Below are 230,686 nucleotides of genomic sequence, written 5' to 3'. Positions count from 1 at the left end.
TTAGCATTTGGATTGTATTTACTTTCCCACCATTTAGAAAACAATGGAGCTAGAGTTATAATATATAAAGAATTTAATATTGAAAACCATGAAGCAGGAACTTCTGTAGTATCTTTTAAGAATTCTGTATAAAGCATCCATATCGCAATACCCCATACAATTATAAAACTTATAGCTAAAAATATATTTGATAAAGCATATTTAGCAAAAGTCTTCTTGAATAATAAATATAACACCCAAGTAATAATACCAAGTGGTATTATTGTCATTAATGAATTAACAATTTTAAAAGTCATTCCTGCACTACCTTCTAAAGTCCTTTGCGTATAATCTTTAGCAAAGACTGTAAGTGAACTTGGTGATTGTTCAAAAATCGCCCAAAAGAAAATAGTAACAAAAGCAAAAAACACAACAGCTATCATTCGATCTCTTAATACAGGCGTATATTTAGGAATACGCATAAATAGTAATGCAACAAAAATACCAAGCGCAACTAAAATAACAATTGTAGATCCTGATAGACCAGCAAATTCAAAAGGAAACAAGTTGTATTTTCCTTCGGATATTTTTGAGACTGGATCATTAAAAATCCAAGCTAAACCTAATATTGACGATATTCCGATTAAAGCTTTTTGTAGTCCAGTAAATGGATTACGTCCTTCCTCATCTTTCACTTCAGGTGCAGTAATATCATCTATTAAATCTACATTTTTATTTTTTGGTCCATCTCCAATCTTACCAAAAATACCTTGGGCAAACCAAAATTGTAACAATCCAAATAACATAAAAATACCTGCAACTCCAAATCCCCATGACCATCCTATTTTTTCTCCAAGGTAACCACAAAGTAAAATTCCTAAAAATGCCCCTGCATTCACTCCCATGTAAAAAATAGTATAAGCACCATCTTTCTTTTCTTCTTTTCCTTCATACATTTCTGAGATAATAGAAGTCATATTAGGTTTAAAAAAGCCACTCCCTATTACTAGTAAACCAAGGCCTAAGTATATAAAAAAAGAGGTTTCAACAGCCATACATGCATGACCTAAGGTCATCAACAATGCGCCAATAACTACTGCTTTTCTAATGCCAATAACATTATCTGCAAAATAGCCACCAACCATTGTAGACAGGTATACTAAAGAAGTATAAGTTCCAAAAATAGCAAATGCCCATTCTCGAGGCCAACCCCATCCTTCATCTAACAATGAAGCTGTAAAAAACAACACTAATAGAGCACGCATTCCGTAATAAGAAAAACGCTCCCACATTTCTGTAAAAAACAGGACAAATAATCCTGCAGGATGACCTAAGACTTTGTCTTTAAATAGATTTTCGATATCTGTATTCATATAATTAAGTTTAGTTAGTATTAAAAATATACTATATGTTCTTTATATACATAAAACTAAAATGTCGCTTTGTAGTTTTAGTTTATAGAATGTTATTTTATACCGTGCATCATTTTTAATAACTTACGATTAAGAATTAACATAATCAATCCAGCAACTATAGGTATTATAGTAAATATTAAAAAGAATGTAGATAATCCATGTTCTTCTGATATTGGATCAATAAAACTTCCTGTTAAACCTCCTAAAAGATTAGCAAAGAAATTAGCTGTAAACCAAATTCCGAACATCAAACTTACAAATTTTACAGGTGCCAGTTTACTTACATAAGATAAACCTACAGGAGACACACATAGTTCTCCCATAGTATGCAAGAAATAAGCAATAACCAAAAATATTAAACTAACAGATGCTGTTTTAGCACCATCGGGTATACCAGCAGCTCCATAAGATAAAGCTGCAAACCCTAAGCCTACTAAAAATAATCCAATTGCAAATTTAACTGGTCCTGAAGGATTGTATTTACTTTCCCAAATTTTAGAAAACAATGGTGCAAATAAAATAATAAATAAAGAATTAAGTACTGAAAACCAAGAGGCTGGCACCTCAGTTGTATCCGATTGAAACTCTCTATTTAACATCCAAATTACAATACCCCAAATAATAACAAAACTTAATCCTAAGATGATATTAGCAAAAGAGTACTTACTAAAGGTTTGCCTAAATAACATAGCTAAAACCCATGTAATAACTAGCATTGGAACAATTGTTATTATAGTGTTTATTATTTTGAATGTTGTTGCTGCTACACCTTCTAAAGATCTATCCGTATAATCTTCAGCAAAAATAGTCATCGAGCCACCAGCTTGCTCAAATGCCCACCAAAAGAACACTACAAATAATGAAAGAATTCCGATAACAATCATTCTATCTCTAACTACCTTAGAGCTTTCTGCTTCTTCAACAGCATCTTCAATATCTTCACCTAGTTGTTCTATACTATCTTCAATTACATCATCAACATCTCCTGTTTTTATAGGTGTTAAACCAATTTTACCAAATATTTTTTGCGAAAAATAAAATTGTACCATACCAAAAAACATAAAAATACCAGCAAGCCCAAAACCATAATGCCAGCTAACATTTTCTCCAATATACCCACATAAAAGAATCCCTAAAAAAGCACCTGCATTAATTCCCATGTAAAAGATGGTATATCCAGCATCTTTCTCCTTTCCTTGCGTTTTATATAATTGTCCAACCATTGAAGAAATATTTGGCTTAAACAATCCATTACCAATAATTAAAAATGTTAAACCTGCATAAAAGAACATAGAAGTCATGCCTTCTAAAGCCATAGAGGCGTGTCCAAGAGTCATTATTAATGCTCCCAAAATAATTGCCTTTCTATAGCCCATAAATTTATCAGCAATAAAACCGCCTATAATTGGAGTTAAATAGACCAATCCAGTATACCATCCATACAACACTAAAGCATCAGCTCTATCCCATTCCCAACCACCATCTAATAAAGTGGAAACTAAAAACAGTACTAATAATGCACGCATTCCATAGTATGAAAAGCGTTCCCACATTTCTGTAAAAAACAAAACAAACAATCCTGACGGATGTCCTAATACGGTTCTTTGATTAGTTTCTGAACCTCCAAATTTAAATTCCATATTTAATATATTAATTAGTTAGCTTACCCTTTAATTTTTGATTTTTCCATTTTAGACGCTTTTGGTGATTCTATTTTATCACCTAAAGTACGATCTACAAAATTGGTCATTTTTTTATACAAATGTGCTCGTCTATTTGTACCTCTTATACCGTGTGCATCATCTGGATAAATCATCCATTCAAATTGCTTATCTGCTTTAATTAAAGCATCTATCATACGCATTGTATTTTGTACATGCACATTATCATCACCTGTTCCATGAATTAATAAAAAATCTCCTTTTAATTTATCTACATGATTAATTGGTGAGTTATCATCATATCCACTAGCATTTTCCTGCGGTGTTGTCATGTAACGTTCTGTATAAATAGAATCGTAAAACCTCCAACTTGTTACAGGAGCTACTGCAATTGCCATTTTAAACACATCGTTTCCTTTAAATAACGCATTACTAGACATAAATCCGCCATAACTCCATCCCCAAATACCAATACGCGTTTGGTCTATATACGCTCTTTGTCCTAATAATTTTGCTGCTGCAATTTGATCTTCAACTTCAAATTTCCCTAACTCTTTTTGTGTTATCTTTTTAAAATCGGCTCCCTTTAAACCCGTACCACGTCCATCTACACAAACTACTATATATCCTTTTTGAGCTAACATTTGGTACCAATAATCGTTTGCTCCATTCCAACGGTTTGCTACAGATTGAGAACCTGGACCAGAATATTGATACATGAATAAAGGATATTGCTTTGTAGCATCAAAATTAGCAGGTTTAATCATCCACATATTTAAATCGTTACCATTTACTTTAATAGTACTAAATTCTTTCTGAGAGGTTTTAAATTCTGAAACTGTTTTTGCTAGAATATCATTATCCTTAATACTCTTAACTAAATTACCAGATACTGCATCATTTAAAGTATATTCTGGTGGCGTAGTTGCATTAGAAAAAGTGTTTATAAAATAGGTGAAATCTGCACTAAAATCGGCTCTATTAGTTCCTGTTGATTTTGTTAATCGTTTTTTATTTGTTCCATTTAGTTTTATAGAATACACATCTCTATTAATAGAACCATTTTCTACAGATTGATAATAAATTCTATCGTTTTTCTCATCGTATCCATAATAATTTGTCACTTCCCAATTTCCTTTAGTAACTTGATTTAGTAGTTTCCCTTTCTTACTATAATGGTATATATGATTGTAACCATCTTTCTCACTAGTCCATATAAAACTCTTATCTTTTAAAAAGGTTAGATTATCTGTTACATCAATATAAGCCTTATCTTTTTCTTCAATAACCAGATAGGCATTATTCTCTTCTGTGTCTATAATCCAAAGGTCTAATTCATTTTGATGGCGATTCATATAATGCGCACTTAACATATTTGGAGCATTAGACCATTTAATTCTTGGGATATAAAAATCTTTATATGTTTTATTAACTTTAACGTCTTTAGTTTTATTTTTCTTCAAATCGTACACATGTAAAGATACATTTGCATTAGTCTCACCTGCTTTTGGATATTTAAAAACAGTTTGTGTTTGATATAAGTTTTGACCATAAACATCCATTGAAAACTCTGGCACATTAGTTTCATCAAAACGGATAAATGCAATTTTATCACTATTAGCATTCCATTCGAAAGCACGAACAAAACCAAATTCTTCTTCATAAACCCAATCCGTAATGCCGTTTATTATTTTATTTTTCTCACCATCGAAAGTGATTTGTGATGTTTCTCCAGACTCTAAGTTTTTAACATAAAGATTGTTGTTTAGGCCGTAAGCAATCATTTTCCCATTAGGAGAAAACGTTGGCTCCTGTATTTTTTCTTTAGCTACAGAAATTACTTGTCCTGTTTTAGTATTAAAAACAAAATAATTCCCTAATGTTGAACGACGAAAAATAGACTCTTCATTAGTTGCTAATAACACTTGACTCTCATCTTCACTAAATGTATAATCTGAAAACATTGGAATAGCGTCAATCTCCAAAGAATTAACCAAAGTCTTCACTTTTTTTAGTGTTTTATAATCGTAAATATCAATTGTTGTATTTTTTGCCTCTCTATTAAGATTCAATACAGAATATTGCTTACCATTATTCATGGAGTGTAAAGCATCTAATCGCTCTGTTCTAAAAGTACCTTTAGTCCATATATCTTCTAATGTTATATTTTTATTTTGAGCTGAGAGTAAGGGAATTGAAACTAGAAAGAAGAAAAGTGCTAAAAGTTTATTAAATGCCATTAAGATTAAAATTTTAATAAAATAATGCCAAGTTTACTAAAAAATAAGCAAAAAACCCTATTTATTAACACTTAAATATGCAATAAAACTGTCCATTGCTATATATGATATTGATAATAGTATCTTTGTAGAATTAATATACTTTGAATGAACGCATCAATTTCTGGTTTTTCTAAATTGACCAAATCTGAAAAAATAGATTGGATTGTTACCAATTATCTATCAAATTCTGAAACTGCAAAACAGACCATTTTGCAATATGCTAATGATGATGATAAACTTCAACAATTACACGATGAATTTATAGAAAACACTATTTCTAATTATTACTTACCTCTTGGTGTTGCCCCAAATTTTCTAATTAATAATAGATTATATGCTATTCCAATGGCTATTGAAGAAAGTTCTGTAGTCGCTGCTGCTAGTAAAGCTGCAAAATTTTGGCTGGACCGCGGTGGATTTAAAACAACAGTTATTTCTACTACTAAAATTGGACAAGTTCATTTTACATTTTCTGGTGATTTTAACATTCTTAAAAAATATTTCAATACGGTTAAACCCAAATTAATTGAAGACACTAAAGCCATTACATGTAATATGGAAAAACGTGGTGGCGGCATTCTAGATATTGAATTACGAGATAAAACTAAAGCTATAAATGGCTATTACCAACTGCATGCTACATTTGAAACATTAGATGCTATGGGCGCAAATTTTATAAACTCTTGTTTAGAACAGTTTGCAAAAACTTTTAAAACTGAAGCCGAAACAATTTTAGAGGCACCAATAAACATCGTTATGAGTATTCTCTCTAATTATGTACCAAATTGTTTAGTTCGTGCTGAAGTATCATGTAAAGTTGAAGATTTAGCAGAAAAAAATATAGACCCAAGTACTTTTGCAGAGAAATTTGTACAAGCTGTTAATATTGCTGAAGTTGAACCTTATAGAGCTGTAACTCATAATAAAGGCATTATGAACGGTATAGATGCTGTTGTTTTAGCAACAGGAAATGATTTTAGGGCAGTTGAAGCTGGCGTACATGCATATGCTGCTAAAGACGGAAAATATACGAGTCTAACTCATGCTAAAATTGAAGATGGTATTTTCTCGTTTTGGATAGAAATACCTTTAGCTCTTGGTACCGTTGGAGGCTTAACAAGTTTACACCCTTTAGTTAAAATTGCTTTAGAAATTTTAGGCAAACCAAATGCTAAAGCATTGATGCAAATTGTTGCTGTAGCTGGCTTAGCTCAAAATTTTGCTGCATTACGTTCATTAACAACCACTGGTATTCAAGAAGGCCATATGAAAATGCATTTAATGAATATCTTAAATCAATTTAATGCTACAAATAAAGAAAAAGATGTTATTGTCAACCATTTTAAAAATAATACAGTAACACATAGTGCTGTAGTATCTGAAATTGAAAAACTAAGACGATAATGCAAACGTTTTATAGCCATGGAAAACTTCTACTTACAGCTGAATATGTTGTTCTTGACGGCGCTAAAGCTTTTGCCTTACCAACCAAATTTGGACAAATATTAACTGTAGAATTTATTAACGAGCCTAAAATTAGTTGGAAAAGCATTGATAATAAAGGCAATATTTGGTTTTCAGATGAATTTACTCTTTCAAATAAAGAGATTACATCATCGCAAATAGCTAATAATATTTCAAAAAGATTAATTGAAATATTACTAACAGCAAAAGCACTTAATCCAGAGTTTTTAACTAAAGAAAAAGGCTATAAAGTAACTTCTACTTTGGAGTTTCCAAATAATTGGGGATTAGGTTCTTCTTCTACATTACTAAACAATATTGCACAATGGGCAAATATTAACGTTTTTGAGTTATCAAATAAAACATTTGGAGGTAGTGGATATGATGTTGCTTGTGCACAAAACAATTCTCCAATATTATATTCTTTAGATAAAGGGAAACCTATTATAAAAGCTCTTAGTTTCAATAAAATATTTGTAGATAAATTATTTTTTGTTCATTTAAATAGGAAGCAAGATAGTCGAGAAGCGATAAAAACTTATCAAAGTAATAAACATAATATTGAAACAATTATCACTAAAGTAAATACAATCACTAATAAAATAATTAAAGCGAATACTATTGATGATTTTGAAATACTGATTGCCAATCATGAAACATTAATTGGAACAATCACAAAACAAATTCCAATTAAACAACGTCTATTTAGTGATTATAAAAACCAAATAAAAAGCCTTGGTGGCTGGAATGGTGATTTTGTATTAGTCACTGGGACAAAAGAATATGTAACTCATTATTTTAAACAAAAGGGTTACAATACTATTCTCTCTTTTAAAGATATGATTTTATAAAATATATCTTTAAAAAAGAAAAGCGAGCCGAAGCTCGCTTTTAATTATTGTTGACCTGAACAAGGCATACATGAAAAATTCATTGCAGTAAGACATTCTAGGGAGTCAAATGTACATCCTGCCATTCCTGTACATGTTTGATTAACAGATTTACCTGTCCCTCCACTTATTTCTTCACTTTTAAAATTAGAAATAGATTTTTTGTTAAGCTTTAAGCTTTTAAGATTCTTTTTTTTCATCATGTAAATTTTAAAAATTAATAGTATTTAAAATTAGTCATAATAAAAAGCACACGAGTAGTGAAAAAGCATACTTAAAGTAAGGTTTTTATTGAATTTTAAAAATTAGAATTAATTAAAAAAGACTAAATACAAATGGTAAACACCATAAATCATCTAATATAAGGCGCTAAACAAAACTAAAAATGAATAAGTTAGTTCTAGAGTTTTATATTAGTATTCCTATTCTAAACTTATTAAAACAAATGATTCATTCAATAGATTTATAAATTTGGGTTAAGAATAACATATTTATACCGTTAAGTTTTTAAATAAATTTAACTTTACAACAGTTCCTATTTAAACATTAATAAAAAGCATGCAAAAAGACATTTTAGAAAAAAAACTAATTCAAATACATCGCATTATAGAATCGAAGTACCAACAAGAAAAGCATTTAGGTGTTTTAGCTGGGTTATCTGGTATTTCTTTATTTCAATTTTATTACTCAAAATACTTAGATATTGAAACTAATGCAGATATAGGAGTTGATATAATTTCTAATTGCATAGAAAAAATTAACGATGGTTACAATTATCCTACTTTTTGCACAGGAATTGCAGGCTTAGGCTGGGTTTGTGATCATTTAGAGCAAGAAAAATTTATTGAAATTGATGCTGATGAACTACTCCCTGAAGTAGATGATTACCTATATCAATCTATGATAAACGACTTTAAAAAAGGTAATTACGATTTTTTACATGGAGCTATAGGCTATGCTTTTTATTTTTTACAGCGTTATAAAAACACCAATTCTAAAGAATTAAAGGAAAAATACCAAGTTATTTTATTTGAGGTTATAGACCAACTTAAAAACTTATCTACAAATGAAGACGAAAATAAAACTAAATGGATCTCAACTATAAGTAGTGAAACCGAAGAAAAAGTGTATAATTTAAGTTTATCGCATGGTATGTCTAGTATCATTGGAATACTAACTAAACTCTACGAACACGAACCATTTAAAGACAAAACAGAGCATCTCCTTAAAAGTGCTATACATTACATTTTAAGTTTTAGAAGCTCTAATAAGAATGATTTATCTGTTTTTCCTAGTACAATACCAACTACAAATAACGACTTAAGCTATAATAGCCGAGTAGCATGGTGTTATGGTGATTTAGGTGTTGCAATAAGATTATGGTTTGCTGCCAAAGCGTTAAACGATGAAGCATTAAAAACTACTGCTATTTCAATTTTAAAACATACAGCCTTAAGAACTAATGCAGAAGATTCTATGGTTATTGATGCTGCTATTTGTCATGGTTCTTATGGCAATGCACAAATATTTAATAGAATGTATAAAGAAACTGGAGTAAAAGAATTTAAGGATGCTACCGATTTTTGGATTCAAGATGGTCTAGACAAAGCTGTTCATGAAGATGGATATGCTGGCTACAAACAATGTATTGGGAAAGATAGAGAATGGCAAAATGAAACAAATCTTTTAGAAGGTATTACTGGTATTGGATTAGTTATTATTGATCAACTATCAAGTTTTGAAACCAATTGGGACGAATGTTTAATGATAAGTTAATTTTTATATGAGCAAAAATAATCCATACAAAAGCTTTACAAATTACATATTAAGAACACCTCTATTTTCTTTTAGTTCATATAAACTATTAACATCAAACCAAATTATTGGAGATGATGATTTTATTAATTTATTTAACAACCCTGTTATAAATGAAGCGTTATTCCTGGCTTCACCATCATTTTATGAAGAAATAAAGAGATGGCTTAATGGAGAAATAGAAGACAAAAAAAAGGTAGAAAAACTAAAGTTCTCTATCTTAAAATACATCACGAGAATGTCTTCTAGATGCACTCCTTTTGGTCTATTTGCTGGTTGCGCAGTTGGTTCGTTTGGGGAAAACACTAAAATTGAAGTTGATGGTGCCAATAAAAACGAGAGACATACAAGGTTAGATATGAATTATTTAGTTTCATTATCGCAAGATTTAGTAAAAAATGATACTATAAGAGCACAACTTCTTTTCACTCCAAATTCCAGTATATACAATATAGGAAACCAATTACGCTATATAGAATACAAATACTTTAATAGTAAAAGACAACATCAAATTGTTGCAGTAGATGACAGCGAATATCTTAATGCCGTTTTAAAGAAAGCTTCTGAAGGTGCTAAATTGGAAGATTTAGCAAAAATATTAGTAAATGACGACATCTCCATTGAAGAAGCTAAAGAATTTATAGACGAACTTGTCTATAGCCAATTACTAATTAGCGAACTTGAACCAGCTGTTTCAGGACCAGAATTTTTAGATCAAATTTATTCCGTATTAAAAAAGTTAGATAATATAGACGACATTCTAATTACACTACAAAAAGCTGATGAGAAATTAAGCATCATTGATAAAACGATAGGAAACAACCCTAAAGATTATATAAAGTTAAGTGAATTTCTTGAACAATTAAAAACCACATTTGATCTTAAGTTTTTATTCCAATCAGACCTAGTTCTTAATTGTAATGAAAATACTATTAACAAAGAAATCATAGAAGACATAAAGAAAGGGTTAACGCTTTTTAATAAAATTACAATCCCACCTCAAACTACTTTACTAAGTAAATTTAAAGATGCTTTTTATGAACGCTACGAAGAAAGAGAAGTAATGTTATCTAATGCCTTAGATGTTGAAATTGGCATTGGTTATAAGCAAGGTCAAAACTCTGGAGATGTAAACCCTTTGGTTGATGATTTAATAATTCCAGGAAAAACATCTAAACACAATGTTTCAGATATTAAATGGAGTTCAATAAATGCATTATTTCAAAAACTACTAATTAAAGCACTTAAAGAAGATGCCTATACCATTACATTAGACGCAAACGACTTTAAAGATCTAGATGTTAACTGGAATGATCTACCTGATACTTTTTCTAGTATGGTTGAATTAATAATAGAAAACGGAAAAGAGAAAATAAAAATTAGTAGTGCCGGCGGTTCTAGTGCCGCTAATCTTTTAGGTCGTTTTTGCCATGGAGATGAGAAATTACATAATTATACTCAAAAGATTATTGACACAGAAACTAAAATAAATAACAATAAACTTTTAGCAGAAATTGCTCATCTTCCAGAATCTAGAGTTGGCAATATTTTAATGCGTCCAGATTTAAGAGAATACGAAATTCCTTATTTAGCAAAATCTATTAAACCTAAAGCACAACAACTACCTATAGACGATTTAATGCTTTCGGTTAAAAATAATAGAACACTTTATTTAAGATCTAAAAAACATAATAAAGAAGTAAGACCGCATTTAACTAATGCGCATAATTATTCTGGTAACGCATCATTACCTATTTATCATTTTCTTTCAGATTTACAAACCCAAAATATTAGAGGAGGAATAGCATTAAACTTAGGCCCATTTGCAAGTGATTACGAGTTTTTACCCAGAATAGAGTATCTAAATTTAATATTACATGATGCCACATGGAATTTAAAGAAAACGCATATAGAACCTTTACAAAAAACAATTAATAGTGATAAAGATCTCTTATTAGCTATACAAACACTTAGAGATACGTTAAAAATACCTCAATTTGTTATGCTAGCAGATGGAGATAATGAACTTCTTATAAATTTTGATAACATAACATCTGTAAAAATGCTGCTTAATACAGTTAACAAAAGATCGTCGTTTAAACTAACAGAATTTCTTTTTAGTAATGAAGGTATTGTTACTAAAAAAGAAGAATATTATACAAACCAAGTTATTGTGTCTTTCTACAATGCGCAAAAATTAAATAACGCTAAAACAAACTCTAATGCATAATAAGACGCAGAGAAATTTCATCTTAGGAGATAGCTGGTTATACTATAAAATATATACTGGACCTAAAACATCTGATACTATATTAACAGAAATTATTAAACCTATAAGTGAAAAACTTATAGAAGATAACATTATAGACAAATGGTTTTTTATAAGGTACGCCGATCCTAAACATCATATCCGTGTTCGTTTTCATTATAATAACCCAGAACATATAGGCCATATTATTAACAGTCTCTATCCTCATTTTAAAACATTTATAGAGCAAGACCTTATTTGGAAAATACAATTAGAAACATACCAAAGAGAAATAGAACGTTATGGCTCTAATACTATAGATATTGGAGAAACTTTATTTTATCATGATAGTAAAATGATTGTAGACTTCTTAAATTTAATTGAAGGCGATGAAGGTGAAGAATTACGTTGGCTTTTTTCTATAAGAGCAATAGATTCTTTATTAGATAGCTTTAAATATAGTAATGAAGACAAGAAAAACTTATTAGAAAGTTTAAGTATTGGTTTTAGGAGTGAGTTTGATACTACAAAATTTCTAGGAAAACAACTTAACGACAAGTATAGAAATGAACGTAGTAAACTTCAAGAGTTTATGACATTCACTACCGAAAACAACCCAGATTATGCTATTCTTCTAGAGCTTTTAAATGAAAAACAAAATGCCATAAAAGAGATTGTAGACGCTATCTTAGATCACAATAAAAGAGGCGCTTTAGAAATGAATCTCAACAACCTAATGTCTAGCTACATACACATGTTGATGAATCGTTTATTTAAATCTAAAAACAGAATGCATGAAATGGTTTGCTATGATTTTTTATGCCGTTATTATAAATCTATGATTGCTAGGCAGAAGAGTACTGTAAAGTAATATTTACATATAAAGATTCTTCTTTCGGTTTTCGTTTCTTTTATATTCTCAATAAATCAATTATTAAATAGCCTTTAACGAATTTGAAAAAAAGTACAACGTTTATACATTTCCTATTTTAAATATTTAAATAGCTCCTTATTTTCAATGTATTAAGAATTCAATTTTAATAATTATGAAAAAAAAGAAATTAAAACATCTAAAGCTTAACAAAAAAACAATATCTAATATTGGGAAATTAAATGGAGGAAACGCTTTAACAACTAATGAGTTTGCTTGCCACACTACAGAGAATACAGTATTTCAATGCGGTAAACCTACTACACCTGCAAGATCTTGTGACTATAGTCTAGTTTCTATGTGCTGTAATTATTAATTATAAAGCGAGTTTAGGCTCGCTTTTATTATGTTATTTATAATAATCTGTATTATCTTAAGAGAAAAATATATCGAAAAAGAATTAAATAAAAGAAACTTAATTCCTACTAAAAACTTCTCGCAATTGATAAAAAATACGTTGCATTACAGTAAGTTCTTCTACAACAATTTCGGCTGTACCCTGCATTTCTTGTTTAAAGTCTAAAGTTTTATTAAATGAAGTTTCTAGACTAGAAACATCAATAAATATGGTGTAACTAGCTTCACCTTGTCCAACTTGTTTTGGTACGGCAGAAATATTATTTATCGTTCCATTTAAACTACCCCATTCTTGATAAGGGTAATTATTTAATTTTATAATTACATCTTGACCTGGTTTTACTTTTCCAGAATTTTGTACAGGCATAGTTACACGGCCAATGATACCTTCAATATCATCTGGAACTACAGTAAACAGGACATCACCTAAATTTACATTTTGGTATTTATTCCATACATCAAATAATGTTACTTTTCCTTTTATTGGACTTTTAATAAGATATAGTCGTTCCCATTGTAAAATTTCATTTTCTAAATTTTGTTTAGCTTCTTCAAGATTTTGATCTGTTGAAAAAGATGAGCCCTTATCTCCAATTCTAGCCTGCCTTAATTGATTTTTTAGCATTAACAAGCCATTTTCTTCACTACTAATACTAGACTCGAGTGATTCTTTTCTTCTTTTAGCAGAGTATAAAATACTTTGTTGATCTAAATACTCTTTTTCTGAGCGAATCCCTTTTTTATATAATTCTTCTTCTTTTCTAAAAAGATTTTCGGCATTACCCAATTCTATTTTATATTGTTCTAATTGATTTTTACTATTCCTAAGTCCACTTTTTCTGGTATTTATCTGCAATTGTAAATTAACAACATCATTCTTTTCAGGATTAAGTGTATTATATTTTAAATACTCTTGATACTGTAATCTAAAAGCATGATAACTTCTTTGTATAGCACCTAATCTTAGATTTGAAGGAAACTTATTTCGTATAGAATCATAGTCAGAAAGACTTGGTGAAAACTCTAAAATTCTTTGCTTAACAGCTCTTACGTCTTTATAATCTGCCGTACTTTCAATAACCGCTAAAACATCATCTTTTTTAACGCTTTTGTCTGCTTCAACAAAAATAGCTTCTAACTTCCCTGATGCTTTGGCATCTAGATAAGCTGGTGGGTTTTTTGATGTAATAGTAACTCTAGCCTGTATAATATCATTATAACTTATAAGTGCAGAACCTAATATTAAAATTAGTAATATTATAAAGACCAATGAAATACCTCTAGATATTAACCAACCTGGTGGCTGACCAAGAATTTCTTTAACTTGATCTGAGCGCTCATTTAAGTCATCTATTTTTCGTCTTTGTATTTTCTTTTTACTTTCAGACATATTAATTACCTAACTCTAATTGGTTCTTAACTAATGTGTAATAAGATCCTCGTTTTTTTGTTAGCGTTTCATGTGTTCCTTTTTCAATAATTTCACCTCTATCTAAAACAATAATTTGATCTGCATTTTTCACTGTACTTAATCTATGAGCTACAACTACAACTGTTTTTCCTTTGTAAAATTCCTGAAGGTTCTCCATTATCACCTTTTCATTATTAGCATCTAATGCACTTGTAGCTTCATCAAAAAAGATATATTTAGGGTTTTTATATACCGCTCTGGCTATTAAAATACGTTGTTTCTGTCCGCCACTTACATTAACACCACTAGCACCAATTTTTGTATTGTATCCTGAAGGTAAATCTTCTATAAACGACTCAATATTTGCTACCTTAACTGCATGCATTAAACGTTCTTTATCTATAAGACCTTCAGAATCTGACTCGGTTATATTTTTTGCAATAGTATCACTAAATAAAAACCCATCTTGCATAACAGATCCACAACATTTTCTCCAAAATTTAGTACTAATATTCTTTAAATTGGTTTGACCAATAAGCATATCTCCTTCATTAAATTCATAAAACTTAAGCATTAACTTTATTAATGTTGTTTTACCACTACCACTTGCTCCTACTATAGCTGTTACTTTTCCTTCGGGAAATTCAAAATTTAAGTTGTTTAAAATTAGAGGAGCACTCTTACCGCCGTATCTAAAGTTCCCTTTAACTACTTTTATAGTCTTATCGTTTGGTAGCTCTTTTATAGCATCATCAAAACGATCTTCTTCATCTTCTTTATTATGAATTTCTGAAAGTCGCTCTATACTTAATTTAGCATCTTGACCTGTTTGAATAAAAGTAATAAAGTTATTTATTGGCAGATTTAATTGCCCAATTATATATTGAACAGATAACATCATACCTAATGTTAAATTACCATCTATAACCGCTTTAGCTGCAATAAACGTAATTAAAATATTTTTTAATTCATTTAAAAAGCGACCTCCAGTATTTTGAGTTTGCGACAGTGCTAAACCCTTAATAGAAATCTTAAACAGTCGCACTTGTATAGCTTCCCATTCCCAACGTCTCCTACGTTCAGACCCATTTAATTTTATTTCTTGCATTCCAGAAATAAGCTGAAATAAACTACTTTGATTATCTGATGATTGATCAAATCGTTTATAATCTAATTCGGCTCTTTTCTTTAAAAATAATAATGTCCATCCAATGTATAAAAATGATCCTATAAAGAAAATAGTAAAAATGGTTAGATTGTAATAGGCTAATACGACTCCAAAAACAACAAGGTTAAACGCAGAAAAGAGTGTATTTAATGTTGTTGAAGACAAAAAACTTTGTATTCTATTATGATCGTAGATACGTTGCATAATATCTCCTGTATTTTTAGAATCGAAAAACGATATAGGTAATCGCATTAACTTTAGTAAAAAATCGGAAATGAGACTAATATTTATTCTACTAGTCATATGTAATAATATCCATCCTCTAATGAGTTCTACAGAGGTTTGAGATATAAATAAGGTAAGTTGCGCAATAAGTATTAAATACACAAAATTTAGATTTTGATAATTAATACCATAATCTACTACTGCTTGGGTTAAAAACGGAAAAATAAGCTGTAATATACTACCTACTAAAAGCCCAAGTACAAGCTGAATAATATGTTTTTTATAAGGCTTAAAATACCAGAATAAAAACTTGAAACCGTACTCTTTTTTATCACTTGGCTCTGTTTGTTCAAACTCAGGAGTAGGTTCTAGTAGTAATAAAAAACCTTCAGCAGTTTCTGGGTCTGCATTTTTACCTATCCAACCTTTAATAAAATCTTCTTTAGAATACTTTACTAAACCATGTGCTGGATCTGCTACATAAACAGTATTCTTTTTAACTTTATAAACTACAACAAAATGACGTTGCCTCCAGTGCGCAATAAAAGGAAATGGCACTTCTTCTTTTAGAGTTTTAAAATCTATAGCAACCGCTAGAGTATGTAAGCCTATAGCTTCCGCTGCTTCTGCAATACCTTCTAAAGACACTCCTTCTCTGGTAATATTAGCTTTTCGTCTTAAAAAATCTACAGTATAAGATTTCCCATAGTGCTTAGCTATCATTCTTAAGCATGTTGGACCGCAGTCCATTTGATCTAACTGCCTGAAAAAAGGAAATTCTTTTTTTATCATTAATTAAGCTAAGTGTAATTTAAAATATAATAAGCCTACCAAATATAAGAGAATATTTTATGAAAAAATGAATTTTATTAAAACCAATAAAACATAACTTAAAACTGTAGTTAATAAAATGAAAAGTAAAAAAGCGAACCAGAGTTCGCTTTTAAAATAATTATTCTGGCGTCCATGTAAAACTACTCCCATTAGGACCATAGGCAGTATGTGTCCCATCTGAATTACATACCGCATACCAACCTTCTGGAAGCCCTCCTTTAATAACTTTAGAATTTTTGATTTGAAATTTTTTTAATTGCTCTAACATAATAGTAAAGTTTTAAAATTAATAATGATTAAATCTAGAAAACTAAAAACAGGTAAAAAAAAGACAAACACTTAAATCATCTAATTTAAGTTAGCTAATTTGATTTATAGAACGCAAAAGCAATTAAATAAAGGCGAGAATTACCTCGCCTTTAATAACATTTCTAATATAAATTCCCATTTAAAAATCTTTAATTTCACTTTAGCAGTTTTTAAATCAGAATTAATATTAATTATAAACAAGGTACAGAAAAGCACTGCGCTTCACAAAGAAAAATATCATTACTAGATTCTCTAAATTCGCCTCCTTTTATTCTTCTTGTTTCAGTTTCTTTTAAATTTGAAATCACATTTTTATTTAGTGATAATGTTTTAAGGTTCTTGTTTTTCATAATATATAAATTTTAGTAAACCTAAAGTAATAGTATAATAAATGATATAAAACAAAAAGAACCCTATATTATTCAAAATGAGGTAATAAAACAACGCGATACAGACTAATAATAGAGAGCTCAAAAGAACTAAAACACGAATAATTAATAGATTTAATAAAATTCATATTAGATATTCTAACAAGGTGAAATTTTGAAGTACAAACCACTACCATTAATTCTGAAAATGAAGAAGTCTAATAAAATAAAAAAGCCTCGCAATGCGAGGCTTTTTTATTTTATATGTAGTGAAGTCTATTGAACTGTTTTAGCTCTATTATCTTCGATCTCTGCTGATTCTTTTAAAGCATTATATAACCTTGTATTAACAGCATTTAATTTTTCTGTGCTTACTTGGTTAGCAAAAGACTGGTAGTTGTCTAATTCTACTGCAGGTGTCTTTTTAGTTACCTGTACCATAAACACACCTTTATCTCCTGTAATTAATTTAGATGTTGCTCCATCTGCAAGACCAAAAGCATAACCTACAACCATTGGTTCTCTACCTACACCAGAAACTGTTGGATTTTTCATATTAATTGCTAATGCTGTTCTTACTTGTTGTTTCTCAGCCGCTGCAAAATCTTCTAAAGATGAAGCATTTACTCTATCTCTAATTATTTTAGCCTTCTTTTCTTTTCTAATCTCTGGTAATGCAGTTACAGAAGCATCTTCAGCATTCATTAAACCTGCTTCATTTTTACTTGTTAATTGCACTATAATATACCCATCTGTAGTTTCAAAACGTTTAGAGCTACCTACTTTTGTACCTTCTTCGAATGCCCAACGTACAACTGGTCTTTGAGCACCTGCTCCAGGTATGTTTTCATCTAATTCTTTAACAGATGTTACTGGATTAACTTTTAAATTATTGTCTTTAGCAACGTCTAAAAAGCTTTTATTTTCTAGTGCTACTTCGTAATTAGATGCATTTCTAAAAATAGCATCTTCTGTTTCTACTGATGGCTCAATAGTTCTTTCTATAGTTGCTACTTTATATGCTGTATCAACATTTTTCTTATCATCTATTCTAATAATGTGGTAACCAAATTTAGTTAGAACTACATCAATACTTCCTTTATCCTCAAAAAACAAAAAGTTAGCAAAATCTGGATCAAAGGCTGCAGGATTATATGTCGTTAAACGAATCCAACCAATACTTCCATCTTTACCTTTAGAACCATCTGTATTAATTTCATTTGCAATTTCTGCATATTTAGTTTTATTATTTTTTACTAATGCAAAAATACTATCAGCTTTAGCTTTAGCTTGCTCTTTAGTAATAGACGTCTCTGTATTTGCTGCTTGAGAACCAACAAAAGGAATAATAATATGACTTGACTGAATTGAATCTGCCAATTGTCTTTTTTCTAATAATTTAGTAATCTTAAATGTAAGTCCATCTTTATATGGTCCATAAACATTTCCAACATTTAATTTAGAGATACTATCTTGTATATTTTTAGGTAAAGCTGTAGCATATACAAACTTGTCTTGATATTTTATTTCTGCATCAGAATTAGCATTTACATAAGCTTCAGCTTTATCAACACTCATTTCGGCAAAACCAGCTATAGTATCATTTTTACCATTATTATATTCTACTCTGTTTTTAATAAGCTTAATTAAATCATTTTGCAATGCATTTTCATCTTCAAGAGAAGCTACTTCTTCGAACTTAACATATTGCAAATCTCTTGAAGCTTCAACTTCGTATTTTTTCTTATTATTATTAATATACGTCTTAATTTCAGATGGAGAAACCGTTACAGTACTATCTGCTATAGATGTAAATGGTACATAAACATATTTTAAATCTACTTTATCTCCTTCTAATTTATGACTTAAAGCGCCTTCTGCTAACGTTGCAGTAGTTGCCGCTTTAACCATATTAATATAGTTTTGTTGTAAAGCTCCAGAGGCAATACCTTGCTCCTCGCTTACAAACCTACTATACTGTGCTGGAGAATTTTTCTTTAAATCTGCTATAAACTGATTCATTAATGACTCATCGTATACTCCATCTGCATTTAAGAATTGTGGCAATGTAGCGTACCTATCTTTTAATAAATCGCGCATTTGCTCTCTACCAACAGTTAAACCTAACTTATCAAATTGCTCTTGCATTACAGCTTTACGAACCTCAGCTTCATACACTTGATTCATAATTTGTGTTTGCGTAGCATTTGGATTGTTTCTAGCTTCTACTTGAGCCATAAAAGCCTCACGAGAGATATCCTTTCCATTAATAGTTGCTACCACATTAGGTGATTTATTAAATAACGCATCCTTGTTATCAAAAAGACTTGATAATATAAAAGCAAATAATGCTAATGCGATTACTAATATTAGTACAACTGTTTTCTGTCTTATTTTATTTAAAATTGCCATCTGTTGAATTAGATTTTATGTAATATAGTGGGCGAAAATACCATTTTCTGCTTAATTATAAAAGCAGAAATTTGCATTAATTGAAATTAATTAATATTACGTAAGATTTTTAGTAAAAATCCAGACTTAACAGTCTGTTATATAGACTAATCGTCTGCTTTTATTTCAAGTGTTACTAAATCAATTTTAGTATTAGAGACTTCAATAATTTTAAACAAAAATTTATCTGTATCAACAATATCGTTTTGTTGCGGAATTTCTTCTGTATGATCTACTATTAAACCACCTAATGTTTCATAGTTTTCTCCTTCAGGTAAATTTAACTTGTAAGTTTCGTTAATATAGTCAACTTCTAATCTTGCAGAAAACACATAGTTTAAATCGTCTATTTTTTCTTCTTTTAGTAATATAGTATCGTGTTCATCTTGTATTTCGCCAAAGAGTTCTTCTACTATATCTTCTACAGTCATGATACCAGATGTCCCACCATATTCATCTAAAACAACTGCAATACTTTTTCTTTTCTTAGTTAAGACATTTAAAATATCATTTACCAACATAGTTTCTGGCACAAACTCTACAGGTAATTGCATAGATTTAATTGTTTTGGGTTTTTTAAAAAGCTCGAAAGCATGAGCATAACCTACAATATCATCAATTGTTTCTTTGTATATTAATATTTTAGAAAGCCCTGTTTCTGTAAATAAACCGCTCAAATTAGACACAGAATCGTTTATATCTATAGCTACAATCTCTGTACGCGGTATCATAACCTCTCTAGCTTTAACCTCTGCAAACTCTAAGGCATTTTGAAAGATTTGAATTTCCGTGTCAATTTCATCATGAGCTTCAACAGATTCCATTTGCTCACTTATATAGTTACCTAACTCAACTTTAGTAAAAGCTAATTGAACTTGATCTCCTTCTGTTTTAAAGAATTTTTTAAGTATAAAATCTGAAATCCAAAGCACAAAATCTGAAATAAAAGTAAACACGAGGTAAAATAAATAAGCAGGAAAAGCTAATACTTTAATTAAGGTATTACTATAAATTTGAAAAAACACTTTAGGCAAAAACTCTGCAGTAAATAATATTACCAGAGTAGAGATAACCGTTTGAGATAGCAAACTAAAATCGATTAATAAAACATCTAGAAAACCAAAACGCGTTGGAATTAATTTTTGAAACCATTTCATGAGTAAATCACCCATGAAAAAACCATAAATAACTAATGCAATATTGTTACCAATAAGCATAGTGGCAATAAACTTTGATGGTTTAGATGTTAATTTCGAAAGAATTCTCGCTAAAAAGTCATCTTGTTTTTTTTCAATTTCAATATGAATTTTATTGGCAGAAACATAAGCGATCTCCATTCCAGAAAAGAATGCAGATAATAATAATGATACAACAATAATTAAAATAACTGCTGCTGTAGTCATCTATTTAGAATTATTACGCTCATCATATTTTTTATGGAATCGTCTTCTAAAGAAAAACATAAATGTTGCTAATGCAAATAAGAATAAAGACAAGTAAGCGTGATTTCTATCACTGTTCCAGGTCATTATTGCATCGTATAAAAAATAAATACCAGCGATTAAGTATATAAATTGTGAGAATTTTAAATATTTCAATGTAATAAGATTATTAATTTACAATAGTAAAGATATATAAAAAGTTTGAGTGAGAATAGATATTAAGATCTTAGACATTATTCACTAACAGCAAAAGTACCCTTTATTTCTAGAACTTCTGCTTTAGAAAAATCTCGATTAGAATCAAAACCATTACCGTGAGTGATATAATCTTTTGATTTATAGGTTACGGCTGAATTTGTAAACAACCATTCTTTATTTTGATCAAAATATAACTGCTCTGCAAATAATGAGTCTTTTTGAGAAGTAGCTATAATAACATTTCCTTGTAAATCTATAACGTCTGTTTCTGAATATAAAATAGCATAATCTGAAACAATAGTAGTTTTCGTTTTACTATTATTACCATCATAAATATGAAGTATTACACCTTCAGGAAACTCAGAATAAGCAAAGTCTCTATTACCGTAGTCTAACATTTTTTTACTAATTAAATTAGCAACAACACGACCAGAATCTGTTCTTTTAGCATTTATCTTCTCTGCAATCCCTTGAGGTTCGTTAGCAGAAACCCCTATTTTTTGAACCTCTTGAAAGTTATTTTTACAAGAAAAAAATAAAGTCACAGCTAATGCTATGACTCCATTTTTTATAATATGTAAACTTTTATTTTTCATTTATACATTTGGCACTGTAACACTTCTTTGAATCCAGCATCCAACTTTTATGGTTTTTCCACTCATATTCTTATTGAATATTTCAGTTTTTGTAGGTGCTAAACCTCTATAACTTTTAGCAGCTTTAGAGCTTCCTCCTTTTTCTGCCGCTTGTGCTGCTAACCAAAATACTGCACGTTGAGAAAAATTATCTCCTCCACAATTTTTAGCACTTTTACCGTACATATCTGCTATCTGTAAATATGGACTTCTATCTGAAGGATTCATTTCCATAACTTTCATATAGTACTGTCTTGCTTTCCCATATTTTCCTTTAGACTTAAAGCCTCCAGCAATTTTCTTATACAATTTTGCTTTCTTAAAAGGATCTGTTTGTAATGATAATGATTGATCAAAATACTTTTGCTCTCCAGTAATTAAATATAAATAGTATGCTGTATCTGCATCTGGCTCTATTGTATTCTTTTGCTTTACAACTTTTACAAACATTGGATCATCTTTACATCCTTTTGCATGTAATTTGTTCATTGCACGTTGTAACCACTGTGCATTATTTTTATTAGCATCGTAATCTTTTTGATATAGCGGTATTAAAGTTTCACAATTTGCCCTTCCTCCAATTTCACTATCTACACTACCAGAAATCTTATCTAAAGCACTTAATGTTTGTGTATAAAACTTCTTATATCTTTTCTCCTTTTTTGTTAATGTTGCTCCAGAAGCTTCTTTAGCTGTTAATTTATTTAATTCAGCAGAATTCTTTTCAACCTCAGTTTCTAACTTACCTACAACATCATCATACTTATCAAATAACTCTTGCGCCGTTTTTTGCTTAGCATCAAACAACTTAACCATATATTTGAAGTAAACATATAAACCTTTAGGGCTTTTAAAGTTTTTTAAATCTGATTTAAAGATTGCATCAAATTCATTATAAATCATAGTATCATTTAAACCTAATAACTCTCTATTATCATATCTTAACTCTGCTTTTTTAGCATCATATTTACCTTTAGGAGTTTTACTTGCAAAATTTAAAGCTCTTGTATCCCACATAGCTATAAGTTCGTTTATATACCCCACTTTTTTGTCACCAGTAGCATTTTTAATAAAATGCTTAAACATATCTTCTCCATATTTATATAATCCTGAATTATACTTAGGACAAGTCGCTACTAAACTTTTATAAGGAGCATAAGCGGCATCAAAGTTTTTTGCTTTAACATACTCACTCATTATAGATAAGTTTGTTCTACATTCTTCGGTATCTTGTGCAAAGCCTATACTTGTTCCTAAAAACAAAAAAGCTATTAATAATGTAATGTTAGTTTTCATAATATTAAATTTTACTCTGTTAGTCATACTTTCTTTTGTTAAACCATCTGTCGTTTAACGATAAACTTAATTGGAATTTTACAAAGTTCTCTTTTATTAAATTAGCACTTGTTGTACCACGGTTTCCTATTTCGAAACCTAAGTTAGTATTAGAGAATAATCTTCCAACTGGTAATCCTACTCCAAAAGATATGCCAAACTCTTTTATAGACTGATTTTGTATGTTTAGACCAGTGTTTTCAAAACGCATACCTGCTCTATAAACTACTCTTTTATAATAACTTGACAAACTATTATACTTAGGAATATAAAATCCTCCTATAGATAGTCCTGATGCATTTTCAAAATTAGAGACGCCATCATTATACAGTTCATTAAAAAATTTACTAGTGTTTTGAGTAGTATATTCTATACCAGCAAACCATTTGTTAGGCTTTCCTAATCCAGCACCAATAGAAAAACGTGATGGTAATTTTAAATCTGTTTCGTCTAGACCAGAAGACGTTAAATCTCCTTCTATGGTATCAATATCAAATTCTGAACCTGTTAAAGGATCGATTGTAATAGTAGAAAAAGAACGCGTGTTTTTAGATGTTAAACTACTAGATGGAGTATAAGTAAAAGCAGATTGCAATTCTAATTTATCTGTAACCATACCTTTATAATGGAAGCCTAAATTAATATTTATACCACTTAAATCTGAACGATTATTTTCACGAGTTTGAGATTGTAAAGGCTCTCCTTCATTATTATATCTATATTCTATAGTACTATTTTGAATGTTTCCAAAATTATAATTAGCATCAATACCAGCACTAAAGTTTTTTGTAAACTGATAACCTACTGAAAGAAATGCTTTATTCAAACCGCCTTCTCCTCTAAATCTTTCATTTAAATCTCCATCGCTATTTCTATTTTCTAACTTATAACCAACAGCAGTATATGGCAATAAACCAAAACCAAAACCTAATTTACCTATAGGCACAGATAAGGCCAAATAATCGAATGTAGTAGAACTTACTTTAGCCTCTCCAGAATTACTTTCTAAATTAGTAGAAGTTGTACTTGCTCCAACAGCAAATTTCACAGGTCTACTTTCTCCGTTAAATGGAAAGATCGACAAATTATTTTCAGCATAAGTAGCTGGGTTCCTTAAATTCACATGAATACTATCTTTATAGATGCTCAATCCACCCATGCTTCCATTCTCCACTGTCCCTTTAAATTTTAAAGATCCTATTCCATAAAAAGAATAAGGAGATGCTGTCCCTTCTTGGGCGTAACTTTGAATTGCAAATAATGCAATAAAAACTAATACAAGTTTTTTTATCATTAGTGTGTATTATATTGTAAAATAAAATTCAATCCCTCTAAAAGGAAATTCGAGTTCGCAAATATGCTACTTTTTAATTGTTTAGACAACATTTTAGCATCTCCTCCTGTTAAAATAATTGTTAAATCTCCAAATTCTTTAACATACTGTTCAATATTACCATCTATTTCTCTTAAAACTCCGTTAACAACTCCTGAATGCATTGAACTTGCCGTAGAGTTTCCAACAATAGTTTTTGGAACTTCTGTTTTTAATAACGGTAAATTGGCTGTTTGATTATGCATAGCTTTATAACGCATTCTAATTCCTGGTGAAATAGCGCCTCCTAAGTATTCGTTTTTATGATTTATAAAATCGAAAGTAATACATGTACCCGCATCAATAATTAATACATTTTCATTTGGAAATTGTTCTACTGAAGCGCAAACTAAAGCTATTCTATCAATTCCTAATGTTTTTGGAGTACCGTATAAATTAGTAAATGGTATTCTTGTTTTATGACTTAAAATGGTTAATTGTAGGTTTTTTTCTAAAAAATCTAGCGTTTTTTGATCAAGTTTTCCAACAGAAGAAACGATACCAACCTTTAAATCGTCATATTTTTCTTGAAGTTTTTCAATTACTTCAATAATTTTTTTGGTTTTAACTCTTTCTTTGTCTTTTATCTTATCACGCTTAAAAACAGCTAGTTTAGTATACGTATTACCTACATCAATGATTAAATTCATAGTCTAAATTGAAAAAAGCTAATTTACAAAATGAAATTTTACAAATTTTCTTTTGCAAGTATTAAAATTGAAACTATATTTGCACTCGCATTTTTATGCAACTGGTGCCTTAGCTCAGTTGGTAGAGCAAAGGACTGAAAATCCTTGTGTCCCTGGTTCGATTCCTGGAGGCACCACCACTAAAAACCCGATCAAATTGATCGGGTTTTTTGGTTTTCTATAATGATAGTTAGATATAATATAATTATGAACACTTATAAAACTACCAATATCACAGAATTTTATCCTGTTTTGCAAATTCTTTTTTTATGCTACTATAAATATCCTCTAACTTTAAAGCATTACTTTTTTTAGCATATGCTCTTAGAGATGCATAATACATAACATTAATAATTTCTGCTCCTGTCATTTCATATTTTTCTGCAATTGCTTTCCAATCTATTTCTGTTTTTAAAAACATGTCTTGTGGAATACTCTGTGTCCATAATTTATACCTTTCGCTCGCTCCAGGAATAGGGAAGTGAATAATATTATGAAAACGCCTAAGAAAAGCATCATCTATATTATTCTTGAAATTTGAAGCCAAAATAAGCAACCCTTTAAAATCTTCTATTCTTTGTAATAAATACGAAACTTCTTGATTCGCAAATTTATCATTTGAACTTTGGACACTTGTTCGTTTTCCAAAGAGAGCATCTGCTTCATCAAAAAAGAGGATCCAGTTTTTTCGTTCGGCTCTATTAAAAACCATTTCTATATGTTTTTCTGTCTCACCAATATATTTTGAAACCACCAAAGACAAATCAATTCTATAAACAGGAATATCGAATTTTTTACCCAGTAAAGAAGCTGTAAGGGTTTTCCCGGTACCAGCTTGCCCATAAAACAATACGCGATAGCCTGGTTTTATTTTTCTTCCAAAGGAGACATCTTTCAAAACATGTTGATTATACTCCATCCATATTTGAATATCATTAATTTGTTCTAATGTTTGTGGATGTAAAACCAAATCTTCCCATAACATTTCAGTTTGAATTTTTCTAGCTGGAAATTCAACACTATATACTGGAGCAGATTCTTTACCTAGTAATATTTTTTCTAACCAATCTGGATCTGGAATTAATTTTCCACTCATAATTGGTTCTCCTGGTGCCGCACCATGTAATTGAAGTAAACCATGAATTGCAAATAAACAATCACTATTAAATAATTGCTGGTATTTTAATCGCTCCTCAATATTAGTTCCTGCTAAAATATAAAGTGCGGTTTCCCCTGTAGGCATTATACCACGATATTGTTGCCCTTTAACTCCTCCAAATGCAACAAATTCACCTCCATTTGGTAACACTTGACTCATTAATTTTTCTACAAATCCAGGCTGTATATGTGGTAGTACTGCTAAAAGAAGAATTATTTTTTCAGCCAAAGAAAATCCATCTTCAAGTTGTAATAGCGCATTCATCCCAATACTAAATTCTTCATTTATACTAGACTCTAAATCTAAATTTGATGAATTATTTTCAGCAGTAATACGATGAATAATTAATTCGCTCATTCCTTTAATACATGCATCAAATTTATTTCTCGGAATAGTAATAGGTTTTACATTATTTTTGACGGTTTTCATTTTTTTTAATTAAAAAAGTTCGTTAACGAATATTTTACAATCATTCAATTGAAGTTTACAATGTTAAGATACAGTATATTCAACTGTAAACAAACAGATTAACTTTTAATCTACTGGTTCTTCAGGAGGCGCAGCTGATGTTTGGTCTTCACAATCCATATCTACCGAAATATGAAAAGGATCTAACGCATCGCTAGCACTCTGCGCTGAAGATTTACGAGCTACCTCATTAGTTTCATGTAATTGCTGCACAAATTCCTGAATTCCAGCACTACAGCCAGTATAATCTATAGCTAAAGTCACAGTGCCATTATACTGGTTAAAAGCCGTCACATGATCTTGTTCATGTGGTGCCAACACATTATCAATTGCATTTCTAACACGTTCATGTTGACAATCTGTTAATCCTTCCGGTACATCTGGCAATGTAACACTAGTAGCAACATGATAGTCTATTTGTAATTGCCCTGTATAATGATAACAATCATTCTCTGCACATCCAACACAATCTTCACTTGGTGTTCTTGTTAAATTTCGAGTAGATCCAATACCTCCATCAAATGTCGCATCTGTGCTTCCTTCAAATGTGACTGAATTGGCATATACTCTTTTGGTTGTTTGCATACCAAAGGTTTGAAAATCTGGTACAGACTCAGGAGTCATAATACGTTCTTCTTCCTGTTCGGCTTCTTTTTCCATCATCACGTTATCTGCCTCTGAAGCTTCCTGAACATCTTCTTCTTTAGTTTGCTGTTCGTTTTCTTCTTTAGTAGGTTCAGTACTTTCTTCTTCAGGCATCATTTGAATAACATGCCTTCCGTTTTTTTGTTGTTGAACATGTTTTAATTCATGTGCCATTAACTTTTTTTCTTCTATACTTCCCGCTTCAAAATGAGCTTTATTTAGTACTATATGGTTTTTATAAGTGAATGCTTTAGCTCCAATTTCTTTGGCTGCACTAGCGGCTTCTTTATCCTTGTGCAACTTTACATCCCCAAAATTATCTTGCATTTTCCCCTCGAAAAAAGCTCTATTTTGTATAGACATACCATTTCCTTTACTTCCTATGTTATTCATATAATGTCCAAAAAAACTTTTACTAGATCCTTTGGTTTCTCCATTAGATTTTTTTTGAACGCCTTTCTTTTCTTCATCTTCACATTTTTCACATTTGCGCTGTACTTGTGATTCAAAGAAATTATCGTTTTGCACTTGCTTCTGTGCCGGTTTTTGACGCCTTATTCTCCGTCTTTGGTTTGATGATTTATTTTTCATGATATAATTTATTAAATAATACTATATATTAGAATCTGGTCCAATTTCTGCTCTTTTACTACTATCTACAAAATATTCTACTTTTCTAGTTTGCCTTCTAAAACCATCTCCAGTTCCTGAAGTATTTGATTCTTGCATTAATTTTTCAAAAATTTGATTCATCATTTCGGTTTCATTTATTTCACCTTCGATAAATTGATTAGCAATTAGATTATTAAATATTGACCTAGCTAACGATCTTCCTTCATTAAATTCTAAGGTCGCTTTCACCTTCATTGTGAACCTCAAAATACTATTCTCATGTAAAGTACCTCTATCTCTATTTGTTTCAATTCTATCTCCAATCCAATCACTTATCGAATTTTCTACATCAGCCATTGTTCTGGTATTAAAAGTAGGGCTCGTTAAAATAATATTTAACGATTGAGCTTCTCCTGGGCCTTGAAATCTGTTTGCTATTAAATGAGCCCTATGCAATCCTGTGGCTGTAGTTGAATTCATTCTTGATCTTCCAGAAACACCTGTGTCTCTTTGTCTTGCCAAGCCTCTACCAATTATTTCTTGCTCTTCGACATTAGTTTGCGTAGTAGTTTCTAATTCATTCTCCATTAATGAAGCTTCAAAACTATTACCATTTTGAGTTGTTATATTAATTTTAAATGCATCTCTAGTATCTCCTTCAAAATCCATAAAATCTATATTTGATATTTGATACTCTTCGTGATTTCCGCTACTACTACCTATCTGTAATTTCCCATCATTATCAAAATGATAAGCTTGATTAGATGTACCTCCAGTTCTTCTAATATGGCTTCTTCTTTCACTTGTTTTACCTATAACAGCATAACCTTTTCCTCTAAGGTTAGTCTGTAGCTCAATACCTTGTTGATTTAACGCTCCAGAACCATTCAAGAATACAGAACCAACACTACCACTTAAATACAACTCTATATTATCTCCTATAAGTTCTGGCATTAAATTAAATACCACCATAACTTTAGTTTTTAATATGTTCATTTGAGAGTCTAATTCTGTTTGAGCTGTAGTAACCCTTTGTTCATCATTAGCTTGATCAGCAAGAACAAGAGCATTTGCCTTTTGAGTTGCAATACTATGCTCCGTTTCAACTTCATTAATCGCTGCAGTTTTTTGTGAATCTCCATTGGCAGCTTCTCTCCATTCATTAATTTTAGCATCCAAATTCATTGGAGTACTAGCTACTTTAATACGAGTTGAACCAGCACTATTTTCTACCCAAAGACGATGTGACTCTCCTCCTGCGGTGAATCCAAATATAGACCCAAATGCAGCCCTTATTCCCCCTACGACTCTTTCACCAAATTCTATTACTCGAATTACGCCATCTATAATTGGCCTCCCTATTCGTAATGCCTTAGCTACTAACCAATCTATTCCTTCTGTTATTTTTACACGCACACTGGTTATAATTTCGGCTATACGCCTACCAATACCTCCTAAACCAACTTGATTCGCAAGGAAACCAATTAATACTGGAATACCTCTTGCCATAGCACCTTCTAGATAATCGGCAGCGGCTTGTACATTTCCAGCCGCTATCTCTGCAATACCATTTACAAAAGAGTTTAATATTTCAAGCATTGCTCTTAACTGTTCAATAAACGACTGTATAGCTCTATAAATACCAATTACACTATTAATAACTGCCATAATACCTGTAGGATCTAACATACTCAACAGTTTAGTTGTTACGCTTGCGATAATTCGAGTCATAATCCAGTTTCTAGCAGCAGCTAAAACTATATTCCATAATTCACTAAGTTTCTCTTGTACAAATTCCCAAATTGCAATTGGCCCTCTATCCATTACATCTTTAATAAAGGTCCAAATACCCGTTAACTTATCAATAGCTCCTCTAATTTTAGCTACTTTTTCTGCACCAATCTGCTCTGTTAATTTAAGCCAAACACGTTCCATAATATGCTCTATACTGATCCCTAGAATCTGCATAATAAGGTTTAGAATACTCTTAAAACTTAAATCTGGAGGCATTTGGATACCTAATTCTCCTAAAGAACCAAATAACCAATTGGCTAAACCAGACATAAGGTGTTTTAAAATATTATCGAAAAATTGAGTAAATCCTTGTTTAATTCCACGTAAAATATTTTTTAGAAAACCTATAGGATCTCGCTTAATATTTCCAAAGGCTTCTAAAGAACGTTGAATAATATTATTGACCGTTTCGAATGGGAAATTCATTGCGATTAACAACAATTCAACAACAATTTGGACAATAGTAATTACAAAACGAACAAGTCGAATAACCGGATCTCCAAACGTAGCCACAATTCTAGCAAAAACTTCAAAAGGGTTTAAGAAGTCATTCCAATCTAAAGCCTCCCATAAGCTCGTAAACAATCCAACAACATATTCCAAAGTAAAATTAAGGCGCTTAACTGCCTTATCTACCTTTTGCGTCATTTGATCAATTTTTCCACTCTCTTTAAGTTGTTGAAATTGTGCTTCTCCACCTTCCATAAGACTAAAGAACCCATGAATCATATTCTCTGTATTCCTTAATACTCTTTTACCAGAAAATGGATCTCTACCTATAAGAACTGTAATAAGGAAATACCCTCTAGTTTCTTTTGCATAATTACTTAATCGTTCTAATAATGCTTCTCTAAGAATACCTATAAGTATTATCATAGCATCTGTAAAGAAATCTATAATTCTATTTATTGGAGTAAGGAACGCTTGGGCTATTTCTGTAAAAGTTTCGATTGGGCTAAAGAGTGAATCGAAAGTAATTAGTTCCCAAACTGTACTAAATATGTTACCTACATCACTTATAATGTCTTGAACCAATCCAATACTTCTATCTATCCATTCAACACATTTTATAAAAATGCCGTTTTCAAGCATCTGAGATTTAATTTGAGCGCCGCGCTCTCCTAAAACTTTTAATGCTGCATTTAAAATATTAGTCCCATTAAACGCTACTTGCTCTCCTGAAATAGGGTCTTCTCCTAGTAAAAGGACCAATAAATCATAAGCATCTGGAAAGTATTCTTTAACAAAAGTAACTAAGGTTGAAATAGCTATATCTTTCACCATAGTTAAAAAATCTCCTCCTACTTCTGCTACAAAATCAACTATATCTGTGACAATAGATTGGAATAAATTTGCCACATTATTCATCACTTGTTCAGGATTGGCCACATCATCAATACTCAATCTATTCCAGAAATTTTCGAATCTAGATTCTACGCTTGCAATTAAATCTGAAAAACGCTGTACGGATTCGAATAACCAATCAGCTACAGGGTTAATGGCTTCGAAATACTCTAAAACCCATTTCACCATAGCGCCACCAATTGGAATGATATCAAGTACAGCATCCAATAAGGTAATTGGTGTTTTATTTACACCTCGGCCAGTTATAGGATCATATCCTAAAATATAACTCAAGAGTGTGTATCCTGGTATTTCTACAACAAAATCACGTACTTTATCAAGCAGCCAATTTTTGGCAGCATCTAACCCTTCTTCTATTAAGTCGGCAACATCTGAAGCTAAACCTGAAACCGCATCCCATGCATCTCCTAACCAACCTCCTTGAATTAATTTACCTGGAGATTTATTTCTTATTTGCATTGCTGGTGTTGATTCTGCCTTGGTTTGGATAAAACCTGATGAATCATCACTTTCCATTTCTATTCCTTTGGAAGCAAATCCTCCTGCTCCTCCTATTTCTGAACGCTGAATAGCTTCTTCTTCATTATCTTTTTCATTAACTTCTTGTTTTGCTTGAACTACTTCTTCCTCTTCTTTCCCCTTTTGAGGGTTCTCAGACTTTGCTTGAATGTCTTCTTCTTCATTTTCATTCTCAGCTTTTCTACTTACATTATATTTAAGTTTTCTAAGCTCTTTAAAGGTCTTAGGCTCGGTATCTTTATCTCCTTCAGACGGATCTCTGAGGTTCCCCGTTTTTGCAACTAATGGATTAAAGAAAGCATGCCAATTACTTAGATCATGTGTTTGTACCTGTATTTCACCTCCCATATGGTCGTCTCCAGCAGTATTACCATTTACACTTTTAACCCTGTTAGCACCTTCCATACCCACTACTAACCCATAATGAGAACGCTCTTCTTTATAAGCGATGTCTCCAGGTTTAGGAATATGACCTGAAGGATATGCTGCTTCTGGCGGAATAAAAGATTCTCCAAGCTGCCATTTAGGCATAGGTATTCCAGATTTATTTAGAGCCCAGAAAGCAAAAATACCACACCAACTAGGCATAACATCTCTCATACCTTTTCCGTTTTTGTCTGCATCAGCCTCAACAACTGCCCCGTAAAATTCTGATTTCTTTTTTATACTCTGTTTAGGCACTATGTTTTTCTCTCCAGTAGGTTGAGATACAATTTTATCTTTTCCAAAAGTAGTTTCAAAATATTCCATAAGGCGCTCCCAACCGTAACGGTAGCCATCTGCTCCTTCTTTATTCGCTATTACCTTGCCTTGTTCTGCTTCGGCAAGTTCAACAGCTTTTGTGAGTTGTGGTGCACCTTGACGTTGTAAAATAGATTTACGTTGTACAGCAGTAAAATTGTGTTTTCGTTGTACATTAGAGTATACTGGACTAGCTCCTTGTTGAATAGTATGTGTTAACTCATGAGCAAGAAGTGTCTGCCCCGATTTTGAATCGGGGTCGTATTTTCCACTATTGAAGTAGATATGATTTCCATAGGTAAAGGCATGCGCATTCACTTGCTTACTCATTTGTTGAGCGCTCGTATCAGTATGTATCCTTACCGTACTGAAATCTGCCCCAAACCGGGACGACATGAAGTTCCCGACAGGCTTAGCCATTGGCTGCCCGCCAGAGGTAGAATTGTGCAATTGACTTTGAAATTGCCCAGCACCAGCTGGAGGTCCGCGGCCACTACGTTGTATTACATCTGAATGATACATCGTTGGCCGCTCACTAGAATAAGTTTGTACAGTTTCATCTTCCTCATTAGATGAGGGATTTATATCATTAACATCTCTTTGAATAAATGAAATTTGTTTTGCTTGAATAGAGGTATTATCTTCTTGCTCCTCTTCTACCATACGCTGAATAGTCATAGATGACATTTGCAAAGTTTCTTCCTCTTCATCCTTTGTTTCCTCCATACGCTGTACATCAGGAAGTCCTATTGTAATATTTGGTTGCTTTTGAGGTTCTGGCATATTAACAACGCTTTCTGCTACGGCATCAGCTTCTTTTTCATAACTATCATCAGGTTTATTTACTCGTAACTTAGCTTGGACAGCTGGTTTAAAAAAGGTAGATTCAGGCGCAGAAACTCTCTGCTCTTTTTGAGAACCAAAAAAAGACTGCTCTGTTTTGCGTTGTAATTTAACAGAGGGTTTAACTGTTTTGTCTGCCTTTGAAAACAAATTAATTTTTATTCCATTCTACAAATAGGATTTGTTTCATCCAATTTAATCTTATTGTTGTATAATTCCATGTTACATAGTTGAGTAAAATATCTACTGTTTGTCCCTCCACATAGAGATAATAAAATCCATTTTTAAATTTTAACACACCTTCTCTTTTCAAAAATGCCTCTCTAAAACCGTCCGGGCTTGTATTTTTTAAAGTATCCCAGTGATGTATTATTGCTTTAAGGAATTTATCTATTTCAGCATCTATAATTTCAGATGGTTTTATTTGAGTATTACAGTATTCATTAGGCCTTAAACCCGAAAGCACCTTTGCTAAGGTTAGTTTCCATTCTGGCGCCTCTTTTTCTCCAGTAACCAGATAGTGTAATAGTATTGGAATTGCTTTTTGATTTTGAATTTCTCCTTCACTACCTATGTAACCAAGAGTTTTTAGAAATTGAGGTAAAAACGCACATACAATAACAAGGCCTACTAAAGAAACATGTGTGCCATCCTCTATAACTTCTTTTACTAGATTTTTATCATTAAATTTAATTTCTGTTTCTAATGATGATTTCTTTAATATTGTTTCTTTATTAAACAATTCTTTAATCTCTTGCTTGGTTATTTTTGTTGATATAAATTCAACAATATTCACTTCATCTACCTTTAATAATTGACTGCTTATTTTTTGTATTATAGAATCGATTGATTCGTCTGTTAAATATTCTTCTCTATGAGTATGAAAGATTTGTTTGAAGAAGTTATGATAGAAATCTAATTCAGTTATATGAGAAAAATAATTAAGACTACTACAAATTAGTCTATATACGATTTTTAATTTTTTGGAAACATTTTTTATTTCCGTTAAATCATCAATCCATTGTGTTATTATATAATCTTTTTTTAAGTTAAAAAACCGAATAAAAGCATCCTTTTCCTGAATACTAATTAACCATTCTTGTCTTACCGCTTTATTAATTAAAAGTTCACTAAAAAATAATGCTATACTCTGGTCCCATTCATGCATTGACAATTCGATTCTCAATTGCCCAGTATTAATAAACTTAAGCACACGATTAGATTCGTACTGTTGAATTGAAACTGAAACAGTATTACTTGCATCTATTGCTTTTTTTAATTCGTAATAGATTTTATCCCAAATAACAGCTTTCAATCCTTGTTTGTCATTTCCAAAAAAGTTTGCCGAGGTAATATCTATTTCTATTTCTAAATTTTCAATGTCTATAACTGAATTTGGATCTATTAAATTCTCTGCATGATGATCAATAGCTTCCAAAATATTTTTCTTAGCCCAATCAACAAAATAATGTTCATTAACCAAGTCATTTGAAAATTGATCAACAACACCCAAATTGATATTGAATTCTGCTTCAAATATTATAGTATGATTTCTAGCTGCTATCATTTTTTTAATTAAAATATCCTCTAGAAGATGTGTAAACACACACCTTCTATGAGGATTAGACCTCGTAAGGTCCTTATAGGTTCAATTGCTTGCACCTTTCCCAAGAAAAGAAGAACACTTCACATAGAAATGGACTCTTCTTGGGGTTAGGCCTCGAAAGGCCCTAAAAAGAAGCAAAAACGCTTCTTGTACTATATATCTAACTTATATGAAAGCTTAATAAATTACCCTCATTAATAGTTACTTTAAATGTTTTTGAATGTTCTCCAAAAATTAATTCTCCATCTTTTTCAATAGACAACACCAAATAAAAATACATATTATGGTGTATAGAACTTAGTCCCATTGCTTTTATAGTTCTATTTCCTTTTTCTACAGAAAAATACCTGTCTGGCCTTATATCTATAGTCATTTTAGTATCTGTCACATCAAATTCATTTATACGACCAAAGTAATTAAGCGTACTAGAAGCTTCTTTTCTAAATCCAGAACCTGAAGTTGTTGTTTCTCTTTTCTTTGGTTTATATCTTAATAAATGTAATTTAGGGTTGTATTCTAACCACTTTCTATTACTTCCTAGCATATTTACCTCTATTAAATGTACTTCCCCATCAATACTATTTTCTTCAGGAGGATTTCCACCATCCCAATTGTTATCCGCTGGAAAGGCTATTAAAGAATTAAAATCTCTTTTCTCGACTCCCCATCTAAGGTTTATGGTTGGTAAATCACTACTTACAATTTCGGTTGTAGGTGTTTCTGTATCAGGGTTTGGGGTTGGCAATTCAGGCAAATCTTCAGGGTTTACTACCATAAAATTCATAGGAGTGCAAGATGACTTACACATATTTGGCACAAAGAAATCTGCTATGACTGTTCCTTCCTGAAACTGATTAATTAATCCCACCAATTCTTGGTTGGATAAATCGTCTTCTTTAGCTCCATCAATGATCTCAAAAACATCATTTAATCCTGTGGCCCGTACAGATTCATTATTGTTTTTTAAATCCATAAAAGATCTTCTGGTTCTTTTACCGGACCTTGTAGCTCCAAAGACTTGATTTAATGCAGAACTTCCAGGTTGAGCTGCCTCAAATGAGGCTGAACTAGCAAAAGAACCTGTAGCTGAAGTAACTGTTGATTGAGATAAAATAATTACTACAGAATTAGTACCAGTAGTAGAAACTTCTTCTGTTTTATAACCAACAAAAGAGACTACTAAAATGGCATTTGCATTGGTTACAGTAATTATAAAATTCCCATCTACGTCTGTTATAGTTCCATTAGTAGTTCCTTTTTCAATAACACTAACTCCAGGAATAGGCGCTCCTGTTACTGCTCTTACAGAACCAGTTACACGACGTGTTGTATCTCTAATTTCAGGTTTATCATGGTACACTAAAATTAATGTACCTCCAGTAGTAACTCCTGCTTTATGTTGAACACCTGGGTTTTTATAGGCATATAATGCAAATGTTTGATTAGCAATAAATAAAACATAATTAATCAAGAAATTTCGATATAGCACATTAAACACTTCTGCTTTACATATTCTAATGACTGCATCAAGACTTTCTTCCCAAAGTGATGGCAACTCAAAATCTGAATTACCTGTATCTGCATTATCTATTGCTAATAACGTGTAAGCTGCAAATTGAGAAGCGTCTTCCAATCGTTGTGTTATATCTGCTATACGAAGTTCAACTAAACCATCTGGAAGCGCTTCATATATCTTTTCCAAATAATACATTACATATACTGGACTTAATAATTGAATTGGCACTACAGCAGAAGATATAAAAACTTCTGGAACAACATATGGCTGATTTTTAAATGGTGCGTATAATGTGTCAAAGTCGGCTCCATAGGTATTAGCTGGAGTTCTGTAGTTTGGAAATTCTTTCCTAACTAATTCAGACTGAGGCAAATTATTTGTAGGTACTGGCCCTTGATCTGCATTAACTTTTTTCAGGTTATAGAAATATGCCATTACTTTAATTATAGTACAACGTAGTTCAGCTGCGTGAGCATCATATTGTGATTCAATATCTGCAAAATAGCATCGTATTTCTCCTACTATATCTTTGTTTCCAGAAATAATTTCTGCTAAAGGAGCTGCGCTTGTCAATAAACTTTGAATAAGAGCAAAAATATCTCCATTAAGTGCTACTACATCTATTGGTAGTCGTTTTTCTTTTTTAATTTCGTTTACTTGAGATAAGGCAGCTTTCCAATCCATTCCTACATGCCCTTCTACTCTTAAAAAATTATAAGGCTCTAAATCATAACTCAATGGATCATTGAAATATGGATTAGTATTATATAATGCTGTGTCAAACGACAAATTAGTATTCCCTTTTTTAGTTTTAGTTTTTTTAAGATTCCAATTATTATATAACTCATTTGGAGCTCCTACAATATCATAATAGTATGGAATCGCCTTATCAGAAAGAGGAATAGAACCATAATTACTAGGGGTAATTTGAACTCCTCTTCTTTGATTGGTAGCTTGAAAAGTTGTTCTTGGAATAGATACTTTTTGAATAAGTAGTGCTATTTTTTTTAACAGAAACTTAATACGTCCTTCAGAACAATGGCCACATGAAAAGGCAGGAGACGGAATCCAATGATGTCTAAAATTATCCGGAGAAGGCACTACATCTCCTAAAATAAGATGTCTTGGAAACAACGCTTCATTAGGACAACAAAGAGAAAGGCAATCGTTACACATATTACGCATCTCTTCATAAGCCATTATTAAATCTGAGAAAAAATCATAGTAATATTGAATATGTAATAATTGCTGTGCGGTAATAGTTCCATTAAACAAAAAAGCGAAGTTATTTCTAAGCCCTGAAAATGGATTACTAGGAAATTCTTCTTCAATATAATAACCAAAAGAATTATAAGCAGCTCCCAATACATTTTCTATATTAAGTATAAAATCACTAGTCAATACATTTAAAAACCCCTTAAGAATAGCTGGTGAACTTAATAATAATGTGGATGGCACATTATACTTTGGCATTTTTATCTCTGGCCACTCTATGCAAGAAGGTTCATGCAAGAATGGAACATCATCTTCGTTAAAAATGAGCTCATTAATATGATCTTTAGCTATCAATAAAGGCCTATGAGCAACCTCAACAGTACATCCTTTATCGTCACAAGAATCAGGATCACAGTTTTTATTATCTACTTTAAGTAGTTCTACAAAAATAACCACAACCTTATCTTCTAGAAAATCTGCACTTAATGGTATTTGAATTTCGGCAGCACCATCATTATGTAATAAATGCAACGGAAATTTTTGAGTATCATCTGGATTTAAAAACGGCCTGTAAAAAAACTCTTGCTCAGCAGAAAATTTATCATTATAAAAAGTATACGTGGTTTCTGGAAAAGGGACTAAATAGCCTTTTGAAGTGACTCCCACACCTTGAGATATAGTTAAAGCTGTACCTGTATTGTTTACGCTCACATTCATGCCACATAAAATACCTATACCAATCAAGGTACTTCTAGTGAGTCGTTGTTGCTCTTCCAAATAGCCAAACATTTGATTAAGGCTTTTCTCTGTAAGCACTTGATCTGCTACAAATTTTGGATACCGATCATATTGAATAGATTGTGCCATAAGATTTTTATTTTAAATGATAGTACTATTCAGCCTTACCCTATTTTCATCATCTCCATCTTCACAATCATGTAAAGTGGCCTGAGGATAAACGCTTTTTAAATTTTTAAAAGTTTCTATTAATTGAACAAGTTTATTATGTAAATCAAGTGTATCTGGTATTGGTTTTGCCAATTCTGATAGCCAGTCACAATAATCTGTCTCAAATTGTTGTAATTGTTCTTCTGAAACCCAACAAATTTTCACGCCAAGGTGAGCTGGAGTTTCTAAACGGATTGTTTTTTCTGCAAATTTTCTAAAAGCTATACCTCCATTGGCAACACCTTGTTCTCCATTTAAAATTACAGTAATTCGAAACGAATAAGGGTCTTCCTCTCCACATAACTTACAATCCTTATCTATGCAAATAGGAAGAAATGGATCTCCATCTGGCGGAATAGCTAAAGCATTATTTCTAGGTCGCAGTAAGATATGCTCCACTAAATATACTTTCTCCGCTAGTATTATTTTGTCGATAAAAGCTTCAATTTTATCTTTTTGATTATTTGCTGTTACTTCTAAAGCAAAAGTATTAGAGGAACTAGCTATAACCTCACCATCTGCATTTTCTAATTGTATTACAAATGATCCTCCATCTGAAACAACATTAAGATTTGTTTTAAAAGCAAGTAATTCTATAGCAAGTTGCCCTGCGATTTTTAATTGATTTCGTAAATCATATTCTTGATTAACATCTAATAACTCTACTCCACTTAAAAGCTGTTCTCCTAGGTTGTCTTCTAACTTCCAATTTCCATCCCATTTTCCTGTAGTATTTTTATTAACTTCATACTTCATAAAAGAGTTCGCTCCATTCAAGCCGAGTACAACCTTTATTCTTTCACTTAATCCAGATACATTTTCTGAATTACACACCTTAGTTTCGTCTTTATAGTTAAATGCTTTCGCTCGATTAGCTGAAATAACTGGAAGCTTCTCAAGGAAATTAATCTTATCGAATATAAGTTCTTCTTTTGCTTTTTGTTCAGCCCCATAGGCTTGATATAACATAAGTGCATAATCACTAAAAGATTCTGCAAATCGTGCTAAAAGATGATCTAAAAATCCATTTCTACGTTCTAAAAATTGTTCTCTTGCTTCTAAAAGATCATGAAAAGAATTATCATCTACATCTAGATAAAGCTCGGACACACCTTTTAATTCTTCATCTTTAAATAAATCGGCAAAATAAGTTTTGGAAATAGTAGGATTTATAGACAAAATGTCTTTAAAGTTTTCCAATTGTTTTATAAAAATAGAGAGTAAATGTTCAAATAATAATAAATATGCTTTTAACTGCTTTGCTTGTGCTTTACGCTGAAGAGTTGATGGTTCTTTTAATCCATGAGGTCCAACACCATAGGTTTCTGGCAAATGATATTGCATAGGATAATGTCCATCATGGTTAAGATAATCACCCGTTGGAATTCCTAAATCATTATCTGTTTGTTTTACCTTGTTTTGCTGTCTAATTCCTCTCCACATTTGCAAAGTATCATGCAACTCATCTTGATGTGGTATAAAAGGTAATTCATCTTTAAAAACCAGAACTTTTGAAGCATGAATATATAGTCTTGGTTGATGACCTTGCTCAATATGTAACTCCCATGGCTGAGATTCTACTAACTTTCCTGTATTATCATAACGAGTAACAACTATATTCTTAACCGCAACAATACCTTCTACATCCATTAAAATATTTATAATATCTGAAGTATAAATAGTCGTTCTTAAGTTTGAGTTATCTAATTCTTCATCCAAAATAAACCCATGCTCTAATTTGGGTCCTTGAAAAATCTCCTCTGTATATTTTCCGTCTGTAAGTAGTTCACTTAGTGTATAGAATTTCACTACTGGGTTTAGGTATTCTGATATTAAATAATAAGCTTCCCCTAAAACCTCTTCTATATCTGCATCTGGAGTCATTTCAATATCCGCACATACTCCAACATCTACAATTGGCACTGTAGTTATTTTACAATAATCTTCAGCTAAATTTCTATGCTCATGAAGTTTAGACTCTGCTTCTTTTACTGCTTCATTAGCTTTCTGAAGTTGATATAAATACTGACTAAAAGGTCCAGTGAGGGTAATATCTTCAAAAACAACTTGCAAGTCGTTTTTTTGAATAGCATCTCTACCTTTATTGGTTTTAAACCAAACTTTTACAGGTAATTCAACCAAAGTAATAGTTTCTATGCCACTCGGTGTAGTTACTTCATATGTAACATCTATACGTAAAGGGTTTCTAAGTGCTTTATAAAATGCAGCATCAGCCACATCAATATGATAATGTGTTAACTCTAAAGTAAAATCACTAATATCTCCAGCAACTATAACACGCATTAAGGCATCATTTAATTGAGCTTGATGCCATGGACTAAATCTTATTTCAGCCGTTGCTCTATGCATATTTCCAGTAAATGAAAATTGATGAAAAATCTTTCCCCCATTTAAATCACCATATTGAGTATCTACTTTTAGTTCTAATAATGTATCCCAAAAACCTTTAATATGAATAGGATGTTCGGTTTCCTCATATGTTAATTCACTTTCACTACAGTCGCCATAAAAAGAAGGATGACATGGACAAGGTGTACATTGCATCCAAGCATTTGCAATTCCTGGCTGATCTATAAGTACTTTTCGCCAATCATTATCTGTAAAAGGGTTAATAGTTAGAATTTCACGAGCAGTATAAAAGCACTGATCATCCCATTTTAATTCTTGATCTGTCCTATAAGCTAATAAATCTTCTATGGAGAAGCCTAATTTAAAGCCAATCTCAGTTTGCGAATAACACAATAATTCTAATAGAGTAATACCTGGATCATGAATATTATAATCGGTCCAATAGGTACTACCTAATTTTTCAATTAGCTCTATGCCTTTTTTGCGAAGCGTAATATAATCTTCACTTTCCCTAAAATTAGGTTTTTTTAATATGGTTACATGATTATTCATCTACGCAATCTATCTCTAAAACTGTTTCTGGCGCTTTTAACAACACCGTTAAATTATGTTTACTAGCTGGAACCGAAACCAATATTGACCTAGCCGTTGAAGCAACAGCTTCTTCAACTTTTGTAGTATCTCCATTAGATTTTATATGAATTAATTCAAAATCTGTTAAGAAATCTACATATCCCAATTCCTCAATAAAATCGATAAGCACTGATTTGTGAATACGTCCTCCAAAATTAAGATCTGTATCTGATGTGAAAGCCCAAGGACTTAAGTAGTTCATAAGATCATTCTGTATTACGCTTTTATAATAATTAATATCAGAAAATTCTTTTCGTAATGTGATATTACATTTCACTTTTACTTCTTCAAAATCTGGTTGAGAAGTATGTAAGGTTATATGACAAGATGTTCTTTTTCTTAAAAATTCTTTTATAGCTTTAAGAGTACTTTTCTTTGTATATGGTTTTAATGGATCTATATCATTTCTATTCGAAAGATTAGGAATGGTTATTACTGCAATATGACCAGGAGCTACTTCATTATATATTAAATTAGCTTCATTTAAAGAGCCTTCAATTTTTGTATGATTTAGGCATTTTACTTTATAAATTTCAGGAAAGGCCTGTAGTATAAGCTTTTCTATATCCCATATCGTTATTGCTCTATCTTTATGTCTCAAGCGTTCGGAAGCTCTTAAGTAAAATGCTTCATCAGATTCCTCTGAATTCCCTTCAAAACTGGTGAAATTTTGTGTTATTTTTTTCAATTTCGCATCAGGAATCAATAGCTTTTTAATTTCACCAGCTACCGACATCATACTTTTATATTCTGTACCATCTGGTATTACTCTTTCTACAATAATCGAATTTGGATATACCCCAATAATTTTAGCTACAGCATTTGGTGATTTAGTAACTAAACAGCGAATCCATATAAGATTGTTTTCAAAGGCAGTATGCACTAAACTTGCATCTTCTGGGATTATAAAATTAATAAGACCAGATTCTATCAATCCACTAGTATTGTCTCCTACACCATCATCGCTAAAATTCACCCACTTATTGTTAGCTATTAAATATTGCCAAACCAAGTGATTCTCTGGCTTCTCTAATAATGGATCTTCACTACCTTCTTGTATTTGAAATAAAATCGATTGCGTATCACCAGGTTCTATATTCTCAATTCCAATAAAAAAACTTCCCTGAGATTTATACGTTCCATTAGTTTTGCTTATGAACTTGCTAAGTAATTTTGGGTTCTTTTTTTGTAAAACTTTATGTTGTTCACTATCTCCAAATGGCCCAGTATGAAAAAATTCTAATGGCCGTTTCGAAAATACATTTACATTATTAGTAAACATTCTTAAATTACAACTTGCCTCATAGCTTACACTAAAAGACTCTAAAGTAGGCTTATATGGGTAAGCTGGTGCACTAGCTCCTTTTTCGTTCTCTTTAAAAAAACTTTGTAATGCTAAATAATAGTCTCGATGTCCAAAATCATGATTAAGTTTAACTTTGATATAGCCATTAGTTGAATTACTACTATAAGAGTTCCAGGTTTTAGATTTATCAAGAAATATTTCTTTATGCAAATCATTTGTTAAATCTAGTACAAGACCTAATTTATCTACAACCTTATATACAGGAATTGTTCCAATTACTTTATCTACAATATCATTATTCAATACAGCTTCACTTTCTTTTCCTGTAATTGTTTCCCATTTATTCTTACTTAATTTTAATATCTCCACACTTGGTACATATTGGGTTCTATCTGAACTATAAAAGGGAGTATATAGCGAACTCGTAGACGCATCATAGTCTAATGGAATTAAACTCATATCTCCATCATTATTCCTAGGAATATCCTTCCACTTAAAATTTAATTGAACCTTAGCTCCTTGTTTATAAAAAACCTCATCACTTCCAATAATAAAGGAATTACCTACTGTAGGTTCTGCTCCCCATGGATGAAAGGGTTTTGAAGGATTAAGTGGACTCGTATCATTATGCAATTCTAAATTTTTAATTCCTCCTTCATTATATGATCCTGTGGTTTCTCCAACCTTCACTTTTAGTTCAACTCTATATAAAGTTGTACTACTTAACGAATCGTATAAAAACGGTTGGTTATTTTGATGTTTTAATACAATTCTTAAAACAGGTTCGGTAGCTGTTAGTGTTCCTAAATGAACATCTTTATTATAAGCTACTATGGGATCTTTATCGGCCGGAACTGTAAATGTGAATTGCATTTTATTTAATGCGCCATTAGGAGGTATTGTTGCTTGCGTATCTAACTCTAACCATTCCTTTTCAGTAGTTATAAACGCTTGATAATCTGAACTATTTAATGTAAGTGATTTGCTTAATTGTAAGGTTAATTGAATTTCTCTTTCTCCTTCTTTTAATCTTAAATAATGCGATGCAATCGCAAAACCAACCTCTGCTTTTGGCATATTAACAGCACTTAATTCGCCATTTTCGAATGTTTTAATATGAAATGGATGCCAAGCTATTGCATCTTCACTCAATACTTCCCCTAATCCATCTGCACTATTTATTATAGGAGCTGAAAATAAACGTCTATTATTAATAGTTGTACCAATATTATCATCCTCATCTCCAAAATACAAAGAAGAAAGATGTTTAATTTTTGCTTTATTAAGAACAGTCTCTCTTATACTTTTATAAATGATAACCTCTCCATTATCATCTTTTGGCCCCATAAACAAAGTGTTATTTTTTAAAGCATATGAAGAAGTCACTTTATTTAACTCAATAGACAAAAAAGCTTTGTCTGGGTTTTGCTCTAGAGGCCTCAATTTCAACACATCCTTATAATAGAAGTCAAGATGTCTCCCTGTTAATTCATTTAAATGCCACTTGGTATCGTCAAGAATTTGTAACCAAGTTAGGTAAAGCGCATAATTTGGTTTATGGTGAGGCCAATTAGATACATACTTTTCTATATATTTTTGAGAAAGCTTTACAATAAAATTAACTGAAGCACTTATCTCATCAAGAATACTTGTAAAAAAATTATGTTGAGTTACATATTTAATCCTTTTTTTAAAACCAGTAAGCCCTCCAAAAATTGAAGTATCTGAGGCTATAGCTCCGAAATAAGAATCAAAATCAACTCCACTTATATAACGTTGTTCGGAAAGATTAGAAAAACCATTATTGATCACATCTTTGTGACTTAAAATTGATCTACTGAAAATATTTGTATTTATGACTTGACTTTGAACAATTAGTCGTTGAGCTACAGTTCCTTCTAAAGAAGCTTTATAGTATGCAAAAGTTCTAGATTCTAAAGGTAAAAGCTTCGCTTGTATATGATAAAGTAGAATCTTGTTATACTCATCGTCTGCTTTTGTTACTTGGAATAACTGATCTACTATAGCTAAATAAGATAGAATAATGTCAAAAAGTTGGGTATATGCTTTTTTTAATCCATTCTCATTTGTCTCTATATACAATAACACCTCTCTAATATATTTAGATAATGTTTCTGGTGGATAACTCGCCACAAGAGCTAGTTGTGCACTAACATTATTAGTAAAGAAAGGCTCCATACTACCAACCATATCATTATTTATAGAAGTATATCCAATGTGCTTAGAAAACTTGCTCGCCCAAACCATCCAATCTTCAGTAGATTTATCTAAAACCTCAACAGAAGACGGACTTAATTTAGCAAGAACTCTCTGTCCTTGACTGGTGCCATTTCTTTTTAAAGGGTTTCTATTTTCCGAACAGTCACTCATAATTATATAGCTAAAGGGTGGTTGTTGGTTTCATTATTTATTTCTGTTGCTTCCGAGCTGTAAAAAGGAAAAACAAAATTGAATCTACTATTAGTTGCACTCACTATATATTCAATAGAGATGAGCAAGACGCCTTCATTTTGATTAGAATCATCTAACGTTATTTTCTTTGCCTCAATTCGTGGTTCAAAATATAAGATGGAAGTTCTAATGCGTTCCTTAATCATTGTTTTAGTACCTGTATCTAATGATTCAAATAAAAGAGGCTCCATATGGCAGCCATATTTAGGTTGCATGACACGTTCTCCTGGTCTTGTTGTTAAAAGAATCTCTAAACTCTTTTGAATATCATCATACAATTTGGTTGTCTCAACCTCACCGGTTTCACGATTAAATTCGGGAGGAAAACTCCAACCTACTCCAATAAAATCTTGCGCATTATTCATATTGTATATTTTATCCTATTAATACGTTGAGTGCTCCCAAAACAATTGTTCCTCCATGACTTGTTGAGTCTCCTAATCTAGCAGCAGGCATACCTTCAATCATAACAGTTGACGAACCAGCTAATATTGTATCTGGTGGTCCAACACAAGTACACATATCTCCTACCCTAGCAGCTGGAACACCAGCTATAGTTACTGTAGCAGCTCCTAATGAAATAGGTCCACCAACATGCGGAACTATTCCCGTTACCATTGGACATACATGAAGATCTCCTATTCTTGCTCCTGGCGCTCCCATAATTATTAATTTAATTGTACCATACTTCCTTTAACAGCTGTTGATCCTCCAGATGACAATTCGGCTCCAGTGCCTCCTTCAACTTTAGTCATAGTTCCACCCTTAAGTTCTGCATTAGAACCAGATTCCATTTTAAGATCTACCGAGGCTTTTACTTTAAGGTCTTTTATACTTTCAATTTCAATTCCACTATCATTCATAATTATTTTATTGCCATTACTATCTTCTAGGGTAATACTAGTATCATCGTCATTAAACAAAAGTTTATGTCCACCAGGTGTTTCTAATAAGATAGATTTCTTACTATCGTCAAATAATAATTTTAATTTCTCTAGAGATTGATATCCTTTTTCAGGATTATCGTTTGCAGCAGGAAAAGGAGCTGGATTTTTACTACTATGTACTTTACCGAGAATCACACCAAATCGAGGATCAGTATTTAAAAACCCAGTAATTACCTCGTCACCTACTTCTGGTCTAAAGACCCAACCTCTCTCATTTCCAGCATCTAGTGAGCATAGTCGCATCCATGCGCCTTCGTCACTATCATGCACCATTGGAAGTCTTACTTGAATTCTTTCTTCTCCATCTGGGTCTTCCAAACTTGTTACTACTCCAATATGCAATCCTTGTACTGCTGGCAATAAGGCTGCCGCCTTAGGTTGTTCTAATACAAATTTTTCTGCAAAACGCTCCATAGGAAGACCAAACTGAATAAAGGTTTCCCAATTACCTTTTTCTATATGATGTCTTACCCCAGAAACCATTACTTTACCTTCAAACCGTTCACCTACATTTTCCAATGCTATTAATTGCCCCGGCAAAGGGAGCTGAGTACCGTCAATTTTTAGTGTACCTCGTATTTTTGCCAAACGCTGTTTTTTAAATATACTATCTGCCCAAACTTGTAATTCTGCTTCTCCTAAGGCTGTATGGCGTAATTCTAATTGAGAATTACCAGTAGCCTCGGCTAAATTAGATGCTGCTATATTTCCAACAGCTGGAACATTTGGATCCTTAGCTTCAGTAGTTATTGCTTCTTGATCTGCTGGATTCCAGCTAATTGATTTTAAAACTTCATATTGATATCTAGAATCAATTTCTGCATCTAATTCTTTTATCGTAGCTCCATATGCTAATGTAAGAATGGGGTCTTGAGAAAAATCTGGAGATTTAAAGCCTACATTAGTTCCAGCCTCTGTAGTTATCCAAAAACCATTTTCTTCTGCTCTACAAGCCATAAAGTCCCAATCTGTACAATTAAATTGTACGAGTTTCTTGTTTGTTATTTCAGAAGTATCACTATCTAAACTTAAACCGTAATCATTGCATAATTGATCTGCCACCTCATTATCCTTCAAATCATGAAAATAGTTGCTCTTTAATTGAGTTGTCATTTTAATAGCTTCGTGTCGACATTCGATAACTAAAACAGAAACACTTTTCCTTACTTTAATACTATGTTTTATTGTAATACCTTTAAAGATTGTCTCCTCGTCATTTTGATAACCTGCTAGTATTTCTATTGATTTTCCCGGAATGAGCTCTTCACTATTACTAGCTGGAAAGCCTTGCTCTGCAGCAGAACCATCTTGAAATAAAATTGTCGCTTTGGTAATCGTATTAATTTCTTTTTCGACTACAATACTTAATACCTTAAATTGCTCGGACAACTTATTACCATCTAGAAGTATAGTAAAGGTTGAAACCGATTTAGGCTGCGTACTTGGTATTGTGTTTACTTCACTCATGCCACAGGTGTATTTTTTTCGATTGGAGGAAAGAAAATTTGGTCTCCAGGTGACAGCTCTCTAAAACTTGAAAGTTTATTTACTTTTGCAACTTGAAGATAATAACTAGAACTTCCGTAAATTTTAAAACACAACATAGGTAATGTATCTCCCGATTTTATTAAACGATAATGTGTCATATCTGGAGATTCACGACGCTCTTCTGCTGTTCGTAAATTATCTTCTATACTACCTGTAAAAGTAACTTTACAAATAGCTCTAGTTGGTTTTCCATCTGGATTGAATAATTTAAAATTAATGTTTAAACCAGTACATCTTCCTTTAAATAATAAGCTTCCCCATAATACTTGAAAATGTTTAGGTTCATGTATGTCTCCTTCATATTTTAATAAAAGATCTCTTAATTCTGTAATATCATCTTCAATAGATTCTCGTGGATTATCGTCTAGTATTCCATAACTATCAATTAAAAACTCAAAACTCATTTCGTTTGGTTTAGAGACAGTAAAACGCTGTTGAGAACTACTTGTCCCTTGTCCTTGACCATCCTGATATTCAATTTTATAATCCAGATCATACGTTTCTGGATTTAACATAGCGGTAAAGGTTTGTTGCTCAGAAGGTGAATCTGAATAATCGGCATTCTTAAATGCAATAATCTTAAGCTTCTCAATTTTACCTAGAGCCATTATCTTTCAGTTTTACTATTGATAATTTGAATTATCTGTTCAATTACATCTTTTGCAATTTTTTCGGCATCCATTTTCTTTTCTGTGCTCTGTTCAGAAACAGGCGTGCTACTACCTTCTCCACCTTCAGAACGTGCCTGATTTACCGAAACATTTACTTTTAAATTTTTAATACTTAAAGCCATTATCCTTTGTCTACTTTAAAATAATTATATGCTATTTCTAATGTTTCTACCATAATTGAATTGTCGGTAGAGTTAAGATCACTAACACTCCATTTTCTTGGCCATGCTCTAAACACTTTCCATGTTAATAATGGTTTATGTTCATTATTTAGCAAATGAATATTCATAGAAATGGGTTTATACTCTTTATCATATAATGCATCTTTAAACCACTTAATAACTTCAGAATCTAAGAGAAGCCCTCTTTTTAATGTGAGGTCTGAAAACTTACTTCGACCAGGAATTTTATGCTCAAAGAGGTTTTGCCCACCTTCTTTAATACTTTCTACTTCCAACTCCATATTTAGTCCTCCAACACTTTGAAAGCGAACATCATTGTCATTTCCAACATTGATAAACTCTACTTTAAAATGAAACCCTACAGGAGGAAAATATCCTCCAGCAGTATGTAAATCTACTTTAGCCACTCATTTTTATTTAATTGTTATCTACCTGCCAATGTCATTCCTTCATGAGCTATTTCTAAAGTCTCGATAGCAACTTCATTTCCATCTGCCTTCATATCACTAGGTTGCCATTTTATAGGAAATGCGTTTTTAATTTTCCAGGATACAACGGGTTCATGATTTTCATTTAATAGACTAATAGTGAGATCTCTTCGTTCTACAGTAGTCATGTTTATTGAATTAACCCACTCATGAAAATCAAAATCTTCAGTAAACGTCCCTCTTTTTAAAGTGACATTACTATATTTTTGCATACCAGGCATTTTAATCTTGTGAAACTCCGGACTATCACCATGTCTATACTCAATAACATCTGTTTGAAAGTCAAGCCCTGAAACCTCACTAAAGCCAACTTTGTTTCCACCCCATTCTACTTTAAAATGAAACTTTGGTAAAGGATAATTTTCCATAATTATTATTATTTAGTTATAAATTCTCTTTGCGATTTTAAAAAATTAAGATTCTGCCAGTTTATGAGAAAATTGCAGGATAATAAACTCTGCAGGTCTTACTACTGCCATTCCTATTTCAACAATCATCTTTCCTTCTAATATGTCTACAGCAGACATCGTTTTTCCTAAACCAACGGCAACATAAAATGCGTGTTCAGGTTTTGCGCCTTGCAACGCGCCTTGACGCCATAAATTTGTCAAGAAATTTTCAATCATAGTTTGTACTTTAATCCATGTATTAGCATCATTTGGTTCAAAAACAAAAGGTTCTGTAGATTTTTTACAGCTTTCTTCAACCATATTAAAGAAACGCCTTACACTTATATATCTCCATTCATTATCATTTCCTGCCAATGTTCTAGCTCCCCAAACTACAGTCCCTTTTCCTGTAAAACTTCTAATAGCATTAATTGATTTTCCTGCTACTGCATCTACATTAATATTGGCCTGCTCTTCATGGCTTATTTGAACTGATGGCTGACTAACCGAAGACACACTTACATTTGCAGGAGCTTTCCATACACCTCGTGCATTATCAACTTTAGCATATATGCCAGCCATTGGTCCACTAGGAGGCAACGTATTAAGAGTCTTTTCAATATTTTTTACAATATTGCTAATAACTGAATGCTTTTCATACAGAGCATCTTGAGCTGCTTTTGTATAACTATTCGCTGCATTAGTTACTGTATCTGCAAAAGCAATAAGCTTTTCATAGGCTCCTAATACATCATTAGCCATTTGTTTTGCCATAAAAACATGTTCCCCTGTATCCGTATTATCTCCATAATCCTTTATTGAAGCTGTAATAGAAGCTAAAGTAGATCCTACCCATGTTTGACTCGCCGGAATAACATTATCTCCATCTCCATCGACATATTCGGCATAGACATTAGCAATAGGAGATAATGCATTTAATGCCATGACATCTGTATTTTTATCGATTGCTACTAAATCGTTTATAGCGCCTCGCCATAAATTATTTGAAATTGCATAAGAATTAATATCCATAGCTACTGAACTAGAAGCGTCTAATTCTTCATAAATATCTTGAAATACCATTAATGAATTTCTACTAAACGAGAAAAGTGCTTGAATTGCAGGTAATACAGCTACAGAATCGCTAGCACTATCTACAGCTCTTTTATATATTAAAAACTTTTCTTTTAATGTTGTTGCTTCTGTACCAATTGGTAATAATGCACCTGTTGTTTCGTTTGCTGTTTTTAAAGAAGTAATATGGTCTGCTACTAAAGTTGAATTCGCTGCTGCCGCATCATAAGCTTCAATTAAGGATAAGTGTTCTGCATCTGATGACAGATCATTTAATGTTATTGGATTAGTTCCTGTATCTTCGATGTTATCCCTAAAATCACTGATATTAACTTTTCTAGGATAGGTTGATACAATTCTAGGTGTATAAACAGCACCATATTTAAGATCATTTATTCCAATATTATTTCTATAATTAGAAATAGCTTCATCCAAATCTGAGCCTGTAATATTCTCTTTTAAATCGAAAAGTCCCACTCTATCTTGCAACTTTGCACATTGCTGTAAGGCCATTTGTTGTAGACTATAAAAACCTGGATCATCATTTCCATTAACGACAACATTTATTGCGTCTGGAAACAGAATAATAGTTGGTTCGTCATATTTTTCTAGAGCCTTTACTCCACTTCTTAATCCTGGACTTGCACTATCATTTTCATCTCCGTAGACTGGAGCTGTTCCATAAGTTCCTACAGATACTATATAACAATCTCCACCGCCGTTATCAAAAAACAAACGTAAACTATCATACAAGAGATACCTCTCTGTATTAGCAATATCAATACTATCTACTGCAAAATTATTGTTCTCATCTACAACCACATCTATTTCATTTACCGGGTTGTCATTACCATAATAATTTCTATACTCTATAAGAGATGAAATACGAGTAGGTATTAAATGAAGAGATTCTCCTCTTTTTTCTGCTTTTTCCGTATAACCTACAAAGGCTGGAATTGCGGTTTCTACTTGAGCAACCGATGGTGGTAATTTTGGTATTTCCTCAACATATACACCTGGTGTTTTAAAAACTGTGGCCATAATTTATGATTTTAGTTATTCTATAGATTCAAAAATGTTTCACTTACTATATATTTATTTTCATCATCAAGAATTGATAACTCTCGATGTCCTGGTACTTTTGTTTTTTTTAATGCATCTGATCCTGTATAGGTTACAGATATAGTATCTATTGCCTGTTCATTCATTCTTACAGGAAGTCTACTTCGAAAGATGTTTCCTCCTAGATTATCAAATTCAATATTTCCATCGTCATCAACGATATCGGTTACTAAATTTGTTTTACATACATATTTTAGCAAATATTGAGCTGGCGCAAATCTGATTTTATAATTTCGAACTTCTATTTCTGTATTTTCTGGAGCAATGGTGTAGAAGCTTCCATCTTCTTTTAAAATGCGATATTCATCCTCGGTAGCAAGACTATTATTGTGAATATTAATAAGTCCTATATAAGGCTGCCAATCGTTTTCTAACCTGAAATAAAAATATTCTTCTTGAGAATTTATTGTTACTCGGTATATACCTTCCTGAAAAGGTATATTTAACTCATCTAAGAAATTAAGAGACACTTTATTTATTATATCTTCTGTAGGGTTTTCGATAATACCAATAGTTGTTTTTTTCAATTCAATATCAAAGTCATTAGTGATAATATTATACTTATAATAAGTTATCTCAATTGTCGTCGAAGGATTATTTAATGATATTGTTGTGGCTGTTCCAGTAAATCGTATTGCTGTCTCTGAAGTAACATAACTCACTTCTTCTAACTCCCTAAATTGTTCATCATCATTTAGATTACCTGTATTTGCATCTACTTTTTTTAAACACTCATAAGCTACATCAGATCCGTTACGCACTAAATCATTATATGCATATGCCTGAGTTGCATCAAATATTGGGAGTTTTTCATTTAGAAAAAGAATATTATCTATAGATTTATTATTTCCATCAATAATAGAATTTGTATTGCTGAAATATAATTTAACATTATATGGATCTATTGAAGTATAGTTCGTTATACTTGAAAAATTAGAGTCAATAATTTCAATAAAAAATTGAAGTTTAAAATCGTTACTCAATTTTAGAAGTGGTATTGTATCATCTATATGTTTAACTAATACATAAAGTTTATTTTGAAAAAACTTTACAATTAAACCTGCACCAATTAATATCTTTCTCGTCTTTACAGTAGGAACAATTCGTAACAACGAAGGAGTTGTTACCGAATAATAATCGTGTTCAAGTTCTATAGTAAAAATGAGCGAGTATCGCATAATTATTTAATTAAAGTTCTTTTAAATGACATTTTTATTTGTGATTATTTCTTGTATTAATCCAGCTCCCGTTTGATTATCTTGATCTGCAATTACAACCATCCTCATTTTATACAAGACAGAAGGAAGGTATTTACCTCCAAGTGTACTCCATAAATGATTGACTTGTTCGAAATTCATAGTGTACAATTCCATATGCAGTTTTTCGATACCAGAATCAAGAGAAGGAAATGTGTCTCTTGTGAAAAAATTTGTGCTTTGAAAACATTGAATTACATTAGAAATCCTACTTAAAGCTGTTGTATAACTATTCATATTAATAGAGAACAATACATATAAATTAAGTGGAATTCTTGGGTTCGTTTTTATTACACCATCTAATTGACGGTAAACACCATCTGGGCTTTTAGAAATACGATCCTCTTCAATGTTAACTAAAGTAATTACTACTCCTGTAGTATTCTGAGAATTAGTAGTATCGCCATTGTCTAAAATATTTGCAATATTTCCTAAAACGGCATACTTTAATGTTGATGCTCCAAGCAAACCTTGCAAATACAAATTAGTTTGATCTTCTATAAAAGATAAAGCTTTATTTATCATATTCTAAACTAAAAGAGGTTGGTTATTTTACGCTATTTACTTACCCAAACGCGCTGATACTAAGCTCTTAAAAAATAGATTTCAAATCAATCCCTAAAAATGGGGATTTTATTGAGTTTAGTATTAAAAATCTATAACTCCATAATTTTAGAAGCTTCTTTAATAAGCTGAGCCGTATTTTTTACTTTAAATTTTTCAATTAAATGCTTACGGTGAGAAATTGCAGTGTGATTACTTATAAAAAGTTGATGAGCAATTTGTTTTGAAGAAAAACCATCAGCAATTAATCTTAATACTTCTTTCTCTCTAGGCGAAATGAGTGCCTTAGTTTTTTTTATATGATTATAGTTATTAATACTATCACATGGCTTTATACATCTTTCAATTTGTTTTTTATCAGATATATCAAAAAAATAGTTTACTAGTATTCTTTCTTGTTCCATTTTATAAAGTGAAATTTCATGTTTTAAAAACATTTCTTTTCCTTGCTGATTGATTACCGTATATCTAAGTGTAAGTGAGTCTTGATCTGCTTGAGTTTTTAAAAAACTAAAAAGTTTATATTTTATTTCTAATACCTCATCTACCATAATCATAGAAAACCAAAAATTTAAATCTTCATGAAGTAATGCGTTATAATAGTTACCAATATTTTTTTCAAACTTCTTATTATGATATAGAAAGCATTTCTTATCTATATTATAAACACTTATCATTAAATTTTCTGAACACTCGCAAGCATAAATAAGTTTGGAGATTTTTGAAACAAAAGCATCATCGCCAATAGAGAAATATTTTAAAAACGTAGCAGTTTGATCCATATGGACAATTATATAACCTATTGATTTATAGATGTAAAATTGTATATTTTCCACCTAACAAACAAATATCTTAAGAAGGATTTTACCCTTTTCTACAGGGGGAAAAACACCTATTTCTATAAAAATTAGACTCATATAAACATAAATGTATTGTAATAATCTACTAGAAATAACTTCGCAAAAACAATTTTGATAAATCGCTTTTATGCTAACCATTTCTCTCCATTAGCTTTAACAATCGACTTATAAGTTAATTTTATGATTTTATTAGTAATAATGTTAAAATGTTTAATTATTTTTATAAAAAGTTAAACAATTTAATTATATGGATATTTTAATAGAAGCTCTGGAGTTTGAAAAATCTAAGATGAGCCATATGTCAACAAGTGATCGTGTGGTAGCTTCAAGAAAAGCAAAAGCATTAATATTGGGCATTAATGAAATATATAAAAAAAATAAAGATGCAAAACTCATGGACATGATGAAACGCTTAACAGAAAAAAAGCGTAAAATAGAAAAGCGTCTTAAAGGTAGGCCTACAGTATAAACACATCATCAATATAGATATATATTGTGATTAATAGCGGGTAATGGATTTGACTCTAGTTTTTTAGTTAAATCCATTATTTTAATTTTACTTCACTTCTACTTTCTTAACTAACTTTCCAACTGTTAATCCTTGTACTAGGATTGAAAAGACAACAACTATATAGGTAATAACTAAGAATAAATCTCTATTCATTGCATCGGTTAGACCCAATGCTAGAGCAATAGATATTCCTCCTCGTAATCCACCCCAAGTCATTATAAGATTCGTTTTGGGAACAAATTTTAATTTCTTTTTAAATAAGTTTATTGGTAATAATAAAGACAGATAACGACAAGCTAAAACAACAGGAATAGCTATTAAACCAGCTAAAACATACTCCATTTTAAAGGTAAGCACTAACATTTCCATTCCTATTAAAACAAATAAGATGGTATTTAATAATATGTCTATAAGCTCCCAAAATTTATCCACATAACTTTCGGTTATCTCACTCATTGCCGTGCCTCTCACAGTATCATTACCTACAACCAAGCCTGCTGTTACCATTGCTAATGGAGCTGATAAATGAAGTTTATGGGCAATAACTGTCCCACCCATAACAGCAGCTAAAGTAATAATCACTTCAATATCATAATCATCTATAGATTTCATTAGTCTATAAGTTATCCAACCTAGAATGCCTCCTAAGAGAATACCACCAAACACTTCTTGGCCAAACAATTTAAATACATTTAAAGCTTCTATCTCGCCTGTTCCAACTTTTGCAATTTGAAAAATAGTTAAAAATACTACAACGCCAACACCATCATTAAAGAGTGATTCTCCAACAATTTTAGCTTCTAATTTTTTAGGCACTCCTGCTTTTTTTAAGATTCCTAAAACCGCAATAGGATCTGTAGGAGATATTAATGCTCCAAATAATAAACAGTAAATAAAAGCTATATCTAACCCAATTAATTTAAGAAAAAAGAAAACGGCTCCACCTACTAAAAATGTAGATAATAAAACCCCAAAAGTAGAAAAGACTAAAACTGGCCAACGCTGTATTTTTAATTGCTGAAAATTAGTATGCAAAGCACCTGCAAACAATAGAAAACTTAACATTACATCTAATAAGACTGTTTTAAAATCAATTTGATTTATAATACTAAGTTCTGCTTCAAGTAATGTATCGTCAAAATAGCTTAATCCAAAAACTCCTAATGTAAAAAGAATGGTAATCAACATTAGTCCTATTGTATTTGGTAGCTTTAAAAAACGAACATTAATATATCCAAAAGCAGCCGAAAGCACGACTAATATTGTAATAATAGAAAAAGAACTATCCATAATTTTATATTTTTCGGTGCCAAAGTTAAAAATTTAAAACCCTATTTTTAAAGATTCTGTTAAGTATTATTAATCTTTTCGACTAATTCAATTAGATTTATACCTTAGCTGAAAATTTATAATCTTATGTCAAAAACATATTACGATCCGGCGGATTTGAGGAAGTTTGGTAAAATCACGGAGTGGAGCGAGGCTTTAGGAAGTAAGTTTTTTGAATACTATGGCAAAGTATTTGAAGAAGGTGCTTTAACTGCTAGAGAAAAATCATTAATAGCATTAGCTGTAGCGCATACAGAACAGTGTCCGTATTGTATTGATGCTTATACTAAAGATGGGTTACAACGTGGTGTTACTAAAGAAGAAATGATGGAAGCCATACATGTTGGTGCTGCTATTAAAAGTGGAGCAACATTAGTACATGGTGTACAAATGATGAATAAAGTAAATAAATTAGATGGTTAAAACTATCTAATTATAGAATAGTCAAAATAAGAAATGACGAAATTAAAAACCCAATCACTACAGAAACGTGATAGCCATTTAGCAAATAGTAATAAACAATTAGAAATTTTATCTAATGGTATATTTCAAAGTGGAGAACTACCTACATTTAAAAGTCAAATATCTAAAACAGATCAGTTTCCATTAAAAGCAAGAAAACTAGAAATATTACAGATTAATGTAGGCTATATGTGCAATCAAGTATGTGAACATTGTCATGTAGATGCAGGTCCAGATAGAAAAGAAATCATGACACGTGAGACCATGCAACAAATTCTAGATGTTATTAAAACTACTGGAGCGCATACATTAGATTTAACAGGTGGTGCGCCAGAAATGAATCCAAATTTTAGATGGTTTGTTGAAGAAGCTTCTAAAATTGGAATAAAAGATTTTATTGTACGTTCTAATTTAACCATTATTAGAGCTAACAAAAAGTATTATGACTTGCCTGATTTTTTTAAGAAACATAATATACATGTTGTGTCATCTATGCCACATTGGACAAGAGGAAAAACAGACAAGCAAAGAGGTGAAGGCGTTTTTGATATGTCTATAAAAGCTTTACAAGAATTAAATGATCGTGGTTATGGTATGCCAGACAGTAATTTAAAACTTGACTTAGTCTATAATCCAAGTGGTGCTTTTTTACCAGGAGACCAAATGGCTATGGAAAAAGACTTTAAAAAAGCTTTAATAGAAGACTTTGGCATTCAATTTCATAATTTATTTGCAATAACGAACCTACCAATTTCAAGATTTTTAGATTATTTAATTGCATCAGAAAATTATGAAGATTATATGTATGCTTTAGTAGAAGCTTATAATCCTGAAGCAGTTAAAAACGTTATGTGCACTAATACACTTTCTGTTAGTTGGGATGGTTATTTATTTGATTGTGATTTTAATCAAATGTTAGAACTGCCAGTTAATAGTAAAGCAAAACATATTAGCGAATACAAAGAAGAACTATTAGAAGGTAGAAATATCGTTATTTCTCAACATTGTTATGGCTGTACAGCAGGAGCTGGCAGTAGTTGTCAAGGTGTTGTTGCCTAATTAATTTTCAATATTTTTGTTATGAGACGTATTATTTTATACTTATTAGTTTTAATTTCTAGTGTTAGCTATTCTCAAAATACTCTAGAAAAATTATTAAAACAATATAATGATAATGGCGTTCCTTATATTTCGGCCGAAGAGCTAGCAATGCCAAAGACAAAAGATGTTATTCTACTTGATTCTCGTGAACCTAAAGAATTTAATGTTAGCCATTTAAAAGGTGCTATTTGCGTTGGCTATGACAATTTTAACTTAGATTCTGTAACTACCCAACTTCCAAATAAAAATCAAAAAATCGTTGTGTATTGCTCATTAGGTATTAGATCTGAAACTATTGCTGAAAGATTAAAAGCAGTAGGCTATACAAATGTTGAAAACCTTTACGGAGGTATTTTTGAATGGAAAAATAAAAACTTCTCAGTTTATAACACTTCGAATAAAGAAACCGATAGTATACATACTTTCAATAAAGATTGGAGTAAGTGGCTAAAAAAAGGCATTAAAGTCTATGAAAAAGAAGTCGCTGAAAAAAAATAAAGATTGAAAAGCCTAAATTATTTTGAATAACAAAAATCTCATTATAACTTTTACTAGAAATCCTGAACTAGGGAAAGTAAAATCAAGACTAGCTAAAAGTATAGGTGAAGTTTCTGCATTAGAAGTTTATAAAATATTACTTAAACATACAGAAAATGTTTTAAGAAATCTTAATTGTGATAAAGCGGTTTATTATTCTGTAAAAATTAGAGAAAATGACATATGGAACCCTGATATCTATCAAAAGTATCAACAATTTGGAGATGATTTAGGTGAGCGCATGCAAAATGCTTTCATAAATGGTTTTAAAAAAGGCTATGAAAAAATAATAATAGTAGGAAGTGATTTATATGATCTAAATCAAGAAATCATCAATAAAGCCTTTCAAAAATTAGACGATCACGACAACGTTATTGGCCCTGCTGAAGATGGTGGATACTACTTATTAGGTATGAAAACACTACATCCATCTGTTTTTAAAATAGAAAACTGGGGCACAGAAACAGTATACCAACAAACAATTTCAAAATTAATTAATAATAATGTGTATGTTTTAGAAACTCTTAACGACATAGATTATGTCGAAGATTTAAAACCTTACGAGGCCTTTAAATCGTATATAGAGTAATATTCAAAAAATAAACACATTATTATGAAAACAAAACTACTTTTATTTGCAGCATTATTTGCTGTTTCTTTTCAATTTACAAATGCGCAATGTTCAAGATCTGGAACATTTGTTCAAAGTGACCCAGCTTATAGTATTAGTGGAACTGGAAATATTACTTTTACTACAAGTGGGACTAAAGAGGTTATTTTTGAAGCAGATTTTGCTACTGTTCAAGGAGCAGATTTAAGAGTATACCTGTCTAAAACTGATGATATCTTAGCAACAAACTCTGACGCTCTTGAAGTATCGGTTTCTCCACTTGAAAATGATGCTGGTGGATTTGGAGGTCCAGGAGTATCTCCAATTACTGGCATGATGTCTTTTACTATTCCTGCAGCTGCAAATGCAGAACTAGATACTTATAATTATATTGTTATACAATGCATAATAATTAATGAACGATGGGGACATGTAACATTAGGTGCTAACACAGGCCCAGATTGTAACGTATTAAGTGTTGAAGAAAACACATTATTAAATGCAGTAAATTTTCATCCTAACCCTGCAAGTGATGTTATTACAGTTAATAATGACAAGCAATTAGAATTAAGTATTGAAGTTTATAATGTTCTAGGAAAAAAAGTATTACAAACAAAAAATTCTTCATTAAGAAAACAAACAATTAATTTATCATCATTAAAAACTGGCGTATATTTGACACAAATAAAAGCTGGTGGTAATAGCATTACAAAAAAGCTTGTAAAGCAATAGATTAAATGATAAAACAGATTGAAAAAACAGTTGAGTATTTAAAAAGTAAAGGATTTGAAAACCCAGAAATAGGAATTATATTAGGAACAGGTTTAGGCCAACTAACGAATCATATTAATATTATAAAAGAAGTTAGTTATAATCATATTCCACATTTTCCTACAGCAACTGTAGAATTTCATAAAGGCAAACTCATTTTTGGTGAGATCGCAGGTAAAAACGTCGTTGTTATGCAAGGACGTTTTCATTTATATGAAGGTTACTCATTACAAGATGTAACGTATCCTGTTAGAATAATGGAAAAACTAGGCATAAAAACCTTATTAGTTTCTAATGCAGCTGGAGCTGTAAATTTAGACTTCAAAAAAGGCGAATTGATGCTTATAGATGACCATATCAACCTACAAGGAAGTTCTCCTTTAGCATTTAATAATGTTGAAGCTTTTGGAGAACGTTTTACAGATATGAGCGCTCCATATAATAAAGACATTAATACTGCTATTGAAGATATTGCAAAAAACAATAATATTAAATTACATAAAGGTGTTTATGCAAGTGTCGTTGGACCTCAGCTTGAAACAAGAGCAGAATATAGAATGCTAAAAATTATTGGTGCAGATGCTGTAGGCATGAGTACTGTTCCAGAGATTATTGTTGCAAATCATTTAAAATTAAAAGCAGCTGCGGTGTCAGTTTTAACAGATGAATGCGACCCAAGTAATCTAAAACCAGTTAATATAGGTGAAATTATTGCAATGGCTGCTAAAGCAGAACCAGACATGATTACACTTTTTAAAGAATTAATAAAAATATTATAAAATAGGATATGAGCTATTTAAATGCCACAAATGATTTATATAAAGAAGCTGCATTAACACCAGATGTAGGATTATGTTGTACAACTAACCCAATATGGGAATTGCCAGGATTAAAAATCCCTAGAATCATGCAGGAGATGAACTATGGCTGTGGTAGCACTGTTAATGCACGTGATTTAACTAATAATCCCAAAATGCTATATGTTGGCGTTGGCGGCGGAATGGAATTATTACAATTCTCTTATTTTAATAGACAAAAAGGAGGTGTTATTGGTGTTGATGTTGTAGATGAAATGCTTGAAGCCTCTCGTAAAAACTTTATAGAAGCTGAAGCACAAAACGATTGGTTTAAAAGTGATTTTGTAGATCTTAAAAAAGGGGATGCACTAAACTTACCTGTAGAAGACAATTCTATTGATGTTGCTGCTCAAAACTGCTTGTTTAATATCTTTAAAGCTGAAGATTTAAAAAAAGCAATTGATGAAATGTACCGTGTATTAAAACCACATGGAAGATTAGTAATGAGTGATCCTACATGCGAACAACCAATGAATGAGACATTACGCAATGATGATAGACTTCGTGCACTGTGTTTAAGTGGCAGTCTACCTATTGCAGAATATGTTAAAGCTTTAACCGATGCCGGTTTTGGAACTATAGAAATTCGCGCAAGAAAGCCATACCGTATTTTAGATCCCAAAAATTATCCAACAGATGAATTAATCTATATCGAATCTATTGAAGTAGCTGCCATTAAAGACCCTATGCCAGAAGACGGACCATGTATTTTTACTGGTAAAGCTGCCATTTATTATGGAGAAGAAGATTTCTTTGATGATAAAAAAGGACATGTTTTACTTAAAAATCAACCTATAGCCATTTGCGACAAAACTGCAGGCGATATCGCAAATTTAGGAAGAGACGATATTTTTATTAGTGAATCTACTTACCATTATGATGGTGGCGGATGTTGCTAATAAATATTAGAAAATAAAAAAGAGCTTCTTAATTAAGAAGCTCTTTTTTTTAACATTAAATTCAAAAAAGCATAGTAAGTATATAGTAGAGATTACGTCAAAAAAGAGTACTAAATCTCTAATCATATGATTTTAATTCTTCTATTTATTTCTGCTTGTTTTTTAGCTTATAGTAATGGCGCCAATGATAATTTTAAAGGAGTAGCTACTCTTTTTGGAAGCGGTACTACAAATTTCAAAAAAGCAATTAACTGGGCAACTATTACAACTTTTTCAGGATCTATAGCTGCCATTTTTTTAGCAAATGAATTAGTAAAGAATTTTTCTGGAAAGGGATTAGTTCCAAATGAATTAATAACCATGCCCGTTTTTGCTATTTCCATTGCCCTTGGAGCTGCTGTAACAGTATTTATTGCTACAAAAATAGGAATGCCAATTTCTACTACTCATAGTCTTGTTGGGGCTTTATTTGGAGCTGGTGTCATGGCAGTAGGCTCTCAATTTAATTTTGAAAAACTAGGAAACACTTTTTTAATGCCATTAATTGTAAGCCCATTAATGGCAGCAGTAGTAAGCTTTATAGCATATATTATTTTTAGATTTTTTAGAAAACAATTAGGTGTTACTAAAAAAACAAAACTAAGCATTCATGAAAATCAAGTTCCTACTGTTAATGCAATGTCTATGGATTCTGCTTCTCTAAAAACAAAAACAATAATAAGCGCATCTATAAATAATACTATTGAGACATACGAAGGACAAATTTTCGGGCTCAAATCTCAAAAACTATTAGATAGCTTACATTATTTAAGTGCTGGTATTGTAAGTTTTGCTAGAGGCTTAAACGATACGCCTAAAATAGTAGGACTACTTTTAATAATAAACACGATTGATATTAAATGGAGTATGATAATTATAGCTATAATTATGGGAGCTGGAGGTTTAATAAACTCAAAAAAAGTAGGTATAACAATGAGTAAAAAAATCACTCCTATGAACTCTGGCCAAGGATTTACAGCAAATTTAATTACTGGACTACTGGTAACTACTGCAAGTATTCATGGTATGCCTGTATCTACAACTCATGTATCTGTTGGATCGATTTTTGGAATTGGTACTGTAACTAAAAAAGCCGATTACAAAATGATTGGTAAGATATTATTATCATGGTTACTAACCTTACCAATGGCTGCTATTATAAGTGCTTTAATATTTAAAACTCTAGAAACAGTACTTTAAAACTTAATTTTTAGTGCTTCAAACAAATGACTCATAGTCCAAGCTGGACCTATCATTAAAAACTGAACGTCTTTTAAAAACGATGGTTTTTTACCTTCATGGTTATGCCCAATAAATTGAACAATCCATGCTACAATAAATATTGCAATCATAATAACCCATAGTGGAGCAATATCTAATTTACTTATAGAATAAATTCCGAAGAGTACTAATACGGAAAATAAAACCATTCCTATAAAAAGCACTACAGATAAACGTAAATAATATAATAGTCCCAAAATAATTATTACAGTTCCCAAATGCATATGCGGCGCCATCCATGCTGGAACACTATCTTGTAAAAAACCTCCAGTTGGTATACTAGCCAACAAACCTATAAGGCTAAAAAAAATAGCAGGAACACAAAAATAATGTACTATTTTATTAAATTTTGTTTGATGACTTTCTCCATACTCGCTTAATAAACTATCTATTTTACGCATACCACTATCTGTTAAATGAATTATTATATATAAATACTAGCTCTAAAATATGTTATTTTTACAATAAGCATACGACCTAATATTTTATATGGACAAATATATAGATATCATTAAGAATTCTTATTCTGGTTATTGGAATTATCTTAAAAATGAAATTATCGCTATCAATCATTGGGATAACTTTTTTTATGGTTTAATTGTTATTTCATTATTGGTTTGGGTACTAGAAATTGCTTTCCCATGGCGTAAAAACCAATCGATTTTTAGAAAAGACTTTTGGCTAGATACTTTTTATATGTTCTTTAACTTTTTCATTTTAAATCTTATCGTTTTAATTGCATTGACAAATACAACAGCTACTTTTTTTAATGATCTTTTAAGCATAGTAGGCCTATCCATCTCAAGCTTTCAACTTTTTGATGTAGACAATTTACCTTTATGGCTAGGTTTATTTATCTTTTTTATTGTTAGTGATTTCACACAATGGAATACACATCGTTTATTACATCGTATTCCTTTTTTATGGAACTTTCATAAAGTACATCACAGTGTTAAAGAAATGGGTTTTGCTGCTCATTTACGTTACCACTGGATGGAACCAATAGTATATAAATCATTACTTTATATTCCTATTGCCATTATTGGCGGATTCGACGCGCAACATGTTGCTATTGTTCACTTTTTTGCTATTACAGTAGGACATTTAAATCATGCGAATTTAGGTTGGGATTATGGGTTTTTAAAATACATATTTAACAATCCTAAAATGCATATATGGCATCATGCTAAAGATTTACCAGAAAACGAAAGGTTTGGCGTTAATTACGGACTAACACTAAGCATTTGGGACTATCTTTTTAAAACCAATTATATTCCTCGAGATGGAAGAGATATAGAATTAGGCTTTAAAAACGATGAAACATTTCCAAAAGATTTTATTAGTCAAGAATTATATCCTCTAAATAAAAAATGAAATACTTAACACTATTTTTAATAGCTATAATACTGTCTTCTTGTTGTAGTACAAAACGAGTAGTACAAAATACTCCTAAAAAGGAAGTTGCACAAGTTGTAAGCGAAAACACAAAAGCTCCTGAAACAATTGAAACACCAATTCAAGAAACCGAACAAGATGTTGTAGAAGAAGAAATTATAAAAGTAGAGACACCAGCACCTGTTGACGTTATTAAAATTAAAGAGCCTGAGACTATTATTGCTAGTCCAGAAGCATTTAACCATACTTCATGGAATACTTTACTTAACACCTATGTTACTAAAAAAGGAAACGTAAATTATAAAGGTTTTAAAAGCAATAGAAAATCATTAACAAATTACATTTCTTCTTTAAGCAAGAATATGCCAACTAACACATGGAGTAAAGAAGATAAACTAGCCTATTGGATTAATGCATACAATGCTATGACTATTGATCTTATTGTTAGAAATTATCCTATACAAAGCATAAAAGACATTAAAGATCCTTGGAAACAACGCTTATGGAAGTTAGGTAGCAAGTGGTATAATTTAGATGAGATAGAACATCAAATACTTCGTAAAATGAACGAACCTCGTATCCATTTTGGTATAGTTTGCGCTTCATTTTCTTGTCCTAAACTACAAAACAAGGCGTTTACTGCTTCTAATTTAGAAAGCTTACTTACCAATGCCACTAAAGAATTTTTAAGTGATTCGCAACGTAATAATATTTCAGAGAACAATATTAAACTTTCTAAAATCTTTAAATGGTTTGCTAAAGATTTTAAAACCAGAGGCTCTATTATTGATTTTATAAATAACTATTCTGATATTAGCGTTTCTAATAAAGCAAAAAAAAGTTTTAAAGATTATAATTGGGATTTAAACGAATAATTAAACGCTATAATCATATTATGCTTTGTAGTAAGTTATCATTATAAACATCAAATCATTTACTTTATGAAATTTTCAAAATTATTATTCTTTTTTATAGGATTGTTATTTATAAATTCTTGTAAAAAAGAATCAAAATCAGAAGTTAGTAATTCAGATTTAATAGCTATTGAATCGAAGAAACTTAACGATGTATTTCAAAAAACATTTGAAGAAGATGTTGCCGAGTCACCGATGATGCAAACTAGACTAGGACAAAAAACTAAAGATTATGGTAAATGGGATGACTATTCGGATGCTAACGCCCAAAAAGAGCTAGAAAAAAGTAAAAAAAGATTAGCCTTTTTAAAAGATTCAGTGGATACCTCTTTACTTAACGAAAGTACTTTACTTAGCTATAAACTTGCCAAACAGAATCTAGAAAATAACATTTCAGACTTTAAATATAGGTTCCATAATTACCCATTAAACCAAATGCATGGGGCACAAGCCGAAATACCTGCTTTTTTAATAAATATGCATTCTATTTCAAATACATCAGATGCAGAAGCTTATATTTCTAGATTAAATAATATGAAATTACTGTTCGCTACTATAGAAGAACAACTTAACACTAGGAAGGAAAAAGGGATTCTACCACCAAAATTTGTTTTTGAAAAAATAATTGATGATTCTAAAAACATAATAACTGGGTTACCTTTTGATAATTCTAAAGAAGAAAGTACTTTATTAAATGACTTTAAAACTAAAGTTAATACTCTTGACATTTCGGATATAGAAAAAAACGACTTGATTAAAACTGCTTCTACAGCGTTACTTAATAATGTAAAACCTGCTTTCTCCTCTCTTATTTCTCTTTTAGAAACTCATCAAAAAGATGCTACAACAGAAGATGGTGTTTGGAAATTTCCAAACGGAGAAGCTTTTTATAATAATGCATTACAGAGAACAACTACTACAACTATGACTGCTAATGAAATTCATGAGTTAGGACTTAATGAAGTTAAAAGAATTCATGATGAAATGCGAGTTATTATGAATACAGTAAATTTTAAAGGAGACTTACAAGACTTCTTTAAATTTATGAGAGAAGACAAACAATTTTATTATCCAGAAACAAATGAAGGTAAAGCAGCATATTTAAAAGATGCAGTAGCATTAATAGATACTATGAAATCTAAGTTAGATGAGTTGTTTATTACAAGACCAAAAGCAGATATAGAAGTAAAAGCAGTTGAAGCTTTTAGAGAAAAAAGTGCGGGCAAAGCATTCTACCAAAGAGGCACACCAGATGGTAGTAGACCTGGCCGTTACTACGCTAATTTATACGACATGAAGTCTATGCCATCTTACCAAATGGAAGCCTTAGCTTATCATGAAGGTATTCCTGGACATCATATGCAACTCTCTATTGCTCAAGAGCTAGAAGATGTGCCTATGTTTAGAAAATTAGGAGGCTACACAGCGTATATTGAAGGTTGGGGTTTATATAATGAATATTTACCAAAAGAAGTAGGTATGTATAGTGATCCATATTCAGATTTTGGCCGTTTAGCAATGGAATTATGGAGAGCCTGTAGATTAGTTGTAGATACAGGAATTCATGCTAAAAAATGGACTAGAGAAGAAGGTATTAACTATTATACAACTAACACACCAAATGCTAAAAACGATGCTGTAAAAATGGTAGAACGCCATATCGTGATGGCTAGCCAAGCTACAGCATATAAAATAGGTATGAACAAGATATTAGCACTCCGCGAGCAAGCTAAAAAGTCATTAGGGAATAAATTTGACATTAGAGAATTTCATGATGTTGTTTTAACAAACGGTCCTGTACCGCTAACTATTTTAGAAGAATTAGTAAACAAATGGGTTGCATCTAAATCTTAATATAAAATATTTATTGTTTTAGTTTATGAAAAAAGATAAGATCTCTATTATTATTCCAATTTTGAATGAAGCGGATACTATTAAAGATTTACTTTATCATTTAATAGATAATGCTTCATTAGAAAACATATCAGAAATTATAGTTGTAGATGGAGGAAGCACAGATGGATCTCAAAGCATTATTAAAAGTTTAGATTTAAGTATTACTTTATTAACGTCTCCAAAAGGAAGAGCTAAGCAAATGAATGTTGGTGCTAAAGCTGCTAAAAGTAAAATTCTTTATTTTTTACATGCAGATTCTTATCCTCCTCATCGTTATGATGAGTTTATTATAAACGAGGTTAAAAACAACAATTTAGCGGGTTGTTTTAAAATGAAATTTGACCATTCGCATTGGTGGCTACGTTTAGCTAGTTGGTTAACAAAGTTTAGCTGGCGTGCTTGTCGTGGAGGAGATCAAAGTCAATTTATAACTAAAACATTATTTGAAACGTTAGGTTGTTTTAATGAAAAATTCACCATTTACGAAGACAATGACTTGATTAATAAGCTTTACGCAATTAATGAATTTGTTGTTATACAACAATGGCTTACAACATCTGCAAGACGTTATAAAGACAATGGCATATGGAAATTACAGTATCATTTTTGGACTATTTATGTAAAGAAATGGTTTGGAGCTAGCGCAGAAGAACTACATAAATATTACTTAAAACATATCACTTAAAAACTTTAATTATAAAAAATACCACTGTAGTAAAACTCTCCATAATACTAACAGTGGCTTTTTTAAGAATCAAGAGATTCATTTTGTTTTTATACCATTTGCTATTAATCTATCTATATATATACATAAAATTTGGGCACAAAAACTTTATGCAAAGATTCTATTTAATAACCTATGTTAATGTAGTTGGCTTATGATTTCTTTTGTAGTACAAATAACGACACCTATAAAATTAAATCGCTTTTGTAAAAAATAGTAAAGCCATTAGCGCAAATATCCCTAAATAGCTAATGGCTTTTATTTACCTTTAAATAGTTTGTATCTAAATTAACTTATCCCTAAAGCTAAACTATAATGAAGAAAGTTATTATTAGAATAACATAACATAGTTTAGCTATTTAAAACAAACTTCTACAAATTAACTTACTTAGTTAGAATAATGCTGTAGTAATACTTATAATTATTATGTAGTTTTTCTACTACACCTAACTACTTTAGATCATGTTCTAAAGCGTATATCACTATTTCTGCATTATTTTTTAAGTTTAATTTTTTTAGTATTCTTGTTCTGTATGTACTTACTGTACTTACACCTAAACCTATTTCTGTAGCAATTTCAGAAACTGTTTTTCCAGTAGCAATAAGTCTTACAACCTCCATTTCTCTATCAGATAGTAAAGCTATTAAATCATCATTTAAATCATTAGAAATCCTATCAGACAAAAGATCTGCTAATCTATCTGTAATATGTTTTTTCCCTGTAAGTACTTTGTCTATAGCAGCTTTTAATTCGGCTGGTTTAATATCTTTATTTAGAAAACCATAAACTCCTGCCTTTAACGCTCTTATTGCATAATGATCTTCACTGTGCATTGTTAACATAATTACAGGTACTTTTATATTAAGAATTTTCATTTGCTTTAACATCTCAATACCATTCATTACATGCATTGATAAATCTGATAACACTAAAGCTATATCGTCATTTTCTAATAAAACCGAAATTGCACCAACACCATTTGAAGCTTCAACAAATTCATACGCTTTGTAGTCTGTTTTAAGAATTCTAATAAGTCCTTTTCTTAAAATAACATGATCGTCTACAACTAGTATTTTCATTCTGTAATATATGGTTTTTGCAATTTAGTAATAAAAACACTAGTCTTTAAATTATAATAAGTATTGTCAAAATAGGAAGCAAATTCTTAACTATTATATTATTTTTCTTGTTTTGTATCAATCTCAGAGAAGAACTCTTCTATAGAAACCCCATGAATATCTAGAATTCTAAACAATGTATTTATAGTAAAGTTGTGTCCAGATTCTAATCGCCAATAACCTTTACGATCTAGATTATTATCGTTTGCAAACGTTTCATGGCTAGTATAGCCAGCTTTAAAACGTAATGCTTTTATACGCTCTGCAATAATTTTAATACGCTTTTTATTTTTTTTGTAAACCACATACAAAAGTCATTATTCACTTAATTAAAAATTACGTAATATATTACGTGTTATTAAAATAATTTTTTAAATTGCGCTGTTTAATAATAATTAGCGTAAAAAGGCTCTTAAATAAACTTTAATTGCTGTTGTCTTGATTTTCAACTTATTATATTCACTCATTAAAAAGCTTTGTTTACTCAATAAAAAGAATGGTTTACTAGTTATTATTTTTACATATTAACTATATACCCTAATTTCGAATTAGTATTAATCAATATAACTCTAACTAAATGGAACAAAAATTTAAACGGTATCTGAAAACAGGTATTTCTTTCTTTATCATTTGTATATGCTTTGCCTCGTGTAATGACGATGAAGTATTAATTGACGAGAAAAATATAACTGAATCTAAATATAAAATAGAAATTAAGACTGAAAGTGATTTTTATAAAAACTTAAAGCTTGCAAATAAGCTTGAAAAATTTAAAAAAGTAAAAACCAATCAACAAAGTAGAGATGTACAAAACTCTGAATATGGTTTTACAATAGATACTGATTATGCCAAATATGTTGAGTTTTTAGAAGATAATACTCATTCCTATACTTTTCCAATTATAAGAGATCAACCCAATGAAATAACAGAAAACTTAGTATTGTCATTACAAGCTGATGGTACATATAAAGCATTTATTGTCGCTTACTATTTTCCAGATTTCGACAATATAGGTGTTAAATCCCAAGAAATAGATTTAGATAGTAGTACTATTTTGAATGATATACAGCAAAGAGAATGTGTAAGTTGGTTTTCATGTAACGAATGGATAAACATATGTAATTGTGATAATCCCGAAGATACAGAATGGATATGTACAAGTGTGACCTATAATCAAATTTGTGATCAAAGTGAAGCAATTGTTGCTGGACCTAGTGCTGGTGGAGGTGGAATAACTACTACTGGAACAAACCCAGATAGTGGATCTCAATGGAACAATACAATATGGACGAGTGGTGGAGGCAGCAATAGCTCAAATACTGGGAGTACAAATATTTCTCCTACGGTTATTACCTCTCCTTTCACTATTAATTCAAGCCATATTAAAAGTTTAAATAGACTTACCGAAAAACCACAAATTAAAGATAAGATTGCTTATTTAAAAACCAAAACAACAGGAGACATTGAGTATGGTTTTCAATTTAATCGCAATGGAAATACTAATCTATCAAATTATTACAACATAAGTTCTGGAATACCAGATGTAGATAATCATGGTTTTAAATTTGAACCTCCAGCAAGTTTTTTAACAGATGCACAAATGCACAATCATTATGCGGGAGCAGCAAGTGCTTTTACTTCAAGAGATTTGTTTAACTTTGTTAAACAAACTAATAATTCAAATAATCCAGATATAGCAGCTATATTAGTCGCGCCTAATTTGAAAGTGTATGCTCTAAAAATTAACAATGTTACCCTAGCTGCAGAATTTGCAGAAAACTATTTAACGAACAATAAGCCAGATAAAGACAAAATTAAAACGATGGAAATAATTTATGTACAGGAAGTTATAGATAAGGCAAATGAAGAATGTGCAGGAACTTGTAGTGATGCCGTATTTAATGATTTGATAAACAAGTATTTGGCAAGCTATTTGGTTAGGGTATATTCTGGTTTAACACTTTATGAAGCTACTGAAGATAGTGATGGTAACTTTACATGGAATGTTGTTTTATATTAACTTTAAAAAATAAAAATATGTTTAGAATAAAAATATTAATACTCTTAATTACTAGCTTTAGCATTACAGGTGTATTAGCTCAAGATGTAATTATTCCATTAGATGGTGGTTCTATGAGTGATTCTCAAGACCCAAGAGTTAATGATAGAAATCAAGACGTTTATTATAAAGATTTAACAAATATTTTTGGTAAATATTTACATACATGGGTGTATGATAATGGTACTACTTATTTGAAAATCTCATTTACTAAAAAAGAAAGAGCAAGAATTTCTTCAACTAGGTTTTTTATGGATCAATTAAATTGCGAATTTTTATACAAAGAAAACGGGGTTACTATTTATGATACCTATCTTACGAATGGAGGACTAAATTTTAATATCGATAAATACATATTTGGAAGTAGAATTTTAAGCACCACCTCTCTTGAATTAATGTATGACGAACCGCCTTTGGATGGTAGCTGTGAACGTTACGCCAGTGGTAAGTTAACATTAAATTATATTGACGGTTCTACACCTACTATAAATTGGTCAAGAATTAATAACCATTTATATGGATCTGAAGATAAATGTGCAGATGGGACATCAAAAGATTTAACAGATTTTGTTATTCCAGCAAATATGACTTTGGTTAAACAATAAATATTATAAGTTAGAAAAAGAGGTCATTTAAAAAGTAGTTTTTTAGATGATTTCTTTTTTTGATTTTATAAAAACACAAAGAAAACTGGATAAGCAAATTATTCACAACTTTTTATTAATGTTCGAATCGATTTAACTATAATCTATATTTCTTAAAAATACTGACCAATTCCAAAAACTAATCCTTGCGTATCACCATTAGTAATTCCAAACCCATAATCGATTCTAAAAATAGCATTAAAAATACGTTTGTGTATAAATCGCAAACCTACTCCAGGATATATTCTTATATTTTGAGACTCTCCAAAATCTCCTAAATCTCCTCCTGGATTTCGCCATGAACCTGCATCTACAAAAGCATTGCCTTGTAAAGCGAACCAATCTTTTTCATATAAAGTATGTCTATATTCCGTATTTAAAACAACAGCTCCAGTACCTCGATCTATTGTATTCCCTACACCACGAATATTTAGGTTATTATCTACCGAAAACGGTGCGAAAGGCGTGTCATTATTAGTTGCAAAACCAATACGTAATCTACTCGCCCAATTACCTTTGCTTCCAACACGCAAAAAATAATTAAAATCGTTCCAACCAATTAAAAACTCAGGTAAGTCGTCACTAGTAGACGTAACGTATTGAAAGTTAAACATACTTTTAAAACCAGATACATATTGATAATCGTAATCCAGACTATTATATTCATAAATCAATTTGTAAAGTAATTTTTTCACTTTTAATTCTTGTGGTACAGCAGGATCTGTTGCTCCAAACTTATATTGATAGTCTTCTGTAAAATAATTTACACCTAATTCAAATCTATTTTTAAAGTTTAATTCATATAAACCTAGAACCTCAAATGACTTATTTCTGTATTGATAATCTGAAGTAGTATTATTAAAAAAAACAGGTTCTTGAGTTGTTAAATCTTGATGATTGATAGCCAATCCAAACTGCCTATTAAATAAATACGGTGCTCTAAAATTAATGCCATAAGAACTATAAATATCTTTTTGGTAAAACCCTCCAAAAACCATATTTCGTCCAAATAAATTAAACTCATATAACCCTACACGATAGGCAAATTCATCGTCTGTTGAAGTATATACATTTACAGAAGGAATAATAGTAAAGTTCTCTTCAATATTGTAAAAGACATTATATAAATTATCATGAGATTTAAACACTTGATAGTATGCATGTGCAACAGCTGGTAATCGTTTTAATCGCTTAATATCTTCTTCAATAATAGTAGAATCTAAAACAGCTCCAGGTTTTACTTTAGCAATATTCTTTACAAAGGACGATTTTATTTTTTTGTTGCCTTGTACTTTTACATCATGGACTTGATTGTCTTGCGCTATAGCACTAATTGAAAATAAGCTTATAATAAAAACTAAAAAAAACAGTCTATTCATTGTGCTATAAATGTTTTACGTGTAACTAAATTCACCCAATTATCTTCACTCACATCCATCAATGTGAAATTATATTCGGCATCTTGAATAAGCTGGGAAGGTTCTCCATTTGTAATATTTAAAACCACATTACTGGTATTGTAATATTGAAAATTATTCTCATAAGTATAAGTTCCAGATAAGAGATTATTTTCGGCCGTAGCAATAACCTCAAAATAAATAGCATTATCTCCAAATGCATTATTTGGCCATGTAAATTTTGGCATTAGTGTCGTTTCCGTATTAATGGTAACATTCTCATTCCAGACTGTTGGTTTAGTAATTTGTTTAGAACGAATAGGGTTAGATATTTTAATCTCGTTATTCAATTCGTAAGTAATTATAATCCATTTTTCTATTTGAGATACTCTAGTAAATTTACCTAAATACCCGTTAAAAAAAGGATCACTTTCTAAATCTATACGTTTATATTTTGAATAGTCTAATTTGTCAACATCTGTAGTGTTCGTTTCATAAAACCTAATATTGGAAGCTCCATTTTCTGGATAATAAAATGCTAAAACGGCATTTGTTTCTTGATCGCTAGCTGCACATGCAATAACGGCACCAGTTTCTATAGTTCGATTATTTAAATAATCATTTAAAAGATTAGAGAAAACCACATCATCACTTGAAGCGCAAGAAAAGACAACTACAATAAAAAATATGGTTTTTAACTTTTTCATTTAATATATACTGTAGTGTGATTGTATCACTTTCTCTACAGGTTTATTTTGAGGTGTAAATTGAGAATCTTTCTCTCCTCCACTTTTTTTATGATCATGAAACCACTTCCATATAAATCCTCCAGCGAACCATTCTTCTTTCCAAAAGGTTTCAAATAAGGCTTTAGTTGTATTGGTCTGTGCTTTTAAATTTACACTTGTCATGCTTCTATCAGATTTCCAAGGTTCTTTACCAGAAAAATCTACACTTCTATATCCAAACTCAGTAAACAAAATGGGCTTTTTATATTTGTCTGCCATTTCTTTAATAACAGTTTTGTGCTTATTCCACCCTACTAAACATTCTTCTACGGTTGGTGTTTTATTGTCGCTTACAGGAAAATAAGCATCAACTCCTATGTAATCTATGTCACTCCAAAATGGTGTTCGTTTAAACTCATCCCAATTAGCGGCATAAGTTAACTTGCCTTTATACTTTTTCTTTATTTCTAATATTAAACTGTTCCAGTATTCTGGCCTATTACTTACAAACTGCTCTAACTCGGTACCAATACAAAATAATTCCGCTTTTACTTCTTGGGCTAAATCTGCATATTCTAAAATAAATTTAGAATAGGAATCTTCTAACTTTTTCCAATCGGTTTCGTTTTCCATTTTAATATAGCCAGTAAACTCTCCATGCCAGACCCAAATTTGAGGTTTAATCATAATTTTAATGCCTTTAGCCTGTAGCGTCTCTGCATATTGCTTAGCGCCTGCTCTGGTTTCTCCAAACCATTGTCGATTAGTATTATGAACAATATCTGGGTTTTTTAAATCTTTAATAAACCCAAAAGGCATTACTGCTGCATAGTTTGCATTTACCTTAACTACAGGATTAACATGTTCATCTGTAACAGGAATTCCTGAGGCTACAAAGCTTACACCATTAATTTTAGATTGAGAATTACAAGATTGTAATAAGCAAAAAATAGAAAGAAAAAGGAGTTTAGTATATTTCATTTTGATCTAATATTAAACCCCTAATTTACTATTAATACTATAATAAAGCTCTTAAACCAATACTAAATGTTTGACCTAATCCTTGGAAGTTATTACCTCTTACAATTTTACTAAGAGACGCTTCTATGTTTAAAACATCTGTTAATTGGTATTTCCCTCCAAAACCAAATGCTGTTGAATTTTGTGCAAAATCATTTCCTAAATCAATTAAAAAAGCTTGCTGTGTATTTACAAATATTGTAGATTTTGAACTTGGAAAGTAACTTAAAAAGATACTTATAGGAAGATTTAAACTATTATTTGCAAATCTTTCAGATGAATTTTCTCCAGCTTCAGCTTCATCGTCTCCAAAATTGTATTTAAAATCGACTTCTGTAAATAACTGCCAGTTATTTCCTCCAAACGTTTTATCGTAGAAAAATTTAGTTTCCCAAGCATAACTTCTTAAATCTAAATATGAAAACACATTATCTGTTGGAACTGTATCTGCCTGATCTTTAAAAACAGGAATATAAAAAGAACTCGTTAAAGAAAAGTTACTAATGTTTTTAAATGGCTGAATACGAATTGAAGGTGCTATTGTTGTTAAACCCGATCTTAAGTCATTACCATTATCTTCAAATTTAAATACATCTGAAATTGATTGACCTCCTAAAGTATTAGATCGTACTTGAAAAATTAAACCTACATTAATTCTTGAGTTATTACTTACTCCAGTATACACTTCTGTAGTATTTGTAAAAAAGTTTTGTCTAGCAATTTCTAGAGATTTACTTCTACTATCTGTTTGCTCTGTTTGTGTATACAAGCTGTTAAAAAACTTGATATCCCATTGTCCTTTTTTTAATAATTTTGAAGGTGTAAACTCTTGTACATTACTTCTTGTTGCTTCTTCCTCTTCTTGAGAAAACCCTATAAAACTTATAGTTAATGCTATTAATACTAATGCTAGTTTTTTCATTTAAAATTTATTTTATTCTCTTAAAAGAGAATTGGTTTATTATTATTTTTTGTTTGCTTATTTTATTGCTTGTTAACATTCCAGTTATACGGAAAGTAAGATAACTTAGATTTTGCTGGTACTTTTTCGGTTCTATATTTATTAATAAAATCGATTTCTGTAGTGCCATTCATAGTAAAGTCTTCTTTATACCATTTAAGAATTTCTGAACCTTGAATTCTCTTTTTCTTAGTATTTACTTTAATAAAGTAATTACCGTTTAATGCTAATTTTGTTTGTTTTTCTAATTGTGCATCTAAAGTACTTGGTAAATAAGCTTTATTAATTAATGGCGGACAGCCTATAGCGCCACAAACTAATACAAAATGAAAGCGAGCATCTTTAAATTGCGCTCGTAATAGTTTGTGTTCTATATCATTTAAAGTAATTTTTTTTCCTCCTAAACTATGTTTTGTCCCATCAAAAAACCCTTTATGATTTAATGGTGATTTTGTTGGATAATGATCAATTATTCCTTTAATAACAGATAAATTGTATGCATTAATCCAAAAAGCTTGATAGTTATTAGCATCACTTTTAGACACTTTAATACCTTCTGCTATTTTTAAAACATCTTCTAATGCTTTGGTGTCTTTTTTAATGTTTGCATAAGCAACTTTTCCGTTGGCAACATTAGTCTTAAAAAAGGCATCAGATTGTTTAAAGAACGATTCTAAGTTTTGTGCTTCTCCAAGAAAACTTCCGAAGAAAATCATTGTTAATATAAGTGCTACTCTTTTCATAAGTTATTTTATTTTTCTATTTAAATCCCGACATATAAGCGGAAAACAAACTATTTTAATTACGTTACAACTCTGCCTTCAGTCTGAAACATTTCAGCAAACTTTCAAAAAAAAACAAAAAAATTCACGTCATCATTCTTTCTTAAAACTTACAACGTCTTCTTTATTTATATAAATTCTAAATACGCGCCTTAGAATTAAGTTTTTATCTTTAGTCTCGACGTATTCACAAATAGGATTCAAAAACCAAACCAAAATATGGAACATATAGTTATTATAGGAAACGGCATTTCGGGAGTAACAGTTGCTAGACATATTAGAAAACTTTCTGATAAAAGAATAACAATTGTCTCTGCCGAAACAGAGCACTTTTTTTCACGTACAGCATTAATGTACATATATATGGGGCATATGAAATATGAACATACTAAACCTTATGAAGATTATTTTTGGAAAAAAAATAGAATTGAACTAAAAAAAGGATACGTAAAAACCGTTGAAACGACATCTAAAACGCTTCATTTTGAAGGAGGCGACACACTACAATACGATAAACTAGTTATTGCTACAGGTAGTAAACCTAATAAATTTGGTTGGCCAGGGCAAGATTTAGAAGGCGTACAAGGCTTATATAGTAAGCAAGACTTAGATACGCTAGAACGCAATGCACCTAACAATAAAATATGTAATCGTGCAGTAATTGTTGGTGGTGGTTTAATTGGAATTGAGTTAGCCGAAATGTTAAACTCTCGTAATATCCCAGTAACATTTTTAGTAAGAGAAAACAGTTTTTGGAATGGTGTTTTACCTGAAGGTGAAAGTGCAATGATTAACAGGCACATAAAAAATCACCACATAGATTTACGTTTAGGCGTAAATTTAAAAGAAATAAAAGCAGATGAAAATGGACGTGCAAAATCTATAGTTATTACAGAAACTAATGAGGAAATAGACTGTAATGTTGTTGGCTTAACTGCTGGTGTGTCTCCAAACATCAACTTTATAAAAGACTCCGAGATTGAAACCAATCGTGGTGTTTTAGTAAATAGACACCTTGAAACAAACATAAAAGATGTTTATGCTATTGGCGATTGCGCAGAGCAACGTGATGGTGGTATTGGACAACGAAGACCAATTGAAGCTGTATGGTACACTGGTAGAATGATGGGCGAAACTTTAGCCCAAACCATATGTGGAAACAAACTTGAATATAAACCAGGGCATTGGTTTAACTCTGCTAAATTCTTAGATATAGAATACCAAACTTATGGATGGGTTTTTGCTAAACCAAGAGAAAATGAAGCACATTTCCATTGGAAACATGAAGACGATACTAAATGTATTACAGTATGTTATGATACTACAAATAATAAATTTCTAGGCATCAATACTTTTGGAATACGAATGCGGCACGATGTCTTTGACCGCTGGCTAACAGAAGAACGTGATGTTGATTATGTTATGCAACATTTACCTGAAGCCAACTTCGATCCAGAGTTTTACAAGCATTTTGAAAAAGACATTCTGTCTGCTTACAACAACAATTTACAAACCGCATAATCCAAAAATAAAATGAGCAATAAAATAAATCATAGTATGTCTTTAGCAACACCAGATGCGCAAGACATTTCAACAAAACAGAAAGTAGCATTAGCAACAGGTTTAATTGGATTATTAATATTAGTCTTAGCATTTTTTAATGTAGACTTACCCAATAGAGCATTGTTTTTAGCTTTATCATTAGGCTTAATTACAATAGGAACAGTTATTTATTCTAGAGATGCATATTTAACAAAATTAGAAGGCATAAAAAACGATGGTGTTTGGTTTAAATCCATTTCCTCTCGTGGTGCTTTGGGTTGGGCATTAGGTATTATACTAACCGCTTTTTATGTAATATTATATTTTTATCCGCAATATCTAGGCCTAGGTAAAGATGGTGCAGCTAATACAGGTCTTATATCGCTTTTCGATCCGTTAAGTAATTTATTAAGCGGCAGAAATGCAAGTCAATGGTTTGTATACGGTACACTTTACACTGTGGCAATTATTGCTTTCGGTTATAAATTTATATTAAAATATCGCCATAATAGATATCAACAATTACGTACAATTTCGGTTATGTTTTTCCAATTAGGTTTCGCCTATTTAATTCCTGAATTCATGTATGTAATGAATAGCGATTTACCATACTACGACTTAAAAAGTGTATGGCCACTTAACTATTACATTTTTGATGAATGGTCTGTAAATGGATTTCTTTCTAATGGTAATATTGGGTTAGCGTTAATTCTTTTTGGTATTATTTCAATATTTGTAATCACACCAATTTTAACTTATAAATATGGAAAACGTTGGTATTGTTCGTGGGTTTGTGGTTGCGGTGGCTTAGCAGAAACTGCAGGCGATTCTTTTAGACAATTATCATCTAAAAAGATGTCTGCATGGAAATTAGAGCGTTGGTTAATACATACTGTTTTAGTATTCTCGGTAGTTATGACTACAGCAATGGTATATACCTATTTAGGTTATGATAGTAATAATTTCTGGTTAACTCGAGGTGTATTTATAGCTTTAGTAATAGGTTTTTTAACGCTAGTATTTGCTGCTGTACTATATTTTAGAGGCAAAGAATTAGGTAAAGACGCTAAAATGGGTGCTATTGGTTATTTTGTAGTTATCGCACTATTATTAGCCATGCATTTTACAGGCACAACAGACAATGTATTCTTTGTACAAGGTAGTGCGCTAAGATCGGCTTACGGTATATATATTGGTTCTATATTTTCTGGTGTTATTGGAACTGGGTTCTACCCAATATTAGGAAGTAGATCTTGGTGTCGTTTTGGATGTCCAATGGCTGCAATTCTAGGATTTCAACAACGTTTATTCTCTAAATTTAGAATTACAACAAATGGCGGACAATGTATCTCATGTGGAAATTGTTCTAACAGTTGCGAAATGGGAATAGATGTTCGTGCATATGCTCAAAAAGGAGAAAACATTGTACGTTCTAGTTGTGTTGGTTGTGGTGTTTGTAGTGCTGTTTGTCCTCGTGGTGTATTAAAATTAGAGAATGATAGTATGAAAGGAAGAATTAATCCGACTGAAGTATTATTAGGAAACGATGTTGATTTAATGGAATTAGTAAATCAGAAATAAGTTTCAATAAAATCTATTAGGGAATAGGTATCCATAAAAGGTATTAAAACAATAAACAGATTACCGCTTTCGCGGAAAATGAATATGAAACACATACTTTACATATTAGTTTTTATAATAAGCTTTAATGCTACTGCAGAAAAGGTATATAAGAAAACCTACTATGACAATGGGCAGTTAAAATCTGAAGGTTGGTTAGAAAACAATCAAAAGACAGACTATTGGATCTTTTACCACAATAATGGAAACCTAAAAAAAGCAGGTCTTTTTAAAAATGATAAAGAAGTAAATTACTGGAAAGCATATTATGCAAATAAAGTTTTAAAAACCGAAGGGCGTTTTGAAAATGGAAAACAAACTGGTTTCTGGAAATTTTATTTTAAAAATAAAACACTTCAAAAAGAAGGACATTATAAAAATAGTTTAGAAACTGGGCATTGGAAATTCTACCATAACAATGGTACTTTAAAAACCGAAGGACAATGTAGTAGAGGAAAAAAATCGGGCTATTGGAAAGCCTATACTAATACAGGAAAACTTAAAGAAGAGGGCACTTTTAAAGACAATAAAAAACAAGGCTATTGGAAAATATACAACAACCAAAAGCTTCAAAAAGAAGGTGCATATAGTTACGGAAAAGAAAAAGGGTACTGGAAATTCTATCATAAAAATGGCCAATTAGAAAAAGCAGGCGATTTCAACTTAGGAAAATTCACAAATTATTGGCAATTTTACAGCTCTAACGGAAAGAAAACTAAAGAAGGCCATTTTGTTAATGGCAAAAAAGCAAATTGGTGGTTGTTTTATGATGCCGAAGAAAAGGTAAACCATAAATGTCAATTAAAAAACAACCAAAAAAATGGCTATTGCTTAATGTATGAAAATGAAAAATTAATTTCTGCAGTAAAGTATTCCGAAGGAAAAAGAATAAAAGAATGGACAGATTTAGCCACTTTTAAAAAAGAAAACAAACTTAGCGACCTTAAATGACCAAAATAAAAGTCATCATTCCTGCTTATAACGAGCAAGATTCTATTGCAAATGTAATTAATGATATTCCTAAACATGTTGAAGAGGTTATTGTAGTTAACAATAACTCTACAGACAATACAGTAGAGAATGCAAAAAATGCAGGAGCAACTGTACTTACAGAAAACAATAAAGGTTATGGCTATGCCTGTTTAAAAGGCATGAACTATATAGCAAAACAAGATTCTAAACCAGATATTATTGTATTTCTTGATGGCGATTATAGTGATTACCCCGAAGAGTTAACAAAATTAGTAAGCCCAATTATTAATGATAATATAGATTTTGTAATAGGTTCTAGAGTAAAACGACTTAGAGAAGGTGGTTCTATGACACCGCAACAAGTTTTTGGTAATTGGTTAGCCACAACTTTAATGGCCTTGTTTTTTAATGCTAAATTCACAGATTTAGGGCCATTTAGAGCAATTAAATATAACCAGTTAGTTAGCTTAAATATGGAAGACAAAACCTATGGTTGGACAGTAGAAATGCAACTTAAGGCTTTGAAACAGAAACTATCGTATATAGAAATACCTGTAAGGTATAAACAAAGAATAGGTGTATCTAAGGTGTCTGGAACGGTAAAAGGTACTATATTTGCAGGCTTTAAGATATTAGGTTGGATTTTTAAATACAGTTTTAAAAAGTGATTTATTTAAATTTATTTATAATAGTAATTTATTCGATAGCATTAGTGCTTATTTTCATGTATGCTCTAGCGCAGTTAAACTTGCTATTTAATTATTTATCTGCTCAAAAAAAGCAAATAAAAACACCGCATTTAAATTTTAACAATCCAGAAGAAGTGCCTTATGTCACTATACAATTGCCAGTCTTTAATGAGCAATATGTTATGGAACGTTTATTAGAAAACATTGCACTAATAGACTACCCAAAAGAGAAATTAGAAATTCAGGTTTTAGACGATTCTACAGACGAAACAGTAGCAACAACTAAATCTCAAATCGACACTCTAAAAGCACAAGGATTAGACATTGTACACATTTGTCGTACTAATCGTGAGGGTTTTAAAGCTGGTGCTTTAAAAGAAGGTTTAAAAATTGCTAAAGGCGAATTTATAGCTATTTTCGATGCCGATTTCCTACCGCAAAAAAACTGGCTTAAAAAAACCATTCCGCATTTTATAGATCGTAATATAGGTGTTGTACAAACCCGTTGGGGACATATTAATAGAGACTATTCTACACTAACAAGAATCCAAGCCTTTGCACTAGATGCCCATTTTACATTAGAGCAAGTTGGACGAAATAGCAAAGGACATTTTATTAATTTTAATGGTACTGCAGGTGTTTGGCGCAAGCAATGCATTCTAGATGCTGGTAATTGGGAAGGCGATACACTTACCGAAGATTTAGACCTTAGTTACCGTGCACAGCTTAAAAACTGGAAGTTTAAATACCTTGAAGATGTAGAAACTCCAGCCGAGCTACCAGTAGTTATTAGCGCTGCACGCTCGCAACAATTTCGTTGGAACAAAGGTGGTGCAGAAAACTTTAGAAAAATGATGTGGCGCGTTCTAAAAAGCAAAAACATTTCATCTAAAACAAAATTACATGGCTTATTACATTTATTAAACAGCACCATGTTTTTAAATGTACTTATAGTTGGCGTTTTAAGCATACCAATGCTATATATTAAAAATGAATATGCGCATTTAAAGCCCTATTTCTATGTCATGAGTTTCTTTGTTGTAAGTACTATCATTTTCTTTATATGCTATTGGGTTATGTATAAACGCACATATGGTAGCGATATTAAAAACTTTGTTCAATATGTCGTGCTATTTTTTACTTTTTTCTCAATAGCAATGGGCTTTAGTTTACATAACTCTATCGCTGTTTTAGAAGGACATATTGGTAAGCGAAGTGAATTTGTTCGTACTCCAAAATTCAATATTAGCACATTAAAAGACAGCTGGAAAGGCAATAAATATTTAAAGAAAAACATATCTGTTAATGTCATTTTCGAAGGACTATTAATGTTGTATTTCGCCTTTGGAATGTACAGTGCTTTTATTGTAGGAGATCAAGGTGGTGATTTTGGATTATTCCCATTTCACTTAATGCTAACTATAGGTTTTGGTTTTGTGTTTTTTAAATCGCTAACCTCTAAAGCATAATGTTAATGTTTTGGGCGTTACCTAAAGGTCGCGTTTTCCACTTAAATCTTTTTAAAACAGTATTGCAAAGCATAAGCAATATAGTAATCTGTTACATTTACAATTAAAATATACTTAATATTTAATTATTTTTAAAAAGGATAACGTTTCAACCGCTAACGCAAATTAAATGTTCAATTTAGCTTTATTTAAAACCAATAAATTACCACTTTTATTTACACTTATAAGTGTTGTACTTTATGTTGTGTTTGCATATAATTTAGCAAGAACAGACTATATAAAACTTATTAGTATTTATGTTACGTTATTTTTTCTGTTTTACAAATTAGTAGAAAGCAATAAAGATAACACACGTTTTTTAACGGCATTAGCTTTTGTATTTAGAGCTATTTTTATTCTTGCTATTCCTAATTTATCGCAAGACTTCTATCGTTTTATTTGGGACGGCCGTATGGTTCTTGAAGGTTTTAATCCCTATTTACACACACCCCAATCTTTTATATCCAATGGAGAATTACCAATAGCACAAGCGCAAGAACTCTATATTGGTATGCGAGAATTAAATGCTAGCCATTATACTAATTATCCTCCAGTAAATCAATTGTGTTTTATTATTGCTGGACTCTTTGCAGGAAAAAGTATTGTTGGGTCTGCTGCTGTATTACGTTTACTAATTATCGCTGCAGATTTTGGAACACTGTACTTTGGTAAAAAATTATTAGAAAAACTTAAATTACCAATACATAATATTTTCTGGTACATTCTTAACCCATTTATTATTATTGAACTTACTGGCAACCTGCATTTTGAAGGTGTTATGATTTTCTTTTTAGTATGGAGTTTGTATTTATTACATAGCAATAAATGGAAATTAGCAGCAGTTATTTTCGCCTTATCTATTGCAACAAAATTGGTTCCACTTATGTTTTTACCATTATTTTTTTGGTGGTTTTTAACAAAGAAAAAAAACAACGTTATCGAGAGTAAAATGAAACAATCTGTTTCAATTAATGAGATTGCCACATCGCAAACTCCTCGCAATGACACAATGGAAGTTTCTGCTAAAGTTCACATTGAGCCCAGTCAAAAGTCAGGAATGATAAAACTAATTAGTTTTTACCTAATCGTTGGTATTACAACACTTATAATATTTGCACCTTTTTTCTCAACACAATTTATAGACAACTATTCTAAAACTGTAGGTTTATGGTTTGGTAATTTTGAGTTTAATGCTAGTATATATTATGTGGCTCGAGAAATAGGTTATTTATTTAGAGGTTGGAATGAAATTGCTATTATTGGTAAAATATTACCCATACTAACCGTGCTCTATATTTTATACTTATCATACTTTAAAAAGAACTCAAATACAAAGCAATTAATAACAGTAATGCTTTTTGCTTTTACCTTTTATTTATTTACAAGCACTACTGTACATCCTTGGTATATAGCAACTATTCTTAGTTTAAGTGTTTTTACAACGTACAAATTTCCTTTAGTTTGGAGTTTTATAATTATAATAAGTTATCTCGCTTATGCCAATACAGATCATACAGAAAACCTCTGGATTATTGGTTTTGAATATCTAGTAGTCTATGGTTTTTTTATTTGGGAAGTATTTATAAAACAAAAAAGACTATCTCATTAAATAGATAGCCTTTTTTTAGATTGTATTTAAGCCTCTTATCTAGATGCTTTTAATCCCTTTATTGTTTTAATTTCTTGACTAACAACTTCGCCACTACTATCTAATTGTTCTGCCATTGTTTTTTCAAAAGTAATTTCAAATGTCTCTCCAATTAAAGATTTAGACTCTAAGTCATTAGCTTTTAAAACGGCATCATCTACTTTTTCAAAAACCATTTTACTTTCGCTTCCATACTCGTCAACAATACTAAAAACATAGCCAGAAGCATCATGCCCTTTATACACGCCTTTTACGGTGTTTTTTTGTGCATTAATTACTGTTACGTCTTCTATTATAGGGGTTTCTACTGTATTAGTTGCAAAACTTGATATGCTAAAAAAAGAGATACATATTACTAATACTACTACTTTAAAATTTGTTTTCATTGTTTTGTAATTTTTTTGATTTTTTACCTTAAAATGAAAAGTTTCATTTTCGATAAAATTCTATTGAGTTAAAATAAATATCGGAAAATCGTCTACCACAAAGTCCGAGAATCTTTTAGCAGTCTCATGAAACTGCAGGTAGTTTTGTAATTACAATATTATATACGCCGCTCTTTTTATTTTAGATTTCGCATCTAAGAGAATTAACATAATTCTGTTAATTTTAACACAAAATATATTCAATAAAAAAGAACTTCCATACGCATTAAAATTAATTACTAAATTTAATCTTAGAAGTACAGTTTAGTATTATGTTTATAAAAAATATGCTTTTATTTAAATGGACTACAAAAAATTATTTGAACAAATTATAATAGATATTAAAACTAATCCCTATTTAGAATTGACTGAATATAAATTCAACGAAGGACTCAATTCCAAAGAATTAGAAAAGTTAATAACGGAGTTGCATGAGTCTTCAAGTTTTTATAAAAAAATAAAAATGGAATCTGTTTTTAATTTTTATAGTCAATTTAATGGTTTAACTATAAAATGGAAACTATCATCAAAATTAGATGCGTTATCATACAAAAAGTTACCAGAGCTATTTACAGACTTAGAACTCCCTTTTAAAAGAGATATTGAGATAGGATGTATTAATATTCTACCCTTTGAAGATGTTTTTATATACGAGCAAGATTATTTTGACAAATCGGAAACAGGAGATTTCTTTACTCATTTTGGGGACTATGTATATGAAGGTAATTCCTTTGGCAATATGTTATACCTTTTTGATTTATACAGTGAAACAGATTGTATGTCTTTTCTTCCAGACGAAGATAATCAAGAACCAAAAGTTGTTTATTTATCTGATTATTATATAGTCTGGGATAACACTAAAGTATCTTTCTTTGATAGTTATATCATTTTTTTAGCTGCCACAAGAGGATTAATTAATAGTAGAGAACAAATTTTTGATTTTTATAGGGGAGACAAAGAAAAGCCTATAATTTTTAAAACAATTCCCTACAATACAGAAATTGAGCCAACTATATTCCAAAAAGACAAAATAGCATTTGCTAACAAAGTTTATAAAAACTAACTAAAAACGCTATACAACTACTTATTTCTTTTAAATCATCATTAAAATGACAACCTTTATTTAACTAACAGAAATGATAACAAATGAGAGAGCTACTTAACTATATTAAATCACGAGTATCTATAACAGCAAGTGATATTAAATTAATAGAAACTTATTTTACTACGCTTAGTGTTTCTGCTAACACAAAACTTTTAGAAGCAGGACAAGTAGAACGTTATATCTATTTTTTAAGTAGTGGCATTGTAAAAGGTTATCAAAATATAGATGGCAAAATAGTTATTCAGCATCTTATAGAGCAGCATGATGTGTTTACGTCTTTAGAGAGTTTCATGACTAAAACACCTTCAATTGATTATTACGAAACCGTTACCAATTGTACCGTATTAAGAATTTCAAAAAAAGATTTCGATTTCATGCGAGACAATACCTCGTTTTGGAACGAGTTTGTAGAGCTTGTTACCAATGAACATTTAAACTGTAAATTAGATCGCGTTAAAGATTTTCAATTATTAACAGCCAAAGAGCGCTATCTTAAATTTATAAACCAGTTTCCTAATTTGGCACTAAACGTTTCGGTTGAAAACATGGCTTCCTTTTTAGGTATAGAACCACAATCTTTAAGTCGTATTAGAAAACAGGTTACTTTCTAACAAATGTTATTTTTTACATTCTAGAAGCTCACGACATTTGCTTATATAAATAATAAAATATGAGCAACGACATTTCATTAGTAACTGGAGCCAATGGCCATTTAGGAAATAACTTGGTTAGGTTATTACTCTCTAAAAACATAAAAGTAAGAGCTACTGTTAGAAACATTAATAACAAAGCACCTTTTGAAGGTTTAGATTGTGACGTTGTGCAAGCAGATATTACAGACAAAGCTTCGTTAAAAAAGGCATTTAAAGGCGTTACAAATATTTATGCGGTAGCTGCTAATTTTAATATGTGGGCAAAAAAGCCAAAAGCCGAAATTTATGATACTAATATGCAAGGCACACAAAACGTGTTTGATGCAGCAAAAGCTTGTGGCATTAAAAACATTGTTTATGTAAGTTCTGTAGCGGCATTAGATTTTACAAAACTACCAGCACATGTAGATCATGGTTATAATCAAGACCGAAGAAATTGGTACTTTAATTCTAAAAATGACTCAGATAAGCTTGCACTAAAATTAAGCGAGCAATACAACATTAGAACCGTTTTAATTTTACCCTCTGCAATGATTGGTAGCGAAGCATATAAATTAAGTTATTCTAATAAATTAGTCTATCAAATTCTAAAAGGAGAAATACCAATAGACACTAATATTACCTTAAATTGGATTGATGTAAAAGATGTTGCTTTTGGTGCTTATCAAGCCATGTTAAAAGGAAAAAACAGAGCGCGTTATATCTTAGCTAACACTCAACATACTACACTACAAGATAGTGTAAAAATAGCTTCAGAATTATATCCAGAATTAAAATTAAAGATTCCCAAAAAAGTTCCAAAATGGTTGTTATATGCCATTGCTAGTATAATGGAATTTGGAAGTAAAATAACAGGCAAAGCCCCTTTATTACAAAGACACTATTTAGATATGTTTTACGGGTTAAAACAAGATTACGATATTAGTAAATCTAGACAGGACTTGGGTTTTAACCCCAAGTCGTCTAAACAAGCATTAATTGAGGCATTACAGTATTTAAAGCATGATTGGAAACAAAAAAACCATAACTAAATAGTTATGGTTTTATTATTATTATTTAGACATATAGCTTACTCTTGCCCCATTTTACGATTTAAATCTTGAATTTTTAGCTTTAAATACGTTTGGTATAGCATAAGCAACTTAAGTACATAATAGCCTGCTGTAATAGCAAATAGCATCATTATAAACTTAAAAACGATTATTAATATTGATAATATTCCTAGCGTGTAAAAGCTATTTTCCATGGTTTTAGTGTTTTTATTAAAAAAGAGCCTGTATAAAAAAGTATACTTTTATAGCATCTCTTTTAAAACAGGCTCTTTTAATGTATTAACTTATTTAGTATTTAGATACTTTCTTACTACTTTATATAGTACATAAAGAATAGCTATAGCAATTAGTATTTGTACTATACTCCAAATAACTAATCCATAATCAGGTGTAATTAAATCCATAGTTGCGTTATTGTTTTGTTAGTATTGTAAACTGTTTAAAGAAAATCTTTTTTCTTGTGTTTTTCATTAAAAGCTTTTTTGTTCTAATGTTTTACAGTTAAAAAGAAAAAAATAATGTTAATAATAAAAATAATTGTTTCATGTTATAACGTGTCTTTTTTAAGGTCTCGAATATTACCGCCACGAGCTTCAAGCCCTTTAGTTAATTTTTTTTCAAAAGCTTTAAGTTCTTCTAAAGATTTAAACTTAATATAATTGTTATTTGTAGAGTCTATTTTAATATCTGTTATTTCAACATCGTTACCAAAAACACTATACATTTCCATTGCTTGTATTAGTTGTTTTCTAGTGTCTTTTCCTGTTAAGTACAGGTTTAAAGCTTTACTTAATTTTTTTGTTTGCACAGAGTCTTTTATTAAAAAATATAAATTATTAACAACTTCTTTATCTTTTTTAATTGTTTTATATTCATTACTTGTTAATGACAAGTATTTTATAACTGTTTTTTGTTGTGCGGTTTTACAACTTAATAGAAAAAGTAGTATAGATAATAAAAATAGATTTTTCATGATTTGTTATTTAAACTCAAGCCTTAAAAAAGACTTGAGTAATTAATTAAAATAAGTGATTAAAATGAACTTAAAATTCTACCATTCATAAACTCTCCTGTAGTGTAGTTATAGTATAATTTAACCGTTACAATTCTTGTAATAATTGCTAATTTACCTAAATCTCCATAATGAGAACCAACCGTTAACTTGCCTCGTACCTCAATCCAAATCTCATCCAATAAATCTTTATTAGTAACTAAAACTCCATTTAGAGGGTCGTTAGGATCTATTGAGTCTAATTGTTCCCATTTAGTTAGTGCTGTGTTTCCAGACGCCTCAGATGTTACAGAAATTATATTAACGCACTCATCGTCTGGATTTATCGGTTCATTTAATCTTACTGTTGTTACAATATTTGCTTCAACAGGTGGATCGGAAAGACGAATAGACTGTGTGTCTGCTCTAACGTTGTTTTGGTCAACCTCTCCTTGGCTTGTTGATTGAAATTGACGCTGCATTATTTCATCAAAAAGAGCATTAATATCTTCAATACTATTGGTTACAGGAGCGTTTTCTAATAATTCATCATCACATAAAGTAGATACGTTATCCTCTCCAAAAGCTTCTTCTAATTGCGACAAGACATCTGATGATACTGGTGGACAATCATCCTCTTCAAGCGTTACACAACCACCATTATTGTCTTTAACACCCGTATCTCCAGTACTACTATTTGCACAAGGTTCATTAGGTAATGGGTTAGAAATGATAACAACGTCACCACCAGTACCTCCATCGTTACCACCTCCGCCAGAAGGCCCATCTGGTGCAGTGATTGCATCACAAACAGAGCCACAAGACTGATAAGTAGAAGGCGCCTCACTTGCAGTACAACCTCCCCAACTCCCTACATTTCCAGCATGGTGTGCTCCTGAAGAGCAGTCTACAAAAATAGTTTGGCAAACCCGTTCGCAATCTCTGGCTTGGGTATTGGTTTCAAAAAAACCAGTATCTAATAACGTAATAGCCACATTATTTGAATTTTCTAGCATACTACCGTTATACAATGCTTCGTATTGGTCTGCTGGTACGTGATACTGCACTAAGTACTCTTTATAATTGTCTGTATCTATATCATAATGCAGTGTAATATTCTCTATATAGGCTTGAGGTGTTTCTCGCAAAATTTTAAATGTATAAGTATGCGTACTAGCATAAGTAACATACAAGACTTCGTCTGTTAGTATTGTAATATCGTCTTCGCTAGTTCTGTTTAAAGACTGTAAGTTAGTTATTTTTGTTTGTAAATCGCTTACTTTTTCTTGTATTGTATTAAAATGTAAGGCATGTTCAAATGGTATTTTTTTATTTAGTACTAATGGTGTTTTTTTTTCTAATTGAGATTCGTCTATTACTGCTTGGTCGTCTTTTTCACAAGAAAATATTGTAAAAATTAAAGTTAGACTTAATAAAAGTTTTAAAATGTTTTGTGTCATGATTATTAGTGTTTATGTATTATTAATCTTTTTTTATTCTAAATATGGCATAACAAATAAGTAGTATCGCACTACCATTTATTATAAGGCTAAGCGTGATATAATTAAAACCAAATGCCAGTAAACCAATACCAGTAAATAGTACCCCTACTTTTAAAAAATGTATCGATTTTAAGCGCATTTGGTTTTAATTATATTTTTCTAATTGTGATCTAAAAGTAGCGTCAGTTCGAGTGTTCTATTGGCTTGTAAAGCCAATAGAATGTATCGAGAACCAGTTACTTTTATAAAAACCACTCTGGTTTATGGGTTTTGGCAGTAATACTATAGTACTAGCCCCACGTTCTTATACTGTTTACTGTTATTATTAAGCCTAAAAAGCCCTTTTGTTATCACCTCAAGGCATTATATTTGGTCTTATAGCCCTTAGCAATATGCTATAAGCCCATACACAAAAGGGCAGGTAGCCGTTTTCGTTGCTTTATAGGTACTTTGGCAATGGGTAACAATCGTCTGTTAGATTGTTTTACAGCTTACACAATGCTGCTAAATATATTTAGAGAGCTGCTTTTAGAGCAGTAATGCTAGTTCTCGATACCCCAATCAAGTTGAGGGCAGGCTAAATTTTTGCAAAATTTCACTCGAACTGACGTAGCTTTAAGTACTTGTATTATTATTTGTGTTGTTTGTAGCACTAGTAGATTTTGCAAATAGTACTTTCATGTCTTCGTATACTGTTTTGGTGCCTGGCTCGTTTTCGCCTGCTAAAAAACGAAGCATACGGTAAAAGCTTAAAGCATTAGTATAATTGTCGTGGTCTAGTAAGGTTTTGGTATCTAATAATTGCTGTGCTAAATTTTCTAAACGTTGGGCTCTGGTTTCTACCTGAGTGCGGGCATTATAATCGCGATCAAACTCTGCCTTATCTATAAAATTAGGGACCCATTGTGGGTGTTGCTCCATATAACCTTTGGCTTTATCTACAATGAGTTTATTTTGGTTAGCAATACGTCCATATTGCTGGCGTTGCTCTGGAGTAAGGTTTACTGTTTTACCTGTAAGTAAAGTTTGTATCCCTGTAAGGTGTGCATCATATTGTGTTAACTCTTCGTCTGTAAAAGTGATGCTTATTAAATTTTCTAATGCCATAAAACGTTGGTTTTTAAAATTAGTGTCGTGGCAAATGTAGCGGCAGGATTAAGTGATTTGCAAGTGGTGTATATCGGTATTTGTAAATATCGAGTCGACATTTATAAATGTCGATATATTAAAAATATTTTAAAACAATGGTTTTAAAAGGGTTTACTTAAAAAAGTGTAGTTTTACAATTCTATTTAGACTATCTAATGAGATTTAAACAAATTTTCGCTTTAATAATTACTTTTTTTGCTCTCCAAAATGCTTTTTGCCAAGGTAATAGTATAGATTCACTAAAAAAATTATCCTACGAGGAGTTAAAAACTGGGTTCTTTAGTAGTTTGAATATAGACTCTGTCGCAAATAAATATGTAGAGGTCCATATTAAAAGAGCAAAAAAAGAAAATGATATTATTAAAATAGCTGATAGTTATCTATATAAATCTTACATAAGCAATTATGAGGGAGCGATTAAATACTCAGATAGTATTATTGACTTAACTATAAATCAGAATCATATTTATTATCCTGCATTGGGTTATATGCTTAAAGGCTATCATTATTATAATGAGGGTAAAGATAAAAAAGCTGTAGATGAATATTTAAAAGCAGACAAATATGCAGTAAATAGTAATAATTTAAAACAGCAAATAGAAATAAAACAGTTTATTGGTGGGATTAAATACAACTTTGGAGATTATAAAGATGCATTAGTTATTTTTAAAGAACAATTAGATTTTATAAAGAAACAATCTGATTATAAGAATAAGTATAAAACAGATTATTTAATTGCTTTAGATGATTTATCTAAAACATTTTTAAGAGGAAAAGAAATCGATTCAGCACTTAAATATGTAAAAGAAGGTATAATAGAAGCCCAAAAACAAAATGAAGATGTAATGTATAACAGGTTTCTTTTAACTAGTGGAAGCTCATACTATTTTAAAAAAAAATATAATCAAGCTATTGACAGTCTTGAAAAACTGAAGCCTCAAATTAAAGATGACAATAGATTAGCCATGTGTTTATATTATATGGCAAAAATACACGAAAAGAAAGATCCAGATAGAGCGGTATTTATTTTAAAACAAGTAGATTCAATTTATCAAATAACTAATAACCCTTTTATAGAACTAAGAGATGTTTATAAAAGTTTATTTAATTATTATTCAACAAAAGGAATAGAAAAAGAACAACTTAACAGTGTAAAAAAACTTATTGTTGTCGATAGTATTTTAGATTTAAATTATAATTATTCTGAAAATGAGATTATTAAAAAATATGATATACCTAAACTGAAAGTTAAGCAACAAAGTCTAGAGCAAAAATTAGTTAAAACAAAAAAGTCTAGTTTTATTATTAGTATCGTTTTATGCCTAGTTATAGTGATTGCATTTTTATTTGTTTTTAAATTTTATAAAACTCAAAATACTTATAAAAGACGTTATATTAAAATAGTAAACGACACTAAATCGTTAAATAAAAAAGAGAACACAAAAATAATTAATAATGAAAATTTAAATATCTCAAAAGAGATTATTAATGAAGTATTAGAAAAACTAGAGCAGTTTGAAAAAAATAAAAACTTCTTAGAAAAAGGACTTACACTAAATAGTATTTCAAAAGAATTAAGTACAAATTCATCTTATTTATCAAAAATTATAAATCATTATAAAGAACAATCTTTTTCTAATTATTTAAATAGCCTTAGAATTAATTATGCTATTAACGAGTTAAAGTATAATATAAAATTTCGAAATTATACTATTAATGCTATTGCTCAAGAAGTCGGGTTTAAAACTGCAGAATCTTTTTCTAAATCTTTTTTTAAAGAAAAAGGAATCTACCCATCTTATTTTATAAAGCAATTAAACAAGTCGTAATTCATAAAACACGACTAACTAAAAATATTTTAAAACCTTTGATTTAAAGGGTTTTCTTAAAAAAGTGTAGATTTACAATTCTATCTAAACTAAATAATGAGACTAAACTCCATACTAACAATAATTATTATAATCTTTAGTAATAATTATATATTCTCTCAAGAAAAGACCATAGATACTATACCACAAATGTCTTATAAGGAACTTAAAAAGTCCTTTTTTGAGTCTATGGATGTAGATTCATTAGCAAATAAATATGCAAAAATTCAACTTAAACTTGCAAAAAAAGAGAAGAATATTGTAGAAATAGCAAATGGATATATGTATAAATCATATGTAAGCAATTATGCCGATGCTATTAAATATTCTGATAGTATAATTAAATTAACAGTTAATTTAAAACATAAAGATTTTCCTGCTTTTGGCTATATGGTTAAAGGTTATCATTATTATAATGAGGGTAAAGATAAAAAAGCAGTAGATGAATATTTAAAAGCAGATAAGTACGCTGTAAAAAACAACAATTTAAAACAACAAATACAAATTAAACAATTTGTAGGAGGAACAAAATATAACTTTGGTGCGTATAAAGAGGCGTTGTTAATTTTTAAAGAACAGTTAGTGTTTTTAAAAAATCAACCAGAATATGTAAATAGATATCCTTCAATATACTTGATTGCTTTAGACGACTTATCTAAAACGTTTTTAAGAGGAAAACAACCAGATTCAGCTCTTATATATATAAAAGAAGGTATAATTAAAAGTTTAAAAGTTAATGACAATGAAATGTATAATCGCTTTCTTTCAACAAGCGGAAGTGCCTATTACTATAAAAAAAAATATACCCAAGCTTTAGATAGTTTAGAAAAATTAAGACCTAAGATTAAAGACGATAATAATAGGCTTGCTATGTGCCTATATTATACGGCAAAAATCCATCAACTAAATAATATTAATGAAAGTGTTAAACTATTTAATCAAGTAGATTCTTTATATCAAATAACTAATAACCCTTTTATAGAATTAAGAGATGTTTATAAAAGTTTATTTAATTATTACTCAACAAAAGGAATAGAAAAAGAACAACTTAATAGTGTAAAAAAACTTATTGTTGTCGATAGTATTTTAGATTTAAACCACCATTATTCTGAAAATGAAATTATTAAAAAATATGACATACCTAAACTCAAAGTTGAGCAAAAAAAATTAGAGCAAAAATTAGTTAAAACAAAAAAGTCCAGTTTTATAATTAGTATCATTTTAAGCCTAATTATAATTATTGCTTTACTATTCATTTATAAATTTTATAAAACTCAAAACACTTATAAAAATCGTTACCTTAAAATAGTAAACGAAACTAAATCTTTAAATAAAAAAGAGGGAGTAAAAATAATTAATAATGAAAACATAAGTATCTCAAAAGATATTGTTGATGACGTATTAGAAAAACTAGAACAGTTTGAAAAAAATAAAAACTTCTTAGAGAAAGGACTTACACTAAATAGTATTTCAAAAGAATTAAATACAAATTCATCTTATTTATCAAAAATTATAAATCATTATAAAGAACAATCTTTTTCTAATTATTTAAATAATCTTAGAATTAATTATGCTATTAATGAGTTAAAGCATAATATAAAATTTCGAAATTATACTATTAATGCTATCGCCCTAGAAGTCGGTTTTAAAACGGCAGAATCTTTTTCTAAATCTTTTTATAAAGAAAAAGGTATCTATCCATCATACTTTATTAAACAGTTAAATAAATCGTGATTTATAAATCACGATTCTAAGTGCTTTTTTTATAAAATAATTAATAATATTGTTTTGTCAAATCTAAAGTCAGAATAAGAATTAAATAAAATATTTATATAGTTTTAATATTAAGTTTAACAAACTACTATATTTTTTTTACTATTATCACTTTTAGTATTCTTATGAAGAATGGGGGAATGTTTTTTCTTTTGCTCTTTGGCAAACAGGTCATCCAAATTATCAATTAAAAGAGTAATAGTTTGATTATTTTATAAAAACAATAACATATAAATAAGTTTATCGCTCCATCGGTTGACATTAGTTCTTTAGGCCATTTTTCAAATAGAAATAAGTATACAGAATGTTTACTCTAAAAACTAACATAATTATAAATTAACCATAAACAAACACTATGCTACACATTATTTGGTCTATTATAAATACAATTCTCTTTATCTATTTTTTGTATTTAATTATGGGGTTAATTCTAATAGGTAAGCGCATTTTTAAAAACCGCTTTAAAAAATTTTCAATACTTATAATAGTTTTAGGCTGCATACAAATACTTATACCACATGTAGACGACAACGACAAAGACCAAAACTATATTAGTATAAATGAAAATGCTTTTAACCAAAAAAAGAGTGTAGTAAAAAACGTAACACTAGAAAACAATTTTGTTAGTGATTTTGTTCTGTCTGTTAAATACTCTTCTCAAAATAATACGTTTGTCCCAATAAATGGTAGCGCTAGAATGGCTGGGGTTATTTCTGGACATAAATGGAAATTAATAGGTATGAGTATTAGTAATTATACTCCTAATGAAAAAAGCACATACGATGTTTATGGTATTTTAGAATGGCATTTATTTGGTTTTAAGATTTATAGTCAATTAAAAAGATTTAAAGGGGTTATAGAGTAAAACAATTAATAATATAAATTATTCCTGCCTTTCGACTGCGATTAAGATTCGCTTTAGCAGTAACCTATTTTTGTAAGTAGATTCCGCATCAAGTGCGAAATGACGAAATGGAGATAATATTTATTATAAAAGCCGCAACTATATAGTTACGGCTTTTACATGCTTTATTACCTAGAAGCTTAAACGTGTTAATTAGAGTGAATTTTAATCCCAATAGCTATCGGGACAAAATCACTCGAACTGACATTTAATAACGTGTTACATTTTAATATTTTTCTTTAAGTTATCGTCTAAGAAAGTGATCATACTTTTATAAAAATCGAATCTGTTTTCTTCATTACGGAAACCATGACCTTCATCTTCTTTAAGCATATATTCTACAATAATGCCTTTTTTCCTTAAAGCCTCTACCATTTGGTCAGATTCTGCTTGTACTACTCTTGGATCGTTAGCACCTTGAGCTACAAATAAAGCTGCTTCAATTTTATCTACATGAAACACAGGGCTGTTTGCCTTCATCATGATACTATCTTTAGTTTTTGGATCTCCTACCATTTCATATAACATTTCCTTATATGGTTCCCAATATGGCGGTATCGTTTCCATAAACGTAAATAAGTTAGACACACCTACATAATCTACTGCAGCTGCATACAATTCTGGCGTATTGGTTATACCTGCTAACGTAGCATAACCACCATAACTACCACCATATATTGCCACTCTTTTTGGGTCTGCAATACCTTCTTCTATTAGCCATTTAACACCATCTGTAATATCGTTTTGCATTTCTTGCCCCCATTTTTTAAATGAGCTTTCCCAGAATTGTCTTCCATAACCTGTAGAGCCTCTAAAATTCATTTGTAAAACAGCATAACCTCTATTGGCCATCATTTGTACTTCTGAGTTAAAGCCCCAATTGTCTCTTGCCCATGGTCCGCCATGAGGATTTATAATAACTGGTAGCCTTTTAGCCTCTATACCTACTGGTAGTGTAAGGTAGCCGTTAATAGTTAATCCATCTCTTGAAGTATATTGTATAGGTTTCATATCGGCCATATGCTTTGGATTAATCCAAGGGCTTAAATCTGCCATATGGTATATATTTCCCGTTGCTTTATCGTAATGGTAATAGGCACCTCTGGTTTTATCATCTCCAGCATACACAAGAAACTTATCTTCATTTTTATTACTCGACGTTATATAATATTCATTATTACTACCTAGTTTGCTTTCTAAGTTTTTAAATATTGTTTCGGTCTCTTTATCTAAAAACTTTCTATTTAATTTTGCTGTAGTATAATTAATAGTTGTAGGTACTTTTCGTTTTCTAGAATAAGACATTCCGTCTACATCTACTTCATCATTAATAAAAATTTGTTCTAATTCTTTATTCTGTTCTAAATCGTATTTAACAACAGCCGTTTTATCTCTTCCTAAATTTGAAACCGCATAAACTATAGATCCATTATCAAAATCGAAGAACTGTGGTGCTAAAGTTTGTTTAAAATTAGTTGTTATAACTTCTTTAAAGGCATCTGTTTCGTTTTTACGATACATAATGGTATTGTCTACACCATTAGTAACATAAGCTAAACGCAGTTTACCATCATGATCTGTTTGCCATCCTGTTATATTTCCTGGATTTTCGTATAACAATTCAAGCTTTCCTGTTTCAATATTAATTCTATAAGGATCGAACACTTGAGGTATTCTTTGGTTTAATCCAACTATCATATGTAAAGGATCTTCTGAAAGGTCATCAATAATTTGAGCTCTCACACCATCAAACGGTGTTAAGTCTTTTTCATTACTACCGTCTTTGTTTACTGCAAAAAGATGGAAATTTTCATTCCCGCCTTTATCTCTAATATAAACTAAACGATTATCACTAGCCCAAAAATAGCCTGAAAGATCACGATCTTCTACGCTAGTTACTCTAGTTACTTCTTCGCCATCAAATTTACGAACGTGAATATTCATTCTGCTTTTGTATGGCGCCATATAAGCTACAAATTCGCCATTTGGAGATAGACGAAATGTTCTTTTTTCTGAGTTCTTAAAGAAATCTTCTACTGGAATTTCTGGAGCTGGCTCAAGTGCAGCTACACTTTCTTTTAACTCCTCTTTTTTTGGTTCTTCTTTGCAAGACACGATTAAAGCTGCTAAAAAGAATACTACGATTAATTTTTTCATATAAACATGTATTTTGATTGGTTTTATTATAAGACTGTATTTTAGAGTCTTTGTTACAATATTTTTGATTAAATATTGATCTTATTTTTAAAAATACAACTTATAACACATTAACTACAAAACACTTAACAAATAAATAGGTTTGTAAAGACAAATAATAACCGATTATATTTAAATTAAAAAACGAACCTTATATAAACAAAAACACCACCTAAAAGGTGGTGTTATATTCATGTTTACTTTTTCTGTTTCCTAAAAAACAACATGTAAAATGACTACATCATTTTCAAGTTATTAACTTCTTGTTCTGTTAGTATTTTCCAGTTACCTCTAGGAATATCTTTCTTAGTTAAATGCGCAATTTGCACACAATCTATTCTAACCAATTCGTATTTAAAGTAATCGAAAATAGTATGTAAAATAGAGTTACCTGTGTTTTTAATTTTTATGCCAATTTCGTTTTTCTTATTATCTACATAGTCAATTTCCTCAACTGTAACTTGTTTGCCTTCAACTCTAAATCCTTCTCGAATTTTCTTTAAATCTTCTAATTTTAAATTCTTATCTAATTCTAAATGGAATAAACGCTCTACTCCTTTTTTAGAATTTGTAAAACGAGCCACTACTTTTTCATCATTTGTAAATAACAATAAGCCAGTAGAGTTTCTTCCTAAACGACCAATAGGTTTAATACGAGATCTAGTAGCGTTGGCTACCAAATCCATAACCGTTTTACCTTTTTGGTCACTTGTTGTGGTTGCAAAACCTTTAGGCTTGTTTAATAACACATAGGCTTTTTTCTCTGGGTTGATACGTGCACCATCATAACGCACTTCATCTTCTAACTTCACTTTGTAGCCCATTTCTGTAACTACTTTACCATTTACAGTTACTAAGCCCGTAGCAATATGAACATCTGCATCACGACGTGAACAAATACCTGAGTTTGCAACATATTTGTTTAAACGAATCTCATTAGAATCTGCAGCTTTCTTAGGAGCAGCTTTCTTTTTAGGCTGTGTCTTTCTAGCACCAAAAGCTTTATCTTTTTTAGGTGCTTTAGATTTTCCTTGTCGTTGTCCGCCTTGCTTGTTCATTACTTAATAATTTAATTTTAATACCCTTGTAATCATTTCAAAAACAAATGATACCAACTATTTTTGAGGGTGCAAAGATAGGTTATAATTTGAGATTGACGATTTTTTGATTAATCATTTGTTTAATCTTCAAATTCTACTGTAGATTGACGTTCTCTATTTACTGTTAATTTAGTAACGTCTGGTCTTGAATAATGTCCTACTGGATCGAAATTTTGACGCTCTTCATAAACCCGATTAAAATCTATTGTTTGTATAATTAAACCTTCTTTATGTAATACAGGTTCTATAATCCATTCGCCATCTGGTCCAGCAATACAGCTTCCGCCATTTGCTAAAACATCTGGGCAATTTTCTAATATTTTATCAAGATGTGGTGTCTCTTTTGGAAACAAATCTTTGATCATTAGACTTGATACTGAAACTACAAACGATCTTGATTCACGAGCTATAAAACGTGTAATATCTTTTGTATTATGATCACTACCTGGCCAAACTGCTATATGTAAGTTTTCGCCTAAACCATATAAGGCTGTTCTAGGTAAAGGCATCCAGTTTTCCCAACAATTTAATCCGCCTACAGTAAATTGTTTTAGCGAATGTACTTGCAAACCATTGCCATCTCCTGGCGCCCAAGTTAAGCGCTCATCGTAGGTAGGTTGAAGCTTACGATGCACAGATTTTATCTCTCCTAATGCATCTATATACACTAACGAGGCATAGATTGAATGTCCGCCACGGTTTTGAGCACGTTCCATAATCCCCAAATACACAGCGATATTATTTTGTTTTGCTAATTCGCAAACCGAATCTAGTTCTCCTGCTTCTATTTGAACAGAGTTACGTACATAAGTGGCATGCAATGCCTTATTTACTTCTGTATTCCATTCTGCACCTCCAGTTAGAGCTAGCCAAAACGGATAACCTGGTACTAATGCTTCGCCAAAAACAATAAGCTCGCAGTTTTGTTTACCTGCATCTATTATTGATTGTTCTACTTTTTTTAATGTTTCTGTTTTATTCAATAGCACTGGTGAAATTTGTGCCATTGCAATTTTAAGGGTGTTATCCATTTATATAATACGTTTTAAAACGAGATTAATATCAATCAACAAGATACTAAAAACACCCGCTACAATAATAAACTTTAAGATATTATGAAGAATTAAATATTGGCGTTTAGTATTAGATTTCCATAAAAAGACAAGGTAAATCATTAATAGGGCAATACATAAATAAAAGTAAATACACATATCCCCAATATTATATTTAGTAACCAATAAATAAGCGGGGATTAATGTTAATGCTACTAAAAGCGTAATCATTTTTTTTGAAACATTTTCGCCATACTTTATAGGAATGGTTTGGTAATCTAATGCTAAATCCCCTTTTATATTTTCTAAATCTTTAGTGAGTTCTCGAATAGCAATAATGAAAAACAGAAATAAACCGTGTACAAAAATGACAGTATCAAAGTTTTTATAATAAATAAAAATAACAAAGAATGGCGTAATTGTTAATAATGCAGAAACGGCATTACCTACTATAGGTAATCTTTTAAGCTTATGAGAATAAAACCATATTCCAAAAATATAAACAGAAAAGAATAGTACAGCTTTAAAATCTACATAACTGGCCATAATTATAGCCGAGAAATTAAGTACAAAATAGAATGATAGTTTTGTATTCTGGCTTACCAACTTATCTAACATAGATTTGTTAGGTCTATTAATTAAGTCTTTCTCCGAATCGTAAAAATTATTAATAATATAACCTCCTGCTACAACTGCTGCAGACGCTAATACTAGCATTAATAAGTTTAAATCGAACAGTACTTTTCGCAGGGGTTTTTCTGGCGCAAAAATATATATGGATGTTAAATACTGTGCTATTACAATAATGAGAATATTGTAACCTCTAACTACAGAAAACATACTAAAAAACTTAAGCAATATATGTTTCTGTTTACGAGAAAGCATGATTTAAAATTTAGAAGTTATATACCACTTCTAATTTATAATCGCTAAGTGAATCTTGTGCTTTATGAAAGTCTTGCGTAAAGCCTAAAATATATCCACCACCACCAGAGCCACATAGTTTTAGATAGTAATCGTTAGTTTCAATACCTTTTTTCCATAAATCATGAAACTGCTTTGGTATCATAGGTTTAAAATTGCTAAGCACAACTTTAGATAATTGCTTTGTGTTATTAAACAATGATTTTATATCGCCCTTAAGAAAATCTTCTACACAAGCATCTGTATGTTTTATAAACTGGTCTTTAAGCATTTTACGAAACCCTTCTTGTTTCATGTTTTCCATAAAAATACTAACCATTGGAGCTGTTTCTCCAGTAATACCACTATCTAGTAAAAACACAGCTCCTTTTCCAGAGGTACTTTGTGTTGGTATTCCTGTAGCCTCTATATTATCTTTAGAGTTAATTAATATTGGTAAACTTAAATAACTATTTAAAGGGTCTAAACCTGAAGATTTACCATGGAAAAACGATTCCATTTCAGAAAAAATAACTTTTAATTTTAAAAGCTTTTCTCTTGTTAAATTTTCAAGTACTGTAATTTTATCTTGAGCATACTTATCGTAAATAGCTGCAACTAATGCGCCACTACTTCCTACACCATAACCTTGAGGTATAGAAGAATCGAAATACATTCCAGCTTGAACATCTTTATTCAATTTCTCATTTTCAAAAACAACTACCTCATCACTTATTTCTGCTAAATATGTTGCAAAGTTCTTTAAACTGGCATTAGAATCTTTAGCTTCTTTCGAAGGATTTTCATCCATTTTTAAAGCACCATTATAAAAGTTATATGGTATAGATAATCCTTTAGAATCTTTAATGATTCCATACTCTCCAAAGAGAAGGATTTTTGAATAAAACAGTGGACCTTTCATAAGTAGTTATTAATGTCTTGGTTTATAAAGTTACAATTGTTTTGCACCAAAACCAATTCTATCGCAAATATAGTGACCGTTTTGGCAATATGCAACTAACTCTGTCTTAATGAAATCGTAAATAGCTTCTGCTTCTTTTTCAGGATATAAAACGTGAACATTTGCACCTGCATCTAGAGTAAAACTTATATGCAATCCTGTCTCTTTTCTAAAAGCCCATATTTTATCAATAATCTCTAACGTATTGGGTTTCATTAAAATAAAATACGGCATACTAGTCATCATCATTGCATGGAGTGTTAATGCTTCGCTTTCAATTAGCGCTATAAACCCATCTAAATCCCCAGTTTCTAATATCCCTTTAATGTTAGTAATGTTTTCTTCTGCTTGTTTAAAACGTGTTTTAGCAAAAGGATGATTATACATTAAATTATGCCCAACCGTGCTACTTACTTGCTTTTCTCCTTTATCTACCAATAATATAGTATCGTGGTAATTTTTAAAATTATCATGAACTTTATAAGGGTATTTAATACCATATAAATCACTACTACCTTCAATTGCTTTATGCGCACCCCAAACTACTAAATCGCCTTCAATACTTCTAGAAGCACTACCAGAACCTAATCTAGCTAAAAATGAAGCTTTTTCATTAAAATACTCTTGTGTTATTTCTGGATTTAATTCCTTCTCAAGACTCATTAGACATAATGCAAGGGCACTCATTCCTGAAGCAGACGATGCTATTCCTGAACTATGAGGAAATGTATTTGAGGTTTCAATTTTAAAATGATAGTCTTTTAAAAAAGGGAGATAGACCTCTATTCTTTCAAAAAAAGTATTGATTTTTGGTTTAAAATCTAATTTTTCCTCACCGTCTAAATACACATCAAAGGAGTAATTATCTATAACTTTATTTGTTTTTTCATAGCTAAGCTTAGTCTTAGTTTTGCATGCATCTAGAGTAAAACTAATAGATTGGTTTTCGGGAATTTGATGTTTTTTTTTGCCCCAGTACTTTACCAATGCGATATTGCTAGGCGATGTCCATATAGCTTCTCCTTTATTAATTTCTTTTGTTAAATTTGTAGGAATATATTGATTTAATGTCATTTAAAAATTAAATTTCCACAAATATAGTTTTTAATTCTATTAATATTTTCTATATTTCGCATCGCGAAAAATATTTTCATTCGGTTTAGTAACGTTCATCGATAAAAGTATAATTTGCCGCTAATTAAACCATTGTTATACTGATTGTTGGTAATATAATAACTAACACTAGCTTTATTTAAGATCCCTTAATCTCCCTCTATAAGCTTAAAAATTGTCTTAATTTAAATTAGGACTACTTTTAAATGGATAAGAAACAAAGAATTATTCTCACCATGTTAGAACTGGTGGTTGAACAAGGCGTTCATGCTACTCCTATGTCTCAAGTTGCAAAGGAAGCAAGCGTTGCTGTAGGCACTATTTATCATTATTTTAATAATAAAGAGCAAATTATAGAAGAAATATATTCTATGATTTGTCAAGATTTTGGAGTTGTTTTAATGGCTAATCTTCCAGAAGAAAATCTAAAAGAACAATACGAAATCATGTGGTTAAACCTATACAATTATTTTATAGGCAACCCTTTAGCATTTAAATTTATGGAGTTTGTTGGTGTGCCGCCTATTATTACTCCAGAGATTAGACGAAAGAACATTCCTCACTTTGTAAATATTAAAGAATTCTTTTTAGCAGGAATATTAAGTAAAGAATTAAGAGATGTTAACCTTAGATTAATGCTACAAATAACATTTGGTAATGTTATTTCTGCCGCTAGATTAAAGTTTAAAGGAGAATTAGAAATGAATGATAAGCAGATTAATGATGCTTTACAAATGTCGTGGGATTGTATTAAGAATAATGATCCTTCATAGTAATTCTAATAATCGTTTCATTGTTTTGTAATTTCTGGAAGTAGCAGATACTTTAAGTTTTCTTTCAATTAAATTATTATTATACTTTACATTTCCATACGGTTTATCTGAAAAAAAATAGATACATCTATTGGTTGGCACAATCTCTTCATCCGGATAGTTTAATTCCTCTATAAAGTAAAGCAACTCTTTTTTAGGTACACTTTGTAATAATGTAAAATAACTTTGCTGTTTTTTTTCATCGGTAAAAGGGCAGTTATTAAAAATAGATTCGAATTCTTCTTTAGTTTTTACTAATGTAGGCACTTCAAAACCAAAATACTTTTTTATAGCTTCAGAAATTTTATTTTCTAGAACAACAGGCTCTTTCTCTATAGAATTAAAAACAATATTACCACTTTGTATATACGTTTTTACGTTTTCAAATTGCAAATCTGTTAATAATTGTCTTAGCGCTGCCATTGGTGTTTTTTTATGACCGCCAACATTTATTCCTCTTAAGAGTGCAACATAAGTATTCATTCTATTACATTATATTTTGTGAAACAATATAGGCGCTTGTCCAGGCATTTTGAAAATTAAATCCTCCAGTAACAGCATCAATATTTAAAACTTCCCCAGCAAAAAACAAGTTTTCATGTTGTTTACTTTCAAATTTTTTAAAGTTTACTTCTCTTAAATTAATACCTCCAGCTGTAACAAATTCTTCTTTAAAAGTGCTCTTTCCATCGACACTAAAAATAGCTTTTGTTAACTGTTTAGCTAAAGCATCTATATGTTGTTTACTGGCATCTGCCCATCGTAATTGCTCGTTGATTCCTACTGCCAAAACTAATTGTTGCCATAATCGCTTTGGCAATTCGAATTGCGTATAATTATAAATTGCCTTTTTGGATAGTGTTTTTTTATAGTCTTTTAAAAGGTCTATAACTGCATCATATTCTTTAGATATAAAGTTAATTTCAATATCAAATTTATAATCACGTTTTGCCAACTCTAAAGCACCAAAAGCAGATAATTTTAATATCGCTGGAGCACTCATTCCCCAATGTGTTATTAATAATGGTCCAGAAGATGTTAAGTTAGTTCCAATAACTTTTATTTCCACATCTTTAGCTACAACACCAGGAATGTCTTTAATACGCTTATCTTTAATATTAAATGTAAAAAGAGATGGCACTGGTTTGGCAATAGAATGATTAAGACCTTCTAACAGTTTCCATATTTTAGGGTTACTACCTGTAGCAACTATAAGTTTTTTGCTCTTAAATAATTCTGTTTTTGTTTCTATTTCCCATTCATCAGCCTCCTTAATAATATTTTGCACAGGCTGATTAATTAGAACTTCAACGCCATATTTATTAGCTTCATTTATAAAGCAATCTATAATGGTTTGTGAAGAGTTCGAGATTGGAAACATACGACCATCGTCTTCAATTTTAAGTGCTACACCTCTTTTTTCAAACCATTCTATAGTATCTCCAGTCATAAACGTATGAAATGGCCCTAGTAATTCTTTTTCTCCTCTAGGATAGTTTTGCACAAGATCTTGCGGTATAAACTCTGCGTGCGTTACATTACATCGTCCACCACCAGACACTTTTACTTTGGTAAGCACGTCCTTACCTCTTTCTAAAATAGCAATTTTTAAATCTGGATATTGCTCTGCTATATTAATAGCTGCAAAAAAACCTGCAGCACCACCGCCAACAATAATAATATCTTTTACAATCATATTCTATCTGGAAAATCACTTATTATAGCATCAACTTTATAGTCTTGCATTCTTTTTATTGCTTCTATTTCGTTTACGGTCCATGTATTTACATTAAAGCCTTCCGTTTTCATTTTTTTTACATTAGCCTTAGTTAACATTGTATAATTGGGATGTATTGCTTTAGCATTAATCTTTTTTCCAAAAGTAATGGCTTGTTCTAAGTTAGTATCTGTGAGCACTCCAATTGGAATATTATTATCTATTTTAAAGACTTTTTCAAGTATATCTAACTGAAAACTTGATACAACAAAGCTATTGGTTTCCCATTGATACTCTTTAATATATTGCCTAACAAGTTTACAGGTTTCATTTGGCGTATTATGTCCTTTTAATTCTATATTAACATGACATCGCCTATCAATAAGAGACAAAACCTCTTGAAGCGTTGGTATTTTTAAATCACCTTCTAATTTCAAGGCCTTTAATTCTTGAAGTGTGAAATTTGAAATCTCTCCACTACCATTTGTTAATCTGTCTACAGTAAAATCATGAAAAACAACTAATTCTCCGCTTTTACATAAATGCACATCTATTTCTATACCATCTACATTTAATTCTATTGCGCGTTTAATAGACTCTAAAGTATTTTCTACAACATAACCTTTTGCGCCTCGATGACCAATTGCTAATACCTTTTTACTCATAAATACGTTTCTATTTTTATACTGAAAAATATCTCAGTAAATTTAGCATTTATTATACAGACTATGCGTTTCTATTTATATCCTTTCTTTATTCTTTTATTATCCGTTTTTAGCTGTCAAACTGGAAAATTGATACTCCTTGGTGACCTTTCTAAAAGTATTGAAGAAGCTTCTGCTACCGAAACGGTAATTGGTTCTAATCTTATATGGACTATAGAAGACTCTGGTAATAAAAACAATATCTATGGTTTAGATACTTATGGCTCTATTATTAAAGATATTGACATTAGTAATTCTAAGAATATTGACTGGGAAGATTTAACTAGCGATGAATCTGGCAATTTATATATAGGTGATTTTGGAAATAATAGTAGAAAAAGAAAACTGTTTACCATTTATAAAGTATTGAATGTTCCTTCGCTTGAAAAGAAAACAAAAGCAGAAATAATTAACTTCAAGCTTCCTAAAACTATAAAGTCTAAAGATTTCGAATCCTTTTTTTTATGGAAAAACTACTTTTATATTTTTAGTAAAGAAAATAAAAAAACAATAGTTATAAAGGTACCTAACGCTATTGGTGATCAAGTCGCTGAATTTGTTTGCGAAATAAAGTTTAAAGGCAAACATAACCGAATTACCTCTGCAGATATTAATGCAAAACAACGCGAAATAATACTGCTAAATCATGACAAAATCATAAAAATAAACAACTTTAAAAATGATGATTTTTCAACTGGAACCATCACTTTATTAGATTTTGAACACAAGTCTCAAAAAGAAGGTATTTGTTATAAAGATGATTTTACCGTTTTTATTACTGATGAATACAGCAATAAAACAGGAGGTAATATTTATGAGTTTAAACTAGAATAATTAAAACACTCTATTATACTCTCAATTATTCAACTGATTGTTTTTTTATAGCTTAATTATTTTTTTTGTAACGACTCCTTTATTAGATTTAATTTTAGCAAAATAAACACCTGATGCTAATGCTTCAAGATTAACTTCTTGAGATTGTTCTTTTATAAGAGGTATTGTTTTTACAATTCTTCCATTAATATCATACATTATCATTTGAGATAAATGAATATCATTATTAACTTTTACAACCATTAAATCATTAACTGGATTTGGAAAAACTGAAATATTAGATTCTATGTTTTCAAAACTTGGATTAGAAAGCACATCACTTTCATAAATTTTTACATTTCTATAAAATGAAGTAGCTTCATTATAACTGCCTCCACCTGGATATGTTGTTCCTGAAGTCCAGACTTCATTTTCTACATCATTATCGGCTCCAAAAATTAAATACGGTGCATTACCTGTATAATATGCTCCAATTTGAATTGAGTAGTGTTTAAAGTTATAAAAATCGAAGAAAGGTGTATAATTATTATCAAAATCTAAATTAGTATTATTAGGAAAACCATTTGTTTGCGTACCAAATAACACAAAACCTACTAAAGGATCTAATGATAAATCATTATCCAATCCAATATAATGTATCTCACCTTCTATTGTACTTTTAAAATCGAATTCTATTACAGTATTTGGTGTAATTGTATAATTTAAAGGAATTGCTTTCCAAGCATTAGTAGAAAGGTGTAATGTAGAACCATTATCATACACAACAGAAACCCCATTATCTTCAGAAGAATCATAAGACAAAATTGTTTGCGTATCAAAATCAATTATAGGTAATAAAGTATCACAGGCATCCATAGCAGATGGATTACCATCTAAGTTAACATCTGCATACCCATTACATTGATCTAAACTATCACAAACACCATCTCCATCACTATCATTATTTATATCGTTTGGACAGGTATCGCAGGCGTCTGGAATATTGTCATTATCTGTATCTGTTCCTGTAGTACATCCATATAAAGTAGTTAACACATTATCTACAGACCATAAGTTATCCCTATCAGACACGCTAGAATTTAAAGCAGCTTCCATACGTGTTTTTTGGCCATTAGTAAACATTGCATATACTGGAGCCGTATAATCCATCATATTTGTATAATTATCTTTAGTACTGCAATTAAAAACAGTTCCTACTCCAGGAGAATCATCTAAATCTGAAAGTGAATTTCCTACTGTATTGGGTGTATCTGTTACAGAATCATCTTGACTACAATATACTGCATCACCATTACCTCCAGCATTTGCCCATATATGGTATACGTTCATCCAATGGCCAACTTCATGAGATAAATTATGGTACCAAGTTTGCCACATTTCTGTATGCTCTCCAAAATTCCAAGCAGACATTACAACTCCATCACTAAATGCATTTATAGAATTAGCAACATCTGGAGGAAAAGTAGCAAATGCAGAAGTATTACTATTTTCTATTGCTTGTCTCACAACATAAATATTAAAATAATTAGCTCTTGGCCAATTATAAACTTGACGCATTCCAAAATTATCTCCTCGTATAGTATAAAAAGCATCTTGCTGCCTGTCTATTCCATTTGTTGGATTTCCATTAGGGTCAAATTTTGCTAATACGAACTTTAACCGTTTACTTGTAAAAGCACCTCTTACACTTAAAAAATCAGAGTCTATATTATTATCATAAGCCGATTTGCCTTCAAAAAAAATATTCATCATTTCAATAGCTCTTTCAACGACTTCATCAGATACGTTTTCCGAACCATTATCATGTATAACATGAACTACAACTGGTATAATATAATCTGTTCCTATAGTAAGACCTTCAATATTTCGCTTATATTCATTATTAGACTGCTCTAATTCGAATGCTTTTGTAAAATCTTCTAATTCCTTATGGAAAGGATTGTTTTCTGGTCGAAGAGAAGGATCTTCATTATATATTTTTTGTTGATAAATATCTTGTCCACAATACCTTTGCCCATAACTTATTGTAACAAACATTAAAACGACACATAACAATAAATCTCTCATGATTTCTATTAATTTTCGATAAATATAGCAATCTTTTACCATTCAAAATAAAACCTTAATCTAATGGAAATACATAGGTTAATATAGTATCACCATAGACCAATATAGTATCAAGAAAGGTTTGAGTATAATTCTCGTCTTTATATTAAGATATATGGCATAAATAATATTAATTGTTAGACCTAATCGTAATTTCATACTATTAGATTAATTAGCTACATTAGTAAAAATAATTCTTTAAATGAAAAACATACTTACAGAAGTCGAAAAATACGTTGTTAGTTTTCTAAATGAACATTTAGATTCCTCTTTTGTATATCACAACTTATCTCATACGCAGCGTGTTGTAGAAAAGGCTCTTGAACTGGCTAATGAAAGTGAGTTAAACGACAATGAAAAAAAGAATTTATTAATCGCCGCTTGGTTTCATGACACAGGTTTTACTAAAACTATAGAACATCATGAAAAAGAAAGTGTAAAAATTGCTACCACCTTTTTAAAATCTCAAAAAGTATCTGAAGAAGATATTGAAATCATTTCTAATATTATAATGGCGACTCAAATGATGCATACGCCAAAAACTAAATTAGAAGGTCTTATTAAAGATGCGGATTGTTCTCATATATCCAGTAAAAATTATGATGAATACGCTGCACTTTTAAGAAAAGAATGGGAGTTAACTTTAGGTAAAAAGGTATCTAAAAATGATTGGATTCAAGAAAACATTTCCTTTATAACAAACCATTCCTTTTATTCTCCATTAGCAGCTAGTAAGTGGGAAAAACGAAAAGGAAAAAACTTAGCTACTTTACTACAGAGTCAAAATAAAATAAAAGCAGAAGAAGAGAAGTTAGAACAGAAAAAAGAAGAATTAAACTTTAAAAAACACAAATTAGACTTACCAGAACGCGGTATAGAAACGATGTTTAGAGTGGCACTTCGTAATCATATTACGTTAAGTGATATTGCAGATACTAAAGCTAATATTCTTCTCTCTGTAAATGCTATTATTATTTCATTAGTGTTATCAAATTTAGTCTCTAAACTAGATAATCCTACTAATGATTATTTAATATGGCCAACTGCCATTTTTGCTTTATTTACAGTTATTTCGATTGTATTATCTGTTTTAGCAACTCGTCCAAATGTAACTAGTGGAAAATTTAACAAAGAAGATGTTGCTAATAAAAAAGTAAACTTATTATTCTTTGGAAATTTTCACAAAATGAAACTTGATGAGTTTGAATGGGCTATGAATGAAATGATGCAAGACAGAGATTACCTATATGGATCACTCACCAAAGATTTATACTTTTTAGGCTTAGTTTTAAATAGAAAATACAGCTTATTAAGATTAACTTATAGTGTTTTTATGATTGGTATAATAGTAAGTGTTATTGCTTTTGCTATTGCATTTAAAATACAAGAAGTAACATAAAGAAATTACTTTAAAGTTTTAAAAAGTGTTTCATACTGTTCAAAACGATGTTCTCTAATAGGTCTAATGTATGGCTCTGTATTAAAATACAATACTAAACAAGGCGCTATTTTTTTATATGTTTCCACATATTCATATTTAATCAATTCGCCATTAGCTATTCTCGATTTTATTTTATTATGATACGGATACAAAAAACAATTAATTTTTAATTTCCTTCATCAAATCATCATAGGTATAGAATGATTTATCATCTTTATCTTTATGATATAGTACACTTACCCTAATTGCTTTTAAACCTGTTACTGCTTGTAAATCTTGAAGCTCAACAATTTCCACATCTTCATCTAAATACTTTTTAGATTGTAAAAACCTTATATATCTTAAATACTCGATTTCGTCTTGTTTTTGAGAGTATACAATACTTATTTTTCCTTTTTGAGTAACACGTTCTTGAGTGCCTTTTATATACGCTTTATCTACACGTTTTTTAACAATTTCATATCTCGCATTATAAGTACCATCTACATCAAATTGTTTTTCATCCATTCTAAAACTAATAGATAAAGGCTGATTAAATACTAAAACCATTGAAGCTACATCTAATTTTACAGGAAATTCTGGTTGCATTAAATAAAATGCATTTTCCATTTCACACATGACTTGTAATTGCCAAAGTCTTAAATTATATAAGTATATCGCATTAAAGCTATCTTCTTTAGTAATAGACTCGCCTATATACATATTATGCTCAACACCATCTGTTTTAAAACGCTCAAAAAAGTGAGGATACATGGCTTGTGCTTCAACTTGTTTTTTATCTAATAATGAAGCCATTTCTTTATTAACTAAAGTAATTGTATCATCATAATCCTTTCTATGTTTGTATAAAACTTCTACTTTATCATCAATACTATCAAAATAAGCTCCTATCTTACCTTTTAGTGACTCTACAGCTTTTAAATGACTTAATAACGGATCGATATCTTGCTTTATAAACGCAGAGATTTGTTGCTCGCTATCAACCTGAAAATTAGACTCTAATCCTTCTAAATGTTTATTTATTTGATATAAAAACTGCTCGTATATTGGAAGGTTTTCAACTTTTATAGCATCTTCAACAATAGCTTTTATAGCTTTTAATTGAATATTTAAATCTTGCTTAGTTGCAGAGTTCCTAGCTTCTGAAGAGCCTTTAATATCTATTTGACCATATAAAGGATACACGTTTTCAAAAGCAATTTTATTAAAATGTGCTTCTTTTTCATTAAATTGATTTTTAATAAAATCTTTTGCTTCTTTTTCAAATTTCCAATGTACACTTGGATGTATCGATGTACATTCTGTTTGAATTATGGCTTCTATTAAATTCTTTTCTTCACTCTTTGATCTCTCAACTGCAGAAATAATATATGGCATAATGTCTAAAAGCTTATTAGCATTAATACTATTTAAAACCTTCGCTTTTTCTGAAACAATTTCGAGAATACCCATTAACCCATCATCATTAGCTATAGGCGCAAAAATAGCACTTCGTATACCTTGATCATGTAATAACTTTACATGTGGTGCGTAACCTTTAGACTTGTCGTATAGCGCTTCTACATCTGATACAGAAAAATACTTTTTCTCTTTCAATAAGCGATTATATGACCAATCGCATAAAGAATCTGAACATTGAGCTGTCTCTAATTGATTTAAAAGAAAACTATTCATTCCTGTACCGTAGACATGCTCAAACGTATCTTCTTCTTCATTGTATATAGAAAACCCAACCTTTATATCTTTAAGCCCTAATAATGAACGGAAAATCTCATGAAAATCTTCCATAAACCCTTCATCTTTTCTTTTATCTTCTCCTATTAGGCTTGATTTAATATTAGAGATTGATTGATCATCTGTTACATTAAAAATATTAGAAATCACAAAGCCTTTAAAGATATAACTCTGTGGTGGAAATTTTTCTTTCCATAATTCAATATTCTCATAATTATCTAATAACTGATCAACATCTGCTTGCGTTATTTTAGGAGCATTCTTAGTTGGAATAATTTCAGTAAAATCTGCATTATATAATATTTTATAAAATTGCATGACACCATTAGCATCAGGAATTTCATAATAAAATGGCCTTTTAAAATTAATATTATGGCCATAACAAAATGCTAGGATGATAGTACATGCTATAATGTATTTATCATCTTCTGGCATATTTTTTATAGTAAGCTCAAAATCTTCTCCTGCTGTTTTAATTATATTTTTAAAACGCTCAGAAGAATTAAAAATAAGATTATGATAAGGTACAGATGCTGTTTTAATTTCATTCAAAGTCAAAACCTCACTAAAAGAATCCTGAAGTATAAACTTAATTTCCTTTTCATACTTTTTTAACAAAGACATATCACTAAACCCATCGCGAAGTTCTGGATACGGTTCCTGCACTTTTAAAATTCGTTTAGCTTTGGCCGAAACAAACTCATCATCACTTTTAGCTAATTCTTCATAACGATTTAAGAATTTATCAAAGCTTACTTTAAGTGTAAATGGGGATTCTAGGTTGTCGTTTAAGTCTATCATTATATATGATTTATAACAAATTTACGAATTATTGTATTGGTCGTATTTTATTTAACATCTTGACAAGATTTTTATTTACCTTAATAAACTTAATCAATAAGAATTTACCTTCCTTTTTCTAAAAATTACAACTGTTTTTATATATAATAGAAAGTACATGAATTAAAAACTAAATATGAGTACATTTGGACGTTATTATTTTAGATCCTAAAAACTTATGAAGCGCCAACTTCTATACATTGTTTCACTTTTTTATATTCTATTTTCTGTAGCTGTTACTGCACAACAAGACAATAGTATTTCTAACATTATAGAAAAAATAAACATTTTAGAAAAAGAGAAAGACCCAAAATGTTATGCAACAGCAAATCGTTTAGAAGATTTTATGTACGGTACGCCTTTAGACGAAGACGCTCGTAATCTAAAAATTGAAATACAAAAAACACTCATTTTACATCTTAAAAGAGAAGGCACAAAAAATGCAATTGCTGCAAAATCTAAAACTATACGATTTGATGATTTAAAACCTACAGTAAATAGCATTTCAAGATATAAAAGAGATACTAACGGTGATTTTTTATACCAATATGGCACTGGATACATACCTATTTCGAAATTAGATTTTGATCAATACTCGTCGGTTTCTTATGCCTATAGATCTATTCTATCTGTAGAACAAGACCTTTTATTTATACCAGAAGAAAGTACACTACCGTTTGATATTGATGTAATACAATCTATTAGCGATTATATAAATTTAGTAACTCTCGTTGTTCTAAAAATAGCAGATAATACTGCTAGAAAAAACAATCATTCTGAAATAAATAAAACGCTTATAAAAAATAGCTGGATTGCTGTTTTAAAGCAATCTAAAGAAGAGAAAATCACTAAACTTGTTTATCCAAAATTAAAAAACACTGAAGAAGCTGCTATTAAGAATAATGCAATTATTAAAGATATAATTAAACAAAAATTAGAATCATACAATACCTACAATGCTATTATTACAAATGTTTTTCTTAGAAATATTCAAGTTTATTTTGCAAGACAAAAGTGGCCAGTAGAAAAAACTATTTCAGATCAATTAAAAAACTATTATATAGAATCTTTAGTTCAATTTTCAAATAGCCTACTTAAAGAAGCAAACAAGACATCGACAAAAAACCAACATACATTAATAAGAGTTTCAGATATACAGTTAGCTTTAAGTAGTTTTTTACCATATTCTACTAATGCCTTTGAAGATGTTCTTTTTTTTCCAAATAACGCTTTAGAAAGCATTAATATTGAGTCTTACGATTTAGATGCTTATAGAGATAGTGGTATTCATTGGAAGATTTTAGAATACTCTATCAACGATTTAAACGATACAACAATTAAAAACCTAGATCCCAATGCTGCAGAATTAGTAGTCGAAGGTATTGCTCAATTAGGCGTATTAACACTTCGTATTGCTGGTGAAATTTCTCATGAAAAAGAAAAAAAAGCTCTTGATAATAAAGACATAGAAGCAAGTTTTGCCAAAGTACAGAAACTAATAAACTCATACTCTTCTTATAAAAAACAAGAGAATAATACAAATATCAATTCTTCTAATACCACCAATAATAGTAATGAAGGTTTTATTGATGTTTCGCAACAAGCAAATATATTATTTGAACACAAATCCTCAGATTGGTTAAGTAGACATATTAGAAGTTATAGTACTAATACTGAAGAAAAAGAGATAAAACTAACTATTCCTCCTGCTTTTGGAGGCTCTGGAGTCGCTTGTGAAGATATTAATAACGATGGTCTAGTTGATGTTTTATTATTAAGCGGTTTTGGAAACAAACTGTACCTCAACACAAAAAACAATCGCTTTATTGATGTCACTAAAAAAAGTAAATTAAATCACTGGAATGCCAAACTCAACTCCTATGGCGAACCAAGACAACCTATTATAGCCGATTTTAATAATGATGGATTACAAGATATTTTTATTACTTATGTTAACGATTCTCACAAACTTTATAAGAATATAAACGGAACCCAATTTGAAGATGTAAGTGCTTCTAGCGATTTAAAAGGTGAAAACGCGGTAGCTGGACCAGCTACTGCCTTTGACTATAACAATGACGGATTACTAGACATTTTTATTGGTTATTTTGGAAATTATATAGACGGCATATTACCTACTCTAAGTAGAGATAATAAAAATGGATCTCCTAACAAACTCTACAAAAACTTAGGCAATTTTACTTTTGAAGAAGTAACATTTACAGAAAATTCAAATTTTGGCTGGACGCAAGCCGTTGGGCATTCAGACATTAATCAAGATGGCTTACAGGATCTTATTGTTGGAAATGATTTTGGAGTAAACAAATACTATTACAATACAGGTGATGGTCTTTTTAAAGAAGTTAGCAAACAATTAGGCACAGACAAACCGTCTTACTCTATGAATATAGGTATTACCGATTTAAATAAAGATTTATACCCAGACTTTTATATTTCTAATATTGTTGTCATGCAAAAAGATGAAAAATACGTAAGCCCTAATGCTGACACGCAAATGAAGTTTGATTCTAAAAAAATGACAACTATGCGAACTATTGAAGCTAATGATTTATTTTTATCTCAGGTAGAAAATAAGGAGATTAAGCACTATAAATTATCTACAAACATTGGAAGAGGCTATTCTGCTACTGGATGGTCTTGGGATGCAGACTTTTTTGATTATGATAACGATGGAGATGAAGATTTATATTGTTTAAACGGGATGAACGATTTTAGTGTTTATGCAAGTGAAAACCCTTTTTATTTTGAAAGAAAGTCTGAGTCTGTCTTTTACGCAAAAAGTAATCGAGAAAAGAATGTCTTTTTTGTAAATGAAAATAATACGCTTACAAATAAAGCTGAAACATTAGGTTTAGCTATAAACTCTAATTCTAGAAGCGCTAGTTATTTAGATTATGATAATGATGGCGATTTAGATATCATTATTAATAATTACCACGATAGCGCTAACTTACTAGAGAATAAAATTGAAAATTCTAGTCATTGGATAAAGATTAAGCTTATAGGTAATATTAATAAAAAGATAAATAGAGATGCTATAGGTTCTACTCTTATTTTAAATAGTAAACATCACAAAAACATATGGCGCGAAATACATAGTACAACAGGTTATTTATCTGGTCATCCAAAAATGCAACACTTCGGTTTAGGAGAAGATAATAAAGTTGATATTACTGTTAAATGGAGTAATGGTGAAAGTTATTTAATTGAAGATGTAATCGCTAATAACACTTATCTTATAAGCTACCCCAATACGTTAACTAAACAATAATAAAAAAGCCATTTCTATAAGAAATGGCTTTTTTATTATTGATGAAATATTCTTTTAGTTTCCTATTCTTTTTAGAATAGTATCTATTTGTTTTTTCATCATTTTATTTTCTTCTTTTAATGCTTCTAAGTCTTTAGTAGTTTTTTCTAATTGTTGTTTAGTTAACTCTAATTCTTTTACATTATTAGAAAATTGTTTAGACAATGCAGGATTAACTGTATCTGCCGTTTTTGCTCTTAAAGCATAAGGCACACTTACAAATTGTGTTGTCCCAATAGTATTAAAAAATATACCACCATCTGTATTTATCTCAACTAGCATAAAATAATTATCTGCTCCCCAATCTATTGCACTAAACTGAGTACCTCCAGTACCAAAACCGCTACCTATGTGAAAGTTAACTAATCCTTGGTCTGATGTTGTTACCTGATGAAATTCTGTATAAACAGCAGCTCCAGCATTAGATCCTTTAAGTACACTTATTTTAAAAGTAACATCTTGATTAGACATTACAGCACCAGTATTATCTCTTAATAACGATTGGTAATTCAATAATTCTGGAACCTGTCCAGACCCCATAGATTGTGCATCTTCTAACGCAGTTAATCTTGCTTCTACATCTGCCAATAAAGGAGATAAATCTACAGTAGATTGATTATCATTATTATCTAGAGATAGCAATAGTGATTGATTATCTAATTGAAAAATATCTGCACCTTGAGCGTCTTCTCCAGCTATATTAGCCCAAGTAGTTCCATTCCAAGAATAAGTAATATTTTCTTCAGTATCGTATACTAACATCCCGTTTTCATCTCCAGTTAAGCTTGCAGTAAAGGTTGTACGTTCGGCTGTAGTCATTCTATTTATTAATAGTCCTTGCGTAACACTTTTTAAATCTAAAGAAGCATTAGCATTAGGCGTTATAGTTCCTACTCCAATTTGTGCAGACACATAAGAATTACCAATAATTGACGCATTACCATTTACTTCTAGTTTTTCTGAAGCCGATGTATCTCCTAAGCTAACATTTCCACTTGCTGCAATAAACAAAGCATTATCTGGTGCGCCTGGTTTTATTTTAAAAGGTAATTTACTTCCATTGGTAACATCTCTAATGAAAAAATTAGTTTCATTACCTGCAATATCCCATGTTTGTGGTGTCCATCCATTAGCTCCGTTTTGTTCAATACGAATTGTTGGCGAGTCTCCATCTGTAACTTGTAATTCTACTACAGGGCTTGCTGTACCTAATCCTACGTTACCTCCAGAATTACTTACATATAAAGCATTAGCTCCAGAACCTGCAGATATTGTAAAAGGGGTATTACCTGCTGTTGCATCTTCTACTGCAAAATAATTTGCACCTCCGTTTCCAGTATCATTTATGGCTATTCTCCAATCGTTGCCTGGAAAGCTAGCACTTGAAGATGTATCATCGAAGTGAATTCTTAAGTTGTTTTCTTGTAGTCTAAAAGTATCGAAGCCAAAGCTTGGTGCATTAGGTGCATCGATACCTACTGCTAAACTTCCATTAACTACTAAATCATCAGTAATTACTTGTGCTCCTGCCACTGGAACATCTTGATCTATTTGAGCAAAGGCACTAATACTCAGTAACATAAATAAAATAGCGTTTATTCTTGTTTTCATTGTTTAAGTTTTTTGCTAAAGTATTCCTTTTTTCAGAGAGGACATCTCTATCAAAGCAATAATGTAACGAAATAATTTACCGTATACCGAAAATCTATTTTTAGATTCATTAGTAATATTCATTTTTCTAAAAATATGTTTATAAAAAAAGCCTTACTAATTTAGCAAAGCTTTAATCATATATTATGATGATGTATCTTTTTTATTTAATCAATATTTTATATTCCCATGGTTTTAATATCATTGATTCTTTCCCTGTTTCAATCTTAGTATTAGCCATATAATCTAAAAAAGTACCATTAAAAAAAGGTAAAACTATTTCTTCTTCATTAGAGAAATTAGCTACATAAATTAATGAGCTATTTTTTTTACTGCGTTCGAAAGCTAAAACGTTTTCATTTTTTGTGTCTAAACGAGAATAAGATGCTGCATTTTTTCCACCATGTAAAGCTATATTGGTATTTTTTAACTTTCCTAACTTTTCTAAAACAGCCCACATATTTCCTTTAGCATGAGGAATTTCGTCTTTCTCAAAAAACAATAGCCTATGCGCTAAATCGTATTCTTGTCCAGAATATATTAAAGGCATTCCTGGCGCAGCATAAATTAATGCCGTCATAGCTTCAGCAGCATCTCCCATTCTTTCTTTTACTGTCCCATTCCAAGAATTTTCATCATGATTAGTTACAAAATTCATTATAATATCATCACTTTCATATCTCCCATTATCTATTTTAAAAGTCTCATCCCATTCCATAACTCTTTTTTCTCCTTTTGAAATATGATTCATTACGTGGTGACGATCCCAACCATAAGCCATATCAAACAAGTTATTTTTTAATAATTCTGGTTCCCATGCTTCTGCCAACATAAACAAATCTTTCTTCTCTCTTAATTGAGGGATTGCCTCTTGCCAAAAATCTGTTGGAACAGAACCAGCTACATCACACCTAAAGCCGTCTACATCTTCTTTTTCAATCCAGTAACTCATATCTTTTACCATTTGGTTTCTAAGATCTTTATTATCATAATTTAAGTCTGCAACATCTGCCCAACCAACAGGAATTCCATCTTCATTTAATGGATCTGTAATTTCTCCTTTAGCATTTTTAGTATAGAATTCTGGATTTGTCTTAAGCCATGTATGATCCCAACCGGTATGATTTGGCACCCAATCTAAAATAACATATATACCATTATCATGTGCCGTTTTCACTAAATCACGAAAGTCATCAATGGTCCCAAATTCAGGATTAATTTTAGTGAAATCTGACACTGCGTAATAGCTTCCTAACATTTTTTCACGTGTGGTTTTATCTTCAATTAAAGACGCAAATTCTCCGCCAGTTGCTTTTCTTTTCGTTTCAGAAATAGGAAAAATAGGCATTAACCAAATTATTTTTACTCCTAATTTTTTAATCTCTGGTATATCTTTAGTGAAAGATTTAAAATCACCTTTCTTAGAATATTGACGAATGTTAGCCTCATAGATCACTGCACTTTCCATTATTTCTTTAGATACTGGTGCAATAGTATTTAGGACTTTGTTTTGTACTACGACTTCTGTCTTGTTTTCTTTTTTACAAGCCACAATTATTAATAGTGTGGCTAATAATAGCGTTAGTTTTTTCATTAAAATAAGTTTATTTCTTTTCTAGTAATACAATATCAAACTCTGAAGTTAAACTTACCTTGCCGTTTTTTACTTCAACATCTTGGTAAGAATAAGCATCGTGTAATATGTCTCCATTTTTAAAAACAGATGATACATCTAGTTGTTTTTCTCCTTTTGGCAGGTCTAGCCCTGAAACAATGACGTCTTTATAATCACCTTTTATATAACTCCTGTAAAACACATAAGGTGTTTCACTAATCATTTGATGCACACCAGCTCCAACTGCAGGATGTTCCTTTCTAAATTGCCCTAATTTTTGCCAGTGCTTTAATATGTTTTGGATTTCGGGATTTTCTGTAAGCGCCTTCCAATTCATAAATGAACGAAGTGTAGCATCTCCTACAGTTCCTTCTACAACTAAAGATCTTGCAGTTTCGTCTCCATAATAAATTTGTGATGCTCCAGGTGTTAACAACAACATTGTTGCTGTTTTGTATGGTTTTTCTCGTTTTGGATCGAACGGCTGTCCATCATCATGAGAACTTAAATAATTTAAAATTCCATAACCTTTTAAATCACTATTTAAAATATTAGAATAACGTTTAAATACTTCTTCTTTACTCTTTTCTTTTACATTCCATTTTAATTCAAAATTGATAAGTTGATTAAACGCATTATCAAAATAATTTACTTTTTTATCACCGAAATCGAATAATTTACCAGATGAAATTCCGTAATTATATACTTCACCTACTAAATAAAACTTATTATCATCTAAAACTGCATTCGAATTTGTCGTTTTCCAGTTAGAAAAAGCAAAGTCACATTCCTTTTTAAATTCTTGCCAAACATATTCTTCGGTATGTTTTACAGTATCTACTCTGTAACCATCAATTCCAAAATCTGAAATATAATCAGTCAACCATTTTATAATATAAAATCTTGGCGCCTTTGGATATCCAGTACGCTTAAAAAAGGCATCTAGTTCAGCTATTTCTTTTTCATAACGGCCTTCTGCTTTCCATTTTTCTATTAATTCCGGAGGTAAATTGACAGTCTCATTACTTTCTGTTTTTATATCGGGTAAGTTTTTTACTAATGTACAAGCAATAGTATTCTCATAGTTTGTGTATTCACACTGCGGACCTACTCTAACCCAATCGCTTGGCCAAACAGGGTCTTTATCTGTTGCTGGACCTGTATGATTAATTACAGCATCTAGAACTACTCGAATACCTTTTTTGTGTGCAGATTCTACTAATGTTTTTAAATCTTCTCTTGTACCAAAATTAGCGTCTAAATTCGTCCAATCTTTTGTCCAATAACCATGAAACCCATACGTTTTTCCTGTGCCTTCATTTGTACCTTCGTGAATTTGTTCAAAAATAGGTGACATCCAAATAGCATTAACTCCTAAATCTGTAAAATAACCTTCGTTTATTTTCTGTGTAATTCCTTTTAAATCGCCACCTTCAAAACCACGTAATTTTGCCGTTTCATCTGTTCTATTGTAATTAACATCATTTCTCGTATCTCCATTATTAAAGCGATCTGTCAATAAAAAATAAAGATTTGCGCCTTCCCAAACAAAAGGTGCCTTTTCTCTTTCTTGTTTTTCTTTTTTTTCAGATTCATTATTCGGTTTACATGCAAAAACGAACAATAAAGTGAGGCATATTAATACGTTATTTTTCATTTTTAAAATCTAATTTTCGTTTCTAATTCTTTTGAAGTATTCCATATTATTTTAAACATGAGTGTTTTACTTAACGTGTTATACTCGAATGGAAGTTTCTTGCCATTTCTCTCTATATACTTAGGTTTCTTAGAGAAGTTATGTATAACTACATTAATATTTTTAGTTGATGCTGAATATTCTGAACCCAATTGCGTATTACATTCTAATTCTAAATATTTCTTTTTTGTTTCAGCTTCAAAGGTTATAAGTTCATATTTCCCTTTTTGGAATGCATTTCTGGTTTTACCATCATCATTATATAATTCTCGTTTACTTTCTTTAATGGAAGTATCAAAATAATAATGGAGATTAAATGTATTTCCGTTATATTCATTAGTACTTTGCATTGGTTTTGCCATGACTAAAAAAGCGCCTCCCCGAATATAAGTTGGAATACTATTTTCTTTTGTTTTTATCGTTTTTGTTTGTCCTCCTGTTACTTTTTTATCTGTATAAAAGTCAAACCAATTGCTAGTTTTTGGGAAATATATTTCTATAGTTTTAACACCTTGCTTTGTAATTGGAGTTACCAAAAAATCGTCACCCCATAAATAGGTGTTTGCATTAGTATATAATTCCTTGTTATTAGCTTCTTCAAATAACAATGGGCGCATTAAAAGTGCTCCTGTTTGAGAATTATGGAATGCCAAAGTGTAATTATATGGGAGCAATTTATAACGTAATTCAATAGCCTTTTTAGCTAACATTTTAGCTTTAGATGCTCTATATACTGGTTCTGCTGGTACTTCCTCTTGAGCATGCGGTCTATAAATTGGTTGAAAAACTCCATATTGTAACCAACGTACATATAATTCATCGTCTAAATTAGCACCAGCGAAACCTCCTAAATCACTATGCATATATGCAAGTCCTTGCATACCCATTTGAATTGCTATTTCTGGTTGCGATTGTAATCCTCCCCAAGTTCTATTAACATCGCCAGACCATGGAATCATACCAAATCTTTGAGAACCAGCTGCTCCTGCTCTCATTAAAATAAATGGTCTTTTATTTGGAAAATCTTTCTCATAGTACTCTTGTACTAATCTCGCCCAATCATGTCCATAAATATTATGAACCTCATCTGCAGTTCCTCTAACATGCAATAAATTAGAAGGATGTACTTCTGGCTCACCCAAATCTCCCCAAACACCATCTATACCAATACTTGACATTTCTCTATATATATTTTGAAACCACGATTTTCCCTTTGGATTATAGATGTCAATCAAGCCAGTATTACCGAAATAAAAATCATAACGATAAGGGTTACCAATAGAATCTTTTGCCAAAACATCTTTACTTACTGCTTCTTCCCATCGTTTAGACGTTGTTAAAACAAATGGTTCTGTGATAGCAATAGTTTTAACTCCTTGTTGCTTCAATCTGGAAGTCATTCCTTTAAAATCGGGAAAAGAATCTTTATGAACTTCAAGATTCCCCATTGTACCTTTAATATCCTTACCAAACCAATATAAGTCTAAAATCACAGCATCAACTGGTATTTCCTCTTCTTTAAATTTAGCTATCGTAGCTTCAACCTCTCTTTGAGAATGATACCCAAAACGACTTGCAAAATTACCTAAAGCCCAACGTGGCAACAAGGGTTGTTTACCTGTCAAACTTGTATAATTTTTAATAATGTCTAACCATGTGTTTCCTACTATAACTTGATATGTTTTTCTTCCAGAAATAGTTTCATAAGATAGTGTATTATCTTTCTTACTATCCAAATCTAGAAAACCTATTGGAGCATTATCAAAGTGAAGCATATATTGATTAGAAGATAATACAATTGGCAAGGTATAGTTCATTAATTCGCTTCGAGTCTCGTAACCATAATGTGCTTTATTGTATAATTGTAATCTATTGCCACGGCGATTCATTCCTAATGCACGAGCGCCACCACCATATAAAACCTCATCACTTTTTAAGTTGAATTTTATGGTTTCTAAACTATCATTTTTTACATAACCTTCTTTTTCTGAAATGATAGATTTTCCTTTATAAGAATATGAAATTTGGAAAGGTTTCTTATTAATTGTTACAGAAATACCTTGCGTTTTAAAATATACTTTTTCATCATCACTACTATGTTTTACTCCAGTATATTCTGGTTTTAAAACTACAGCATGAGACTTAAGATCCAATTCTTCCCCTAAAGGGACAAAAGTAGTTTCGATTATTTCTTTTGAGTATGCTTTAATCCAATACGTTCCATCATTCACATTAATTATTAAAAAACTCTCATCTTGAAATGCCGAATCTTTATATATTCTATCTGGATTTTGCGCATACGAGAACACTACAACTAAAAGAAAAAAATAATATAGTTTTTGCCTCATATAGAACATACTTCTATTTTGTTACTTCTTTATTTGGAGACACTTTCAATTCTTTTCCATTAACTAAAATAGTTAACTCTTGTTCTCCATCTAGCTCAAAAGTGGTCTCATTTTGAGTTACTTTTATTTTTATAACTTGATTTCTAAAATTGACTTTATATGAATAGCCTTTCCATTGTTTTGGTATTTTTGGTTCAAAAGACAGGCTATTATTTTTAACTCGCATACCTCCAAATCCTTCAACAATACTCATCCATGTTCCAGCCATACTAGTAATATGTAAACCTTCTTCTACTTCATGATTATAATCGTCTAAATCTAAACGAGCCGTTTGCAAATAAAAAGCATATGCTTGATCCATTTGTCCTAATTTAGCTGCTTGAATACTATGTACACAAGGAGATAATGAACTTTCATGTACAGTTAATGGTTCGTAAAAATCGAAATGTCGTTTTAATTCTTCAATCGAAAAATGGTCTTCGAAAAAATAGAAACCTTGTAGAGTATCTGCTTGTTTAATATAAGGTGACCTTAAGATGCGATCCCAACTCCATTTTTGATTTATTGGTCGCTGTGATTTATCTAAACCTTCCACTGTAATTAATTCCTTATCTAGAAAGCTATCTTGTTGAAGATATACTTGGTGTTCTTCGGAAAATGGAAAGTACATATTGTTAGATACATTATCCCATAACCTTAATTCGTTATCTGTTACTTTAGTTTTATTAATAATTCTATTATAGTCTTTATTATAATCTTCTTTTATTTTTTCTAAAGTCTCTATAGCATAATTAATACACCATTTAGCAATATAGTTTGTATACCAATTATTATTAATGTTATTCTCATATTCATTTGGCCCTGTAACACCTAAAATGACGAATTGATTTTTTTCTGATGAGAATGTCGCACGTTGATACCAAAATCGTGCAATACCAATAAGGACTTCTTGTCCCATTTCTAGTATATAACTAAAATCTCCCGTATAACGATAGTAATTATAAATAGCAAATGCTATAGCACCATTTCTATGTATTTCCTGAAAAGTAATTTCCCATTCATTATGGCACTCTTCTCCATTCATGGTTACCATTGGATACAAAGCCGCTCCATTATTAAATCCTAATTTAGCAGCGTTTTCAATAGCCTTATCTAAATGATTATAGCGGTATTGTAATAGATTTCTAGCAACTTTTTGATTCTTAGTAGCCATATAAAACGGAATACAATAGGCTTCGGTGTCCCAATAGGTACTACCTCCATATTTTTCACCAGTAAACCCTTTAGGTCCTATATTTAAAGTAGCGTCTTTACCAGAATAAGTTTGGTTTAACTGAAAAATATTAAATCGGATAGCTTGTTGCGCTTTAATATCTCCATCTATAGTTATATCTGCCATGTTCCAGATCTTATCCCAAGCTACTTTTTGTTGGCTTAATAAAGTATGATATCCAGTTGTTGTAGCTTTATTGAGAATAGTTTTTGCTACAGTAACTAACCCTGATTTGTCATGGTTTCTATCTACAGTATAACCTCCATATTTATTAATAGAATAGGTTTCATCTTTTTTTACATGATACTCATAACTAAAAGAGGCATAATTAGCATCTGCATTAATATTGGGTTCAATTAAAACAGATTTTCCATTAATAAAAACCTCAGACTCCATAAATGTACAGGTATAAAAATCTGTTTTCATGGTTTTAGCTTGTATAAATGCTTGATGATTTTCATGGCTTACATTAATAGTATCCCAAAATTTATCATCCCAATTAGTATCTTCATTTGTAATGCCACTATCTAAATAGGGCTGAAAAACAATCTTAGCGTCTTTATTTAATGGTGTAATTTCATAATGAATTGCACCTAACTCGTCAATATCTAGGCTTAAAAAACGTTTAGCTTCTACTTTAACTATAGTATCATTCTGTAATGTAGCTTCAAACGTTCTAGACAACCAACCTTCTTTCATGTTAAGTTCTCTACGGAAATTACTAACAGACTGACATGCATATAAGTCTAATTCTTCACTATTAACAATTATTCTTATACCTATCCAATTTGGTGCGTTTAAAACTTTAGCAAAATATTCTGGGTAGCCATTTTTCCACCAACCAACTCGTGTTTTATCTGGATAATACACTCCTGCAATATAGCTACCTTGAAACGTTGAACCCGAATAGGTTTCCTCAAAATTAGCACGTTGCCCCATAGCTCCATTACCTATACTAAATATGCTCTCGGATGATTTAACATATTCTGGATTGAATCCTTCTTCTATAATCGACCAGTTATCTGGTTTTATGTAATCTAAATTCATATTATATTATCGTTTCTGAATGAACAGAATTTTTCTTCTTATTTGTTTATTAATTGCTCTATAAAATCTTCACTAATTTCAGTGAAGTCACTAAAAATATAATTTGCTTCACGCAATACATCTTTATCTCCAATACCAATAGATATCATATTTGCAGAATTTGCAGCCTTAACTCCAGCGACAGAATCTTCAAAAACAATACAGTCTTTCGTCTCAATTTCTAATACTTTTGCTGCTGTTAAAAACACTTCTGGATCAGGTTTTGCTTTAGAAACATCATTACCATCTACTATAGCATTAAACTTTTCTAAAAGCGATACTTTTTTTAATATTTGCCTCGCATTTTTGCTTGCAGAACCTAACGAAATAGGTTGCTGTTTATTAATTAAAAAGTCTAACATTTTGGAAACATCTGGAAGAATTTCGGAGTCATTCATTTTTGAAATATAACTTAGATACTCATCGTTTTTTCTTGACATTAATGCCATAAATTGATCTCGCGAGATCTCTTTATTTCCCCATTCTAATATTTTCTCTAACGATCGTACTCTACTAACTCCTTTTAGCTGTTCATTTTGCTCATGATTAAAATCTATACCAATACTTTTTGCTAGTTGTTTCCAAGCCAAAAAGTGATATTTTGCGGTATCTACAATAACGCCGTCTAAATCGAATATGAATCCTTTTTTATTCATTTTACTACTCTTCGTTTGTTTGATATGTAATTGCTTTTTTGTTTGTAATTAAAAAGTTACAAAACCCAGCAATAATTAAACTAGACCCAGCAACTAGCATTGCATTAATTGTTTTATCTCCAAAAAGTTTAGACACATAATTTATACCTCCAAGCGCAGCAATAATTTGAGGAATAACTATAAACATATTAAAAACCCCCATTACAACACCCATTTTCTTTGGATCTACAGAACTAGACAACATTGCATAAGGCATAGAAAGAACACTTCCCCATGAGAAACCAATTAATATAAAAGATAGTATTAGGTATTCTGGAGTAGGAATAAAATACATTGATATAAACCCAATACCTCCAGCTATTAAAGAAAACATGTGTACATATTTTCTATTTATTCTCCTTTTCGAAGTATAAAGCACTAATATTAGCGCAAATACCATAGAAGACAAGCCATATATTCCCATATACTTACCAACTTGATTTGAAGATTCTTGAAAAGCAGTGTTAGCAATATTATATGTTTCAACTTGAGTTGCAATTGCCATATCATATGCACTTTCAATTGGAGCAGGTGTTTTAAACACATGTTCTGTAAGTGCTGGATTTGCCAATGTCCACATAGTAAAAAAGGCAAACCAACTAAAAAATTGAATGACTCCAAGTTTTTTCATGGTTAATGGCATACTCCCGATATTCTCTAAAATATCTGAAATAAAACTATTCTTCTGTTTCTTTTCTTCTTCAAAAGCTTCCATATCTTCAGGAGGATATTCTTTTGTTGTAAAAACAGTATATAGTATACTTACTAAAAAAACGACAGCTCCTATTGCAAAAGCAACTTTAACTGAGGCAGGCAACACGCCTGAAGGTGCAGAATCACTTGCTCCTAACTTAGAAACCATCCATGGTAAACTACTAGCAACCCATGTACCTACTCCTATAATTAAAGTCTGTACAACAAAACCATATGATCTTTGAGAACCAGGCAATTTATCTGCAACTAATGCTCTAAACGGTTCCATTGAAATATTAATAGAAGCGTCTAAAATCCATAAAAAACCTGCAGCAATCCATAAGCTTGGAGAATGTGGAATAAATATTAAAGTAACGGAACTCAATATTGCTCCTATTAAAAAATATGGACGACGGCGTCCCCATCTTGGACTCCAAGTACGGTCACTCATATATCCAATAATAGGTTGAACTAACAAACCAGTTAAGGGTGCCGCAATCCATAAAATAGGGATAGCATCTATCTCTGCTCCTAAAGTTTGAAAAATTCTAGACATGAAACCGCCAGTTAAGGCCATTCCAAATTGGATACCAAGGAAACCGAAACTCATATTCCAGATTTCCAAGAAACTTAGCTTACGCTTTTTCATAAATAGTAAGTTTAAATTATTACTATTTGATAAGCGGTATACTTATCAAAACTTAATTACCTGAGAAGTAAAAATATAAGTTTTGATTGGCTGTAAAGATATAAAAGATTTTAAATAGGCAATGTTAATTTTTTATTTTGTTGAATTTCGCTCTATTAATTCTGTTTCTATTACAACTGTTTGATAGTGATCTTCATCTTCCTCTATTTCAAGATTATTAATCAATAATTCTGCAGATTTTTCACCCATTTCTTGTGCATGTTGGCTTACTGTTGTTAAACTAGGCGTAGCATGTTTAGACAGTACACCATCTGTAAAACCAATAACTTGAATATCATCAGGGATTCTCAACCCTAGTTTTCTTGCTACCTTCATTGCTGTAATTGCATATAACTCATTTACTGCAAAAATACCGTCAATATTTTTATTGCTTTCAATTAGTGTAACGATGTCTTTTTCTAAAAATTCTAAATCATCATCAGATACTAAAGCATCATCAACTTTTAAAATAAGACTCCCTTTTAATTTTATATTATTTTCTTCTAATGCCTCTATATAACCTTGAGTTCTAAGTCTACCAACGCTAACGTAATCTTTAGTTGTAATAATAGCAATAGTTTCACAACCTTTTTCAACTAATCTATTAACTGCTTTTTTCGAACCTTTTAAATCATCAACTATTACTTTATCACAATTTACTTCGTTTACAACGCGATCAAACATAACTATAGGCATACCCTGATTTATAGTCTCTGTAAAATGATGATAATCTTGTTGTTGTAAAGTTTCTTTAGAGATAGACAAAATAAAACCATCAATACTGCCATTAGCTAGCATTTCCATATTAATAACCTCTTTAGAAAAAGATTCATTAGAAAGCCCAACAATTACATTATATCCTCTTTTATTAGCTACCAACTCAATACCCCTAATGACCTTAGAAAAGAAATGATGTACAATCTCTGGAATAATAATACCTATTGTTTTCGTTTTTCTATTTTTTAAACTTAGCGCAATATTGTTTGGCCTATAGTTATACAACTTAGCAAAGGCTTGGACCTTCTGCCTAGTATCTTCGCTAATTTCTTTACTATTTCTTAAAGCTTTAGAAACTGTAGAAATTGACACATCTAATTCTTTTGCTATTTGTTTTAGGGTAACTTTTCGTTTCATTTTACAAGATAAGATGTTAGAATAATCTCAAAAATATGAGCTTTTATTATTCATTTGTTAAAATCGACACATTTTACAACTAAAAGTTCAAAAAATCATCTTTTTTATTGAAAAAGTCTTAGTATTTAAAAAAGTTGTCAACACGAAAACGTTTGCGTTGCCTTTAAATTCAAGGGTTTCTAGAATATTAATATAAAATTTACATAGATTTAACACCGAGAAGTAAAAATATAAACAAGATATTTTAAAAACTAACTTAATAATATTGTATGAAAACAATTTTGAATAGTTTACTGTTTGCTTTAGTTTTTCTGCCCTCAATACTAATTGCGCAGAATACTATTTCGGGCTCAGTAACAGAACAATCTTCATCATTACCACTTCCAGGTGTAAATGTACTTGTTAAAGGCACCAACAATGGAACCGCTACCGATTTTGATGGAAATTATGAAATAACAGTAAATACAGGAGATATTATAGAATTCTCATACGTAGGTTATCTTACTCAAGAAATCAGCTATACTGGACAAACTACGTTAAATATAATTTTAGCTAATGATACATCTCAATTAGACGAGGTAGTCATTATAGGTTATGGTAGTGTAAAAAAAGAAGATCTTACTGGCTCTGTAGATGTTGTAAGCTCGAAAGAATTTAACAAAGGTGCTATTTTAACTACAGATCAATTGATAACCGGTAAAGCTGCTGGTGTAAGAATCACTAATAATGGTGGTTCTCCTGATTCTGCTCCAAATATTAGAATACGAGGAGGTGCTTCTTTAAGCGCTAACAGTAGTCCACTAATTGTTATTGATGGTATACCAATTGGAAATCAAAACCCTGCTGGCGTAAGTAATCCTTTAGCACTGGTAAACCCAAACGATGTAGAAAGCTTCACTATCTTAAAAGACGCTTCTGCTACTGCTATTTATGGCTCTAGAGCTTCTAATGGTGTTATTATTATAACTACTAAGAAAGGAACATCTGGAGATATAAAATTTAATTTTTCTACAGATGCGACAGTAAGTAGTGCTGGAGAAGGTTTAAACGTAATGGGTAGTGAAAACTATGTCCGGTTTATTCAAGAATATTACCCAGATCAAGCTTTTAGGCTTGGTGTACCCGTAGGATCTGTTTCTACAAATCAACCAGTTAGTCAAATTATTCAAGTAAGTATATTTGATGAGAATGGGGATTTTGTAGAGTTTCAAGATAGAGCTATATATGATACTAATTGGAAAGATCAAGTATTTAGAACAGCTTTTACATCTAATACACATTTTAGTGTTAGAACAAACTTAGGAGAAAGCATTCCTTTTAGAGCTTCTGTTGGTTACAATAATGCTGAAGGTGTCGTTAGGACTGATGATTATGAGAGATTTAGCGGCTCTTTAAGATTATCCCCTAAATTATTAAATGACAATTTAAAAATTGACGTTAATGCAAAAGCAACATTTGTAGATAAAAACAATGCTAATACTGGTGGAGCTATAGATGGAGCATTAAGATTTGATCCTACGAAACCTATTTTAGATAACAACTCAATATTTAATGGCTACTATGTAAATAGTTTAATCGATAATGCTGGTATTATTCAAATTCAAGGCCGATCTAATCCAGTAACCATACTCGAAGAACGTACAAGACCAGAACGTGCGTTACGACTTTTAGGAAATATTGAACTTGACTATAAACTACCTTTTATTAATGGTTTAAAAGCTGTTGTAAACTTAGGTTTAGACGCTTCAAAAGTAAAAATTGAGGAACGTTTTACTAATAATGCTTTATCTGCCTTTGGAATTGATACAGACAATGCAAATGCTATTGTTTTTAATCCTGGCGTTAATTATAGAGAAAGACAAGACATTACAAATACAACTTTAGACGGTTATCTATTATATAATAAAGAATTAGATAACAGCTTCTTAAAACGTTTCGATATTCAAGGTGGTTATTCTTATCAAAATTTTAAAACAGATGGTAATCAAGATCGTTTTATAAACAATCCTACAACTGGTGTTAGAGAATTAAATATTGATCCTCAAAACCCTACTAACCGTTATTTTAACGAATTAAATTTACAGTCATTTTTTGGTAGAGCTAATTTAGATATCGCAGACCAATTATTAATTACACTTTCTTTAAGAGCAGATGGCTCGTCTCTATTTAGTGAAGATAATCGTTGGGGATATTTTCCTGCTGGAGCAGTAGCATGGAAATTGAATAAATTAAGTTTTATTAATGATTCTAAATATATTAATGATTTAAAATTAAGATTAGGATATGGTAAAACTGGACAACAAGATATTACTGGTAATGTAGGTTTCTATCCATCGACACCATTCTTTGCTGCAGGTAATCAAAACAGTCAATATTTACCAGGTGTTTTCTTGTATTCTGCATTACCGTTTAACCCAGATTTAACATGGGAGAAAACAGACACCTACAACCTTGGTTTAGACTTTGATTTTTTTCAAAATAATATCATAACTGGATCATTTGACATCTTTAAAAGAGAGACTACAGATTTATTAGCAAGAGTCGCTATTCCTCCTGGACAGTTTTTAACAAACGAATTTGTTAAAAACGTAGGATCTACAGAAAGTGAAGGATTTGAATTATCATTGGGATTAAACCCTATACAAAGTGATAATCTTAATATCTCATTAAACGGAAATTTAGCATATGCAAAAACAGAAATAACAGACCTGCAAGACATTACAACACTTAGAGCTGGAGGAAGCTTAACAGGTACAGGATCTAACTTGTATTTTAACAATGTAGGAAGAGAAATTCGAGAAGCTGCAGTTTTCAAACAAATATATGACGCTAATGGTAACCCAATACCTGGAGCATTTGCAGATTTAAATGGTGATAATGTAATTACTGATGATGATAAATACTTAGTTAAAACAGTACCAAACTGGACTTTTGGATTTGGCTTTAATGTCTCTTACAAAAACTGGGATTTTAGCTCAACCTTTAGAGGTCAATTAGATGGAAAAACATACAACTTTAATACTTTAAATTTTGGTAATAGAGATGGAGCTATACCTACTAGAGATAATAGTTTAGCTAATGTATTAGACTTCTATGAAGGCGAATCAAATATTGTATTTGAAGATGTGATACAAAACAAACAATATTCAGATTATTATTTAGAAGATGCTGCCTTTCTAAGATGTGAAAATATTGTTTTAGGGTATCAGTTTAAAGATAACTTTATTAAAAATACACGTATGAGATTATATGCTGCTGTAAATAATCCTTTCATTATTACTGAGTATTCTGGTCAAGATCCTGAAAATTTTGGAGGTATTGATAATAATTTCTATCCAAGACCAACAGCTTATACTTTTGGTATCAATTTAGATTTTTAAAAACCTATGATTATGAAAAAAATAATATTAATTTTTATGGGAATCGTTGCTTTAGGAATGGTCTCATGTACAGACGATCTAAATACAGAACCTAAGGTAGAATTATCCTTAGAACAATTATTAGCTCAAGACCCCAATGCTGTTGAAGGTATTCTATCTAGACTATACGCTTCATATGCATTATCAGGCACAAATGGACCTGGAAGCTCAGATATTACAAGCCCTGATGCTGGTGAAGGTGCATTTCTAAGAGCTATAATTAACCTTCAAGACTTCACTTCAGACTCAATGAAAAATCGCTGGGGAGATGATGGATTAGATCAATTAACAACAACATCAAATTGGGATAGTAACAACAAATTTTTTAGATTGTTTTACGATCGTGCATATTACACAATTCCTCAGTGTAATAATTTAATTCCTGTCTTAGATAATGTTGATATTCCAAATAAAGAAGGTATTAAAAGTGAAGTGCGCTTCTTGCGTGCATTAGCTTATTACAACATAATGGATACCTTTGGTAAAGGTGTTCTTGTAACCGAAGATGATTTAGGAGTTACAACACCATTACCAGAAGCTTCAAGACTTGATCTTTTTAACTATGTAGAGTCTGAGTTATTAGCAATTGAATCTACTATTGGAAATAATAATGGTTATGGAAGAGCAAATACATATGTAGTAGATATGTTACTATCAAAACTATATTTGAATGCTCAAGTTTATTCAGGAACAGCTAGATGGGATGATGCTAGTACATATGCAAATAAAGTAATTACTGAAGGACCATATATGTTAACCACTAACTTTTTAGAAAACTTTTCTGGCGATAATGATATGTCTTCAGAAATTATTTTCCCTCTATTAGCTGATCCAATTGAAAGTCAAAGCTTTGGTAACACTACTTATATCGTGAATGGAAATTTAAGCCCAGATACTATAACCATTTCAGATTTTGGAGCTGCAGAAGGATGGCAAGGTCACAGAGCAACCAAAGCATGGTATGGTCTTTATGGTGACTTAGCTACAACTAATGATGATAGAGCCGAGCTGTTTTGGACAAATGGACATAATTATGAAATGAATGACTATACGGTATGGACCGATGGTTATCCTTCTATTAAATTTAGAAATAATAATTTTGGCGAAATCACGCCTCCAACTTCATTTTCTGGAACAGATTTCCCTTTCTACAGATTAGCAGATGCTTACTTGATGTATGCAGAATGTGCTGTTCGTGGAGCTTCTAACGCTAATATGAGTGACGCACTCTCTTATGTTAATCAAGTAAGAACTAGATCGAATGCAGACCCAATTACAATGGGTGACTTAGATTTAGATTTTATAATTGATGAACGTGGTAGAGAATTAAATTTAGAAGGACAAAGAAGAACAGATCTTATTCGTTTTGGAAAGTTTACAGGAGGAAGCTATTTATGGCCATGGAAAGGTGGAACCGTTAGCGGAACATCAATTCCAGATACCTATAGACTATTCCCAATTCCTCAAACTGCTTTAGAGGTTAATCCAAACTTACAACAAAACCCTGGTTACTAATAAAAAAGAATTATGAAAAATTTTAAAACACTATTACTATTAGCAGTCTTTGCCATTGTTGGTTTAAGTTCTTGCGAACAAAACGATGATTTAGTATTTACAGCTGCTCCTCAAGGAGGTTTTGAATTAACAAATACTATATTACCAGAATATGTATTACCAGCTTCTACTGATGCAGATGATAACATAGGTGTAGTATTTACCTGGAACCCAGCAAATTTTAATGTACAAACAAATATATCTTACGAAGTACAATATTCTTTATTAGGAGACTTCTCAGATGCTGCTACTTTAGATAATTTAGGAGCTACTTCAGAAAACCAAATCACAATAAATATTGGTCAATTAAAAAGTATCGCTACTCTTTCTGGATTAGATAATGATCCAGATACTACAGAACCAGATACTGGAGACTTAATGTTTAGACTTAGAGCTTACCCTGGCGACACAGGGTCTACAACAGAACAATTTAGCTCTAATCAACCTTTAACGGTAAGGTTATTAGAAGCAGCGTCTAGTGGTGGTAGTTCTGGAATTGAACCAGTAAGTTGGGGAATTGTAGGTTCAGGTTATAATAATTGGGGCGCTTACGAAGACCAAACATTTTACTCAACTAGTGAAGCTAATATATTTGTTACATACGCAACACTTGTTGATGGGGAGATTAAATTTAGAGAGAATGACATGTGGGATAACGACTTTGGTGATACTGGAGCAGATGGGACGTTAGATGCTGGCGGAGACAATATTGTAGTAACCGCTGGAACATATAAAATTACAATGAATTTAAATGACAATACTTATTCTATTGAACCATTTTCTTGGGGAGTTGTAGGTTCTGGTTATAACGATTGGGGAGCAACACCAGATGGTAAATTTTACTATGATTATGTTACTGACACTTTTAAAGTTGGTATAAGATTAGTTGATGGTGAAATCAAATTCCGTCAAAATAACGAATGGAATATAGACTTTGGAGACACAGGAGCTGATGGTACTTTAGAAGCTGGTGGTGATAATATTGCAGTAACCGCAGGACACTACACAATAACTTTAGATTTTAATGCTAACACATACACTATCGAAACTTCAGATTTATATGGTATTGTTGGTTCTGGTTATAATGATTGGGGAGCTACACAAGATTTCACTTTAACACCACTAAGTAATGATATTTGGGTTGGTGACATTGTAACACTGATTGATGGAGAAATTAAATTTAGAGTAAACGATGACTGGGCTTCAGATTTTGGTGATACTGGCGCAGATGGAACTTTAGATGCTGGAGGAGACAACATCGCAGTTACAGCTGGAGATTATAGAATCAAGTTAGATATTACTAATAGTACTTATTCTATTAACTAAATAATAAATTCATATAAACCATAAAGGCTGTTTTAATATTAAATATTAGCAGCCTTTTATTTATTAATCACATGAAAAAAAACATACTATATTTATTTATTCTTCTTACGCTTGGAAGCTACGCACAACAACAAAATATAACATATTCTGTAAGCCCAAATCCATTTGAAGAAAATGAAACAATTACTATTACTATTGATGGCAATAGTATTAACGAAGCGACCTGGGGAATAACAGACAACTCCCTTTATATATGGTCTTGGTCTTTTGACTTAAATCTGCAAAACATACAAGACTGCCCTACTAACGGCATGTGGACAGACTCTAACGAAACAAACAAACTAACCTACAATAGTGGTAATGACACTTATTCGATTTCATTTACACCTAACACTTTTTATAGCAGAACAGGTATTGGGAGAATAGGCTTTTTAATAAAAGCAAATGATGGTTCAGGCGACAAGAAATCTCAAGATATAACATTAGATGTTGGCTCGTTTCAAGTTATACAAAACACGCCTCAAACTAATTCTACTACTATAATTAATGCAGGAGAAATGTTAGCTATAAATGCTAATAATACTGGAGGAAATGCAAATTATACTTTAAGAGCAAATGGAGTGGTTTTAGATTCTCAATCAAACATATCTACTTACTCTTATACTCATACTAACATTATAGACAATCAAAATTATGAACTAGAAGTAAATCTAGCAGGAAATATTGTAACCAATGTTTTTAATGTAATTATAGACCCTGGAAGTAATGTTGGCATTATGCCAACTACCTATGAAGATGGCATAACTTATATTGATGACAACACAGCTATATTAGTCTTATACGCTACAGGCAAGGACTTTGTTTATGTCGCTGGAAGTTTTAACAATTGGCAACCAGACACTAGTTATGCAATGAAAAAAGATGTGACTAGAAACAATAAATTCTGGATCGAATTAACAGGCTTAACTCCTGGTCAAATAGAAACTTATCAATACTGGGTAGTAGATAAAACAGCTGCTACAAATTCTCCAGCTCTAGTAAAAACAGCAGACCCATATTCAACACTGGTATTATCTCCTTTTGACGATCCGTTTATCCCTTCAACTTCATACCCAAATCTACCAAGTTACCCTGTTGGACAAGAACGAGAAGTTACAGTTTTACAAACTGGTCAAAGTAATTATCCATGGCAAGTAACCAACTTTCAAAAGCCTAAAAAAGAAGATTTAATTATCTACGAAGTTTTAGTAAGAGATTTTGATGCAGATAGAAACTTTCAAGATTTAATTGATAAGATTGATTATTTTAAAAACTTAAATATCAATGCTATTCAATTAATGCCCGTAATGGAGTTTGAAGGTAATGAAAGTTGGGGCTATAACACCTCTTATCATATGGCCTTAGATAAGTTTTATGGCACCGAAGACAAGTTAAAAGAATTTATAGACTTATGCCACCAAAATGATATTGCTGTCATTTTAGACGTCGCTTTAAATCATGCTTTTGGAAGAAGTCCTATGGTAAGAATGTGGATGAACGACTCAGACAATGATGGTTGGGGACAACCAAATAGCGAAAACCCATATTTAAATGAAGATGCAAGACACAGTTATAACGTGGGTTATGATTTTGATCATTCAAACCCAAGAACTAAAGACTATGTAAAACGTGTAATACAACATTGGGTAGACAATTTTAAAATTGATGGATTTCGTTGGGATTTAACAAAAGGGTTTACCCAAAACTGTACAGCTAATGACGAAGGTTGTACCAATAGCTATCAAGCAGATCGTGTTGCTATTCTAAAAGAATATGCAGATTATTCATGGAGTTTGGACCCAACACATTATGTTATTTTTGAACATTTAGGAGGTAATCAAGAAGAAAAAGAATGGGCAGATTACAGAGTAAATGAAAGTGAACCAAAAGGTATTATGCTTTGGGGCAAAATGACTACTAATTATAACCAATTAACTATGGGTTATAATTCTAATAATGATATTTCTGGTGTTGGTCATGATAGTCGCAACTTTATTGCGCCTAGATTAATTGGTTATGCAGAAAGTCATGATGAAGAACGATTAATGTATAAAAACCTTCAATTTGGACAACAATCAAATCCATCTCATGATGTACAAGATTTAAATACGGCATTGTCTAGAATGTCTGCTTTGGGAGCCGTTACTTTAACTGTTCCTGGTCCAAAAATGATATGGCATTTTGGAGCATTAGGCATGGAAAACTCAATTTTCACATGTAATAATGGAAGTGTTAATACAGATAGTGATGCAGCTTCTGGAGATTGCAAATTAGATACAAAACCGCAACCGCAATGGAGTAATAATTGGTTAGCAGATACAAATAGAAACAAAATATATAATGATTGGGCTAGAATTAATCTTTTAAAAACTGAGGAAGCTGTTTTTGAAGGTAATTATTCTATAGATTCTGGAAATTTAACGCCTAAAATTTATATTTGGGATGATACATTACTATCATCTGAGCTTAAAAATGTTGTTATTCTAGCAAACTTTGATGTTAATTCTCAAAACATAATTCCAAATTTCCCATATACTGGCATTTGGTATGATTTAATGGATCCTACAGGAACAACTTCAATTAATATTACAGATACCTCAACTCCAATAAACGTAGTTGCAGGACAGTTTAAAATGTATGGGAATAAAAATTCTCAAACCTTGTCTACTAACAATTATAGTTTAGAAAGTAAACTAACATTATTTCCAAACCCAACTAAAAATTCATTTACTATTAACAAAGCGATTTCTAAACTAGAAGTTTATGATGTTTCAGGTAAACTAATAAAAGCCTTAAGTGGTGATTTTAAAAAAGGTGAAAATTTCAATATAGAAGACCTTTCTAATGGCATGTATATTATAAAAACGGAAAATAAATTAGGAACAACAGCAACCACTAAGCTTATAAAGTTGTAGTCTAATTATTGTAGGATGTATATCTGAAAACAGAAAAGCTTCTCAATGTGAGAAGCTTTTTTTATTCTTAAAAACAAAAAATCCTAATTCAATTTGAATTAGGATTAATTTTGTTGGCCCACTAGGGCTCGAACCTAGACTCTTCGGTACCAAAAACCGACGTGTTGCCAGTTACACCATGGGCCAGTGTTTCTAACAGGTTGCAAATTTAAAACAAAGTTTTATTTGAGCAAATATTTTTCAATAAAAAAACATAAAAATATACTCTTAATTAAAAAACCACGTTTAACACCTTAATTAAGACAGCATAACAACTTTTTAGTTAAGAAAAATTTAGCATTTTCATTTTATCTGTTCATCTTTATTTCCTTTATTTTGTTGAATGGAATTCGAATTACAATCTTTTTCATGCTAGAAATTTAATTGTTATGCTCATTTCATATTTATTAGTAAATTCGCCATAGTATTAAATATACCATATATGACTTCAATCAACTTTAAAAAATGGAACAACATTCTAGGTTGGTTCGCTTTTTTAATAGCATTAATTACATACAGTTTAACAGTAGAACCTACTGTTAGTTATTGGGATGCTGGCGAATACATTTTAACCTCAGCTAAACTACAAGTTGGTCATCCACCTGGGGCGCCCTTATTTCAAATGTTAGGTGCTATGTTCTCAACATTAGCAATAGAACCTCAATATATTGGACTCATGCTTAATATGGTAAGTGCAGTTAGTAGTGCTTTTACTATTTTATTCATGTTTTGGAGTATTTCATTACTACTACAAAAAATGGTTGGAGATGAAGCCTATTCAGATAGAAAAACACAAGCTATTTTAGGTAGTGCTTTTGTAGGAAGTTTGGCTTTTGCCTTTACAGATTCTTTTTGGTTTAATGCTGTCGAGACTGAAGTTTATGCCATGGCTACATTAATTATGGCTATCTTATTTTATTTAGCCTTACGTTGGGAAAAAGACATGCACAAACCTAGAGGCAATAAATGGCTAGTATTAATAGCCTTTGTAATTGGATTATCTTTTGGTGTACACTTTATGGGGTTATTAACAATCCCTGCTATTGGGTTAATTTATTATTTTAAGAATTATAAGACTGTTACCATTGCTAATTTTATAATTGCAAATGTTGTTTCTATAGCTATATTATTATTCATTTTCAAATTACTAGCGCCAAACATCTTAAGGTTCTTTAGTGTATTAGAAATTTTCTTTGTTAACTCTATAGGTTTACCATTTAATTCTGGCTCTATAATCGCAGGGTTATTATTAATTGCAGCTATCTATTTTAGTTTAAATTATACTAGAAAAAAAGGTTACAAGCATATAAACACAGGTATTTTATGTATTACTTTTGTTGTTATTGGTTTTTCTTCATGGATAATGTTACCTATTCGAGCGAATGCTAATGTGGTAGTTAACGAAAATAACCCATCAAGCGCAAGAGAGTTATTAGCGTATTATAACCTAGAGCAATATCCAGAGACACACTTGTTTTATGGACCTTTATTTACAGATCAATATTCTGGATTAGATGAAGATAAACCCTACATAGATGATAAACCTAAATATGAAAAGGATGAGGCTTTAGGAAAATATGTTATAGTTAATGATTATAAAAACGCAAATCAAAACTTTAATAGTGAACAAGCGGCTATTTTACCAAGAATGTGGAGTGGTGAAAATGCAGAAAACTATATGCTCTTTTCTGGTTTTTTAGATTTTAGCTTAAAAGACGAATACATTGTTGACCCTTTTACAGAAAAGAAAATAGCAGATTTTGTAACCAAATACCAAAGCAACCAGTTAACTGAAACGGAATATGATCGTTTTATGGCTCAATATGGAGACAAACTAAATCTTTATCTTAATACAAGAATACAAAAAGAGATTGCGCTAATAAAGCAGTTTAAAAATGAAGTAGCTAAACGTAATGTTGATTACAAAGGGTATCATAATTTCTTAAAACAATATGGGCAACAATACCTTAATGTAAAAAAGCCATCTTTAGGAAGCAACATATCTTACTTATTAGAGTTCCAACTAGGCTATATGTATTGGCGTTATTTTATGTGGAATTTTACTGGAAGGCAAGACGATATTCAAGGTGAATATAACAATCATGGTAACTGGATTAGTGGTATTAACGCATTTGACTCATTACATCTAGGACAATCTCAAGATAATTTACCTAGTGATGTAAAGGATAACAAAGCAAGAAACACATACTATTTCCTGCCTCTAATTCTAGGACTTATTGGTTTGCTTTTCCTATTTAATAAGGATAAAAAACTATTTTGGGTCTTACTCGTCTTTTTCCTATTTACAGGTTTAGCGATACAAGTATATACAAACGTAAGACCATTTGAGCCTCGTGAACGTGACTACTCTGTTGTAGGTTCTTTTTATGTATTCGCCATCTGGATTGGTTTTGGTGTTTATGCAATTTTTGATGTCCTTAGAACAAAAGTAAAAGGGAAGTTATTAGCTCCCGCTATAGCTTTGGTCTGTTTACTATTAGTACCTGGAGTTTTAATTGCAAACAATTGGGATGACCACGATAGATCTAATAAGTATACTGCACTAGCAATGGCAAAAAAATATCTTGATTCCTGTGCAGAGAATGCCATTCTATTCTCTATAGGAGATAATGATACCTTTGCTTTATGGTATGCCCAAGAAATTGAAAACTATAGAACCGATGTTCGGGTAGTAAACACCAGTTTATTTCAAACCGATTGGTATATAGACCAAATGAAACGTAAAGCTTACGAAAGTGATCCTATACCATCGCAGCTTACCCATTATCAATACAAGAAAGGTACACGTGAATATATCATGAAGAGAACCAGTTATCACGACCCTAAAACCGAAGAATACAAACCAACATTTAGTCGTGATACATTAACGATTAAAGAATTTATGGATTTTGTATCGAGCGATAATCCAAAAACAAAATTTAAGCGTATTATTCAATTGCAAGGTGAAGATGAGTCACAATACCCTTCGCAACTATTAAATACTAATTATTTCCCTGTTGAAAACATTAGAGTACCTGTAAATAAAGCAGAAGTCCTTAGAAATGGATTAGTAAAAGAAAAAGATGCTGATGAAATTGTAGATTTTATTGATATAAAAATAGATGAAAGCGCTATATATAAACAACGTTTATTAATGCTAGATATCGTTGCCAATAATAATTGGGAACGCCCATTATACTTTACTGGTGGTGCCTTTGGTGAAGATGATTATATCTGGATGAAAGATTACCTGCAACTTGATGGTATGTGTTATAAATTAGTACCTATTAAAACACCTGTAGAACGTGCAAACCCTTTTGATATGGGTAGAGTAGATAGTGACCTAATGTATGAAAAAGTTAAAACCTGGGATTGGGGAAATAGTGGTAGTGACAATATTTATCACGATCCAGAAACACGTAAAAATTCTATTACTTACAGAGGTAATTTAGCACGCTTAATGGAAGCTTTAATTAATGAAAAGAAATTAGACAAAGCTGAAGAAGTTGCAGACATAGCAATGGAAAACATGCCTGTAGATAAATTTGGCTATTACACGTTATTAGAACCATATATTAGTGGTTATTACGAAGCTAATGCTAAAGATAAAGCCAGACAACTTTTTAAGGATGTTGCTGTAAAATATCAAGAAAATCTAAAATATTATAGTGAGCTTACTCGTGAAAATCAATTTAAAAATGGTGAAAACATTATTACAGATTTAGAGCGTTATAGAGCATTAATAATAGTTCTAGTTGAATACGATGAAGACTTTGCAGAAAAAGAATTTAAGGTATTTGGTAATTATGAAAGTCTTTTTGATGATCTTTTTCCTAAACGAGAAGAAATGGAAAGACCAGATATGATAGAAGATCGCGATATCAATAGAGATAGTAGCATTCCAGTTGTAGAACCTGAAGAATAAAGCATGCGTTTTATTCCTGTTAAAATACCTAAATTTATAACGCGAATTTTCCCAAACTATGTTTGGGATTTTTCGTCTAAAGATAAAGTTATCTATCTCACTTTTGATGACGGACCAACACCGGAAATTACCCAATGGACACTAGACACTTTAAAAAAATATAATGCCCGAGCTACTTTTTTTTGTATTGGTAATAATGTTATAAAACACCCAGAAATATTTAAAAACATACTAGCTAATGGCCATAGTATTGGCAACCATACTCATGACCATATAATAGGCTGGAAAACAGAAACTAAAAGTTACATAGAAAATGTAATTCAAGCTGAGAAAGCTATAAATAGTCAATTAGAAAAAGGTACAGTCAATTTATTTCGTCCGCCGTTTGGCAAGATTAAAAATAGTCAAGGAAAAGCATTAATTAAGCTTGGTTATAAAATAATTATGTGGAGCGTTATTACTTTCGATTGGGAAAAAGAGGTCTCTAAAGAGCAATGTTTAAAAAACGCTATTTCAAGAACAAAAAAAGGAAATATTATTGTGTTTCATGACAGCGTAAAAGCATCTAAAAACATGATGTATTCATTACCAAAATTCCTAGAACACTTTAGTAATAAAAACTATACATTTGAAGCAATTAAAACTTAGTAATAAGACTGCACTAAAGCTATTAAAGTATTAGCATCTTGCTCACCACTTTGGCGCCATTTCATTTCACCATTTTTATATATAATAAGTGTTGGCAAACCTTTTACTCTCAGCGCCTCAGATAACTCTTTATTTTTATCAACATCAATCTTAATTACTTTAGCCTTATCTCCAAGCGCAGCAGCAACATCCCTAAGTACTGGATGCATTGCGGTAGATTGCTCATTCCATTCTGTAAAAAAATCTAATAAAACAGGAATGTTTACATCGATTAATTCTCCAAATTTTGACATTATTTAAAGTATTAGTTCAAACTTGTTATTGTAAATCTACAATTTTTTAACAACTTATAGATTTATCCAGTTCATTTTAAGCAACTTTCGCGCCTTTTTTAAGCTCTATAACAGTAATTTCTGGCCAAATACCTACACGTCCAGGATAAGCATGATAACCAAAACCTCTATTTACATTTATGTATTGACTTGCCTCATTATATAATCCAGCCCATTGCTTATAGACATATTGTACTGGACTCCATTTAAAGAAACCTGGTATTTCTATACCAAATTGAAGACCATGTGTATGTCCGCTTAATGTTAAGTGAAAGTGTTCTTTATGAGACTTAACTTCATATTCCCAGTGCGAAGGATCATGACTCATTAATATTTTAAAATCTTCACTAGAAACAGAAGCTATCGCTTTATCTAAATCGCCAGCTTTTTTAAAACTCTTACCCCAATTCTCTACGCCCACTAAAGCAATACGTTCTCCATCTTTCTCAAGGAATGTATTTTCATTCAACAATAAATTAAAATCTATTTTATTATGAATATTTTTTATAGCTTCAAAATTAGCTTGTTTTGCTTCTTTTGATGGCCAAGAGGCATACTCTCCATAATCATGGTTTCCTAATACAGAATGCTTCCCAAATTTTGGGTTTTTAATACGTTTAAAAGTATCAATCCATGGGTCCATTTCTTCCGCTTTAGTATTAACAATATCTCCAGTAAATAATATTACATCCGTTTCTTGTTCATTTATTAAATCTATTGCGTATTCAATTTTTTCTTTATTATCAAAGCTCCCAGAATGAATATCACTTATTTGAGTTAATTTAAAACCATCAAATGCTTTTGGTAAATCTTCAAAATGTAGCGTATACTTTAGTACTTTATAATTATAGCGTCCTTTATACATACCATAAAGTAAAGAAGCTAATGGCATAGCAGCTATACCTAAAGCTATTTTACTAACAAACTGTCTTCTACTAGGTAAATACTTTTCAGAAGTTCCAGAGAAAAAATTATCTGTAATATAATTATAACCACCAACTAGAAGTCTAATAATATCTTCACCAAACATCACAAAAAACACGACTAGTTTTGGAATAAACGACAATAAAAACAATCCCATTGCCCAAAGTGTTTTACTCGTTTGACCAACACTTCGATCATAATTTAAAAACACATAAGTAAAATAACTATAAACAGCTATAGATAGTATAAAATAAACCCAAGGTAACCATTGGTATTTAAATAGCGTTCTAAATGCCTGATAAGCATATATATCTATAATAACAAAAATGACAATGAAGATAATTAACCGAATCATAGATAAATTAATTTTTATCAAAATTAACCATTTACAGACTGTTTTATCTTACTAAATTGTTAAAGGTTTTTATACGAAAATCTTTAATTTCGTTTGCCTTACTTTTAAACTCTATCACTTTTGTTTCATTAGGTAGTATATCGAAAAAATTATCACTAAAATGACCTTTTGCTTCTGAAATTAAAAACACGTCTTTTTGAAGTATTTTACTTGATAATTCAATAGAAAAACCATCATCTGTTTTTGTTACAGTTTGTTTAATATCTCCCTTTTGAAGTTTTAATGCCTTATACTTACCTAGATAAAAAAGAGAAATCTCATCTTTAAATGTTGAGATTACAACAACTTCATCTTTATTAAACCTTGTAATATCTAATTTATATTTTATCTCACTACTATCTGCTTCTACATCTATTGGCTTAGAGACTTCATGTAAAAGATTACCGTTAAAATCTATTATTTTAAGTTTTAAATCTCCTTTATACGACTCTAAATCATCATTAATTAAGTAAACATTTAAAGTATCATTAACCACTCTTGAAGAAATTAAAACATCTTCAAAAGCTTTCTTTGTTTTATAATGCATTGCTTTCCAATTTCCTAAGAAATCTATACTAGACCATGATATTACAGGCCAACAATCATTAAGTTGCCAATACAATGTGCCCATATTATATGGTTTAGCACGGCGTTGCGCCTCAAAACCCATTACCATTCCATTAGCTTGCATTAGTTGACTCATATAGACATAATCTTCATCATTATCTGGCACAGGGTAATCACGTTCCATATAGTTTTTTATAATAGAATAACCTCTTGGGTGTTTTTGATGCGTATCGAAAGCCTTAGAAGATACCGAAGTACTTTCGTTACCGTTAATATATTTTATAGCTTCATAACTTGGAAACGCTTGAAATCCAAACTCACTCATAAAACGAGGCACAGCATCCTGTAAATGTTCAAAAGGATATTCGTCATGCCAAATCCACCAATCGTGGGCATCTCCTTCGGTTTTATATAAAGGATTTCCTCTTCCATATCTTGGTGAACTTTCCCAATAGTCTATCTCGTTATGATAATCGTTTACAACTTGCGGTAAAAGCGTGTCAAACAACTTAAGATAATTACCCCATATTTCGTTTTTTTCATCTTCACTTCTTCCTGTTTGCCATCCCCAACGATGCCAAGCTTCATTATTTTCATTATTACCACACCATAAAGCTATAGAACTATGGTTTCTTAGACGTTTTACATTATCAATAGCTTCTTGTTTTACATTTTCTAGATAATTATCATCTCCTGGATACATAGCGCATGCAAACATAAAATCTTGCCAAACCATAATACCTTTTTCATCACACAACTCATAAAATATATCGTCTTCATAAATGCCGCCACCCCAAACACGAAGCATATTCATATTAGCGTCTACAGCATCTCCCAAAATACGTTTATAATCTTCTATTTTTACTTGATTTTGAAAGCTATGTTGCGGAATATAATTAGCTCCTTTTGCATATACTGGTATATCATTTACTTTAAAATAGAATGATTCACCAATACTATCTTTTTCTGTCACTAATTCTATCGTTCTTAATCCTTTTTTTAAGGTATAGGAATCTAAAGTTCTTCTACCTTGTTTTACTACCGTTTTTATATTATATAAATAAGGTTCTCCAATATTATGTGGCCACCATTTTTTTGGATTCTTAATTTGTATTGGGATAGAAAAGGTTTTAGAAGTTTCTTCTAATTCTGTTTTAGTGTTTAATATATTATTTACATAAATCTCAACTGTAATTGGATCTTTGAACAATGTTTTAACTTCAAACTGCGCTTCTATTTCTGCTAACGTATCATTTAATGTTTTTTGATTAAAATAGACATCTTCAATTTTAAAATCATTCCATGATTTTAAAATTATTGGTCTAGATACTCCACTAGAAGTTAACACTGGACCCCAATCCCAACCATAATGAAACTGTGGTTTCCTCGTAAAAATACGATCTCCAGCAGGCAACTCGTATGGTAGTTTTTCTTTTTCTATTTTTTCTGCTTTAGTAGTACTCTCAAAAACAATATGTAATTCATTTTCTGCCTTTATAATTGATTTTACATCCACTAAAAATTCACGAAATGCATTATTAGTTTTTAAAATTTCTTTTCCATTTAAATACACAGTTGCATAGGTATCTAAGCCTTTAAAATCTAATTCGAGATGCTTTTTTAACAATGTTTCTTCATCAACTTTAAAGTTGGTTTTATATTCCCAATCTTCACTAGAAATCCATTGTAAATCTAATTCATTGTTAGCCACAAAAGGATCTTCTATTGTTCCGTTTCTAAATAAATCGGAATGCACTTCTCCAGGTACCTCAGCCGCATGCCATATTGTATCTTTTACATTTTTAAAAGCCCAATTTTGATTTAAATTATTTGCTTTTGGAGAATCGTCTTTCTTACAACTATACATTATAGCTATAAGTAATACTAAAAATAGTTTATTCATTGTCGTATAAAATATATGCGGAAATCATCCAATAATTATTTTCTGTTTCAGTAGCAACTTGTGCTTCTGGAATTTGAATTTTAAGTGTATGATCGCCTATAGCAACATCTCCCAAATCTATAATTTCAGGTAATACTTGACTACCTGGACACCAATTTGATCGTGATAAATCTGAAGAGGCTATTTTATCATCAGATTTTTCATCTGGCATAAATTCTTTAGCAGACCAAGTCCCAGAAGTTGGGTTAAAACGTCTGAAACTAGCGCAATCGTCGCGCCAAGGTATCCATGTTTTTATATTCTTGCCATCAAAATCTATTTGATGTTCTTTTTTAACAAACTCATCTCCTCCAGAATGTCCGCCATGACCTGTTGTTATAAAATAAAGCTTCGCGTTTTTATATTGCTCTTTTGCTGTAAAAGTGATACTTAATGGTTGTTTAGAAAAATCATCATATAGTTTTTGCTCTGCGGCATACTTTGAAGTATTAACTAATGGTATAACTGTTTGTTTATTTTTTATATGATTAGGAATTTCACTTTCTTTAAAATCTAAATTCACAGAAATATTATAACCTTCTTTTGTCCAAGTATCAACATAAACTCCAATATAAACCTCATTTTCTAGTAAAGGTAATAAATGCGTAATCTCTTGAGACCATTTTACGTTCTCTTCCCAATGTGGGATATACGGTGGTTTTCTATCTTTTACGCGTTCATCATTAGTAAAGTGACCAACACCAAATGGCGTCATAAATCGAATAAGTTCAATATTTGGCTTATAATTAAGACTATCTTTCTCTAGTAAAGTAATTACTGGATACTCTTGTTTTAATGTTTTTAAATCAAACTTACCTGTTTCAAAATCTACTAAATTTAAATTTGAGTTTTTTGGTATTACAAATAACGAACCCGCTTTATCCCATGGATCTCCATTAGACGTTAAAGTAACATTTACTGTTACTTTTGGTTGTAATTTGTAATTAGGTAATTTTATTTTTTTTACTAGCACTCGCCCAGCATCTAAACGTAATATAGAATCGTTTAATTTTTTTGAACCATCTTTAAAACCCATATCAAAATATAGATTAGTATTATCAAAAATTGATATATAATGGTCACCTATTGGTTTTACTTCTTTTTTACAAGCTGTTAAAATGAATAAACTTAAAAGCCCTAATTTAAACTTCATATTATTGAATAATTTTTAATAATTCTTTTATTTTTTCTAAACTTGAAACTGCTAAACTTGTTTCATTAAAGTGTTTATCACTATTCATTGCAATTTGAGGTTGCTCATTTACTTTCCCTAATTGTGTTAAAGAGGCATGAATCTCATTAAAACCAGCCTTTTTAAATATAACTGCATTATCTACAGAAATACCTCCACCTGGAAGAATAGTTATTCTATTTTTAGCTTTGTGTTTTAATGTTTTTAAAACTTCTAATGCTTTTTCAGCGGTAACATTCTGTCCAGATGTTAACACTCTTTTTACTCCAATTTCTATTAATTGCTCTAATGTTTCTTCTTGATCTAAAACCCAATCAAAAGCGCGATGAAAGGTAAATGGTAATGGTTTAGATAATTCAATTAATTGTTTGGTGCGTTCTATATCAATTGTATTATCTGCATGTAAAACACCTGAAACAATACCAGCACACCCAAACGTTTTACAGAGTTTAATGTTACTTTTCATTATTTCAAATTCTTCTTTAGAATAAGTGAAATTGCCACTTCTAGGGCGAATTAAAACAAATGTTTCAATACTTAAATTATTAATAACTTGTTTAAGTAAACCATAATTAGGAGTAATGCCTCCAATTGCTAATTCACTACACAATTCGATACGGTGGGCACCCGCATCTTGAGCATTCTTTGCCGATTGATATGAGTTAGCACAGATTTCTAAAATCATCCTTTATTGATTCGCAAAAAGCGAAAACTTTTTAAGTGGTTAATATTTTATTAGTACTCAAAATTATATGCTTCTAAATTAACAACTATGTATTTATCTATGCTAATACAATTTTGTCTTTTAGGCCTGTTTTTTTTCACTATTTCACAATAATCTCATCTATAAATGTCCAAGCTTTATTTCCTGCACCTTGAAATCCTTCTGGAATTATACCGTAATTTGGGATTCTCAATATGACTTTACTTGCCGAAAGGTTTTTAAAAGTAGTATTAAAAGTAGAAATTATTGAGTCTCTATTTTTCACTTCAATACTAGGCAGCTTTCCTTTTACATTGCAATCTTGAGAAAAATCTATATTTATCTTTTTTGGCGAATATAACCATTGTCCATTAGCGTTATAAAAACGAGTTTCTATAGCATTGATTTTGGTGATTTCTCCAAAGTCTATTGTAATTTCCAAATCATCTCCCCAAAATCCTAACCATTCCTTATCTCCAAAACGCTCATTGCTACCATTAATTCCATTGATCATTCCTTCTTTCCCACTACCACTGTATGTTTTATTAGGAGCAACATTTAATGTAATCTTCTTACCTATTGCTTTGTGGTAATTTATGGTTTCTATAAAAGTTAAACCTAACTTCTTTTTTTGATTAAAAACGGCTGCTTTAATAGTTTTACTTTCAAAAATAGGGATTGGTCCTTTATATTTTTTTGAATTTAAAGTTGGTTCATTTCCATCTAAAGTATAACGAATGTCTTTTCCTTTTGTTAATGTTTTTAGAGCATAATTTTGTTTTTCATTTTTAGTAAATAATTCGCCTTCCACTTCATATAAATGATTTGCATAATTAATCCCTAAAGTATCTAATCGTTTATTAAAATTTTCAACTCTTGATATAAAATCGTTATAGTCTTTATTTTCATTTTTAGACCAAACAACTTCACTCATTGCTAGAATACGTGGAAACACCATATATTCTACTTGCGCTTCGGTTGGCATATACTCAGTCCATACATTACCTTGAGCTCCCAAAATATATTGTGATTCTTCTGTTGTTAATTCTTCAGGAATGGGATTAAAACTATATACTTTCTCTAATGGTAAAAAACCACCAATAGCTGTTGGTTCATCTTTATTTGTAGATTGGTAATAGTCAAAATAACAATGAGACGTTGGTGTATTAATAACATTATGTTTTTGCTTAGCAGCAGCAACAGCTCCATCTGTTCCTCTCCATGACATAACCGTTGCATTAGGAGCCAAACCACCTTCTAAGATCTCATCCCAACCAATAATTTGCCTGCCTTTACTATTCAAATAACTCTCTACTCTTGAAATAAAATAGCTTTGTAATTCATGTTCATCTTTTAAACCTTCTGTTTGCATTCTATGCTGACAATCACTGCAAGTCTTCCATCTCGTTTTTGGAGCCTCGTCTCCTCCAATATGAATGTATTGACTTGGAAACAATTCAACAACCTCATCTAATACATCTTCAATAAAGTTAAAAGTATCATCTTTACTACAATAAATATCTTCAAAAACACCCCATTTTGTTGCTACCTCAACCTGCTTCCCACTACATCCTAAATGAGGGTATGCAGCAATTGCTGCTTGAGAATGTCCAGGCATTTCTATTTCTGGTATAATAGTAATATGTCTTTCTTGAGCATATTTTACAATATCTTTTATTTCTTCTTGAGAATAATAGCCTCCATATTTTTTTCCATCAAATTCTTGAGGTTCATCATTATAATGTCCTATTAAAGTTTCATCTCTATAAGCTGCAATTTTATTTAGTTTAGGATACTTTTTTATTTCTATTCTCCAGCCTTGATCCTCAGTTAAATGCCAATGAAATGTATTCATTTTCAGCATCGCTAGAGCATCTATATATTGTTTTATAAATTTGGTAGAAAAGAAATGGCGCCCAACATCTAAATGCATACCTCTATAAACAAATTGTGGCTTATCTTCTATTTTTAAACATTGAATAGCAATACGATCTTCTTTTTCAGTCCCATTTTCAAAACTTAAAGGCAGTAACTGTCTTAAAGTCTGCACGGCATAGAATGCGCCATTATTAGTTGCTGCAGTAATTTTTATGTTTTTTGGAGTAATATCTATGTTATATTCTTCTTTATTTGACAATAAAGTATCCCTTATAAACAAAATAGTATTTTCTCCATTACTATCTTTTAATTTAATTTGACTGGAATTAGCTATATAAGACTTTAAAAATTGAGCAGACACTTTAAAAGTCTCTGCATAATGCAATTCAGTATTTGAACTCAACATAAATTGACCTTTTGCAAGCTCCTGTTTTAAAGGTATTGGAATAATTTTAGGAGCAACAGTTTTTTTTGATTTTTGAGAACAACTTATAGTCGCGCATAATAAAACAAAAACAGATAGCAGTTTAGTGAATTGCATTTTAGTATATTAGAAGCTTTAAATTTAGTAATCTATTTTTTAATGAGACACAAATTAGTAATCCTTTTTAGTTTATTTCTAATCTTAACTAACTGTAAAAAAGAGGATAATATCGCGGCTGCAGTAAAAGATAAACCTTTAATTTCTTATGTAAATCCATTTATTGGCACTGGAGGTCATGGACATACTTATCCAGGTGCAACAATGCCTTTTGGAATGATGCAGCTAAGTCCAGACACACGATTAGATGGTTGGGACGGATGCTCTGGATACCATTACAGTGACGAATACATATATGGCTTTTCGCATACACATTTAAGTGGAACTGGTGTTAGCGACTATGGCGATATTTTATTAATGCCTACAAATGAAGTAATTTTCAATAATGGTTCTAATGATAAAAAAGGATATAAATCTCATTTTTCTCACAAAATGGAAACTGCAGAACCTGGTTTTTATAAAGTGCATTTAGATGACACAAATATTGATGTAGAATTAACCGTTTCAAAAAGAAGTGGTGTACATAAATATGAATTTCCATCTGCTGAAAACCAAATCTTAATTTTAGATTTAGAACATCGAGATGAAGTGCTTGATTATAAAATCAATATGCTTAATGATAATACAATTCAAGGTTTTAGACATTCTAAAGCATGGGCAAAAAACCAGCAATTGTATTATTACATTACGTTTTCTCATAAAATTAAAACTATAAGTTATGATATAGGTGATGCTATATCTTCTAAAAACTATAAGTTCGAAAGTAAAAAAGCTGCCATTCAATTTAACAACCCAAATAATGAACCTGTGTATGTTAAAATAGGAATCTCTGCTGTAGATGAAGCTGGGGCTAAGAAAAACTTAGACGGCGAAATAGGGAATCAAACTTTTGAACAAGTAAAAAAAACAGCGCAAGACTTTTGGGAAAAGCAACTAGAAAAAATTATAATTGAAAGTGATAATGATGATTATAAAACAAATTTCTACTCATCAATGTACCATGTCTCTATTGCTCCAAATTTATATCAAGATGTAGATGGACGCTACAGAGGTATGGATTTAAAAATACATGAAGCCAAAGATTTTGATTATTATACTGTATTTTCTCTTTGGGATACTTATCGTGCTACACATCCTTTATATACAATTATTGAGCAAGATAAAACAAACGACTTCATCAATACTTTTTTAGCCAAAAAAGATGAAGGCGGTATTATGCCTATTTGGGATCTAGCTGCTAATTATACAGGTTGCATGATTGGTTATCACGCAGTACCTGTAATTGCAGATGCTTACCTAAAAGGTATTAAAGGTTATAATGCTGAAAAAGCACTTAAAGCAATGCTACATAGTGCTACCCGTGATAAATTAGGGCTAAAAACGTATAAAGAATTCGGTTTTATACCTGTAGAAGAAGAAAGTGAATCGGTATCTAAGACATTAGAATATGCATACGATGATTGGACTATAGCACAGATGGCAAAAGCAATGAATAAAAATGATATCTATAAAGAATACAGTGAACGTGCACAATACTATAAAAACATTTATGATCCAGAATCACAATTTATGCGTGGCCGCTTCCGTAACACATGGTTTGCACCTTTCGATCCTTATGAAGTAAACTTTAATTATACTGAAGCCAATTCTTGGCAATACAGTTATTATGTTCCGCAAGATGTTACTGGTTTTATAAATTTATTAGGAGGAAAAGATAAATTAGAATCTAATTTAGACAAACTATTTGTTGCCAAAGATAAAACCTCTGGAAGTCATCAAGTAGATATTACAGGTTTGATTGGCCAATACGCTCATGGCAATGAGCCAAGTCACCACATGGCTTATTTATATAATTTTGTAAATAAACCTCATAAAACTCAAGAGAAAATTCATCAAATCTTAACTGAATTATATACCAATACACCTGATGGCATTTCAGGGAATGAAGATTGCGGGCAAATGAGTGCTTGGTATATTTTTAGTTCATTAGGATTTTACCCTGTAACACCTGGCTCTAATGAATATATAATTGGAACGCCTTTATTAAAAAAGGGAACGTTTAACTTAGAAAATGGAAACCAATTTACTGTTTCTACAGAAGGCTTAAGCGATACTAATAAATATATAGAATCGGCTTCTTTAAATGGTCAACCCTTAAAACAATCTTATATATCGCATAGCGATATTATTAATGGGGGAACACTTCATTTTAAAATGTCTAGTATACCTTCTTCATGGGCAACAAAAGAAGGTGAAGAGCCAAAAACTGAAATTAAAGAACATTTAATTGTATCATCTCCATTTATTTCAAAAGGAGAGACTGCTTTTAATGGATCTACAAATATTGAGTTACAAAGTAATACCAAAGACGCTACAATTTATTATTCTGAAAATGATTCTGAGTATAAAAAATACGAAAAACCTTTTTCTATTTCTGAAGCTGGCACATTAAAAGTATATGCTGAATTAAATGGAAAAAAGAGTCCCGAAATCACTACTCAATTCTTCAAAATAGATCCAAATCTATCAATTAAATTAGATTCAGAATATGCTAATCAGTATAATGGTGGAGGCAAAAATGCATTAATTGACGGCATAGTTGGTGCGCAAGATTTTAGAACAGGAACCTGGCAAGGCTATTTTGACAAAGATGTTATAGCTACTGTAGATTTAGGTAGTGAAAAACAAATAAACAGTGTAAATGTCGGCTTTTTACAAGACCAACGCTCATGGATTTTTTATCCAACCGAAGTACAATGTCTAGTCTCTAAAGATGGGAAAAACTTTAAATCTTTAGCAAAAAATCAAAAAATTGATGCAACAATAGAATCTGAAGATGTTTCAATAAAAAACATAACATTCAACCAAAAAGGAAACTACCGCTATGTAAAGCTTGTAGCAAAAAAATTAGGAAAATTACCAGAATGGCATTTAGGACACAAACATGATGGAAGAAGCTGGGTGTTTGTTGATGAAATAAGCGTAAAATAAAAACATAATGTGTAAAGTTCATTTCATTGATTAACACATTATTAATTACATTAATCTATACTAATTAATATACTATGTCAAACCAAAACAACAAATCGGCTTTAACTACTTTAGTTACAGTCTTCTTTTTCTGGGGATTTATAGCTGCATCAAACAGTGTATTTATTCCTTTTTGTAAAACGTATTTTAATATTGACCAATTCCAATCGCAATTAGTCGATTTTGCATTTTACGGCGCCTATTATATTGGAGCTTTGCTATTGTTTATTTTATCTAGTACTATAAAAAAAGACATTGTAAATTCTTGGGGATACAAAAACGGAATTGTTTACGGCTTATTACTCTCAGCAATTGGGGCATTTGTAATGTATCCTGCTACTGCAGGTGCAGAACAAGGACAAACAGCTGTTTTCTATTTTGTATTAGTCGCTTTATTTATTGTTGGTCTCGGTTTTTCTTTACAACAAACAAGTGCAAACCCATTTGCTATTGCATTAGGCGATCCAAAAACAGGTTCTCACAGGCTTAATTTAGCTGGAGGAATAAACTCTTTTGGAACAACAATAGCACCAATTGTAGTCGCTTTTATAATCTTTGGCTCAACACCAATATCTGGTGAAGAATTAACCCGAATGATTAAAAATAACGAGATTACATTAAACACAGTACAAATGCTATATATAGGTGTTGGCGTACTATTTTTACTTGCTGCTGCATTATTTCATTTTTCAAAAAAATTACCTGCTTTAAAATCAGAAACTGCTTTTGAACCTGCTAACAAAGCAAAAAACTTATTGATTGTTTTAACCATCATAATTTTTGGCTGTTTTGGTTATATTTTTAGTACATATTTTGGTGATGTTGAAGTTTCAGAAGCGTTAGAAAACAAAAGACTAACCTTGTTAATTATTGCATTAGCAGCAGTTATTGGCTGCATATTATTTGCGTATTCAAGTTCTTCTAAAAAACCTGACGGTTGGGGAGCTATGAAATATCCACAATTGGTTTTAGGAATGTTAGCCATCTTCACTTATGTTGGTGTAGAAGTTACAGTTGGTAGTAATTTAGGAGAACTGCTTAAAAAAGTAGTTGATGACACAGGTTTAAACGAACTCGGTTTAACAGCATTAAACGATGCACAAATCGCACCATTTATTTCTTTGTATTGGGGAGGATTAATGGTTGGCCGTTGGGTTGGTGCCATTACTGTTTTTAGCCCAAGTAAAGGTTTAAAAAAAGCACTTCTAATTATTGTGCCTTATATAGCTTTAGCTGTGATTATTTTATCAAATTGGATTGGAGGAAAAATATTTTCAACTAATGAAATACTATTTTTTGCTATTTGTGTAGCTGTACAAATTGGCGGTTTCTTTTTTGCAAAAGACAATCCAGCAAAAACATTAAAAACATTTAGCCTCCTTGGAGTTTTAGCTATGCTAATTGGTGTATTTACATCAGGAAATATCGCATTATTCGCCTTTTTATCTGGTGGTTTATTCTGTTCAATTATGTGGCCTTGTATTTTTACATTAAGTATTGCTGGTTTAGGAAAATACACATCTCAAGGTTCTGCTTTTTTAGTGATGATGATTTTGGGTGGCGCTATTATTCCGCCATTACAAGGAAAATTAGCAGATGTTTTTAATATACAATCTTCTTATTGGATTGCAGTATTATGTTTTGCATATTTATTATTCTATGCATTTATAACAAAAACTGTTTTAGATAAACAAGGAGTAGAATACTAGTAAAGTATAGTAATAATAAAAAAGGCTCACTAAAAAGTGAGCCTTTTTTATTTCTTTCAAAATACATAAACAATAGAATTTATATATTGTAACTATAAATAATTTAAAATGAAAAGAAGAGACTTCCTGAAAAGCACGTCATTAACTGGTGTTGGACTCGCTGTTGGAACAACGTTAACCAACTGTTCAGAAAATTCTAAAACAGAAAATTTGGCATCTACAACCAGATCAGCGCTATCATTACCATTAGTAATAGCTACATGGAATGTGCCAAATGCTACAACAAAAGCTTGGGAAATACTTCAAAAAGGGAGTAATGCTTTAGATGCTGTTGAGCAAGGTTGTAAAGTTGAGGAAGCAGATATAAACAACCAATCTGTTGGAAAAGGTGGCTTGCCTGATAGAGACGGAAACGTAACTTTAGACGCCTGTATTATGGATAAAAATGGAAACTGTGGTTCAGTTGTTCATTTGCAAAATATAACGCATGCTATATCTATTGCTAGAAATGTTATGGAGAATACGCCTCATGTCATGCTTTCTGGAAAAGGTGCAGAGCAATATGCGTACAAATTAGGCTATAAAAAAGAGAACTTACTAACGGAAGCTTCAAAGAAAAAATGGGAAGAATGGAAAATCACTTCTAAATATAAACCAATTATTAATATAGAAAATCACGACACCATTGGAATGCTAGCCATAGACAAGAATGGTGATATTTCTGGTGCCTGTACTACTAGTGGATTAGCTTACAAAATGGCTGGTCGTGTTGGAGATTCGCCAATTATTGGTTCTGGTTTATTTATAGATAATGAAATTGGAGGCTGTGTTGCAACTGGCTTGGGAGAAGAAGTTGTTAAGACTGTTGGTAGTTTTCTTGTGGTTGAATTAATGCGTCAAGGCAAATCACCTCAAGCTGCTTGTGAAGAAGCTATTAAACGTATTATAAACAAGCCCAATAGTGATTATAAAAACTTTCAAGTAGGTTACATTGCTGTAAATAAAAAGGGTGAAACTGGTAGTTTTGCTATACACGAATGGTTTAGCATGACTAAGTTTCATGATGGAAAAAACGAAAATATCCAATCTAAATTTATTATAAAAGCCAAATAATAAAAAACGCCGAAAACTTAATTTTCGACGTTTTAATTTATTAAAAATTAATAGCTTAGTTAATTTGCAAAATTTAATTCGCCTCGAGCTTCTTGTTCTTTAAATTGCTTTACAAGATCTAATGCATCTGGAATAACATCACTACATAAAATAATAAGCGATCCTTTTTTTGCATTTTTTACAGCAAAAGTGATTGCTTCCTTTTCAGAAGGAATAATAGTTGTTTTCTTATTCGGGTCTTTCATTTTAATGCCATCATCTAACATTTTAATAAGCTCTTCTTCTGTTTTTCCTCGTAAGCGTTTATCTTGTCGAATAATAATTTCATCAAACATTTCTGCAGCGATGCTTCCCATTTCATTATTATCTTCGACTCTTCTATCTCCAATTCCTGCAATAATGCCAACCTTAACAGTAGCATCCAGTTCATCTGTAAATTTTTGCAACGCTCTCATTCCTGCAGGATTATGTGCATAATCTAGTAGAATTGAAAAATCGTTAAACTTAAATAAATTTAAACGTCCAGGAGTTTGTGAAGCTGATGGTATAAAGGTCTCCAATCCTGCTTTTATATCTTCATTACTTATACCTTGCACATTAGCAGCTAATACTGCAGCAAGAACATTTTGAATCATAAATTTTGCTTTCCCTCCATAGGTTAATGGAATATTTATCGCTTCCATAATTCGCATTTTCCATTCACCTCTACAAATAGTAACCCAACCATTTTCGTAAACAGCTGTAATACCTCCTTTACGCTGAAGAGCTTTAACACGAGGATTATTTTCATCCATAGAAAATAATGCAACGTTACAATCTACATTACGCCTCATATCATAAACCAAATCATCATCTGCATTTAAAATAGCATATCCATCTGGTAATACCGTTTCTGGCACAACTGCTTTTACTTTAGCTAATTGTTCTATAGTATGAATTCCTTTTAGCCCTAAGTGATCTGCTGCAACATTAGTAACTACAGCAACATCGCATTTTTTAAATCCTAATCCAGCACGTAGCAATCCACCTCTAGCACATTCTAAGACAGCAAAATTTACAGTTGGATCTTTAAGTACAAATTCTGTACTTGCAGGACCTGTGCAATCTCCAGTCATTAATAATCTATTTTGAATGTAAACACCATCACTTGTAGTATATCCCACACGATAACCTTTCATTTTTGCAATATGAGCAATTAAACGCGTTGTTGTTGTTTTGCCATTAGTACCAGAAGTAGCAATAATTGGAATACGTCCAGTATCCCCTTTTTGTGGAAAGAGTTTATCAATTACTGGTGCTGCAACATTTCTAGGCAATCCGCTTGTTGGAGCTAGATGCATTCTAAAGCCTGGTCCAGCATTAACTTCCAAAACTGCACCACCTGTTTCTGCTAGTGGCTTTGTAATATCTGTAGTCATAATATCTACACCACAAATATCCAAATCTATAATTTTAGAAATACGCTCTACCATACTCACATTGGCTGGATGAACAATATCTGTAACATCTTCTGCTGTTCCTCCTGTACTTAAATTTGCAGTATCTTTTAAAACCAGTCTTTCTCCATCTGCAATTACAGAATCTAAAGTATAACCAGCATCTTTTATAAGTTTCTGCGTCAGCTCGTTAATTGTTATTTGTGTTAATACTTTTTCATGACCATAGCCTCGTCTTGGATCTTCATTCACTTTATCTACAAGTTCTTGAACAGTAGATTTCCCATCACCTATAACATGAGCGGGTGTTCTAATTGCAGCTGCAACTAATTTATTATTAATTACTAATAATCTATAATCTTCTCCTACTATAAATTTTTCAATAATAATTGCTCCACTTCTTGAACTATCTTTTGCATGTCTAAAAGCAACAAGTGCGTCATCATAATTTTGAATATCTACAGTAATACCACGGCCATGATTACCATCAATTGGTTTTATTACTAAAGGAAATCCTACATACTCACAAGCTTCTGCAAGACTCCTTTCTCGGCGTATAATATCACCACGAGGGACTTCAACTTCAGCTTGTTCTAATAAAAACTTAGTATCTTCTTTATCACATGCTAATTCTACACCAATACTACTGGTTTCACTAGTTACAGTAGCTTGAATACGTTTTTGATTTGCACCATAACCTAATTGGCATAAAGAATACTTATTTAATCGAATCCATGGAATACCACGCGCTTCTGCTTCAGCTATTATAGAACCCGTACTTGGGCCTAATCTATCTGCTTCTCGAAGCTCTCGCATTTCTTGAATATCTTCAGCTAAATCATAATCTTCTCCTGCAATTAATGCTTCGCAAATACGCACAGCAGATTTAGCCGCAAAACGGCCAACGCTCTCTTCCATATAAGAAAACACCACATTATAAACACCTTCTTCGCCATAACCTCTTGTTCTTCCAAAGCCTGTATCCATTCCTGCAAGTGTTTGTATTTCAAGAGCAATATGTTCAATAACATGTCCCATCCAAGTCCCTTCATCTACACGCATAAAAAAACCACCTTCACATCCTTCAGAACATCTATGGGAATACATACTGGGAAACATTGCTTTTAAACGTTCAGAAAAACCATCAACTTTATTGGTAGGATACTCTTCCATTTTTTCAAGATCAAGTACCATTACTATTAATTTATGACGACGTATAGACCAATAATTTGGCCCTCTCATAGCATTTATGCTTATTATTTTCATATTATTTGGTTTATTTATTAGTATGGAGGAAAGAATATAAATATATACAATTTTCTCTAAAAATTTAGTTTATTTTTGCCCAGATTAAATAATATAATCACGAATTTATGCTTACGAATAAAGGAACACTAATTCCTATTGGTGGAAATGAAGATAAGGGAATAGAAGAGAACGAACAATATACTTTAGAGTTCATTGACGAAGGCATTCTCTTTCATGTAGTTAAAGAAGCTGGTGGAATAGATGCAAATATTGTAGTTATACCTACTGCGTCAAGCATTCCTGTAGAAGTTGGAGAGAATTATTTAGAAGCTTTTTCTACTTTAGGTTGTAAAAATGTTACAGTTTTAGATATTAGAAGTAAAGAAGATTCTGAAAAAAAAGACGCCATAGACTTAATTAAGGCAGCTAATTGCGTTATGTTTTCTGGCGGTGACCAATCTAAAATTACCAATAAAATTGGTGGTACAGAAATTCATGAGATAATAAAACATCGCTATAAAACCGAAAAGGGTTTTGTTGTTGCTGGTACTAGTGCAGGAGCTATGATGATGTCTCATGAAATGATTGCTGGTGGAAGTGCTACAGAATCTTTTATTAAAGGCGCTGTAAAAATGTATAAAGGGTTAAGTTTAATTCCAGGTTTAATTATCGATACTCATTTTATTAAACGTGGCCGTTTTGGAAGAATATCTGAAGCTGTAGCCCAATTCCCAAAGCTTATTGGTATTGGTTTAGCAGAAGATACTGGTATGATTATTAAAAATAATAAGTGTAAAGTTATTGGCTCTGGAATGGTTATTATTTTTGATGGTCGCCGAATTAAACATAATAAGCATAAAATTCTTTCTGAAGGTACACCTATGTCATTAACTAATATGCGCACACATATTTTATCTAATGGTGACCGTTTTCATATAGACAAGAAAAAGGTTAAAGTTCTGCCTATTGAAGAGCCTTTTATTTAATCTTTATAAATAGCTATTTCCTCTTTTCCAGCTGAAGACTTAGATGCTCTATACATCCCTTCAGTATTAAAAGGCATGGCTATATTACCCTTGGTGTCAACTGCAATTAGTCCACCATCACCACCAATGTCAAGAATACGCTTATTAATAACTTCTTCTGATGCCTCTTTTAGTGACATATTTTTATGCTCTATTAAACAAGCTACATCATAAGCTACAACACCACGAATAAAGAATTCTCCACTTCCTGTACAAGACACAGCACAGGTTTTGTTATTGGCATAATTTCCAGCACCTATCATTGGACTATCTCCAACTCTTCCCCATTTTTTATTTGTCATGCCTCCAGTAGAAGTCGCCGCAGCGATATCTCCATTTTTATCACAAGCAACAGCTCCAACTGTTCCAAATTTTGAATCTTTTTTTAACGAGTGATCCAATTGAAAATTATCAGTGCCTTTAATTTCCAACCATTGATTGTGTCTTAATTCATCGTAAAAATACGATTCATTCTCCAGTTTATAATTTAGTTCTTTCGCAAACTGCATAGCGCCTTCTCCAGCCAAAAACACATGCTCACTTCTTTCCATAACATCTCTTGATAATGATACAGGGTTTTTAATACCAGTTATTAATGAAACAGCACCTGCATTTAAAGTTTTCCCATCCATTATTGCGGCATCCATTTCATGACCTTCGGTAGCAGTAAAAACACTTCCTTTCCCAGCGTTAAATAGTGGAGAATCTTCTAATAAGACAACTGCTTTTTCAACAGCATCAATAGCTGTTCCGCCATTTTCTATAATAGCATATCCAGCATCTAATGCTTTTTTTAAAGCCAATTTATACTGTACTTCTAATTCAGGAGTCATCATTCCTTTTACCAAAGTTCCTGCACCACCATGAATTGCGATTGAAAATGTATTCATTCTAATAATTTAAGTGTCGAAAATTACGAATTGTAATTCAATTAATTTAAATTAAAAGCAGAAGTTTTTGTAGATTTGATTTCTTTCAAATTTATACAAATGTCTGATAATAAACGTGTCTTTTTAGTTGATGCTTTCGCATTAATTTTTCGTGGCTACTATGCCTTTATAAAAAATCCAAGAATTAATTCTAAAGGTTTGGATACCTCAGCTATAATGGGTTTTATGAACTCTCTTTTAGATGTTATAAAACGTGAAAGGCCAGACCACTTGGCTGTTTGTTTTGATAAAGGCGGAAGTGCAGATCGTGTAGAAATGTATGCAGAATACAAGGCTAATAGAGATGAAACACCTGAAGCTATAAAAATAGCAGTACCAATAATACAAGACATTTTAAAAGCTATGCATATTCCAATTATGGTAAAAGCAGGTTTTGAGGCCGATGATGTTATTGGAACTTTAGCCAAACAAGCTGAAAAAGAAGGTTACCAAACCTTTATGGTTACACCAGATAAGGATTTTGCGCAATTAGTAAGCGAAAATATTTTTATGTATCGACCTGTTTTTGGTGGTGGTTATGAAACATGGGGAATCCCAGAAGTTCAAAAAAAGTTTGAAGTTACAGATCCTTTACAAGTGATTGATTTCCTGGGAATGATGGGAGATTCATCAGATAACATCCCTGGATTACCAGGTGTTGGAGAAAAAACAGCAAAGAAGTTTTTAGCGCAATATGGCTCTATGGAAAATCTATTAGCTAACACACATGAGCTAAAAGGAAAAATGAAAGAAAAGGTTGAAGCTAATGGAGAATTAGGTTTACTATCTAAAAAATTAGCGACTATAATGCTGGATGTACCTGTAGAATTTAATGCTAAAGATTTTGAATTAGACCAACCAGATATACCAAAAGTAACAGAGATTTTTCAAGAGCTAGAATTTAGACGTTTAATAGATAATTTTAATAAAACATTTGCTACAGAAGCAACGTCAACTACTACTGGAAATACTCCAACAAAAACCGAAACCAAAGCGACACCAAAAGAAGTTAAATCTGCTGGAGCTGGACAGTTTTCTTTATTTGGAGGAGAAACGTCTTCGGCAGATACAGCAACAGAAAACACATTTCAACGCAATACTATAGATACTAATGCTCACTTTTACCAAAGTGTTGCTCCTGGAATGGCTACTAAATTGTTTATTAAAAATTTAATGAGCCAAACTAGTGTTTGTTTTGATACAGAGACTACAGGCTTAAATCCATTAACAGCAGAATTAGTTGGCATTGCTTTTTCTTGGGAAGTTGGTAAAGGATTTTACTTACCATTTCCAGAAGATAAAAATGAAGCTCAAAACATAATTGAATCACTTCGTCCATTTTTTGAAGCTGAAAACATAGAGAAAATTGGACAGAATTTAAAATACGATATTAAAGTACTTCGCAAGTATAATATTAATGTAAAAGGCAAGCTCTTTGATACGATGCTAGCGCATTATTTAATTAATCCAGATATGCGCCATAATATGGATGTATTAGCTGAAACCTATTTAAATTACACACCTATTTCTATTACGGAGCTTATTGGTAAAAAAGGTAAGAACCAACTCTCTATGAGAGAAGTTCCTTTAGACAAGCAAACAGAATACGCCGTTGAAGATACAGATATTACTTTACAATTAAAAGAGCATTTTCAAACAGAATTAGGTGATGCTAATACTCAAAAATTATTTGATGATATTGAAGTGCCTTTATTACGTGTTTTGGCTGCAATGGAAGTTGAAGGTATCAACTTAAATGTAGATTTTTTAAATACTTTATCTGAAGAATTGAATAATGACATTGAAACCTTAGTTGCTAAAATTTATGAGGTCGCTGGAGAGGAATTCAACATTGCTTCACCAAAACAATTAGGTATTATTTTATTTGAAAAATTAAAACTGGTTGATAAACCAAAAAAGACCAAAACTGGTCAATATAAAACAGGAGAAGACATCTTGTCTTATTTAGCAAAAGACCACGAAATTATCCAGAACATTTTAGATTATCGAGGATTAGCGAAATTAAAAAGTACTTATGTCGATGCTTTACCAACACAAGTAGAAGAAGCTACTGGTCGCGTACACACAGATTATATGCAAACTGTAGCAGCTACTGGTCGTTTAAGTAGTAACAACCCTAATTTACAAAATATTCCTATTCGTACAGAACGTGGCCGTCAAGTAAGAAAAGCATTTGTTCCTAGAAATGAAGATTTTATTTTATTAGCTGCAGATTATAGTCAAATAGAGCTACGTATTATTGCAGCATTAAGTAAAGAAGAAACCATGATTGAAGCTTTTAAAAACGGCGAAGATATTCATGCGTCTACAGCTGCAAAAGTATTTGACGTTGCTTTAGACGAAGTCACTCGTGAGCAACGTAGCAATGCTAAAACCGTAAACTTCGGGATTATTTATGGTGTGTCTGCTTTTGGTTTAAGTAACCAAACCGATTTGTCACGTAGTGAAGCTAAAGAACTTATAGACACTTATTATGAAACGTACCCTAAACTAAGAGCTTATATGAGCGAGCAAGTTGATTTTGCTCGAGACAATGGCTATGTACAAACTGTTTTAGGGCGCCGTCGCTACTTAAAGGATATTAATTCTCGCAACGCTGTTGTTCGTGGTGCTGCAGAGCGTAATGCTGTAAATGCTCCTATTCAAGGAAGTGCAGCAGATATTATTAAAATCGCTATGATAAACATCCACAACAAATTAGAAGCAGGCAATTACAAAACTAAAATGCTGTTACAAGTCCATGATGAACTGGTTTTTGATGTTTACAAACCTGAATTGGAAGACATGAAAATCTTAATAAAAACCGAAATGGAAAATGCCTTTAAAATGGATGTTCCATTAGATGTAGAGTTAGATACTGGTTTGAATTGGTTAGAAGCGCATTAAAAATATAATAATGATTAGTATAATTAAAGATTGGTTTCCCTTTGATATCGTAGAGTTAAAAAAACTAAATGGTTACGATAATGTAAATTATCTACTAAAAACCAATAACGATAAATTTATCTTTAAAACATACCTCTTTTCAGAAGATATTCTAGCGTTAGTTGAAGCCGAGAATAGCATATTAAATGCATTTGAAAACAATAATACTTTTCCTCAACCAATAGCTTTTAAAGACGGTAGCTTTCTAAAAATAGTTGACATAAACAACACTAAAACCATCTGTAGATTACTCACTTTTTTAGATGGTTCATTTTTAGGAGATATCAAACACACAAATAATTTAATGGAATCTATTGGAGCTTTTACTGCTAAAATGGATCTTCAGCTTTTAAAATTAAATAACTATGTTTTAAAAGCAAGGCAATGGGAATGGGACTTGCAATACTTAGAGCTCAATAAAAAATATATTGAAGACATTCCAGACAAGGGAAATAGAAATTTAGTCTTGTATTTTTTTCAACAATACCAATTAAATGTAACTCCTTTTTTAGCTGGATTAAGAAAATCCATTATTCATAATGACATTAACGAATGGAACGTTTTAATAAAAAACGGTACTATTTCTGGACTTATAGACTTTGGTGATTTAGCTCATTCTCCATTAATTAATGAACTCGCTATAGCTATAACATATGCTTGTTACGACAAAGACAATCCTTTAGAATGGGCTATATATCTAATAAAAGGATATCACAAAACACTTCCTCTCGAGGAAAAAGAATTAGACATTTTATATTATCTAATTGCAGGACGATTATGTACAAGTCTATGTAATTCAGCGCATGCAAAAAAATCAGATCCTAAAAACAGTTATGCATCCGTTAGTGAAAAAAATGCATTGAAAATGCTTTACAATTGGATAAAAATAAATCCGATAAAAGCTAAAAATGAATTTCGCAAAGCTGCCAATTTTGCCATTGAAACACCAAAAGCTATTGATAATGTAATAAAAAAAAGGCTTCAGATTTCGAGCCCTAATTTATCATTAAGTTATGATAACCCAATATACATGACTAAATCGGCATTCCAATACATGTATGATGCTTATGGAAACACTTACTTAGATGCCTATAATAACATTCCACATATTGGACATTCGCATCCAGAAATCACAACTATTGCGACACAGCAAATAGCAACATTAAATACTAATACCAGGTATTTATTTGATGCTTTCCCTGAATATGCAGAGGCTTTATTATCTAAATTCCCCGAACCTTTAGACACTGTTTTTTTTGTTAATTCTGGAAGTGCAGCTAGTGATTTAGCTATTAGACTTGCACATGCTCATACAAAACATGACACCATAATGGTCATGGAACATGGCTATCATGGTAACACACAAGCTTCAATAGATATTAGTCATTATAAATACAATAATAAAAAAGGGCAAGGTCAAAAAAATCATATTATTAAAACAGTAATTCCAGACACTTACAGAGGAATACATACAAATAATGATGGATCTGCAGGAGAATCTTATGCAAATGATGCTATCATACAAATTGAAAAAAGTGAAACTCCCATTTCTGCTTTTATAACAGAACCAATTGTTGGTTGTGGCGGACAAGTACCACTTGCAAAAGGCTATTTAAAAAAAATATACCCCGCAATTAGAAAACAAGGCGGCCTTTGTATTAGCGATGAAGTACAAACAGGTTTTGGACGTTTAGGCGATTACTTTTGGGGGTATGAAGCACAAGGTGTTATTCCAGATATAGTTATTTTAGGAAAACCAATTGCTAATGGTCATCCAATGGGTGCTGTGGTAACCACTAAAGCAATAGCTAATTCTTTTAGTAAAGGGGTTGAATTTTTTAGTTCTTTTGGTGGAAATCCGGTATCATGCAAAATAGCTTTAACTGTTTTAAAAGAAATTGAGAAAAACAAACTACAACAAAATGCAAAACTAGTAGGCGATTACTACCAATCATTATTTAAAATACTAAAAGAAAAGTATAGCTGTATTGGAGATGTTAGAGGTTCTGGTTTATTTATTGGTATAGAAATAGTAAAAGAAAATTCTATAGAACCTAATCCAAAATTAGCGCATTACATTAAAAACGAATTAAGAAATCGTTTTATTCTTATTAGCACAGATGGTCCAAATGATAGTGTTATTAAAACAAAACCACCATTATGTTTTTCAAAAACTGACGCCAATATAGTAGTTAAAGCAATTGATTCTATTTTGGAAGATTATTACAATAAGTAGTATAAAAAATCAATTATAAGTCGGAAACGAGATAAGTCATATCCAAGTTATCAAAAGAAATTTTATCCCATTTTTTCAGGACTCCAACATAGTAATTATAAGCACTATGTTGAAAAAATCTAGTTTCTTTCTTATACCATTTCCCATCTCTTCCATATTTAAAACCCTCAAGTTCTTTTTCCGTTAAACCATTAACATCCACTTCAATATCTGGATATTTAAAAGCTTGTATTTCTTTAAGTTTTCCTGTAGGATAATAATTAATATCATTAACAAAAGAAGGCATTTCTATTTTCCCAAACTTCAATCCTAGAATTTTATTTAGAAGTGTATTACTATTTTTCACATAACTTGTTAGACCGCTTTCAAACAATCTTATAAATGCATCTTTACCTAGCTTCTTAACTTTGAATTCTTTTCCACCAAATAACCAACCTTTAATCTTATCCTTAGTAATTAGTTTATCTTCTTCATAATTAAATGGCATATATGGCACTGGATCTTTGGGGTTTATTATAGAGTAACTTGTGCCTTTTTTACTAAATCTTTTATTATAATCTTCTGAGAATTCTTTGTTACCAGACATAGGTTGAGCATAAGCATAAGTTTTATATACATTTTTTGAAGACAACTCATATTTTGGCAAATTTTCCAAATAAGCTCGAGTTAAAGTAGCTAAAGCTGCTCCTTGACTATGCCCAGTTAAAATAATATTATAAATACCTTTAGTGTTTAATATCTTTATTTGTTCTTTTATTTCCTGAGACAAAATAACTATAGTCAATCCATAGCCAGCATGAACTGCTGCTGCTTTATTTTTTGAAAAAGCATAGTCTTTTTTTTCTCCATCTAAACTAATTTTTCCTTTTGCAGGAATCATAGCAGAATAACAATTCTCAACCCAACTAATAATTTTATTTGTAGAACCTCTATAATTAATAATGCCTATCTCTCCATTTTCATATACCTGAAATTTATTATCCATACTTAAAATATCGGAAGTATAACTTAAATTAAAGTTTTCAGGAATTATACTACTAGTCGAACCAAATTGCTTTAAAAAATTAAAGCTATTACAAAGTGCAATCGTCTGTTTAGCTTCATTGGTATTAAAACCAGGTTTTAACTGCCCAGATGAAACTATAGTAGTTAGTAAAAATATAATGGTTAATAATACTCGCATATTCTAATAACTTAAATAACAAATTAATTATTGTCTTTAAGTTATTTACAAAAACGATTCCAAAGTTCATTTTACTTAAAATGCTTTTAAATGAATAGGTCTCTAGAAATTATAATGGCTCGTATTATTTTGAAGACGAATTAGATAAATAATTAAACCGTTTCTTTCCTCTCTATTAATGAAATTCCTGAGAATTGATTTGAATTAAAAACTATTCTTGAGTTATGAATTAAAGAACCTTAGCTCTATAGTTTTTAGATATTAATTTATCCCTTAAATAGCTTGTAACAAACGAAGCTGTTTAAAATATCATTCATTAACCAAAACCCAAAGTTCTACTTCTTCCTTAGAACGCCTATTTTGCTCACGCTTTGTTTTACTTGAAGCTCCTTTCACTTTTTTTCTTAAACAAGTATCTAATTTAAACCTTCCACCATTTGCTAGTTCGTTCTCTATAGGATGCTCTTTTGTAACATCAGTAATTTGAGCCAAATTAGAGAATATAATAACAAGCTTCCCTTCTGGCAACAGTCTTTTTTTAGCTTCAGTAAAAAAATCTAAAAACAGAGTTTCATTGTAGTAAATAGCTTGGTCATTTTTATCAAGTTCTTGAGATGCAGGCAACCACGGCGGATTAAAAACAATGAGTTCAGTCTGCTTTTCCCATTGACCAAAAAGAGGTGCAAAATCGAGTTGGATTTTTCTAGATAGTTTTGTGCCTCCCATATATTCTGTTAACCCAACAATGGCATTTGGGTTTGTATCTGTTCCAAAAACCTTTTGAAAACCATGCTTTATCATTTGAAATGCTAATACACCACTTCCTATTCCAACATCTATTGCAGACTTTTTAGATCCTTTATACCGTTTCAACCAGTTGTCTAAAAGTATTAAATGATCAAAACGAGTAGGAAAATAAACGCCGTAATACGGATGGAGTTTGTTTCGCAATACAGGAATTAAAATACCGTTTTGGTACCATTGCCATGCACTATTCAACCCTTGCACTTGAGGAAAAGGCAATAAAAAATCGCTAGTTCCGGGATAGAGTTTCTTTAACCAACCAATAAAAGGTGCTTTTTTTACTGTTAATTTATGATCTACAACTTGTATATAAATTAGATTTGATAGTTTTTGATATGTAGAACGATACTCACGCTGTTCTTGAAACGTCTCGCTAGGCATCGTTTTCTTAATATACTTCTGTAACTCGCTAAGTAAAACTAAACCGTTACTATAAAACTCTGTTATAAGTATAGCTTTGCCAGCTTCCAATCCTTTAATCGAACGATTTATATTTATCAATCTATTAAATTGCACTAATGGCTGTTTTGGAAAAAAAGGTTCTGGTTTGTTTACACTTATATCTTTTATCATCGTTTATTTTGAATGGAGACGAATTGCAGAGTAATGAGGTTCGCAAGGCTCAAGATTAAAATCACTATTATAGTTATTGACTAGCAATCAGGCATTAAGTTGCTCACTAGAGTTTAAATTAATCAAAAAAGAGACTTAAGAAATAAGCCTAAGATTTCGCTGAAGTCGTGCGAAAGAATAATTAATATCAACAGATAAATAATATTATAACAAAGATACTTTTTTTAAACCCATTTACAGATATAATACTGAGGTAATATTATAGTAGAAGTCAAATGATGCCATCAAAAAAATTATAAAGCTAACTATCGTCTTTTCTTTCTAAACTTAGCTTTATCCTTGCGTTGGTTAAAAGGCACAGCATCATTAAAAGTGTTTTTAGCTTCTCCATTAGGTTTGTTTTTACGCCATTTTTCGTTTTTTTCTGGTAATAATACTTTTAATAAATCTTGACGACCTAATTTATTCAAGGTCTTTTTTATCCAAGCTTTGTTTTCATCTTTATACCAAAAGAAAAAACGGTGTTGTTCGTCTTTCTCCTTACGCGTTTTTGGCGTATTTACTTTTTTAAGTGTGTAAGGATGATAACCACTATAGTAAATAACAGTAGCAACCGTCATAGGCGTTGGCGTAAACCCTTGCACTTGCTCTAACTGGAATCCCATGTCTTTGGTTTCGGCAGCTAGGTTTGCCATGTCTTCTTGCTCACATGCTGGATGATTAGATATAAAATAAGGAATCAATTGTAGCTTTAAATTCTTCTTTACATTAATCTTATCAAAACGTTCTTTAAACTTATGAAAATAAGTAAACGATGGTTTACGCATCAATTTTAAAACAGGATCACTAGTATGTTCTGGCGCTACTTTAAGTCGACCGGAAACGTGCTTAGTCATGACTTCTTCAGTATAATCGTCTAACTCTTTTGGATCTGCATTTTTATTAAATTCTGGCACTAACATATCATGACGAATACCAGAACCTATAAACGATTTTTTAACCTTTGGGTGACTATCTACTGCTTGATACAATTCCGTTAATGGTTTGTGAGACGTATCTAAATTACTGCATATTACTGGCGAAATACAACTTGGCGCAACACACTTATCGCATATAGACTGTACTTTACCTTTCATTTGATACATATTAGCACTTGGCCCACCAATATCACTTAAATAGCCTTTAAAATCTGGCATATTAGCAACTTTATCAACTTCTCTTAATATAGATTCTTTACTACGACTTGCTATAAATTTTCCTTGATGTGCAGAAATGGTACAAAAGCTACAACCACCAAAACAACCACGATGAATATTTATAGATGTCTTAATCATCTCGTAAGCAGGAATTGGCCCTCGCTTATTGTATTTTGGATGCGGTAATCGCGTATATGGCAACTCAAAAGAAGCATCAATTTCTTCTTCCGTCATGGTTGGATATGGCGGATTAATCATCAATGTTTTATTACCTACTTTTTGAAAAATACGCCTTGCTTTTAACTTGTTAGATTCTTGTTCTATAATCTTAAAATTAGACGCATACTTTTTCTTATCCTTTAAACAAATCTCATGCGAAGCAATTTCAACATCTTCCCAATTACTATTTTTAGGAATTTTAGCCTCTTTATTTAAAAGAACTGCAGTTTGTTTAATTGTTGTAATACTTGAAAATGGTACACCTTTTTGCATTAAACGTACTACTTCACGTAATGGTTGTTCTCCCATACCATAAACCAACATGTCTGCTTTAGAGCTTTCTAAAATCGATGGCATAAGCTTATCACTCCAATAATCGTAATGCGTTACGCGACGCAGTGATGCTTCAATACCTCCAAGCAATACAGGAACATCAGGCCATTTTTCTTTTAAAATTTTTGAATATACCGAAGTTGCATAATCAGGTCTAAACCCAATATCACCATTAGGTGTATACGCATCTTTGTCACGACGTTTTTTATTAGCATTATAATTGCTAATCATAGGATCCATACAACCACCAGTAACACCAAAAAATAATTTTGGCGCTCCCAATTTTACAAAATCTTGAAGATTATCATTAACATTAGGTTGCGGTACAATAGCAACACGCAAACCAAAACTTTCTAGCAAACGCCCAATAACAGCTGGTCCAAATGTTGGATGATCAACATAAGCATCACCACTAAAAAGTATGACGTCTAGTGCTTCCCAACCCCGTATTTTAACCTCTTTATTAGTGGTAGGTAACCAACTTGAAAGTTTTAAGTCTTGCATAAGACTGCAAAAATAGTTAAAAAATGGGTCTTTATTGGAATATATAGGTTAATCGTCTCAATAGTCTTCTTAAAACTTATAGAATATCAATAAATATAGAAGTTGGTTTAAAAGCAACTGATTTAAAAAACAAACAACTTAAAATCAAAAGATTAAATATTTAACAAAAATGAAAAGTAATTTTTATTAATTAAAAGCGACGTAAATCATCAATATTAAAATTTTATAAAATCATGAAGAACTTAACTAAAATCACACTAATTTTATCTGTAATTTATTTTACATCAATCTCCCAAACAAATGCCCAAGGTCTGGTTGATGGATTCTTTACTAATAAAGGAGAAGCCAACTTTTCATTATCATATTCTAATAGTCAATTTGATAGTTTTTTTGTAGGAAAAACTAAAGTTGATGGTGTTCCAGCCCATGGTAAAATAACACAAAGCATTTTTAATTTTTATGCTAATTATGGTATTACAGATAGACTAACTGCAATTGTTAGTTTACCTTATATTACTGCTGAAGGTGATGGAGTTGATGATCCCATCAATGGAACAAATGAGCAATCAGACTTGCAAGATTTAAATGTTATGGTAAAATATGCTCTTTTTAAAGAAGAATTAAAAAATGGTTCTACAACTTACTTTGTAGCTGCAGGAGGATCACTTCCTCTAGGGTACGAACCTAATGGTATTTTATCTATTGGAAATGGAGCGCCAAGTATAGATGCAAAAATAGGAATGCACTACAAAAATAATACTGGCTTTTTTGGTACATTAGCTTTTGGGTATACTGTTAGAGGTGAAGCCGACAACAATTTAAATGTAGGAGATGGCTCAAACTTTGATGCTCCAAACAGTATTAACTCTTTAATAAAGCTTGGTTATGCTACAGGAAAAATATATGTAGATGCTTGGTTTGATTCTCAATATTCTAAAAATAATAATATAGATATTGCAAATGGTAATTTCTTCGGTAACTTCCCAGAAACTCAAGTCAATTATTCTCGTGTTGGAGCAAATGTGTTTGTTCCAATAACAAATACAATAGGTTTAAACGCAGGTATTGGCACCACAGTAGATGGTAGAAATTTAGGAAACTCTACAACATATACCGGTGGTATTATTTACAGTCTAAAAAAATAAATTAGCTTCTCGCTTAAAAACAAAAACAACAGAATCCTCTTAAGCTAAATATAACGTGATTACACTTATATTTTTTGACTTAAGAGGGTTTTGTGTAATCAGGATACACCTATAGTAAGTAGTAAGCAATTTTTAAACGAAATAAACCTACTACAGTATTTGGTAATCAAATATATAATCGTAAATTTGCAAACTCTTTTTGAGAGAGGAATGTTTAATAATAAAATTTAATAATTGTGGATACACTAAGCTACAAAACGATTTCAGCCAATAAAGCTACTGTTGATAAGCAGTGGGTTTTAATTGATGCTGATGGTCAAACATTAGGGCGTATGTGCACTCAAGTTGCAAAACTTTTAAGAGGAAAGCACAAGCCAAGCTTCACACCACACGTTGATTGTGGAGATAACGTTATTGTTATCAACGCAGAAAAAATCAACTTATCAGGAAACAAGTGGAATGACAAAACGTACATTCGTCACACAGGTTACCCAGGTGGTCAAAGAAGTTTAACTGCTACTGAATTATTTGGAAAAGATCCAGCTAGATTAGTAGAAAAGTCTGTAAAAGGAATGTTACCTAAAAATAAATTAGGAGCAGCTCTTTTTAGAAATTTAACTGTTGTTACAGGAACAGAGCATGCTCACGAAGCTCAAAAACCTAAAACAATTAACTTAAACGAATTCAAGTAATGGAAGTATTACACAAAATTGGTCGTAGAAAAACGGCTGTTGCTCGTGTTTACCTTTCTAAAGGAAAAGGTAACATCACGATTAACAAGAAAGAATTAAAAGACTACTTCCCAACTGCAACTTTACAGTATAAAGTAAACCAACCGTTAGTAATGACTGAAAACGATGGTGCTTTTGACATTAAAGTAAATGTATTTGGTGGTGGTATTACAGGTCAAGCAGAAGCTATCCGTTTAGCAATTTCTCGTGCAATGTGCGAGTTAAATGAAGAAAACAGATTAATCTTAAAACCTGAAGGATTATTAACAAGAGACCCAAGAATGGTTGAGCGTAAGAAATTCGGACAGAAGAAAGCTCGTAAGAAATTCCAATTCTCGAAACGTTAATATTATTGTTGAATTTATTTTCAACACAAAACAAAAAATTAAACAGTTATTGTTGTCCTAGTCTAAATAAGGCAGGATTTAGTTTAGCATCTAAATAATTAAGGCGAATTATATTAATGACCACTTAATTATTGCTAATTCAACAGAACGTAAACTATTACAAAATGGCAGTAGAAGTAAAAGAATTACTTGAAGCAGGTGTACACTTCGGTCACCTTACACGTAAGTGGGATCCAAACATGGCGCCTTACGTATATATGGAACGTAACGGTATCCATATTATAAACCTTTACAAAACAGCAGCTAAGATGGATGAAGCTGGAGATGCGTTAGCAAAAATCGCAGCTTCTGGTCGTAAAATCTTATTTGTAGCTACAAAAAAACAAGCAAAAGACATCGTCGCTGAAAAAGCAGGTAACATTAATATGCCATACATCACAGAAAGATGGCCAGGTGGAATGTTAACTAACTTTGTTACTATTAGAAAAGCAATCAAAAAGATGGCTACAATTGATAGAATGAAGAAAGATGGAACCTTTTTAACTTTATCTAAAAAAGAACGTTTACAAGTTGATCGTTTAAGAGCTAAGTTAGAAAAGAACTTAGGTTCTATTGTAGACATGACTCGCCTTCCAGGTGCTTTGTTTGTAGTAGATATTAAACGTGAGCATATCGCGATTAAAGAAGCACAAAAATTAAACATTCCAATTTTTGCAATGGTAGATACTAACTCAGATCCACGTCAAGTAGATTACGTTATACCAGCAAATGACGATGCTTCTAAATCGATCGATAAAATTTTAACGCATGTTACTGAAGCTATTACTGGTGGATTAAATGAGCGTAAAGCTGAAAAAGCTGAAAAGGAAGCAGCTAAAGCTGAAGCTAAAGCAGCACCAGCAAAAAAAGCAGCCCCAGCTAAAGCTGAAGCAGTAAAAGAAGAAGAAGAATAAAACAATAAAATTATTACAAATCAAGTCGTTTAATTCTTTCGTAACAGAAATTAATTAAACGACTTTTTTAAATATACTTATCATGAGTGAAGTAAAAATTTCAGCAGCAGAAGTAAATAAGCTAAGAAAAGCAACTGGTGCAGGTATGATGGATTGTAAAAAAGCCTTAGTGGAAGCTGGAGGTGATTTTGATGCAGCAATCGATGTATTACGTAAAAAAGGACAAAAAGTAGCAGAAAAAAGAGCAGATAGAGATTCTTCTGAAGGTGCTGCTGCAATAAAAATTAACGATGCTAACACTGTTGGTGTTGCTATCGTATTAGGATGTGAAACTGATTTCGTTGGAAAAAATGAAAACTTTTTAGCATTAGCTAACCAAATGGCTGAAAAAGCAATCAACTTTGATAACAAAGAAGATTTCTTAGCTTCAGATTTTGGTGGTATGACTGTTGCTGAAAAATTAGTTGAGCAAACTGGTGTTATTGGCGAAAAATTAGAAATCAACGCTTTTGAAAAGTTAGAAGCAGATTTTGTTGGTTCTTATGTTCACATTAACAAAATTGGAGCATTAGTTGGTTTATCTCAAGAAGAAGCAACTGTTGCAAAAGATGTAGCAATGCAAGTGGCTTCTATGGGAGCAACTACATTATCTTACAAAGATTTCGATCCTGCATATGTAGCTAGCGAAACTGAAGCAAGAATTGCAGTTATTGAAAAAGATAATATTGAACTAGGTCGTTTAGGTAAGACATTAAAGAACGTTCCTCAGTATATTTCTATGGCACAATTAACTCCAGAAGTTATAGCAAAAGCAGAAGAAGATGCTAAAGCGCAATTAGCTGCTGAAGGTAAGCCAGAACAAATTTGGGATAAAATTTTACCTGGTAAAATGGACCGATTTATTTCAGATAATACAACTTTAGATCAAGAAAAATGTTTACTTGACCAGAAGTTTATTAAAGATGAAAAGCAAACTGTTGCAGGTTACGTAGCATCTAAAAATGTTGAAGTAACAGCTTTTAAACGTGTTTCTTTAGGATAGAAAATTCATTCCTGTGGAAACAGGAATTTCTATAATATTAAAAACCACTACTCTATTTTTAGAGCTAGTGGTTTTTTTTATGCTTAAAAACGCTTAGTTTTGCAAAACTCTTTTTTTCACTAATAAGAAAAAAACACAGCTAATACCAACATGAACCTTCCATAACGAATTATTCTTAATAACTAAGACAATGACTAAACGGAAGCAATATGTGACCTCTAAAAAAGTATAATCGACACATGAAATATAAAAGAATACTACTAAAACTCTCAGGTGAAGCTTTAATGGGAAGTCGCCAATATGGGATAGACCCAGAACGCTTAGCGGAATATGCACATGATATTAAAGCCGTAACAGATAAAGGTATTGAAGTTGCCATAGTTATTGGTGGTGGTAATATTTTTAGAGGAGTTGCAGGTGCCATGAATGGTATGGATCGCGTACAAGGTGATCACATGGGCATGCTAGCTACTGTAATAAATGGTTTAGCTTTACAAAATGCTCTAGAAGATGCTGGCGTTAAAACACGTTTGCAAACTGCAATTAAAATTAATGAAGTTGCAGAACCTTTTATTCGTAGAAAAGCTATGAGTCATTTACGTAAAGGACGCGTCGTTATTTTTGGAGGCGGAACAGGTAATCCATATTTTACAACAGATTCTGCAGCAGTATTACGCGCTATAGAAATTGAAGCCGATGTTATTTTAAAAGGAACACGTGTTGATGGTATATATGACGAAGATCCAGAAAAAAATGCTAATGCTATTAAATTTGAGCACATTACTTTTGATGACGTTTTACGTAAAGGTTTAAAAGTTATGGATACTACAGCATTTACTCTAAGTCAAGAAAACGAATTACCTATTATAGTATTCGATATGAACACTAGAGGAAATTTAATGAAGGTAGTTTCTGGAGAAAATATTGGAACTCAAGTAAGTTTATAGTACTTTTAGTTTGGCTTAGTTCTTGAAAGGAACTAAATAGTAATAAAAATTTTAACAATGAACGAAGACATTTCATTTATAATAGACACAGCAAAAGAAGCAATGGATAATGCCATTCAGCATCTTATAAAACAATTTGCAAACATACGTGCAGGTAAAGCAAGTCCAGCTATGCTAGGTAGTGTTATGGTAGACTATTATGGCTCACAAACACCATTAAGTCAAGTTGCTAATGTTAATACACCAGATGGTAGAACAATAACTATTCAACCATGGGAAAAAAACATGCTTCAAGAAATCGAAAAGGCAATTATGATTGCTAATTTAGGTTTTAATCCAATGAATAATGGAGAACAATTAATTATTAATGTACCACCATTAACTGAAGAGCGTAGACGTGATTTAGCTAAACAAGCTAAAGCTGAGGCTGAAGACGCTAAAGTTGGTGTTCGTAATGCCCGTAAAGATGCTAATAACGACATTAAAAAATTAGACGATGTTTCTGAGGATTTACAAAAAAATGCAGAAGCAGACGTACAAACTTTAACAGATAACTCTGTTAAACGTATTGATGAACTTCTTGTTAATAAAGACAAAGAGATTATGACAGTATAAACGTTAAAAGCGACTTAATTGTCGCTTTTTTTATACCAAGAATCTTAACTTTATCGTTTATAATACTATGCGCTATATAAAATCTATACTATTTCTATGTGCTTTATTGTTTTCTACAATAAGTTTTTCTCAAGATTATAAATTCATTCCTAAGAATCAGCATTTATTATCTGATGAGCAAATCAAGACTATGCAAATCATGATTACTCCAGATGTTTTACTATTTAATGAACAAGGTAAAATACTTCCTATGTCGCAAATGGAGCTAATGACAAATCCAGATTATAAACCTTTGTTTTATGCAGATGCTAATGCAAAAATTAAATCTGTAGTATTCCAAAAGAAAAGTAACCATCCTGTACTAATTGAAAAAAATCCAGAAGCTCATTTTGATCCAGGAGAAAAAGCATTAGATTTTTTAGTAACAGACATGAATGGTAATAATATTAAACTATCACGTTTAAAAGGTAAAGTCGTTGTTCTTAATTTTTGGTTTACAAAATGCCCGCCATGTATTCAAGAAATGCCTAGTTTAAATAAATTAATAGAAGAGTTTAAAGGTAAAAATGTTGAATTCATTGCTATTACTTTTAATAAAAAAGAAATAGTTAAACAGTTTTTAGAAACGCAACCATTTAAATATACTATTGCTCCAAATGCAAATGGAGTTGTAAACAGTTATGGAGTAAATAGTTTTCCTACTAGTATCGTTATAAACCAAAAAGGAGAGATTGTTTTAAAAGAATTAGGTTATAGAACTAATATAAAATCTGTACTTTCGACTTCTATTAAATCGCTATTAAATTAACTTATGCCTAAGTATTGGCTCTCCATACTACTCTTTAGCTTTACTATTTCGGTAAGCGCTCAAGTACCTATAGATAGTACCAAGACTGTATTAGATAGTTTAGAATCTAAAAAATTATTAAAAAGTATTGGTGAAGGTTTTTTTCCTACTAAAATATGGAATTTCGACCTGCGCTATCTTATTAAATTCAACCAATACGAAGGCTTTAGAACTGGTTTAGGAGGCATCACTAATGAAGGTTTTTCTGAAAAATTTAGAATAGATTCCTATATTGTTTATGGTTTTAGAGACCATAGATTTAAATACAAAATTGGTGGCGGTTTAAGATTAAATCCAGAAACGAAAACTTGGTTAAATTTGTCTTATAATGATGATTTACAAGAAACCGGAAGTTCTAATTTTTTAACAGATGCCCGTACTTTTTCTTTTTTTGAACCTCGTTTATTAAATATTGAATTATTTCATAGACATATTACTTCGGCTGTGAGTCTAGAACATGAAATTACTCCCAATATATATACAGAAACAGAATTAGCTATTAGTAATGTGCATCCTACTTATGACTATAATTTTGTACTAGGAAATAATAGTTTTCGTGAGTTTGAATTAAGCACAGCAAAAATCTCTGTTCAATGGGATCCTTTTACTCAACATGAAACCGTTGATGGGAAAACAAAAATTATAAAAGATGCGTTTCCTAAGTTTTCATTGCAATACACTAAAAACATTAAAAATTTATTTAATGCGGATTTTAATTTTTCAAAAATAGATTTTAGAACTATACATAAAATTAACCATAATAAAGATTCCTATACTATTGGTACACTTTCTGCAGGAATAGCAAATGGAGATACACCTTTAACGCATCTCTACCACGCTTACCCTAATAATAATACAAAAGAAACCATACTTCAACGTTTTTCTGTAGCTGGAATCAATAGTTTTGAAACCATGTATTTTAATGAATTCTTCTCAGACAGATTTACAACTTTAGTATTAAAACATTATATAAAACCTTTTAAAATTTTTAGAGGCTTTAACCCTCAATTAGTATTAATTACAAGGTATGCTGTAGGTGATATTAATAATATTAATAGACATCAAAATGTAAATTTTGGAACATTAAATAAGGGTTATACAGAATCTGGTTTCGAGATTAACAAATTACTTCTAGGCTTCGGACTAAGTTTCACCTATAGATATGGTGCTTACCACTTGCCAAAAGAAGAAGATAATATGGCTGTAAAATTCACCTTTAATATTACATTATAAATTTAATTTTAGTATCTTAATTACTTAGGTTTTATATACCTTTGCCCCTACTTTACAGATACGATGTCAAAACTTAAAAAATCAAAATTTTGGGATGTTGTCGCAAGGATCATTTTGCGTAACAAGATTAGTATTCTTATTGGTGTTGTTATCATCACTATTTTACTGAGTACGCAATGGAAGTATATGCGTTTTACATATACTGAAGCTAATCTTTTACCTGATGACCATGAGGTAAATATAGAATACAATAACTTTTTAGATATTTTTGGTGAAGAAGGCAACTTAATTGTTTTAGGCGTTAAAGACTCTACACTTTTTACTGTTGAAAAGTTGAATGCATGGAATGCACTTTCCGATAGTTTTAGAGCAGCCGAAGCTGTAGAAACAGTAGTTTCTATTAAAGATTTACAAAAACTAAAAAGAAATAAAAAAGCCGAAAAATTTGATTTAGAACCTTTTATTAAAGATTCTGTTAGTACAAGTGCCCAAATAGATAAGCTTAAAGACGAACTTTTTAATAAGTATCCTTTTTACGACAACTTTTTATTTAATGCTAAAACGCAAACTGTAAGAACAGCAATATATCTTAATAAAGAGATTGTAAATACTCCTGCTAGAAAGGATTTTGTTGTTGAAGACTTACAACAAAAAGTTTCTGATTTTGAAAACAAGTATGGCATAAATATTCGTGTTTCTGGAATGCCATATATACGAACATTAAATGCACAAAATATTGTAGATGAAATAGGCAAATTTGTTGGTGCTGCTTTACTAATAACCTCATTAATTTTCTTCTTATTTTTTAGGTCTTTTAGAGCAACATTTATTTCACTAATAGTGGTATGTATTGGAGTAATGTGGACTTTAGGAATACTTGGCTTACTAAAATACGAAATCACTGTTTTAACAGCCTTAATACCGCCTTTAATAATAGTTATTGGTATTCCTAATTGTATTTTCTTAATTAATAAATATCAACATGAGGTAAAATCTCATGGTAACAAAGTAAAATCTTTACAACGTGTTATTACCAAAATTGGTAATGCAACTTTAATGACAAATGTAACTACTGCTTCTGGTTTCGCTACATTTATTATTACAGAAAGTAAGTTATTAAAAGAATTTGGTGTTGTTGCTTCATTAAGTATCATTGCTATTTTTATACTTTGTATACTTATTATTCCAATTATATATACTTTTTTACCTTACCCTAAAGAGCGTCATTTAGAACACTTAAACAAACGTTGGATTGGCGGTTTTGTAGATTGGATGGAACGAATGGTACGCGAAAAACGTATTACTATTTATGTAACCTCTTTAGCCCTTTTAATAGTTTGTATTATTGGTATCTATAAAATAAATATATCTGGTAGTTTAATAGAAGACATGCCAAAAGAAGAAGAGTTCTTTACTGATATTCGCTTTTTTGAAGAAGAGTTTAATGGTATTATGCCATTAGAGATAATGATAAATACTAAGCGTAAAAAAGGAGTAATGAAATCTTCAACGCTAAAAAAAATGGATGCGCTTGAAGATTTAATTACTGAAACGCCAGAATTATCTAAACCTATATCTGTAGTTAGTTTAGTGAAATATTCTAAACAAGCCTACTATAATAACAATCCAAAGTATTATCAATTACCATCTTCTGGCTTAGAAGAAGCTTTTATTTTAAAACATGCTAAAAATTCATCTTCAAAAGTAGATTTACTTAAGAATTTTGTTGATAGCACTGGTCAATATGCTCGTATTACTACCTTCATGAAAGATATTGGCACAGATAGAATGAAGCGTATTGAAGAAAATTTAAAACAAAAAATTGATAAAGTTTTCCCTAAAAAGAAATACGATGTTACCATGACTGGTAAAGCACTTGTCTTTCAAAAAGGGACAACCTATTTAGTAAAAAACTTAGCAATATCATTATCACTAGCTATTATACTTATATCGCTATTTATGGCATATATGTTCCGCTCTTTTAGAATGATTATAGTCTCGCTTATACCTAATTTATTACCATTAGTAGTAACTGCTGGGCTAATGGGCTACCTAGGTGTACCTATAAAACCTTCAACAATCTTAGTATTTAGCATTGCTTTTGGTATTTCTGTGGATGACACTATTCACTTTTTAGCGAAATATAGACAAGAGTTGCAGGCCAGTAATTGGAAAATTAAAAAATCGGTTTATGCTGCTTTAAGAGAAACAGGAGTTAGTATGTTTTATACCTCTATTGTTTTATTCTTTGGGTTTTCTGTATTTATAATCTCAAGTTTTGGTGGTACAGTAGCACTTGGTGCTTTAGTATCTGTAACGCTTCTTTTTGCAATGTTGTCGAATTTAATACTCTTACCATCATTATTATTATCATTAGAACGTAGTATTGCAAATAAAGAGATATTAAAAGAACCAAAAATCAATATTATTCCTGAAGAAAACGATGATGATATTTTAGATGAAGAATCTGAATAATAAATCAACTAAAAAATTATATTTGTTTTAAAAATTAAGTACAAAAATGACTTCAAAAACAGTTGCACAATTATTAAAAGAAACCAAGTTACAAGAAGTAGAAATTAAAGGTTGGGTAAGAACCTTTAGAGCGAAACGTTTTATTGCCTTAAATGATGGTTCAACGCTTAATAATATTCAATGCGTTGTTGATTTTGAAAATACACCAGAAGACACTCTAAAGCGTATCACCACAGGTGCCGCTGTTCATATTAAAGGAGAATTAGTCGAAAGCCAAGGTAAAGGGCAAAATGTTGAAATTGTTGTCTCAAGTATAGAAATTTTAGGCGATAGCGATCCAGAAACTTATCCTATTCAACCTAAAAAGCACTCTTTTGAATTTTTAAGAGAAAATGCACATTTACGTACGCGTACAAATACTTTTAGCGCTGTAATGCGTTTACGTTCTGCTTTGTCTTTTGCTATTCATAAATACTTTAATGATAACGGTTTTTATTACATGCACACACCAATTATTACTGGTAGTGATGCTGAAGGTGCTGGAGAAATGTTTCGTGTAAGCACTTTAGATCAAAAAAATCCGCCATTAACAGATGACGGTGAAATAGACCATTCACAAAACTTCTTTGGAAAAGACACAAACCTTACTGTTTCTGGACAACTAGAAGCAGAAACCTATGCTATGTCATTAGGGAAAGTTTATACTTTTGGTCCAACGTTTAGAGCTGAAAATTCAAATACGTCACGTCATTTATCTGAGTTTTGGATGATAGAACCTGAAGTAGCATTTATGGATTTAGCAGGAAATATGGATTTAGCTGAAGACTTCATGAAATCTGTTATCTCTTATGTTCTTGAAAATAATGCAGATGATTTAGCTTTTTTAGACAAACGTTTATTAGACGAAGAAAAAACAAAGCCGCAAGCAGAACGCAGCGAATTATCATTAATTGAAAAACTTAAATTTGTTGCAGATAACAACTTTAAACGTGTTAGCTATACTGAAGCCATTGACATATTAAGAAACTCTAAACCCAATAAGAAAAAGAAATTCAATTATATTATTGAAGAATGGGGAGCAGATTTACAGTCTGAACATGAACGTTTCTTAGTAGAAAAACATTTTAAATGTCCTGTGATTCTATTTGATTATCCAGCAAACATTAAAGCTTTTTATATGCGTCTAAATGAAGATGGAAAAACTGTTCGTGCTATGGATATTTTATTCCCTGGAATTGGTGAAATTGTTGGAGGTTCACAGCGAGAAGAACGTTTAAACGTTTTAAAAGAAAAAATGGCTGTGTTAGATATCCCAGAAGAAGAATTATGGTGGTACTTAGATTTACGTAAATATGGTACTGCAGTACACTCTGGTTTTGGCTTAGGTTTTGAACGTTTAGTTATGTTTACAACAGGTATGAGTAACATTCGTGATGTAATACCTTATCCACGTACACCACAAAACGCAGAATTTTAGTTGTCTTAATACAATAAAAAAATATGATAAAACAATCTATATAAAAGCATTATATAGATTGTTTTTTTTATTTTTATAACCAATACTATTTATCTTTAAAAATAGTTGTGATAAGAAGTGCCTTTTCCCTTTCTACATTATTAAGAAAAAGAAACCGTAACTAAGGCTATGCTTAATTTTATTATTTAAAAAGGAATATTATTTTCTCTTAGAACAATCTTTAAAAATAACTAGTATAATCAAAAACATATTATGCTTAAACAATATCTACAGTTCAAATTATCGCAAAAGTTGTCTCCACAACAAATTCAATTAATGAAATTGATACAGTTGCCAACACAAGCTTTTGAACAACGTTTAAAGCAAGAGCTAGAAGAGAACCCAGCATTAGATACAGGAAAAGAAGAAAAAGGTGATGAATTTGATGATTTAGATAACACTCATGATGAGTTTGATGATAGTGAATCTATTGGAAGCGATGAAATTAATGTTGATGATTATTTAAGTGATGATGAAATTCCTGACTATAGAACCAGTGTAAACAATTATAGTGCAGATGATGATGAAAAAAGCATTCCGTATGCTTCTGGAACATCTTTTACGCAACATTTAGTTAACCAATTAAATACATATCGCTTAAATGACGAAGAACGTGACATTGCTGAATTTTTAGTTGGTAGTGTTGACGAAAGTGGATATATCCGCCGCGAATTAAGTGATATAATGGATGACTTAGCCTTTACTCAAAACGTATATACTACTGAAGACAAAATTGAAAAAGTCCTTGGAATTGTACACCAATTAGATCCTGCTGGTGTTGGTGCACGTGGACTTCAAGAATGCCTAAGTATTCAATTAAGTAGAAAAGAACAAACTCCAGATATAGAATTAGCACTGAGTATTATTGATAAAGCTTTTGATCAGTTTACTAAAAAACATTACAAAAAGTTAATGTCTAAATTTGATGTTAACGAACTACAACTTAAAGATGCCATACATGAAATAGAACGCTTAAACCCAAAACCTGGTGGAAGTTATTCTGGTAATACAAGAATGATAGAACATGTTGTACCAGATTTTGCAATTAAAATTGTTGAAGGCGAGTTAGAATTAACTTTAAATGGTAGAAATGCACCAGAACTTCATGTCTCACGTGAATACAATAATATGTTGAAAGGCTATAAAGAGTCTAAAGACAAATCAAAATCACAAAAAGATGCTGTACTATTTATAAAACAAAAGTTAGATGCTGCTAAATGGTTTATAGAAGCCATTAAACAACGCCAGCAAACATTATTTGTTACTATGAGTTCTATAATGCATTATCAAAAAGAATTCTTTTTGACGGGTGATGAGCGCAAGTTAAAACCAATGATTTTAAAAGATATTGCAGACGAAATTGATATGGATGTATCAACTGTATCTCGAGTAGCCAATAGCAAATATGTAGACACTCCATATGGCACTAAGTTGATTAAAGAATTCTTCTCAGAATCTATGACTAATGACCAAGGAGAAGAAGTTTCAACAAGAGAAATTAAAAAAATATTAGAAACAGTAGTTGAAGAAGAAAACAAAAAGAAACCATTAACAGACGAAGCACTAGCAAAAATACTTAAAGAAAAAGGCTATCCAATAGCACGTCGTACAGTAGCTAAGTATCGCGAACAATTAGATATTCCTGTTGCACGTTTACGAAAAGAACTATAATGGATTGGCTACTTAGAAGCATCTCATTTATTTTTCATCCCATTATAATGCCTGTTTTAGGTACGCTATTTTATTTTTCAAAATCACCTCGCTATATTCCGGATGAAATTATTGGGGCCAAGTTGGTTTCCTTATCTATTTTAACGATACTTTTACCTATTTTAATCTACTTTCTATTAAAGACACTAGGTAAAACACATTCCATTTATTTAAAAACACCTAAAGAGCGTATTATTCCTTTAGTTATTAATAGTATAATTATACTATTAATACTATTACGCGTACTACCATCAAATCAAATCATAGAATTATATTACTTCTTTATTGGTATTTTAATTTCAACATTAATTTGTTTGGTTCTAGCAATTTTTAAGTTTAAAGCAAGTATTCATATGATTGCTATCTCAGGTTTATTTATGTTTGCCGTAGGCATTTCATTACATTTTGGAAAAAACATAAATGGTTCTTTAGCTTTAATAGCCTTAATTGCTGGAGCTATTGCTACTTCAAGATTACACTTAAAAGCACATACTAGTGTAGAATTAGTATTTGGAGTGTTTATAGGTTTATTACCCCAACTATTAGTATTTAGTTATTGGTTGTAAAAAATAATAAATTATAATAAAAAGAAGATCAAGCCAATTTTTATAGCATTGGCATCAATATTTTTTCCTTCAATTTTTGAATTACTATCAAAAATGGAATTTAAAGAATAATAAAAATAAAAGTTCCAAGTATTATAGCCTGCACTTATAGAAGTACCATATTGAAATTTATTAAATGGCGCAATATTAGATAATTTAATAGTATCTGGTTCGCCAATAAATTTAGTATTATTAGCAAACACATAACCTAATTTAAAACCAGCGTATATACGCCAAAACTTATAATCTACAGCTGTAGATGTTCGCCATCTAAACTCTAAAGGTAATTCAAGCATGTAAGTAGAAAACTTGTTCTTATTAAAATTTATTTCTGCATCGTTAATAATATTAAAAGCAAAACCATTAGTATTTGTTTCACTTATTAATACATTTTGATTGAATGAATTAAATGACAAACCTAGACCTAGACCTATAGCCATGTTTCTGCGTTTATTAATAGGCATGTCTTTGGTATAACCAAAATGAATTCCAGTAGAAAAGCCACTTTGAGATAGTCCTTCTGGCTGTTTACCAATTAAATTATAAGTGACACCTATATAAAATTGATCTTCTTTATACAATGAATCAATTTCTTTTAGAGCTACAATTCCCTCTTCTTCTTGTGACCATAGTAAAGGCGTAAAAAATAAAAAAAAGACTAAGGACATTAAAATTTTCATGTAAAAGAGTAGCTATAATAAATTAATTAAGACCAATATAAATAATCTTGATGTTATATAAAACAAAAAGGCGTTTTGATATATATCAAAACGCCTTAGCTATAGTTTAACAAGTTTAGTTAGCGTTTTTCAACCGCATCACCTTTTCTTGTTGTATAATTAATCTTAAGAGCGTTAGTTTTACGCAATTCTTGCTTAACATCTGTAAGCACTCCCATCTTAGCTTCTTGATCTACTTTAAGAGACACCGTTAACTTATCTATTAACTCTTCTGGTATAGCAGCTCTTTCTGAAGCAATAAAAGCTTGAACTTGGTCTATATTAGTAAACTTGTCATTTACTTGTATTCTATCTTCTTTACCATAAGTACCTACATAATTTGAATTAGGCTTACCTATATATATATAACTAATAGGATATTTTTTATCAAGCTTCTCAATTTGATTTGCAGACGGTAATTTATTTTCAATTAATAAATTATCTTCTTTAATCACTGTAGCTACCATAAAAAAGAATAGTAACATAAATACAATATCTGGTAAAGATGCTGTTGAAATTGGTGGCAAACCACCATCTTTTTTCTTTTTAAATTTAGACATAATTATAGATGATCTATTTATTTTTTGTTTCTGCTTCAGAGAAAAATTGAGGCACTAATAATTTTATAGTTTCTAATTTTTCTTTTAAATCTGCTTTCTCTGCTTTCTTTGTCTGAGGATCCTGATACTTCTCAGTAGCTTCAACAAAATTCATACCTGATTTTGGATACTCTCTTCTAAACTCTCTATTACGAATTTGATTATAGGCTGCAATAATCTCATTTTGTACTGCAATATAAGTTTTATATTCAGCCAATCTATCATTAGCTAAAGATATTACAGCGGTTTGAAAATTATCTGAAGATTTAGGGTTTTTAGCACCTTGACATCTTCTACAAGCATCGTCGCCTTTTCCTCCACCATTATCAATAAAATTAACAGCTAATTCACGTAACTCATTAAGCTCTATACGTTTTTCTTCTCCACCAGATTTTAAAAACAAGGCATTTTTTGAATTTACATTTAAAGCAAAAATGTTTTTTTCCTTTTTTACAACCTGTTCTTGTTCAGGATTATCATCAATTGGAGGCAACTTTCTACTTAACCCAGAATCTACTGCGATATCCGTTGTTACTAAGAAGAAAATTAATAATAAGAAGGCAATGTCAGCCATAGAGCCTGCATTAACTTCTGGTGCTGATCTTCTTGCCATAATTATTTAATCATTTTTTTAATTCCTGTAAACAACATTGTTACGACAGCAATAATTGCTAAAGCGTAAAACATATATAAACCAGTTCCTACCCATTTAGAGCCAGACTCTGATAACATTTTTCCATCTTGCATTGGTGTTTCTACTCCATTAGCCATTATATAGCCAAATAATAAAACCAGTACAAATGCACCAATACTCATTAATGTCTTTTTTAAATTATTTGAATTAGAAAACAAGTTTCTTAATACAAATACGAGTACTAAAGCAATTGCAATTGCTAACACAATATATGCAATCCAAGTCATTGGTTCCATTAATCCTGTGTCACCTGCTGCTGCAAGTTTTTTAACTTCCTCATCTCCAGTAGAGACAATTCTTGCTAAGAATATAATACCCAGTACACCTAGTACTGCTAAAACTATTTTTAAAATCTTATGCATAATCTTTCAGTTTTTAAAATTAGTTAATATTACTTTTTATACTTCGATAACATATCCATTAAAGTGATAGAAGAATCTTCCATATCGTTAACAATATTATCAATTTTTGCAACAATATAGTTGTAAAATATTTGAAGAATAATCGCTACAATTAAACCAAATACTGTTGTTAAAAGTGCTACTTTAATACCACCTGCTACTAAAGTTGCATCCATTCCACCTGCTTGTTGAATTTTATCAAAGGCTTGAATCATACCAATTACCGTACCCATGAACCCAAGCATTGGAGCTAAAGCGATGAATAAAGATATCCATGATACATTTTTCTCTAATTGTCCCATTTGAACACCACCGTAAGCTACAACAGCTTTTTCAGCAGATTCTAAACCATCATCAGCTCTATCTAAACCTTGATAATAAATAGATGCTACAGGTCCTTTAGTATTACGACAAACTTCTTTTGCAGCTTCAATACCACCAGACTGTAATGCTTCTTCTACATTTTGAGCTAATTTTTTAGAATTCCCTGAAGATAGGTTTAAAAAGATAATTCTCTCAATAGCAATTGCTAAACCTAAAATCAAACATAGTAATACAATTCCCATGAATGCTGGTCCACCTTCTATAAAACGCTTTTTAAGCTCTTGGTGAAACCCTAAGTCTTCTTCTGCTATATCATCTGTAGTTTCTTGTGTTACAACTGTAGTTGCAACTCTTGCTGCATTTGTAGTTGCGTTAGCTGTACCAAACGCCATTAAAAATACTATGGCTAGGATAGAAAATAATCTTTTCATTGTGTGTGATCTTATTTTTAGTTAAAGTGTTAAATTTATTAGTTAAGGTGCTAAAGATATAAAAAAAATGTAATTAAAAAATTAAAAAACCAAAAACAGCTTTAAAAAAGGTAAACTCAAGTTCTTATATTTTTTAAGTATTCATCAATATTATATAGTTCTAAAAAAGTTATATATAATAAGGTGTTCTTTATATATTATTTAAATGTTAATTTTTTTCAAATAAAGCAAGTCTATTGCTAAATATAAAATTTTGACTGTTAATTTTATGACATTTCTCCTCTTAAAGCTGTTTCATATATGGTTTTGAACAACTTAGGAGAAATATCTTGCGCTAATAAATACATTAATTTACTTACAGCAGCTTCTGTTGTGATATCTTTTCCAGAAATAACTCCTATTTTTTTAAGTTTTTCGCTAGTTTCATATTGTCCCATCATCACACTTCCTCCAGAACATTGCGTCACATTTATTATATGTACTCCATTATTAATCGTTTCTTTTAAGAGTGTTACAAACCAATCTTGAGTTGTACAATTTCCTGCTCCATAGGTTTCTAAAATAACACCTTTTAAATTAGGAGCGTTAAAAATACTCCTCAATAATTGTTCCGAAATACCCGGAAACAATTTTATTAAAGCAATATTTTCATCTAATGCTTTATGTACAATTAAATTTTTTCTTTGGTTTGGCTTAAAAAGATATTCATTATTAACCTTTAAATGCACTCCCGATTCTGCTAAATCTGGATAATTTAAACTAGCAAACGCTTCAAAATGTTCTGCATTAATTTTTGTTGTTCTATTTGCACGATACAATTTATATTCAAAATACAAACAAACTTCTTTAATAATAGGCTTATTATAATGCTGAAGAGAAGCTACTTGAATAGATGTTATTAAATTTTCTTTTGCATCTGTACGCAAATCACCAATTGGTAATTGAGATCCTGTAAAAATAACAGGTTTTGCTAAATGCTCTAACATAAAACTAAGTACAGATGCAGTGTAACTCATAGTATCACTTCCATGCAATACCACAAAACCATCACATGTGTCGTAGTTTCTTTCTATAATTTCTGCAATTTCAACCCAATATTTGGACTCCATATTACTAGAATCTATAGGCTCTTTAAACGAAGTCGTTTTTATATTACAATCTAACAATTTTAATTCTGGAATACGAATCAATAAATTATCAAAATCGAAAGCGCGTAATGCTCCTGTTTCGGGGTCCTTTATCATACCAATGGTACCACCAGTATATATAAGGAGTATGTTAGGTATATTTTTAGTCATTGAATTAGCTTTTAGTTTTAACAAAGTATTTGTTATACTCCAAAAACAGCTTTAGAATTTTGCGTTGTAATATCGGCAATTTTTTCTTCTGAAATAGAATAGATTTCAGAAAGCTTTTCTAAGACCTTTAATATATAACTACTTTCATTTCGTTTTCCACGGTATGGTTTTGGTGCTAAATAAGGCGAATCTGTTTCTAAAACAATATGATTTAAATCAATTTTATTTAAAAACTGATCTATTTTTCCATTCTTAAAAGTTGCAACTCCACCAATACCAAGTTTCATATTATATGAAATTGCTTGATTTGCCTGCTCTAATGTTCCAGTAAAACAATGAAATATACCAAATAAATCTTCACTTTTCTCCTCTTCTAAAATTTCAAAAATTTCATCGAATGCTTCACGACAGTGAATTACTATTGGTAATTGATATTGTTTAGCAAGTTTGATTTGATACCTAAAAGCATCTTGTTGAATGGCTAAAGTACTTTTATCCCAATATAAATCAATACCAATTTCTCCTACAGCATAGAATTTATGGCTATTTAACATCTCTTCAACATGCAATAACTCATCCTTATAATTATCTTTTACATGCGTTGGATGCAAACCCATCATTAGAAAAACATGATCTGGATAATCTTTTTCTAATTGCAACATAGACGCTGTATAGTTCGAATCTATTGCTGGCACAAACAAACGAGAAATATTTGCATCTAATGTGCGCTGCATCATCTCTACTCTATCTTCATCAAAAGCTTCACTATATAAATGTGTATGTGTATCTGTTATTATCATGCTGTAAAAATAAAAAAGTCATCGATTTATCAATGACTTTTTAAAGTGTATTTTATTTATGTTCTGTTTTATATAATTACTCTAATTTATCTAATAACTCTTGAGCTTGTTTGTAATCTTCAGATTCTTGTTCAACTTGTTTTAATAAAATAATACAAGCATCAATATTTCTTTGTTTTAACCTACTTAATGCAGAATACCACAAAGCCTTGTCTTTATATGCTGAAGTCCCATTTATTAATTCATTTAAATTTTCATCAGCTACTTTATAATTATCTAATTCTATATTTGTAATAGCATAGTATAATTTTAACTCGCTATTTTCTGGATCTTTATCTAACACCTTTTTAATTAACTTATTTGCAATTTCATATTCCTCATTGTTAAATGCCTTAGTTGCTTCAATTAAATCTTTAACATTACCTCGAACAACAGTCATTGGTTCATGACTATTATAATCTAAATATGTAGGGTTTGAAAATTGATTAAAAATAAAAACTCCTAAAAAAAGAATAACACTTGCCGCTATCGCTAGTTGACCTATTCTAAAGATACCTCTCTTATGTTTAGAATCTACAGGAGTTTCTGTTTTACTAAAGTGTTTATTAGAAACACGCTCCAAATTAGATTTAAAATCATTAGACTCTTCTTCATTTTCAAATTTATTTTCTAAAAAATTAGAAAGTTCTTTATAAGTATTAAAACTTTTTTTGAATTCTATATCTGTATCAAGCCTCTTTTCAAAAACCAAACGTTCGTCAGCAGATAATTCTTCAAGTAAATACTGATCAAATAAAATGTAGTCTTGTTCTTCCATAACAATTAATAGTTAAGTTGGTTAAATTTAGGCGACTCTTGAACCAACTTTGTTAATTGACCAATGCATAAAGATTTTTTTTTACGAGCATAAGCATATGTTAAACCCAAACTAGCTGCTACTTCTTCCATAGATTTTATTTTAAAAGTTGCCTTTATTAAATCTTTACACGCTGTACCTAATTTTAAAAACATCTCATTAAATAAAGCTTGTTTTTCTCCAAATAATGAAGTTTCAAAGGCGAGTTCTTGCGCGTCATCGTCTTTAGATAAAACCTCCTCATTAATTGTTACCTCTTTTTTATTATTCTTTTTTAATTCGTTTAACCATTTACGCTTACATAGTAAAAAAAAATAAGCATCAAAAGGACAAGTAAGTTTTAACCCCTTTTCTTTTGCTTGATTGTATATAGTAATAATAGTCTCTTGAACGATATCTTGAGCTTGAGCTATATCTCCACTATTCTGCTTTATATAATTAACCACCTTTGGCACAAACTTATCATAAATCGTTTGTATAATAAATGAGTTGTTTTTTAATAAGCCATCAATATATTTTTGGTCTTCATGTATTTTTTTATCCCCCATAAACCCTTATTAATTGGTTAGTTCCCAACGAATTTAAAAAAACTTTACAAAAAAGAGGTAACAATTTCTAAATGCTTTTGATATAAGGTTGTAAAAGCCAAAACGGCAAAACAATTAAACAAACATAAAAACAATAAACATTTAGAAATTATGAAAAATTCAATTTTAATTATCGCAGCAGTAGTATTAAGTTTTCTTAACGTAAATGCTACAAATTTAAAAACGAACTTAAATACTACAACAGATAGTGTAGATATTACAAAAGATGAAATTATAGAAGTTTTTGATTGGACAGTAACAACAACAACAGGAGAATATTCTGGAACTGCCACCTCACTATTTGATGCAAAAAGAAGAACTAACATGGTAGGACAAGGCGCTATTGTTTTAGAGCAAAAAATCACTAATTATTTAGTATTAAAAAGTGAAATGCAATTAAAATCTAGTAGAGTTTATTTCTGGGAAGCAAAAAGCGCTAAAGGTTATGCTAAAGGTTTCGCCTCAACAGAATTTGATGCCAAAAGAATGATAAACCTAATAACTCGCGGAGATATTACTTCTTACAGAATTATAAAAAGCAGAGACAGAAAATAAAATAATTACTAAACAAGGTAACAATAGCGTTGCCTTGTTTGTATAAAGTTACAAAACAATAAAATATTAGAAACCATGAACTATTCAAAGAAAGAATTAAACGATAAGAATCTTATAAATAGAAATTTAAAAACATTTTTTGGACTATTACTATTGACATTAACTTTATTCACTAGCTGTGAAACATCAGACGATAGTGATACTAATGAAAACGATAGTTACGTACCAACATCGCAAACTTTTAGCAACATAAAAAATGAAGCTTTAACAAATAACACACAAACATTTCAGTTTGATGGAAATGATGGAAACATTACACTAACATCTAGTAATGGTGTTCAAATAAATATTAACACCAATTGCTTAACATTAAATGGGAACCCAGTTACTGGCACTATAGATTTAGAATATGTAGAGTTATTTGAAAAGGGAAATATGCTTACTACTAATAAGCCAACTATGGGAACAATGCCAAATGGAGATAAAGCCTTGTTAATTTCTGGTGGTGAATTTTTTGTTGAAGCTACACAAAACGGAATTCCTTTAAACACAAACTGTGGTCTACAGTTAGTTGTACCAAACAATTTAACTGGTGGAGCAGATCCAGCAATGATACTTTGGGAAGGCAATATTGACACTCAAGATAATTTAACTTGGAACGAAGTAGATGATGCAACTGGCCAAGGTGGTGTATTTGTAGAAGGTGGAGAATACTATGCTTTCTTAGGACAATTTGGATGGTCTAATATTGATCGTTTTTATAATGATCCAAGACCAAAAACTTTAATTAAAGCACAAGCTCCAGTTGGCTATAACTTTACAAATAGTGCTATTTATTTATCGTATGATGGTGAGGATAGCGGATTGGCTTCTTTAGACACTTATGATGGCACGTTAAACCTATTTAGTGAACATTATGGACAAATACCTATTGGTTTAGAATGCCATGTAATTTTTGCAACCGAAGATAATGGCATATGGAGATATGCTGTGAAAGCTGTTACAATTGTAGCAGACGACATTATAACTTTTAACTTTAGTGAAACAGCACTTGCTACTGAAGCTGAATTTATAAATATAATTAATGCGCTACCATAATTATAAATTCCTACTTAGCGTAAAAGGCCAGAGATTAATTTTATCTGGCCTTTAAAAAACTATAGAACAAAGATGTCATGAATAAAGCTTTAAAAACATTTTTTAAATACCTCTTAATGACATTAGTATTATTTACACTAACATGTTTATTTACAACTTTATTAATTGGAAACAATTAAAATAAAAAAGACAAAAACTATTAAATTACTTTAGCTAAAGACTAAAAAACCTCTGTATTAAAACATTCCGTTTTGTATATTTAAAAGTTATTAACCATCGCTATTATGAAAACACATTTTTTATCACTCCTTTTTTCTGTATTTGTTTGTATTGGGTTTTCTCAAGAAACTCAGGTTAATGATACATTACGACGAACTGCTACTATAGAATATAACATAAATGGAACTCAAGTAAACTTCACTCCTAAAACGCCGCCATTAAATCAAATTGCAGGTGCTCCTAAAGCATTTTATAATCATTTTTGGGAATTTGGCGATGGAGATTATAGTAAGGAAGAAGCGCCCAACAAAACCTACAAAAAAGAAGGCGAATATGAAGTAAAACACTGGGCTACTAATGTTTATGACACCGGAAAACCTCCAACATCTAGACCTAAAAAAATTAAAATTAGCCAAGCAGATGAAACCGCGAGTAACGAAACATCTATGCTTGAAGATTTATCATTAATTCGTAACAGAGAACCAATACCTGAAGAAGAAATTGTTATTGTGTTGAGTTATAAAAATATAAAAGACTATGCTACAAATGGTTCTCTATATTTATTTTACAATGAACAAAAATATAAGGCCGATAATTTTGAACTAGCAGACACTAGAACATATAATGGCGAAACCAAAATAGGTAATGAATTTGTTTATAATCAAAACGTAAATGACTACGCTCGTTTTTATGCTTCATCAGACAACAATGTAAATATTTTAAGAACACGTTTTCAAGATTCAACAGAAAAAGAAAACATAGAACTCACTTTAGCAGAAGCCAAAAGCAACTATAAAAAGTCTAGTATCTTAAAATTCAAAAACATGAAACCAAATGAAGAGCGTAATGTTTTTTACACTTTAGAAACAACACCCGAAATGCTAAAAGATACTAGCGCCATTATTTCGGTAAGAAGTGTATATATACCAGACGAAAACTACACCACACATAAGGTAAAAGATATGGAAATGGAAATTGTAACCTCTCATGATCCAAATAAAATGTCTTCAAATTCTACATTTTTAAATTATAGACTTGTTCGCTTTAAACGCCCAAAATTTAAAATTAAATTTCAAAATAATGGAGAAGGACCCGCAAGAACTATACGTCTAGAAACAGATATTCCAGATATGTTTGACAAATCGACTATTCGTGTTGATGATATGTATCCAAAAGTTAAAATCTGCCCAAAAAGAGAAGTCCAGTACAGTTGTTTAGATACTACATTCACGAATAAACAAGCCATTTTTACTTTCAAAAACATTTACCTGCCAGGAAGCGAGCAAAAAAATGTAAAGGATTATGATTCTACTAAAGGTTTTGTAAAGTACAGCCTAAAGTTTGGTAAAGATTTTCATAAACAAAAAACAAAATCACAAACAGCCATTATTTTCGATAAAAACGACCCTATTATTACTAATTATTCAACGACTCGTTTTTTACCTGGACTTTCTGTAGGTGTAAAAACTGGATATAACTCTTTTAGCGACTTAGAAGATTCTAAAAGTTATTTTGTTGGAGCTACTTTATCTCCTTACAAATCGTATCGATGGTATTGGCAAGTAGAATTACTTAATAGCTTTCATCAATACTCCGGAAATACATTAACAACAGAAGGTTTCATAAATACGCCAACAGGGAATTTATACCAAAGAACAATAATTACAAATACGTATAATAATGTAGATTGGGAAATACCAGTCTTAGTGAGATATAACATTAATAACTACATTGGACTTGGCGCTGGTTTACAAGGCATGCTATCATTAAGTGAAAAAGAACAACGAACTATAAAAGTAGAACAGTTTGAAAATATAAACATGTTGCCAGGAGCTTTAATTAATAGTAACGAAAATAGAAGTGAATCTAGTAATTCCTTCACCAATTTTAGAACTGGATTTTTAGTAGAAGCTACAGCTGGTTTTGTTCGTATTGGCCCAAGTCTTGGTGCTCGTTATGTTATTAATTTTAAAGACAACTTTAATTACTTACAACTCTATGCTATTTGGAAATTTTAAAACGAAGCTTATTATGGCAATTTATCTTTACATATAAAAGGTTAATTGATAATTCTTGTTTTATGAAAAATATTAGTTTTATTATTTTATTCTTATTGAGTTTCCATTGTATTAACGCTCAAAATTTGGAGAATGATATTTATGATGCAACTGATGCTTTTAATACTAAAAAAACACTTGAGTCATTAGATAATTTAAATAAAAACATTTCAGTTTTTGAAAACAAATTATCAACTATTGATGAACACATGGCTTTTATTCACCTTCTAGTTAATAAAGCATATTTTCTTAATCAACAAAATAAAAACAATGCCGCAATAGCTACTTATGAAAAAGCTTGGTTGCTATACAAAAAAAAGAAAATTGCCTCAACTTATGATTACGATATTATAGAAAACTGCATGAAACCATTAGGTATACTTTATAATAGAGTTGGTGATTATACTAGTGCAGAAAATATTACAAAAAACTATATCTCTTTAGCAGAAAAAACGAATAATAACAGACAACGCGCTTCTGGTGCTATTAATTTATCTAGATTATACCAAACCATTGGAAGACACCAACAATCTATTGATATTGCAAATTATGGATTAAAGATACAGGAACTTAGTAATCAGCAAAAAAACAGGTTAAAACACCTAAAGCACAGTAGTCAAGTGCGTTTAAATCAAAAAATAACTATTATAGACAAAGTTATAGTTGGTCCAAATCGGATTAATTCTATTGAAGCTAAAGAATTATCCTATCAATTGGCTATGCAAAAAAAGGATTACCCTTTAGCTTTAAAAGCTTTTAAAAGCCTAAAAAACTTAAAGAAAAATAAATTTTCTTCTGCTAGCTTATTAGCCAAACTTTGTTTAGAAGAAGCGCAACTTTATTATTTACTAAATGAACCAGTTAAAGCTATTAAAATTCTAAAGACTGCTTTAAAAACTCTAATTCCAGATTACAATTCAAATACAACTCTAAAAAAAACTAGCTTATATCCTGAGAATGCATTTATAGGAATTTTTGATTTGTTTGCTGTATTACAAACCAATCCAAAAGACGCTTTATTATATTATAACTTGAGTTTTTATGTAAGTGATTTATTAGCTAAAAACACAACTTCTCAAGAGAGTAAATTAATTTTATTAAACGAAAAAAGAAATAGAAGTGAAAAATGCTTAAAACTACTTTACTCACTTCAAAATACTAGTGATAGTTCTAAATACACTATTGATGCTTTGAAAATAGCTGAACGCTATAAGGCATATGTATTAAAAGATATTATTAGCAAAAAAGAATTATTAAAATTGAATCCAAAAGACAGCCTATTAATACAACAAGAAACACTTATTAAAAAACAAGAAAAACTAACAAATAGACTTATTAAAACGCCTTACAATTCTAACAATAAACAAAAATTAGACATTCGAAATGAATTATCTACTATTAATATTGAATTAAAAAAATTAGCAAACAAAATTGAAATTAAATACCCAAATAGTATTAACAACTCGTTAAATATTATTAAATTAAATGCACAATTAAAAGAAGACCATTCAACATTAATAGTGTTTTTTTATGGAAAAAAAGCAATCTATCAAATTATAATTTCTGAAAACGCTACAGAATTTAATAAAATTCCATTAACACCAAAAACACAAAATTCTATTTCAAGATTCATAGATTATTTTGATAATTCTGCAGTAATTAATAATAATATTTCAAAATTCACAACAGACGCTTTTAGTTTATTTCAAACACTAAAACTCCAATCTCTTAAAGATAAAAACAACCTTATTATTATTCCAGATGGATTTTTAAATTTTATACCTTTTGATGCATTGTTAACCTCTAAAACAAATAGTAATGCTTTTTCTAAAATGCCATTTATGGTCAAACAACACACACTTGCTTTTAATAGTAGTGTTAATTTGTATTTACAAACAAAAACGCATTCCAAGTCACAAGAATTGCTAGGTGTTTTTCCTATATTTAATAATACATCTACAACTTTAAACTTCTCTTTAAATGAAGCGAGAAGCATTGAAAAAGAAATTAAAACTAATTTATTACTCGAAGAGTATGCAACAAAAGGAGCTTTTATAGAAAAGGCAAAAAAGTATGATATCTTGCATTTATCTACTCATGCTAGTAGTGGTGATTTTATTACACCTGCTAATATTGAATTTATTGACAAAACACTATACGTAAATGAGCTATATGATCTAGATTTAAGTCCAGATTTAGTTGTTTTAAGTGCTTGCGAAACAGGTATTGGTTCATTACAAAAAGGTGAAGGCGTTATGAGTTTAGCTAGAGGTTTTCAATATTCTGGTGCTAAAAACATTTTATTCTCACTATGGCAAATTAGTGATTTGTCAACATCGCAAATTATGACTTCTTTTTATAAAGAGTATAGCAAAACTAAATCCGCTGTTTTTGCAAACCAAAATTCAAAAATCGCTTATTTAAAAAGTAAAACAATACAGAACACAAAGAAATCGCCTTATTATTGGAGTGCCTTTGTATTTTATGGAGATTTTGATAAAAAAGAATCTATATCTTATCCATATATCTTTATCATTATAATTTCAGTTTTAATTACCTTACTTTTACCAAGGTTATTTAAAATAATAAATGGAAAACGAACTACAAGAGTTTCTTCTTAAAAAGAATTTCAAAAAGATTAAATTAAAACTAACTAAGACTAATCATTTTGAAATAAAAGCGAATATAAATGGTGTAAAGGGTTTGTTTATTCTAGACACTGGCGCTTCAAGCAGCTGTGTAGGTCTTGATGATGCTAAGTTATTTAATCTTAATGTAAAAGATTCTGATATTAAAGCTGCAGGTGCTGGCGCAACAAACATGGCCACACAAACAGCATCTAACAATACTATAAAAATTGGTAAATGGAAAAAAAACAGAACCACTCTAGTTCTTTTCGATTTAATTCATGTAAATACAGCACTAACAATGCACAATGCACAACCAGTTAATGGCATTATTGGAGCAGATATTCTAAAAAAAGGAAAAGCTATTATTGATTATAATAAGAAATACCTGTATTTAAAACCTATATAACATTAAATTTTATAACTTTATATTTCATTATAATTCTCCCTCGTAAATGAATAGTACTATTGTCATAGCAGATGACCATCCATTAATGCTTAGAGGTCTTAGCGACTTTATAGCTTCTAAAGGCTACAATATTGTAGGCAAAGCAGAAGATGGAAGAGCTGCATACGCACTTATTGTAAAACACAAACCTGATATTGCAATTCTAGATATTAGAATGCCATATATGACAGGCCTCGATATAGCAGAAGCCTGCAAAACATATGATATTGATACAAAAGTTATTCTTATTACCTTCGATAATGAAGAAGAGCTGTTTGACAAAGCAAAAGAATTTAATGTCTATGGCTATATATTAAAAGAGTTTGCTATAGAAGAAATTGAAAACTGTATTGAACACGTTAAAATAGGAGAACCGTATTTTAGTGAAGAAATAGCATCATACCTTAATTCTAAACTAAAATATTCAAAATCTCATATCACAGAACTATTAACAAAAACAGAGCTTAAAGTTGTACAATTACTTTCTGAGAATAAAACCAATCATGATATTTCAGAATCATTACAAAGTTCTATAAGAACCATAGAAAAACATAGAAGTAATATTGTAAAAAAACTAAAACTTCAAAAATCACATAATGCACTTATGCTTTGGGCCAATCTAAATAAGGATCTTTTAATTTTATAAAAAATGTTAGAATTATAGATTTTAGCGTTTTTGTCAATTTACGTTTTTGTCTGAAAAACAACTGAATTACACAAAATTAGAGGAAAACAACAGTAAAAACAGCACTTAACAAGTTTATTTAATAAAAATGAAAAATGAAAAAAATACGTAGTTCTACGTATTTTTTTTATGCTTTTTTCATTCTATCTTTATATTGCTATTAATCAATCTATATTTAAGAGAATTTATAAGCTCTACATATTATATGTAGAGCTTCTCTTTTTTTACGACAGACCTTTTCTTTTACTTATCTTTTTTACATATAAAAAAACATTATTGTTTATTATAATTTTTTTTACTTGAAACCATATCAAAACAACCTCGAATAAGTCTTATATACAAATCTATTTTAACAAAAAATAAAAGCTTACACCTCCAAATCTGCGTTTTCTACTAAAAAAACTAATCTTATTTTTTTTTATCAATTTTACCCCAAATTTTAAAAAATCCTTTAAAATCAATACTTAACAGTAATTTTTGAGGTTTTTTCCTTCAAAAAAAAATACGTAGTTCTACGTATTTTTTTTTAGAGTCTTACTAGTTACCTTTATAATGCTATTAATTAGTTCTTAGGGAGAATTATTTAAAAAAGACTCTGCATCACTAGGATGCAGAGTTTTTATTACCAATTAAAAAATGAGAGTCTTATGGATTTTAAAATAAACCCAATGGAAGAAACAGAAAGCAGAGATAGAACCTTTATTATAGGAATCGTTGTTTTCGCAATCATAGTTATATCAATAAATATAGTTGTAACATTTTTTTAGTTAGTTAGTTACATCTTTTATTGAAAATAAAAAGCGCAACTTTTTACAGTTGCGCTTTTTTTATGTCTTAAATAATAATTATTATAGCTCTAATGCTTTCTTCACATCATTATTCATTAATAATTCTATAGGGTTTTCTAAAGCCTCTTTCACAGCAACTAAAAAACCAACACTTTCTTTTCCGTCAATAATTCTATGATCGTAAGATAAAGCAACGAACATAATTGGACGAATTTCAACTTTACCATCAATAGCTACAGGACGCTCTACAATATTGTGCATTCCTAAAATACCACTTTGTGGCGGATTAATAATTGGAGTAGATAACATAGAACCAAAAACACCTCCATTAGATATAGTAAATGTTCCTCCAGTCATTTCATCTACAGTAATCTTTCCATCACGAGCTCTGATAGCTAAACGTTTTACTTCAGATTCAACACCTCTAAAAGATAAATTTTCAGCATTTCTAATAACTGGAACCATTAATCCTTTTGGTCCTGAAACTGCTATGCTTATATCTACAAAATCGTAAGACAACATTTCTTTTCCATCAATCATAGAGTTAACTGCAGGATACATTTTTAATGCTCTTACTACAGCTAAACTAAAAAACGACATAAACCCTAAACTTACGCCATGTTTAGCTTTAAAAGTTTCTTTATACTCTTTTCTTAAAGCAAATATTGGAGACATATCTACTTCATTGAATGTTGTTAACATTGCCGTAGTATTTTTAGCTTCAACTAAACGCTCTGCAACTTTACGACGTAACATTGACATTTTACTACGTGAAGTTCCACGATTTCCACCAGTTGGTGTTCCCATAGAAGGCACAGCATTAACAGCATCTTCTTTAGTTACACGTCCACCAACTCCTGTTCCAGAAACAGTATTAGCATCCATTCCTTTTTCAGCTAAAATCTTTTTAGCAGCTGGACTAGCTGTACCAGTAGCATATGTTTTAGTTTCTGTTTTAGCTGGTTTTGGAGCTTCTACTTTTGATGTTTCGGCTTTGTCTTCTTGTTTAGAAGATGTTTCCCCTTCAGGTTTTGCTGCACTAGTATCAATTAAACAAACAACTTCTCCAACAGCTACAGCATCACCGTCTTCTGCTTTTAAAGTAATTACTCCACTAGCTTCAGCTGGTAATTCAAGTGTTGCTTTATCACTATCTACCTCAGCAATTGTTTGATCTTTTTCAACATAATCACCATCTTGAACTAACCATTCCGCTATTTCAACTTCTGTGATAGATTCGCCAGGCGAAGGTACTTTCATTTCTAAAATCATTGTACTATAATTTTATTTCTGTTTGTTTATTGTTTTACCGCTTCGGTATTTCTTGTACTTAATATATCGGCTTTGCCTTTATTATTTAATTTAATAACAACTTCACCAACTGTCTTAGTAAATACTGCTTTATATACAGTATACTCTTTTTGATTTCTAACTAAAGTTAATGATGTAATATCTCCTTTAGCAGCATGAACTCTTTCAAAAAACGCTTTGGTATCTTCTAAAGAAAATGTTTCTTGTTTGTTTTCTGAATACATTGCGTATATGCCTTTATAATTTGAATCATTATACGCTTTTTGAAATTTTGAAATAACTTTCGATTCTACTTTAGCATTTTGAGCAAATGTTACTCCAATACTTAAAAATGCAATAATTAATACTATTCTTTTCATCTTTTTCTTTTTTTATGGGTTATCTCTGATTATTTTTTGTTTTATCAAATACAAAATCAATTACTTCTTGGTGACGTTTTTTAGAACGTGTACTACTACCAGCAGCTGGTGCTCCATATGCGCGTCTACTTGCTGCTCTAAAGAGTTTAGCTTCTTCTAAATGCATTAACATATGACTATAAGCACCCATGTTTCTTGGTTCTTCTTGTGCCCAAACCGTATCTTCTACATGCTTATATTTCTTAAGTATTTTTCTTATCTCTTCAACTGGTAATGGAAATAATTGTTCCACTCTAACTATTGCAACATCTTCACGTTTTAAATTTTCTCTAGCCTCATCTAAATCATAATAGAACTTTCCAGTAACAAATACTAATGTTTTTATTTCATCTATTTTATTTACTTCATCATCAATTACCATTTGAAAACTTCCATTAGCTAACTCATCCACTTTTGAGACAGCTTTAGGGTGACGTAATAGACTTTTTGGTGTAAAAACAATTAATGGTTTTCTAAAATTAGATTTCATTTGTCGTCTTAACAAGTGAAATAAATTAGCAGGTGTTGTACAATCTGCTACATACATATTGTCTTTTGCACATAACTGTAAATAACGTTCCATTCTTGCTGAAGAATGCTCTGCTCCTTGCCCTTCATATCCATGAGGCAACAACATTACTAAACCATTTTGGGTTTTCCACTTATCTTCTCCTGAAGAAATATATTGGTCTAACATTATTTGTGCTCCATTACTAAAATCACCAAATTGTGCTTCCCATATAACTAATGTTTTTGGACTAGCCATAGCATAACCATAGTCAAAACCTACTACACCATATTCTGACAGTAATGAATTATATATATAAAAATCACCTTGCTTGTCACTAATATTGTTATGCAAAATAATTTCTTCTTCGCTATCTTCTACTTTTACAACTGCATGACGATGTGAAAATGTTCCTCTTTCTACATCTTGTCCAGATATTCTAACATGATAACCTTCATCTAGTAAAACACCATAAGCCAAATGTTCACCCATTGCCCAGTCCAATTGATCATTATCAAACATTGTTTGACGGCCTTGAATTAAGCGTTCAATTTTACGTATAAACTTTTTGTCTTTTGGAAGATTAGATAGCACTTTTGTAATATCCTTCAACTTCTTAGTTGTTGTGGTTGTATCTACAGGCTTCATCATTTCTGTTTCATCAACACGCGTAAAATCTTTCCACGCATCTTGCATAAATGCAGTAATGACTGTTTTATCTTCTTTACGAGAATCTTCTAACTTCTCTTCTAATTTTGATTTATACTCTACTTCTAATTGTTTAACAAACCCATTATCAATAATACCTTGGCTAATTAGTTTTTCAGCATAAATATTTCTTGGGTTTTGATGTTTAGCAATTGCTTTATATAATTTTGGTTGTGTAAAACGAGGCTCATCTCCTTCGTTATGACCATATTTTCTATACCCTAATAAATCTATAAATACATCTCGTTTAAATTGCATTCTAAAATCTAATGCAAACAACATAGCATGCACAACTGCTTCGGCATCGTCTGCATTAACGTGTAATACTGGTGACAATGTAACTTTACCAACATCTGTACAATATGTACTTGAACGCGCATCTAAATAATTCGTTGTAAACCCTATTTGATTATTAACTACAATATGGATAGTTCCGTTTGTTTTGTAACCATCTAATTGTGCCATTTGCACAACTTCATATACTAAACCCTGACCTGCAATAGCCGCATCACCATGAACTACAATTGGCAATACCTTACTAAAATCATCTTTATAAAATTTGTCTTGTTTAGCTCTTACAATACCTTCAACTACTGCTCCAACTGTTTCTAAATGCGAAGGATTAGGAGCTATACTTAAGTTTATTTGCTTTCCTGAATCTGTTTTACGGTCACTGGTCCAACCTAAATGATATTTAACATCTCCATCAAAAACTTCTTCGGCATAATCTTTACCATCAAATTCGCTAAAGATATCTTTTGCAGATTTTCCAAAAATATTAGTTAAGGTACTTAAACGACCACGATGTGCCATCCCCATAACAAATTCTTGCACTCCCATTTCTGCAGCATTTTCAATAATAGCATCCAAACCTGGAATAAGAGATTCTCCTCCTTCTAAAGAAAAACGTTTTTGCCCAACGTATTTAGTATGTAAAAAGTTTTCAAAAGAAACGGCTTCGTTAAGTTTTCTAAGTATGTGTTTTTTCTGTTCTGCAGAAAATTTAGGCTGATTATCATTAATATTCAGCTTATTTTGAATCCATTGAATTTCTTCAGGCTTACGAATATACATATACTCTACACCAATAGAATCACAATAAATACTTTCTAAATGATCAACTATTTGTTGTAATGTTTGTGGCCCTAAACCAAGAATTTCTCCAGCGTTAAAAACAGTATTTAAATCTTGAGCTGTCAAGCCAAAATTTTCAATCTCTAATGTTGGCGCATATTTTCTACGCGCTCTAACTGGATTAGTTTTAGTAAATAAATGTCCGCGATTACGATAACCATCTATTAATTTTACGACTTGAAACTCTTTCTGAACATGTTCTGGAATCTGAGTAGAAACACCATCTATAATATCTCCTTCCATTCCATAGTTTTCACTACCAAAATCGTAACCTTGAAAAAAGGCTCTCCAACTTGGTTCTACAGAATCAGGATTTACTTGGTATTGTTCGTATAAATCAGCAAAGTATGCTGTGTGTGCTGCGTTTAAAAAGGAGTATTTATCCATTATAATCTTTAAGCTGTTATCGCTTCAACAAAATTTTATCAAAAATACAACATTTACAAAATATAGAGATGCTTTTAGTATATTTATATCTCACTAAACTTTTAATTTTTATAATTATGGCCATTAGCACCGCATCTTACATTAAGTCTTTCGTTATGTTATTTCTTATTGTATTTACTACAAACACTGTATTTGCACAAGATAATCAACCTAAACAAAAAAGTGAGTTTTGGAAGAAAGTGCGCTTTGGTGGCGGTATTGGTTTAAGTACTGGTAGTAATGTTTTTAGTGCTACTTTGGCTCCAAGCGCTATTTATCAATTTAATGAGACCGTTGCTTTAGGTATTGGACTAAATGGCACTTATTTTAGACAAAAAAACTTAGTGAAATCAACTATTATAGGCGGAAGTTTAATTGGTTTAGTAAACCCTATAAGAGACATACAACTATCTGCTGAGTTTGAACAAAACAATGTTAGTAGAAATTTTGACAGCCCTTTACTGCTTGATGATAGCTATTGGTCTCCAGCGCTTTTTATTGGTGCTGGCTATAGAACACGGAATATTACTTTAGGCGTAAGATATGATGTACTTTTTGATGATAACAGAAGTATTTATGCAAATGCTTGGGCGCCTTTTGTTAGAGTTTATTTTTAAGAAGAATATTTATTTCGAAACCAAACTTTTTGCCACTCACGTTTTAAAATTAAAAACGAAACTTCTGCTGCTAGTTCAATTGTATCGTCACCGTTTAATTTCTTTATAGCTTCCTCAGGAACATCTATTATATATAATAGATTAAGGTATTCCATAAACTTTTCTTGAATTAATTTATATACCGTTTCGTGCAACAACAACTTTAAACTAGAAGGCAATATTTCTTCGTTAAAATCTAAATCGATATTAGCGTATAAAAAATCTTTATTTAATTGATTTATAAGTTTTTTATATAAATCTAATTGATTTGCTTCTAGTATTAAATCTTCAAAAGTTGGTGGCAATTTCATAAAATAGGTCTACCTGTATAAGATTTACAAATCTAGACCTTTCTAGTCATTAATATATGCCCAAATTGTTTTAAAAGTGCTTTCTTTTCATTAGAAATACTCAAACTATCTAACACAGAAAAGGCTTTATTTGTATAATTTTCAATTTCTTCTTTTGTTGCATCTGCAGATCCACTTTCAACAAAAAATTGTTTTACTGTATTAATTTTTTCTTCATTGTCTTCTAAACTAACACCAAATAATTGTTGTAATTGTTTGCTCTTAGAAGTATTTAAAAACTCAATTGCTTTTATATACAGGTATGTCTTTTTATTCTCAATAATATCTCCTCCAACCTGTTTTCCAAAGGTTTCTGGATCACCAAAAGCATCTAAATAATCATCTTGTAATTGAAAAGCAATTCCTAATAAGCGTCCAAATTCATATATACTATTTTGATCTTCTTCTGAAGCTTTAGCTACTATAGCTCCCATTTTCATTGCTGCTCCAACCAAAACTGCTGTTTTATATTCAATCATTTTTAAATACTCTAATATGGTAACATCATCTCGAGTTTCAAAATCAACATCATACTGCTGTCCTTCGCACACTTCTAAAGCTGTTTTACTAAATAACTTTGCTAAAGCAACAAAAGTCTCTGCGTCATAATTTTCAAATAATTGATATGCTAAAATTAACATAGCATCTCCAGAAAGAATACCAGTATTTACATCCCATTTTTCATGAACCGTTTGTTTACCTCTTCTTAAAGGAGCCGCATCCATAATATCATCGTGAACCAACGAAAAATTATGAAATACTTCAATACTTAAAGCTGCATCAAGTGCTTTTTTATAATCTACATCAAAAATCTCGGCAGACATCAATGTTAAAACTGGTCGTAAGCGTTTACCTCCTAATTTTAAAATATAGTTAATAGGAGTATATAAGTTTTCTGGCTCTCTATCTCTAGAAAATGTTTCTAAATACGTTATAAATGCTTTTTGGTAGTCTTGAGTTGTTTGCATCGCACAAAAATAATGTAAAAACCTAAACAAATTAAACCCAATGTATCTCATATGTTAAGAAATTATTAAAACTTAGGAAACTTTTAATGTTTTTAAAGTTTCCTGCAGTATATTTGCAGTCAAATTATGAGAGAAAAAATAATACATAAGTCTACAGAGCTGTTTTTAACACTAGGTTTTAAAAGTGTTACAATGGATGATATTGCTAATGAAATGGGGATATCTAAAAAAACTATTTATAAACATTTTGACAATAAAACACAATTAGTTGAAACTACAGCTTTATCACTTTTCGAATTAATATCTACTGGTATAAATATGATTTGTGACTTAAAAAAGAACCCAATAGAAGAAATTTACGATATAAAACGCTTTGTAATGGAGCATCTTAAGAATGAAAAATCTTCTCCACAATATCAACTTCAAAAGTATTATCCTAAAATATTTCTATCACTCAAACAAAAACAATTCGATGTTATGCAAGATTGTGTAATTGAAAATTTAAAACGAGGAATTGCATTAGAATTATATAGAGAAACTATTAATGTAGAATTTATTTCAAGAATGTATTTTTCTGGAATTATTACTATTAAAGACAACGACTTATTTCCGCTAAAAATCTTTTCACAAAACATGCTTATGGAATACTATCTAGAATACCATTTAAGAGGCATTTGTTCTCCTAAAGGTCTTGAAACATTAGCATCTTTAATAAAAAACAATCAATCAACAATAGAATGAAAAACTTAATTATTATTCTAATTACTCTACTATTTTCTTTTGGTTATTCTCAAGAAAACAAGAGCAATTTTACTTTACAAGAAGCAATAGATTATGCTTTAGAAAACAATCGAAATGCAAAAAATGCAGCGCTCGACATTGAAGCTGCTGTTAAACAAAAATGGGAAACTACAGCTACAGGCTTACCTCAACTCAATGCAACAGTAGATTACCAAAATGCATTAAAAAGAAATGTTTTTGTTTTTGGAGATCAAACTATTGAAGCTGGACCAAAACAGTCTCTAACTGCTACGGCCACTCTTTCTCAATTACTTTTTGACGGCTCTTATTTAGTTGGCTTACAATCTGCTAAAGTCTTTTTAGAAATCTCAAAAAATGCTAAAGAAAAAACCGATTTAGAAATTAGAAAAGCTGTTATTGATGCTTATGGGAATATTCTTTTAGCTGAAGAAAGCTTAAAAATACTAGAACGCAACATTACAGTATTAGAAAAGAACTTATTTGATATAACAAAGATTTATGAAAATGGCTTAGAAGAAGAGGAAAGTGTAGAACAACTTAAAATTACTTTATCTGGAGTAAAAAGTAACATGAGCAATGTTAAGAGACTTCGCGATTTAGCCTATCAAATGTTCAATCTAACAATAGGGAAAGATATAAATGCAAAAACTGAATTAACCGAAAATTTAGAATTATTAACAGCTCAGAATATTAGTCTTTCATTATTAGAGTCTAAAAATGACGTCACAAATACAATAGATTATAAAATTGCAAACAACGACAAAACTGCTAAAGAGCTACTAGTAAAGCTTGAAAAAAGTAAAGGTTTACCAAGATTAAGTGCCTTCTTAAACGGAGGTTATGTAGCTAATAGGGAATCTTTCAATTTTACTAACACTGGAGAAAAATGGTTTGGCTCATCTCTTTTTGGGGTAAGTTTAAACGTACCGATCTTTAGTTCTGGAATGAGAAAAGCCGCTACTCAAAGAGCAAAGATAAACTTAGAAAAAGCGGAAATAAATTTAACAGAAACAGAACAACAATTAAAACTTCAAATAGCATCAGCAAAAAGTGATTATCAATTTGCTATTGAAGATTATGAAAACAAAAAAGAAAACTTAGATCTAGCTGAACGTATAGAGAAAAAAAATCAAACCAAGTTTTTTGAAGGTATCGCCACAAGTTTCGAGCTTCGCCAAGCGCAAACACAATTATATCAAGCCCAAAATGAATTATTACAAACTATGCTTGATGTTATTAGTAAAAAAGCTGCATTGGAAACCGTTTTAAATGATACATCAAAAAATTAATCAATCAATAAAGAAACACCACAATACAATGAAAAATATCTTCACATTATTAATCCTCACACTAGTAATTACTAGTTGTGGTGATAAATCAACAGCTAAATTTGATATCACTAAAACTACAGATATTAAAGCAATAAAAGCAGAACGCGATAAGTTAGTAGCACAACAACAAGAAATAAATGCCAAACTAGAAACTATCGATTCAAAAATAGATGAATTAACTCCAGAGAAAAAACTCCCGTTAATTACAACATTTATAACAAAAGCAGAGAAATTCGAGCATTTTTTAGAACTTCAAGGCAATGTTGCTACAGATCAAAATTTAGTAATTACTCCAGAAATGGGAGGCATCTTAAGACAGGTTTTTGTTAAAGAAGGTCAACGTGTATCTAAAGGTCAATTATTAGCAAGAATAGATGATGGTGGTTTGAGCCAACAAGTTACACAACTTCAAATTCAAGCCGATTTAGCTAAAACAACTTACGAAAGACAAAAACGTCTTTGGGATCAAAAAATAGGTAGTGAAATTCAATATTTGCAATCTAAATCCGCTTACGAAAGCCAAGTAGAAGCTGTAAAACAATTACAAAGTCAATTAAACAAAACTGCCGTTAGAGCTCCATTTACAGGTGTTATTGATGATGTTATAACAGAACAAGGTAGCGTCGTTGCTCCAAGTCAAACAGCATTAATGCGTATTGTTAACCTTAAAGACATGTATATTTCGGTAGATGTTCCAGAACGCTATATTTCTAACGTTACAAAAAATAAAAATGTAGAAGTTAATTTTCCTGTTTTAGGAGAAACACTTAATTCTAAAGTGCGTCAAACTGGTAATTTTATTAATCCCGCAAACAGAACATTTAATGTAGAAATTGCAGTCCCAAATAAAAAAGGAAACATTAAACCAAACTTAACGGCTAAATTAAAAATTAACGATTATACTAATGAAAAAGCATTATTAGTTCCTCAAAATATTATTTCTGAAAATGCTGCAGGAGAGCAATACATCTATATACTAACAGACAGAAAAGATAGCATAGCTATAGCTAAAAAAATCATTATTGAAACAGGAAAAACCCAAGGAGATGTTATTGAGGTATTAAAAGGTATTGAAAATAATGCCGAAATCATTCAAGAAGGAGCTAGAAGTGTAAAAGATGGTCAGAAAGTGCAAATAATTAATTCTAAATCATAATAATTATGGCAAAGAATAAGAAAAGAAACAAGCAAGTTGACAAGGAGTTCGGCCTGTCTTCATGGGCTATAGACAATAAAACAACAATGTATGTGGCTATGGCTCTTATATTATTTTTAGGTATATCGGCCTATTTTAGTATGGCTCGTGAGAATTTCCCTGAAATTAAAGAAACAAAAATTTATGTAAGCTCTTTGTTCCCTGGAAACACTGCAGAAGATATAGAAAAATTAATTACAGATCCTCTAGAAGAAAAACTCAATCTTGTAAGTAATAAAGTTGAAATCACTTCTACTTCTCAAGAAGATTATTCTATGATTATTGTAGAATTTGACGAAAAAATAACTGTAGAGCAAGCAAAGCAAAAAGTAAAAGATGAAATAGATTCTGTAACATCGGGAGAAGATTGGCCAACTTTTAATGGTGCTAAAGTAGAACCCAATGTCTTTGAATTAAGTATGAGTGAAGAAATGCCTATACTTAATATTAATATTTCTGGAGATTATCCAGTAGCTAAACTTAAAGAGTACGGTGAATATCTTGAAAATGAAATTGAAGACTTAGAAGAAATTAAAAAAGTAGACATTAGAGGCGCACAAGAAAAAGAAGTTGAAATAGCTGTAGACATCTATAAAATGATGGCTTCTAAAGTTAATTTCAATGACATAATTAGTGCTGTAGGTAATGGCAATATGACTATGTCTGCAGGTAATTTAAAAACTAGTGGACAAAGAAGAACTATTAGAATTATTGGTGAAATAGAAAAACCATCTGAGTTAGAAAACTTTGTTATAAAATCTGAAAACAATAGCCCTATTTATCTTAAAGATGTTGCAACTGTAACTTTTAAGGAAAAAGACCGTACTACTTTTGCTCGTGAATTAGGTGATCGAGTAGTTATGCTTGATGTTAAAAAACGAGCAGGAAAAAACATGGTTGCTGCTGCAGATCAAACAGAAGTAATTGTTGCTAAAGCCATAGAAAATGTTTTTCCAACAGATCTAAAAGTTACTATTACCAATAATCAATCCTCAAAAACTATTGGCCAAGTAGATGATCTAGTTAACAATATTATATTCGGTATCATATTAGTTGTAACTGTTTTAATGTTCTTTTTAGGGTTCAAAAATGCATTATTTGTAGGTTTTGCTATACCTATGTCTATGTTTATGTCTTTAATGATATTAAACCTACTAGGCTACACAATGAATACCATGATTCTTTTTGGATTAATTATGGGACTTGGAATGCTTGTTGACAATGGTATTGTAGTAGTAGAAAACGTCTATCGATTGATGGAAAAAGAAGGTTTAAGTCGTATCTCTGCTGCAAAAAAAGGAATTGGAGAAATTGCTTTCCCTATTATTATTTCAACATTAACAACAGTAGCTGCATTTATTCCATTAGGATTATGGCCCGGAGTTATGGGGCAATTTATGAAATATTTCCCTATAACACTATCAGTAGTTTTAGGCTCATCATTGTTTGTTGCCATTTTCTTCAACTCAGTTTTAGTGTCTCAATTTATGACCACTGAAGACAAAGAAATGCCTTTAAAAAAGATTATAAAGACTTCTGTTATTGTTGCAGGTATTGGATTGACAATACTAATTTTTGGCGGAGACTATAGAGCTCTTGGTACCCTAATGATTTTTACAGCTATTATGTTATGGGTATATCGTTTAATTTTAAGGAAAATGGCTAATCGTTTTCAAAACAAAACCTTAGTAAGGCTTGAAAATTGGTATGAAAGAAAAATTACAACTGCCTTAAAAGGTAAACGACCAGCGGTTATAACTATTTTAACTTTTATTTTATTATTGGGAGCATTTATGTCATTTGGAGGTTCAGTCGCTTCGCAGCGAACAAAGATTGAGTTCTTTCCTGAAAACAAACCAAATCAAATTATTGTATATATAGAGTATCCTCAAGGGACAGATATTGATAGGACTAATAGTATTACTAAAGAAATTGAAAACAAAGTTTATAGTATTATAAACGCATCAGAATATGTTAAAGATGGCGAAAATTTCTTAGTAGAAAGTGCTGTTTCTCAAGTTGGTGAAGGTGCAGGAAACCCACAAACTGATGGCGGATCTGCTGCCGAAATGCCCCATAAAGGTAAAATTACTGCATCCATGCGTGAATATAAATATAGAAATGGAGCCGATAGCCAAGAGTTACTAAAAAAAGTTCAAGAATCTTTAGTAGGTATTTATCCTGGTGTTCTAATTTCGGTAGAAAAAGATGCTAATGGCCCACCAGCAGGAGCACCAATTAATATAGAATTAGAAGGTGATGACTATAACGAGCTTATTAATACTGCAGAATTAATGCGTGAGTTTATTAACTCTAAAAACATTGATGCTATTGATGAATTAAAAATTGACGTCAATAAAGACAAGCCAGCAATGCAAGTTGTTGTAGATCGTGAAAAAGCGGGTGAATTAGGTGTTAGTTCAAGCCAAGTTGGACAACAATTACGTAACTCTATTTTTGGAGCCAAAGCAGGAATTTATAAAGAAAGTGGTGAAGATTATGATATTTATGTTCGTTTCAACGAAGATAACCGCTATAATACAAGTGCCATTTTTAATCAGAAAATTATTTTTAGAGATATGGCATCTGGTCAAATTAGGGAAATCCCTATTTCTACAGTTGCTAAACAAAAAAACAGTTCTGGTTTTAGCGCTATTAAACATAGAGACACTAAACGTGTTGTAACAGTATATTCTGCTTTAGCACCTGGGTTTACAGATGCCGCTGCTGCTGTCGCTCAAATTCAAGAGGAAATGAAAAATTATAACAATTTACCTAATACGATTAAGATCGATTACACAGGGCAAATTGAGGAACAGAATAAACAAATGGCCTTTTTAATGGGAGCCTTTGGTGCTGGTTTACTTCTAATTTTCTTAATCTTAATTTTCCAATTCAACTCAATTTCTAAACCAACAATTATAATGATTGCAATTTTCTTAAGTTTAATTGGAGTTTTTGGAGGTATTGTTATATCTGGATCTCCTTTTGTTATTATGATGACTATGATGGGAATTATATCTCTCGCAGGAATTGTAGTAAATAATGGTGTAGTATTACTCGATTATACGCAATTATTAATAGACAGAAAGAAAAATGATTTAGGATTAGATAAAGCTGATTATCTTGAAAAACAAGATTTACTAAATGCTATTATCTTAGCTGGTAAAGCGCGTTTACGACCAGTTTTATTAACCGCAATAACAACCATATTAGGCTTAATTCCTTTAGCTATTGGTTTAAATATAAATTTCTTTACATTATTTAGTGAATTCAATCCACATATTTATTTTGGAGGAGATAATGTTATCTTTTGGGGTCCATTAGCCTGGACAGTAATCTACGGGTTAATTGTAGCAACTTTTTTAACGTTAATTGTTGTGCCAATACTATTCTATTTATCTATGAGTTTAAAAATGTGGCTAAGGAAACAAACAACTCCAAAAGAAACATTTGTCTATGAAGAAAACACAGAACAACTTGAAAACAATACTAATTTAGCGTTAGACAAGTAAATTAATTTAAACAAAAAAATCCGAAGTTAAAACTTCGGATTTTTTATTTAGTTTATATTAAATACTATTGGTTTTCAGTAAATGGTGTTGGAAATGCATCAATAATATTATCACCTGTTCTATCAAGAGGAATATTAGTAGCGTTTAATCTATTCAATCTTCTTAAATCGATCCATCTATGACCTTCAGCTAACAATGAATAACGTCTTTGATTTAAAACCTCATCTAATAACTCTGTAGCATCTGTTGTACTACCAGAATAATTTCCTAATCCTGCAGCATTTCTAATCGTATTTAAAGCAACTACAGTCTCTGTATTATTCACTCCTATATTAGCCTCTGCATACATTAATATAAGCTCCTCATTTCTAATTAAATATACAGGATCAGTATTAGAATCATAAACCGCTATTTGATAATCTGCAGACAAGCCATCAAACGTTGTTGTTCCTCCCGTAAGTTGAAAAGATTTATCTGTTACTCTTGAGTCACCTGCTTCAGCATCTGCTATCCAAGAGTCATGAATCATAAATTCTTGCCCAGACTGATCAGGAACATGAAATTGAGTATTAGCTATATCATTCCCTGTTAATCCAAAAATATGGGCAGGGCCATTAAATAAGTCGCCATTAATATCAAAAAACGAATCGTTTAACAAAGATAGCACCATTGTATTATTCCCCTGATATAAAGCAACTCTAGCTGCTAAAGCTCTATTAAATTGTCTATAAGTAGTTGCTGAATTAAACCCTGCAAAACCAGTACTAATATTAAAATCGAAATCTGCAGAAGCTGTTGAAAGATCTGTATTTGCTTCATTCAATAAATTCATAATTCCTGTTAATGCTTCGTCATAACCAACAAAAGGCCCAAGGTTATCAGCATCTGCAGTATCTAATCTAATACCATTATTATACTGTCTATTTGCAACCATTAATAATGCGTAAGCTTTTAAAGTTTTAGCATAGCCAAAATAACTATCTTTAACATCGCTAGTAAATCCAGCTGAAGAATTTTGCACTGCAGTAATTAACACATTTGCAGATTGCACAACTTTATACCATGCAGCATAAGATCGGGTTGTTAAAAACCCATTATTATCTAATGGCCCTTTTAAAATCTCTCCTGTATAGCGAGGATCCACACCTGTTAAATCATAATATTCTCTACCTAAAATACTTACTGTATCATAATGAAATGCTAAATCATTTCTCATAACAGCCTCTAATCCAACTGCTAATAATTGAACATCTGCTTGACTAGCTCCATTTTCAAAACTTCCCACTGTAGGAGCGTTTGGATTCTCAACTTCATCTAATTCACAGCCAGCAAACAATACAACTAGCCCAAAAAAGAATATTTTTAAAATTTTATTTTTCATAATTCTTAATATTAATTTTTTAGAAATTTACATTTAAATGGAAGTTCACAAATTTAGATGTAGGATAAGGTGTAACTTCTACATTATTTCCTAGTACATTATTTCCAAAGTTTGAAACTTCAGGATCATAACTATTATAATCGAAAATGTTAATTAAGTTTCTTCCAGATATACCAACTTTAATTTTGTTTGTATACTTTATCAAACCGTCTGGTAAAGTGTAAAACAAACCTATTTCTCTAAGTTTTATATAACCCGCATCTTCAATAACTGGATCTGGGTTAACAAATGCTTGACTAGCTCTATAATCTCCATTAGATAATTGACCACTTGGATCTAATCCAAAATCATTATAATCCCATGTTGTTCCAGCTAAATCGTATAATAAAGTAGTTAAGTTAATATTATCACCACCTTTTTTCCAATGCCATAAGAAAGTAAAGTCAAAATTCTTATAACTTATTTCATTAAACCAAGACATTTGAAATTCTGGTTCTGCATTTCCATAAACAAAGAATCCATCTCCTTCAGGATCTCTTATTGCAATTTCTTCTGCAGTATAAGCAGAAGGATCATAAGTACCTACAATTTGAGTAGCACTTTGCCCTTGTTGAATTAAAAAAGTTCCTAAAGACGCTGCAAAACCACCTGTTGTAAATGCAGGAACATCTAAACGTGTTACTTCAGATTTATTTTTCCACCACTTTAAACCAACGTTCCATGAAAAATCGTCATTTTCAAGAACATTTGCATTTAAACCAAGCTCTATACCTTTATTCTCTAATTCACCTCCATTAACTACCTGATTTGTAAAACCTGAAGATGTTGGTATCTGAGATCTAATTAAGAGATCATCAATTTTTTTATTGTAAAAAGACACTTCGAAATTAAGTCTGTTATCTAAAAGTCCAAAATCAAGACCATATTCTAATTCTGTTTGACGTTCAGGATCTATATTTGGATTACCTCTTAAATTCCCTGGGCTTAAACCAGATTGTCCTCCTACAAATTGTGCATTCATTAGAGTAAAACGATCATTAAAATTAGAAAACCTTCCAGATTCACCATAAGCGATTCTTGGTTTTAAATAATTAACTAAGTCAAAATCCCAAAAATCAAACTTAGTTATATTCACTGCTAAATTAGCTTTAGGAAAGTAATACATTTTATTAGCATCTCCATTGTTAGTAGACTTATCTCCTCTTATACCAAAAGTTCCAATAATTTTATCTTGATAATTAATTTCTTCTTGAACAAAGAATCCAAAATCTCTTGCTGGCACAATTGTTTGTTGCGTTGAGACGTTTGTAGATTGTCCTAAATTAGTTTGCGAACCATTTAAGCCACTAGCTATTGTAATTACAGTATTTCTATCAAAGTTCTGTAAAAAACTACCAACTTGAGTAGTAAATCCTAATCCACTATCAAAATCTAAATTATGAACTAAAAAAGCCGATAAGTTATAATTAGTATTTATTGTTGTTCCAGAAACTGCAACACCTCCTAAAGACGTTGGTGAAGAAAAATAAGATAAAGCTCTAGGAAAAATACTAGTTGTTCTTAAAGTATATTGATCAAAACCTCCTTCTAAAACAAGTTTCAATCTATTTTTATCTGTTGTTAGTATTTTTATATTAGAAGTAGCACTACCAATAAATCTATTAACGTCCTCTCTATTAGTAGTAGTCGCAATTGTTTCTAAAACATTCGAACCAGCTCCTCCTTGAGGATAAGCACCGTTAACAGGAGATAAATCTTCCCAAGGGTAGGTAAATGCTAAAGCGTATCCTACTGTTCTATTGGCATTACCATTATTAAAAAACCCTCTATCTGATCTTGAGTTAATATAATTAGAAGTTACATAAAGGTCCAACCAGTCATTGAATCTTTGTCCTATATTTAATCTAAGAGAACTTTTCTTATACCCTGTATTCTCAACTAAACCTGGCTCATCTCTATGTGTTGCTCCAAAAAAGTAATCCGACTTTTCATTAGCTCCAGATGTAGAAAATCGAGTTGTAGATGAAATTCTAGTATGATCAAATATCTCTGCTTCATAATCTCTAAGCACAGGATTATTTGGTCCTCCAAGAGCAGTTATTTGATCTTGCGTATAATCTCTAAGTCCTAATAATTGTGTAGGACTTCTAACACCAACAACTTGAGAAAACTGTACCGTAGGTTTTCCTAGTTTTCCTCTTTTTGTTTTTATAATTACTACACCACCGGCAGCTCTTGATCCATAAATAGCAGCAGCAGAAGCTCCTTTTAAAATTTCCACACTTTCAATATCCTCTGGGTCGATATCAGCAATTCTATTCGAAGCATCATCTTGATTAGATGAAGAATTTCCTCCTCCAGAAGCCTGACTAACGATATTGTTTCCTAAACCAATTGATGAATTATCTACATATACACCATCAACAACAAATAGCGGTTGTTGATCACCAAAAATAGATGTAACACCTCTTAATCTCATAGAAATACCACCACCTGGCGCACCTGAATTTGCTTTAATTTCTGCACCGTTAAATTTACCATAAAGTGCACCATCTAAACCAGACTGTACAGTTACACCTGTTAAATCTTCTGCTGAAACCGAAGCTACTGCATTTGCTGAATTAGATCTTTTTGTCGAAGATGCCAAACCAGTAACAACCACTTCATCTAAAGCTGTTGAAGATTCTTTAAGGGCAGCATTTACTGTCTCTGGTTGATTTAGGACTCTTTCAATTGTTTCATACCCTAAAGATGAAATTTCTAATGTTACTGGAAAACCAGAAACATTTATACTAAAATTCCCATCAAAATCGGATGTCGTTCCATTATTGGTACCTTTTTCAATAATGTTAGCACCTGGTAAAGGTGTGTTTGTTGTCTCATCAGTAACCATCCCTTTGATTTCCTGTCCAAGGACAGCCAGAGGGAAGAAAACTAATAAAAACAAAAGCATTTTTAATGATTGTGTTTTACTCATAATTATTGTTTGTTTGATTGTTAAGTAGCTCTAATATCTTAATAAATATTCAAATTATTAAAGTTTTGTTAAACAAAATATCAAACAATCAATATAAAAAATGTTAATAATTAAATATTATTTAGGTTTTTAAGACAAAAACACAAATACATATATCAGAAAATTAAACAATTAGAACTAATTAAATAAGTTGCTTATTACTAATTATAAAACATAATAACTTCTTAAATTTGCACATCTAAAATTACACTATGTACAGAAGTCATAATTGCGGTGAATTAAATACATCGCATATAAATACAGAAGTTACCTTATCTGGATGGGTTCAAAAATCAAGAGACAAAGGTTTTATTGTTTGGGTAGATTTACGTGACCGTTACGGGATTACACAATTAGTTTTTGATGAAGAAAGAACTTCTAAAGAACTATTGGAGTTAGCTCAAAAATTAGGACGTGAATTTGTTATTCAAGTTAAAGGTACTGTAATTGAACGTGCATCAAAAAATTCTAACATACCAACTGGAGATATTGAGATATTAGTTTCAGAACTAAACATTTTAAACGAAGCACTTTTACCTCCTTTTACTATTGAAGACAATACGGATGGTGGTGAAGATATACGAATGAAATATCGCTACTTAGACATTAGGCGTAATCCTGTAAAAGACAGCTTAATCTTTAGAGCAAAAGTAACTCAAGAAGTAAGAAATTATTTATCTAACGATGGTTTTATTGAGGTAGAAACACCTTATTTAATTAAATCTACACCTGAAGGTGCACGTGATTTTGTTGTCCCTTCTCGTATGAATGAAGGTGAATTTTACGCATTACCTCAATCACCTCAAACCTTTAAACAACTGTTAATGGTTGGAGGAATGGATAAGTATTTTCAAATCGTAAAATGCTTTAGAGATGAAGATTTACGTGCAGACAGACAGCCAGAGTTTACACAAATTGATTGTGAAATGGCATTTGTTGAACAAGAAGATATTTTAAATGTTTTTGAAGGCTTGACTCGTCATTTACTAAAAGAAGTTAACGGTGTAGAAGTTGAAAAATTTCCAAGAATGCTTTATGATGATGCGATGCGTTTATACGGAAATGACAAACCAGACATTCGTTTTGGAATGGAGTTTGGTGAATTAAATGCCATAACACAACATAAAGATTTTGGTGTTTTTAACAATTCTGAATTAGTAGTTGGCATTGCAGTTCCTGGAGGAAATACTTATACTAGAAAAGAAATAGATAAGTTAATCGATTGGGTAAAGCGCCCTCAAATAGGTGCTTTAGGTATGGTTTACTGTAGAGTTAATGACGATGGAAGTTTTAAATCTTCTGTAGATAAATTTTACGACCAAGATGATTTAGCAAAATGGGCTGAAGTGACAGGTGCTAAAGCTGGTGATTTAATTTGTATCTTATCTGGAGACACCAATAAGGTCAGAGCACAACTAAGCGCTTTACGTATGGAGTTAGCTGAACGTTTAGGTTTACGTGATCCTAAAATCTTTGCTCCATTATGGGTTATTGATTTTCCTTTATTAGAATTAGATGAAGAAACAGGTCATTATCACGCTATGCATCATCCTTTCACTTCTCCAAAACCAGGGCAAATAGAATTATTAGATTCTAAACCTGGCGAAGTAAAAGCAAATGCTTACGATTTAGTTTTAAACGGAAATGAAATAGGTGGCGGATCTATAAGAATTCACGATAAAGCAACTCAAGCTATTATGTTAAAACACCTAGGTTTTTCTGATGAAGAAGCTCGAGCTCAATTTGGATTCTTAATGGATGCTTTTGAATATGGTGCTCCTCCGCATGGTGGTTTAGCATTTGGGTTAGATCGATTGGTTGCTATACTTGGCGGTCAAGAAACCATTAGAGACTTTATTGCTTTTCCAAAAAACAATTCTGGTAGAGATGTCATGATTGATGCACCTGCACCAATTGACAAAGAACAATTAAAAGAATTAAATCTGAAATTAGATTTAAAGTCATAAATAAAAAATCCTGCTTCTCGCAGGATTTTTTATTACTTTTAGTTAATGCCAAAAAAAACACTTTTAAAACGCTTTCTAATTTGGAGATATAAACACGTTTCTGAAAAAAACTTTACGTTTATACTAAGTGCTATAGTAGGTTTATTAGCTGGCTTAACTGCTGTAACCCTTAAAAACACAACTTATGCTATACAGTCACTACTAGATAAAGGCATTGTCTTTTCTAAAAACCAGCTATATTTTATTTTACCGGTTATTGGCTTATTGTTAGTTTATGTGTTTGTAAAATATATTTCTAAAAAAACAATAGAACATGCTATTCCCTCGGTCCTCTTTTCTCTGACCCGTAAAAGCGGGTTCTTAAAACGAACAAAAATATATTTCTCATTAATAGCAGCCCCTTTAACTGTAGGTTTTGGAGGATCAGTTGGATTGCTTGGTCCTGCCGTTGCCTCCGGCTCAGCCATTAGCTCTAATTTAGGACGACTTTTTCATATTAATAGAAGAACCCGAACACTCTTAATTGGTTGTGCTGCAGCTGGTGCTATTTCATCCATTTTTAAATCACCTATAGCTGCTATTATTTTCGCAGTAGAAGTATTTAGTTTAGACTTGACGTTTGCATCTCTTTTACCGCTACTAATTGCTTCAGTTTCATCTGTAATTACTTCTTATTTCTTTTTAGGGGATGATGTTTTATTTAATTTTATTTTTTCAGATAAGTTTGAAATTAAAGACATACTCTTTTATGTTATTTTAGGTCTAGGTACTGGTTTAGCTTCCATCTATTTCACTAAAATGTATTTTAGTATTTTAAAATTTTTTGAGCGTTTTAAAACACCTTTTAAAAAATTAATTATTGGAGGCTTAGCTATTGGTATAATGCTATATTTTATCCCACCATTATACGGAGAAGGTTTTGGTTTTATTAATAATTTACTGGCCGGAAATCACTTATTAGCCCTTGGCAAAACACCATTTGATGCTTTTAATGACAACATATGGGTCATTATAACTTTACTGATAGGTATTACAATTTTTAAAGCTGTAGCCATGACAACAACTTTTGCTGCTGGTGGAGTTGGTGGCATTTTTATTCCTACTTTAGTTATGGGAAGTGCACTTGGAAATGTAGTTGCAAAAGTAATAAATAATATTGGTTTTGGTTTTAATGTTAGTGAAACTAACTTCACTTTAATAGGAATGGCTGGATTAGTAGCAGGTGTTTTACACGCTCCATTAACAGCTATTTTCTTAATTGCTGAAATTACTGGTGGATACGAATTATTTATCCCGTTAATGATTGCTGTGGGGATTTCTTTTAGTGTAAAAAAGGGTGCTATCGATTACACTATTTACACTCGCGAATTAGCAGAAAAAGGACAACTGTTAACACATAATAAAGACCAAAATGTATTAACGTTAATGACATTAGATTCTATTATAGAAAATAATTTCGCTGTTTTAAATCCTAAAATGACCTTAGGAGATATGCTTTATAAAGCTGTTGCAAAGTCTACACGAAATTTATTTCCTGTTGTAGATGAAGACAAAAAATTAGTTGGTATAATTTTACTTGATGATGTTAGAGAAATAATGTTTGACCAATCTTTATATAATACTACCTCTATAGAGTCACTAATGCATAACCCTCCAGATTTCATATACTACAATAACGATTCTATGCAAACTGTAATGCAGAAGTTTCAGCATTCTGGCGCTTGGAATCTACCGGTTATTAGAAATGGTAAATATTTTGGTTTTGTCTCAAAATCAAAATTATTAACAGCATATCGAAGAGAATTAATTAATACAACAACATAATTTGGAATTGATTAATTTTGCAATATCATTAATAAAAATAAAATGAAATATATAATTTGGTTTTTCTTTATTATTACTGTAGCCGTAGTAATCTGTGGCTATATTCTAGACACTCCTTATTCTCAAAAACTTATTGGTTTCGGTGTTTTAGGATTCTTTTTTATTGTTATTCCATTATTTTCTTACCACAGATGGAAAGATAGAGATCCAAAAGAATACATGCTAACTAAAGAAAACTTAGATAAAATGCGTGAGCGCGAAGGAGATAAACGCAATTAATTTAAATTACGTTTTTCTATAAAAAACCGTTTTAATAATTTAGAAGCTTCTTCTTCTAATATACCTCCTTCAATTTTTGTTTTTGGATGTAATTTTGTTTTCAAATTAATACAACCACGCTCTTGATCTCTAGCGGCATAAACAATCTTAGATATCTGACTCCAATACAATGCGCCTGCACACATTTGACATGGCTCTAGAGTAACATATAATGTACAATTTTGAAGATATTTACCGCCTAAAAAATTTGCCGCTGCTGTAATAGCTTGCATTTCTGCGTGCGCAGTAACATCATTTAAAAGCTCTGTAAGATTATGTGCTCTTGCTATGATTCTATCTTCTATAACAATCACAGCTCCTACTGGTATTTCTCCTTTATCGAAAGCTTCTTCTGCCTCTTGGAGTGCTTTTCGCATGAAGTATTTATCGTCGTATGGATTTATCATAATTGTAAAAATAAAAAAGGCAGCTAAATATTTAGCTGCCTTTTTAATAATTTATATAAAATAGGTTCTAATTCTTAAGAATCTTATCATTTGTATTAATTCCTTCACCTTTTATAGTAAGAATGTACATTCCTGACTGTAAAGCTCCAATATTAAGTTGAGTTTCATCTGAAAGATTAACTGTTTTAGATAATACACTTCTTCCATTGATATCTGTTAACGACATAGTAACTTCTCCAAAGTTTTTCTTCACTTTAATATTTAAAATGTCATTTGCAGGATTAGGGTATATTGAATATTGACTATTTAAAGCAAATTCATCTACACTTAATGCTGTACAGTTTTGCAATGAAGCATCTGTAGCAGGAAGCATTGTAAAGTCTTCAACTTGATCAGATCTAGAAGCTGCAGTTCCTTGACTCGCATTAACACCAACACCTCTTGCTGCAAATACTTCCCAAATCATACATTGGTCTTCTCCATTTGTCAATGCAATATCTGCTGCTAATAAAGCGTCTCTACCATCAACAAAACCTGCACCACATGGTTGTAATTTCAATCCATCTAAAACAAGTTGCATTATTTTATTATTACCTCCTGTACCGTTATATAAATCTGCATTAAATCCATATTTTTCGATATACTTCCATGTTAAATCCCATAACATTGTTGACCATACAGTTCCTATACCATGAGGTTGAGAAATATTAGCATCGTTAGTATTCGCATAAGTTAATGGATTAACAGTAGTATCTGTACTATAAGGAAATGGTCTAATTCCACCACCAGTGATAGGTTGTCCTGTAGCGAAAGTTCCAATACCTCTTGCAGCGTCTCCAACATCTGAAGCTGTCATTGTTATCATTAAACCAAACCAATCTGACCATCCTTCACCCATTTGCTCAGCATTTCCTAAACAACCAGAATTACCTGGACCTCCAGCCAAACGAGTAGAAATACCATGTCCATATTCATGAGCAACAATTCCATTATCTAAACTTCCATCTTTTTGGTATGGCGCTGCTGGTACTAATGAAGCATTTATAGTTTCTCCATTATTTAATGCGTTTATTATATTTTGACCATCTAATAGACTAATCATTATAGAAGGAATAGTTACTTGAGCTCCTACAGCTCCACCTCCCATAGGGATAATATCAGCAAGACTATTATTAACCACTATTACACCAACTGCTCCCTGGTTTTCAGCACTCAAAACTTTAAAACCAAATTCACATTCTCCTCTATTTAAAACTACAATTTTCCCCATTAAAGCAGGTCCATTGGTTACTGTATCACAAGCATCATTTGCATCTGTACTTACGCCAGAATTATCATCCGTTAGTAAAGCTAAATCTGCAGTTACTGTAGTTGTTAAAGGTGTTCCAAATGTTGCTTTTGTCCCAGTATAATCTCCTGCTACAGTAGAATTATTAATAGTTAGTGGTTGTCCTGGAGGTCCTGTAGCTGCCCACAAAAACATTGTCATTCCTGGATTACCTCCATCTGGTGGAGTTCCAAATGTGGCATTATTTAAACCACTACCATCTTGTCCATCGGCAAAAACAAAATCTCCTCCTGCTCCTCCATTGCCATAATTATTTTGTTGAAAATTCCCACTAGCCTCATCAAAACCATACTGATACCATATATCATGCATGATATTATTCATGTAAAATAAGTTTGTTAAAGATGCATCACGATACCCTATAGGTTCTTGATTTTCATTAAAAGGAAAGTTGAAATTTAATGTAGATCCTCCTTCAGCTGAAATTCCTGTTCCATCATTTCCATCAGCATCTTCTTGAGCCCATACATTATTTCCTCTAGTAATAGTAAATTCTGCTCCTGCTACTCCATTAGTATCATGCCATCCAAAAGGTGAAGCTACTGCATTAGAAGGATCTGCTAATAATTGAAATGGTCCATGATTTGGACTTTCAGCAGGTAGAGCCAACACATTGTATTGTGTACCACCAGGCATAATAGACCTATTTTCTTTAAATAAGTTTACTCCATGAGTTCCTCCATCTAAATGAGACTCATGATTAGTATGATTAGCGTCTCCAAAATTACATGAGACTATCCAATCAATAGTATTCAATACTTCTCCAGAAACAGCATCTACTCTAACACTATACCAGTTTGAGCCATTTAAAGTACGAATACTTAAATCCCAAGCTAGTTTTAAAGTTCCATCTTCTACTACTTGATAAACCAAACTTACAGGAATATCTTCTTTAGATACTCCTCCATTAGAAAACAAATAACTATTCCCATTAGAGCTTATTGTTTCTATATTACTTAAATTCCCTAAGTTGTAATGAGAAACTACTGAACTAATAGCTTCTTGAGGATTTATACTTGTGCTTGTAGTATTAATTTTTGAATTTATATTTGAAACAAATGCGTTTGCATAATGAAATACAGAGTTATCCCTTATAGCAACACTAGAAATAGCATTATAAATCTTAACACCTTGGTAAGCTTGATTTACATAGACATGATTAATATTAGTTTTATTTGAAAAATAAGCATCGCTTACTTGTAAATCTAACACATCATTATCTGTTAAATTAAAATTACCTTTTTTAGCATCTAACCAATTCTGAATTATTGATCCATATTGATTATCCGCTAAACTATTTTGGGCATCTACACCTTTAGGTGCAAATAAAAGAGCCAAAATAAAAATCTTTAAAAAGTATTTTTTTTTCATTTTATATAAAATTTAGATTATGTAGGGTATTATATAATGAAATGCAAATATAGCTTCCATGTCTAACATATTATAATATTGCTTTACTTTTATTAGCTTTTTAACATATATACTAAAGGAAATTTGATAATTTTGCACTCTATTTTCTATTTATGACTAAAAACACACTTAATTCTTTACAGTCAATAGAATCTTTAAGACTTCTAAAAAAAGAGACTCTCATATTATTAGCAGAAGATTTAAGAACATTTATTATTGATGCCGTTGCTGCAAAAGCAGGGCATTTAGGAGCCAGTCTAGGTGTTATAGAATTGACTATTGCCTTACATTATGTTTTTAATACTCCTAAAGATGAATTAATCTGGGATGTTGGACATCAAGCATATGGCCATAAAATATTAACAGGGAGAAAAGAGCGTTTTAACACCAATAGAGAATTTAATGGAATAAGCGGTTTTCCAAAACGTAGCGAAAGTCTATTTGATAGTTTTGGTGTTGGCCACTCTTCTACTTCAATCTCTGCGGCTTTAGGCATGGCTATAGCATCTCAATTAAAAGGAGACATTAACAAACAACATATTGCAGTTATTGGTGATGCCTCTATTGCTAGCGGGATGGCTTTTGAAGGCCTCAATCATGCTGGTGTAACCAATTGCAATTTACTCATTATTCTAAATGATAATGCTATAGGAATAGACCCAAGTGTTGGTGCCTTAAAACAGTATTTAACTAATGTAAAAAAAGGCACTCAAAAACAAGATAATATATTTGAAGCCTTAAATTTTGAGTATTCTGGTCCAATAGATGGTCATGATTTAAATGCTCTCATCTTAGAATTTGAACGTTTAAAAAATATAAAAGGCCCTAAATTTTTACATGTTATTACTACCAAAGGCAAAGGGCTGCGACAAGCAGAAGAAAACCAAGTAACTTATCATGCTCCTGGAAAATTTGATGCTAAAACTGGAGATTTATATATAAAACCAAAGAGTATTCAACCTCCAAAGTATCAAGATGTTTTTGGACACACTATCGTTGAATTAGCCAAACAAAATAAAAATATTGTAGGTATTACTCCTGCCATGCCCACAGGAAGCTCTCTTAAATTCATGATGGAACAAATTCCAGATCGTGCATTTGATGTCGGTATTGCAGAACAGCATGCTGTAACACTTGCCGCCGGAATGGCAACTCAAGGATTAATTCCATTTTGTAATATCTATTCTACTTTTTTACAGCGTGCATACGATCAAGTTATACATGATGTAGCTATACAAAACTTACCCGTTATCTTTTGTTTAGATCGTGCCGGTTTAGTTGGAGAAGATGGAGCAACACATCATGGCGTTTTTGATATTAGTTATTTAAGAAGTATTCCTAATTTAATTGTTTTTGCTCCACGGAATGAAATAGAATTACGCAACATTATGTATACAGCTCAACTAGGTCTAGAACAGCCAATAGCTATACGTTATCCACGAGGTCGTGGTGTTATTATTGATTGGGAACAACCGTTTTCTAAAATAGATATTGGAAAAGCTAAACAACTTAGTAATGGAAATACCCTTGCTATATTATCTATAGGAAGTATTGCAAAAAATGTAACAAAAGCTATTGAATTAGCTAATAAACCAGCAGCTATTGCTCACTATGACATGCGTTTTGTAAAACCTCTAGATGAAAAAGTTTTGCATACTATTTTTAAAACTTATTCAATCATTGTTACCGTTGAAGACGCTTCAGTAAAAGGTGGATTTGGTTCTGCTGTTTTAGAATTTGCAGCAGAAAACAATTACAAAAACGACATCTATTTAAAAGGTATTCCTGATGTTTTTATTGAACATGGCACAATAGACCAGCTGCAACAATCGATTGAATTGGATGCTAAAAAACTTTCAGAATTTATTCTCGATAAATTAAATTAAAAACTAAATCCTTTTATCTTTTTATAAATCAAAATAGCTTGACTATCTGATAGCAACGAAACATAATGACATACACTTAATAAACGCTCATACAAACTGTCTTGGTTTGTTTTTATAGTATTTGGTAACCCTTTTAGAATAAGCTTATCATAATTTGAAGCCACGTTATTATAATTATTATTCGCTGCATTAGTATAAGCGTTTAATAAAGTGCTAATAACACCATAACCAGCTATCTCTTTATCAACAACCTCTTTTGATCGATAGATTTTTTCAACACTTAATTTTATAATATCATTTATCTGTGCTTCGTATTTACTTTTATCAAGTAAGGCACAGTCAAAATCTCCATTTAAAATAGCTTCTTCATTAGTCATAAAAATAGATACTGCTTCATCAATTAAAGTACCAATAGCCAAAGCACGCAAATAACTTACACGGTCTTGCGTATTTTTTAAGTCGTGATATTTATTAGTATTTATTCTATCCCTAACTAGATTAATAAGATACTCTAAAGCAAACTCTTCTTGTATTAATCCTAAATTAATACCGTCTTCAAAATCAATAATAGTATAACATATATCATCTGCAGCTTCTACTAAAAAAGCTAAAGGGTGTCGTGAGTAACTTATAGCATCGTTACTTCTTTCTTTCATCCCTAATGTTTCTGCTACTGCAGTAAAAGCTTGCTTTTCACTTTGAAAAAAACCATATTTTTTATCTGCAATATGCTGTGTTGGCTTTTTAGGCAACGATTCTTTTGGATATTTTGTAAACGCACCTAATGTAGCATAACTCAATCTTAATCCACCTTCACGACCATCTCTACTTTGCGTTACAATTTTAAACCCATTAGCATTACCTTCAAAATCGCATAAATCTTGATATTCTTTATTAGCTAATTGTGTTTTATACTGCTGTCCATTTCCAGAGATAAAAAACTCTCCAATTGCTTTTTCTCCAGAATGTCCAAAAGGAGGATTTCCTATATCATGAGCTAATGCAGCTGCAGCTACTATAGCTCCAAAATCATTAGCTTGGTACCCATGAATATTTTGTAATTGTGGGTGCTTCTCTAATACTTTTTGTCCTACTCTACGACCTAAAGAACGCCCAACAACACTAACTTCTAGACTATGTGTTAAACGTGTATGAACAAAATCTGTTTGAGATAATGGAATCACTTGCGTTTTATCTTGTAGACTTCTAAATTCTGAAGAAAAAATAATACGATCATAATCCACTTCGAAACCCAAACGTGTTTCATCCTGTTCTTTTCGTAACCTTTTATTAGTATCGCCAAAGCGCTTAAGAGATAGTAGTTGTTCCCAATTCATAGTATAACATTATGTGCCTGCAAGATATACAAATCCAATGTTAAATTAATGTTTACAAATTAGAAAATAATATCAATTTTAGTAACATTAAACTAACCTTTTATTCAAGAATCTTTAACCTCTAGTTAACCTTGACTTTACAACCCAACAGTTTCTTTGCACCAGAAATTAAACCTAAAAAATGAAACAATTTTTATTTACTCTAACTCTACTCTCAACACTATTCTCTTTTAGCCAAAACAGTGGTTCTATTTATGGAAAAGTGTCTGATAAAGAATTCAATAATGAGCCATTACCACAATGTAATGTTCTTATAAAAGGTACTACTCAAGGTGCCACTACAGATTTTGATGGATTATATACTATAAACAATATAGAACCGGGAAGTTACACTCTTGAGATTAG

175 protein-coding genes and 2 tRNA genes (2 of these 177 running past the window's edge) are annotated in these 230,686 nt (G+C 31.0%); 79 read left to right on the top strand and 98 right to left on the bottom strand.

The window, feature by feature from the left end; translation table 11 throughout:
• From Q0997_RS05010 to Q0997_RS05000, 3 genes are all read right to left on the bottom strand, one after another.
• Positions 1 to 1,352: the 5' portion of a peptide MFS transporter gene (locus tag Q0997_RS05010; protein WP_299885440.1), read on the bottom strand. 412 nt of this gene lie to the left of the window's left edge; only the first 1,352 of its 1,764 coding nucleotides appear in the window; the start codon lies at positions 1,350 to 1,352; the stop codon falls past the left edge of the window.
• A gap of 92 nt (positions 1,353 to 1,444) precedes the next feature.
• Entirely contained in the window at positions 1,445 to 3,034 is a 1,590-nt protein-coding gene (locus tag Q0997_RS05005; RefSeq protein ID WP_299885437.1) for a peptide MFS transporter, read from the bottom strand.
• A gap of 23 nt (positions 3,035 to 3,057) precedes the next feature.
• Positions 3,058 to 5,295, bottom strand: coding sequence for a S9 family peptidase (locus Q0997_RS05000; RefSeq protein ID WP_299885434.1), 2,238 nt, complete (start codon positions 5,293 to 5,295; stop codon positions 3,058 to 3,060).
• Between the two features lie 147 nt (positions 5,296 to 5,442).
• On the opposite strand from Q0997_RS05000, the gene Q0997_RS04995 reads away from it, so the two are divergent.
• Both Q0997_RS04995 and Q0997_RS04990 read left to right on the top strand, forming a co-directional pair.
• Positions 5,443 to 6,741 (top strand): hydroxymethylglutaryl-CoA reductase, degradative, encoded by a 1,299-nt coding sequence (locus tag Q0997_RS04995; RefSeq protein ID WP_299885431.1) that lies wholly within the window; start codon positions 5,443 to 5,445, stop codon positions 6,739 to 6,741.
• Positions 6,741 to 7,652: a GYDIA family GHMP kinase gene (locus Q0997_RS04990; RefSeq protein ID WP_299885428.1), complete on the top strand. Its 912-nt coding sequence runs from the start codon at positions 6,741 to 6,743 to the stop codon at positions 7,650 to 7,652. The genes Q0997_RS04995 and Q0997_RS04990 overlap by 1 nt, the downstream gene beginning before the upstream one ends.
• A gap of 44 nt (positions 7,653 to 7,696) precedes the next feature.
• Here the strand turns inward: Q0997_RS04990 and Q0997_RS04985 are convergent, their stop codons facing one another.
• Complete coding sequence (locus Q0997_RS04985; protein WP_299885425.1) at positions 7,697 to 7,891, bottom strand: hypothetical protein; 195 nt, start codon at positions 7,889 to 7,891, stop codon at positions 7,697 to 7,699.
• Positions 7,892 to 8,249: 358 nt separating this feature from the next.
• On the opposite strand from Q0997_RS04985, the gene Q0997_RS04980 reads away from it, so the two are divergent.
• The 4 genes from Q0997_RS04980 (at position 8,250) to Q0997_RS04965 (ending at position 13,001) form a co-directional block, all read left to right on the top strand.
• A complete protein-coding gene (locus tag Q0997_RS04980; protein ID WP_299885423.1) occupies positions 8,250 to 9,467 on the top strand; it encodes a lanthionine synthetase C family protein in 1,218 nt (405 codons plus the stop codon).
• 7 nt (positions 9,468 to 9,474) lie between these two features.
• Entirely contained in the window at positions 9,475 to 11,736 is a 2,262-nt protein-coding gene (locus Q0997_RS04975; RefSeq protein ID WP_299885420.1) for a lantibiotic dehydratase family protein, read from the top strand.
• On the top strand, positions 11,729 to 12,625 hold the full coding sequence (locus tag Q0997_RS04970; RefSeq protein WP_299885419.1) for a thiopeptide-type bacteriocin biosynthesis protein: 897 nt from the start codon (positions 11,729 to 11,731) through the stop codon (positions 12,623 to 12,625). The genes Q0997_RS04975 and Q0997_RS04970 overlap by 8 nt, the downstream gene beginning before the upstream one ends.
• A gap of 175 nt (positions 12,626 to 12,800) precedes the next feature.
• Positions 12,801 to 13,001, top strand: coding sequence for a hypothetical protein (locus tag Q0997_RS04965; RefSeq protein WP_299885416.1), 201 nt, complete (start codon positions 12,801 to 12,803; stop codon positions 12,999 to 13,001).
• 99 nt (positions 13,002 to 13,100) lie between these two features.
• Here Q0997_RS04965 and Q0997_RS04960 read toward each other — a convergent pair whose 3' ends face one another.
• The 11 genes from Q0997_RS04960 to Q0997_RS04910 form a co-directional block, all read right to left on the bottom strand.
• Positions 13,101 to 14,432 (bottom strand): HlyD family efflux transporter periplasmic adaptor subunit, encoded by a 1,332-nt coding sequence (locus tag Q0997_RS04960; protein ID WP_299885413.1) that lies wholly within the window; start codon positions 14,430 to 14,432, stop codon positions 13,101 to 13,103.
• A gap of 1 nt (position 14,433) precedes the next feature.
• Positions 14,434 to 16,638, bottom strand: a complete 2,205-nt coding sequence (locus Q0997_RS04955) for a peptidase domain-containing ABC transporter (protein ID WP_299885405.1) — start codon at positions 16,636 to 16,638, stop codon at positions 14,434 to 14,436.
• A 160-nt stretch (positions 16,639 to 16,798) separates the two neighbouring features.
• Positions 16,799 to 16,948: a hypothetical protein gene (locus Q0997_RS04950; RefSeq protein WP_299885402.1), complete on the bottom strand. Its 150-nt coding sequence runs from the start codon at positions 16,946 to 16,948 to the stop codon at positions 16,799 to 16,801.
• Positions 16,949 to 17,180: 232 nt separating this feature from the next.
• Positions 17,181 to 17,339 carry a class I lanthipeptide gene (locus Q0997_RS04945; RefSeq protein WP_299885399.1) on the bottom strand — a complete coding sequence of 53 codons (159 nt, stop codon included), beginning with the start codon at positions 17,337 to 17,339 and terminating at the stop codon, positions 17,181 to 17,183.
• A gap of 294 nt (positions 17,340 to 17,633) precedes the next feature.
• Entirely contained in the window at positions 17,634 to 19,769 is a 2,136-nt protein-coding gene (locus tag Q0997_RS04940) for a peptidylprolyl isomerase (protein WP_299885396.1), read from the bottom strand.
• A 146-nt stretch (positions 19,770 to 19,915) separates the two neighbouring features.
• Complete coding sequence (locus tag Q0997_RS04935) at positions 19,916 to 21,211, bottom strand: hemolysin family protein (RefSeq protein WP_299885394.1); 1,296 nt, start codon at positions 21,209 to 21,211, stop codon at positions 19,916 to 19,918.
• Positions 21,212 to 21,406, bottom strand: a complete 195-nt coding sequence (locus tag Q0997_RS04930) for a hypothetical protein (protein WP_299885391.1) — start codon at positions 21,404 to 21,406, stop codon at positions 21,212 to 21,214.
• A 77-nt stretch (positions 21,407 to 21,483) separates the two neighbouring features.
• Positions 21,484 to 22,044 carry an LPS export ABC transporter periplasmic protein LptC gene (gene lptC / locus Q0997_RS04925; RefSeq protein WP_299885388.1) on the bottom strand — a complete coding sequence of 187 codons (561 nt, stop codon included), beginning with the start codon at positions 22,042 to 22,044 and terminating at the stop codon, positions 21,484 to 21,486.
• Entirely contained in the window at positions 22,045 to 23,379 is a 1,335-nt protein-coding gene (locus Q0997_RS04920) for a hypothetical protein (RefSeq protein ID WP_299885385.1), read from the bottom strand.
• Positions 23,380 to 23,398: 19 nt separating this feature from the next.
• A complete protein-coding gene (locus Q0997_RS04915) occupies positions 23,399 to 24,712 on the bottom strand; it encodes a hypothetical protein (protein ID WP_299885381.1) in 1,314 nt (437 codons plus the stop codon).
• Positions 24,712 to 25,440 carry a type III pantothenate kinase gene (locus Q0997_RS04910; protein WP_299885378.1) on the bottom strand — a complete coding sequence of 243 codons (729 nt, stop codon included), beginning with the start codon at positions 25,438 to 25,440 and terminating at the stop codon, positions 24,712 to 24,714. The genes Q0997_RS04915 and Q0997_RS04910 overlap by 1 nt, the downstream gene beginning before the upstream one ends.
• 103 nt (positions 25,441 to 25,543) lie before the next feature.
• On the opposite strand from Q0997_RS04910, the gene Q0997_RS04905 reads away from it, so the two are divergent.
• Positions 25,544 to 25,619, top strand: a tRNA-Phe gene (locus Q0997_RS04905).
• A gap of 92 nt (positions 25,620 to 25,711) precedes the next feature.
• On the opposite strand, the gene Q0997_RS04900 is transcribed toward Q0997_RS04905, so the two are convergent.
• The 18 genes from Q0997_RS04900 to Q0997_RS04815 all read right to left on the bottom strand — a co-directional run bounded on the left by Q0997_RS04900 (position 25,712) and on the right by Q0997_RS04815 (position 54,714).
• Positions 25,712 to 27,067: an ATP-binding protein gene (locus Q0997_RS04900; RefSeq protein ID WP_299885376.1), complete on the bottom strand. Its 1,356-nt coding sequence runs from the start codon at positions 27,065 to 27,067 to the stop codon at positions 25,712 to 25,714.
• Positions 27,068 to 27,172: 105 nt separating this feature from the next.
• On the bottom strand, positions 27,173 to 28,342 hold the full coding sequence (locus tag Q0997_RS04895) for a DUF4157 domain-containing protein (protein ID WP_299885373.1): 1,170 nt from the start codon (positions 28,340 to 28,342) through the stop codon (positions 27,173 to 27,175).
• Between the two features lie 21 nt (positions 28,343 to 28,363).
• A complete protein-coding gene (locus tag Q0997_RS04890) occupies positions 28,364 to 33,775 on the bottom strand; it encodes a DUF4157 domain-containing protein (protein WP_299885370.1) in 5,412 nt (1,803 codons plus the stop codon).
• 1 nt (position 33,776) lies between these two features.
• Positions 33,777 to 35,192: a contractile injection system tape measure protein gene (locus tag Q0997_RS04885; RefSeq protein ID WP_299885367.1), complete on the bottom strand. Its 1,416-nt coding sequence runs from the start codon at positions 35,190 to 35,192 to the stop codon at positions 33,777 to 33,779.
• 199 nt (positions 35,193 to 35,391) lie between these two features.
• Positions 35,392 to 38,829, bottom strand: coding sequence for a carboxypeptidase-like regulatory domain-containing protein (locus Q0997_RS04880; protein ID WP_299885365.1), 3,438 nt, complete (start codon positions 38,827 to 38,829; stop codon positions 35,392 to 35,394).
• Positions 38,830 to 38,841: 12 nt separating this feature from the next.
• Positions 38,842 to 41,832, bottom strand: coding sequence for a hypothetical protein (locus tag Q0997_RS04875; protein WP_299885362.1), 2,991 nt, complete (start codon positions 41,830 to 41,832; stop codon positions 38,842 to 38,844).
• Positions 41,825 to 45,610: a hypothetical protein gene (locus tag Q0997_RS04870; RefSeq protein ID WP_299885360.1), complete on the bottom strand. Its 3,786-nt coding sequence runs from the start codon at positions 45,608 to 45,610 to the stop codon at positions 41,825 to 41,827. Before Q0997_RS04870 ends, Q0997_RS04875 begins: the two co-directional genes overlap by 8 nt.
• Positions 45,611 to 45,612: 2 nt before the next feature.
• Complete coding sequence (locus Q0997_RS04865) at positions 45,613 to 46,056, bottom strand: GPW/gp25 family protein (protein WP_299885358.1); 444 nt, start codon at positions 46,054 to 46,056, stop codon at positions 45,613 to 45,615.
• 10 nt (positions 46,057 to 46,066) lie between these two features.
• Entirely contained in the window at positions 46,067 to 46,354 is a 288-nt protein-coding gene (locus tag Q0997_RS04860) for a PAAR domain-containing protein (protein ID WP_299885355.1), read from the bottom strand.
• Positions 46,355 to 46,359: 5 nt separating this feature from the next.
• On the bottom strand, positions 46,360 to 48,105 hold the full coding sequence (vgrG, locus tag Q0997_RS04855; RefSeq protein ID WP_299885353.1) for a type VI secretion system tip protein VgrG: 1,746 nt from the start codon (positions 48,103 to 48,105) through the stop codon (positions 46,360 to 46,362).
• Positions 48,102 to 48,794 carry a LysM peptidoglycan-binding domain-containing protein gene (locus Q0997_RS04850; protein WP_299885350.1) on the bottom strand — a complete coding sequence of 231 codons (693 nt, stop codon included), beginning with the start codon at positions 48,792 to 48,794 and terminating at the stop codon, positions 48,102 to 48,104. Before Q0997_RS04850 ends, vgrG begins: the two co-directional genes overlap by 4 nt.
• Positions 48,794 to 48,979 (bottom strand): hypothetical protein, encoded by a 186-nt coding sequence (locus Q0997_RS04845; RefSeq protein WP_299885348.1) that lies wholly within the window; start codon positions 48,977 to 48,979, stop codon positions 48,794 to 48,796. The genes Q0997_RS04850 and Q0997_RS04845 overlap by 1 nt, the downstream gene beginning before the upstream one ends.
• Positions 48,979 to 49,446: a phage tail protein gene (locus Q0997_RS04840; protein ID WP_299885345.1), complete on the bottom strand. Its 468-nt coding sequence runs from the start codon at positions 49,444 to 49,446 to the stop codon at positions 48,979 to 48,981. The genes Q0997_RS04845 and Q0997_RS04840 overlap by 1 nt, the downstream gene beginning before the upstream one ends.
• A 17-nt stretch (positions 49,447 to 49,463) precedes the next feature.
• Positions 49,464 to 49,895, bottom strand: coding sequence for a phage tail protein (locus tag Q0997_RS04835; RefSeq protein ID WP_299885342.1), 432 nt, complete (start codon positions 49,893 to 49,895; stop codon positions 49,464 to 49,466).
• A gap of 45 nt (positions 49,896 to 49,940) precedes the next feature.
• Positions 49,941 to 52,031, bottom strand: coding sequence for a phage tail sheath C-terminal domain-containing protein (locus tag Q0997_RS04830; RefSeq protein ID WP_299885339.1), 2,091 nt, complete (start codon positions 52,029 to 52,031; stop codon positions 49,941 to 49,943).
• Between the two features lie 20 nt (positions 52,032 to 52,051).
• On the bottom strand, positions 52,052 to 53,290 hold the full coding sequence (locus Q0997_RS04825) for a hypothetical protein (RefSeq protein WP_299885337.1): 1,239 nt from the start codon (positions 53,288 to 53,290) through the stop codon (positions 52,052 to 52,054).
• 21 nt (positions 53,291 to 53,311) lie between these two features.
• Positions 53,312 to 53,893 carry a DUF4255 domain-containing protein gene (locus Q0997_RS04820; RefSeq protein WP_299885334.1) on the bottom strand — a complete coding sequence of 194 codons (582 nt, stop codon included), beginning with the start codon at positions 53,891 to 53,893 and terminating at the stop codon, positions 53,312 to 53,314.
• Positions 53,894 to 54,024: 131 nt separating this feature from the next.
• On the bottom strand, positions 54,025 to 54,714 hold the full coding sequence (locus tag Q0997_RS04815) for a response regulator transcription factor (RefSeq protein WP_299885332.1): 690 nt from the start codon (positions 54,712 to 54,714) through the stop codon (positions 54,025 to 54,027).
• A 325-nt stretch (positions 54,715 to 55,039) separates the two neighbouring features.
• On the opposite strand from Q0997_RS04815, the gene Q0997_RS04810 reads away from it, so the two are divergent.
• On the top strand, positions 55,040 to 55,261 hold the full coding sequence (locus Q0997_RS04810) for a hypothetical protein (RefSeq protein WP_299885329.1): 222 nt from the start codon (positions 55,040 to 55,042) through the stop codon (positions 55,259 to 55,261).
• Between the two features lie 87 nt (positions 55,262 to 55,348).
• Here Q0997_RS04810 and Q0997_RS04805 read toward each other — a convergent pair whose 3' ends face one another.
• Positions 55,349 to 56,593, bottom strand: a complete 1,245-nt coding sequence (locus Q0997_RS04805; RefSeq protein ID WP_299885326.1) for a sodium:proton antiporter — start codon at positions 56,591 to 56,593, stop codon at positions 55,349 to 55,351.
• Between the two features lie 126 nt (positions 56,594 to 56,719).
• On the opposite strand from Q0997_RS04805, the gene Q0997_RS04800 reads away from it, so the two are divergent.
• From Q0997_RS04800 to Q0997_RS04765, 8 genes are all read left to right on the top strand, one after another.
• Complete coding sequence (locus Q0997_RS04800) at positions 56,720 to 57,055, top strand: arsenosugar biosynthesis-associated peroxidase-like protein (protein ID WP_299885323.1); 336 nt, start codon at positions 56,720 to 56,722, stop codon at positions 57,053 to 57,055.
• Between the two features lie 33 nt (positions 57,056 to 57,088).
• Positions 57,089 to 58,153: an arsenosugar biosynthesis radical SAM (seleno)protein ArsS gene (gene arsS, locus Q0997_RS04795; RefSeq protein WP_299885320.1), complete on the top strand. Its 1,065-nt coding sequence runs from the start codon at positions 57,089 to 57,091 to the stop codon at positions 58,151 to 58,153.
• Positions 58,154 to 58,174: 21 nt separating this feature from the next.
• Positions 58,175 to 58,693 (top strand): rhodanese-like domain-containing protein, encoded by a 519-nt coding sequence (locus Q0997_RS04790; RefSeq protein ID WP_299885317.1) that lies wholly within the window; start codon positions 58,175 to 58,177, stop codon positions 58,691 to 58,693.
• 22 nt (positions 58,694 to 58,715) lie between these two features.
• A complete protein-coding gene (locus Q0997_RS04785; RefSeq protein WP_367180200.1) occupies positions 58,716 to 59,321 on the top strand; it encodes a TIGR04282 family arsenosugar biosynthesis glycosyltransferase in 606 nt (201 codons plus the stop codon).
• A gap of 24 nt (positions 59,322 to 59,345) precedes the next feature.
• On the top strand, positions 59,346 to 60,074 hold the full coding sequence (locus Q0997_RS04780) for a T9SS type A sorting domain-containing protein (protein ID WP_299885313.1): 729 nt from the start codon (positions 59,346 to 59,348) through the stop codon (positions 60,072 to 60,074).
• 5 nt (positions 60,075 to 60,079) lie between these two features.
• Positions 60,080 to 60,892 (top strand): purine-nucleoside phosphorylase, encoded by an 813-nt coding sequence (locus tag Q0997_RS04775; RefSeq protein WP_299885310.1) that lies wholly within the window; start codon positions 60,080 to 60,082, stop codon positions 60,890 to 60,892.
• Between the two features lie 8 nt (positions 60,893 to 60,900).
• On the top strand, positions 60,901 to 61,869 hold the full coding sequence (gene arsM, locus Q0997_RS04770; protein WP_299885308.1) for an arsenosugar biosynthesis arsenite methyltransferase ArsM: 969 nt from the start codon (positions 60,901 to 60,903) through the stop codon (positions 61,867 to 61,869).
• A gap of 126 nt (positions 61,870 to 61,995) precedes the next feature.
• Positions 61,996 to 63,108, top strand: a complete 1,113-nt coding sequence (locus Q0997_RS04765; protein ID WP_299885305.1) for an inorganic phosphate transporter — start codon at positions 61,996 to 61,998, stop codon at positions 63,106 to 63,108.
• Here Q0997_RS04765 and Q0997_RS04760 read toward each other — a convergent pair.
• Positions 63,105 to 63,590, bottom strand: coding sequence for a DUF962 domain-containing protein (locus Q0997_RS04760; protein WP_299885302.1), 486 nt, complete (start codon positions 63,588 to 63,590; stop codon positions 63,105 to 63,107). The two genes, Q0997_RS04765 and Q0997_RS04760, sit on opposite strands and share 4 nt — an antisense overlap.
• A gap of 88 nt (positions 63,591 to 63,678) precedes the next feature.
• Here Q0997_RS04760 and Q0997_RS04755 point away from each other — a divergent pair, with 88 nt between their 5' ends.
• From Q0997_RS04755 to Q0997_RS04740, 4 genes are all read left to right on the top strand, one after another.
• Positions 63,679 to 64,563, top strand: coding sequence for a sterol desaturase family protein (locus Q0997_RS04755; RefSeq protein ID WP_299885300.1), 885 nt, complete (start codon positions 63,679 to 63,681; stop codon positions 64,561 to 64,563).
• Positions 64,560 to 65,459, top strand: coding sequence for a DUF547 domain-containing protein (locus Q0997_RS04750; protein ID WP_299885297.1), 900 nt, complete (start codon positions 64,560 to 64,562; stop codon positions 65,457 to 65,459). The genes Q0997_RS04755 and Q0997_RS04750 overlap by 4 nt, the downstream gene beginning before the upstream one ends.
• A gap of 66 nt (positions 65,460 to 65,525) precedes the next feature.
• Positions 65,526 to 67,352, top strand: a complete 1,827-nt coding sequence (locus Q0997_RS04745) for a DUF885 family protein (RefSeq protein ID WP_299885295.1) — start codon at positions 65,526 to 65,528, stop codon at positions 67,350 to 67,352.
• 25 nt (positions 67,353 to 67,377) lie between these two features.
• On the top strand, positions 67,378 to 68,079 hold the full coding sequence (locus Q0997_RS04740) for a TIGR04283 family arsenosugar biosynthesis glycosyltransferase (protein ID WP_299885292.1): 702 nt from the start codon (positions 67,378 to 67,380) through the stop codon (positions 68,077 to 68,079).
• Between the two features lie 489 nt (positions 68,080 to 68,568).
• On the opposite strand, the gene Q0997_RS04735 is transcribed toward Q0997_RS04740, so the two are convergent.
• Positions 68,569 to 69,198, bottom strand: a complete 630-nt coding sequence (locus Q0997_RS04735) for a response regulator transcription factor (protein WP_299885289.1) — start codon at positions 69,196 to 69,198, stop codon at positions 68,569 to 68,571.
• A 98-nt stretch (positions 69,199 to 69,296) separates the two neighbouring features.
• A complete protein-coding gene (locus tag Q0997_RS04730; protein WP_299885286.1) occupies positions 69,297 to 69,542 on the bottom strand; it encodes an XRE family transcriptional regulator in 246 nt (81 codons plus the stop codon).
• Between the two features lie 272 nt (positions 69,543 to 69,814).
• Here Q0997_RS04730 and Q0997_RS04725 point away from each other — a divergent pair, with 272 nt between their 5' ends.
• Both Q0997_RS04725 and Q0997_RS04720 read left to right on the top strand, forming a co-directional pair.
• A complete protein-coding gene (locus tag Q0997_RS04725) occupies positions 69,815 to 71,257 on the top strand; it encodes a hypothetical protein (RefSeq protein WP_299885283.1) in 1,443 nt (480 codons plus the stop codon).
• Positions 71,258 to 71,274: 17 nt separating this feature from the next.
• Entirely contained in the window at positions 71,275 to 71,901 is a 627-nt protein-coding gene (locus Q0997_RS04720) for a DUF6705 family protein (protein ID WP_299885280.1), read from the top strand.
• A gap of 152 nt (positions 71,902 to 72,053) precedes the next feature.
• On the opposite strand, the gene Q0997_RS04715 is transcribed toward Q0997_RS04720, so the two are convergent.
• The 5 genes from Q0997_RS04715 to Q0997_RS04695 form a co-directional block, all read right to left on the bottom strand.
• Positions 72,054 to 73,319 (bottom strand): POTRA domain-containing protein, encoded by a 1,266-nt coding sequence (locus tag Q0997_RS04715; protein ID WP_299885277.1) that lies wholly within the window; start codon positions 73,317 to 73,319, stop codon positions 72,054 to 72,056.
• Positions 73,316 to 74,044 carry a hypothetical protein gene (locus Q0997_RS04710; RefSeq protein WP_299885274.1) on the bottom strand — a complete coding sequence of 243 codons (729 nt, stop codon included), beginning with the start codon at positions 74,042 to 74,044 and terminating at the stop codon, positions 73,316 to 73,318. The genes Q0997_RS04715 and Q0997_RS04710 overlap by 4 nt, the downstream gene beginning before the upstream one ends.
• Positions 74,045 to 75,046, bottom strand: coding sequence for a glycoside hydrolase (locus Q0997_RS04705; RefSeq protein WP_299885272.1), 1,002 nt, complete (start codon positions 75,044 to 75,046; stop codon positions 74,045 to 74,047).
• A 37-nt stretch (positions 75,047 to 75,083) separates the two neighbouring features.
• Entirely contained in the window at positions 75,084 to 76,007 is a 924-nt protein-coding gene (locus Q0997_RS04700; RefSeq protein WP_299885269.1) for a hypothetical protein, read from the bottom strand.
• A 62-nt stretch (positions 76,008 to 76,069) separates the two neighbouring features.
• Positions 76,070 to 76,789 (bottom strand): DUF547 domain-containing protein, encoded by a 720-nt coding sequence (locus Q0997_RS04695; protein ID WP_299885266.1) that lies wholly within the window; start codon positions 76,787 to 76,789, stop codon positions 76,070 to 76,072.
• Between the two features lie 258 nt (positions 76,790 to 77,047).
• Here Q0997_RS04695 and Q0997_RS04690 point away from each other — a divergent pair, with 258 nt between their 5' ends.
• The 6 genes from Q0997_RS04690 to Q0997_RS04665 all read left to right on the top strand — a co-directional run bounded on the left by Q0997_RS04690 (position 77,048) and on the right by Q0997_RS04665 (position 84,768).
• Positions 77,048 to 78,349, top strand: a complete 1,302-nt coding sequence (locus tag Q0997_RS04690) for an FAD-dependent oxidoreductase (RefSeq protein WP_299885263.1) — start codon at positions 77,048 to 77,050, stop codon at positions 78,347 to 78,349.
• 12 nt (positions 78,350 to 78,361) lie between these two features.
• Complete coding sequence (locus tag Q0997_RS04685) at positions 78,362 to 79,951, top strand: 4Fe-4S dicluster domain-containing protein (protein ID WP_299885260.1); 1,590 nt, start codon at positions 78,362 to 78,364, stop codon at positions 79,949 to 79,951.
• Between the two features lie 84 nt (positions 79,952 to 80,035).
• Entirely contained in the window at positions 80,036 to 80,941 is a 906-nt protein-coding gene (locus Q0997_RS04680; RefSeq protein ID WP_299885258.1) for a hypothetical protein, read from the top strand.
• Positions 80,938 to 81,630 (top strand): glycosyltransferase family 2 protein, encoded by a 693-nt coding sequence (locus tag Q0997_RS04675; protein WP_299885255.1) that lies wholly within the window; start codon positions 80,938 to 80,940, stop codon positions 81,628 to 81,630. The genes Q0997_RS04680 and Q0997_RS04675 overlap by 4 nt, the downstream gene beginning before the upstream one ends.
• A gap of 56 nt (positions 81,631 to 81,686) precedes the next feature.
• A complete protein-coding gene (locus Q0997_RS04670) occupies positions 81,687 to 83,120 on the top strand; it encodes a cellulose synthase family protein (protein WP_299885516.1) in 1,434 nt (477 codons plus the stop codon).
• Positions 83,121 to 83,289: 169 nt separating this feature from the next.
• On the top strand, positions 83,290 to 84,768 hold the full coding sequence (locus Q0997_RS04665; protein ID WP_299885252.1) for a mannosyltransferase: 1,479 nt from the start codon (positions 83,290 to 83,292) through the stop codon (positions 84,766 to 84,768).
• A 35-nt stretch (positions 84,769 to 84,803) separates the two neighbouring features.
• Here the strand turns inward: Q0997_RS04665 and Q0997_RS04660 are convergent, their stop codons facing one another.
• Positions 84,804 to 85,193 (bottom strand): hypothetical protein, encoded by a 390-nt coding sequence (locus Q0997_RS04660; protein ID WP_299885249.1) that lies wholly within the window; start codon positions 85,191 to 85,193, stop codon positions 84,804 to 84,806.
• 340 nt (positions 85,194 to 85,533) lie between these two features.
• Here Q0997_RS04660 and Q0997_RS04655 point away from each other — a divergent pair, with 340 nt between their 5' ends.
• From Q0997_RS04655 to Q0997_RS04645, 3 genes are all read left to right on the top strand, one after another.
• Positions 85,534 to 86,295 (top strand): hypothetical protein, encoded by a 762-nt coding sequence (locus tag Q0997_RS04655; RefSeq protein WP_299885246.1) that lies wholly within the window; start codon positions 85,534 to 85,536, stop codon positions 86,293 to 86,295.
• 83 nt (positions 86,296 to 86,378) lie between these two features.
• The gene (locus tag Q0997_RS04650) at positions 86,379 to 86,948 is read left to right on the top strand and encodes a Crp/Fnr family transcriptional regulator (protein ID WP_299885243.1); all 570 of its coding nucleotides are present in this window, start codon (positions 86,379 to 86,381) and stop codon (positions 86,946 to 86,948) included.
• 59 nt (positions 86,949 to 87,007) lie between these two features.
• The gene (locus tag Q0997_RS04645; RefSeq protein ID WP_299885240.1) at positions 87,008 to 88,021 is read left to right on the top strand and encodes an NAD-dependent epimerase/dehydratase family protein; all 1,014 of its coding nucleotides are present in this window, start codon (positions 87,008 to 87,010) and stop codon (positions 88,019 to 88,021) included.
• Between the two features lie 38 nt (positions 88,022 to 88,059).
• Here the strand turns inward: Q0997_RS04645 and Q0997_RS04640 are convergent, their stop codons facing one another.
• From Q0997_RS04640 to Q0997_RS04625, 4 genes are all read right to left on the bottom strand, one after another.
• Positions 88,060 to 88,236, bottom strand: a complete 177-nt coding sequence (locus tag Q0997_RS04640) for a hypothetical protein (protein ID WP_299885237.1) — start codon at positions 88,234 to 88,236, stop codon at positions 88,060 to 88,062.
• A gap of 353 nt (positions 88,237 to 88,589) precedes the next feature.
• Positions 88,590 to 89,015 (bottom strand): hypothetical protein, encoded by a 426-nt coding sequence (locus Q0997_RS04635; RefSeq protein ID WP_299885234.1) that lies wholly within the window; start codon positions 89,013 to 89,015, stop codon positions 88,590 to 88,592.
• A gap of 59 nt (positions 89,016 to 89,074) precedes the next feature.
• Positions 89,075 to 90,493 carry a hypothetical protein gene (locus Q0997_RS04630; RefSeq protein WP_299885231.1) on the bottom strand — a complete coding sequence of 473 codons (1,419 nt, stop codon included), beginning with the start codon at positions 90,491 to 90,493 and terminating at the stop codon, positions 89,075 to 89,077.
• 657 nt (positions 90,494 to 91,150) lie between these two features.
• Entirely contained in the window at positions 91,151 to 91,642 is a 492-nt protein-coding gene (locus Q0997_RS04625) for a hypothetical protein (RefSeq protein ID WP_299885228.1), read from the bottom strand.
• A gap of 197 nt (positions 91,643 to 91,839) precedes the next feature.
• On the opposite strand from Q0997_RS04625, the gene Q0997_RS04620 reads away from it, so the two are divergent.
• The 3 genes from Q0997_RS04620 (at position 91,840) to Q0997_RS04610 (ending at position 96,190) form a co-directional block, all read left to right on the top strand.
• Positions 91,840 to 93,513 carry an AraC family transcriptional regulator gene (locus Q0997_RS04620; protein WP_299885225.1) on the top strand — a complete coding sequence of 558 codons (1,674 nt, stop codon included), beginning with the start codon at positions 91,840 to 91,842 and terminating at the stop codon, positions 93,511 to 93,513.
• A 96-nt stretch (positions 93,514 to 93,609) separates the two neighbouring features.
• Positions 93,610 to 95,286: a helix-turn-helix transcriptional regulator gene (locus Q0997_RS04615; RefSeq protein ID WP_299885222.1), complete on the top strand. Its 1,677-nt coding sequence runs from the start codon at positions 93,610 to 93,612 to the stop codon at positions 95,284 to 95,286.
• Between the two features lie 394 nt (positions 95,287 to 95,680).
• On the top strand, positions 95,681 to 96,190 hold the full coding sequence (locus Q0997_RS04610) for a hypothetical protein (RefSeq protein WP_299885219.1): 510 nt from the start codon (positions 95,681 to 95,683) through the stop codon (positions 96,188 to 96,190).
• A 258-nt stretch (positions 96,191 to 96,448) separates the two neighbouring features.
• Here Q0997_RS04610 and Q0997_RS04605 read toward each other — a convergent pair whose 3' ends face one another.
• The 6 genes from Q0997_RS04605 to Q0997_RS04580 form a co-directional block, all read right to left on the bottom strand.
• Entirely contained in the window at positions 96,449 to 98,386 is a 1,938-nt protein-coding gene (locus tag Q0997_RS04605) for a S9 family peptidase (protein ID WP_299885216.1), read from the bottom strand.
• Positions 98,387 to 98,661: 275 nt separating this feature from the next.
• Positions 98,662 to 99,483 (bottom strand): pseudouridine synthase, encoded by an 822-nt coding sequence (locus Q0997_RS04600; RefSeq protein WP_299885213.1) that lies wholly within the window; start codon positions 99,481 to 99,483, stop codon positions 98,662 to 98,664.
• A gap of 122 nt (positions 99,484 to 99,605) precedes the next feature.
• Entirely contained in the window at positions 99,606 to 100,556 is a 951-nt protein-coding gene (locus Q0997_RS04595) for a carbon-nitrogen hydrolase family protein (protein ID WP_299885175.1), read from the bottom strand.
• Positions 100,557 to 101,462, bottom strand: coding sequence for a geranylgeranylglycerol-phosphate geranylgeranyltransferase (locus Q0997_RS04590; protein WP_299885172.1), 906 nt, complete (start codon positions 101,460 to 101,462; stop codon positions 100,557 to 100,559).
• A gap of 10 nt (positions 101,463 to 101,472) precedes the next feature.
• The gene (locus Q0997_RS04585) at positions 101,473 to 102,402 is read right to left on the bottom strand and encodes a mevalonate kinase (RefSeq protein ID WP_299885170.1); all 930 of its coding nucleotides are present in this window, start codon (positions 102,400 to 102,402) and stop codon (positions 101,473 to 101,475) included.
• A gap of 30 nt (positions 102,403 to 102,432) precedes the next feature.
• Entirely contained in the window at positions 102,433 to 103,515 is a 1,083-nt protein-coding gene (locus Q0997_RS04580; protein WP_299885167.1) for a diphosphomevalonate decarboxylase, read from the bottom strand.
• Positions 103,516 to 103,760: 245 nt separating this feature from the next.
• Between Q0997_RS04580 and Q0997_RS04575 the strand changes: the two genes are divergently transcribed.
• Positions 103,761 to 104,327, top strand: coding sequence for a TetR/AcrR family transcriptional regulator (locus tag Q0997_RS04575; RefSeq protein WP_299885164.1), 567 nt, complete (start codon positions 103,761 to 103,763; stop codon positions 104,325 to 104,327).
• Here Q0997_RS04575 and Q0997_RS04570 read toward each other — a convergent pair.
• The 3 genes from Q0997_RS04570 to Q0997_RS04560 are packed head-to-tail and all read right to left on the bottom strand — an operon-like array spanning position 104,322 to position 106,748.
• Positions 104,322 to 104,849 carry a DUF1697 domain-containing protein gene (locus Q0997_RS04570; protein WP_299885161.1) on the bottom strand — a complete coding sequence of 176 codons (528 nt, stop codon included), beginning with the start codon at positions 104,847 to 104,849 and terminating at the stop codon, positions 104,322 to 104,324. The genes Q0997_RS04575 and Q0997_RS04570 overlap by 6 nt on opposite strands.
• A gap of 4 nt (positions 104,850 to 104,853) precedes the next feature.
• Positions 104,854 to 106,062 (bottom strand): NAD(P)/FAD-dependent oxidoreductase, encoded by a 1,209-nt coding sequence (locus tag Q0997_RS04565; protein ID WP_299885158.1) that lies wholly within the window; start codon positions 106,060 to 106,062, stop codon positions 104,854 to 104,856.
• Positions 106,059 to 106,748 carry a glycerophosphodiester phosphodiesterase family protein gene (locus tag Q0997_RS04560; RefSeq protein ID WP_299885156.1) on the bottom strand — a complete coding sequence of 230 codons (690 nt, stop codon included), beginning with the start codon at positions 106,746 to 106,748 and terminating at the stop codon, positions 106,059 to 106,061. Before Q0997_RS04560 ends, Q0997_RS04565 begins: the two co-directional genes overlap by 4 nt.
• A 63-nt stretch (positions 106,749 to 106,811) precedes the next feature.
• Between Q0997_RS04560 and Q0997_RS04555 the strand changes: the two genes are divergently transcribed.
• On the top strand, positions 106,812 to 107,621 hold the full coding sequence (locus Q0997_RS04555; protein WP_299885153.1) for a hypothetical protein: 810 nt from the start codon (positions 106,812 to 106,814) through the stop codon (positions 107,619 to 107,621).
• 45 nt (positions 107,622 to 107,666) lie between these two features.
• Here the strand turns inward: Q0997_RS04555 and Q0997_RS04550 are convergent, their stop codons facing one another.
• Positions 107,667 to 109,688: a M43 family zinc metalloprotease gene (locus Q0997_RS04550; RefSeq protein ID WP_299885150.1), complete on the bottom strand. Its 2,022-nt coding sequence runs from the start codon at positions 109,686 to 109,688 to the stop codon at positions 107,667 to 107,669.
• Positions 109,689 to 109,929: 241 nt separating this feature from the next.
• Here Q0997_RS04550 and Q0997_RS04545 point away from each other — a divergent pair, with 241 nt between their 5' ends.
• Positions 109,930 to 111,126, top strand: coding sequence for a Pycsar system effector family protein (locus Q0997_RS04545; RefSeq protein WP_299885147.1), 1,197 nt, complete (start codon positions 109,930 to 109,932; stop codon positions 111,124 to 111,126).
• A 5-nt stretch (positions 111,127 to 111,131) separates the two neighbouring features.
• On the opposite strand, the gene Q0997_RS04540 is transcribed toward Q0997_RS04545, so the two are convergent.
• Together Q0997_RS04540 and Q0997_RS04535 are read right to left on the bottom strand one after the other, a co-directional pair.
• Complete coding sequence (locus Q0997_RS04540) at positions 111,132 to 111,254, bottom strand: hypothetical protein (RefSeq protein WP_299885144.1); 123 nt, start codon at positions 111,252 to 111,254, stop codon at positions 111,132 to 111,134.
• A gap of 73 nt (positions 111,255 to 111,327) precedes the next feature.
• Positions 111,328 to 113,703, bottom strand: a complete 2,376-nt coding sequence (locus Q0997_RS04535; protein ID WP_299885141.1) for a GAF domain-containing protein — start codon at positions 113,701 to 113,703, stop codon at positions 111,328 to 111,330.
• Between the two features lie 217 nt (positions 113,704 to 113,920).
• On the opposite strand from Q0997_RS04535, the gene Q0997_RS04530 reads away from it, so the two are divergent.
• Positions 113,921 to 117,034, top strand: coding sequence for a CRTAC1 family protein (locus tag Q0997_RS04530; protein WP_299885138.1), 3,114 nt, complete (start codon positions 113,921 to 113,923; stop codon positions 117,032 to 117,034).
• 54 nt (positions 117,035 to 117,088) lie between these two features.
• Here the strand turns inward: Q0997_RS04530 and Q0997_RS04525 are convergent, their stop codons facing one another.
• The 8 genes from Q0997_RS04525 to Q0997_RS04490 form a co-directional block, all read right to left on the bottom strand.
• The gene (locus Q0997_RS04525) at positions 117,089 to 118,684 is read right to left on the bottom strand and encodes a hypothetical protein (protein ID WP_299885135.1); all 1,596 of its coding nucleotides are present in this window, start codon (positions 118,682 to 118,684) and stop codon (positions 117,089 to 117,091) included.
• Positions 118,685 to 118,886: 202 nt separating this feature from the next.
• Positions 118,887 to 120,317, bottom strand: coding sequence for an alpha-amylase family glycosyl hydrolase (locus Q0997_RS04520; protein WP_299885133.1), 1,431 nt, complete (start codon positions 120,315 to 120,317; stop codon positions 118,887 to 118,889).
• 10 nt (positions 120,318 to 120,327) lie between these two features.
• On the bottom strand, positions 120,328 to 121,995 hold the full coding sequence (locus tag Q0997_RS04515) for an alpha-amylase family glycosyl hydrolase (RefSeq protein WP_299885130.1): 1,668 nt from the start codon (positions 121,993 to 121,995) through the stop codon (positions 120,328 to 120,330).
• 2 nt (positions 121,996 to 121,997) lie between these two features.
• Entirely contained in the window at positions 121,998 to 124,382 is a 2,385-nt protein-coding gene (locus tag Q0997_RS04510) for a TIM-barrel domain-containing protein (RefSeq protein ID WP_299885127.1), read from the bottom strand.
• A gap of 13 nt (positions 124,383 to 124,395) precedes the next feature.
• Positions 124,396 to 126,702, bottom strand: a complete 2,307-nt coding sequence (locus Q0997_RS04505) for a glycoside hydrolase family 65 protein (RefSeq protein ID WP_299885124.1) — start codon at positions 126,700 to 126,702, stop codon at positions 124,396 to 124,398.
• Between the two features lie 38 nt (positions 126,703 to 126,740).
• Positions 126,741 to 127,397, bottom strand: a complete 657-nt coding sequence (pgmB, locus tag Q0997_RS04500) for a beta-phosphoglucomutase (RefSeq protein WP_299885122.1) — start codon at positions 127,395 to 127,397, stop codon at positions 126,741 to 126,743.
• Positions 127,398 to 127,401: 4 nt separating this feature from the next.
• Positions 127,402 to 128,778, bottom strand: a complete 1,377-nt coding sequence (locus Q0997_RS04495; RefSeq protein ID WP_299885117.1) for an MFS transporter — start codon at positions 128,776 to 128,778, stop codon at positions 127,402 to 127,404.
• Positions 128,779 to 128,910: 132 nt separating this feature from the next.
• A complete protein-coding gene (locus tag Q0997_RS04490) occupies positions 128,911 to 129,951 on the bottom strand; it encodes a LacI family DNA-binding transcriptional regulator (protein ID WP_299885115.1) in 1,041 nt (346 codons plus the stop codon).
• A gap of 269 nt (positions 129,952 to 130,220) precedes the next feature.
• Here Q0997_RS04490 and Q0997_RS04485 point away from each other — a divergent pair, with 269 nt between their 5' ends.
• The 4 genes from Q0997_RS04485 to Q0997_RS04470 all read left to right on the top strand — a co-directional run bounded on the left by Q0997_RS04485 (position 130,221) and on the right by Q0997_RS04470 (position 139,204).
• Positions 130,221 to 133,331: a SusC/RagA family TonB-linked outer membrane protein gene (locus tag Q0997_RS04485; RefSeq protein ID WP_299885112.1), complete on the top strand. Its 3,111-nt coding sequence runs from the start codon at positions 130,221 to 130,223 to the stop codon at positions 133,329 to 133,331.
• A gap of 12 nt (positions 133,332 to 133,343) precedes the next feature.
• Positions 133,344 to 134,885 carry a RagB/SusD family nutrient uptake outer membrane protein gene (locus Q0997_RS04480; RefSeq protein ID WP_299885109.1) on the top strand — a complete coding sequence of 514 codons (1,542 nt, stop codon included), beginning with the start codon at positions 133,344 to 133,346 and terminating at the stop codon, positions 134,883 to 134,885.
• Positions 134,886 to 134,897: 12 nt separating this feature from the next.
• Positions 134,898 to 136,250, top strand: coding sequence for a SusE domain-containing protein (locus tag Q0997_RS04475; protein WP_299885106.1), 1,353 nt, complete (start codon positions 134,898 to 134,900; stop codon positions 136,248 to 136,250).
• Positions 136,251 to 136,321: 71 nt separating this feature from the next.
• Positions 136,322 to 139,204: an alpha-amylase family glycosyl hydrolase gene (locus Q0997_RS04470; protein WP_299885103.1), complete on the top strand. Its 2,883-nt coding sequence runs from the start codon at positions 136,322 to 136,324 to the stop codon at positions 139,202 to 139,204.
• A gap of 113 nt (positions 139,205 to 139,317) precedes the next feature.
• Here Q0997_RS04470 and Q0997_RS04465 read toward each other — a convergent pair.
• Positions 139,318 to 139,390, bottom strand: a tRNA-Gln gene (locus tag Q0997_RS04465).
• A gap of 295 nt (positions 139,391 to 139,685) precedes the next feature.
• Here Q0997_RS04465 and Q0997_RS04460 point away from each other — a divergent pair.
• Both Q0997_RS04460 and Q0997_RS04455 read left to right on the top strand, forming a co-directional pair.
• The gene (locus Q0997_RS04460; RefSeq protein ID WP_299885101.1) at positions 139,686 to 143,168 is read left to right on the top strand and encodes a DUF2723 domain-containing protein; all 3,483 of its coding nucleotides are present in this window, start codon (positions 139,686 to 139,688) and stop codon (positions 143,166 to 143,168) included.
• Positions 143,169 to 143,171: 3 nt separating this feature from the next.
• A complete protein-coding gene (locus Q0997_RS04455) occupies positions 143,172 to 143,816 on the top strand; it encodes a polysaccharide deacetylase family protein (protein ID WP_299885098.1) in 645 nt (214 codons plus the stop codon).
• Here Q0997_RS04455 and Q0997_RS04450 read toward each other — a convergent pair.
• From Q0997_RS04450 to Q0997_RS04425, 6 genes are all read right to left on the bottom strand, one after another.
• Entirely contained in the window at positions 143,813 to 144,109 is a 297-nt protein-coding gene (locus tag Q0997_RS04450; RefSeq protein WP_299885095.1) for a co-chaperone YbbN, read from the bottom strand. The two genes, Q0997_RS04455 and Q0997_RS04450, sit on opposite strands and share 4 nt — an antisense overlap.
• A 76-nt stretch (positions 144,110 to 144,185) precedes the next feature.
• Positions 144,186 to 145,427 (bottom strand): metallophosphoesterase, encoded by a 1,242-nt coding sequence (locus Q0997_RS04445; RefSeq protein ID WP_299885094.1) that lies wholly within the window; start codon positions 145,425 to 145,427, stop codon positions 144,186 to 144,188.
• A gap of 43 nt (positions 145,428 to 145,470) precedes the next feature.
• Complete coding sequence (locus Q0997_RS04440) at positions 145,471 to 147,936, bottom strand: glycoside hydrolase family 2 protein (RefSeq protein ID WP_299885091.1); 2,466 nt, start codon at positions 147,934 to 147,936, stop codon at positions 145,471 to 145,473.
• A complete protein-coding gene (locus Q0997_RS04435; protein WP_299885088.1) occupies positions 147,929 to 149,128 on the bottom strand; it encodes a PNGase F N-terminal domain-containing protein in 1,200 nt (399 codons plus the stop codon). The genes Q0997_RS04440 and Q0997_RS04435 overlap by 8 nt, the downstream gene beginning before the upstream one ends.
• A 1-nt stretch (position 149,129) precedes the next feature.
• Positions 149,130 to 149,852, bottom strand: a complete 723-nt coding sequence (locus tag Q0997_RS04430; RefSeq protein WP_299885086.1) for a copper homeostasis protein CutC — start codon at positions 149,850 to 149,852, stop codon at positions 149,130 to 149,132.
• Between the two features lie 139 nt (positions 149,853 to 149,991).
• The gene (locus Q0997_RS04425) at positions 149,992 to 152,289 is read right to left on the bottom strand and encodes a family 20 glycosylhydrolase (protein WP_299885084.1); all 2,298 of its coding nucleotides are present in this window, start codon (positions 152,287 to 152,289) and stop codon (positions 149,992 to 149,994) included.
• A gap of 42 nt (positions 152,290 to 152,331) precedes the next feature.
• Here Q0997_RS04425 and Q0997_RS04420 point away from each other — a divergent pair, with 42 nt between their 5' ends.
• The 3 genes from Q0997_RS04420 (at position 152,332) to Q0997_RS04410 (ending at position 158,141) form a co-directional block, all read left to right on the top strand.
• Positions 152,332 to 155,280: a GH92 family glycosyl hydrolase gene (locus Q0997_RS04420; RefSeq protein ID WP_299885082.1), complete on the top strand. Its 2,949-nt coding sequence runs from the start codon at positions 152,332 to 152,334 to the stop codon at positions 155,278 to 155,280.
• A 74-nt stretch (positions 155,281 to 155,354) separates the two neighbouring features.
• Positions 155,355 to 157,028, top strand: a complete 1,674-nt coding sequence (locus Q0997_RS04415) for an MFS transporter (RefSeq protein WP_299885079.1) — start codon at positions 155,355 to 155,357, stop codon at positions 157,026 to 157,028.
• 108 nt (positions 157,029 to 157,136) lie between these two features.
• Complete coding sequence (locus Q0997_RS04410) at positions 157,137 to 158,141, top strand: isoaspartyl peptidase/L-asparaginase family protein (protein WP_299885076.1); 1,005 nt, start codon at positions 157,137 to 157,139, stop codon at positions 158,139 to 158,141.
• 59 nt (positions 158,142 to 158,200) lie between these two features.
• Here the strand turns inward: Q0997_RS04410 and cphA are convergent, their stop codons facing one another.
• Positions 158,201 to 160,843, bottom strand: a complete 2,643-nt coding sequence (cphA, locus tag Q0997_RS04405; RefSeq protein WP_299885073.1) for a cyanophycin synthetase — start codon at positions 160,841 to 160,843, stop codon at positions 158,201 to 158,203.
• 107 nt (positions 160,844 to 160,950) lie between these two features.
• On the opposite strand from cphA, the gene Q0997_RS04400 reads away from it, so the two are divergent.
• Entirely contained in the window at positions 160,951 to 161,811 is an 861-nt protein-coding gene (locus Q0997_RS04400) for a cyanophycinase (protein ID WP_299885070.1), read from the top strand.
• On the opposite strand, the gene Q0997_RS04395 is transcribed toward Q0997_RS04400, so the two are convergent.
• On the bottom strand, positions 161,808 to 162,740 hold the full coding sequence (locus Q0997_RS04395) for an isoaspartyl peptidase/L-asparaginase family protein (protein ID WP_299885068.1): 933 nt from the start codon (positions 162,738 to 162,740) through the stop codon (positions 161,808 to 161,810). The genes Q0997_RS04400 and Q0997_RS04395 overlap by 4 nt on opposite strands.
• A 99-nt stretch (positions 162,741 to 162,839) precedes the next feature.
• Between Q0997_RS04395 and polA the strand changes: the two genes are divergently transcribed.
• Positions 162,840 to 165,686, top strand: a complete 2,847-nt coding sequence (polA, locus tag Q0997_RS04390; protein ID WP_299885065.1) for a DNA polymerase I — start codon at positions 162,840 to 162,842, stop codon at positions 165,684 to 165,686.
• 10 nt (positions 165,687 to 165,696) lie between these two features.
• Positions 165,697 to 167,961, top strand: coding sequence for an aminotransferase class III-fold pyridoxal phosphate-dependent enzyme (locus Q0997_RS04385; RefSeq protein WP_299885063.1), 2,265 nt, complete (start codon positions 165,697 to 165,699; stop codon positions 167,959 to 167,961).
• Positions 167,962 to 167,974: 13 nt separating this feature from the next.
• Here the strand turns inward: Q0997_RS04385 and Q0997_RS04380 are convergent, their stop codons facing one another.
• From Q0997_RS04380 to Q0997_RS04370, 3 genes are all read right to left on the bottom strand, one after another.
• On the bottom strand, positions 167,975 to 169,144 hold the full coding sequence (locus Q0997_RS04380; protein ID WP_299885061.1) for a hypothetical protein: 1,170 nt from the start codon (positions 169,142 to 169,144) through the stop codon (positions 167,975 to 167,977).
• 309 nt (positions 169,145 to 169,453) lie between these two features.
• A complete protein-coding gene (locus Q0997_RS04375) occupies positions 169,454 to 170,521 on the bottom strand; it encodes a methyltransferase (RefSeq protein ID WP_299885058.1) in 1,068 nt (355 codons plus the stop codon).
• Positions 170,522 to 170,826: 305 nt separating this feature from the next.
• A complete protein-coding gene (locus Q0997_RS04370; protein WP_299885055.1) occupies positions 170,827 to 172,773 on the bottom strand; it encodes a YgiQ family radical SAM protein in 1,947 nt (648 codons plus the stop codon).
• A 233-nt stretch (positions 172,774 to 173,006) separates the two neighbouring features.
• Between Q0997_RS04370 and Q0997_RS04365 the strand changes: the two genes are divergently transcribed.
• The 13 genes from Q0997_RS04365 (at position 173,007) to Q0997_RS04305 (ending at position 186,900) form a co-directional block, all read left to right on the top strand.
• On the top strand, positions 173,007 to 173,918 hold the full coding sequence (locus tag Q0997_RS04365; RefSeq protein WP_299885052.1) for a transporter: 912 nt from the start codon (positions 173,007 to 173,009) through the stop codon (positions 173,916 to 173,918).
• Between the two features lie 236 nt (positions 173,919 to 174,154).
• Positions 174,155 to 174,610 (top strand): 50S ribosomal protein L13, encoded by a 456-nt coding sequence (gene rplM, locus Q0997_RS04360; protein WP_299885049.1) that lies wholly within the window; start codon positions 174,155 to 174,157, stop codon positions 174,608 to 174,610.
• Positions 174,610 to 174,996 (top strand): 30S ribosomal protein S9, encoded by a 387-nt coding sequence (gene rpsI, locus Q0997_RS04355; protein WP_299885046.1) that lies wholly within the window; start codon positions 174,610 to 174,612, stop codon positions 174,994 to 174,996. The genes rplM and rpsI overlap by 1 nt, the downstream gene beginning before the upstream one ends.
• Positions 174,997 to 175,160: 164 nt before the next feature.
• On the top strand, positions 175,161 to 175,949 hold the full coding sequence (rpsB, locus tag Q0997_RS04350; RefSeq protein ID WP_299885043.1) for a 30S ribosomal protein S2: 789 nt from the start codon (positions 175,161 to 175,163) through the stop codon (positions 175,947 to 175,949).
• A gap of 82 nt (positions 175,950 to 176,031) precedes the next feature.
• Positions 176,032 to 176,991 (top strand): translation elongation factor Ts, encoded by a 960-nt coding sequence (tsf, locus tag Q0997_RS04345; protein WP_299885040.1) that lies wholly within the window; start codon positions 176,032 to 176,034, stop codon positions 176,989 to 176,991.
• Positions 176,992 to 177,230: 239 nt separating this feature from the next.
• On the top strand, positions 177,231 to 177,938 hold the full coding sequence (pyrH, locus tag Q0997_RS04340; protein WP_299885037.1) for a UMP kinase: 708 nt from the start codon (positions 177,231 to 177,233) through the stop codon (positions 177,936 to 177,938).
• A 57-nt stretch (positions 177,939 to 177,995) separates the two neighbouring features.
• A complete protein-coding gene (gene frr, locus Q0997_RS04335) occupies positions 177,996 to 178,553 on the top strand; it encodes a ribosome recycling factor (protein ID WP_299885034.1) in 558 nt (185 codons plus the stop codon).
• 67 nt (positions 178,554 to 178,620) lie between these two features.
• Positions 178,621 to 179,361: a peroxiredoxin gene (locus Q0997_RS04330; RefSeq protein ID WP_299885031.1), complete on the top strand. Its 741-nt coding sequence runs from the start codon at positions 178,621 to 178,623 to the stop codon at positions 179,359 to 179,361.
• Between the two features lie 3 nt (positions 179,362 to 179,364).
• Positions 179,365 to 180,633: a DUF5686 family protein gene (locus Q0997_RS04325; RefSeq protein WP_299885028.1), complete on the top strand. Its 1,269-nt coding sequence runs from the start codon at positions 179,365 to 179,367 to the stop codon at positions 180,631 to 180,633.
• A gap of 63 nt (positions 180,634 to 180,696) precedes the next feature.
• On the top strand, positions 180,697 to 183,108 hold the full coding sequence (locus Q0997_RS04320; protein ID WP_299885025.1) for an efflux RND transporter permease subunit: 2,412 nt from the start codon (positions 180,697 to 180,699) through the stop codon (positions 183,106 to 183,108).
• 46 nt (positions 183,109 to 183,154) lie between these two features.
• Entirely contained in the window at positions 183,155 to 184,585 is a 1,431-nt protein-coding gene (gene asnS / locus Q0997_RS04315; RefSeq protein WP_299885022.1) for an asparagine--tRNA ligase, read from the top strand.
• A 252-nt stretch (positions 184,586 to 184,837) separates the two neighbouring features.
• Positions 184,838 to 186,295, top strand: coding sequence for an RNA polymerase factor sigma-54 (gene rpoN / locus Q0997_RS04310; protein ID WP_299885019.1), 1,458 nt, complete (start codon positions 184,838 to 184,840; stop codon positions 186,293 to 186,295).
• On the top strand, positions 186,295 to 186,900 hold the full coding sequence (locus tag Q0997_RS04305) for a hypothetical protein (protein WP_299885016.1): 606 nt from the start codon (positions 186,295 to 186,297) through the stop codon (positions 186,898 to 186,900). The genes rpoN and Q0997_RS04305 overlap by 1 nt, the downstream gene beginning before the upstream one ends.
• A gap of 11 nt (positions 186,901 to 186,911) precedes the next feature.
• Here the strand turns inward: Q0997_RS04305 and Q0997_RS04300 are convergent, their stop codons facing one another.
• The 9 genes from Q0997_RS04300 to Q0997_RS04260 form a co-directional block, all read right to left on the bottom strand.
• Positions 186,912 to 187,619 carry a porin family protein gene (locus tag Q0997_RS04300; protein ID WP_299885013.1) on the bottom strand — a complete coding sequence of 236 codons (708 nt, stop codon included), beginning with the start codon at positions 187,617 to 187,619 and terminating at the stop codon, positions 186,912 to 186,914.
• Positions 187,620 to 187,738: 119 nt separating this feature from the next.
• Complete coding sequence (locus Q0997_RS04295) at positions 187,739 to 188,218, bottom strand: biopolymer transporter ExbD (RefSeq protein WP_299885010.1); 480 nt, start codon at positions 188,216 to 188,218, stop codon at positions 187,739 to 187,741.
• 13 nt (positions 188,219 to 188,231) lie between these two features.
• Entirely contained in the window at positions 188,232 to 188,870 is a 639-nt protein-coding gene (locus Q0997_RS04290; protein ID WP_299885007.1) for a biopolymer transporter ExbD, read from the bottom strand.
• A gap of 2 nt (positions 188,871 to 188,872) precedes the next feature.
• On the bottom strand, positions 188,873 to 189,313 hold the full coding sequence (locus Q0997_RS04285; RefSeq protein ID WP_299885004.1) for a hypothetical protein: 441 nt from the start codon (positions 189,311 to 189,313) through the stop codon (positions 188,873 to 188,875).
• Positions 189,314 to 189,342: 29 nt separating this feature from the next.
• Positions 189,343 to 190,107 (bottom strand): MotA/TolQ/ExbB proton channel family protein, encoded by a 765-nt coding sequence (locus Q0997_RS04280; protein ID WP_299885001.1) that lies wholly within the window; start codon positions 190,105 to 190,107, stop codon positions 189,343 to 189,345.
• A gap of 266 nt (positions 190,108 to 190,373) precedes the next feature.
• A complete protein-coding gene (locus Q0997_RS04275) occupies positions 190,374 to 191,405 on the bottom strand; it encodes an asparaginase (protein WP_299884998.1) in 1,032 nt (343 codons plus the stop codon).
• A gap of 32 nt (positions 191,406 to 191,437) precedes the next feature.
• Positions 191,438 to 192,205: a TatD family hydrolase gene (locus Q0997_RS04270; RefSeq protein ID WP_299884995.1), complete on the bottom strand. Its 768-nt coding sequence runs from the start codon at positions 192,203 to 192,205 to the stop codon at positions 191,438 to 191,440.
• Between the two features lie 76 nt (positions 192,206 to 192,281).
• Positions 192,282 to 193,022 (bottom strand): hypothetical protein, encoded by a 741-nt coding sequence (locus Q0997_RS04265; RefSeq protein ID WP_299884992.1) that lies wholly within the window; start codon positions 193,020 to 193,022, stop codon positions 192,282 to 192,284.
• A 5-nt stretch (positions 193,023 to 193,027) separates the two neighbouring features.
• Positions 193,028 to 193,609 (bottom strand): sigma-70 family RNA polymerase sigma factor, encoded by a 582-nt coding sequence (locus tag Q0997_RS04260; RefSeq protein WP_299884989.1) that lies wholly within the window; start codon positions 193,607 to 193,609, stop codon positions 193,028 to 193,030.
• Between the two features lie 150 nt (positions 193,610 to 193,759).
• On the opposite strand from Q0997_RS04260, the gene Q0997_RS04255 reads away from it, so the two are divergent.
• The 6 genes from Q0997_RS04255 (at position 193,760) to Q0997_RS04230 (ending at position 201,298) form a co-directional block, all read left to right on the top strand.
• Entirely contained in the window at positions 193,760 to 194,203 is a 444-nt protein-coding gene (locus Q0997_RS04255; RefSeq protein WP_299884986.1) for a hypothetical protein, read from the top strand.
• Between the two features lie 75 nt (positions 194,204 to 194,278).
• On the top strand, positions 194,279 to 195,301 hold the full coding sequence (locus Q0997_RS04250) for a hypothetical protein (RefSeq protein ID WP_299884983.1): 1,023 nt from the start codon (positions 194,279 to 194,281) through the stop codon (positions 195,299 to 195,301).
• A 284-nt stretch (positions 195,302 to 195,585) separates the two neighbouring features.
• Entirely contained in the window at positions 195,586 to 197,538 is a 1,953-nt protein-coding gene (locus tag Q0997_RS04245) for a PKD domain-containing protein (RefSeq protein WP_299884980.1), read from the top strand.
• 62 nt (positions 197,539 to 197,600) lie between these two features.
• On the top strand, positions 197,601 to 200,198 hold the full coding sequence (locus Q0997_RS04240) for a CHAT domain-containing protein (RefSeq protein ID WP_299884977.1): 2,598 nt from the start codon (positions 197,601 to 197,603) through the stop codon (positions 200,196 to 200,198).
• Complete coding sequence (locus Q0997_RS04235) at positions 200,167 to 200,613, top strand: retropepsin-like aspartic protease (protein ID WP_299884975.1); 447 nt, start codon at positions 200,167 to 200,169, stop codon at positions 200,611 to 200,613. Before Q0997_RS04240 ends, Q0997_RS04235 begins: the two co-directional genes overlap by 32 nt.
• Positions 200,614 to 200,659: 46 nt before the next feature.
• On the top strand, positions 200,660 to 201,298 hold the full coding sequence (locus Q0997_RS04230) for a response regulator transcription factor (protein WP_299884972.1): 639 nt from the start codon (positions 200,660 to 200,662) through the stop codon (positions 201,296 to 201,298).
• Positions 201,299 to 202,185: 887 nt separating this feature from the next.
• Here Q0997_RS04230 and odhB read toward each other — a convergent pair.
• From odhB to Q0997_RS04215, 3 genes are read right to left on the bottom strand one after another with little or no spacing between them, the layout of a single operon-like run.
• On the bottom strand, positions 202,186 to 203,397 hold the full coding sequence (gene odhB / locus Q0997_RS04225; RefSeq protein WP_299884969.1) for a 2-oxoglutarate dehydrogenase complex dihydrolipoyllysine-residue succinyltransferase: 1,212 nt from the start codon (positions 203,395 to 203,397) through the stop codon (positions 202,186 to 202,188).
• A gap of 26 nt (positions 203,398 to 203,423) precedes the next feature.
• Positions 203,424 to 203,795 carry a DUF3887 domain-containing protein gene (locus Q0997_RS04220; protein WP_299884966.1) on the bottom strand — a complete coding sequence of 124 codons (372 nt, stop codon included), beginning with the start codon at positions 203,793 to 203,795 and terminating at the stop codon, positions 203,424 to 203,426.
• Between the two features lie 19 nt (positions 203,796 to 203,814).
• Positions 203,815 to 206,571, bottom strand: coding sequence for a 2-oxoglutarate dehydrogenase E1 component (locus Q0997_RS04215; protein WP_299884963.1), 2,757 nt, complete (start codon positions 206,569 to 206,571; stop codon positions 203,815 to 203,817).
• A 116-nt stretch (positions 206,572 to 206,687) separates the two neighbouring features.
• On the opposite strand from Q0997_RS04215, the gene Q0997_RS04210 reads away from it, so the two are divergent.
• Positions 206,688 to 207,227 carry an alpha-ketoglutarate decarboxylase gene (locus Q0997_RS04210; RefSeq protein ID WP_299884960.1) on the top strand — a complete coding sequence of 180 codons (540 nt, stop codon included), beginning with the start codon at positions 206,688 to 206,690 and terminating at the stop codon, positions 207,225 to 207,227.
• On the opposite strand, the gene Q0997_RS04205 is transcribed toward Q0997_RS04210, so the two are convergent.
• On the bottom strand, positions 207,224 to 207,577 hold the full coding sequence (locus Q0997_RS04205) for a hypothetical protein (RefSeq protein ID WP_299884957.1): 354 nt from the start codon (positions 207,575 to 207,577) through the stop codon (positions 207,224 to 207,226). The genes Q0997_RS04210 and Q0997_RS04205 overlap by 4 nt on opposite strands.
• Positions 207,578 to 207,609: 32 nt before the next feature.
• Positions 207,610 to 208,584 carry a polyprenyl synthetase family protein gene (locus Q0997_RS04200; RefSeq protein WP_299884954.1) on the bottom strand — a complete coding sequence of 325 codons (975 nt, stop codon included), beginning with the start codon at positions 208,582 to 208,584 and terminating at the stop codon, positions 207,610 to 207,612.
• Positions 208,585 to 208,710: 126 nt separating this feature from the next.
• On the opposite strand from Q0997_RS04200, the gene Q0997_RS04195 reads away from it, so the two are divergent.
• Genes Q0997_RS04195 through Q0997_RS04180 form a run of 4 tightly spaced genes read left to right on the top strand, consistent with a single transcriptional unit; the run spans position 208,711 to position 215,387 of the window.
• Positions 208,711 to 209,325, top strand: coding sequence for a TetR/AcrR family transcriptional regulator (locus Q0997_RS04195; protein WP_299884951.1), 615 nt, complete (start codon positions 208,711 to 208,713; stop codon positions 209,323 to 209,325).
• On the top strand, positions 209,322 to 210,635 hold the full coding sequence (locus Q0997_RS04190; protein WP_299884948.1) for a TolC family protein: 1,314 nt from the start codon (positions 209,322 to 209,324) through the stop codon (positions 210,633 to 210,635). The genes Q0997_RS04195 and Q0997_RS04190 overlap by 4 nt, the downstream gene beginning before the upstream one ends.
• 28 nt (positions 210,636 to 210,663) lie before the next feature.
• Complete coding sequence (locus tag Q0997_RS04185; protein ID WP_299884945.1) at positions 210,664 to 211,833, top strand: efflux RND transporter periplasmic adaptor subunit; 1,170 nt, start codon at positions 210,664 to 210,666, stop codon at positions 211,831 to 211,833.
• A 5-nt stretch (positions 211,834 to 211,838) separates the two neighbouring features.
• Entirely contained in the window at positions 211,839 to 215,387 is a 3,549-nt protein-coding gene (locus Q0997_RS04180) for an efflux RND transporter permease subunit (RefSeq protein WP_299884943.1), read from the top strand.
• A gap of 64 nt (positions 215,388 to 215,451) precedes the next feature.
• Here Q0997_RS04180 and Q0997_RS04175 read toward each other — a convergent pair whose 3' ends face one another.
• Both Q0997_RS04175 and Q0997_RS04170 read right to left on the bottom strand, forming a co-directional pair.
• Positions 215,452 to 216,768: a RagB/SusD family nutrient uptake outer membrane protein gene (locus Q0997_RS04175; RefSeq protein WP_299884940.1), complete on the bottom strand. Its 1,317-nt coding sequence runs from the start codon at positions 216,766 to 216,768 to the stop codon at positions 215,452 to 215,454.
• Between the two features lie 19 nt (positions 216,769 to 216,787).
• The gene (locus Q0997_RS04170; RefSeq protein WP_299884937.1) at positions 216,788 to 219,745 is read right to left on the bottom strand and encodes a SusC/RagA family TonB-linked outer membrane protein; all 2,958 of its coding nucleotides are present in this window, start codon (positions 219,743 to 219,745) and stop codon (positions 216,788 to 216,790) included.
• Between the two features lie 251 nt (positions 219,746 to 219,996).
• Here Q0997_RS04170 and aspS point away from each other — a divergent pair, with 251 nt between their 5' ends.
• From aspS to Q0997_RS04155, 3 genes are read left to right on the top strand one after another with little or no spacing between them, the layout of a single operon-like run.
• Complete coding sequence (gene aspS / locus Q0997_RS04165; RefSeq protein WP_299884934.1) at positions 219,997 to 221,751, top strand: aspartate--tRNA ligase; 1,755 nt, start codon at positions 219,997 to 219,999, stop codon at positions 221,749 to 221,751.
• A 45-nt stretch (positions 221,752 to 221,796) separates the two neighbouring features.
• Positions 221,797 to 223,575, top strand: a complete 1,779-nt coding sequence (locus tag Q0997_RS04160) for a chloride channel protein (RefSeq protein WP_299884932.1) — start codon at positions 221,797 to 221,799, stop codon at positions 223,573 to 223,575.
• 42 nt (positions 223,576 to 223,617) lie between these two features.
• A complete protein-coding gene (locus Q0997_RS04155) occupies positions 223,618 to 223,854 on the top strand; it encodes a hypothetical protein (protein ID WP_299884930.1) in 237 nt (78 codons plus the stop codon).
• Here the strand turns inward: Q0997_RS04155 and Q0997_RS04150 are convergent.
• Positions 223,851 to 224,300, bottom strand: coding sequence for a nucleoside deaminase (locus Q0997_RS04150; protein ID WP_299884927.1), 450 nt, complete (start codon positions 224,298 to 224,300; stop codon positions 223,851 to 223,853). The two genes, Q0997_RS04155 and Q0997_RS04150, sit on opposite strands and share 4 nt — an antisense overlap.
• A gap of 67 nt (positions 224,301 to 224,367) precedes the next feature.
• Positions 224,368 to 227,019: a T9SS-dependent M36 family metallopeptidase gene (locus Q0997_RS04145; RefSeq protein WP_299884924.1), complete on the bottom strand. Its 2,652-nt coding sequence runs from the start codon at positions 227,017 to 227,019 to the stop codon at positions 224,368 to 224,370.
• A 152-nt stretch (positions 227,020 to 227,171) separates the two neighbouring features.
• On the opposite strand from Q0997_RS04145, the gene dxs reads away from it, so the two are divergent.
• Entirely contained in the window at positions 227,172 to 228,944 is a 1,773-nt protein-coding gene (gene dxs / locus Q0997_RS04140) for a 1-deoxy-D-xylulose-5-phosphate synthase (RefSeq protein WP_299884920.1), read from the top strand.
• On the opposite strand, the gene Q0997_RS04135 is transcribed toward dxs, so the two are convergent.
• Positions 228,941 to 230,281 carry a deoxyguanosinetriphosphate triphosphohydrolase gene (locus Q0997_RS04135; RefSeq protein WP_299884917.1) on the bottom strand — a complete coding sequence of 447 codons (1,341 nt, stop codon included), beginning with the start codon at positions 230,279 to 230,281 and terminating at the stop codon, positions 228,941 to 228,943. The two genes, dxs and Q0997_RS04135, sit on opposite strands and share 4 nt — an antisense overlap.
• 181 nt (positions 230,282 to 230,462) lie before the next feature.
• Between Q0997_RS04135 and Q0997_RS04130 the strand changes: the two genes are divergently transcribed.
• A protein-coding gene (locus Q0997_RS04130; RefSeq protein WP_299884914.1) for a TonB-dependent receptor crosses the window boundary here: on the top strand, positions 230,463 to 230,686 show its 5' portion. 2,578 nt of this gene lie beyond the right edge of the window; 224 of the gene's 2,802 nt are visible here — the first part of the coding sequence; it begins with the start codon at positions 230,463 to 230,465; the stop codon falls past the right edge of the window.

It is taken from the genome of uncultured Lacinutrix sp. (genome assembly GCF_947500325.1).
Taxonomy (GTDB): Bacteria; Bacteroidota; Bacteroidia; order Flavobacteriales; family Flavobacteriaceae; genus Lacinutrix.
The sequence above is the reverse complement of the archived record's forward strand: the minus strand, read 5'-3'. Positions and strand labels throughout refer to the sequence as shown.

Bases quoted from the DNA above. Each gene is read 5' to 3' on its own strand.
- Q0997_RS04265 (WP_299884992.1), bottom strand. From the start codon at position 193,022: ATGGAAGAACAAGACTACATTTTATTTGATCAGTATTTACTTGAAGAA.
- Q0997_RS04380 (WP_299885061.1), bottom strand. From the start codon at position 169,144: ATGCGAGTATTATTAACCATTATATTTTTACTAACTACTATAGTTTCA.
- Q0997_RS04135 (WP_299884917.1), bottom strand. From the start codon at position 230,281: ATGAATTGGGAACAACTACTATCTCTTAAGCGCTTTGGCGATACTAAT.
- Q0997_RS04820 (WP_299885334.1), bottom strand. From the start codon at position 53,893: ATGATAAATAAAGCTTTATCTTTTATAGAAGATCAAACTAATTTGTAT.
- Q0997_RS04675 (WP_299885255.1), top strand. From the start codon at position 80,938: ATGACCAAAATAAAAGTCATCATTCCTGCTTATAACGAGCAAGATTCT.
- Q0997_RS04200 (WP_299884954.1), bottom strand. From the start codon at position 208,584: ATGCAAACAACTCAAGACTACCAAAAAGCATTTATAACGTATTTAGAA.
- Q0997_RS04835 (WP_299885342.1), bottom strand. From the start codon at position 49,895: ATGGAAAATTATCCTTTACCAAAGTTTCATTTTAAAGTAGAATGGGGT.
- Q0997_RS04425 (WP_299885084.1), bottom strand. From the start codon at position 152,289: ATGCAATTCACTAAACTGCTATCTGTTTTTGTTTTATTATGCGCGACT.
- Q0997_RS04575 (WP_299885164.1), top strand. From the start codon at position 103,761: ATGGATAAGAAACAAAGAATTATTCTCACCATGTTAGAACTGGTGGTT.
- Q0997_RS04775 (WP_299885310.1), top strand. From the start codon at position 60,080: ATGATAAAACAGATTGAAAAAACAGTTGAGTATTTAAAAAGTAAAGGA.
- Q0997_RS04365 (WP_299885052.1), top strand. From the start codon at position 173,007: ATGAAGAACTTAACTAAAATCACACTAATTTTATCTGTAATTTATTTT.
- Q0997_RS04305 (WP_299885016.1), top strand. From the start codon at position 186,295: ATGGATTGGCTACTTAGAAGCATCTCATTTATTTTTCATCCCATTATA.
- Q0997_RS04645 (WP_299885240.1), top strand. From the start codon at position 87,008: ATGAGCAACGACATTTCATTAGTAACTGGAGCCAATGGCCATTTAGGA.
- Q0997_RS04740 (WP_299885292.1), top strand. From the start codon at position 67,378: ATGAAAAAAGATAAGATCTCTATTATTATTCCAATTTTGAATGAAGCG.
- Q0997_RS04665 (WP_299885252.1), top strand. From the start codon at position 83,290: ATGTTCAATTTAGCTTTATTTAAAACCAATAAATTACCACTTTTATTT.
- Q0997_RS04245 (WP_299884980.1), top strand. From the start codon at position 195,586: ATGAAAACACATTTTTTATCACTCCTTTTTTCTGTATTTGTTTGTATT.
- Q0997_RS04830 (WP_299885339.1), bottom strand. From the start codon at position 52,031: ATGGCCACAGTTTTTAAAACACCAGGTGTATATGTTGAGGAAATACCA.
- Q0997_RS04825 (WP_299885337.1), bottom strand. From the start codon at position 53,290: ATGCGATACTCGCTCATTTTTACTATAGAACTTGAACACGATTATTAT.
- Q0997_RS04845 (WP_299885348.1), bottom strand. From the start codon at position 48,979: ATGGCTTTAAGTATTAAAAATTTAAAAGTAAATGTTTCGGTAAATCAG.
- Q0997_RS04660 (WP_299885249.1), bottom strand. From the start codon at position 85,193: ATGAAAACAAATTTTAAAGTAGTAGTATTAGTAATATGTATCTCTTTT.
- Q0997_RS04535 (WP_299885141.1), bottom strand. From the start codon at position 113,703: ATGATAGACTTAAACGACAACCTAGAATCCCCATTTACACTTAAAGTA.
- rpoN (WP_299885019.1), top strand. From the start codon at position 184,838: ATGCTTAAACAATATCTACAGTTCAAATTATCGCAAAAGTTGTCTCCA.
- Q0997_RS04715 (WP_299885277.1), bottom strand. From the start codon at position 73,319: ATGAATAGACTGTTTTTTTTAGTTTTTATTATAAGCTTATTTTCAATT.
- Q0997_RS04250 (WP_299884983.1), top strand. From the start codon at position 194,279: ATGAACTATTCAAAGAAAGAATTAAACGATAAGAATCTTATAAATAGA.
- Q0997_RS04435 (WP_299885088.1), bottom strand. From the start codon at position 149,128: ATGAAGTTTAAATTAGGGCTTTTAAGTTTATTCATTTTAACAGCTTGT.
- Q0997_RS04555 (WP_299885153.1), top strand. From the start codon at position 106,812: ATGCGTTTCTATTTATATCCTTTCTTTATTCTTTTATTATCCGTTTTT.
- Q0997_RS04520 (WP_299885133.1), bottom strand. From the start codon at position 120,317: ATGAAAAAACTAACGCTATTATTAGCCACACTATTAATAATTGTGGCT.
- Q0997_RS04595 (WP_299885175.1), bottom strand. From the start codon at position 100,556: ATGGATAACACCCTTAAAATTGCAATGGCACAAATTTCACCAGTGCTA.
- Q0997_RS04885 (WP_299885367.1), bottom strand. From the start codon at position 35,192: ATGATAGCAGCTAGAAATCATACTATAATATTTGAAGCAGAATTCAAT.
- Q0997_RS04290 (WP_299885007.1), bottom strand. From the start codon at position 188,870: ATGGCAAGAAGATCAGCACCAGAAGTTAATGCAGGCTCTATGGCTGAC.
- Q0997_RS04400 (WP_299885070.1), top strand. From the start codon at position 160,951: ATGCTTACGAATAAAGGAACACTAATTCCTATTGGTGGAAATGAAGAT.
- Q0997_RS04215 (WP_299884963.1), bottom strand. From the start codon at position 206,571: ATGGATAAATACTCCTTTTTAAACGCAGCACACACAGCATACTTTGCT.
- Q0997_RS04865 (WP_299885358.1), bottom strand. From the start codon at position 46,056: ATGAATAATGCGCAAGATTTTATTGGAGTAGGTTGGAGTTTTCCTCCC.
- Q0997_RS04150 (WP_299884927.1), bottom strand. From the start codon at position 224,300: ATGATAAATCCATACGACGATAAATACTTCATGCGAAAAGCACTCCAA.
- Q0997_RS04270 (WP_299884995.1), bottom strand. From the start codon at position 192,205: ATGATAATAACAGATACACATACACATTTATATAGTGAAGCTTTTGAT.
- Q0997_RS04875 (WP_299885362.1), bottom strand. From the start codon at position 41,832: ATGAATAATCATGTAACCATATTAAAAAAACCTAATTTTAGGGAAAGT.
- Q0997_RS04760 (WP_299885302.1), bottom strand. From the start codon at position 63,590: ATGCGTAAAATAGATAGTTTATTAAGCGAGTATGGAGAAAGTCATCAA.
- Q0997_RS04800 (WP_299885323.1), top strand. From the start codon at position 56,720: ATGTCAAAAACATATTACGATCCGGCGGATTTGAGGAAGTTTGGTAAA.
- Q0997_RS04650 (WP_299885243.1), top strand. From the start codon at position 86,379: ATGAGAGAGCTACTTAACTATATTAAATCACGAGTATCTATAACAGCA.
- Q0997_RS04950 (WP_299885402.1), bottom strand. From the start codon at position 16,948: ATGTTAGAGCAATTAAAAAAATTTCAAATCAAAAATTCTAAAGTTATT.
- Q0997_RS04255 (WP_299884986.1), top strand. From the start codon at position 193,760: ATGAAAAATTCAATTTTAATTATCGCAGCAGTAGTATTAAGTTTTCTT.
- Q0997_RS04735 (WP_299885289.1), bottom strand. From the start codon at position 69,198: ATGAAAATACTAGTTGTAGACGATCATGTTATTTTAAGAAAAGGACTT.
- aspS (WP_299884934.1), top strand. From the start codon at position 219,997: ATGTACAGAAGTCATAATTGCGGTGAATTAAATACATCGCATATAAAT.
- Q0997_RS04625 (WP_299885228.1), bottom strand. From the start codon at position 91,642: ATGGCATTAGAAAATTTAATAAGCATCACTTTTACAGACGAAGAGTTA.
- Q0997_RS05005 (WP_299885437.1), bottom strand. From the start codon at position 3,034: ATGGAATTTAAATTTGGAGGTTCAGAAACTAATCAAAGAACCGTATTA.
- Q0997_RS04755 (WP_299885300.1), top strand. From the start codon at position 63,679: ATGGACAAATATATAGATATCATTAAGAATTCTTATTCTGGTTATTGG.
- Q0997_RS04685 (WP_299885260.1), top strand. From the start codon at position 78,362: ATGAGCAATAAAATAAATCATAGTATGTCTTTAGCAACACCAGATGCG.
- Q0997_RS04415 (WP_299885079.1), top strand. From the start codon at position 155,355: ATGTCAAACCAAAACAACAAATCGGCTTTAACTACTTTAGTTACAGTC.
- Q0997_RS04655 (WP_299885246.1), top strand. From the start codon at position 85,534: ATGGACTACAAAAAATTATTTGAACAAATTATAATAGATATTAAAACT.
- dxs (WP_299884920.1), top strand. From the start codon at position 227,172: ATGACTAAAAACACACTTAATTCTTTACAGTCAATAGAATCTTTAAGA.
- Q0997_RS04510 (WP_299885127.1), bottom strand. From the start codon at position 124,382: ATGAGGCAAAAACTATATTATTTTTTTCTTTTAGTTGTAGTGTTCTCG.
- Q0997_RS04605 (WP_299885216.1), bottom strand. From the start codon at position 98,386: ATGAAAAAATTAATCGTAGTATTCTTTTTAGCAGCTTTAATCGTGTCT.
- Q0997_RS04615 (WP_299885222.1), top strand. From the start codon at position 93,610: ATGAGACTAAACTCCATACTAACAATAATTATTATAATCTTTAGTAAT.
- rpsI (WP_299885046.1), top strand. From the start codon at position 174,610: ATGGAAGTATTACACAAAATTGGTCGTAGAAAAACGGCTGTTGCTCGT.
- Q0997_RS04805 (WP_299885326.1), bottom strand. From the start codon at position 56,593: ATGGATAGTTCTTTTTCTATTATTACAATATTAGTCGTGCTTTCGGCT.
- Q0997_RS04490 (WP_299885115.1), bottom strand. From the start codon at position 129,951: ATGAAACGAAAAGTTACCCTAAAACAAATAGCAAAAGAATTAGATGTG.
- Q0997_RS04700 (WP_299885269.1), bottom strand. From the start codon at position 76,007: ATGAAAAAACTAGCATTAGTATTAATAGCATTAACTATAAGTTTTATA.
- Q0997_RS04530 (WP_299885138.1), top strand. From the start codon at position 113,921: ATGAAGCGCCAACTTCTATACATTGTTTCACTTTTTTATATTCTATTT.
- Q0997_RS04450 (WP_299885095.1), bottom strand. From the start codon at position 144,109: ATGTCAAAATTTGGAGAATTAATCGATGTAAACATTCCTGTTTTATTA.
- Q0997_RS04955 (WP_299885405.1), bottom strand. From the start codon at position 16,638: ATGATAAAAAAAGAATTTCCTTTTTTCAGGCAGTTAGATCAAATGGAC.
- Q0997_RS04320 (WP_299885025.1), top strand. From the start codon at position 180,697: ATGTCAAAACTTAAAAAATCAAAATTTTGGGATGTTGTCGCAAGGATC.
- Q0997_RS04180 (WP_299884943.1), top strand. From the start codon at position 211,839: ATGGCAAAGAATAAGAAAAGAAACAAGCAAGTTGACAAGGAGTTCGGC.
- polA (WP_299885065.1), top strand. From the start codon at position 162,840: ATGTCTGATAATAAACGTGTCTTTTTAGTTGATGCTTTCGCATTAATT.
- Q0997_RS04745 (WP_299885295.1), top strand. From the start codon at position 65,526: ATGAAATTTTCAAAATTATTATTCTTTTTTATAGGATTGTTATTTATA.
- Q0997_RS04600 (WP_299885213.1), bottom strand. From the start codon at position 99,483: ATGAACAAGCAAGGCGGACAACGACAAGGAAAATCTAAAGCACCTAAA.
- Q0997_RS04695 (WP_299885266.1), bottom strand. From the start codon at position 76,789: ATGAAAAGAGTAGCACTTATATTAACAATGATTTTCTTCGGAAGTTTT.
- Q0997_RS04370 (WP_299885055.1), bottom strand. From the start codon at position 172,773: ATGCAAGACTTAAAACTTTCAAGTTGGTTACCTACCACTAATAAAGAG.
- Q0997_RS04630 (WP_299885231.1), bottom strand. From the start codon at position 90,493: ATGACACAAAACATTTTAAAACTTTTATTAAGTCTAACTTTAATTTTT.
- Q0997_RS04620 (WP_299885225.1), top strand. From the start codon at position 91,840: ATGAGATTTAAACAAATTTTCGCTTTAATAATTACTTTTTTTGCTCTC.
- Q0997_RS04970 (WP_299885419.1), top strand. From the start codon at position 11,729: ATGCATAATAAGACGCAGAGAAATTTCATCTTAGGAGATAGCTGGTTA.
- Q0997_RS04670 (WP_299885516.1), top strand. From the start codon at position 81,687: ATGTATGCTCTAGCGCAGTTAAACTTGCTATTTAATTATTTATCTGCT.
- Q0997_RS04705 (WP_299885272.1), bottom strand. From the start codon at position 75,046: ATGAAATATACTAAACTCCTTTTTCTTTCTATTTTTTGCTTATTACAA.
- Q0997_RS04880 (WP_299885365.1), bottom strand. From the start codon at position 38,829: ATGGCACAATCTATTCAATATGATCGGTATCCAAAATTTGTAGCAGAT.
- Q0997_RS04375 (WP_299885058.1), bottom strand. From the start codon at position 170,521: ATGATAAAAGATATAAGTGTAAACAAACCAGAACCTTTTTTTCCAAAA.
- Q0997_RS04440 (WP_299885091.1), bottom strand. From the start codon at position 147,936: ATGAATAAACTATTTTTAGTATTACTTATAGCTATAATGTATAGTTGT.
- Q0997_RS04635 (WP_299885234.1), bottom strand. From the start codon at position 89,015: ATGAAAAATCTATTTTTATTATCTATACTACTTTTTCTATTAAGTTGT.
- Q0997_RS04495 (WP_299885117.1), bottom strand. From the start codon at position 128,778: ATGAAAAAGCGTAAGCTAAGTTTCTTGGAAATCTGGAATATGAGTTTC.
- Q0997_RS04160 (WP_299884932.1), top strand. From the start codon at position 221,797: ATGCCAAAAAAAACACTTTTAAAACGCTTTCTAATTTGGAGATATAAA.
- Q0997_RS04280 (WP_299885001.1), bottom strand. From the start codon at position 190,107: ATGAAAAGATTATTTTCTATCCTAGCCATAGTATTTTTAATGGCGTTT.
- Q0997_RS04565 (WP_299885158.1), bottom strand. From the start codon at position 106,062: ATGATTGTAAAAGATATTATTATTGTTGGCGGTGGTGCTGCAGGTTTT.
- Q0997_RS04590 (WP_299885172.1), bottom strand. From the start codon at position 101,462: ATGCTTTCTCGTAAACAGAAACATATATTGCTTAAGTTTTTTAGTATG.
- Q0997_RS04190 (WP_299884948.1), top strand. From the start codon at position 209,322: ATGAAAAACTTAATTATTATTCTAATTACTCTACTATTTTCTTTTGGT.
- Q0997_RS04945 (WP_299885399.1), bottom strand. From the start codon at position 17,339: ATGAAAAACAAGAACCTTAAAACATTATCACTAAATAAAAATGTGATT.
- Q0997_RS04750 (WP_299885297.1), top strand. From the start codon at position 64,560: ATGAAATACTTAACACTATTTTTAATAGCTATAATACTGTCTTCTTGT.
- Q0997_RS04170 (WP_299884937.1), bottom strand. From the start codon at position 219,745: ATGAGTAAAACACAATCATTAAAAATGCTTTTGTTTTTATTAGTTTTC.
- Q0997_RS04525 (WP_299885135.1), bottom strand. From the start codon at position 118,684: ATGAAAACAAGAATAAACGCTATTTTATTTATGTTACTGAGTATTAGT.
- Q0997_RS04870 (WP_299885360.1), bottom strand. From the start codon at position 45,610: ATGAGTGACTGTTCGGAAAATAGAAACCCTTTAAAAAGAAATGGCACC.
- Q0997_RS04610 (WP_299885219.1), top strand. From the start codon at position 95,681: ATGCTACACATTATTTGGTCTATTATAAATACAATTCTCTTTATCTAT.
- Q0997_RS04550 (WP_299885150.1), bottom strand. From the start codon at position 109,688: ATGAGAGATTTATTGTTATGTGTCGTTTTAATGTTTGTTACAATAAGT.
- Q0997_RS04960 (WP_299885413.1), bottom strand. From the start codon at position 14,432: ATGTCTGAAAGTAAAAAGAAAATACAAAGACGAAAAATAGATGACTTA.
- Q0997_RS04515 (WP_299885130.1), bottom strand. From the start codon at position 121,995: ATGAAAAATAACGTATTAATATGCCTCACTTTATTGTTCGTTTTTGCA.
- Q0997_RS04325 (WP_299885028.1), top strand. From the start codon at position 179,365: ATGCCTAAGTATTGGCTCTCCATACTACTCTTTAGCTTTACTATTTCG.
- Q0997_RS04145 (WP_299884924.1), bottom strand. From the start codon at position 227,019: ATGAAAAAAAAATACTTTTTAAAGATTTTTATTTTGGCTCTTTTATTT.
- Q0997_RS04430 (WP_299885086.1), bottom strand. From the start codon at position 149,852: ATGATTTTAGAAATCTGTGCTAACTCATATCAATCGGCAAAGAATGCT.
- Q0997_RS04205 (WP_299884957.1), bottom strand. From the start codon at position 207,577: ATGAAATTGCCACCAACTTTTGAAGATTTAATACTAGAAGCAAATCAA.
- pyrH (WP_299885037.1), top strand. From the start codon at position 177,231: ATGAAATATAAAAGAATACTACTAAAACTCTCAGGTGAAGCTTTAATG.
- Q0997_RS04680 (WP_299885258.1), top strand. From the start codon at position 80,036: ATGAAACACATACTTTACATATTAGTTTTTATAATAAGCTTTAATGCT.
- Q0997_RS04460 (WP_299885101.1), top strand. From the start codon at position 139,686: ATGACTTCAATCAACTTTAAAAAATGGAACAACATTCTAGGTTGGTTC.
- odhB (WP_299884969.1), bottom strand. From the start codon at position 203,397: ATGATTTTAGAAATGAAAGTACCTTCGCCTGGCGAATCTATCACAGAA.
- Q0997_RS04395 (WP_299885068.1), bottom strand. From the start codon at position 162,740: ATGAATACATTTTCAATCGCAATTCATGGTGGTGCAGGAACTTTGGTA.
- Q0997_RS04470 (WP_299885103.1), top strand. From the start codon at position 136,322: ATGAAAAAAAACATACTATATTTATTTATTCTTCTTACGCTTGGAAGC.
- Q0997_RS04995 (WP_299885431.1), top strand. From the start codon at position 5,443: ATGAACGCATCAATTTCTGGTTTTTCTAAATTGACCAAATCTGAAAAA.
- Q0997_RS04185 (WP_299884945.1), top strand. From the start codon at position 210,664: ATGAAAAATATCTTCACATTATTAATCCTCACACTAGTAATTACTAGT.
- Q0997_RS04480 (WP_299885109.1), top strand. From the start codon at position 133,344: ATGAAAAAAATAATATTAATTTTTATGGGAATCGTTGCTTTAGGAATG.
- arsM (WP_299885308.1), top strand. From the start codon at position 60,901: ATGAGCTATTTAAATGCCACAAATGATTTATATAAAGAAGCTGCATTA.
- Q0997_RS04585 (WP_299885170.1), bottom strand. From the start codon at position 102,402: ATGAAAGGTCCACTGTTTTATTCAAAAATCCTTCTCTTTGGAGAGTAT.
- Q0997_RS04860 (WP_299885355.1), bottom strand. From the start codon at position 46,354: ATGGGAGCGCCAGGAGCAAGAATAGGAGATCTTCATGTATGTCCAATG.
- Q0997_RS05000 (WP_299885434.1), bottom strand. From the start codon at position 5,295: ATGGCATTTAATAAACTTTTAGCACTTTTCTTCTTTCTAGTTTCAATT.
- Q0997_RS04455 (WP_299885098.1), top strand. From the start codon at position 143,172: ATGCGTTTTATTCCTGTTAAAATACCTAAATTTATAACGCGAATTTTC.
- Q0997_RS04155 (WP_299884930.1), top strand. From the start codon at position 223,618: ATGAAATATATAATTTGGTTTTTCTTTATTATTACTGTAGCCGTAGTA.
- Q0997_RS04720 (WP_299885280.1), top strand. From the start codon at position 71,275: ATGTTTAGAATAAAAATATTAATACTCTTAATTACTAGCTTTAGCATT.
- arsS (WP_299885320.1), top strand. From the start codon at position 57,089: ATGACGAAATTAAAAACCCAATCACTACAGAAACGTGATAGCCATTTA.
- Q0997_RS04210 (WP_299884960.1), top strand. From the start codon at position 206,688: ATGGCCATTAGCACCGCATCTTACATTAAGTCTTTCGTTATGTTATTT.
- asnS (WP_299885022.1), top strand. From the start codon at position 183,155: ATGACTTCAAAAACAGTTGCACAATTATTAAAAGAAACCAAGTTACAA.
- Q0997_RS04810 (WP_299885329.1), top strand. From the start codon at position 55,040: ATGGATATTTTAATAGAAGCTCTGGAGTTTGAAAAATCTAAGATGAGC.
- Q0997_RS04850 (WP_299885350.1), bottom strand. From the start codon at position 48,794: ATGGCTCTAGGTAAAATTGAGAAGCTTAAGATTATTGCATTTAAGAAT.
- rpsB (WP_299885043.1), top strand. From the start codon at position 175,161: ATGGCAGTAGAAGTAAAAGAATTACTTGAAGCAGGTGTACACTTCGGT.
- Q0997_RS04285 (WP_299885004.1), bottom strand. From the start codon at position 189,313: ATGCATAAGATTTTAAAAATAGTTTTAGCAGTACTAGGTGTACTGGGT.
- Q0997_RS04240 (WP_299884977.1), top strand. From the start codon at position 197,601: ATGAAAAATATTAGTTTTATTATTTTATTCTTATTGAGTTTCCATTGT.
- Q0997_RS04690 (WP_299885263.1), top strand. From the start codon at position 77,048: ATGGAACATATAGTTATTATAGGAAACGGCATTTCGGGAGTAACAGTT.
- Q0997_RS04300 (WP_299885013.1), bottom strand. From the start codon at position 187,619: ATGAAAATTTTAATGTCCTTAGTCTTTTTTTTATTTTTTACGCCTTTA.
- Q0997_RS04910 (WP_299885378.1), bottom strand. From the start codon at position 25,440: ATGAATTTAATCATTGATGTAGGTAATACGTATACTAAACTAGCTGTT.
- Q0997_RS04980 (WP_299885423.1), top strand. From the start codon at position 8,250: ATGCAAAAAGACATTTTAGAAAAAAAACTAATTCAAATACATCGCATT.
- Q0997_RS04295 (WP_299885010.1), bottom strand. From the start codon at position 188,218: ATGTCTAAATTTAAAAAGAAAAAAGATGGTGGTTTGCCACCAATTTCA.
- Q0997_RS04985 (WP_299885425.1), bottom strand. From the start codon at position 7,891: ATGAAAAAAAAGAATCTTAAAAGCTTAAAGCTTAACAAAAAATCTATT.
- Q0997_RS04975 (WP_299885420.1), top strand. From the start codon at position 9,475: ATGAGCAAAAATAATCCATACAAAAGCTTTACAAATTACATATTAAGA.
- Q0997_RS04965 (WP_299885416.1), top strand. From the start codon at position 12,801: ATGAAAAAAAAGAAATTAAAACATCTAAAGCTTAACAAAAAAACAATA.
- Q0997_RS04765 (WP_299885305.1), top strand. From the start codon at position 61,996: ATGATTTTAATTCTTCTATTTATTTCTGCTTGTTTTTTAGCTTATAGT.
- Q0997_RS04420 (WP_299885082.1), top strand. From the start codon at position 152,332: ATGAGACACAAATTAGTAATCCTTTTTAGTTTATTTCTAATCTTAACT.
- Q0997_RS04570 (WP_299885161.1), bottom strand. From the start codon at position 104,849: ATGAATACTTATGTTGCACTCTTAAGAGGAATAAATGTTGGCGGTCAT.
- tsf (WP_299885040.1), top strand. From the start codon at position 176,032: ATGAGTGAAGTAAAAATTTCAGCAGCAGAAGTAAATAAGCTAAGAAAA.
- Q0997_RS04385 (WP_299885063.1), top strand. From the start codon at position 165,697: ATGATTAGTATAATTAAAGATTGGTTTCCCTTTGATATCGTAGAGTTA.
- Q0997_RS04940 (WP_299885396.1), bottom strand. From the start codon at position 19,769: ATGGCAATTTTAAATAAAATAAGACAGAAAACAGTTGTACTAATATTA.
- vgrG (WP_299885353.1), bottom strand. From the start codon at position 48,105: ATGAGTGAAGTAAACACAATACCAAGTACGCAGCCTAAATCGGTTTCA.
- Q0997_RS04220 (WP_299884966.1), bottom strand. From the start codon at position 203,795: ATGAAAAGAATAGTATTAATTATTGCATTTTTAAGTATTGGAGTAACA.
- Q0997_RS04505 (WP_299885124.1), bottom strand. From the start codon at position 126,702: ATGAATTTAGATTACATAAAACCAGATAACTGGTCGATTATAGAAGAA.
- Q0997_RS04790 (WP_299885317.1), top strand. From the start codon at position 58,175: ATGAGACGTATTATTTTATACTTATTAGTTTTAATTTCTAGTGTTAGC.
- Q0997_RS04640 (WP_299885237.1), bottom strand. From the start codon at position 88,236: ATGGAAAATAGCTTTTACACGCTAGGAATATTATCAATATTAATAATC.
- Q0997_RS04920 (WP_299885385.1), bottom strand. From the start codon at position 23,379: ATGAAAACTAACATTACATTATTAATAGCTTTTTTGTTTTTAGGAACA.
- Q0997_RS04475 (WP_299885106.1), top strand. From the start codon at position 134,898: ATGAAAAATTTTAAAACACTATTACTATTAGCAGTCTTTGCCATTGTT.
- pgmB (WP_299885122.1), bottom strand. From the start codon at position 127,397: ATGAATAAAAAAGGATTCATATTCGATTTAGACGGCGTTATTGTAGAT.
- Q0997_RS04235 (WP_299884975.1), top strand. From the start codon at position 200,167: ATGGAAAACGAACTACAAGAGTTTCTTCTTAAAAAGAATTTCAAAAAG.
- Q0997_RS04545 (WP_299885147.1), top strand. From the start codon at position 109,930: ATGAAAAACATACTTACAGAAGTCGAAAAATACGTTGTTAGTTTTCTA.
- Q0997_RS04195 (WP_299884951.1), top strand. From the start codon at position 208,711: ATGAGAGAAAAAATAATACATAAGTCTACAGAGCTGTTTTTAACACTA.
- Q0997_RS04560 (WP_299885156.1), bottom strand. From the start codon at position 106,748: ATGAGTAAAAAGGTATTAGCAATTGGTCATCGAGGCGCAAAAGGTTAT.
- Q0997_RS04580 (WP_299885167.1), bottom strand. From the start codon at position 103,515: ATGACATTAAATCAATATATTCCTACAAATTTAACAAAAGAAATTAAT.
- frr (WP_299885034.1), top strand. From the start codon at position 177,996: ATGAACGAAGACATTTCATTTATAATAGACACAGCAAAAGAAGCAATG.
- Q0997_RS04330 (WP_299885031.1), top strand. From the start codon at position 178,621: ATGCGCTATATAAAATCTATACTATTTCTATGTGCTTTATTGTTTTCT.
- Q0997_RS04915 (WP_299885381.1), bottom strand. From the start codon at position 24,712: ATGATAAAAAAACTTGTATTAGTTTTTATTGCATTATTTGCAATTCAA.
- Q0997_RS04935 (WP_299885394.1), bottom strand. From the start codon at position 21,211: ATGACTACAGCAGCAGTTATTTTAATTATTGTTGTATCATTATTATTA.
- Q0997_RS04780 (WP_299885313.1), top strand. From the start codon at position 59,346: ATGAAAACAAAACTACTTTTATTTGCAGCATTATTTGCTGTTTCTTTT.
- Q0997_RS04895 (WP_299885373.1), bottom strand. From the start codon at position 28,342: ATGAAAAATAAATCATCAAACCAAAGACGGAGAATAAGGCGTCAAAAA.
- Q0997_RS04900 (WP_299885376.1), bottom strand. From the start codon at position 27,067: ATGAAAACCGTCAAAAATAATGTAAAACCTATTACTATTCCGAGAAAT.
- Q0997_RS04275 (WP_299884998.1), bottom strand. From the start codon at position 191,405: ATGACTAAAAATATACCTAACATACTCCTTATATATACTGGTGGTACC.
- cphA (WP_299885073.1), bottom strand. From the start codon at position 160,843: ATGAAAATAATAAGCATAAATGCTATGAGAGGGCCAAATTATTGGTCT.
- lptC (WP_299885388.1), bottom strand. From the start codon at position 22,044: ATGAAAAATAAAAGTTTACATATTATAAAAAATGGAGTCATAGCATTA.
- Q0997_RS04710 (WP_299885274.1), bottom strand. From the start codon at position 74,044: ATGAAAAAGTTAAAAACCATATTTTTTATTGTAGTTGTCTTTTCTTGC.
- Q0997_RS04990 (WP_299885428.1), top strand. From the start codon at position 6,741: ATGCAAACGTTTTATAGCCATGGAAAACTTCTACTTACAGCTGAATAT.
- Q0997_RS04230 (WP_299884972.1), top strand. From the start codon at position 200,660: ATGAATAGTACTATTGTCATAGCAGATGACCATCCATTAATGCTTAGA.
- Q0997_RS04175 (WP_299884940.1), bottom strand. From the start codon at position 216,768: ATGAAAAATAAAATTTTAAAAATATTCTTTTTTGGGCTAGTTGTATTG.
- Q0997_RS04815 (WP_299885332.1), bottom strand. From the start codon at position 54,714: ATGGATCAAACTGCTACGTTTTTAAAATATTTCTCTATTGGCGATGAT.
- Q0997_RS04260 (WP_299884989.1), bottom strand. From the start codon at position 193,609: ATGGGGGATAAAAAAATACATGAAGACCAAAAATATATTGATGGCTTA.
- Q0997_RS04445 (WP_299885094.1), bottom strand. From the start codon at position 145,427: ATGATTCGGTTAATTATCTTCATTGTCATTTTTGTTATTATAGATATA.
- Q0997_RS04485 (WP_299885112.1), top strand. From the start codon at position 130,221: ATGAAAACAATTTTGAATAGTTTACTGTTTGCTTTAGTTTTTCTGCCC.
- Q0997_RS04410 (WP_299885076.1), top strand. From the start codon at position 157,137: ATGAAAAGAAGAGACTTCCTGAAAAGCACGTCATTAACTGGTGTTGGA.
- Q0997_RS04725 (WP_299885283.1), top strand. From the start codon at position 69,815: ATGGAACAAAAATTTAAACGGTATCTGAAAACAGGTATTTCTTTCTTT.